This window comes from Flavihumibacter cheonanensis, from assembly GCF_022352215.1.
Classification (GTDB): domain Bacteria; phylum Bacteroidota; class Bacteroidia; order Chitinophagales; family Chitinophagaceae; genus Flavihumibacter; species Flavihumibacter cheonanensis.
This window is the reverse complement of the sequence record NZ_JAKRWF010000001.1, coordinates 1,383,305-1,613,990: the sequence shown is the minus strand read 5'-3', so window position 1 is coordinate 1,613,990 and position 230,686 is coordinate 1,383,305. Positions and strand designations below refer to the sequence as shown.

Below are 230,686 nucleotides of genomic sequence, written 5' to 3'. Positions count from 1 at the left end.
ATTTCCCTTCCACTTTAGTGATGCCAAGGGTGAGTAAGCTTTTCCGGTTCATCAATGCTTTGGCAGCTCCTTTATCTACCGTTATTTTGCCTAGTGTAATCGATCCGCTTGCCAGCCATTTCTGTCGGGCCCGCAGATTGGATTTTTTTGCCAGGAAACTGGTTCCATTTTTTCTGGCGAGTGCATCTTGAAGTGGCTGCTTGCCTTTCAAGCCTCCAATCGTTACCTCAATGCCAAGAGATGCAGCCAGACGGGTAAACGTTAGTTTGGATAACATACCGCCTAAGCCCAGACCGCTTTTATCTTTGGTGATAAACTTCATAACTGATCCGTCAACTTTTTCCACCAATGGGATGATTTTTTTCTGATCGTCTAATACGCCACCAGTAGAGGTGCACAAGATCAGGTGACTGGCATCAAAGCCAATCGCGATAAGTGTGGCCAGTTCATCGTTATCAGAAAATTTTATCTCCACATTGCTAACCAGGTCGTTTTCATTTACAATTGGTACGATATTATTCTCCCAAAAAGTAGTGAAGGTTTGTTTTAATTGCAGGAATTGTACGCGATTGGAAAAGTGAACGCGTTCACAAAGCGCCTGTGCAACATTGATGGAATGCTGTTGAAAATACTTGTGATAGAGTTGTATGAGGATCGGGTTGCCCACAGCAGCAGCAGCCTTTCTTTCCAGTAAACTGCCTTTGTAAGCTTTCAGGTATTTCTTACCACTTCCAACGGCACCGCTGGAAACCAGAACGATATTATAACGCTTGCTCAATGCTGCAATTTCTCCCGCCACTTTTTTAATAATAGCAGTATCTATGGTTCCATCGGCCTTGCTGATCACGGCAGTTCCCAGTTTGATTACGATAACTTCCTTCGACATGCGTCGGTTTTTCTGCAAGATACTACAAAGCGGGCTGCCTAGCTTCCACTATTCAGAATTGAAAGAGGGGGCGCTTTCAAAACACTTCTGCTGTTTAATAGCCCGATCAATACAGTTAATCCGGTGATGGCAACAAAAATCAGCAAGGTTGGCACCAGTGGAGGAATAAAGACAGTATCGAAACTAAATCGCGCCAGCAAGGCCGCTCCAATCAGAGCCAGCACAATGCCGGTGAAAGCGGCCAGAGCTCCTAGGAAAAAATACTCCAGGGCAGTGATCGCAAATACCTGTTTGCTGGTTGCTCCCAGTGTTCTGAGTAAAACCGTTTCCTGCATGCGCTGGTATTTACTGATCAGGATGGATGCAATCAGCACAATGATGCCGGTCACAATACTGAATCCCCCGATAAATTGAATGACGAACCGGATTTTATCCAGTATATCATCCACTACTGTCAGAATGAGATTGAGATCGATTACTGATACAGTTGGAAAGTTTTCGACCAGGGCACGCTGGTACCTGGCTGAATAATCGGCAGACGGTACCCGGGTTACCAGTACATGAAACTTGGGCGCCTGCTCCAGCACTCCTTTCGGAAAGATGACTCTGAAATTCGTTTGTACCCGGTTCCAGTCGACTTGGCGAAGGCTGCCTACTTTGGTACGGATCGGGGCTCCCTGCACATTGAAAACTAATTCATCCCCAAGTGTTACTTTTAATCTTTTCGCATAACCTTCCTCGATAGAAATAAGGATATCATCTGCAGCTCTTGCTGAGTCCTGCAATTTTCCTTCCACAATCGTTTCAGCTTCGGTGAGGGTATCGCGGTAGGTGGCCCGGATTTCGCCGTCAAATGCTCTTCTTGGAATGTCGATGGTAGTATCGGCTTTCAGATCTGCTGCACTGTATCCTTTGATTTCTGACAGGCGCATAGTGATAATCGGTACATCCTGGATTACGGGCAGTTTGAATTCCCGGGTGAGCTGGAAAAGCGAATCTTTCTGGGACGGCTGTATATCAAAAACTACCAGGTTGGGCTGATTTTCGCTGGCAGCCATCTGAACCTTGCCAGTCAGTACTTCCTGGATATAAAAAAGGAGGGCAATAAAACTGGAGCCTAATCCGATAGCCACTACCAGAATCACAGTCTGGTTATTGGGTCTGAACAGGTTCGCGAATCCTTGTCGCCATACATAAGCAAGCCGACCTGGAAAAAAACGTCTGATTCCGTATATCAGCAACCAGGCAGCTCCGGACAATAAAAGAAATGACAAAATCACTCCCAGGGTGAAGCCGGCAGCGGCTCCGGCTGTTCCGATTTGCAGCCAGCTGAAGCCAAAAATGAAAACCAGCACACCAACGCTTACCAGTAAACGCCAGGGATCCTGCCACCAGCGGTTATGCGTAGCCGTTACTCGAAGGGTATTCAGCGGCGATACTTTCCGAACACTCAATAAAGGCCAGAGAGCAAAGAGAAGCGATACCAGGAGTCCAACCAATATACCTTGCCCGATTGCTTTCCAGGAAACCTGCATCGAAATTTCGATTGGCAAAAAATCTTTGAACACAGCAGGAAGCAGGAATTGAATAAGGGTACCCAGGATTGCACCCAGGATGCTTCCTATAAAACCGATCACCAGCATTTGCACCAAAAAAATCAGGAAGGCCTGGCGATTGGTGGCACCCATGCACTTGAGGATGGCAATCGAACTGATTTTTTCTTTCACATAAATATGAATAGCACTGGCAACGCCAATGCAGCCTAGCAGTAAGGCAATAAAACTCACCAGTTTCAGAAATTCATTCAGATCCTCGAAAGCCCTGCCGGTATTGCGTTTGCGGCTCTCAACGGTTTCAATATCCCAGCCGGCATCTTCCAGCCTTGTCTCGATGCGGGGAAGTACATCTTCCGCTACTTTATCGGAATTGAACTTAAAATAGTAGAGGTAATTGATCCGGCTGCCTTTTTGGAGAAGGCCGGTAGCTTCCAGGTCCTGCTTCGGTATCCATACAGCAGGAGCCACTGCAGCTGAGAAGCCGGTTTTACCGGGTGATTGTACTATTTCTCCCAGGATCAGGAAGGTCTTTTCACCAACCCGGATGGAATCTCCCGGTTGGGCATTGAATTGAAGCAGCAGGGTTCTTTCTACCATTGCACCTTCCTGCCTGGTAAAACGTTGGTAGGCATTGGCTGGCCGGGTTTCGATAGCGCCGTAAAATGGAAAGCCTGCACTAACGGCGCGAACCTGTGCGAGACGGGTACCTCCTGATTTGGTGAAATAAATCATGGAGGCAAAATTGTTTTCGGAAGCGGCAGTGCCGGTTTTTCCGAGTGAATCAATCAATTGCTGAACGGTTGCATCGGGCGGTTGGTTGGCATCCAGTGCAAGATCGGCGCCAATCAATGTTTTCGCTTGTGAATCGATATCGCGTTCTAACGTATACCCTAAACCGTAAATCGCCACCAATGCTGCAATGCCCAGAATGATGGAGGAAATGAAGAGCAGTAACCTTGAGCGGTTTCGGCGGCTATCGCGCCAGGCCATTTGAAAAATCCAGGCAGAATTCATGGTCTAACTACCTCCCTGTTGCTTTCGTCTGAAATCAATTTGCCGCCTTTGAGTTTGATAATCCTTCCGGTTTTGGCAGCCAGCTCGAGGTCATGAGTCACCATGACCAGGGTGGTACCTGCTGCTTTATTTAGATTGAATAGCAGAGACTCTACTTTTTCGGAAGTTTCAGCATCGAGGTTGCCGGTAGGTTCATCTGCAAACAGGATTTTCGGCTGGTTGGCAAATGCCCTGGCAATGGAAACCCGCTGTTGTTCACCTCCGGAAAGCTGGGAAGGGTAATGGTGGGTGCGGGAGGCAAGTCCCACCTGGTCCAGTAGTTCCAGTGCGCGCGACCGGATATCCTTTTCCTTTTTCAATTCCATGGGTACCATCACATTTTCCAGTGCGGTAAGGGTGGGCAGGAGTTGAAAATTCTGAAAAACAAAACCGATGTATTTATTGCGGATACCGGCCAGCGCATCTTCTGACTGGTCCTGTAGCTTGATGCCATTGAGTGCCACATGCCCGGAACTGGCCCGGTCTAGCCCTGCACAAAGGCCCAACAGGGTGGTTTTGCCGGAGCCGGATGGGCCAACAATAGCGACCGTTTCGCTGGGTTGAATGGAAAAACTAATATCTTGTAGCACCTGGAGTTGTTGGTTGGCAGAAGGATAGGTTTTGGAAAGACCAACTGCTTCCAGAATGGGGGGTGATGTCAAACTCATTTGGTAAAATAACTGTTTTATATGGCGAATAACAAGGTAAATATGTCAAGGTTGAGAATATTGGGATTAATCCTGCTGGCATCGGGATGGATGGCCTGTGGTGGTGGGGAGCAAAAAAAAGAAGCAAAACAGGAAGGAGCTGCAACCCAAAAAAAGCTTGCGGATAAGAAACTGGTCTTTTTTGGGAATAGTCTGACAGCAGGTTATGGATTGGATCCGGAAGAGGCTTTTCCTGCCTTGACCCAGGTAAAAATTGACTCTTTGAACCTTGGGTATGAAGTAATCAATGCCGGACTGAGCGGCGAAACATCAGCCGGGGGATTGACCCGGATCGACTGGATTCTTCAGCAAAAGCCAGATGTGTTTGTTCTGGAACTGGGGGCAAATGACGGCCTCAGGGGCATACCGGTAGCAGAAACCAGGAAAAATCTACAGGGCATACTGGACAAAGTGAAAGCCGCTAATCCGGAAGTAAAACTGGTGGTGGCAGGAATGATGGTGCCACCGAATATGGGCCCGGAATATGCAAAAGATTTTCAATCCATTTTCCCCGACCTAGCGAAGGCTAATAATGCTACGCTCATACCATTTTTGCTGAACGGGGTGGCCGGTGAACGATCGTTAAACCTGGCAGATGGTATACATCCAACAGCAGAAGGCCACCAAATGGTGGCCAACAGCATTTGGAAGTATTTGCAGCCCTTGTTAGGAAGCCGCTAAACGGGCCTGTAGTCTGGTTTGTCGAACCCGCACCACAGCGTGGAACAGAATCAGAGCGGCGGCGGCAATATACCAGCCCAACCGTTGATCAGCGGGTTTGTTGGAAAAATAGGTGAGGCAGGCGAGGGCGATTCCCCATACCAGCAGGACATGCCGGATCGCTGCGATCAGCAGGGTACGGAAACTTTTCATATACGGATTTTTAGTATTTATTATAACCCCGGAATACTGATTTTATTGTGCAGACCAGTATTTCGTTAAATTTCTACAGCAGAATACGTCATAAATCGCTAGTTTTCTCCGGAATTAACCTATAGCCTTGAATCCTTCGCCTAGTTCATTTCAAACCCAGGTACAGGCTGCCTTATTACGGCAACTGAAAATTGACTACCTGGTAATTGACCGGCAATGCAGGTTGGCAGATTGTTCTCCGCAATCTTCTGTTTTCAGAACCAGTGAAAAAGCAGCAGCAGGTATGCATATAAGTGAGATTCTCCACCCGATATGGGTAGCTGAGCTGGAAGCGGCTATTCCTCTACTTACTGCTGATCTCCCTGAACTGACAATTCAAAATAAGAGATTCATAGTTGGGGATCAGGAATACAGTGGCAAGATGGAGCTATCTGTCATAAAGGAGCTGGATTGTTTTTTGGTTGTAGTAGAACACCGGTCGCAGGAAAAAAATGCCGATACACTAAGAGAGCGAACCCTGCAGACGCTGCTGGAAACCGGAATGGATGCAGTTGCCTTGCTGGGTGAGGATGGAAGCGTCCTATATGTAAGCCCAAATGTTATAAAATTGCTGGGTTATTCAGAACTGGAATGCAGGCGGTTGAATCTGTTTGAATTGCTGCATCCGGAGGATCAGGATAAAGTAAAGGAAACATGGATGAAAATGTTGTCCTCTCCGGGAGAATTGATTAAAGGAGCGGATGCCAGAGTGAAACATAAAAACGGTGATTGGCGATGGCTGGAGGGCAATATGATTAATCTGCTGGAGGATCCGGAGGTCAGAGGAGTGGTAGATGTGTTTCGGGACATAACAGATCGCAAAAAACAGCAGGATGAATTGTTGCGAATGAATACGGTGCTTGCGGAAGCGCAGAACCTGGCACATATTGGATATTGGGAAGTTGATATGCAATTGCAGGAAATGAGTTGGTCCATTGAAACGTATTCAATATGGGGGCTGGATCCTGTTAAAAAGCCAACACTTGACTATTTTTATTCAACCATTCATCCAGACGACAGGGAATCATTTATTTCATTGAATGAGCGATGTTTGAGGGAAGTAGGTAAACTGGATGCCGTTCACCGGATTTTGCTGGAGGATGGAACTATTAAATATGTCCGCGAACGCGGTGCTTTTGAACTGGGTGCTAATGGGGAAGTGCTGAAATTTAAAGGAACCGCACAGGATATAACGGAAGAGGTTAACCGAACAGAATCCATTCGCATTTCCAATGAACGATTAGAATTGGTGAATAAGGCTACATCAGATGCAATCTGGGATTGGGATATGAAAAATAATCATGTCTATTGGGGAGAAGGATTTCATAAACTGTTTGGTTATAATCTAGAGGGAAATTCCGTTTCTCCGGAACTTTGGGAGGAATTGATTCATCCTGATGATAAAGACCGTATTTTATCCGAGTTGGAGATAGTACTTGCCAATAAGGGAATTGATACCTGGATGAGTGAATACCGGTTCAAAAAGGTAAACGGGGAATATACTTTTGTTCAGGATAAGGTATTTTATATCCGGGATGAGAAAGGGGCTCCCATAAGAATGATTGGCGCTATGATGGATATCAGTTCTGTAAAGGAAGCGGAAAAGAAATTACAGGAAGAACGGAATCGACTCAGAGCCATTATTGATAATATCCCTGACTATATTTTCGTAAAAGATCAGGATGGCAAGCATCTCATTTGTAACCAGGCACAACTTGATTTGTTTGGTGTGGATTTGGAAACTTCGGTTTCACAAAAGACTATCAATGATCTGCTGGGAGAAGAAAAGGCCAGCAGTTTCTGGAAAGATGATCAGACAGTATTGCAAACCGGGCAATCCATTTTTAACAAAGAAGAAAAGCTGTTTCCAAAAGACGGTGGTTTGCGTTTTGCGCTTACGACGAAAGTGCCTATTAAAAATGAAACGGGAGAGGTGCTTGGACTGGTAGGCATTTCAAGGGATATAACCAGTATCCGTAAACGTCAGGAGCAGGATCGCTTATTAGCAAGAATTACGGAGGCAATACTGGTAAGTCAGGATATTGAAGTTGCTTTGGAAGAGGTGTTGGCACTTACAGGTACCTATCTGGAGGCCCGGAGCGGAAATGCCTGGCTTTTGAATGAAGGACAATTGAAATTAATGCGAACGGCCAGTTGGGGGATACAGTTGGCTACCGACCGTGAATTATACCTGAATAAACATTACCTGGGTGAATTTTGGAAAAGAGGAGAACCTGCTATCCTGGACGAGGAGCAGTACAGGGTAAGCACCCTGCTCATACCAGTAATTTTCCAGGAGCATACAATCACACTTTTACAATTTTATTATCCTGATCAAAGAAAACCGGACCAGGAGCTACTGGAGTTTTGTGCGGAACTGGGTTCCAAAATGGGAATCGATATCAAAACCAAGAAGAGTGAACTGGAATTGAGTATGTTCTTTACCCATTGTCCGGATCCGCTCTGTATGGCCAGTGCGAATGGTTTTTTCAAGAAAGTTAATCCAGCCTTTATCAGGCTGCTTGGTTTTGAAGAAGGGTTTATTGTATCGAATCCGATTCTTTCCTTTGTTCATCCGGAAGACCTGGCTGCAGCATTGAATGTGCTGGAAGCTGCATTCGCCGGGCAACGCATGGAGGGATTTGAATGCCGTTTCAAAACCGTGAACGAAGAGTGGAAGTGGTTGGCTTGGAGCAGTTCCGAGTTGGTATACGAGGAAGGCGTGGTATTTGCCTATGGTAAGGATATCTCAGAATTAAAAGAAGCCGAGCGCAACCTGGTACAATTCAAAAAAGTGCTCGATAGTTCACAGGAGGGGGTTGCCATTTATACGCCGGCAACCAACAGCAGCTATCTCAATCATGCCCTGCAGGAAATGATGGGGTATAGTCCGGATGATTTTCAAAATCTGGAATCTCCGGCACTTGTTTATGCCAACAGGGAGCAAGGCTGGGAGATGTTTGATACGATACTGGCGGGAGGCTATTTTACAGGTGAAGTACAATTGTTGGGAAAAGATGGCCGAGTACTTGATTTATACCTTAGTGCCGGTCCGATTTTCGATGAAGATGGCAACGTTGAAGCTGTTTATGGGATTCATACCGATATATCGGAGCGAAAAAAATACCTTTTGGAGATACTGGAAGTCAACGAACGGTACAACCTCGTGGCAAAAGCTACCAATGATGCCATATGGGATTGGAACCTGCTCACAAACGAGGTTGTTCGGACAGGCCTTGGGTTAGAAAGTCTATTTGGTTACGATAGTGAAGAAGCCAATAAGGATCGTAGTTTCTGGTTGAAACGGGTACATCCGGAAGATCTTGAAGGAGTGCTGAAAAGAAGAGGTGATGTACTGATGGATCCCCAGGTAAACTATTGGCAGGATGAGTACCGATTCCTAAAAGCAGATGGAAAGTTGGCATATGTACATGACAAAGGATTTATCATCCGCACTGCAGAAGGGAAGGCTATTCGGATGATTGGCGCAACACAGGATATCACGGATCGGAAAGAATTCCTGAATGAAATATTGAGGGTACAGCAAAACCTGGATGCACTGATCAACAATACCGGGGATATGATCTGGTCTTACAATACGCGGATGGAACTGATTGTGGCTAACCATGCATTTTTGGATAGTTATCAGGTTCTCACGGGGATGCCTATTGAAGAAGGAATGCCAATACTGTCAGATGTATTGCCCTATCATATAATTGAACAATGGAAACCGCTCTACGAGCGCTCACTGCTGGGGGAAAGCTTTACAGCAGAACAGGTATACTTCCAGGATTCAGGAAAGGATGAACAGTATTACATGGTTTCGTTTACTCCCATGCGAAATGAAAGGGAAGAGGTAGTTGGAGCAGCCTGTTTTGCAAGAAATATTTCCGAACTCAGAAAAGCGTATCGGAAACTGGAAGAGCTCAACCAGGAACTGCTTGCCAAAGCGGAAGAATTATTCGCTTCTAATGCCGACCTGGAACGATTTGCTTTTATTGCATCCCATGATTTACAGGAACCACTTCGGATGGTATCCAGTTTTTTGCAATTGCTTAAACAACGTTACCATGGTCAGCTCGATAAAAAAGCGGATACCTATATTGAATTTGCTGTGGATGGCGCCAACAGGATGAAAGACCTCATCCACGGGTTACTGGATTACGCCAGGGTTGGCAATACGTCTGCAGATGCTGTACCGGTTGACCTCAACCTGGTGATTCGGGATGTTCAGATCTTACTCAAAACCAAGATTGAAGAATCAAATGCAGTTATCCTTACGGAACATCTGCCCATTATTCCGAGGGCGAACTATACACAGTTGCTGCAATTAATGCAGAATCTGTTGGGCAATGCGTTAAAATACAGGGGAGAAAAGGATCCATTGGTTCAGGTAGGAGTGGAAGATAGTGGAGAAACCTGGACAATCCATGTAAAAGACAATGGAATCGGACTGGACATGCGCTATGCTGATAAGGTTTTCCAGGTATTTCAACGCCTTCATCAGCAAAAAACCTATACCGGAACGGGTATTGGGTTATCTATTTGTAAGCGGATCGTGGAAAAAATGGGAGGGAAAATCTGGGTAGATTCAGAACCCGGGAAAGGAAGCACGTTCTATTTCACAATTGTAAAGTAACTTGTCGCAAATTACCACCCTCTGCATGGAACCAATTCGGATACTGCTGGTAGAAGATAATGAAGGCGATGTTGTACTTACGCTCGAAGCATTTGAAAGTATAAGGCTGGCAAACAGTGTAAAAGTTGTGAACGATGGAGAAGAAGCCATCCAGTACCTAAATAAAGAAGGAAGCTTTGCAGATGTTGAGGAGCCGGATATGATATTACTGGATATCAATCTTCCAAAAATCGATGGAAAACAGGTGCTTCACTATATAAAAACGCATGAGCGATTTAAAGTAATACCAGTAGTTATTCTTACTTCTTCTTCCGCTGAACGGGATATTAATGAAACCTACTCCAAACATGCGAATTGTTATATTACCAAACCGGTAGATTTCTCCAAGTTTATTACGGTCATAAAGTCTATTGAAACCTTCTGGATCAATATCGTTCAACTTCCGGTTAAACCTATCTGATATGGCAGCGCATTTATCGGTTGATGAATTTATTGAGTCTGTGAAGAAGCGGCAACAGCCATCCGGACTTAGCATATACCAAGAAGCGCTTTGGGAAGAAGGTTGTGGCAATTGGGAAAAAGCGCATGCGCTTATCCAGGATTTACCCGATAAACAAGCTGCATTGCTGCATGCCTACCTGCACCGGGTGGAAGGTGATGAATGGAATGCCCGGTACTGGTATAACAGGGCAGGAGCCAGTATGCCCGCTTTGGATACAAAAGAAGAGTGGAAGGAACTGGTGAAACGATTTCTTACATGAAAGCAGTACATCCTATTTATAACTGGCCTTTTGCAATGGTTTGTCTGAGTTCGCTCTTTTTTTCTGCCAGTTTTAATATGCTGATACCGGAATTGCCGGCTTATTTATCGAGCCTGGGAGGTGCGGAATACAAGGGATTAATCATTGCTCTCTTTACACTCACAGCAGGTATTTCCCGACCCTTTAGTGGAAAACTTACTGATTCGATTGGCAGAATCCCGGTGATGGCCATCGGCAGCCTGGTCTGTTTTGTCTGTGGTTTTTTATACCCCCTGCTCACCTCTGTTGCCGGCTTTTTATTATTGCGACTGATTCATGGATTCTCAACCGGTTTTAAACCTACAGCTACAGCAGCTTACGTGGCAGACCTTGTACCGGTTGGGCGCTGGGGAGAGGCGATGGGTATACATGGGCTCTTTTTCAGTACCGGGATGGCCCTCGGCCCAGCATTGGGAAGTACGATCGTACAGTTTTATTCCATGGATGTCTTGTTTTATGCATCCTCCTTTCTGGCTCTCCTGTCAATTGCTATTCTTTACAATATGAAAGAAACATTGCCTGGAAAACAACGTTTTCAATTGCGCCACCTGCAGGTGGGCAGGAACGATATTTTTGAATGGAAAGTTTTCCCTGCGGCATTGGTTACCCTTCTTTCCTATCTTTCTTATGGCGCAATTCTTACACTGGTTCCTGACTGGGGCGATTTTATCGGCATACACAATAAAGGTTTGTTTTTTATGGTATTCACCATCGCTTCCCTGGTTGTACGCTTTGTAGCAGGTAAGTTTTCGGATAGACGTGGCCGTGAGACAGTAATAAGGGGCGGACTGATCATGCTGGTATTCTCACTGATAGTAATGGCAAGCTGGCAAAGTAGTTGGGGTTTACTTGCTGGTGGAGTGCTCTATGGAATTGCAACCGGAATATTATCTCCCGGTATCAACGCGTGGACAGTTGATATGAGTGATCCCGATAAACGCGGCAAAGCGATGGCAACCATGTATATTGCGCTGGAAGCAGGTATCGGCCTGGGAGCCCTGATTGCAGGAACGATCTACCAGGATCATATCAGCCGGATTCCCGGATTGTTTTACAGCGCTGCCATCATAACCCTGGTAGCCATCGTGTATATGTATTGGAGGAAAAAACATGCATAACGCTATATTAGAGGTACAAGAAATTTCCGTTATGATCGGCGAACGCATGGTCTTGTATCCGATCAGCCTGGAGTTGCTGGCGGGAAAGAAGCTGGCCGTTGCAGGTGAAACAGGCTCGGGTAAATCAACCCTGCTGAAAGCCATCGCAGGTTTGCAAAATTTGAAAAGCGGTACCGTTTATCTGCAAGGTGAGCGGGTAGAAGAAGCCTGGGAGAAACTAATCCCCGGGCATCAGAAGATTGCCTATTTGTCGCAGCATTTTGAATTGCGAAACAATTACCGGGTACAGGAAATTTTATCCTATGCGGAAAAAGTAACGGAACAGGAGGCAGCAGAAATATACCGGCTCTGCCAGATCGATCATTTGCTGAATCGTAAAACAGATCAGTTGTCGGGTGGTGAAAGACAACGTATTGCCATGGCACGACTGCTGGTAGGTGCGCCTGTATTGTTTCTGCTGGATGAACCTTTTTCCAATCTGGATGCACTCCATAAACAGACTATGAAACAAGTGATGCTGGACCTGGGTAAGGTTATGCAAATAAACTGGGTACTGGTATCACACGACCCGGGCGACTGGCTAAGCTGGGCGGATGAACTGTTGATCTTACGTGAGGGTAAGCAGCTTCAGAAGGGAGATCCTGCTAGTCTGTTTAATGCGCCTGAAAATGAATATGCAGCCGGTTTACTGGGTGCTTATTCAGTGTTGAGTGCAAGGGAATGGGAGCAATTGAGCGGCGAGCGATTGGAGGGGCCTAAAATCATACGGCCGGCACAACTTCAGCTTAGCGCTGTTCATACGGCTTCGCTTAAAGGACATATCAAAGAAACTGAATTTGTCGGTTATGGGTACCTGTTAACTATTACACTGGAAGAAGGTAGTTGTATTAAATTATTTCACGAGGAAGCTTGTGAGCCAGATTCAGCGGTTGGCGTTCAACTCAGATAAATTATATTTAGCACTTTATTAAACGATTTGATTTTCCCTTATGCAGAAAACGAACTTCCAGCATCTGTTTAGCATTCCGGTTATAGTAGCTGCCCTTGGTTATTTTGTTGATATCTATGATTTGTTATTGTTTGGAATTGTTAGAATACCCAGCTTGAAAAGTATGGGACTGGATGAAGCGTCGCTTTCCACCGTTGGCGCTTCCATCCTGAACTGGCAGATGACCGGCTTATTGATAGGAGGCATTCTGTGGGGTGTTTTGGGCGATAAAAAAGGGCGCTTATCAGTCTTGTTTGGATCCATCCTTACCTATTCACTTGCCAATATTGCCTGTGGTTTTGTGAAAGATCCGGATACCTATAAGATACTCCGCTTTATTGCAGGTATCGGGCTGGCCGGTGAGCTGGGGGCGGGCATTACGCTGGTAGCCGAGGTATTGCCAAAAAGATTACGTGCCCTTGGAACCTCCCTGGTTGCCGGCGTAGGATTGCTGGGGGCTGTAGCTGCTTATTTTACGGTGGAACTCTTTGACTGGAGAACGGCCTACTTTATTGGAGGAGGAATGGGGATCGCCCTCCTTTTAATGCGGGTGGGAGTATTTGAATCAGGTGTTTTTTCTGCATTAAAAGAACAACATCATGTAAAAAAAGGAAACTTCTTTTCCTTGTTTACCAATAAAGATCGGTTGGTACGCTATCTGAAATGCATTGGAATGGGTCTGCCAACCTGGTTTGTTATTGGCATTCTTGCCACATTTAGCAATGAGTTCGGTACCGCATTGGGAATTGAAACCCCGATACAGCCCGGACTTTCCATCATGTGGTGTTATGTGGGCTTATCCATTGGTGATTTGTCGAGCGGCGTGATCAGTCATGCCCTGGAATCCAGGAAAAAAGCAGTACTCTACATGATGATATTTACTCTTGCAGCCAGCCTGGTGTATCTGTTCGCCGGTATCAATTCGGCCACCATGTTTTACGGGGTCAATTTATTACTGGGCCTCGGAATAGGTTACTGGGCCATGTTTGTAACAATTGGTGCGGAACAGTTTGGAACCAATTTAAGAGCAACTGCAGCCACTACGATACCAAATATGGTTCGTGGTACGGTGGTAGGAATGACCACACTCTATGGTGTATTTAAAGGTGGATTTAGTGTGGTTCAGGCAGGCGCACTGGTGGGCCTGATCTGTTTTATCATAGGTATTTATTCAACGCTTACGATCTCTGAAACACATGGCAGAGATCTTGATTTCCTGGAGGAATAAGATGAAAAGGATAACCATAAAAACGATAGCTGAGCAGCTGGGGTTATCCATTGCTACTGTTTCGCGTGCCTTGCAAAACAGTCATGAAATTTCAGCAACAACAAAAGAAAAGGTTAAGCAGGCAGCCAACGAACTGGGGTATAGTCCGAATGTGTATGCCAGTGGTCTTCGCGCGGGTTCCAGTAAAACCATCGCAGTTATCGTTCCGGAAGTAGAAAATCATTTTTTTTCGCAGGTAATTAGTGGTGTAGAAAGCATCGCACGGCAAAACAATTACCATGTATTGATCTACCTGACGCATGAAGAGCCTGTAAAGGAACTCGAATTTGTTCAACTGCTGGGTAATGGCCGGGCAGATGGTTTACTCATTTCTGTAACTCATAACGGAAACGGATATGCGCACCTGGATCAGCTGGTGGCTGCCAATTATCCCCTTGTATTGTTTGACCGCCTGGTTAATGAACTGGATGTTCCGAAAGTGAGTACCAATAATGAGGTTATCAGTTATGAAGCAACTCGGTTGTTGATTGAGCGGGGAGCTAAACGAATTGCTTTCCTGGGACTGAATCCTGACTTGTATATCATCCGTACCAGATTGGCCGGTTATCAAAAAGCTTTACAAGAATCCGGACCTGGTACAGAATCCATGGTTTTCAGCGGGACTGGCCGAATGGATGAAGATATTGCCAGGTTGAAGGACTTTATCACCATTCATCAACCGGATGCTTTTTTGGGAGCATCCGAATCGATGGCCTTATTGTTATATGAAATCAGTCGACAACAGGGTCAAACTATTCCGGAAAACTATCAAATAATCAGCTTCACCAATCTGGCTGCTGCCCGGTTCCTGAGTCCCTCCCTTACTTCCATCGTGCAGCCAGCCTTTGAAATCGGAAAAGAAGCTGCGGAATTACTTTTTAAAGTGATTAAAAAGAAGAAAATCTATCCGGCGGAAGGGTCTCCCACACTTCCTTCTGTTTTATTGGAAGGCGATTCCATCCGGGCTTTCAGGCCGTAAACGTTTGCATAAGAAAACTTGGGGGTAAGCTGCGGAAAGTGCAATTTTAGGAGCAACATGCTTACCATAAATTAAACGTATGGCTGACCGTCGAAAATTTCTCCAGCAGTCGGCATTGGCTGCAACCGGTGTATTGTTTTTTCCCCATTTCATGAAAGCGGGTGTTCCGCCCAGTTCCAGGGTGGTGATTGGCGTAGTGGGTACCAATAGCAGAGGTGCCTATCTGGCTGAACTTTTTGCGGGTATGCAGGGTGTTGAAGTTGGATATATCTGTGATGTTGACAAACAGGTATTGGAAAAAACCATTGCTGCTATTCAGAAACAGACTGGTAAAAAGCCCAAAGGTTATACCGATGTGCGAAAACTGCTTGAAGAAAAAGACCTGGACGCCATTTGTATTGCCACACCGGATCACTGGCATGCACCTGCCACCCTGATGGCTGTGCAGGCGGGTAAACATGTTTACGTAGAGAAACCCTGTAGCCATAATCCTGCCGAAGGAGAGCTGCTCGTTGCGGCTGCAGTAAAATACGGTAAGCTGATACAGATGGGAAACCAGCGTCGTTCCTTTCCTAAAGTACAACAGGCTATGCAGGAGTTGAAAAATGATGTAATCGGCCGTGTTTATTTTGCAAAGGGATGGTATGCTGCCAATCGAAAATCCATTGGAAAAGGCAAGCCGGCAGCTGTACCGTCACACCTGGATTATGAACTGTGGCAGGGGCCTGCTCCCCGGACGGCCTACCGCGATAACCTGATTCATTACAACTGGCACTGGTTCTGGAATTGGGGGACCGGAGAAGCATTGAATAATGGCACGCATGAAATTGATGTTATGCGCTGGGGGTTGGGTGTGGACTATCCCACCAAAGTGGTGTCAGCGGGAGGGCGGTATGCATTTAACGACGATTGGGAAACCCCCGATACACAAACCATTACATTGGAATTCCCCGACCGGAAAGCGATGTTGTGGGAGTCGCGCAGTTGCAATCCACATACGGTAGAAGGCAGCGGAAGAGGCGTGATTTTCTATGGCGAAAAAGGTACGATGGTAATACCTGGCGGCGATGATTACCAGGTATTTGATCTGGACAATAAACTCATCAAAAAAGTGGAGACAGAAATTGGAAAGATTGATGCCACCAATACGGTAGGTATGGGGGCCAACCTGGATACGATCCACCTGCATAATTTTATTGAAGCGATCCGTAAACAGCAGGTGCTGACATCTCCCATTCTGGAAGGACATAAAAGTACCCTGCTGGCACAACTGGGAAATATCTCCTGGCGTACCGGACGCGTCCTGAATTGTGATCCCCAAAACGGATATATTCTGAATGATAAACAGGCTGCTCAACTCTGGCACCGTGAGTATGCGAAGGGCTGGGAAATGAAATTATAATCCTTAAACTACTGGTATGAGAAATCTACTACTGACGATTGGTTGCATGAGCTTGTTTTTTGTTGCTGCGGCGCAAAACAGTCGCGAACAATGGGTATCACTATTTAACGGTCGCGATTTAAAAGGCTGGAAACAGTTGAATGGCAAAGCCAAATACGAAGTGAAAGATGGTGCAATTGTAGGTACCACAGTATCCGATGAACCGAATTCTTTCCTGGCGACCGAAAAGAATTACACCGATTTTATTCTCGAACTGGAGTTTATGGTGGATCCGAGTATGAATTCCGGTATACAATTTCGAAGTGAGAGCAGGGCAGACTATATGAATGGTCGGGTACACGGTTACCAGATGGAAATTGATCCCTCCAAAAGAGCCTGGAGTGGCGGCATTTATGATGAAGCCAGAAGATTGTGGCTGTATTCCCTCGAATACAATGAGAAAGGCAAATCCGCTTTTAAAAACAACCAGTGGAATCATTACCGGATTGAATGTTTGGGCAAAACCGTTCGCACATTTGTGAATGGAATCCCCACTGCACATCTGGAAGACAGTATGCTCACAAGCGGATTTATTGCTTTGCAGGTACATTCCATAGGGAAAAACGACCAGCCTGGCAAGCAAATCAAATGGAGAAATATCCGCATTCAGACAACTAATCTTCAGCCCAAAAAAGCTGAACCCATTTTTATTGTAAACCTGAATCCAAACAGTCTCTCCGCTGAAGAAAAAGCCCAGGGAGTAAGGCTGCTTTGGAATGGCATAGATACCAAAGGCTGGAGAGGGGCGCATAAGGATAAGTTCCCGGAAAAAGGCTGGCAAATTCAGAACGGTGTTTTAAGTGTACTGCCTGGTGGGGGTGGTGAATCCACCAACGGTGGCGATATTGTTACTGAAGAAGAATTCAGTGCTTTTGAATTGCAGTTTGAATTCCGGATTACGCCGGGTGCCAACAGTGGCGTAAAATACTTCGTAACAGAAAATGAACAAAGCAGTGGTTCTGCTATTGGGCTGGAATACCAGGTGCTCGACGATGAAAAACATCCGGATGCGAAAATGGGAGTGGTGGGTAACCGTACGATGGCATCTCTTTATGACCTGATACCTTCCCTGAAAATGGACCAGTCGAGGCGCAAACCCGGCGAGTGGAACAAAGGCATGATCCGTGTATACCCCGATAACCGGATCGAACATTTTTTAAACGGATATAAAGTAGTCGAATACGTGCGCGGAACTCCCATTTATTATGCACTTGTTGCCCGTAGCAAATATGCAAACTGGAAAGATTTCGGTATGGCTCCCCAGGGACATATTTTGTTGCAGGACCATGGCGATGCAGTAGACTACAGATCAATTAAAGTTAGAAGTATGAAGTAGTTATTTACTTCTAAATTCATAATTCATAATTCTCACTTGTTTATGTCTTTTTTAAAAAATTTCTCTCTCGAAGGAAAAGTTGTAATTGTTACCGGTGGCACCGGAGTTTTAGGTGGTGCATTTGTAGAGGCGATCGGTGATGCCGGAGCTGCTGTTGGAGTATTGGGTCGCAATGCCGCAGTGGCAGAAGAAAGGGCAGAAAAGATCCGCTTGAACGGCGGAAAAGCGATCGCCCTGGTGGCCGATGTCATGAAGGAAGAGGAATTGCTGAAAGCCAGGGATCGGATGATTGATGAGTTTGGCAAGATAGACGGACTCGTAAATGGTGCGGGTGGTAACATGCCGATAGGTGTATTGCAAAACAACGAGGATCTGTTCACCATGAATCTTGAAGGCATGAAAACCGTAATGGATATTAATCTGTGGGGTACCATACTGCCGACACAAATTTTTGGTCCTGCACTGGCAAAAAATGAAACCGCCAGTATCGTGAATATTTCCTCCATGAACTCTAAACAGGCAGTTACCAAAGTGCTCGGCTACAATCTTGGCAAAGCGGCGGTGGATTGTTATAACGAATGGTTTGCAGTGGAACTGGCCAAACGGTATGGAGACCGTATCCGTATGAATGCGCTTACACCGGGTTTCTTCCTGACGGAACAGAATCGCAAACTGGTATGGCAACCTGATGGAACGCTGACTGAACGCGGACAATCCATCATCAGTAATACCCCATTCAAACGCTTTGGCAAACCAGAAGAACTCACTGGTGCGCTGATCTGGTTGTTGAGTGATGCCTCCCGGTTTGTGACCGGCTCCCAGGTAGTGATTGATGGAGGTTTTTCCATTTTTAGTGGTGTGTAATTCAAACTTTCAGTAAAGAAGTATTCATGCAAAAGCTGTCCATACAATGGCCGGGAGAAAATTTTCTCTTACAAAATGAACCTGCCCGCCGCCTATATTTTGATGTTGCCAAAGACCTGCCGATCATTGATTATCATTGTCATCTTTCCCCGGAAGAGATTGCCACCAATAAACAATTTGCCAATTTGACTGAGATCTGGCTCAAAGGGGATCATTATAAATGGAGGGCGATGCGGGCACTGGGAATAGCTGAAGAACTGATTACCGGTGCTGCGTCAGATGAAGAAAAATTCAAAGCATGGGCTTCGATCGCACCACGTACTGTTCGTAATCCCTTGTTTCACTGGAGCACAATGGAACTGGCCAATCCTTTTGGTATTTATGAATTCCTGAACAGTAAAACAGCTGATTCCATTTATCGGCATTGCAATGATTTGCTAAACACCGATGCGTTCCGAACACAAGCGCTTATTCGTAACCGTAAGGTTGAAATGGTTGGAACAACCGATGACCCCTGTGATGATCTCCGCTATCACCAGGCATTCACAAAACCGGAGGCAGACTTTAAAGTGCTGCCCAGCTTCCGCCCGGATCCAGTATTGAATGTGAACAACCAGGCAGCCTGGCTGAGTTATATAGAGAAACTTGAAACGGTAAGCGGGCAATCCATTCATGAACTCGATGACTTGCTAACGGTATTGGATAACCGCATTGATTATTTTCATGCAAATGGTTGCAGAGTGGCAGATCTTGGACTTGTACAATTACCGGATCTTACGCAGTTGAAAGATAAAAAACAGGTAGAGCAGGATTTCCGACTTTTACTGGCTACCAAAAATTACCAGGTTCAGGCCCCGGATGCTTTGTCTGGCTTTATCCTGCTGCATTTATGCCGTAGTTATCATGCAAAGGGATGGGTGCAACAGTTTCACCTGGGGGCCATCCGAAATCTCAATACACGCTTACTGCGTAAGCTGGGCGCTGATGCAGGAGTGGATTCCATTGGTGATGACCAGCAGGCCATGCGCCTGGCCAGGTTCCTCGATGCCCTGGACCAGACAGATCAATTGGCTAAAACCATCCTGTATAACCTAAATCCTGCGCTGAATGAAGTGTTTGCCAGTATGGCCGGCAATTTTATGGATGGGAAAACCATCGGCAAAATTCAGTTTGGATCGGGCTGGTGGTTCCTGGATCAGTTGGATGGCATGGAAAAACAATTAAACGCACTTTCCCATATAGGTTTGCTCAGCAGTTTTATCGGAATGACTACCGATAGCCGAAGTTTTCTTTCCTATTCAAGGCATGAATATTTCCGGAGGCTCTTGTGTAATCTGATTGGTACCGATATTAAAAAGGGGTTATTGCCAAATGATCTGAACTGGATGGGTGGCATTGTTGCGGATATCTGCTATCACAATGCCAAAGCCTATTTTGAAAAGCCCTGATTTTTTTGGCACCGGAATAGGGGTAAGGGTATTATTCGTTGTCGGATTCTCAAATAGCAAGAATCATGACGATCAAATCAATGCTGGTGGCAATGGCGTTGCTCACCCTCGGAAACCTGTCACTTCAGGCACAGCAAAACCAAACCATTTTTAAATCCAATGGCATTCGCAAATCCGGCGGATATGGTGCGATCACCAATAAGTTTACCCGAATCAATGGACAGTTTGCCAATATCAATGAAGTGTATGGTGGCTGGTATATCAATCGCTCTTTTCTGATTGGTGTTGCAGGTGGAGCAACGACCAACCGAATCGCTGTACCGGATGCCAATAAGATCTGGGACGGAGAACGAATGACCTATCAATACGGACAATTCGGTTTGATGACAGAATATGTGGTCGGTTCTACCAAAAAAGTTCATTTCACTGTCAACCTAATTACCGGTGCCGGCTTCATACTGCAATACGACCGTGGCGATTACGACCATTGGGAAGACTATGACAGCCGTAATCCAAACTTTTTTTTCCTGATGGAACCCGGCGCACAAGTTGAGTTAAATCTTACGAACTGGATGCGTTTCAGTCCGGGTGTTTCTTACCGCCGTGCTTTTGGTTCCAACAGTAAAGGCCTGAGTGATGAAGACCTGAGTGGGATATCGGCAAATATCACCTTAAAGTTTGGCAGATTTTAAATTGGGTCAGTTTCCCCAGTATTGCACCTGGATCCGGATATCCCGGTTGCGGCCCTTGTCATCTGTACAGGAAATTTTTACAGGTCCGGCTACAGGCTGAAAGAATACTCTTTCCTTCACGCCGGCTGATTTAAAATAACGATCATTGATATACCAGTGAACCCGTAGTACATCCGAAGCAGCCTGGCACTGCAGCAAAAGCGGTTCCGGGTTGCTTTTTTCCAATAAGTACTCACTGCCATTGCGTGGAGAAAGAATCGCAGGCGCTCCCTCCCGAAATACCTGCTCACAGTCGGGGTTATGCGGAGGGATTTTTTTAAAGGTAATTTTGCGTTCATCCATCCAACGCAACAATGCCGGTTCATATAGCGGGTACCGTTCTTTTTTATATCCGGCAACGGGGAGGCATTGCATACAATAGGAATAGATGCCATCCGAACGAATGGGAATTTCCCTGCTGTGTTCGCAGGTTTTGTTGCCAGACACCAATGGAATAAAATAATCTGTGATCTGTGATTCGCAGTATTCTCCTGTTGGTAGTCCACTCGTAGCGCAGACTTTTCGTATGTCACAATCAGCGGGCTGTGTAAACCAATCCTGGTCGGAATCATAATCAATGATGTTAAAGAGCCGGAATAACAGGGGGGTAGCAGTTTCTGCCCCACTGAGGGATGCTGCGGATTCACCTGAAAAATTGCCCACCCAAACCCCAATTGTATAACGCTGGTTATAACCGATGCTCCAGGCATCCCGACGTCCATAGGAGGTGCCGGTCTTCCAGGCAATTTTAGGCATTTTCTCTGTGCTCTGCCAGCTCAACGGAAAATCAGGCCGGTTTACCTTGCTTAAAACCTGGTTGATCATGTAGGCCGAAGCAGTAGATAATACAGTTTGCTGGAATTGATTGGTGTCGATGCTGGTAAATTGGAGAGGACGATAAATACCTCCCCGTGCAAAGCTACTGAACAGGGAGGTTAACTCTTCCAGGCTGGTTCCGCAACCGCCCAGCACCATGGATAATCCCAGTTTTCCCCGGTCTTTTTTGATCTGCTGAAAGCCAATACCGGAAAGGGCTTCAATCAGTTTGTCCTTGCCCAGCGAAGCCAGTGTGCGAACCGCCGGAATATTGAGGCTGTGATCCAGGGCGTATTCCATGCTTACTGCTCCATTGAACTGACGGTCAAAATTTTCGGGCGCATATCCTTCATAGTTAGTGGCTACATCAGACAACATGGTCTTAGGTGTTAGGAGTCCGGCATCAATCGCCAACCCATATACCAGCGGTTTTAAGGTACTGCCTGGCTGGCGGATAGCAGCCGCGCCGTTTACCTGTCCGCCATCTGCAACATCATTAAAATCTGCAGATCCCAGGTAACTTATGACTATTCCACTGGCGTTTTCCACTACAATAACAGCAGCATTGCGAATGGATTGATACCGAAGGGGCCGGATATAATCAGCCACCAGTTTCTCCACTTGTAATTGAGTGTTTAAATCGATGGCGGTTGGAATGGTGCTGGCGCCTGAGTTGCGTAATTTGTATGAAAGATGTGGGATGAATCGCGGTGCCGAATGCCGGTAAGCAGTAAGTGGTTCTTCGATGGCGTCCCGGATATCGTTTTCAGGGAAGATGCCGTTTTGCCGGAATTGTTGCAGCCATCGGTTGCGTTCTGTTACAATTCGATCATTGTGTTTGCCCATAACCAGGGAATTGGGACGGTTCGGGATCACTGAAAGGGCCATGATTTCTGCCAGGGATAAATGATCAGGATTTTTCTCAAAATACAGGACCGATGCAGATTTTACGCCTTCGATGTTACCCCCATAAGGCACAAGGTTCAGGTAGAGTTGTAGTATTTCTTTTTTACTGTAACGAATCTCTATCTGCAGGGCACGAAAACTTTCAGTTATCTTCTTCCACCAGGTTCTCCTGCCAGGTTCCAGGGCCCTTGCTACCTGCATCGTAATGGTGGAAGCGCCGGAAGTTCTTTTGCCTTTGATGAGATTATTCCAGCCTGCTCTAATAACGGCAACCGGATTTACTCCGGGATGATAGTAAAACCAGCGATCTTCTTTTTCAAGGATGGCTTTTTGCAGTAAAGGTGAGATTTCAATAAGCTCTGTTTTCATCCGCCATTTCTGATCGGAGGTTAAAAATGCATGCACCACCCTGCCTTTGTTGTCTTTAATAATTGGTGACCATTCCGGTTCATCAGGAAGGGGGAACAACAATTGCAAAAGCAAAAAGAACATTCCCGCTCCCAGTAGGAGGAGGACAGTTTTTTTGATTCGATTGGAAAACTTCAAGGTACTTGATTGCTTTAACAAACTTACTGGTTTCCGATATTTTGATTTCGTTAAACTAGTGAATACATTTGGTAACAATTCCAACCTACTATGTTTTCCCTGAAACGAATCTCCTTTTACCTTATCCTGTTTTTCTCCTTCCTGGCCTGTAACCGAAAAGCAGTAGTGCTTGAATATACCAATGCTGAAAAAGAAGTGATGCCCTTGCAGAACCTGGTATTCCGGTTCAATCATCCCATCGTTTCTGACAGTTTGCTGAATCGATGGGATTCTACGGAGTATGTGCAGTTTGAACCGGCAATTCGGGGCAAATTCCGGTGGGAACAATCCAATCTGCTGGTCTTTTCTCCCGCAGCTCCTTTGCTGCCGGCAACAAATTATACCGCGCGACTTACCTCCGCTATTTTGAATGGATCTGCATTTAATCAGATAGAAAACGGCGATAAACTTCAATTCAGTACACCGCTACTCAACCTGGATGAAATAAATGCTTCCTGGGTGTTGACGGAAGAAGGCAGTACGAATCCGGTTCCGCAACTGGATCTTTACTTTAATTATAAACTGGATCCTTCCCGGCTGAAAGAACAACTTCGCATATTAAAAGGAGAAACAGCTATACCTTATTCATTGCTGACGGTGGGTATAGATTCCAAAATGACCCTGCGTCTGCAAGGACTAAAAGCAGAAGATAAGGACCTTTCTCTGGACCTTGTACTGGAGAAGGGACTTGCCCCGGATGGAGGGAAACAGGGATTGAAAGAAGCAGTTAAACAGCCGGTGGTGCTGGCCTCCCCATTTGTGCTTACCATCAATGGCGTGCAACCCGAACACGACGGAACTACCGGCCGCATATTGGTGCGAACCAGCCAGCAGGTGGTCGAAGCGGGGATAAAAAACTTTATCACCCTGGATCCCGCGGTTGCTTTTCAGGTGCAACCCATGGAAGATGGGTTTATGATCATGAGTGATAAATTCGACTCCGAAAAATCATATCAACTGGAAATTAAAAAAGGACTGAAAGGGGTATTGGGCGGGCAATTAAAAGAAGAACAAATCGAGTCAATTGCTTTTGGAGAACTGGAGCCATCCATTCGTTTTATGAACGGCAAAGCCAGTTATTTATCAGCGGAAGGAGCGCGCAATATCGAGATCAAAATAGTGAATGTGGCAAAGGTGAAACTGGTTGTTTCAAAAATTTATGAATCCAATCTGCTTGCAGCGAATCGCTATGGCTATTATCCCAAAGAATCAAATGGCGTAACTGATTATGATGAATATTATTATGAGGGAGAAGGCGATTTTACCCTCGGCGATGTGATCTTTGAAAAAGAGATCGATACCCGTTCGTTGCCGCGTGTTGGCAGTTCCCAATTACTTGAATTTAACCTGGAGGACCGTCTGCCGGAACTCAAAGGTGCCTATCATATTAAGGTTCGGTCGATGGATGATTACTGGGTGAGTGACAATCGTATGATTTCACTTTCAGATATTGGGTTGATTGTGAAAGAAGGACAGGAGAAGATTTTTGTCTTTGCCAATTCCATTACGTCCGCAACAGCCCTCACCGGTGTGAACCTCGTGGCTTATGGGGCCAATAACCAGGTGTTGGGTATGGGGACCACCAATTCAGAAGGGGTTGCAGAAATCAGTTATGCCAGAAAGGAACAGGCTGGTTTTCGTCCGGCTATGATTATTGCCAAAACCGCTACTGACTTCAACTATCTGCTCTTTGGCAATACCCGTGTGAATACATCCCGTTTTGATGTAGGTGGGAAACGGTTGAATGCAACCGGACTTGATGCATTTGTTTATACAGAGCGGGGAATTTATCGTCCGGGTGAACAGGTGCATTTTGCTGCCATCGTACGTGACTATAACTGGAATCCGGTTGCTGATCTTCCGATTAAGGGAAAAGTATTGTTCCCTACTGGTAAAGAGATGAGAAACTTCCGAAAAACGCTGAATAAAGAAGGCAGTACGGATGGAAGTATTGATATCCCTGTTGCGGCTATAACAGGCACCTATATCCTTGAATTGTACAGTGGGAATGATGTACTGCTGAACAGTCTGCCCATCCAGGTAGAAGAATTTGTGCCAGATCGTATCAAAGTACAAACCACACTGGATAAAAAAGAGCTCAAGCCCGGTGAAACAGCCACGCTGTTTTTGGAGGCACAGAATTTTTTTGGTCCGCCTGCTGCCAACCGGAATTATGAAACCGAAATCCAGGTAAAGCAAGTCCTTTTCTCACCGAAGAAATACAGTAGCTACCAGTTTTCCCTCACCAACCAGCAAAGCTTCTTTGATAAAAAACTGGAAGAGGGGCAAACCGATGCGGAGGGCCAAGCCCGTATTTCTTATACGGTTCCTGCTTTGTATAAGATGATCGGATTATTGCAGGCGAAATTCTTTACTACTGTGTTTGATGAAACCGGCCGGCCAGTAAGCAGGATGGTGCAGGCGGATATCAGTACGCAGGACGCTTTCCTTGGAATTGGTGACAATGGATATGATTATTTTCCTTTGAACCAGGCCGTGAAGTTTCCCCTGATTGCCTTGAATAAGGCTGAGCAGGTAGTAACAAATCAGAAAGCAACTGTGGAAGTAATCAAACATGAATACAGGACCGTATTAAGCAAAAGTGGATCCTATTTCCGGTATGAAAGCCAGAAGGAGGAAAAGATCCTGGCCAGCAGCACGGTAACCATTTCCGGAGAGAACTCGTCCTATAGTTTTATACCCAGGTCTCCGGGTAATTATGAACTTCGTTTAAGCCTTCCTGGTAGTACCACCTATGTGAGCAGAACTTTTTATAGTTATGGAAGTTGGGGTGGTGATTATACCTCTTTCGAAGTAAATACGGATGGGAATATTGACATTGAAACCGATAAGGAAGTATACAACCCGGGAGAGGAAGTAAAGCTTCTTTTTAAAACACCGTTCAGCGGTCGTTTGCTGGTTACAATGGAGCATGACAAAGTACTGAGCTACCAATACCTGAATGTGGAGAAGCGAAGCGCTACACTTACCTTGCCAATCAGCGAAGCTCATTTGCCGAATGTATACGTCACAGCAACCCTCATAAAAGCACATACGGTAAGTGATCTTCCACTGACAGTTGCTCATGGATTTAAAGGATTAACGGTAAGGGATAAACGCCGTTCTATTCCGGTAGAAATCCTGGCTGAAGTCTCGAGCCGGTCTAAGAAAACCCAGCAGGTACGGGTAAAAGCAGTGCCAGGTTCGATGGTTACTTTGGCTGCGGTGGATAATGGCGTGCTGCAGGTTACAGATTACAAAACCCCGGATCCATACGGATATTTTTATGCTGACAGATCCCTTGGTGTAAATGCATTTGATATGTATCCGCTACTGTTTCCGGAATTGAAAACGACACGAAGCAGTACGGGTGGGGATGGTGAGCTCAGAATGGACCAGCGGGTGAATCCCATGCCGAATAAACGGGTAAAGATTTTATCGTACTGGAGCGGATTGGTAAGTACTGGTAGTGATGGAGAAGCTTCGTTCAATGTTGAGATACCTGCCTTTTCGGGGGAGGTTCGGTTGATGGCAGTGGCGCACGCAGGCAACCGGTTCGGTTCAGCTGAAAAAACGATGAAAATTGCGGATCCGGTTGTCATTAGTACTGCTTTGCCAAGGTTTATGAGTCCGGGTGATAGTATTGAAATACCTGTAACGCTTAGTAATACAACTGCCAAATCAATGACGGGCACTGCCACTATCAAAGTCAGCGGCTCAATAACAGCCTACGGAGCTGCAGAACAACCAGTTACGATTGATGCCAACTCAGAACAACGGCTTGTATTTACAGCGGCAGCAAACCCGTCTATCGGCAACGGACAGGTGAAAATTGATGTGAAAGCAGGAGGGGCGATTTATTCAGAAGAAGTAGATATTACAGTTCGACCTGCTTCTACCTTGCAGAAAAGAACCGGGTCAGGAGTTGTAAAGGCAAATGGTTCAGTGAACCTGAACATTGGAGATCCTGATTTTATGCCCACATCGGAACGGAAAAAACTGGTAGTGAGTCGTTCTCCGGTGCTGGAATTGGGAAATATACTGGAAAGGTTGGTTAACTATCCATATGGGTGTACAGAACAGAGTATTTCAGCGGCCTTTCCACAATTGTATTTTGGAGAGTTTAGTGAATTACTACAAAAAGGAGATGCATCGCGCAAGGCGGCAGCAGCGAATGTATTGGAAGCGATTCGTAAAATTAAAATGCGGCAATTGTACAATGGCGCCGTAACGCTTTGGGACAATGACCGCACCGAGCAATGGTGGACCAGTATTTATGCGGCTCATTTTTTGATTGAAGCAAGAAAAGCCGGATTTGAAGTGGATCGTTCCCTGTTGGAAACGCTTCTGAATTACATCAATCAACGCCTGAGTGTTAGAAATACCATTACTTACTATTACAATGACAACCAGCAGAAGAAGATAGCTCCTAAAGAAGTGGCTTACAGCTTATACGTACTTGCGCTGGGTGGTAAGGCAAATATATCAGTGATGAATTATTACAAATCAAAACCCGATCAGCTGAGCCTGGATAGCAAATACCTGTTGTCTGCCGCTTTTGCATTGGCGGGGGATCGCAATCGGTTTGCTGAATTATTACCCTCCTCCTTTTCAGGAGAGCAATCTGTAGCTGTTACAGGTGGTAGTTTTTATTCTCCCCTTCGGGATGAAGCAATTGCGCTCAATGTATTAATTGAAGTGCAGCCGGATCATCCACAGGTGGCGGGCATGGCTAAAAATGTAGCAAAGCGTTTTAAAGAATTAAATTGGTTCAGCACCCAGGAAGCATCGTTTGGTATGCTGGCTCTGGGGAAACTTGCAGCCCGACAGGCCACTACTACAGCAACCGCAACGATTCAGATCAATGGTAAAACGATTGCCACGCTGAAAGATAAACTGCTGACGGTTGAAGCTGCTTCAATCGGTAATGGGCCAGTACAGATCAGTTCAAACGGTGGACCCGTTTATTACTGGTGGGAAGCGGAAGGGATCAGTGCAAGCGGATCCTATAAGCAGGAGGACCAATACCTCAAAATCCGGAGAGCTTTCTTTGACCGGAACGGGAAACCGATTGCAGGCAGAAATTTTCGGCAGAACGACCTCGTTGTGGTTCAGCTAACCCTTGAAAAAGCGTATGCAGGTGCTATTGATAATGTAGTTATTACGGATTTGCTTCCTGCCGGATTTGAAATTGAAAATCCAAGGATAAAAGATATTCCTGGTATGGACTGGATAAAAGATGCAGGTACTCCAACAGCAATGGATATACGCGATGACCGGCTGCATCTGTTTGTGGATGCTACTAATAACCGGCAAGTGTATTATTACACGGTGCGTGCGGTTTCTCCAGGTACATTTCAACAGGGACCAGTAAGCGCAGATGCTATGTATAACAATGATTATCATTCCTATCATGGTGCAGGGAAAATAGTGATCACAAGCCGGTAAAAATGAATATTGATACGAGTGTTGAGTTCATAAAGCTGGTACGGGATACAGCCAGGGAAGCGGAATTGAGAGGAGAATTGCCGGAGGCTGTATGGGATCAGGTAATTACAGCCAACTGGCTGAACCTCTATCTGCCGGCAGACCTGAGAGGAATGGGCATGGAATTCCCGGAAGCAGTGGAAGCTCTGGAAAAATTAGCATGGATAGATGGCTCACTAGGTTGGACCATCACGCTTTGCAGTGGGGCACACTGGTTTCTTGGTTATCTGGATAAAACCTTACAGGCTGATTTACTGATCCAGGAAGGCTTGTGTATTACAGGTAGTGGGCATGCCGGAGGTGTTACGGTTCCATTGGATGGTGGTTATTGGATAAAAGGAGAATGGCAGCATGCAAGTGGTGCTTCCAGGGCAACTTACCTGACTGCCAATTTTACTATGAATGGAACAGTTGTTGCAATGTTGCTGGATGCAAAAGAAGTAGAGCTGGTCAAAAACTGGTCAACCATGGGAATGAAAGCTACGGCTAGCAATGGTTTTCGGGTTGCTCCGCAATGGATTCCTGCACGAAGAGCTTTTGATATTGATCCGGAAAGGGCAACCCATCCGGATCCGGTTTTTAAATTACCTTTTGAATTACTGGCAGCCTATACGCTCGCAGCCAATATAACAGGAATGGTTAAACGTTTTGTTGAATTGGCAGAACATCAGGCCAGGATTTCAACGCAACCCTTTAATCAATTGAGAATGGAGCTCTTTGAAGCCTGTCGGGAAAACTGGGAACAGGTGAAGCGAGGCATACATCCCGGGCAGACGGCTATTGGTGTTGCCTGTAATGAAGCCAGAAACCTTACCCGCCTAGGCTTAGTATTAGTGCAGAATCTGTACGGATATCAGTCGCTGGCCGGCGCTAAAGAACATACTGAACTAAATCGTGTGTGGAGAAACATTCATACCGCTGCCCTGCATCCTTTATTGAGAAGCATCCCTTAAGGAAAGTTCTTCCTGGAGGTAGTCAGCAATCCTTTGGGTCATATCGCGCCAGCGGCGTCTCGCACCCGGGCCCCCTCCGAACACCGGATTGAAATGTTTGTGAAGCTCATGTCCGGCGCCTTCATATAACTGAACATAATGGGCAATACCTGCACGATGGGCTTCCCGGGCAATGATTTCAGTGCCGAAAAATGGTCCTGCCGTATTATTGGAAGGTACTACCCGATCCTTGCTGCCGTGTATGGAGACAATCGGAACCCTGGCATTTTTAATCCACGTACTATCATATATTGAACCCCACATATTGACAGCGGCCAGTACCCGGTTAGGATTGTGGGTGGTGTCGAGACTGGCACTATTGTCACGTTTAAGATAGGTGGCCAGTTCCGATTCACTGCTGCAAACTTCGTGGAGTGCCATCATGCCACCGGCTGAATTTCCGGCCAGGATGATTTTATCCGGATCAATACCGTATTGTTCGTGATTCCGTTTGAAGTAATCAATGGCTAATTGCAGGTCTTTCAATGCTTCAAAACAACCGTCGGCAAGATCTTCAAAACGGGAGAGGGGCTTTTTTTTACTCTTCCTGTAATTGATCGATGCAACAGCATATCCCCTTTTGGCAAATTCTCTAGCCCAGAAAGGAGTACTGTCGGATGCTTTATTACCTAGTTTAAATCCGCCGCCATGCATGGCAATGATCAAGGGACGTCTGCGGTTTTTGTCTTCGGAGGATGCATACCAGTCGAATTTGTGGAACCTTTTTTTAACGCCAGGTGTTTCCTGTTCCTGGTAGGAAAGATTTCTTTTATGGTCCACTTTTTCAAACTGGATGTCTTTGTACCGAATGCTCACTTTCGGCTGTGCTTGTGTGTTAGTAAGAATGAATCCCGACAGCATCCCTGTCAAAACTGCCCGTATTAGCATAGGTTAAATGGTTTCCGTAATTGATTGGGTAACCACCCCAAATTCGAATTGCATTTCATTCAGCTTTCGGTAGAGCCCGTCATTTGCCATCAGTTCTGCATGGGTGCCAGACTCGTGTACAACGCCTTTATCCACTACAACAATCTTATCGGCATTCCGGATGGTTGAGAGCCTGTGTGCAATCACAAAAGAGGTTCTGCCTTTCATCAGATTGTCGAGCGCTTCCTGAACCAGCTGTTCACTTTCGCTGTCAAGAGAAGATGTAGCTTCGTCAAGTATCAGGATAGCCGGATCTTTCAGGATCGCTCGCGCGATGGCAACCCGTTGTCTTTGTCCGCCACTCAGTTGGATACCTCTTTCACCCACAACAGTATTATACTGATCAGGGAAAGCTTCAATAAACCGATGTGCATTTGCTTTGATTGCTGCCTGGGTGATTTCTTCATCTGAAGCATCTGGTTTTCCATAAGCGATGTTTTCCCGGATGGTGCCACCAAACAGCAATACTTCCTGTGGTACATAGGCCATCTGCGCCCGTAACTCTGATAAAGGAAAACTGGAAGCAGGTTTGCCATCTAAAAACAAATTCCCCGCATCGGGTTCATAAAAGCGGAGCAGCATGGAGACCAGGGTAGATTTACCTGCACCACTAGGTCCGACAATCGCAACCTGTTGTCCATTTTGCGCCGTTAAACTTAGTCCCTTTAACACTGGTGTGTCTTTCCGGGATGGATAACTAAAGAAAATATGTTCAAACTGTACATCCCCACGGATGCGGTTTTCCGGTGCTACCGTGATTGCTTCCAGCGAAACCGGTTCGCTTTCGCTTCTCAGTATCTCGCGGATGCTTTCGGTTGCTCCCAGGGTTTTCTGCAGTTGGGAAAACATATCGGCAAAGCCTGCAAAAGTGCCACCTACAAACATGGAAAAAATGACGAACATGGTGAGCGATCCCAGGGTGAGTTCACCTGATTGAATCATATTGGCACCATACCACATTACAAATGCGATAGCTCCAAACACACTGAAGATCATAAAGGAAACAAAAGCACCCCGATAACGTGCATTTTTGATGGATGTATCAACAACCGCAAAAATACTTTTTACATAGCGCTTGATCTCATGAAACTCGCTCGTGAAAGCTTTTACAACGGTTATGCCCTGAAAAGTTTCCTGCACAATTGTGCCACTTTCAGCTAGTTCATCCTGTGCTTTCCTTGCCATTTTGCGAATACGCTTGCCAAAAACAACGGCCAGGATTGCAATTACAGGTACCACGCCCAGCATTACCAGGGCCAGTTCCGGGCTGATCCAGAAAATAAAGAAAAGCCCGATTACCAGGGTGAATATGCCCCGAAGGAATTCAGCCAGGGTAAAAGAGATCGCATCCTGAATCTGGGAAAGATCTGATGAAATCCGGTTGCTCAGTTCACCTACTCTTTTTTCAGAAAAGTAGGACATGGGCATGCTCAGTAGTTTGCTGTAAACGTCTTTCCGCATACCCGCAAGGGACCGTTCACCGACTGCAGTCAGCAGGTATACCCGCATATAGGAAAAGAACATTTGAAAACTGAGTGTAATAAAGATGAAAAGCAGGCTAGTATTCAGACTCCATTTCACTTCCTTCAACTGCTGCCCGAATGGCAGATTGGAAGGGGCAGGAGGAACAACCGCAGTGCCGCCACCCGGAACGGCCGCATCTATCATTTTTCCTAGAAATAAAGGGAAGAGACTGGTGGTTAAAGCCGATAAAGCGATGAATACCAGGCTCATGATAAATTGACCGCGGTAAGGCTTCAGGTACCTGAAGAGCACCAGGGCCTGGCGAAGTGATTCTTTGGAAATTTTAACTTTTGGACGCTCCTCTGTTTTATCCTCCTTGTTCCTATACCGTCCTCTTGCCATATTTTTATGTTTCTGATTAAACTGAGCGCAAGATACGTCAGCAACCTGCTTAATTAAACCGATATGCTTAAACGAATTACAGTTCTGGGTTCTGTTTTGTTGTCAACTACCCTGATCGCCTGTGCCCAACAACCTAAAATTGATTTTGAATCCTATGACCCTCCCTCTACGCTGGTGGTGCCCGAAAATCCGGTAAGCCGTTCGAAATTTCCATTTGTTGATGTGCATAACCACCAATACCGTATGGGGTCAGGTTCACTGGCTGATATCGTCAGTAATATGGATGCACTCAATATGAAGGTAATGGTCAACCTGAGTGGTGGTAACGGTGCTGAGCTCAAACAAAAAGTTGAAAACGCGCGTAAGCAATATCCCGGAAGGTTTATCGTGTTTCACAATATTGATTTTGCAGGAATTGGTACTGATGGCTGGTCGGAAAAAGCGGTAAAGCAATTACAGGAGGATTATAATAATGGTGCACGCGGTTTGAAAGTGTTCAAAAACCTGGGATTTTCGGTGAAGGATACCAAAGGTAACCGGGTAGCTGTTGATGATGCACGCCTTGATCCCATCTGGAAAAAATGCGGCGAACTGAAGATTCCTGTCCTTATTCATACTGCTGATCCCGCATCTTTCTGGGAAGCATTAACGAATGAAAACGAGCGCTTACTGGAACTTTATACGCATCCTCGTCGCAAACGTTCAAACGAGGATCCGGCTCCCTGGGAGGTGTTAATTGCAGAGCAGCACCGGATGTTCAAAAAACACGCTGGCACTACTTTTATTGCTGCGCATTTTGGCTGGTACCCTAACAATCTGAAAAAACTGGATTCCCTGTTGACTGCCCTGCCGAATGTGGTGGTGGAGTTTGGAGCGGTGATCGCAGAACTGGGGCGGCAGCCCCGTACGGCGCATGATTTTTTCCTTAAATACCAGGATCGCATCCTTTTTGGAAAAGACAGTTGGGTACCTTCTGAATATGCAACCTATTTCAGAGTACTGGAAACAGCCGATGAATATTTTCCCTACCATAAAAAATACCACGCGTTCTGGAGAATGTACGGACTTGATTTACCGGATGAAGTACTGAAAAAGGTATATTACAAAAATGCACTTCGCATTATTCCGGGCATTGATTTGAGCCTGTTTCCCCACTGATCAGATAAAGACACGGGTACCTGCTCCAACGGCATTGTAATTTTCACGGAATTCTTTGGGAGTACAACCTTTTTTCTTTTTGAAAACCCGGTTAAAATTGGACATATTGTTGAAGCCGCAACGATAAGCGATTTCTCCGATGGTATGCGTGGTGTCAATGAGCATACGTGAAGCATGCCCCAACCGGATTTCTATCAGGCTGTCGATGAAATTATTGCCCGTTCTGTTTTTGAAAAACCGGCTGAAAGCCACATCCGACATATTGACCAGTTTGGCCACATCGGTTAACGAGATCGGCTTTTCAAAATTATTGTTGAGGTAATCCATTGCTGTGCCAATACGGCGACTGTTATACGTGAAGTGTTCTGCATTGTTGAAACTGGCATCGGAAAGAATGCGCATATTTCTGGAGGTAGAGAGATCATGCAGGATGGAAAACAATTCCAATACCGAGTCAAACCCATGTTTCTGGTTCAATGCTTTTATCCGGCTAGCTACCTGCATCGTAGTTTCCTGCGAAAACAGGATACCCCGGTTGGATTTCTCCAGCATGGCCCGGATAAAACTTAACTGATTACGGCGCAGGAATTTTTCATCAAACAGATCCTTGTGAAATTGTATAGTTACCTCTTTAATCTCTTTACTCTCACATTTGTGATTGAACCAGCCATGCTGCAGGTTGGAGCCTACTAATACCAGTTCAAAGGAACTGATTTCTTCCATGTGATCACCGATAATCCTCCTTGCCCCGGTTGCATTTTCAATAAAGTTGAGTTCAAACTCTTCGTGATAGTGCAGCGGAAAATCGAAATCTGATTTCACCCGGGAAAAAAGGGTAAAACAATCACTTTGGGTAAGGGGCGTAATTTCTCTCAGCAGATCGTTTTTCATATGTTGCTAGTCAAAATAGTATTAGTCTGGGGTAAATTACAAAAAATCAGGAATATGATTATTGCCAGAGATCGATGATCAGCAACCGGTTTGGAAATGAAAGTATGAAGATTGAGTAAAATAGTATTAAAAATCTGCTGAAATATGAAATATTTTACAGCTTCGTTTTGGTTCTTCCAGAATGAGCAATTTAGCAGTCGTTTTGTTGGCAGCCGATGGATTGTTTCTACGAACCGCCGCGCTGCCAATTTTTATTAAAAAACCCGTCTCCTTTAAGAGAACGGGTTAAAGTAAAACCAATCAACGAAAACCTTCTTTATAGCTGTTTGCCGCTTTTGTCAATTTTGCGAACCGGCGTATTGCCTCCTCCATTGAGTGTCAGATCCACCGGTTTATTAGTGATCCAGTTGCCCCTGCTGAAATCAGGGATATCCATACTACGGCTCCTGTTATTTACCGACTGGTTAGAGAGCGGAATAACACAACTCCAGAGTGCTGCATCATACACGTCCTGGTCCAGTGGCAAACCATTACGCAAACAATCGATCAGTCGCCAGTCCATGATGAAATCCATGCCCCCATGTCCACCAACACCCTTGGCTATTTCTCCAATATGTTTCACGATGGGTGGAGTATATTTATCTTCCAAAGCCTTAAATTCTTCCTGTTTTATCCAACTGTGGCCAAAGGCGATCTTCGCAGGACTGGGCCATTTCTGTGCCACCCCTTTTGTGCCACTTACCAGGTGTATGCGGCTGTAGGGGCGGGGAGAGCTGACATCGTGCTGGATGAGTATGCTTTTGCCCTTATGGGTGCGGATCAGTGTGTTGTTCATATTTCCCCGGTATTTCTGATTTACATAGGGGGAGAAAAAAGAATCGGCTTTTGCAAGTTCTGCCGCATGTGCTCCCATGGTGAAATCATTGGTTGACATGGAGATCAGGTAATCGAACTGATCGCCGCGATTGATATTCATGCATTGTGCTACGGGACCCAAACCATGTGTAGGATAGAGACTGCCGTTCATGCGGATATTCTCTTTTAGTCGCCACATGTTGGCATACCCCTTTTTGCTGAAATTAAGATCCAGCAGATCGTGGATATAGGCACCTTCTGCGTGGAGTACTTCTCCAAACAGGCCATTCCGCGCCATGTTCAGCGTAAGCAGTTCAAAGAAATCATAACAACAGTTCTCCAGCATCATACAATGTTTACGGGTGCGCTCGGATGTTTCTACGAGCTGCCAGCATTCATCAATGCTAAGCGCTGCCGGTACTTCAGTAGCTGCGTGTTTGCCATTGTTCATAGCATAAAGAGCGATTGGAGTGTGTAAGTCCCAGGGTGTTGTGATATAAATCAAATCAATATCTTTTTGCTCACAAACCTGTCTCCAACCATTTTCACCTGAGAATTCTTTCGCCTTGGGTAATCCTGTTTTGGTGAGGATTTGCTGTGCGGCAGCAGCTCTTTCGGGATAAAGATCACAGAGTGCTTTGATTTCTACTCCTTCAATATGGCTCATGCGCTCAACAGCCCCCGGACCGCGCATACCCAGTCCGATAAACCCGATTCGAACCTTTTCAAGTTTGGGTGCAGCATATCCGCACATATTAAAAGAGGGTGAGGCCTTTGCTGCCGGATGGGGTGCATCTTCTGAAAGGTTCTTGCCCAGAACAGGCCAGCTGCTCACCAGAGCGCCGGTACCCATTGTGAGGTTCCGCAGGAATTTTCTTCTGTTTGAACTCATATTGATGGTGTTTGATCTTGATGAAAAATATATCGGTTAAGGATCTTTGTTAGTTCTGGTTCCTTCGCTTCCAGTTCCTGTAAAAGGCGGATCTGATTGCGCGTACGTTGGAGGTTGTGTTCCGCATACCTGGCCCCATAGTAAGTGTCGCCATTCAGGTAGTCGGAGAGAAATCGAATGGCCTGCATATAGATCATGAATTTCCCTGCATAAATGAATGCCTTCTTTTCATCGGCTGAAAGAATTGCGTTCATTTCGGACAGGTACCCTTTTACGATGGCTTCAAATATATCCGTTCGGATGCGGATCTTTTCCAGGTCTGTTTCTTCTTCACTGGCGGGAGAGAGGTAGGTTCGTAACATATCACCCACGTCACTGATGAAATAGCCTGCCATCACGGTATCGAGGTCGATCACACAGAGCCCTTTATTGGAAGCATCCAGCAATACATTACTGATCTTGGTATCATGATGGGTTACGCGTAAATGGAAATAAGGGTTATTGCAAATATCCTGGTAGATCGTAACGATTTCCGATTTCTTTTTGAGATAATCAATTTCAGGTCTGGCCTTCTGTATCCGATCCGGAATGCCGGTAGCAATGGCTTCTTCAAACTGACGGAAACGCAAGGTGAGATTATGGAAATCCGCGATCGTGGTATGTAGTTCATCCAGTTTCATACCTTCCAGCAAAGCGGTAAACCTTCCGAATTGCTTGGCAGCTTCATAGGCCTGGGAAGGTTCTGTTACCACATCAATGCTGTGAGAATCTTTAATAAAGGGGAGTAATCTGAAATAGCCTGCTTCTTTTGAAATAGCGAGATCCTGGTTGTCAAGCGTTTTAAACGGTTCTACAAACAGATAATCAGGGTGATGAACTTTAAGGTAGCTCGCGATTTGCCTCAGATTAGACGCAATCCATTCCGGATGTTTGAATACATCCTGGTTAATGCGTTGCAGAATATAGGAGCGGTTTTTATCCGTTACTTTCCAGGTTGTATTGATCAATCCCGATCCGAAGGTTTCGGTTGAAAGATTGGCTGTTTCTTTCAGATAGGCTGGCAAAATCTGTTGTTCCATGTTTGCTTATATGGATAAGGCCTTTTGTAGACCGAACTTACACATTCAGTCTCATCCTTCCATATGCAACCGTTTGAGTGATTTTGCCAAAGGAAGCCCAATACCTCAGGAAGCTTGCTTTTTCCAGTTTTTTTTCTGTGCAGTGAGATACCGGTCAAAGAGCATCAATCCCAATACAATATTCACCATCATGAAAATATTCACGAATTGATTGTTGAAAATTCCGGAGAAATCGATGCGGTTCCATTCAAAGCCACCACTACCGGATCCGCTGCTCCAATCGATCTGTGCTATGGCATATATTACAAAGCCTACAATCAGGGTGATGAAAAAGCCTGCAATTCCGTAGATGATCTTTTTATTGATATAAGTGCTGGTAGCGGGAGCGATATGTAATCTCGCGATTTCCTCCATCACGTTTTTGGTAAAACGAAGGGAAGGGGCTTCCAACTCCAGATGTTCCTGCAAATCCTGGTGAAGTGCTACCATCTCCTGGTATTTCTCCCTCCATTCCTGCTGGGTTTGAATCAGGGCTTCAATCACCGAACGTTCTTCCGGCTTCGCTATCCCGTCGATGTATTCCCAGAGGCGGGCTTCCATTTCTATATTCTGTGACATGAAGTAAAAATTATGAATGATGAATTGTGAATTATAATTTAAGTGGTCAGGTCGCGGACTTCCTGGGGGAAGAATTTTTCCATTTTATCCCGAAGTCGTTGCCTGGCCCGATGTAACCTTACCTTGACCGCATTGGTTTCTTGTCCCAATATCTGCGCAATTTCATCCAGGCTCTGTTCTCCCTTATAGAAAAGGGTAATTACCTGGGCGTCATCCGGCGACAGAAGGGAAATAGCCTGGTTCACCATCGCCAGTTTGGATTTCTGTTCCACCTGGTTGGCCCGCATTCCACTGTCAACCTGTTCCGCATGGGCCATTACCTTTTCATTATCCAGCGAATGTACTTCCAGTTTTTTCTTTCTCAGGAAGGTCAGGCAGCTGGTGGTGGTAATCGTATAGATCCAGGTACTGAACTTACTCTCTCCTCTGAAATCTGCGAGGCTTTTATAGGCTTTGATGAACACATCCTGGGCCACTTCCTCAGCATCCTCCCGACTGTTGATATACCTTAACACTATGGTGAATACATAGTTCTGGTACCTGGTAACCAACTGGCTGTAGGCCTGCTGATTACCATTCTTCACCATTTGTATGATCTCGTTATCCGGTGTTGCTGGTTGCATTACAGGGAGTAGGACGCCGGTTGCGGTTGTTAGGTTACAGGTAATAATGTACAACACTAAAATTAAGATAAGTTGGGCGTATTTCGGATTCGGCTGTAACCTGATAGAAAAACCTGCCGTCATATTCCCGGAACCCGGTTGTTGACTGATCGGGGTTTATACAACCAGTCAAAAAAAAGTTCTTCGCTGCTGTAACCTGGATCCGGAAGCGGTAGTCTGATTGAACAGAAACAATTAAAACACAACCATAAAAAACATTGTATGCAAACCGCAGAAGTTTTGATCCCGATTTTAGTTCCCCTGGGCGCCTTCGCCATGGTATTTGGTATCGTTTACCTGAAAAGCCGTGAGAATATGGCAATGATTGAAAGAGGACTCAATCCCAAGGAGTTTGCCAATCGCCCCGCTCCTTACCGCAACCTTAAGAATGGTTTGCTTTTCCTGGGCGCCGGTATCGGTTTGGCCCTTGCGTATATCATTACCCAATATATGTTGCACGATGATGAAAACCCTGCCCTCTGGTTCGCGCTGATCGCCATAGGTGGTGGTCTTGGCCTGATCAGATCCTATCAGATTGAGAAGAAGGAGTTGTTGGATAAGGAGGGGGAAAAGTGAAACGTCAGACGTCAGACGTGAGAAGGGAAGAGGGGGAAAGGAAGATGGAGGAATGGAAGATGGAAGAAGGGGAGACCCCTGTGGTTTACGCTAAATTCCTTGATGCTGACCCTTTAAAAAATAAATACTGAACCTTCACCCTGAATAGTAAACGTCTCACGTCTGACATCTCACTTTCCTTAGAAACGCCCTGCTTTCGGTCAAGTGCTATTAAATGGGTTTAGGGGTCATTTCTTCCCTTCTTCCATCTTTCATTGTTCCATCTTCCATGCCTCCTTTGTCACCTGTCTCCTTTGTCTCGCTTTTTCACTTCCTCCACTGCCTTCTTCACCACTTCATCCCCTTCATTCAGTACCTGAAAATACCCTTCGCTTCTCCAGCGATACCGGGCAATAAGGGCTTTCATGCGCTCAGATAGAAAGGATCGGTCAGCGGATGTAAAATCACCCACTTTAACGCTGTCCTGTTCAGCCATCTTTTTGAGGCTTTGCCAGTCATTTTCTGAAAACCGGATGGCATCATTGTAGGTAACCGGACTCTTGAATCCATCTACAGATGCGCGGTTACGGACATAATAGAGGTAGGTGAAATTGCCAATCGTGTTGTTGCGGTACAAGGCAGTTACTGAATTGGATAAAAGGGTGGTATCAGCCCCAACAAATACATCGGGTACTATTCCGCCACCACCATAAACTGTTCTGCCTTTGCTGGTCTTATAAGCTTTACCATTGGCTGCATGAATGCTGTCAGCATTGTTCATTTCGCCGTTTTCAAATCGCTTGTGCAGGTCATCCTGGTAGTCTTCAATACCCTTATCGTAGGGTTTCTGAATACTGCGTCCACTGGGAGTATAATAACGGGCAACAGTGAGGCGCAAAGCCGACCCATCGCTCAACTGATACTGTTCCTGCACCAATCCTTTGCCAAAACTGCGTCTGCCTATTATGGTAGCCCGGTCCCAGTCCTGCAGGGCACCTGCCAACACTTCACTGGCGGAGGCAGATTGTTCATCCATCAACAACACCAGGTTGCCTTTTTCAAACAACCCATTCCGGCGGGACCGATACTCCTGGCGTTTCATGTTATTTCCTTCGGTGTATACGATCAGTTTATCGCCATCCAGAAATTCATCCGCCATATCAACCGCTTCACCCAAAATGCCGCCACCATTGCCACGGAGGTCAAGAATCAGCGATTTCATCCCTTCACCCAGCAATTTTTCCAGTCCAGCCATGAATTCTTCATAGGTAGTTTCTGAAAATTTGCTGATCCGCATGTAACCTGTTTCAGGTTCTAGTAAATAGGCTGCATCCAGGGAAGGAAGCGGGATGGTTCCACGCGTAATTGTCACCGTTATAGGTTGGCCATTCCGCAGGAGGGTCGTGGTTACTTTGGAGCCGCCAGGGCCACGCAGCAGTTCCTTGATACGATCCGAACTGATACCTCCGGTAACAGTGGTATCACCCACTTTGAGAAATTTATCCCCAACCTGAAGGCCGGCTTTTTCACTTGGGCCGCCCGGAACCACATTTACAACATTGACGGTATCCCGGAATAGTTGGAATTCAATTCCAATACCCTGGAAATTTCCCTGAAGGTCTTCTGTTAAAGCACCCAGGTGTTGCGCCGGGATAAAATTGCTGTGCGGATCCAGTTTGGTCAGCATATCCTGGATAGCAGCATTTCCAAGTGTATCCACCGATACTTTGTCTACGTATTTCAACATCACCAGGTCCAGTACTTCCTGAAGTGGTGATCTTTTGGTATCAAACCTGAAAACATTACTGGCAACCTGTGTATTATCGCGCAGTTTGTAACCTATTACCATTCCCCCGATCATGACAACTGCGAAGAGCAGGGGAAGCCAAACCTGAACTTTTTTTCCTTGCTTCATATTACGTTCTAAAGCTGCAAATTACTGAAATGCCCGGAGCCGCTCTCCATATTATTGCTCCAGTATGCTAACATAGTTTTATTTTCGTCCCAGCATTAAAGTGAATTCATGGCCATATTACTTGCAGACAGTGGTGCAACCAAGTGCGAATGGTGTGTAGTGGACAAAGGAAAGGTTAAAAAAACGGTTTTCACCCTGGGTATCAGTCCCTATTTTCTCAATACTGACCAAATCGAAGAACTGATTCGGCGTGATTTATACCCCGAAATCAGTCGTTATAAACTGGAAGCAATCTACTATTACGGTACGGGGTGCAAAAATCCCGCCAACCGGAAATCTGTACAGAAAGCCATTCAACGGGTATTTCCGGGTCAGCCGGTGGAAGTCAATCACGACCTGATGGGTGCTGCCCGTGCAGTTTGTCAGCGGGGGAAAGGCATTGCCTGTATCCTTGGAACCGGTAGTAATTCCTGTTATTACGATGGAAAAAAAATTGTGAAGAACAGTCCGGGTTTGGGCTATGTACTGGGCGATGAAGGAAGCGGCGCCTACCTGGGGAAAAAAGTAATTCAGTATTACCTGTATAAAACCTTTGATGAAGAATTGGCCTACCGGTTTGAAGACAAGTTTAAAATGAACGATGTTGATATCTTGGATCGGGTTTATAAACAACCTCTGCCCAACCGTTTTCTGGCCAGCTTCACACTTTTCCTGGCTGAAAACCGCGGCCATTACATGATTGAAAATATCATTGAAGATGGCCTGAATGATTTCTTCTTTCAACATGTGATCAAATACAAGGAAAGTTGGAACTATCCGATTCATTTTGTGGGTGGGGTAGCATTTGGATTCCGTGATGTGGTTTCCGACCTTTGTTCCTCGTACGAACTGGAACTTGGAAAAATTCTTCAGCATCCGATTGAAGGATTGATTCAGTACCACCAATAATTTCAAGATCAACGCAAGCATATGCCCGAATTTGTTAAAGTAACCGAGCAGGAAAGCCGGTATCGTCACCTGGAAAAAATGGAGGTGTCGGAGATTTTGCAGAATATAAACAGAGAAGACCAGGAAGTACCGTTGGCCGTTGCCAAAGCAATCCCTCAGATTGAAAAACTGGTTTCCGCTATTACAGATAATATGCTTGCAGGCGGACGTTTATTCTATCTGGGAGCAGGTACCAGCGGGCGTTTGGGAATTCTGGATGCCAGTGAAATTCCGCCAACATATGGCATGCCGTATGGGCTCGTAATCGGATTGATTGCCGGTGGTGAGGAAGCCATTCAGAAAGCGGTGGAAAATGCAGAAGACAGTTTGCAGCAGGGCTGGGAAGACCTTAAAAAACATTTTGTCAGTGAAAAGGACGTGGTGGTTGGAATTGCTGCAAGTGGTACCACTCCTTATGTAATCGGTGCTTTAAAAAAATGCCGCGAAAATGGTATACTCACCGGCTCCATTTCCTGCAATCCCAACTCTCCTGTAAGCCAGGAAGCAGATTTCCCAATTGAAGTAGTGGTTGGCCCCGAATTCGTTACCGGATCAACCCGCATGAAAAGTGGAACCGCACAAAAACTGGTGCTCAATATGATTTCCACTACTGTCATGATACAAATCGGAAGGGTGGAAGACAATAAAATGGTGAACATGCAGCTCAGTAATGAAAAGCTGGTAGACCGTGGTACCCATATGGTTTTGCAGCAACTGAAACTGGACGATTACGAAGCGGCAAAAGGGTTACTGCTAAAATACGGTAGTGTTAAAAAAGCAGTAGACGCCTGGAGAGCAGCCAATCCGGCTTAAGCATATTTGGGAGAACTTAGTAACTTGCCGGTGTGCACGAAATTGAACCATTTTACAACTGGCGTCATATCTATGTGAGCGAAGAAGATGAGCGATCACCTTTTTACGGGCGCGTTTATTCTGAGTTTGAATATTCCCAAACCATTTATAATTTCTATATCCATCCCCAGTGGGATGAGTTTGGATCTAGAACCCTCTATCTGAAAGTCATCCTGGCAGATTACGAAGAACAGTACGCTATCATTGAACTGCTGGGTGAATGGAATGATGCCATTGAGAATGACATCATGCAACTTAAAAGGGAGGTGATTGACAAGTTCCAGGAAGCAGGCATTCATAAGTTCATCTTCATTGCTGAAAATGTGTTGAACTATCATTCCGGAGACCGCGATTACTATGAAGAGTGGTACGAGGAGATGGTGGATGAAAACGGATGGGCTGTCTTATTAAATATGCCGGAACAAACACAGTATGATTTCCGGAAATCTAAATTACAACGGATAATAGAGCTGGTGGAGCTGGATAACTGGCGTACGTTTAAACCTTTTCACCTTTTCCGGAAAATGGATGAACAACAGATGAAACGCCTGCAATGAGGCGGTTTAACTAACATTCGTAAGGAAAAAACTTTTTTGTTGTATTCAATCATTGTATATTTTTACTTCATGATCACAGCAAATGCATTTGGCCGATTTTATTTTTACTTCTACTTTTTTACAGGCAGAAGGCCGGCGATGCTTTGTGTTAGATCAACGAATTAAGATCACTAAAACTAAACATAAAGAGTCCCGGCGAAAGGCCGGGACTCTTGTTTTTTATGGCAACAAGAGTATCCATACAGGGTTATGAAGGAAGCTTCCACCAGGTGGCAGCCCAGCAATTTTTCGGCAAGGATGTTGAAGTCATTCCCTGCGATACCTTCCGCGAGGTAGTAAAAATTGCTTCCAGTAAAAAAGAAAGCGAAGGCGGTGTAATGGCAATTGAGAATTCCATCGCTGGCAGCATACTTCCCAACTATAATTTATTACAGAAAAGTAACCTGCAGGTAGTAGGCGAAGTGTATCTCCAGATTAAACAGAACCTACTGGTAAATCCAGGTGTAAAACTGGAAGATATCCGGGAAGTGCATTCGCATCCGATGGCCATTCTGCAATGCATTGATTACCTTGAGAAGTTCAACTGGAAACTGGTGGAAACGGAGGATACTGCCCTTAGTGCCAAACACATTCATCAGAAGCACAATAAACATGCCGCTGCTATTGCCAGTAAACTGGCGGCAGATCTGTTTGATCTCGAAGTGCTGGCTCCGAATATCCACACGATGAAAAACAACTATACCCGCTTTCTCATTCTTCAAAGAAAGGATATGGCGCAGGAGATTCCGGATGCCAACAAAGCTTCGGTTAATTTTCATACCGATCACTCCAGGGGAAGCCTTGCGAAAGTATTGACCAGAATTGCGGAAGGAGGAATCAATTTGAGCAAGTTGCAAAGTTTTCCGATTCCCGGTAGCGACTGGCAATACAGTTTCCATGCAGATATGGAATTCGACAGCCTGGAACAGTTCCAGGGAGTAATAAAAGAAATTGAACCGCTGACTGTGAGTTTGCAGGTTTATGGAATCTATAAAAATGGTAAGCAATGATGCAACTGAAAACCGCAGACCGACTGAATGGCATTGGAGAATATTATTTTTCTCAGAAGCTTCGTGAGATTGATGCACTTAATAAAGAGGGCAAGGCGATTATCAATTTGGGTATTGGAAGTCCGGATTTACCGCCACATCCCGATGTGATAAAAACCCTGCAGGAAGAAGCTGCAAAACCCAATGTGCATGCTTACCAGAGCTATAAGGGATCACCGGTATTACGCAAGGCAATGGCCAACTGGTATGCTACCTGGTATGGGGTGGAGCTGAATCCGGATACCGAAATTCTGCCGTTGATCGGAAGTAAAGAGGGAATCATGCATATCTGCATGACCTATCTGAATACGGGCGACCAGGCATTAATTCCCAACCCGGGTTACCCAACTTATAGCAGTGCCGTGAAACTGGCAGGGGGAGAACCAGTATCATATGAACTGGTGGAATCCTTAAACTGGGAGCCGGATTTGGATGCACTGGATAAAACGGATCTGAGTAAGGTGAAACTGATGTGGGTGAATTATCCGCATATGCCAACCGGGCAGGTACCATCAGCTGAGTTTTATGCCCGATTGATAAAGTTTGCGAAAAAAAATCAGATCCTGATCTGCCACGATAATCCCTATAGTTTTATTCTGAATGAGCAGCCCGTTAGTCTGCTGGCTGTACCTGGTGCTATGGAAGTAGTAGTGGAATTGAACTCACTAAGTAAAAGTCAGAATATGGCGGGCTGGAGAATCGGTATGCTGGCAGGAGCAAAGGATCGTATTGATGAAGTGATCCGTTTCAAAAGCAACATGGACAGTGGTATGTTTTTGCCTGCTCAGCTAGCTGCTGCAAAAGCCTTGCAACTGGGAGCTGATTGGTATGCATCAGTAAATGATGTTTACCGCAGGCGCAGGAAACTGGTATTTGAATTACTGAATGAATTGAACGCAACGTATAACCCGGAACAGGTAGGCATGTTCGTTTGGGCAAAAATTCCTGAACAGTACAAAGATGGTTTTGAAATGAGTGATGCAATCCTCTATGGCGCGAATGTGTTCATTACACCGGGTGGCATTTTCGGTAACGCAGGCAATGGATTTATTCGGGTGAGTCTTTGCAGTCCGGAGGAGAAACTAATAGAAGCGATGGAGCGGATACAGAAAAATTCCGGAGGATGGAAGAAAGGATAAAGGAGAATGGAGAAGGGAAACAAAGGATAAGGGAGACAAAGGAGGCGGGAGACAGGAGAGACTAATAAAACATACAGTAAAGTTGAAAATAGCATGGAACGAAAACGAATTGCAATAGTTGGAGTGGGGCTGATTGGCGGATCGCTGGCATTGCAGTTAAATGAAAAAGGCCTGGCGGCCGGTATTGTTGGTGTGGAAGCCAATCCGGATCACGCAGCAAAAGCGCTGGAAATGGGATTGGTGGACGAAGTGTTGCCGCTGGAGCAGGCAATTGAAGAATCGGATGTCGTTATCCTCTGCATTCCCGTTGATAAAATGACAGGATTGTTGCCCAAAGTGCTGGACCGCGTTAGCCATCAGATTGTGCTGGATGCCGGATCTACCAAGGGGCAATTGATTGATGCAGTGAAAGAACATCCCCGTAGAGGGCGATATGTAGCTTCACATCCGATGTGGGGTACGGAATACAGCGGCCCTGCCGCCGCTGTAAAACATGCATTTGAAAATAAGGCTGTCGTATTGTGCAACGCCGCAGAAAGTGATGCGGATGCTGTTAGCTGGGTAAAAAATGCTTTTCAGAAAATTGGCATGCACCTGCTGGAAATGAATGCACATGATCACGATCTGCATGCTGCCTATGTGAGTCATATTTCCCATATTACTTCCTTCGCGCTCGCCAATACCGTATTGGAGAAAGAAAGAGAAGACCAGGCGATTTTTGAACTGGCGAGTGGTGGTTTTGAGAGTACCGTGCGCCTTGCTAAATCCAATCCCTCCATGTGGGTTCCTATCTTTATGCAAAACCGCGAGAATGTGCTCGATGTGCTCAATGAACATATTACACAGCTACGCAAATTCAAAGCCTGCCTGGAGAAAGAGAACTATGCGTATTTGCAGGAATTGATAGAGAATGCGAACAGGATTAGCAGGATAATAAAGTGAGACGTGAAACGTGAGAATGGAAGATGGAGGAATGGAAGATGGAGAAATTAAACAATAAATAGTAAACTTTTTAAATACAGTAATTTTATGCAAGCAACCGACAACAAAACAATGAAACAGGTAACACAGGAAGCATGGGCCAAGCGCCCATTGATCATCGCGGGTCCCTGCAGCGCAGAAACCGAAGAGCAGGTATTACAAACTGCCCAGCAATTGGCACAAACCGGTAAAGTTGATATCATGAGAGCCGGTATCTGGAAACCACGTACACGTCCGGGTTCTTTTGAAGGTATCGGTACCAAAGGGCTACCCTGGTTACAGCAGGCTAAAAAGCTCACCGGGATGCCGGTTGCAGTGGAAGTAGCTACAGCCAAACAAGTGGAAGACGCGCTGCACTTCGACGTGGATGTGTTGTGGATTGGTGCAAGAACTACCGTTAACCCCTTTAGCGTGCAGGAAGTAGCTGATGCGCTTAAAGGAGTGGATGTGCCTGTACTCATCAAGAACCCGATCAACCCTGATCTGGAATTGTGGCTCGGCGCGGTTGAACGTGTTGCGAAAGCCGGTATCAACCAGATTGGTTTGATCCATCGCGGTTTCTCTTCATATGGAAATACCGAATTCCGAAATGCACCGATGTGGCATCTGGCAATCGAAATGAAACGCCGCTTCCCGGAAATGATGATGATCAATGATCCTTCCCATATCTGCGGCAGAAGAGATATCCTGCTGGATGTGATGCAGAAAGCTATTGACCTTGATTACGACGGCATGATCATCGAAAGCCATATTGATCCTGATAATGCCTGGAGTGATGCCAAGCAGCAGGTAACCCCCGCCCGTCTCGCAGAAATGCTTGACAGCATTACCTGGAGAAGAGAAGACGTGGATTCTGAAGCATATCATGCGGCACTTGAAAAACTCCGCCAGCAGATCAATCACCTCGATGATGAACTGATGCAAATTCTGGGACAACGTATGAAAGTGGCTGAACAAATCGGTACCTACAAAAAGAATAATAATATTACCATCCTGCAAACCAATCGCTGGAATGAAATCCTGGATCGTGCTTTTCTGAAAGGCGATAAACTGGGCTTGAGCAAGGAATTCATCACCCGTTACTTTGATGCGGTGCATATGGAATCCATCAACCACCAGAACAAAATCATGAACAGCTAAGCAGGGCGCATGGAAATAAAAAAAATCCGCATTGGACAGACCATCACCGATTACTATTTTGGTGCGAGTTTGTCCCAACTGAAAAATGTTGCCGATAAAAAACATAGTATCATCCTAACCGATGAACATGTATTTGAAGTTTGTAAATCAAAGTTGAAAGGCTGGAATACCATTGTTATTAAAGCGGGTGAAGAATACAAGATCCAGCAAACAGCGGATACTGTTATTGATTCGCTGATTGAGATGGAAGCCGACCGTAAAACCACCCTTATCGGCCTGGGAGGAGGAGTAATAACTGACCTGGCAGGATATGTGGGTGCGATTTACATGCGTGGGATCCGAACCGGTTTTATTCCAACCAGTCTGCTGGCCATGGTGGATGCTTCTATCGGTGGCAAAAACGGTGTGGATGTGGAAGTTTACAAGAACCTGGTAGGTACTATCCGTCAGCCTTCCTTTCTTTTTTTTGATACCAGTCTGCTTCAAACCCTGCCGATGGCCGAATGGCAAAACGGATTTGCGGAGATCATCAAACATGCAGCTATCAAGGACGCAGCCATGTTTCGCGAATTAAAGGAACACGATGCCGCCTGGTTCCAGAAAAAGAAATCAGACCTTGCTGCCCTGGTTCGAAGAAATGCCCTGTTAAAAACAAAAGTGGTGCAGCTCGACGAAACCGAACAGGGCGACCGCAAACTGCTGAATTTCGGACATACCCTAGGGCATGCCCTGGAGAATCAGTATGAATTGTCGCACGGGCAGGCGGTTTCGATTGGTATGACCTATGCGGCACATTTATCAGAAGCATTACTCGGATTTAAGCAGGCGGCTGCATTGGTGAAAGTGATTGATCAGTACGGGTTACCCACCTATGCCGATTTTGATCGTACCAAAGTTTTTGATGTATTGAAACACGATAAAAAAAGAGATCGCTCCAATCTTCATTATATCCTGCTGCAAAAAATTGGAAAGGGAGTTGTTCATACACTTCCATTGGCGCAGGTTAAACAATTAATAGAACAGATATAATACAGCATAATGGTAGTTACGGTAGAACCTTCTTCCATAAAGGGTGAAATCTGGGCACCAGCTTCCAAAAGCTCCATGCAGCGCGCCTGCGCGGCAGCGATTGCCGCCGGTGGCACCAGCATCATCCGCAATCCCGGAAAATCAAACGACGACAAAGCTGCCCTGGGTGTGATCCAGGCTTTGGGTGCGGCTATCGAACAGAAAGATAGTGAACTGATCATTCGTTCTTCGGGTATCCATGCCCGCTCTACCACTGTACATTGCGGTGAAAGTGGGTTGGGTATCCGGATGTTTACACCGCTGGTGGCATTAAATGAGGAAGCGATTACCATCACTGGTGAGGGAAGCCTGGTAACACGTCCCATGGATTTTTTTGATGAAGTATTACCACAATTGCAGGTGTCGGTTCAATCGCGACAAGGTAAATTGCCATTGGTTGTCAAAGGCCCGCTTAAACCCGGTAATATTACTATCGATGGATCACTCAGTTCACAATTTCTAACCGGAATATTGCTGGCTTATGCAGCAGCTGGCGCTAAAGATGTAACCATTACGGTTACGAATTTAAAAAGTAAACCCTATGTCGATCTCACGCTCAAAGTGATGGAAGATTTCGGTTTGGAAGTGCCGCAGAATAACAATTATGAAAGTTTTTATTTTACCGGCAATCGCCCAACAGTAACGGATAGCCGAACTTACACAGTAGAAGGCGACTGGAGTGGTGGCGCTTTTTTATTAGTAGCAGCAGCAATTGCGGGTGAAACAATTATTTCGGGACTGGATGTTTTTTCAACCCAGGCGGATAAAGCTATCCTGCAGGCGCTGATGAGTTGTGGTGCCGGCATTAGCATTGAATCCGAACAAATCACCGTTCGTCCGATGCCTATGAAGGCTTTTCATTTCAATGCAACTGATTGTCCGGATTTATTTCCTCCGCTTGTTGCGCTGGCAGCCTATTGTGAAGGCACAACAGTAATTGAAGGGGTTGGAAGGCTTACGCACAAGGAAAGCAATCGCGCCCTGACCCTGCAGGAAGAATTTGGGAAAATGGGACTTTCGATTGAATTGCAGGACGATCTTATGTTGATTAAAGGAGGGCAAGGACTTACCGGTGCACAAGTGCATTCCCATCATGACCATCGCATTGCAATGGCCTGTGCCGTAGCAGCCTTAAAAGCCACGGGCAGCACAACCATCGAAAAGGCGGAAGCCATCAATAAATCCTATCCCGATTTTTATGAACATATACGTTCACTGGGAGCCAAACTAAACCAAGAAGTATGAATTCATTCGGACGTAATTTTCGGGTATCCATAGTAGGGGAATCTCATGGTCCGGCGGTAGGTGTGATCATTGACGGTGTTCCATCTGGCCTGCCACTTGCACTGGAAGATTTTCATATTGATATCGAACGCCGGAAAGGCGGCACACAAAAAGGTACCACTCCCCGAAAGGAAGATGACCTGCCCCTTTTTCAAACCGGACTTTTTAATGGAAGAGCAACCGGTGCACCCCTGACCATTTTGTTTGAAAATAAAAATACCCGTTCGGGGGATTATGAAAAGCAGCGTGCTGTGCCAAGGCCTGGTCATGCTGATTTTGTTGCCCATAAAAAATTCGGCGGCTTTGAAGATTTTCGGGGCGGTGGGCATTTCAGTGGCCGATTGACAGTGGGATTAGTAGCGGCAGGAGTGGTAGCAAAAAAAATGCTGAATCCCATCTCTGTAACAGCAGCCATCCTTGAGATCGGGGGAGAAGCTGACCTTGAGAAAGGTCTGCAGAAAGCAATTGATGCCAAGGATTCGATAGGTGGAATAGTTGAATGCAGGGTTAGTGGTTTACCCATTGGCATGGGCGAACCCTTTTTTGATTCGGTAGAATCCCTGATCAGTCATGCTGTATTTGCCATACCTGCCGTACGAGGGATAGAATTCGGAACCGGATTTGCTGCGGCCCGGATGTTTGGCGTTCAGCACAACGATGCCATTGAGGATTCCACCGGTAAAACCCGAACCAATCATGCAGGCGGAATTGTTGGAGGTATCACCAATGGAAACGAACTGGTATTCAGGATAGCCATCAAGCCAACTTCTTCCACGCCAAAAGAACAGCTGACCCTAAACTGGGAGACCGGTGAGCAGGAAACTTTTTCTGTGAAAGGAAGGCATGATCTCTGCATTGCGCTTCGCGTGCCGGTTGTTTTGGAAGCAGTAACTGCTATTGTATTGGCGGATCTGATGATTCAATCGGGCCAAATTTCCCGGGTCCTCCCATAAATATTATATTTAGGGATGAGGGTAGAACAGTCAATATGAGAAATATACTTCGTTGCATTGGAATTGTTTGTTTAATCAGTACGTTAACCGGCTGTTTCAGCTCTACTGCACCAGAGGAAGTGGTTTTGGTGGATAAGAAGGAAGAAGTGCCCATGGTGGTTAGTGAACAGATTCATGAACTGCTTCGCTATCTGACGAACCGGGATGGATATCTTAAGGATAGTGTACTGCTGACGGAATATTCCCTAATGCAGGAGTTTTATGAAAAAAACGGATATCATCCGGTCTGGAGTGAAGCTGATCTCTGGAAGCCGGCTGGAGACAGTCTCTTCTTTATGATAAGCCAGGCAAAATCCTATGGACTGTTTCCAACTGATTATCATCATTCCCTTTTACTGGAAATCCGGAATAAAATAATCCTGGATTCTGTTAGCAGGAAAAATGCAGCACTTTGGGCAAGGGCCGATCTGTTGTTGACAGATGCCTGCTGGAAAATGGCTCATCATCTGAAATATGGGCATCTGAACCGCGACAGTATAACCATTCGAAAAGATTCGGCATTTTCGAATGAAGAGAAGCTGAATCTGCTGGGAGCCCTCCATCGTAACGGGCAGGTACAAACGATGTTGAACCGGATGGAGCCAAAGCATAAAGGGTACCAGGATCTGAAAAAAGGACTGGCTGCTTTCCTTGCGAAAGCAAATTTTCAACCTGTTGAATCCATTCAGTACCCTGCTTCTGATTCCATGGCATTTATTCAGCAGGTAGGTAAAAAATTAAAGGCAATGGGATTCCTGGACAGTAGCTGGGTAGCCGGAGATGACTCGCTTGTCTTTGCCAAAGCGGTTAAAAAATACCAGGCATCCAAGGGCATTGTTACAACAGGGTTTGTTGCCCAGCTAACGGTAGCCAGTCTGAATACTACCGATTGGGATTATTTCAAAACAATAGCGCTTAACCTGGATCGTTACCGGCAGTTGCCTGACACTATGCCGGAAACCTATTTGTGGGTGAACCTGCCGGCTTATCAGCTGGAAGTGATGGATTACGACACCGTTGCACTTCAGTCAAAAATTATAATTGGGACCCCTAAAACGCCAACACCTGTATTAAATAGTTCCATTACGAATTTTATCACCTATCCACAGTGGACAGTACCTTACAGCATCATTTTTAAAGAAATGTTGCCTAAAATCAGGAAGGATATCCAATACCTGGCCAAGGAAAACCTTATGGTAGTGGACCGCTACGACAGTGTAATTGCACCTGAAACAATTGACTGGAATAAAGTAAATAAAAACAGTTTCCCCTATTTGCTGCGCCAGCGACAAGGTGATGATAACAGTTTGGGTGTAATGAAATTCAATTTCCGGAACAAGTACAGCGTATATCTGCACGATACCAATGCAAGAGGTTTGTTCTCAAAGGACAACCGGGCGCTTAGCCACGGTTGCGTGAGGGTCCAGAAATGGGAAGATTTGTCGCATTTCCTGGTTCGGAACAACGAAATACGGTATCATCCGGATACAATCAGGGCGTTGATACAGCGCCAGGAAAAAAAAACCATCAGTGATTTCCCGCAGGTACCAATCTATATTCGCTATATAACGGCCACAGGTGCCGATGGAGATATTCGGTTTTTTCCCGATATTTATGAGGAAGACAAACGCCTGAAGGAAAGGTATTTTTCTTCCAAATCAAATAATCCATGACTGTAAAAACCGTATTATCCATCCTGGGATTTCTCGTTTTACTATGCCCTGTAGCTTCATTTGCACAGGATTCCACCAAACTTCCGCCGGCTAAAAAAAGAATCGTCAACCTGGATTCTGTCCAATATGGGGTGGCCAGTTACTATGCGGCTAAATTTCAAGGGCGTTTAACCGCAAGTGGTGAAAAATACGATTCCACGAAACTAACGGCAGCGCATAATGGACTTCCATTCGGAACCTGGGTAAGGGTAACCAACCGAAGAAATAAACGTTCTGTGATTGTAAAAATCAATGATCGCCTGCACCATGCCAATACGCGGGTGGTGGACTTGTCTGCTGCAGCGGCCAAAAAGCTGGGTTTTTACTCAAGGGGGCTCACCAAAGTGAAGGTAGAAGTGCTGGGAAAAAAGAAACCAGTTGAACAATAGACACCTACCAATAATAAATAATTTCCAAGTTTAAGAAGGAGGGTTTATTTTTGCGGCAGTTTAAATAAACTACGCATATGAAGAAATTAATAGTTTCATTGTTGGTTGGATGCACTGTAACTTCTGCTGTATTCGCACAAAACAATGAGTATAAAAAGCGCCCCGCACTCGGAATTCATTTCTTCGGTAATGACTTTGAAACTCCTGAGAAAATCCGCAATTCCTCTTTGAGTACTGTTTTGAAAGACAAACAGTGGGCAAAACTGGGTGATCACAATTTTGGTTTTGGAGTGAATTACCTGAAAGGTTTGACAAATCACCTCGATTTCTCAACAACCCTGGGTGTTTCTTTCCTGGATTACCCGATTCGTGATAAGGGTCCCGTTGGCGATGGTGCATTGTTTGAGTGGGATGCCATGGTGAATGCCAAAATGCTGTCTGACAAGTATTGGGTTACTCCCTATTTGTCTGCCGGTTTGGGGGCTTCCAAATTCAAAGGATATTATGGTGCAATTCTTCCAGTGGGAGTAGGTTGGCAGGTAAACTTCTTTGACGAAGCCTTCCTGTTGATCAATTCTCAGTACCGCATGAGAATTACCAATACAACGGAGAACCATTTTTACCATAGCATAGGTTTCGCCGGAAATATCGGTAAGCCCAAAGAAGTAAAAGTAATTCCTCCTCCGCCTCCTCCAATGGTTGAACCAGTTGATACCGATAAGGATGGTGTAGTGGATTCAATTGATGCCTGTCCTGAAATTCCAGGTCTTGCCTCTTTGCAGGGTTGTCCGGATAAAGATGGTGATGGCATCGCTGATAAAGATGATAAATGCCCGGATGTACCTGGTATTGCCCGTTATAACGGATGTCCGATTCCAGATACCGATGGTGATGGCATTAACGATGAAGAAGATAAATGTGTGGACGTTGCAGGTGTTGCCCGTTACCAGGGTTGCCCGATTCCTGACCGCGATAACGATGGTGTGAATGATGAAGAAGATCGTTGCCCGGATTTGGCTGGTCCAGCTGATAATGGTGGCTGTCCAAAACTGGAAGCGTCTAAATTCAACGCAAGCGCAGTTCAGTTTGTAACCGGAAGTGCAACACTTACAGCCGCTGCCCGCAAGGAACTTGATAAAGCTGCCCGTATCCTCAATGAGCAGTATCCGCAGTTGAAAGTTGAAGTCGGTGGTCACACGGATAACACGGGTAAAGCTGAATTCAACCAGAAGTTATCTGAAAAGCGTGCTGCTGCCGTAGTAGCTTACCTGGTTAAGAAGGGTGTAGCCGCCGATCGATTGAATGCGATAGGATTTGGCCAGGATCAACCAGTTGCTGATAATGGCACTGCCGCCGGTCGTACACAAAACCGCCGGGTTGAATTCAAGGTTAGTCAGTAATCGAATACTTATAGTTTGTATAAAAAACTGGTCCGCCAACGCGGACCAGTTTTTTTTTCGGAAGATTGCACTAATGAAAGGGCGCTATCAATTCCATTCAAAGCTGGTGCTGCGGACACCGCAGTTCCCACTTTCAACAAACCTGAATTCCGGGAATTGGCAGGAATTGTTGAAAGACAAGCTTTTCATGGAAGCTGTTTACCTGGCATCACCGGTACTACATACAGCCTGCGTGAAATGGCTGGAAGGGGAGGAAACCGATGCACGTGCAATTAAAAAAATGCAACAGGCAATACTGAAGTATTACACACGAATGTATAGCAGATGTACTCCTTTCGGACTCTTTTCAGGCTGTGCTGTAGCGAATTGGAATACGGGGGATACGAAATTGGTTTTGGATCAGGATCAATTTTATCGTCATACGCGGTTTGATATGCATTTTCTCTGTGCACTTGCCCAGTATCTGGCAGGGGCATCTGGTATAAAGGAGAAACTTGGATTTACGAGGAATTCAACCCTTTACACAATAGGTGATGAAGTAAGATACATTGAATACTATTACCAGGAAGGGAATCGCGTCCATAAAATCAGTTCTATTCAGCGTACCGAATACATTGATCGGGTGTTATTGGCAGCTACCGATTTTAAGCGAATAGAAGAATTGGCGACTCAGGTGGTGGATGCGGAAATTTCAACCGAAGAGGTGAAGGAATTCATTCATGGATTAATAGATGCCCAGGTCCTGGTCAGTGAATTGGAACCAGCCATTACAGGACCGGAGTTTATTTTCCAGCTTAAATCTATTCTAGGCAGACTGGAAGCGGAAAATCAGGAAATGCTGAGCGTTCTGATTGATTTTTTAACGGGTATAGCAGAGAGATTGGAACAATTGGATATTCAGCGTATCAATCCCGAAGCGGCTTATGAAGAAATCCAGAAAGAACTGGTTCGCTTACCGGTTGCCTTTGATGCCGGCAAACTGTTTCAGTGTGATCTCTTTTTTTCTCTGGAACAAAACCAGGTGCATGACCGGTACCAGGATCAATTACTGGAAGCTTTGGCGGCATTACATCGCCTGAGCCCTGTGCCGGCACAGGAAATGCAGGAGTTTATTCGATTGTTTAAAGAGCGATATGAAGATCGGGAAATGCCATTGCTCGAACTCCTGGATACGGAAACAGGTATTCCATACCGCGGAAATTCGGGAATAGAATTAAGCCCCCTGCTCAATGATTTTGTGTTTATCCGGCCCGATGTGCCGGAAACTCTGCCCTGGGGAAAACTGGAAAAATTCTGGGATGCAAAAATCCGGCAAGCGCTGGAAGAGCGGAAATTGATGATTGAACTGGACGAAAAAGACCTGGAACAATTCCAGGAAGTGGAATTGGTTGCTGCCCCTTCTTTGTCACTTATGTTTCGGCTGCTTGATGCGGAACAATCGGTTTTATACCTGGAGTCTGCAGCTGGTTCCAGTGCTGCTAATCTGTTGGGCAGATTTGCACATGGTTCGCCTGAAATTGGAAAGATTGTGAACGATGTAACCCAACGGGAGCAGGAATTGGACCCTACCATTTTATACGCAGAAATTGTGCATCTGCCAGAAAGCAGAGTGGGGAATATTTTGCTACACCCGGCATTCAGGTTATATGAGATTCCTTACCTGGCAAAAGCTTCGGTGCTGGATGAATTCCAGGTTCCGGCAAGTGATTTACTGGTTTCTGTAAGAAACAACCGGGTGGTCCTGCGATCAAGGAAATTAAACAGGGAAATTATCCCGCGCTTAACCAGTGCACATAATTTTCGAATCCAGCCACTTCCGGTGTATGAGTTCTTATGTGATCTGCAAAGCCAGGGTATTTCCGGAGGCTATCAATTTAATTGGGGAGGAGTTGCCCGGGTTTATAAATTCCTGCCTCGGGTTCAATATAAAAAAGTGGTATTGCATCCTGCTACCTGGAACCTTGAAAAAGCGGATTGGGAGGAGTTGCTAAAGGCTGATGAAGTGGATCGCGATCGGACCTTGCAAACCTGGCTAATCAAATGGAAACTGCCAGAAAAAATTGTACTCGCGGATGGGGATAATGAATTATTGATCAATTTTTCCGACCCCTTGCTGAGGCAGCTGTTCCAGGATATTTTATCCAAACATCAGATGCTGATAATTAAGGAATTTCTATACAGCAACCATACTGGTGTCCGGAATTCGCAAGGAGCATTCCACGCAAATCAGTTTATCGCAATTCTGCAGAAGCAGGAAGCAACCTATTCGGGTTCGTTGCCCGAACCGAACTATTTACCTGTTGCAGACCATTTTTCGATTGGATCGGAGTGGTTGTACGTTAAGTTATATTGTGGAAGTCGATCTGCGGAAAAAATTCTCACCGAAGCCCTGTATCCGCTAACACAATACCTCGAAAAGGAGGGGCTGATCCAAAAATGGTTCTTTATACGCTACCTGGATCCTCATTTTCATATTCGGTTCAGACTTCAACTCAGGGATCCGGAGCTATTTGGAAAAGTCATACAATTAGTTCATTCATCCATTTCTGAATTCGAGCAACAGGGATTTATCTGGAGAGTCCAGTTGGACACTTACCAGCGCGAAACAGCGCGGTATGGTAGCCGTTCGATAACAGCAGTCGAAGCGATTTTTCATCAGAATAGTATTGCAACTGTACATTGGTTACGTAATACGGAAGGAGATGAGCGGGAGCATGCGAGGTGGCTTTGGGGCTTGAAAGGAATTGATGTATTACTTAATTGTTTTGGATGGGATCTTGATAAGAAAACTACACTAGTAGAAAAACTGAAAAACGCTTTTGCGGAAGAATTTCATACAGGGAAACTCTTAAAGCAGCAATTGGATTACCGATACAGAAAATATCGTGATCAATTGAAGCGTGAGCTGGAAGCCGCTATTGGAGCGGATTTCAGAGTTGCTGAAATAGAGTCTGCAGTGCGCGAGATATTATTTCTTCAACAACAAAAGCTGCTGGATCCAATTCTGGAGGAGTTGGTTGCAAGCCTGATACATATGCAATTGAATCGCCTCTTTCCATCACAGCCGCGGCAGCATGAAATGATCTGTTATGATTTTTTGTATCGTTATTATTATGCTGAAAAAATGCAAAAAAAACCTGTTCGTACCTAGAATACGTCAGTTGGTGTAATAGATAAGGTGGTGCCTGTAGGCCGGGATAGTTTCGTCAGATAATTCATTCATTAAAAATAAATCATCTGACAATGAGACCCGAGCAAATCAAATCCAAACTGAATATCCAGAAGAAAACTATTGCTATTATGGTAAAGCAGGCGGAAGTACCTACCAGTCAGCAGCCTTTCGTAAAGGGGAATGATATTCGGTTTATACCGTCATTCATTGAAGTATGCGGTCCATCTACTCCGAAGCCAACTACAAAAGGCGGGATTATGATTTAAACTGGTCTTTTTTTGGTGGCTGCATTCAGAATTTGTAACTATATGCTGAAATAATTCTGAATGCAGGAAAAAATGCACACCAAATTTCTAAAGCATTTGCTTGTCTGGGTTACATGGATCGGAACAACTCAGATGATGGTTTTAGTGACCAGAGGTGAGATTGTGATTTTACCATCATTAGCTTATTACATACCCAGTATTGGATGGTTCTATTTTTGCACTAACATCTTGTTTAAGGGTATTTTTGCAAACCATAAAACAAGGATACGAAAGGTTGTGCTTTTGTTATTCTTGTTTCCTGCTTTCTATTTTTTAAGGTATTTGATACTTTTGTTTTATGGTCAATTTGATTTTGTTGAGTTTGTCAAAAACAGAGAAGAAATTGGCTATTCGTTAGCTTATTACATGCAGTACAGCATATTTGCACTTGGGTACTCCTATTTTATCTATTCCCTCGAACGACAAAAGCGAATCCAGGAACTTGAACTAAATAACCGCCAGCTGGAAATCCAGCAACTTCATACCGAATATAACTTCCTGAAAGCCCAGGTAAACCCCCACTTTTTATACAATACCCTGAATACACTGTTTTCTCATGCCCAGTATTATTCAGAAGAACTGGCCGATAACATCCTGAAACTGTCTGAAATCATGCGCTATAGCATAGAGGGACTAGATAAGGATAATGGCATGGTTAACCTTAAAGATGAAGTTCATCACCTCCATAACCTGATCGATATCCACCAGCTAAGGTTTTCCAACGAACTCCAGATTGACTTTTCAGTAAGCGGACCGGTGGGAGATTTTACCATTCCACCGCTCGTATTCATTACCTTTGTTGAAAATGCGCTTAAATACGGCGAATTAAAAAACAGCTCCCATCCTTTGATTATCCGGCTGGATGCCTATCAGGACAGGATTCGTTTTTATTGCCGTAATAAGAAAAAGAAAAAAGTGTTTGAGAAAAGCAGTGGAATTGGTATCCAGAATGTTTTGAAACGACTGGATGTTTCCTACAAAGGGAAATATGAAGTGGAAACAAATAATGAAGAGGAATTCTATACGCTGGAGTTAACCCTGTATGTATGATATCGTATGGTTAGATGCATGATTATAGATGATGAGAAGGCAGCAATTGATGTGCTGGTGAATTATGTTTCCAAGATTGAACACCTGGAACTGATTGCTACCTCCACCAATCCAATTACTGGAATTGATCTGATCAACAGGCATAAGCCTGATTTGGTATTTCTTGATATCCAGATGGAAGAAATGAGTGGTATTGATATCCTTAAAATTGTTGGTAATCATACCAGGGTTATTTTTTGTACTGCCTATTCTGATTTTGCATTGGATGCATTTGATTATGAAGCGGTGGATTATCTGATGAAGCCAATTGCATTTCCTCGTTTTATGAAAGCTGTACAACGTGCTATGGGAATTATCATGGCCGGTAAAGTGGCAGTTGTTGATACCATTCCGAATGATTACATTTTTGTGAAAACAGAACAAAGAGGAAAACTTGTTAAAATCAATTATGATGAAATTGATTTTATTGAGGGACAAAAAAATTACGTCGCCTTTCACAAAGGCAAAGAAAAAATTCTGACCTTGCTTAATTTAAAAGATATAGAGGATCGGTTACCCAAAAATATATTTGTACGTGTACATCGCTCCTTTATTGTGCCGTTTAAAAATATTGTTTCCATAGAAAACAATATTCTCAAATTGCGGAACCGGGTGGAACAAGTTCCTATTGGTGATATTTACAAGGATCAATTGGTATCCCGTACCAGGGATAGTACCATGAAATAAGGAATATGTCCTTACAAATAGCCAGTTAGTGTATTAAACTTAGATTTTGGGAATACGGCATTTACTTTTATCCTGTAAATAAAAGTTATGCAAGTCAACCCATATCCTGTTGATTTTTCCACACCAACTTCATCAGGTATTTCAAAAGATATTATCAGCCAGATCAAAACGATTGATCACTCAATTAGTATTGGCAATGCTGCTAATGATTCACTTTTCCTGGGAAAACTCGGATTATCACTTTATCATTACACCAGTTTTGAGTATACCGGTGCCGAAGAACACATTGAAAAAGGCCGCAATTATCTGGATGAAGTGTTTAGTCATTTCAATGAAAGTGGTAGTTCTTTATTAAACCCTTCCTTGAGTACAGGACTAGGCGGGTTTATGTCGCTTCTGAATTATCTTACTAAAAAACAATACATCTATCAGGATCTCCATGAGTTTGAGGAGATTGATAAATTTTTGCTGAAACAGGCACTTCATCAGGTTGATCATGATTTCAATGATTACCTGCATGGTGCATTTGGAGTGCTTAATTATTTTATTGACAGATTACCTGATCCAGCCATTCAACTGCATGCAGAATGTCTGATTGAAGCAATACTTAGAAAAGTAGTTCACAATAAACAGGGAAGTTTTATCAGGAACTATATTGTTTCAAAAGAAGAAACCAGTGAGATCAATCTTAGTTTGTCACATGGACAAACAGGCTTCATTCTGGTTCTGTTAAAAGCGTTTGAAGAGGGGGTGCTTTTTGAGCAGTTGCATGATACCATACGTTCCATGATTTCCCTGCTCTTAAAACAAACGATGCCAACTGATCCTGAAAATAACAGGTATTCTATATTCCCAAATTCCGTTCATGAAGCAACCAAAGAAAAAACATATAACAACAGACTGGCCTGGTGTTATGGAGATTTGAATCAGGCTTTCCTACTCTATAAGGTTGGGCTGAGCTTTGGTATTAAACAATATATAGAAATAGCCGATTTGATTGGTGCCAGCTCACTGGAACGTTTAGACGCCTCCTCCACCATGTGCGTTGATGCTCAGTTTTGTCATGGCGCTGCAGGTATTGCTGCCATGTACAATTCCTTATCCACCGTCAGCGGTCATGCTTACTATAAAAAAGCTTCAACTTCCTGGATTCAGCGATGCCTTGAATTATTGAAACGTGGGCATATAAATCTGGATTATGAGGATCGGGATCTTTCTCTTTTGGAAGGTTTGCCAGGAATTTCACTGGTGCTGCAGGATGCAGTATATCCCAATAAAGGACAATGGAAAGAATTCTTTTTGATAAACTAATGTACCATTAAACCTGTGGCCTGCTCATCCGGAAGGGCTTCTTCCGAATGAGTGGGCCACCTATGAAATTTTATTGTTCCTTGTTCTTCTTACCTCCAAAAATCTTTCTCAATATTCCTTTTTTCTTAGGTTCATCAGCGGGTGTGTCTGGAGCTTTTTTATCGTTTTTCTTTTCTGACTGCCGCGCTTCCTTTAATACATCCTGTTCTTCCTTTGGAATCTCCGACTCAATAGGTACATAGTTATCAACCGGATCCATCAGGTATTGATCAGCTGCTCCATTACCCTGGTCTTCACCTTCCGCACCCGGCAGCGGCGCCTGGTCAATTATGTTCATGTAATCGTACATCACTTCATTGCGCATTTGTTCCGGTTGCGCAAAACGGGCGTCCTTGTCTATACCAAGTGTTTTGTCTGCATAAACTTTCTGGAAAAAATACTCCCAAATTGGTCTTGATGCCTGTCCGCCATACCCGAGGTTGTTTTCGATACGGATAAATCGATCATCACATCCTACCCAGGTTCCACCCAGCAACTGTGGGGTAAATCCAATAAACCAGGCATCGGCATTGTCATTCGTGGTTCCTGTTTTACCCGCCATCTCGGCAGCTCCCAATCGGGCTCTTAAACCTGCGGCTGTGCCTACTTCTACTGGTCCGCCTAACATTTTTGTAGTTGTATAGGCCGCAGCTTCACTAATTACCTGGTTCATTCGGGTCTGGAAACTTTCGAGCACGTTGCCGTTACGGTCTTCGATTCTTGTAATATAAATGGGTTCGGTGCTGAATCCGTTATTGGCAAACATGGTATAGCCATACAACATTTCATACATAGACAAATCCACTGCACCCAAACAAATAGAAGGGTAGGGGTCCATTTTACTTTTAATATTGATATTGTGCAGGAATTCAACAAAACGTTTGGGCCCTATCTGCTTCATAATATAGGCAGTTGCACAGTTGTAGGAATAAGTGAGGGCTGTTGCCATTGATACTGTATTTCCTTTACACACACCCTTTGCTGGTACCAATCCGAATCCTGGAAAATCCTGTGCTACATTTTCAACCGGAGTTTCCGGTGTAAAACCTGCTTCTTCTATTGCCTGACAATATAAAAATGGTTTGATGCTGGAACCTACCTGACGTTTGGTATTAATATTAGCGTGATCAAACTTATAGGTTTTAAAATCAATTCCACCTACCCATGCTTTAACTTCACCTGTAATCGGATCCATTACCATAAAGGAAGTTTGCAGCATTTGGCGATGGTATTTAATGGAATCCAGCGGAGTCATCACCGTATCCTTTTCCCTGCGTGAATTCCACGCAAAAACTTTCATCGGTGTTTTGGTTTTAAAACTTTTCCGTAATTCTTCTTCTGTCATTCCATCTTCTTTGCCATTTTTCCAACGGTCGCTTGCTTTCATGGCTGCTTCCAGTACACTGTTCCGCCCTTCCCAAACCGTTCCTTTTTTTATGGAAGACTGGGCATCCATGGCTTTCTGTAATACCGGCATGTGTTTGGCAACTGCTTCTTCCGCATAGATCTGCATGCGTGGATTGATGGTTGTATAAATTCGCAATCCATCTTTGTAAATATCATAAGGTTCACCGGTAGCAGGGTTGGTGGTTTCCTTACACCATTTCTTTATATCTTCTCTGAGTACTTCACGGAAATAGGGTGCTAATCCGGCAGTTTCATCCTGCTTCCGGTAATTGAGTGCTATCGGCTTTTTCTTCAGTTTAGCTCCTTCTTCTTCTGTGAGGTACCCGTTTTTGGTCATCTGGTCCAGTACTACATTACGGCGACTAACAGCCGCCTTCGGGTTTCTTCTTGGATTGTAAAGGGTATTCCCCTTTAATAGTCCAATCAATACAGCTGCTTCCTCAGGTGCCAGACGGTCGGGCTCTTTTTGAAAAAATGTCAGCGATGCATTGCGGATACCATAAACATTCTCTCCAAACGGAACTGTATTGAGATAAAGCGTTAATATTTCCTGTTTAGTAAAATTTCTTTCCAGCTTAATGGCGATAACCCATTCCTTCAGCTTCTGCACAACGCGAAGGATTGGATTTTTGGAGCGCTCAGCAAACATGTTGAGCGCCAACTGCTGTGTAATGGTAGAGCCACCTCCCTCCCGTCCAAGGAATATAATGGCACGCAAAACCGATTTTCCATCAATTCCTGAATGATCAAAAAAACGTTCATCTTCCGTTGCTATCAGGGCATTTACTGCATGTTTGCTGATATCCCGATACTCCACATTACTTCTGTTGCCCCGATCCCGAAAATATTTTCCCATTAGTGTTCCATCTGCAGCATACACTTCTGTTGCCTGGAGTATAGACGGGTTCTCCAATTCACTGAGAGAAGGTAGTTTGCCAAACACTCCGAGATTGATGGATAAGATCAACACCAGGAAGAGTCCAAAGCCAATGAAGAAAATTTTCCAAAATACGCGTGTTACCTGTTTCATATTGTTGTTTTTCGAACGGAGCTGTTTACTTTAAATTAGGGAATACCTGTTGCAGAAAACTTCTGTACGCCGGCAAATTGGTGCTGTCAAGTAATAAATTCAGATTGTCTTCCGCTACCGGCATAAAATAATAGTTTTCCTTTTTCATCCAGGGAATGATATCACGTTCAGCCAGTGCTTTTGCCCTTTCAATATAATCGAGTGCAGCAGCTTCATTTGCCATGCCGCGAATAGTAACCAGCTTCACCGTATCAGCAATTGAAGTAATGGCTACATTCATTGGCTGGTTATAATATTTTTCCCGGTGATAGCGATCAAATGCATTTTTTGTTTCATTAACATATACGGGATCCACATTCGTTAGTACAATTACAACAAAATGGGGTTGTTCTGCATGGCGACTGAACAATGGTTTCTCCGGCAATTTTGGTGCCTCTTTCTTAAGACGCGTACTGTCGGCTTTTGGTGGCGCTACAATCGTTTTTTGTACCGGTACAGCAGCCTTGATATCTTTTGGAGCAGGCGTTTCAGTTGCTTTTACTACTGGAATTGGTTGAAAACGGGTGGAGTCATCCGCCTGCCTTTCTACTTCCAGGTTGGTTAGATAGCTTTCAATTTCCTTTCTCCTTCTCAACACATCAATCATGGTATTTACCTTCTCTGAAAGTGCATGTTCCGGAAACTGGCGTTTGAGTTGTTCCAGTACGGTTATTGCGATGCTGTCGTTTTGCTGTTTGATATAATAGATGGATTCAATATACAGTAACTGTGGTGTCCAGTTATGAGGACCGTATAAACTATCCGCAGTACGTTTGGCAGCAACAGCCTGCTCAAATTGTCCTGATAAAAACTGATTGTAGATCTGGTCATACGTAGCGGTAGCCTGCCGGCTTTGTGAACTGTCAGCCGCCTGAACTGCAATTGGATCTTTGACCAGTTGCGCTTGCCGCGATTGCGGGAATTTTTCATTCAATTGTTTCGTGGTGACCGATAATTCCCCCTGCTTACCCAACATCCTGTAACAGATAGTCAGATTATAGAGCACATCTGCTTCCAGTTGTCCACCCGGATAATTTTCAAGCAACCACTCATATTCCGTTGCAGCACCCGCATAATCTTCGAGTTTATTCTGAAGGGTAACTGCAATAAGATAACGGGCTTGGGCAACCGAATCTTTAGATGTCTGCAGCTTTTCGGGGGTCAGCGGAATGTTTTCCAGTAATTGATCGAGGTTGGTGTCTTCATCTGTTTCTTCGGGGAGATCCTGCTGATTGCCTTTCTTTTCCTTGCTGAATACAGGATTGCTCTGGCTGCTGCTTCTTCGCCAGTTATCGGTATTGGGACGATTACCCCATTTATTGCGGAACTCATTAAATCCCCTGCTTTTAAGCGAATTGTTGTAGAAATAAAATTCCGTAGAACTGCCAGAAGCAAAAAGGTCAGCAGGTGGTTGGTTTCCTGCATTATTGAAGCCCGGAAAGTTATTGCCTGCAGGTGCATTGGCATTTTCGAGCGCTGCCTGCTGTTTTCTCAGTTGACGAAGTTTTTTCTTAAGAATATCCATTCGTTCGGCTTCTGGCATAGCAGCCAGGGCCTGCAGACTGTCCTGACGGTCGATAATTTCCAACTGGGCTACAACCACACTCAACACCTGCTTTCGTTGTTCCAGCTTCGGGAGTTCAGCCTCTGCAATAAGACTATTTTCGACGCTGTCATAATAAGCTTTTGCCGGTTGGTACTGTTTCTGTGTAAAAGCGACATCGCCAAGCAGCAACCAGATCCGCGCTTTTTGCTCAGGATTTTGCACACTGTACCGAATGCCTTTGAGCAGGTGTTGCTGTGCTTCCGTATATGCCTGGTTCTGGTATTCCAGTTGCCCGATACTATAGTAAATCAAATCGCGATAGCTGGCATATTTCTCGCGGCGGGCCATCTTTTCAAGTGTTTGAACCACTGTTTTCCAGTTTCGGCCCTCGCTGTTTCCGGATAACAAGGCGATCTCCAATTGCGCTGCAACTTCCATTACGGGGTTTAGGGTGTGGTTAGAAGCCTGCTCAAAGGCATCGATCGCCTGGTCTGTTGATCCTGCTTTCTTAAATAACTGACCCATTAGAAATTCCCAACGGGCTGCTTCCTGCTTGTTATCAGCTGCCGGAAGCGCCTGGCCGAGGTAAACAGCAGCACTGTCGTATTGCTTCAGATTATAAAAATAGTAGGCCTGCATTTCATGCAGCTTTGGATGGAGCCGTTCCGGAAACTGGGGGTCATTGCGGAGGGTCTGGATCAACGTGGCTGCTTGTCCGGTTTCATCACGTTCAAGGTGGGTCCGGATCAGCCAAATAAGTGCATCGTTACGGCTGGGCGGCCTGGAGAAAGCTTTATCCAGCAAATTTCTTTTTTCTGCAGTAGACACTTTCAGCGCATTACCTCCTTCTGTGGAATTGGAAGCGATCACCCGGTCGTACCCATCCGGATCTTTTGGATGGAACGCGTAGTTCATATACTGGAAAGTCATATAGGCTGAATCCAGGGTATTCCTGAATAAATAAGCCTGTCCCATGGCCAGGTAGAGATTATCCATCCAGTCGCTCCGCAAATCATGCAAAAAGACCCCCGCATTTACCTTATAAATAACAGAATCCAGCTCCGTTTTCTGTGCAGAAGTAGCATCCAGGCTATAATTATAAAAGGAAAGCAACTCGGAATAGCGATCGATATGTTGCAATTTGGCAGCCTCCAGTACCTGGGTCAGTTTGGTTTCTGCATTGAACACATAATTATAATGTGTATAGGTATTCTGGAAAAAGCGGCGCGGCGCAGTAAATTTTTTTTCACCGGTTTTTTCGGCCCGGAGGATCCGGTTTTCGTATTTTTTAGGCTTTTGCTGCTGAAGGTCCGGGTCAAGCGTAGGCTGCCCCATTCCAGGTAATCCAAAGGAAAGGAATAGTATAAAGGGGACAAGGTATGGGAGGCCCTGGATTTTAATCATCTGCGCAAACTAAATTGATAATAACATACCCACAAGAAAATTATTTTAAAGTTAGCCAAATAATTTGGCTCGAATTTTATGTAAGTTGTGGCGGCTTAACGTGAAAAACTGAACAATTTTAATGCCTGAAAACAATACCAATACCACCCTTAAGCGTTTACGTAACAGGTACCGGCTGGTTGTGATGAACGACGACAGTTACGAAGAGGTGGTAACCTTCAAATTATCGCGGCTAAGTGTTTACATTGGTTTGAGTACCATTTTTGTGTTATTGACCAGCCTGACCGTAGCTTTAATTGTGTTTACACCGTTAAAGTTGTATATTCCGGGTTACGGATCGGCCAGTGCGACCAAAGAATTGAGACAATTGAAGATCCGTACCGATTCGCTGGAACAGGCGATGTATTATAAAGATCAGTATTTGTTAAATATTAAACGGGTATTACAGGGGGAGGAGCCAGTAGCATTGGATACAACCCTGCTGAATATACCGGTAACTGAAACAACCACCGATTAAATCCAAGATCATGTTCAACGGAAAATCCAAATCTGAAGCTGCCGCAGAAGTATCCGGCAGCACAAGTAGCAGTACCAGCCTGATCGGCAACGGAACCACCCTGAAAGGTGATATCTCCAGCAATGGTGATCTCCGCATTGACGGTAAGCTGATCGGCAATATCCACAGTACTGCCAAAGTAGTAATCGGTGCCAACGGAGTGGTAGAAGGCGATATCCATGGTGTGCAAGCCGATATCATGGGTAAAGTAACCGGAACCATCAAAGTGAAAGAACTGCTCCAGCTGAAAGCCAGCGGCACGGTTAATGGCAATATTCATGCAGGTAAATTGCAAATTGAACCAGCTGCCACTTTTAACGGGGCCTGTCATATGGGGGTTGAAACAGCAGCGCCTACTATGGTGAATGAAAAGCAGAAAGACACAAAAGCTGCCTGATAATTCTCACAACTTATTGAAATACCTTTCCCTGGGCACCCAATTGCTGGTGGCCCTGGGACTGGCTGTTTGGGCCGGTATCTGGATCGATAAGCGGCTCGGCTTTTCTATGCCCTTATCCGTTTGGATCTTACCTTTGCTGGTAATTGCTGTTACCATTTTCAAATTGGTAAAAGAAACCGCAGGTAAATCGAATGGAAAAAAAACGAACTGATTCCCGTAAGGCACTACTTCCCCTTTTGCTGTTTTTTATTATCGTAAATGGCCTGTTGATTGTTTTTCAGCAACGCCTGGCTGCAGCCGGACTCGATACCAGCGTTCTGATGGTAGCAAATCTCATTCTCTTTGGAATCTTTTTTATCTCTCTCTGGTTGCATTTGCGATCCATGGCAAACAGTTCCACCCATGTCTTTATGCGTAACATGTATTCGGGTATGCTACTGAAGCTTTTTGGTGGTGCCCTGGCTGCCTTCGTTTATATGTACCTCAACCGTAATAATGTGAACAAGCCGGCCTTGTTTGGCGCGATGGCGCTCTATGTGTTGTACACCATTATCGAATTGCGATCCGTCCTAAAACAAAGCAAGTCGAGTTGATCCATGCCCAAAAAGGAATACCCGCTTACCCAGCTTTCTCATTTTCTGCCAGAGGGTTCTTATGAGCAGATCGCCCGCTACCTGCATTATTATAAGGTGCACCTGACGATAAGCCGGGAACGGCGCAGCCTGCTTGGTGATTATCGTCATGCACATCTGAACCGCAATCACCGGATTAGTGTAAATGGCAATCTGAATCCTTATGCATTCCTGATTACCCTTATCCATGAACTGGCTCACCTGGTAACCTTTGAACAATATGGCAACCGGGTTCAATCTCATGGCAAAGAATGGAAACAGTTATACAGGCATCTGCTTGAGCAGTTTCTTGGCAAAGGATTGTTTCCGGGTGATGTGGAAGCTGCCCTGAATAAGAGTCTTCATAATCTGCCTGCCAGTAGTTGTGCAGACGAAAACCTGATGCGGATATTACGAAATCATGATCACCCCGATCAGAAGCAGGTTTTGGTGGAGGAATTACCAGAAGGTGCCCTTTTTGAAATTGACGGAGGGAGGGTCTTTCAAAAAGGAAAAAAATTAAGAAAAAGATATCAGTGTAAAGAACTGGCAACCGGAAAGTTGTACCTTTTCAGTGGATTGTACGAAGTACTAAACCACCAGTTATGAAAAAAATCACACTGCTAATATTCGGATTGGTAATTGCTCTTGGAGTAACTGCCCAAACGGAGCAACAGGATTGGCTGGTTGGTGGTAGTTTTGCCCTGAATACCAGTCGGAATACCACGGTGAGTCTCAATCCGGCTGCCGGCTATTTCTTTTTGAACAACTTTGCAGCGGGTGGGGTTTTTCAACTTTCTTACAATAAAACAGGTGATAATAAAACCACTGTATTTGGTGTCGGGCCATTTGTACGGTATTATTTTGGAAAGAAGGAGCTCAAGCCCTTTATCGCATCTGAATATATTTTTACCTCCAACAAATTTGATAATCCCAGCTTTCGTTCCACTGTGAATGGAGCAGATTTTTTTATTGGTCCGGGACTCGCAGCATTTGTAAATGAACACGTAGCAATAGAGACCCTTGTGGGTTATGTCAATTCCAAGGTTTCCGATGTTCCAAGCGATGGCGGTGTCGTAGTACGAATAGGCTTCCAGATCTATTTATCGCCACGGGGCATTGTTGATACCTATCGTAAACGCTAGAGCGTCTTTTTCATCCACACATCACAACCGAAATGGCCTGAATTGCCAACGGGACCACCAAGGTATTCAAACCCGAATTGCTCATATACTGCTACCGCTTTGCGCAATTCCGGCATGGTTTCCAGGTACACCGTGTGATAACCACTGCGTTTTGCCTCTTCGAGGCAATGAGCTATTAGTTTTCTTCCTAATCCCAAGCCTCTTGCTTCTTTTCTCAGGTACATTTTTACCAGTTCGCCCCAACCCTCCGGCAAACCGGGAGTAGGAAAGAGTCCCGCACCTCCCAAGAGTTGATTGTTTTCTTCTGCAATAAAATAACAACTGCCCGGAGTCTGGAACAATTCAAATAAATGATCGGTGGATTCGTCGTAATAGACAGTGCCTGGTTTGTTGGCACCAAATTCTGTTAAAGCGGTTCGAATGATGAGGGCCAGTTCCGGGTTGTCCCCTGGCTGTATCGGCCGGATTTTCCATTCCATACCGCAAATCTAGGTCCTTAACCCAGAATCAGTGCAAACAGCCCGTAAAACAATACCAGGGAGGTAAAGATGGCTGCGATAAATAATTTGTCGGCGTTCCTTGAGTGCATGATAGAAATTTTAGAGCCTTCTATGCAGATAACGTGCCATTCGTCAAAATCGTATAGAAAAAAGCATTATTTATTTTGTGGTATAAATAAAAAATGTGTCTATATTTGGCTAAAAATAAATTTAGACAGGACTAAATATGAAATACTGGATTGTGGGATATGTTTTACTGTTGCTCTCTATTTCAGGCCAGGCGCAGGTTTCAACTCTTTCGGTGAAGGTGGTGGAAGAGGGGACAGGAGTACCGGTAGCTTTTGCAACGATAAAGCTGAAAGCCAGCGGAAAATCCGTTTTGGCGGATAGCCTGGGGAATTTTTCCCTCAATGACCTGATTGATCTGGGGAAGGACCGGGCCATGCTGCTGGTTTCAGCGGTGGGATATGAAACCCGTGAATGGAACTGGAAAAAAGGAGAACAGGAAATTAAATTGGTTTCAACTTCAAAAGAAATGGATGCGGTTGTGGTAAGCGGAACCATGCGGGCTGTTGTACGTTCTGCCAGCCCGGTTCCGGTGGAAGTATATTCCGCTCAATTCTTTCGAAAAAATCCAACTCCGAGTTTATTTGATGCCTTGCAACTGGTGAATGGTGTTCGTCCGCAATTGAATTGTAATGTTTGTAATACCGGAGATATTCATATCAATGGACTGGAAGGGCCCTATACCATGGTTTTGATTGATGGTATGCCGATAGTCAGCAGTTTGGCAACCGTTTATGGTTTACAGGGAATCCCCAGTTCACTGGTGGAACGGATCGAAGTGGTTAAGGGGCCTGCTTCCTCCTTATATGGATCTGAAGCGATGGGTGGACTTATCAACGTAATAACCAAAAATCCGACAAAAGCTCCTCACTATTCAATAGAATATACAGGAACCAGCTGGCGGGAACACAACCTGGACGCTGGTTTCAAAATCAGAACCGGTTCCAAAAGCCAGGCATTGGTAGGTGTCAATTATTTTAATTACACACATCGCATTGATAAAAACAAAGACAATTTCACGGATGTAACTTTGCAGAATCGATTGTCGTTATTCAGCAAAATCCAATGGGACCGTAAGCATGGGCGCCAGGCCGGTATGGCAGTACGTTTTATTACGGAAGACCGATGGGGAGGTGAAATGCAGTGGACCCGCGCTTTCAGGGGAGGAGAGGAGCGATATGGAGAACAGATTAGTACCAATAGGTTGGAATGGATCGGTAACTACCAATTACCCACAACCGAAAAACTACTGTTTTCTTTTTCTGCCAATGCCCACCAGCAGCGGTCTGCATATGGTACTACCATTTATGATGCAGATCAGTACATTGGTTTTGGTCAGCTTACCTGGGAAAAAAAGGCGGGCAAACATCAGCTGCTTTCGGGTATTGTTTCCCGTTATACCTTTTATGATGATAACACACCTGCAACCCTGGCAGTGGATGGAAAAACCAACCGTCCCGATAAAGTATTGATTCCCGGTGTTTTTGTACAGGATGACATTTCATTGCATACACAGCACCAGTTGCTGGCCGGAATGCGGTACGATTTTGACCGCCGGCATGGATCAATTTTTACTCCAAGGCTGGCTTACAAATGGAAACTTTCCGATAAGGACTATATACGGCTGAATATGGGTACCGGTTTCCGGGTGGTGAATCTGTTTACTGAAGACCATGCAGCCCTTACAGGCGCCAGGGAAGTGGAAATTGTGGGTGACCTGAAACCTGAAAGGAGTTACAATGCCAGCCTCAATTACAGTCGGAAGTTGGTGGTTGGTAACGGTTTCATGAACCTGGAAGCTGCCGGATGGTATACTTATTTTTCCAACCGGATCATTCCGGATTATACCACTAATGCTGACAAAATCATTTACGCTAACCTCGATGGGTATGCGGAGTCACTAGGTGCTAGCCTGAATCTGGAAGGACAACTCGGCAGCAGATTGCGTTTTACAACCGGACTAACGGTGCAGGATGTACGAATTTCAAACCGGGATGAACAGGGAAAACTGCAACGAAGCCGGCAGCTCCTGACCGAGCAGTGGTCGGGCACCTGGACGCTATCTTACCGATTTAGAAATGCCGGCTGGTCGGCTGATTATACGGGCTCTGTCTATGGTCCTATGTTGTTGCCACTGGTTTCTGACCTGGATCCCCGTAAACCAGTGTCGCCGGTATGGACACTCCAGCACCTGCAAGTCAGCAAAAAATGGAAATCAGGTATTGAATTTTTTGGGGGTGTCAAAAATCTGCTGGATTTCACGCCCAACAGGGGCAATCCTTTCCTGATTGCCCGTGCTCATGACCCGTTTGATAAACAGGTAGTTCGCGATGCAGGCGGGCAGGTAATAGCCACTCCCGAAAATCCTTACGCACTCAGCTTTGATCCCACCTATATGTACGCCCCCAACCAGGGCCGCCGGGTATTTCTGGGTGTACGGATCAGTAAGTAGCACGGAGGAGGGAGGAAAGGAGGAGGGAGGAAAGGATGGCCCATCTTCCATTCTTCCCTCTTCCATTCCTCCTTTCTTCCCTATCTTTACCCTGTGAAACCAAGAATCACTCTTTTCTTCATGGTTTTGCTGGTGCTGACACAAACCGAATTGCATCAGGTGCTGAAACTGCCGGTTCTTATTGTGCATTTTCAGGAGCATCGTGCATTAAACAAGGACATCTCCCTGTTGGATTTTTTTATTGATCATTATGTAGATCAGATAATTCTGGATAACGACGATCAGCGTGACAGTCAGCTTCCTTTCAAAACAACCCATTGCGTTAACACTACCATCGTTGCGCTTTCCGAACCGGTTCAGTTGGACCTGCGCCCAAGGGAGGCAAGCATAGAAAGGGAATTTAATATTCACCAGCCCGACTTCCCAAGAGCCGGTGCGCTCCACCATGTTTTCCAGCCTCCCAGGTTTACATGATCATTTCGGTTTTTTATTGATCATGTAAAATCATACTTAAATGTTGAATGCAATTATCCGCTTTTCCGTACGGAACAAGCTGATTATCGGTTTATTTATAGCAGGTTTGATCGGATACGGAGTCTATTCGGTTTCCAGGTTACCGATTGATGCACTGCCCGATATTACCAGTAACCAGGTACAGGTGATTACCGTTACCCCCACCCTGGCAGCTCCGGAAGTGGAGCGCCTGATTAGTTTTACCGTTGAACAGGCCACGGCCAACATACCTGGCATTCACGAGATGCGATCTATCTCGCGCTTTGGATTGTCAGTGGTTACCATTGTTTTTAATGATGACATCGATTTATACTGGGCCCGCCAGCAGGTGGCAGAACGGATTACCCTGATCCGGGAACAAATACCACAGATGGCCGGAACTCCTGAAATAGCGCCACCTACAACCGGTTTGGGAGAAGTGTTTCAATATATACTAAAACCCGCGCCGGGTTACGAAAGCAAAATTGACCTTACTGAATTGCGTTCCATCCAGGACTGGATTGTTCGTCGCCAATTACTGGGCATTCCCGGTGTGGCAGATGTAAGCAGTTTTGGAGGTAAACTCAAGCAATACGAAGTAGCGGTTATGCCTGACCGTTTGAAAAGTATGAACCTCACCATTGCGGATGTTTTTTCCGCATTGGAAAAAAATAACCAGAATTCCGGTGGCGCATATATTGAACGTAATAAAGCCGCGCTCTTTATCCGCACAGAGGGACTGGCAACTTCACTGGATGATATCCGTTCCATTTACATAAAGAATACCAGTAACGGATTGCCGGTTTACCTGCGCGATATCGCAGAAGTAAAAATCGGCCATGCGGTTCGGTACGGTGCGCTTGTAGACGCAGATAAAGGAGAAGTTGCCGGTGCAGTAGTATTGATGCTAAAAGGTGCCAATGCCTCCCAGGTGGTGAATGATGTAAAAAAACGGATTGCCATTATTGAGCAATCATTACCAGAGGGAGTGCAATTGGAAGTCTTTTACGATCGTACGAAAATGGTAGACAATGCCATTTCTACAGTTAAAAAAAACCTGATAGAAGGCGCCCTGATTGTGGTTTTTATCCTGGTCTTATTCCTGGGGAATCTTAGAGCCGGACTCATCGTTGCCTCCGTAATTCCGCTGGCCATGCTCTTTGCGGTAATCATGATGAATATTTTTGGGGTATCCGGTAACCTGATGAGTTTGGGTGCGCTTGACTTCGGACTAATTGTGGATGGTGCCGTAATCATTGTGGAGGCCGTGATGCATCGGCTCTACCATAGTAAAACCTATGAAAAAGCGCGGCATATTAGCCAGGACGAGATGAACACGGAAGTAGAACATGCATCCGGTAAAATGATGAATGCGGCCGTATTCGGCCAGATCATCATCCTGATTGTTTACCTGCCAATATTGTCGCTGGTTGGAATCGAAGGCAAGATGTTCCGGCCCATGGCCATGACCGTTAGCTTCGCCCTCATTGGTGCCTTCCTGCTTTCGGTTACTTATGTTCCTATGATGAGCGCGCTGGCATTAAGTAAGAAACTCAATCATAAGCCTACCATTTCCGATCGGTTGATGGATAAACTGGTGAATTGGTATCGCCCGCTGCTTCAAAAAGCGTTGACCATACCAGCCTGGCTGGTTGGTGGAGCTTTGGTCTTTTTCCTGTTTGCCATTTTCCTGATGTCGCGATTGGGTGGTGAGTTTATTCCTGAATTGGAGGAGGGAGATTTTGCAGTTGATACAAGAGTTTTGGTTGGCAGTTCATTGACCACTTCTATTGAGTCATCCCAGCAGGGAGCGGGATTGCTGCTGCGCAAATTTCCAGAGATAGAAAAAATCGTAACACGCATTGGAGCAGCGGAAATACCAACCGATCCCATGCCCATCGAAATGAGTGATATGATCATCCAGATGAAGCCCAAAGAGGAGTGGACCAGCGCTAAAACCTATGATGAACTGGCGGATAAAATGAGCCAGGAACTGGCAACTATACCCGGACTTACAGCCGGTTTCCAGTTCCCGGTACAGATGCGTTTCAATGAACTGATCTCTGGTGCAAGACAGGACGTGGTGTGTAAGATTTTTGGGGAGAATTTGGATTCATTGTCAGCCTATGCGCATCACCTGGCCGGGGTAGTTCGTAAACTGGAAGGGGCTGCAGATGTATATGTTGAAACGGTTACAGGGCTCCCACAAATAGTGGTTACCTATAACAGGGCTGCGATCTCCCGCTACCAATTGCAAATTGCCGATATTAATAACCTGATTCGCGCTGCATTTGCTGGAGAGTCGGCTGGTTTGATCTATGAAAATGAAAGACGCTTTGACCTGGTGGTTCGATTGAGTGAAAAAGGCCGGCAGGATATCAGCCAGATTGAGCAGTTGCTGGTACCTACTCCTACCGGTTTGCAAGTACCCCTTTACCAGGTTGCAGATATTCAGATCAAGGAAGGACCCAATCAGATTCAACGGGAAGATGCCAAACGCCGGATAGTGGTGGGTTTCAATGTTCGGGGCAGAGATGTGGAATCAGTAGTAGGTGAATTAAGTAATGAAGTAAATCGCAGTCTTAAATTTGCAGCAGGATATTATGTGCATTATGGCGGACAGTTTGAAAACCTGCAACAAGCGAAAGCACGTTTGATGATTGCTGTACCTGTTGCATTGTTGCTTATTTTTTTTCTGCTATATTTTTCTTTTGGATCCATCAAATACGGGCTGCTAATATTTTCAGCAATTCCATTATCAGCTATTGGTGGAGTCATTGCGCTCTACCTCCGTGATATGCCTTTCAGCATTTCAGCCGGCATCGGGTTTATTGCGCTATTTGGAGTGGCAGTTTTAAACGGCATTGTACTGATTGCAGAATTCAATCGCCTTAAAAAAGAAGCCAATCATTCACTAAAGGATATTGTTATGGAAGGAACCAGTTTGAGATTGCGTCCGGTATTAATGACAGCATCTGTTGCTTCCCTGGGCTTTTTGCCGATGGCGCTTAGTCACGGTCCGGGTGCTGAAGTACAACGCCCGCTTGCAACAGTTGTTATTGGCGGCTTGTTAACGGCTACTATTCTAACACTCTTTCTCCTTCCTGTTTTGTATGTGTGGATAGAAAAGAAATGGGGTGTAAGTAAAAAGGCTCCAGCCATAGTATTAATCGTACTTGCTGGTTTGGGTTCAGCTAACGTACAAGCACAAGTGATAAATGAATATCCTGTTCTTCTTGATTCATTGCTGGTACTGGCAGAGCGGCAAAACCTGGGTTTAAAGGCGGCCAGGCAGCAGGAGGATTATTTTAAAGTGCTGCAATCGGGAACGTTTGAGTTGCCAAAAACCGCATTGGGTATTGAATATGGCCGGTTTAATTCCGTATTCAATGACAATCGTCTGTTTCTGAACCAGGGATTGCAATTGCCTGCAGTATATAAGTCTCAAAAGAACCTGTATGCTCAGCAGGAGCGATTGCAGGAAGCGGCTACCGGTATTCAGGTGAATGAACTCAAAAGAGAAATCCGGATCTTGTATCTGCAATTGATCGACATCCGGGAGCGGGAGTTGGTTTTGCAATCACTCGATACGGTTTACAGTCGGTTTGGAAAAGCAGCAGCCTTGCGTTTAGAAACGGGAGAATCTAACCAGTTGGAAAAAACAACAGCGGATGCGATGCTGGAACAATTGCAGTTGCAATTACGTCAATTGGTGCTGGACCGTCGGGCGATTCAGCAACGATTGATGGCGCTTACAAATACAACTGATTATTATCAGCCTGTTTACCAGGAGCCTTTACTGGAACCTATACAAGCTGCCGGGTTCACCGGTTCACCCGGACTCCGCTATTTGGAGCAATTGGGAGAAGTCGCAAGGGCTTCAGGTAAAACGGAAAAGGCGCAAATGCTTCCTGAGTTTACAGTAGGATATACCAATATGTCAATTGTTGGTTACCAAACCAGAAATGGAGTTGATGATCTGTATTTTGGGCCGGGTTACCGCTTTCATTCTGTCAATTTTACAATGGGGCTTCCCTTGTTCATGAAAGCGACCCGCACCCGGATAAAAGCCGCCGAAATGCAGGCAGAGCAGGCTTCTACGCAGGCTTCCGCTTTGAGGCAGTCGCTTCAGTACCGGCAACTCCAACTGGAAGAGGAAATGAAAAGGTCACGCGATCAGATAAATTATTTCAGACAATCCGGAAAAAAGCAGGCAGACGCCCTGCAGTTACAGGCACGGGCTGCTTATGAAAACGGAGAGATTGATTATCTGCAATGGACCATGTTAATGAATCAGAGCATTAATATCCGGCTGAATTACCTGGATGCAGTGAAATCCTACAATATGCAATTGGTTGAAATGAACTTTGTAAATGGAAATTAAGAACAATGAAAAAGCTATCTATTATATATTCGGTATTGGTATTTGCGGCTTGTAATACAGCGGCACCCAAATCCGAAACAACAGCATTAGAATTAGCTACTAACCAGGTTGAACTGGATAGCAGTCAGCTTCGAATGGCAGGAATTGTAACCGGTAAAGCGGAAACAAAAGACATCAGTAGTACACTGACCGTAAACGGAGTGGTGGATGTGCCCCCGCAGAATATTGTATCAGTGAGTTTTCCTTTGGGAGGTTATTTGAAGTCAACCCGCTTACTACCGGGCATGCGTGTTCGAAAAGGGGAGGTGATCGGTACCATTGAAGATCAGGCCCTGGTGCAATTGCAGCAGGACTACCTGGTTACCCTAAGCAAACTGGATTATCTCAAGCAGGACCTGGAGCGTCAGCGGATTCTCAATGAGAACAAAGTGAATGCGGATAAGGTGCTGCAACAGGTGAGCACAGAAGTGGAAAGCCAGCAGGTATTGCTCAAAGGGTATGGTGAAAAACTGCGGCTGGTTGGGCTTCAGCCTGAACAACTCACCTCTGAAAATTTATCCCGATCGGTGGCACTTCGATCACCCATTAATGGATATGTTTCCAAAGTGAATGTGAACATTGGTAAATATGTGAATCCTACCGATGTTTTGTTTGAACTGATTAACCCGGATGATATGCACGGCGCATTGACAGTTTTTGAAAAGGATATGGCAAAACTTCGGGTAGGCCAGCGCGTTAGTATGCAGTTTGTGGATGAGCCGGAAATCGAATATCCGGGTGAAATTTTAATTTTTACCCGCAATGTAGATGAAAACCGGAGTGGTACCGTACATTGCCATTTTGAGAAAATGCCGGATCATCTTATGCCGGGAATGTTTCTGAATGCCACTGTGTTTCTTGATAAACGAAAAGCACTTACTGTACCTGAAGAAGCAGTTGTACGGTTTGGTAACAATCAATTCGTTTTCCGGCAGGTGAAACCACTGACCTTTGAAATGGTACAAGTGGAAACAGAATCGGCTGGTAAGGGATTGCTTGCGATTAGCAGTATTGCTATGAACCTGGAAAATGAGGAACTTGTCCTCGCCAATGCTTATTCAGTATTGGGGAAACTTAAGAATTCCGCGGAAGAGGAATAATTAACGATAGGCTTCCCGAACCGGAGCCCAGCTGTCAATAACCTTACAGTCTGTCAATGCGATAGCACTGTGAGGTATATTGGCAGGGATTACCTCTACATTTCCAGCCTTGAAAACGGTTGTATTTTCTCCGATCGTCATTTGTAGTTCGCCTTCCAGTATATAGGTAATTTGTTCGTTTTCGTGTGCATGAAGGGGGAGTACAGCTCCTTTACGGATCTCCCAAACAGCCAGAGAGGATTTTTCTCCATGCAGAAATTTTCCGAATAATCCGGGCAGTACTTCTTTTACAGGAATGTTATCCAGGTGTTGCATATTGGAATTCTTTATTGTTCAAAAAAACAGACAGATCCCCCCACCCATTCTTTGTCTTTGTTGTAGCGGACACCGATCATCTTTCCTTTGCTGAGGCGCGCCAGGTTAATAGCGGGTTTGGGGCGTTCCCATCCTTCCTTCCAGAGATACATGATGCGGATTTCAGCTTTGGCAGGTATATCTGGTGTTGGGATTACATCCGCATAGTGTACTTTTTTCTGCAGGATCCAGTTTTGAGGATCTTTAATGTCACTGATATCATCCGGACTGATATCAATAACCACTCCCTGTCCGGCAAAGGAGAAGAGTGGTTTTAGTACATACTGACTTAAATCAGCAGGCAGACTTTCCAACTCATTCAGGAAATAAGTAGGAGGTATATAAGGATGTTTGATTAAAGGCATGGTGAACTTGCTGATCCGGTAAAACCAGTTGGGATGCGGAACCCATTCCACATCGAGATCCTGGGTGATATCAATATAGGATCCCAACTGATCTTTCTGAGCGTTCAGGTCATCAAATATAACGCGGTTGTATATGCGCTTTATGCGTATTCTTTTATCATCTTTTGTATAATAAAGCGCCTTGCCTTCCTGTTCCAGTTCGGTTATGCATACCGGTTGGATACCCAGATAGGTTTGGGTACAATAAAAATCGATCCGGGTTTTTTGTTCCTGTGGTTTGATTTCCAGGAGAATTACTTCTTCCGGCTGATGCGTTCCAAGTACAATGGACTGCAATTCTTCCAGGTAGGTTTCTTTGGTATATCCTCCTAGAAATTGAGAATAATTTTCCGGTATTTCAAAATGACGTCGCAGTACTTCCGGGTAATATACTTGGAATCCGAATAGGGTAGGGAACCCCTGCATTTCTATCAGTTGCGGTTCCAGTTCTTTTTGTTCATTTTCGCAAATGCCGAAATCAAATGCAATCATGTGTGCGAACGGTGTTTCATGTGGTACCCTTTCTGCCGGAGGGATGCTGCGTTCGGTGATCGTTTTGAAATCCGGCTCAAGTATTCGGTCTACAATGCTTTCGCAGGCATCCAATACTTTCTGCTTGAAAGCCTTATCAGCCAGTATAGGGGTTTCTGCCACACGGAATTCGATCGCACCAGGATAGGCATTGTTCAGGTCATATAAAAATGCTTCGTATCGTTCTTTGGTGAATTGCTGGTTAAAAGAAGTTCTCCAGGATGAAACCATAAAATTTTGCCTTTGTCTGAAGATACAGAATTGCCGCTTTTATCCGGCTTCTTCGAAGGCTAATTGTCCGATTGCATGATTTAGAAAATTGGGAAGCACCTGGGAATAGGTGAACAGGATTTTATCCGGATCATTCAGGTGTTCGATCATACTTTGCCATTTCTCAAATCCATGACTTTTGATCACTGTTTCCTTTTTGTCATCCCGCTGCAGGTACATACTCATACCAATGGCGTCCGCTTCCGGATGGAATTGTGTGCCCACCATATATTCGTTAAAACGGAAGGCCATCATGGCACGTTCAAGCGGCACATGTGGTCTTTCCTTTTCGATTGCCAGAATTTTTCCGCCCATCTGGCGGATGCGGTTATAGTTGGGACGGATCACCTGGTAATCGCGACTGTCTACCGCATAAAAGGGATCTTTAAGATTCTGAAAAACGGGTTCTTTCTCTGCACCTGGCAGCATGTGAACAGGGAAAACACCAAATGCGGTAGATTTCCGGGCTGTCACTTCTCCAACACCATAATGCCGGCAGGCAAGCTGATAGGAATGGCAAATGAAGAATACTTGTTTCTTACGGGGATGTAAAGGATTGGTATTGAAATTTTCTACGGATCGCAGCCAGTCAAAATAGGCTGCTTCCCAGGCTGATCCTTCACTTTCGAGTGGAGATCCGGGGCCTCCGCTTGATATATAAATATCATAGCTTAGATCGGGTGTCTGCTGCTTCAGGCGTACTTCAAATTCATCCCATTCCAGATCCAACTGGTGCTGATCTGCATACAGGTTCAAAATTTCTCGAATACAACGCATTCCCTGGTTTTCCAGCCCCTCATAGAGATCCAGAATGGCTACCTTAATCTTTCCCAAATCCATTGCCATAGCTGCAAAAATAAAGATTTCTCCTTTACCCGTCCGGTGCCACCCGTCCGGTGGCACCGGACGGGTGAGGGTTAAAACACTTTTTGGCCTCCCACCCAGGTGCCGAGGACCCGGGTAGAGAGCAGGGAGTCTTTCGGTGCCGTCAGCAGATCCCGGTCAAGCAGTACGAAATCAGCTAGTTTACCGGGTTCCAGGCTGCCTTTTTCAGATTCTTCGAAATTGCTTTTTGCGGCCCAGATGGTCATACCCCGAAGTGCCTGTTCCCGGGATAATGCGTTTTCTGGCTGGTAACCACCCTCAGGATAGCCATTGGCATCCTGTCGGGCAACCGCGGCAAAAAAGGTTTTAAATGGGGAAATATCCTCTACGGGAAAATCAGTTCCCAGTGGAATCCAGCCATTTTGATCCATCAGTTGTTTGAAAGCATAAGCACCTTTTTCTCTTTCCGCACCCAATCGTTTTCCAGCCCAGTACATATCGGAAGTAGCATGTGTGGGCTGCACGGATGGAATAATCCCATAGGCACCAAAAAGCACAAAATCATCCGGATTCACCACCTGCGCATGCTCAATTCTCCAGCGCCGGTCTGATTGCCCCTCGAGATACTTTGCATAAATCTTCAGGATCGTTCGATTGCCACTGTCTCCGATAGCATGGGTATTCATTTGGAAAGGAGAGTTGGCGAGCAAAGCGGCCACGGAATCAAAATGTTCGGGATTGCTTAACAGAAATCCTTTATTACCGGGATCATCAGCATAATCGTGCAACAGGCAGGCTCCTCTTGAACCTAATGCCCCATCTGCATAAACTTTAAACGATCGAACATTGAGAAAGGGCGTTTTGATAATTCCTTTTGGAAGGATATAATCATAATTGCGTTTGGCATCGCTTAACATGGCATAGACCCGCATTTTCAGATCGCCGGATTTATGCAGACTGTCGATGAATTCCACTTCTGTATAATCAAGTCCACAATCGTCAACGGTGGTAAGTCCCATTGCAAAACAGTTCCGTTGTGCACCCAGCAGCGCTTCCTTCATTTGGTTTGCAGATGGAGCGGGTATCCTGGAGCTTACCAGGTCAATTGCGTTATCAACCAGGATACCTGTCAGCTTTCCGTTTTTTACTTCGATGCTACCACCTGTTAAGCGGTCACCCGCTTTGATACCCGCCAGTTCAAGGGCCTTTTTATTGGCGATTGCCGCATGCCCATCAATCCGGCTCAATAAAACCGGCCGATCGGGGAACATCCGATTCAGGTCTTCATTAGTAGGAAAAATTTGTGTAGGCCAGTCGTTCTGATCCCAGCCCCTGCCTATCAACCATCCTTCCGGAACAATGGTGGAAAATTTCTCCAGTGTATCCAGTATGGATTGCCAGCTGGTAGTGCCTACCAGGTCGGCCGTTTGCAATCCCAAACCATAGCGGTAAAAATGACAGTGAGCATCAATAAAGCCCGGGTAAATGAACTGTCCGGCTGCATCCAATACTTCTTTGGCCTGGTACTTTTCCATCAATTGTGCATCCATACCAAGTTCCAGGATTTTTCCATCCCGGATAACCATGCCTGTTTGTTTGTTGAACTGGCTGTCAACCGAATAAATAACGGCATTGCGGATAAGCAAATCTGCTTCGCTCTTGTTGCTGCAGCCCCAGGTACCCATAATCAAAAGGGCGCCGATAAATAGTTGTAGTTTTTTCAAGTACTGAGATTTTAATTATAAAACGATACCAAAGATGGTATCAACAACCAACGACAATAAACTGTTGCGGAATTGTTCAATCCGGATAACAGACAAGCCCGCCTGCTTCAGTGCAATCATCTGAGCCAGGTCTTTTTGACCGAGTACCAGCCACTCGAAATCCTGCGTGGTTAATTTTCCTTCCGCCAGCAGCAGGGTCCAGCGTTTCAGGCTTTCTTTAGTATCATCCAGAAATTTTCTGCCATCCTTTATGGCAGCTTTGGTGTAGTTCTTTACAAAGAGCCTGGCCAGCTCTTCCACCTGTTTTTTGAGGGTTTTGAAAATATCGTCAAATGGTACCATTTCAGCCATAATAACAGCTTAGGTTGTGATTATTGTTGAAGTTCTTTTGGAGTAAGTTTACCGCTTTCCAGTTCTGCTAATTGGTCAAATGCTTTGCCAACAATGATTTTTACTTCAGTAATAAAACCCGGACTTAACTGACCTTCATTTTTCCAGCGTGATAGAAAACCACCCAGCAGGTTTTTTTCCGGATTTCGGAGCAAATCCCACATTTGAATCCGCAACTGATTTTTCTTTCGATGTACTTCGTATTCGTAGAGTTTATCCAGCTGATCAGTTAATTTCTCTATTTCTTTTTCCTGTGTATTATAAGGTTTCTCTGCCTTGTCCATCAGTTTCAGTGCATCCACTTTAAGGCTGGTGGATTCCTTGTATACATACAGATCATAGGGGGCTGTAGTAACACAGGAACTCTGAATTAAACAGGCGCTGCTCAGGATTACTATCAATAATAGCGTCTTCCAACTGCGTTTATACAAAGGCGTTATTATACTAAATGCCATACAGAAATTGATCTTTGATATAATCCACCACTGATATCATACTGTTGGTCTCCTGGTAAACCTTCATTTGACGATCAGCGCCGGTACCTGTTTCCAGCAGGTTAGGAACCAGTGAAAGGATATGACGGCTTCCGAGCTGATCGACAACATCGTCTACAAAATCAAGCAATTCATAAATCAATACACGGGTATTAACTTCTTCTTCTTTACCGAAATCAATCAGCCTGCCATCGATTCCATAGCGACTGGCTCTCCATTTGTTTTCGTTTATGAGTGCCCGTGAGTACTGAATGAAATTCAGGTTGTTGGTCCGCAACTTGTAAATTTTCGCACAGATTGCCTGAAAGAGTGCAGCAATGATAATGGTTTCATGGGTGGTTAGTGGTACATCGCAGATTCTGAATTCTACCGTATTAAAAAATGGGTGCACCCTCAGATCCCACCAGATTTTTTTAGCATTGTCGATGCAATTAGTTTTCACCAGCATTTTGACATAGTGATCATAATCTTCAATGGTATCGAAATATTCGGGTATGCCTGTCCGTGGGAATTTGTCAAATACCTTGGTACGGAAAGATTTATAACCTGTCAACCGTCCTTCCCAAAAAGGGGAATTGGTACTTAGCGCATAAATATGTGGCAGGAAATACCGGGTGCTGTTGGCAATATGATTGGCCATCTCCCTGCTTTCCATTCCTACATGCACATGCAGGCCAAAAATCAGGTTACTTCGGGCGGCTTCCTGTAATTCGTTAACGATTTCACTGTAACGGACATGATCTGTGATGAGCTGGCTTTCCCAATGGCTGAAAGGATGTGTACCGGCGGCTCCCATTGAAAAGCCCAGGTCGCCGGCAACTCTCGCAATGGTATTGCGAAGTGTAGCCACATCTTTTAAGGCTTCGTCAATGTCCTTACATATATCTGTACCCACTTCCACCACTGCCTGGTGCATTTCTGCTTTTACTTTGTCCTTGATGATTTTTTGTCCCTCCAGTACGATCTTTTGTTCATGGCTTTTCAGCTCGCGCGACTGTGGGTCAAGGACCATGTATTCTTCTTCAATACCCAGTGTGAATTGGCTATAGTTGATTGGAGACATAAGAATTAAGTGAGATGTGAGACGTGAGACGTGAAAAAAAATTGCTTATAATCCGGAAGTTAAGGGGGTTTTGGCAGCGCTGCGCTTGATGTATTCGCCCCAGGTCAGGTTGTCTTTTCCCGGCTGTTGCACCATCGCTTTTTCAATGGCGTAATTGGCAGCTGTTTCAACTACCCAGGCAAAGTTGTCTTCACCTACACTTTTGATTTCCGCGTCGGGAGCGGGATTACAGAAATCGATCGCATATGGGATGCCATCTCTTACTGCCAGTTCCACTGTGTTGAAGTCATAGCCAAGATAATGATTGATTTTTAAAACAATTTCTTCCATTTGTTTGAGTCGTTCCGGACTGGGAGAGAAGCCTGCCTGGTAACGGAGATGGTGCGGGTTGCGGGGTTCATAAGGCATAATGCGCACATATTTACCCCCAATGCAATAACAGCGGTAGTATTCTTCAAATATAATCTCCTCCTGTAAGAGCATTACCAACTCGCCGGTTTCACCATGTTTCTCAAAAAAGTCTTCCATGCTCACCAGCTTGTACACGTTTTTCCAACCACCCCCCGCAAAGGGTTTCATATAGGCGGGAAATCCGACATACTTGAAAATACCCTCCCAGTCAAGCGGATAAGCCAGGTTGCTGAATGATTGATCGGTAGTGTCTGCCGGAAGATCCCTGGAAGGAAGTATAACCGTTTTGGGTACCGGAACTCCAATTTTGGTTGCCAGACAGTTATTGAAGAATTTTTCATCGGCACTCCACCAGAAGGGGTTGTTTATCACGGCTGTTCCGCAGAGGGCCGCATTCTTTAGAAAAGCCCGGTAAAAAGGTACATCCTGGGAAATCCGGTCAATGATTACTGCATAGTCGGTGGCTTCTCCCTGCATCACTTTATCGATGCGTACGGGTTCGGCAAGAATGCCGTCTATGTTTTTACTATTTATACGCTCTATGAAGGCCATGGGAAAGCTGCGTTCCTGGCCAAACAAAATGCCAATTTTCTTCATCTGTATTTGAATTGGTTAATGGTAAAGATCGAACCTGAATATAGTTTTTTTTTCACCAATTTCCTGTATTTTCAACGCCCTGTATTATTTTATTGTGAACAGCTATGAGTGACCTGATGCCCCCGGAGAAAACCAGTTTAACAATTGATATCATCGCTACTGAAATTGAATCGGAACACCTTGATCGAACAGTAAAAGTAGACGCGTATGTTCCCGGATTCCTGGAAAAACACCAGCGCCCTGCCTTGCTGTTAATTAATGATGGTCAGGACATGGCTACCATGAACTGGATCGAAGTGTTTAGGGAGTTCCTTCAACGTAAGGGAAGCATTCCGCTTATTGCGGTTGCTATGCATGCGGGTACTGATCGTAAAATGGAGTACGGTACGGCCGCTGTTCCGGATTACCTGGGCAGGGGTGCTAAAGCAGCTGCTTACACGAAATTTGTTTTCGAAGAATTATTGCCAACCATCCGGCTGGAACTGGGATATCCTGAATTCAGTGAAAAAGTATTTGCCGGATTTAGCCTGGGTGGTTTATCAGCACTGGATATTGTTTGGGCGCATCCCCATGAATTTACCAAAGTGGGTGTTTTTTCAGGTTCACTCTGGTGGAGAATGCTTGATCAGACGGAGCCTGAATACGATGATGATAAACATCGCATTATGCATGACCTGGTAAGAAAAGGTAACTATGCTCCCTGGCTGAAGTTTTTCTTTTGCACGGGTACTCTTGATGAAACCAATGATCGCAACGGGAATGGTATCATTGATTCTATTGATGATACACTCGGATTGATGACAGAACTGGAAAGAAAAGGATATAACCGCGCTTCCGATATGTATTACCTGGAATTACCCGATGGACGTCACGATGTGGCTACCTGGGGTAAAGCAATGCCCGTATTTCTGGACTGGGCCTTTGCAGGCTGAGCAAAAGGAATTTTTCTAAAAAGAAAAAGGCTGTCCCACATTTTGTGAGACAGCCTTTTATATGTTGTAAAATTACTAAGCTGTTAGAAGTTCAGACGAACACCCAACTGGCTGCTCCATCTGCTGCTGTTAAATACGCCATCGCTGATGGTATATGGTTTTCCGTCTCTGGGAGCAGTATAACGGAAAGTCGGAGTAAGGTCGGTAGCGCTTCTGTAACCGGCAAAATCGAGCAAACGATAGTTGTCGTTAGATGCAAACCAGGTACGACCCCATTCACGGTTCAGCATGTTGGTGAAGTTGAATACATCGTAAGTAACCTGAATCTGGTAGGTTTTCTTTGAAATACGGATGTTGAAATCCTGCTGGATTTTCAGGTCGATCACATGGGTGAAAGGCAGACGAGCAGCATTTCTTTCTGCATACTGACCACGACGGCTTTTCAGGTAACTGTCATTTTCAATATAATCGTTGAATGCAGCCCACTGTTGATCCGGAGTCTGGTTGCCATTCTGAACGAATACGATTTCACTGCTGTTACGGGGAACATAGATCAGGTCATTATCTTCGTTGTTGTCAAAATCACGAACCATACCACGGCTCATTACATAACTGAACGGAGATCCGCTCTGACCGTTGTATGCCAGAGTAAAAGTAGTGGCCAGGTGCTTTTTCGCATAAGTGATTTTTTTCGCAGCATATGCGTAGATACGGTGAGCAATGTCAAAATCACTGATACTTCTAACCATGTTGTTACGGCCATTTACTGTTTCCATGAATCTCCACTGAGAACTGTTTTGGGAACTGGTTCCTTCATTCAGTACGATGGAGTTTCCATATACATAGCTCGCATTGAAAGCAAAACCATTTCTCCATGCTTTATCAATAGTAGCTGTGAAGTTGTAAGAATATCCTTTGGGTCCGTCGTTGTTATACAAAAGATAAACTCCTGTATATGGATTTGATCCATTTGAACGCATTGGTATGGGAGCTGGGAAAGAACCACTCAATGCATATACATTACGTGAATCTGCACCAGCAGACTGTGCTGAAGGAGGAAGGATGTTTACATTCTGATAGGCGATTTCGTTGATATTCTTAGTGTAAATGCCTTCAACTGTGAATTTCCAGCCTTTGCCGAGTTCTTTGTCAACAGCTAAGGAGGCACGTACAACCTTATTCATTCTGAAATCTTCAGCAATCAGGTTCACTTCACCTGATGGCAGACGGGCACTCAGTCCCAGATCAGAAAGGGTGTATTGATCAAATGGATCCGGACGGAATGCCAGATTAGATCCGTTCAAACCAGCGATACTAACACCGTTCTGGTTGTAAACGCCACCAGGCCATACCAGGGGAACACGGCCAGTAAACAGACCTACACCACCACGAATGGTAACTCCTTCATCCGGAAGTTTACCAATAAATCCGATTCTTGGGTTGAGCGACCATTTTGGATTAGAAATCTTTCCACTACGGGCACCTCTCAGATCATAGTGCTGGCTGATAGCAGCAGCAGCTGTATCATTGAAGAAATTATCCGTACGGGGATCATCCAGGAAGATGGTGTTATCAGCACGGAGACCCAGGTTCAGTGTGAAATTGTCTGTAACCTTGATTTCATCGTTGATGAAGAAACCTAAACGTAAGGTGGCAAATACCGCAGCAGCGTTTTCACTTTTATCACCGGTTACGCCTGGGTCAACCAGGGAATAGGAACGGTTATAGGTAGTTGCATTACCACCATCGAGGAAAGTTTGTAGGTTCGGGAAATCATAAGAACCATAGTTCTGGCGGATGAATACGTTATACGATTTGCTGTATTCGTTGTCAGTTCCAATGGAAATCGTATGCCTACCTTTGTACATTTTGAATACATCAAAAATTGCTACGTTGTCCTGGGTTAAGAGGTTACCAGTGGAAAACTCTTCCGTTCCAAAGAACAGGCTGGATGCACCATCCCGGATTCGCACTCTTGGGAATGCGCCACCAAGAGGACCACGGTCGTCTTTTACACCAGTATAGGTGATCAACAATCGATTGTTGCTGCTTCTTTTGAAACGGCTGTTCAATTCTAAAGACAATGAATTCGTTTTGCTCGGGAATATGTAACCGTTGTTGTAGAAGTTGATCGACTGGTTAGCACTACGGCTGGTGTTGTAACGCTCAGCGTTGTTGTACCGGTAGCTGACACTCAGTTTGTTTTTAGCATTCATATTCCAGTCTACCTTAGCTGTAATACGATCAGCGGTTACTTTTTCAGGGTTGTTCAGGTAACCTCCCGGATCGTAGTTGTAGTTGTTACGCAGGAAGGTAGTGAGTGTAGCAAGATCGTTTTCTGTCAACGAACCCTGGTAATCACTGAAAGAAAAAGGCTGCGGACGTTCATCACGCTGCATTTCAGCATTCAGGAAGTAAAAGAGTTTGTTTTTAATGATTGGACCACCAATACGGAAACCATAAGTTTTGTTGGAGAAGTCGCTCAGTCTGGTTGCGTCTTCTTTTGCACCACCCGGAGTTTTTCCACTCAGGCTTTGATTACGGAAGAAATAATAGATACTTCCGGTTGTTTCGTTGGTACCGCTACGGGTAATCGCATTGATACCACCACCGGTGAAGTTACCAAGGCTCGCATCATAAGGGCTAACAACAACCTGGAACTGGTCAATCGCGTCAATTGAAATGGGAGGAGCTCCGGTTTGGCCACCGTTGGTACCACTTGCAGACAGACCAAAAACATCGTTATTCACAGCTCCGTCGATATAAAAGGAGTTGTAACGATTGTTCTGACCAGCAATTGCAATACCACCATCACCGGTAACTTTTGCCTGAGGAATAAAACGAAGAAAGTCGGAAATATTACGGCCTACAGTTGGAAGGTTGGCCATTTTATCGCGACCGATAGAGGTTTCTGCGCCACCTTTCCCAGTTTCACGAGCCCTTGCACGGGCGGCAACTACTACTTCTGTAAGTTGCTGCTGCGTATCAGAAAGGGTAAAGTTCTGGGTTTCAGTTTCACCCAGATTCACAAATACGTCTTCACGGGTTGCCGACTGAAATCCAACAAAAGAAACCTGGATTTTGTAGGGTCCGCCTGTATTGATGTTAGCTAAGTCATAGCGGCCACCTGTTCTGGTTACTGCCGTATACACGGTTCCGGTTGGAACGTGTGTGATAGTTACGGAAGCACCCACCAGAGGTTCACCTGTTGCCGTTTTTACGGAGCCGCTCATGCTACTGGTTGTAACCTGAGCCGTTGCGCTGACCGTGAATGCCACTAAAAGGCATACCAGTCGTACAATTCTCTTCAAAAGCATAATGTGTGTGTTTTACAATTTTGCTGCAAAGAAACTGAATAATTCTATTATGTTATTTAGATAATGTTAACAAATTGTAACCTACCGGTTTACCTTGATAAGTTGCATATATTCTCTAATAATAACCTTATGATGTCTTTACCGTAGCTTTGCCAAAATTTGGTATATGCTGGATAGTATCGAAAGTGCCATTGAAGATTTCAGGGAAGGTAAGATGCTGATTGTGGTGGACGACGAAGACCGTGAAAATGAGGGTGATTTTGTAATCGCCGCCCGCCACGTGACCCCGGAAGTGATCAATTTTATGAGCAAAGAAGGCCGGGGACTGATATGCGCCCCCCTGGTAGAAGATCGCTGTGAAGAGCTCAAACTCGATATGATGGTCAGCAGCAATACCGCTTTGCATGAAACTGCTTTCACTGTATCGGTGGACCTTCTCGGATATGGCTGTACTACCGGTATTTCCGCGCACGATCGGGCCAAAACGATCCAGGCGCTTATCAATCCGGAAACACGCCCCGAAGAACTGGGTCGTCCGGGTCATATTTTCCCCCTTAAAGCTAAAAAAGGAGGTGTGTTGCGCCGCGCCGGCCATACGGAAGCTACCATCGACCTGGCCCGCTTGGCCGGATGCGAACCCGCCGGTGTACTGGTGGAAATCCTGAACGAAGATGGTACCATGGCCCGTCTGCCTCAACTGCTCGGGATCTCCAAAAAGTTTGGTATCAAGATTATTTCAATAAAAGACCTGATTGAATACCGCCTGAAGCGTGATACCTTAATTGAAGAAGTGGTTCGGGTGGATATGCCTACCAAATACGGGCATTTTACCATGGTAGCCTTCCGTGAGAAGCATACCAATAACGAACACATAGCATTGATCAAGGGTGAATGGGAAAAGGATGAGCCGGTTCTGGTTCGGGTACATTCCAGTTGTTTTACCGGTGATATTCTCGGTTCCCTGCGCTGCGATTGTGGCGAGCAGTTGCACAAGGCGCTTCAACTGGTGGAAACTGAAGGCAAAGGGGTTGTATTATACATGAACCAGGAGGGAAGGGGTATTGGCCTGATGAACAAACTCCGGGCCTACAAACTACAGGAAGAAGGCATGGATACCGTGGAGGCCAATCTCCATCTTGGCTTCCCGATGGACAAACGCGATTACGGTGTAGGAGCCCAGATACTTCGTCACCTGCAAATCTCCAAATTGAAGCTGATCAGTAATAATCCCAAGAAGAGAGCCGGATTAATGGGCTATGGTATTGAAATTGTCGATACGGTTCCCATTCGTGTAAATCCCAACCCGCACAACGAACGGTATTTGCAAACCAAGCGGGATAAGCTGGGACACAAACTGTGATGTGAAACGTGAGATGTGAGACGTGAGAAAGGATAAAGGAGGAGGTAGGATCGATTTCAAGTCTCAATTTTCTCGTCTCACTTCTGACGTCTGACGTTTCACCTCTTCCATGCTGTCTTCTTCGGGAAGTTCTTCCGTTTTCTTTTTCTTCTTTCTGCGGAATAGTTCCCAGATACGATCAAATTCTTTACGGTAAGAAAGTCCGACGCCGGAACGCTGTAGCGCACTTTGGTAAGCATAACTCCAGTTGTTACGATAGAAAAACGTGATCCGGAATTTGCCGTCCGGGGTCAGTTTGTATTCCGCAGATACATCCGGCAGGAATTGGAAAGTGGCCGATTGCCTTGAATTGATACCGAAATCGATCGCACTACCCACCATAAACGTGAGTCGTTCATTCAGGTAACTTTTTGCCAGGCTAAGATTAATATTGGTCCGGTCTGGTAACAAGATCTGTGTATTCGATTGCCCGGTAAGATTGGTTCCGCTGTATAAGGCGGCATTCATGTTCAGCTTCAGACTTTTATCGTTGAATACATTCTGCAGAATTTTGGAGAATTCGTTCGATAAAACACTGGATAAAAAGCCGGATATGCTGCTCACTACCAGGCTTTCAAACGCGGTATTGGCGAAAGATGCACTGTTGTTCTGCAGGCTGCCAACGGCAGTCAGCGGACCAAAATTATTAAACAAAATCAGGTAGGATACCTGTTTATTCAATTCGTTCTCATCTTCCTGGATGATCTTGAAAAGCGTACTTGCCTGGTAATTGTTCCGCAACGGACTATTCGCCGGCAACTCAATCCGGAAGCGGATTTTGGGTTGTGATAATTTTTCGGTGATGTTGGCAATGATGTTAACTGTACCACGATACTGGGTTACGTTCGGGTCATTGATACCAAATCCCCCACTGCTAAGGAGGTCGCTGAACTTCACATTGTTTGCCGAATACAAGGCATCAATCTTTAAAGTTGCTTCGTAAGGGTCACCATTCCAGCTTATATAATTATTCCGCTCCGGCAACAGAATAAAGTTTTTCTTCCAGGCCTGGAAATTGAAATTGTAAAAACCACTTTCGATATCATACCTGCCTGTCATAGTAAGGTTCTCCTTGGAACCCACCCGCATTTTTAAATTACCATTCCCCCTTGCTGTAATAATATCACCGGTTGCTTCATCAATAATCATGTTTACAACCGCCAAATTATTTGCCCTGATATCAAGTGAAACAGTAAAATTGGATTCGCGGTCATAGGGTTTGTAAGGTGTCATTTCCTTACCATATTCTTTCCATACTATGAAATCCGCTTCTGCATTCTGACGGCTCGATTCCGTTGCGATGTATAAATTGCTGCTGTCTGTCGGCTCTCCGCTAATCTCCATCTGCATATCGTACATCGGACCGCTGAATTTCATGTTGGCGCGACCAATAACATTACCGTAAAAAAGACTGTTGTCGGCAGAAGTGGTATTCAGTAACAGCAGCTTATTGGTCTTTACCGAAAAATCAAATGCGAGGTCATTGAAATTATTATGATAGAGTTTTCCTTCAGTCAGTTCTCCTTTGTTTCCTAAAGTATCCTGCAATACAAACTTGCCAAAATCTATTTGTCCATCTGTAAACTTGATCTGTGCTGCAGGAATTTTATAGTAGACTTTTGTATAATCGACCAGTAATCCTGCTTCATTTAAACTTACATCCCCCAGGTATTTTAGATTGTTTCCTTTACCAACAATTCTTAATTGACCGGTTGCATGGCCATCCAGCTTTTCAAATATGCCTGTCAGGTATTGTTGCAACAAGCTGATCTTGGTTCGACTAAGCTTTGCCGTTATATCAACCTGGTCTGATAAGCTGTCTGTTGTGTTTACCAGTCCGGCTACATCAAAATTGTAATTCTCGTTCAGCGAAATGGTTTTAAAAGTAACCTTGCCCGACTTGCTGGAATAGGTACTGCTCAGATCCAGCACACCTATGGAATCATTATCAAGGCGAAATTGTTCTGCTTTCGCTACGGCATCCACCTGCAGGTTGCTGAACGGATCAATAAGTTCAATCTCCCCGGTAAGCAATCCTTCCAACCGGTTTGATTTTACAAAGAAGGGCGCGAAATCGCCAATATTGATTTTCTTCAATTCCACTTTCAGATCATTACCCTTACCAATAGAGGAAGGAGCAGAGCTTAACAGGATTTCCTGGTCTTCACTATAAATCCGAACACCTTCCGTTGTAACAAGTTCCTTACTCAGGATGATTTCACCTCCATCATCAATGATCCAGGGTTTCTCGTTGATTTCAAAACTGGATGGATAAAACTGCACCCGAATACCATTTTTTAATGTTTGCACTTCACCGGCAATCGAAGCACGGTTCAGCGTCTGGTTGGCACTGGTTTGAATAGAAACTTTGGAAAGATCATTGCTGGCACTGATATTCACAACCGATCCCGGGAAATGCAGGCTGTCATTTACCTGGATATCTCCAACGGTGGTATTTACTGCAAGCGAATCAAAATTTCCCCGGCCTTTGAATTTTACATCGTAAAAGCTAAGTTTATTATACCCGAATTCCGGGATTTCGGCGTCTACATCAAAGATGTTTTCTTTGGTATTGAGCTGCCCGTTGATGGTTGAGTTATTAAATCCTTTGAGTCGTTTATCCAGCAAACTCAGGTAATCATCCACTTTGCGCGTAGTGATAAAAAAGCTGAAGTTATTGTCCACTGTTGTTTTCGAAGCTGCAATATAACTGGGATAATAGCGGTTGAGAAAGGTCTGAAAGGCATCAGGTAAGGAAGAGATATTGAATTTTCCGGCAAGTATGCCTTCAAATTCGTTGGAACGCACGCTGATGGTTTTATTTCCGCTTTCCTGCAAACTGCTTTCAACATAGAGGCTGTCAAAGGAAATTCGTTGTCCATTGTTATATACGGAAGCATCGGAAATTCGGGCCGATCCCAGGAAATTGTCAATATTGCTACCTGAAAAATTCACGTTGAAAGTGCCATTGAAATCCAGTTCTTCTTTCGAAAATTTCATCCTGCGCAGATTCGCATTCACTACCAGGGCACTAAAATCGAAACGGGGTATTTCGCCTGACAAGTCAACCAGTCCCTTTAGTTTTGCTTCCAGGTGTTCATCGTTTACCGCTACATTTCCATTAAACAGCCGCTTGGCGAATTTTCCGTCTATTTCGATATCCCGGTACTCATACCCATTGTACACAATAAAGGGAATGTAGCCTTTCAATCCTGCGTCCAGTGTTTGTAGTGTAAATCCTCTTCCCTTAATGTCACCTTCAACACCAAAAGAACCCAGCATGTTGTTCCCTATAAATTGCCCAAGATTAAATTCTTCTGTTTGTATGGTCCCTTCATACATGGGTGCACCTTTATCAGGGAATTTCATATTTACATCGGTGGCAAGGGTGCCCAATGCGGTTTCGATGGTGCCATAGGTTACAAAATCAGTCAGGAATCCGGTGAAGCTGCCTTTGAATTTTAAAAAGCCAAGCCGATCCAGCCGGGGTTCGTTGATCGTTTTGATAATTGGAAAGAATTGTGCTACATCTGTATAGCTGGCATTAAAATCCCGAACTGTTACATCGAGATATGATTTTTTAATGTCGGGCAGGCCTTTCAATACAAAGTCTCCGTTCAGGTAGGTATTATTACCTGCTTTTGCGATTACTTTTTTGCCTTCCAGATGACTGATGGTACCCGATGCCTTTCCACTCAGGTTGATCCGGGTATTCCAGTTTGCCAGTTCAGGGGCAAAGTAGGCGATATCATCGCTGTGAATAATGGCATCTGTGAAATTGCCCTCCAGCCGGATACTGTCTATAAATGCACTCATGTCGTCAAACGTATCATAGCGCATGGCATAATAATTCCTCAGATAACTTTTAGGCGTGCGTATGTCCAGTTGACGGAACTCCATCGCCTCCGGGTGGAAGCGCATAAGGGCTTTTAATTTTTTTACTTCAAAGCCGGATCTCTCTTTGGTTGCAATTTGAACATTGCCGCTGAAAGTGTCGTTTACGAGTTTGATATCACTGATCTGGCTGTTGATCTGGCTGAACTGGAAATGTGCGCCGTCAAAATAGTAGTAGGGAGCTCGTTCGGTTTCAATATCGTTCTTAAGGGTACCATTCCGGATGGTCAGGTTGCGGATGCCCAGCGACCATTTTCCCGGGTTCCATCTCAGGTTTTCGGGATCGTTCGGAGGAAGAGGGGGGCTAGCCATACGAGGCCTGGGTGGCCGGTTTCCATCGTAGTTGTAAATGGAAAAAATGGGCTGAACGATGGACAGGTTTTTTACCTGGATGTTTTTATTGATCAGGTCAAACACTTCAGCCTGGAGATCGAGCGATTGAAGCGATAGTCCCAGGTTTTCTCCCCGCCATTCATCCCGCTGCAGCAATCTTATGTTTTTCAACGATACTTCCTGTACCGATAACTGGATTGGGTTTTGTTTTTTCTGACTGGGGGGAGCAGCAAAATAATCAGCTAGAAATTGGTAATTCCATACCGAATCCACCCGGTGCAGATCGATCAGGGTGTTTTCCAGCCCGATATACGTGAGTTCCACCTTGTCTTTCACAAAAAACCAGTCGGTAATATTTACCTTGAGGGCGCCGGCATACAGCAGCGTATCTTTCTGCTGATCCCTTACCAGGGTGCCGTTCAGCGAAAGGGTGTTGAAAAATTCGAGGTCGATATGATCCACTTTAACCTCGGTTTTAAGTGCCCGCGACAACCGGTTGGCTGCGTGCCTGGCAATATAATTCTGGACGAAAGATACCTGCAGGAGAAAATACACCAGCACCACCAATAGCAGAAGCGACAGGATTAGATAACCGGTTATTTTGAATACTCGTTTCAGGAATTGGGTATTATCTGTAAAATTAACTATTCAACGGCATCCTTCTCAGAAGAATGTGACCATTGAACGAAATTACTGGATGAGACTGGTATACCCGGGACGAGGTTTAATTCTTAACCTGGTCTTATCATCTGTTGAAAGGGCTTAGAGGGCCTTTCGTAGCTTTACCAGGGTGGTCAGCAAATTTTCCAGCAGGTCCAGTTTCAACATATTGGCTCCATCGCTTTTGGCAACTGCCGGATTTGGATGTGTTTCGATGAAAAGACCATCTGCCCCGGCTGCCAGAGCGGCTTTGGCGATGGTGCCAATCAATTGAGGATTTCCCCCCGTTACACCGGAAGTCTGGTTGGGTTGCTGTAGGCTATGGGTGCAATCCATTACCACTGGTACACCGTGTTCCTTCATCCAGGGAATATTGCGGTAATCCACCACCAGGTCCTGGTAGCCGAAGGTGGTGCCTCTTTCCGTCAGGATGATTTTATCGTTTCCGGCCTGCCTGATTTTTTCCACTGCAAACTTCATAGCCGGACCGCTCAGGAACTGACCTTTTTTCACATTGATGATTTTACCCGTTTCGGCAGCGCTGATTAACAGGTCGGTTTGCCGGCAAAGGAAGGCAGGTATCTGGAGTACATCCGCGAATTTGGCTGCAGGGGCAGCTTCATCGTGGGCATGGATATCGGTGGTGGTAGGCAGTTGGAAACGTTGACCTGTTTTATGTAGCAAATCTAATCCGAGTTCGTCTCCCAGTCCGGTGAAGGAACTGGCACTTGTTCGGTTCGCCTTTCGGTACGATGATTTGAAAATATAGGGGATGCCGAGGTTTGTACAGATGGCTTTTACTTTTTCTGCTACTTCGCTGAGCAGTTCTTCGCTTTCAATAACACATGGGCCGGCAATCAGAAAAAAGTTTTTTTCGTCGTAGGATTGTCCCTTGAACAGGTCTTGCAGAAATTTTTCCATCCTGCAAAGATAAGGGTTCCTTTCACCCTTCCACTCCGCCGCGGCGGATGGCACCGGACGGGAAACGATTGCGCTGGTTGATAAAGCAAAGCGATTTGTATGTAGGTTTGCAACCGAAATTTTGCTTGCTATGACGAAAGAAAAAATATTGGTAATTGGTGCCTGTGGACAGATCGGTGTGGAACTAACCCTGGCGCTGAGAAAAATTTACGGAAACAATAATGTACTGGCCTCAGACCTTCGGGAAGAAAATGAATTGCTGAAGGGGACTGGTCCCTATGTATCAATTGATGCCCTGAACAAAGAGATGTTACATGTGCTGGTGATCCGCCAGAATATTACCCAGATTTATCTGCTTGCCGCGATCCTTTCGGCAACGGGCGAAAAGAATCCCAACCTGGCCTGGCATCTGAATATGCAAAGTTTGTTAAATGTGCTGGATATCGCGCGGGAAGAAAAGCTGACGAAAGTTTACTGGCCTTCATCCATTGCGGTATTCGGGCCAACTTCCCCCAAACAGAATTGCCCGCAGTATACCATTATTGAACCTACAACCGTATATGGCATCTCCAAATATGCCGGTGAGTTCTGGTGTAATTATTACCACCAGCGCTGGGGAGTAGATGTGAGAAGTTTGCGTTACCCCGGACTGATCAGCTATAAATCCGCCCCAGGTGGAGGTACTACCGACTACGCGGTTGAAATTTTTCACGAAGCCCTGGAAGAGGGGAACTATACCTCCTTCCTCAAGGAAGATACCTATCTGCCTATGATGTATATGCCAGATGCTATCAAGGCAACCATTGAACTCATGGAGGCGCCGGCAGAAAAAATCACCGTACGTACATCGTATAATGTTTCCGCCATGAGTTTTTCTCCCCGGGAAATTGCTGCAGCGATCCAGGAACATATCCCGCATTTTGGCATGCGATATGAACCTGACTACCGGCAAGCAATAGCCGATTCCTGGCCACAGAGCATTGATGATTACATTGCAAGAAGAGATTGGGGCTGGCAACAGGATTTCGATCTCAAGCGTATGACCGCTGATATGCTGACCAATCTGAAAGCTGAGTAGGCTTGTTAAAATCGAAGGTAAACCAGCTGACTGGCGTAAATTGCCGGTTAGAATACAGCACTATGCGAAAACTTATTGGAATAGTACTCATTAGTTTGACTGGATTCATCGGGCGGGCACAAACCATAAAAGCGGGTACCTGGAAGGCAGAATTGTTGCGTGAAGCAGGTTTGCCTATTGTTTTCAATTTTGAATGGAGGTATGAAAAGGGGAAAGCGGTAATGACAATTCTCAATGCAACAGAGCGACTGGAGGTCCGCAATATTCAGCGCAAAGGGGATTCCGTTTTAATTGATTTGCCTTTTTTTGAGTCTGCTTTTTTCCTTCAAATTCAAAAGGATGGTTCATTGAAGGGAGAGTGGAAAAAGGGTACGAGTACTGTTTTATCAGTAATGCCAATGATTGCCAGGCCGGGTATAAAAGATCGCTTTCAGCCTGGAGCTGCACCAATAGGTACTCTTTCAGGGAAATGGGAAATGACCATCATTCGTCCGGATGGGAGTCCACGTCCGGCAGTTGCGCAGCTTGAACAAAAAGGTTCCTATCTCACCGGAACCATCCTGGCACCTTCGGGCGATTACCGCTACCTGGAAGGTATTGTTCGCGGCGATAGTATGTTCCTAAGCACTTTTGATGGCAGCCATGCCTATGTTTTTTCAGCACATATCCGTTCTGAAAATCAGCTGGATGGCGGCTATTTTTACTCCGGACCAAAACATGTGGAAGCATTTTCTGCCATCCGGAATGAAGCAGCCAGTCTTCCGGTTGATGGCATCCAGGTACATGTTCGCCCGGATGCACCGCCTTTGCAATTCAGTTTTACTGATCTGGAAGGAAAGACTGTGAGTATACGAGATCCCCGCTTTCAGAATAAAGTGGTAGTGATTCAGATCATGGGTTCCTGGTGTCCGAATTGTATGGATGAGACCCGATTTTTAAGCAGGTATTATGAGCAACATAAAGGGCGGGGGCTTGAAGTCGTTTCCCTGGCTTATGAATATAGTACCGATATGAATCGTTCACGTGCAAGCCTTCGTAAGTTTAAAGATCGGTTCAATGTGGGATATCCCATGTTAATTACCGGTGTTACCAGTTCGGATACACTTCGTACCGAAAAGACATTGCCCCAGTTAACGCCAATAAAAGTCTTCCCAACAACGATCTTTGTTGGCAAAGATGGCTCCATCAAAAAAGTGCACAGTGGATTTTTTGGTCCGGCTACCGGAGAAGAACACACGAAGTATGTGAAGGAGTTTGAAGAAACAGTGAACAGCTTATTGGGAGAATAAAAGGTGACTTAGAGGAATGCGAGATCGGCCACCGTTCTGTTTTCCAGTATGGCAAGGCTTGCATCACGCACTTCTTTCATGAGATGATTCAATCCGCAGGTAAGTTCATCGCAGTCCTCGCATCTCTTATAAAAGTTGAGACTGGCACAGGGTAACATGGCAATAGGACCGTCGAGCAAACGGATAACAGTAGCTACTTTTATCTTGCCGGGAGGCAGGGCAAAATAATAGCCACCGCCTTTTCCTTTTTTACTATCAAGGAGTCCTGCTTTTTTCAGGTCCAGCAGGATGGCTTCCAGAAATTTAATAGGAATTTTCTGATCCACGGAAATATCAGCGATAAGAATGGGGCCCTGGTTTTCCCGCTGTGCCATATAACTCAGCGCTTTCAAGCCATATTGGGTTTTCTTTGAAATCATAAGCCGAGTACATCCTTCATACCATAAATGCCTTTTTTCCCGTGGAGGAATTCTGCAGCCATCACTGCACCGGTTGCAAAACCTGTTCTGCTATGCGCTGTATGAATGATTTCAATATCGTCAATGGCAGAAGCATATTTTACCTTATGGGTACCGGGTGCCGGATCGATACGTTCACTGATGATGGATAATTCATCCACTTTTCCTGAAGCATGATTGACCCAGTTTTTGTATAAGGGAATGGAGTGCAGGATTTGTTCCGCCAGGGTCACAGCTGTGCCAGAAGGAGCGTCTTTTTTCTGAGTATGGTGGATTTCCTCCATGGAAGCGCGGTATTCTGTCTGATGGGCCATCAGTTCCGCCAGTTTTTTATTGAGTTCAAAAAAGATATTTACTCCCACAGAAAAGTTGCTGGCATACAGAAATGCTCCCTGCTGTTGCAAACAGTATTCATCAACCGCTTCTTTCTTATCAAGCCAACCGGTAGAACCACATACAACAGGAACGTTGAATTTCAAAAGATCCATGATATTGTCAAATGCACTATGCGGACTGGTAAATTCGATGGCCACATCAATTCCTGTCAACTTTTCTGCGTTGAGTTCATGCCTATTGTCCACGTCAATTTTAAGTCCGATTGTATGGCCTCTTTCAAGTGCGATTTTTTCAATGGCCTGGCCCATTTTCCCGTATCCTATGAGTGCGATTTGCAAAGTAAAAGATTGAAAGTTAGAAGTTATGATTGGCTGCGCAGTTGGCAACTTTTAACGTAAAGATAAGGAGGAATGGAAGAGGGGCAATGGAAGATAGCATATTCCCGCCTCCCTTCTCACGTCTCACATTTCACTTTTATTTCACCCAAAGTCTGCCAGGCTTCGCTTTGTGAATATCAAACACCAGCGATAATCCTGCAGTATTACCTACGCCTAACTGGTAGGTATTGTTGGGCAGGAGGGGCTTGAGTTTCATGCTCAATTCCGGACTCACATCAAACTCTTTCAGGTGTGCATCTACGGTTGCATCCACCACATTGAGACCCCAGAAAAGAAGAAAAACCAATACTGAATAATCAATGTTACGTCGAAATTCCCGGCGGTAGTTATCGAGAGAGGAGGCTGCATTGTTTTCAACAAAAACTCTCAGGTAGGGAGCTACTTTATCGTAGTTGGCTGTATCCTTTGTTACAGTTACCTGGTAAGCATACCGAACTTCCCGGTAGGTTTTGATATTGTCAAAAAACACATACCCGGTAATTCCCAGTGCTGCATATACAATAGGTACTTTCCAGTATTTCCTGTTATACACCTGTCCCCATCCGGGAATAATTGCAGAACGAATGGTGGCTTTCCGGGGATCATGTGGCGCTTTCACTTTTTTGGCAGCTTTCGCCGTGTCTTTTCCTGAAGCTGCTACTTTCCCTGAGCTGTCAACAACCGCCAGGAGGTTTTTAGGAGCCTGCATAAGGCTATCGGCAGAACGAGCCAGCGAATCAGATTTAGCAGGTATGGTATCGCGGGTTGGAAGAGAAGCATCGCTAACAGTAAAGCACATGCGCCAATCAAAAAAAGGCAGGGGGGCTGTATAGGCAATGGCTTCCCTGCTCCAGAAGAATCCGGAAAAAAACATCAGCAATAATGCCAGTCGGAGTCTGCTCATGAATTAATTCACCGTTACACCCATTGCTTCCAGCAGCTTGTTCAGTTCCTGGATTGAATAATATTCCAGGGTAATGCTGCCATGACCTTTTTTGTTATGGTTCAGCTTCACTTTTGTGCTGAAATGGGATGCTAAATTATCCTCTATTTTCTTGTATACAGGCGGAAGGCTGGTTTTTGGAGCAGTTTTAACAGCGGGACTCTCCTCTTTATACATTTTCCGGACCAGTTCTTCTGTCTGGCGAACAGATAATCCCTTGTTCTTGATTTCGTTAAATATATAGAGTTGCTTATCTACATGATCCACATTAATCAATGCGCGTGCATGTCCCATACTGATATCGCCGTTCCGAACAGCTACCTGGATATCGGGTGGGAGTCGCAGCAGACGAATATAATTCGCCACCGTACTTCTTTCCTTACCCATGCGTTCAGCCACCTGTTCCTGCGTGTAGTTCAGCTCATCCATCATGCGCTTGTAACTCAGGCTCACTTCAATGGCATTCAGGTCTTCCCGCTGCAGGTTTTCCAGCAATGCCAGCTCAAGTAACTGTTGGTCATCAGCCTGGCGTATATAAGCAGGTAAATCTTTTAATCCAGCAATTTTGGATGCGCGAAAACGTCGCTCTCCGGATATCAGCCGGTATTTCCCCGAAGGAAGTTTGGAAACTGTGATTGGCTGAATAATATCATGTATTTTGATGGAGGCAGCCAGTTCATTCAGTGCCTGTTCGTCAAAATCACGTCGCGGTTGCTTGGGGTTGGTTTCGATCTGGGTAATCGGGATACGCGACATGGAAGTTGCCTGTTCCACCACCTGGGGTTTCAATTGCCCCGAAGTGTTTTTTAAATCGGCATCAATATTCTGCAATAAGGAACGAATTCCTTTTCCGAGCGCGTCTTTTTTATTTGGGTTGGTCATGATAAGAAGTGAAAAGTGAAAAGTGAAAAGTGAAACGTGAAACGTGAGATGTGAAACGTGAAAAATGCTATTCTTCTCCTTCCTCTTCGGTTTCTTCTTCCATCACACGATCTTCCTGGCTGATACGTGTCATATTGTTTTTCTGGAGGATTTCTTTTGCGAGATTCAGATAGTTTACGGATCCTTTACTGTAAGCGTCATAGAGGATAACCGGTTTTCCTACGGAAGGTGCTTCACTGATCCGGGTATTCCGGTGTACGATGGTATTAAATACCAGTTCATCAAAATGGCGCCGAACTTCACTTACTACCTGGTTGCATAAACGCAGACGACCATCGTACATGGTCATCAGGATCCCTTCAATTTCCAGTTCCGGATTGAGCCGGTTCTGTACAATTTTGATGGTATTCAGCAATTTGCCCAATCCTTCCAGGGCAAAAAACTCAGTTTGGACGGGCACGATCACCGAATCGGCGGCAGTTAATGCATTTACTGTAATAAGTCCCAACGAAGGGGAACAGTCAATTACAATAAAATCATAGTCATCCAAAACCGGCGCCAGGATACCTTTTAACACATTCTCCCGGTTCGGGTAATTGATCATTTCGATCTCTGCACCTACCAGGTCGATATGTGATGGTACCACATCGAGGTGAGGAATATCCGATTTGAGGATTACGTCCCGGATCGGCGTACCATTTACCATACAGTCGTACAGGCTCTGAGTGATATTGTGCAGATCGAACCCGGTTCCGGTAGTACTGTTCGCCTGGGGATCAGCATCCACCAACAGGGTACGAAATTCCAGTACGGCAAAACTCGCTGCCAGGTTAATGGCAGTGGTGGTTTTGCCTACACCACCTTTTTGATTCGCTACGCCTATGATTCTTGCCATAATTCAGTTCCTCGTTCTTCGTTTTCGGGTAAGGGATTAAATCGTAATACTTTCACCAATGGCAACCAGGTGCAACTTTTTGCCGCCTCGGGAAAATATATCCTGGGCAGCCTGGTGATCGATTTTGATAAATCCGAAAGTATCGTAATGCACTCCAATAACCTGCTGGCACTGGATCATTTCAGCGCAGGCCAGGGCATCGGTAGCGTTCATGGTAAAATTGTCGCCAATTGGCAAGACCGCAAAATTAAGTTTTGCCCATCGCGGAATTAATTGCATATCAAGGGTTAAGGCTGTATCACCGGCATAATAAAAATTACCGGCATCAGAGTATACGATGAACCCCATTGGATTACCGCCATAAGAACCATCCGGCAGTCCGCTGGAGTGCTGGGCAACGGTACATTTCACCCTGAAATCGCCAAAATCCCAGGAACCTCCTGTGTTCATGGGGTGCGTATTGGCGACCCCATTTTTGTTCAGCCATTCGTGAATCTCATAGTTAGTGATCACTTTGGCACCGGTACGTTTGGCAATCGCTATACAATCAGCAATATGGTCGGAATGACCGTGAGAAACCAGTATAAAATCAGCCTTGATAGTATTTATATTGATATCCTTAGCCAATTCATTATAAGTGATAAATGGATCAAATAATAAATGTTTGCCGTTGATCACTACCGAAAAACAGGAATGACCATAATATGTATATTGCATAATCTGCACTTTTTTTTGACCAGGGACAGCAAAAATAACGTTTCGGCTTAAAATAACCGGAACAAACCACCGCGGTGCTTGTTATCAATGGCAGATTTTTGCAGCATACCATGAATTCGAACTACACCATTGTATCAGGAACCAACCGTACCGGAAGTAATACGCTGAAAATTGCCCAGCAATACAAAGACCTCCTGGCTCAGAAAGGTATTGAGGCCAATTTACTGAGCCTGGAAAATTTGGATGTCAGTACCCGTAACGCACAGATCCGCGACCTGGAAACAAGCCTCCTGAACCCGACCAACAAATTCATATTCATCTCACCTGAATATAATGGAAGTATTCCCGGTGTGTTGAAATCGCTGTTTGACAGCAGTGATATCCAGTCCTGCTGGTGGGGGAAAAAAGCCTTGCTGGTTGGAGTATCAACCGGAAGGGCCGGCAACCTAAGGGGTATGGAACACCTGACAGGAATTCTGCACTACCTAAAAATGATGGTGCACCACAATAAATTACCAATTTCAGTAGTGAATGTGTTGCTGAACCTGGATGGCAGTATCAAGGATGAGCCTACCCTGAAAGCCATCCACCAGCAACTCGATGAATTCATTGCTTTTTAAACTGATTATATGAGAAGTTCCGGCATGATATGGGTGATCCTGGTATTCCTGCTGCTCCTTGATTTTTACATATTCCAGGTTATACGCCATGTTACGCAGGGCTGGTCAGTACGATCCCGGCAGGCCTTGCTGATAGGATACTGGGTGGTATCCATCGGAGTGGCTGTTGTATTTGTTTTTATGCCACAACTCGGGGCGGATAACTGGCCGAAGGCGGTACGTTCTTATGTATTTGCAACCATTGTCGGACTCTTTTTCTCAAAGTTAATAGCGAGTGTATTTTTCCTGGTAGATGATGTCCGCAGAGGTGTACAATTCACAGCGAGTAAGGTTATACCCAAAGCAAGGGCTGCATCTGAAGAAAAAGAGGAGGGGATCAGTCGCTCTGCTTTTCTCAGCTGGCTGGGATTGGCTGCCGGATCTACGCTTTTTGGAACATTTATGTATGGCTTCACGAATAAATACAATTATTCGGTTAAGCGTCACCGTTTGTCATATGGTAACCTGCCATCCGCATTCAAAGGCTTACGGATTTTACAGATCAGCGATATCCATAGCGGAAGTTTTACGGATCCCATTGCAGTGCAGAAAGGAGTGGATCGCATTCAGCAATTGAATCCTGATATCATTTTATTCACTGGTGATTTGGTGAATGATCGTGCAGTAGAAATGGAGCCCTATAAAGAGATCTTTTCACAACTGAAGGCCCCGCTTGGGGTGTATTCCGTATTGGGAAACCATGATTATGGCGATTATTATCAATGGGAATCAAGAGCCGCTAAAGAGCAGAATCTTGCTGATCTTATCCAGCTGCATGCAGATATGGGCTGGCGGTTATTGATGAATGAACATGTAGTACTGGAGCGGGAAGGCGAAAAAATAGCCTTGCTGGGAATTGAAAACTGGGGAGCGAAGGCCAATTTTCCGAAATACGGAAATCTTTCCAACGCTTATAAAGGAGCAGAACAATATCCTTTTAAAATACTGATGAGTCACGATCCCAGCCATTGGGATGCGGAAGTGCTGGAAACCTATCCTGATATTGATTTGACTCTTAGCGGCCATACACACGGGATGCAATTCGGGGTGGAATTACCCGGTTTCAAATGGAGCCCGGTGCAATATGTTTACAAGCAATGGGCCGGACTCTATGAAACCGAGCGACAAAAACTCTATGTAAACCGGGGCTTCGGCTTCATTGGTTATCCGGGTAGGGTAGGTATTTTACCGGAGATCACGATTTTGGAGCTCGTTTGACCAAGTCAAATGTGAAAGGTTTAATCCTGTTTTGTTTGCATTTTATTTAACAGGCATGCATAGCCGTTGGCATATAATTGGCGCTAATTTTCCACAAAACCAACGTTATGAAATCCAAACTCAGTTTGCTCGTACTGGCCTTGCTGGCCGTATCCCTAACACAGGCGCAGGGACTCCATTTCGGAATTAAAGGTGGTGCTAATCTAACCAAGGTGGATGGAAAAGCCATGACGGATGAATTCAATTATGGCTATCAGCTTGGCGGATTTGCGGAAGTGGGATTAGGAAAAAAATGGTTCATTCAGCCGGAAGTAATGTGGACCGAATACAGAACACGTACTGCCGATGATTTTGAAGACATCATTAATTTTCCGGCAAATGGTTCCAACCGGCAGGAAGTGAAATTGAATTACCTGGCTATTCCAATTACGCTGAACTATCGGTTGCTGGATTGGTTCTCCCTGCACGCGGGACCTCAATTCGGCGTGTTGCTCAACCAGGATAAAAATCTGTTGCAGAACGGCCGTGATGCTTTTAATGCCGGAGTGGTATCCCTGGTAGGTGGAGCCCAGCTGAATTTTGGCGGCTTTCATATTACCGGCAGATACTTTACCAATATTAATGACATCAACTCCGGTGATGTAAATGAGGCCTGGAAGAATAAAGGATTCCAGGTGGGAGTCGGGATAAGAATCTTGTAAGCTGGTCGTGCAACGTTCATTTACGCTATGTTTGCAAAAATTTTCTTTACCGATGTCTTTACAAGCAATGATACAGGAAGCCTGGGGCAACCGGGACCTGCTCAAAGAAGCAGATTATGCAGATGCGGTTCGCGCTGTGATCGAAGAAGTGGATAAAGGCCGTCTTCGAGTGGCGAGTCCGGGTGAAAACGGATGGGTAGTAAATGAGTGGGTGAAACAGGCCATCCTTATGTACTTCGGCATTCAGCAGATGCAGACCTACGAACTTGGTCCCTTCGAGTTTTACGATAAGATGTTGCTGAAGAAAAACTATGCATCACTGGGAGTTCGTGCCGTACCGCATGCCATAGCCCGTTATGGTGCCTTTCTGGGACGCAATGTTGTGATGATGCCAAGTTATGTAAATATCGGAGCCTATGTAGATGAAGGCACGATGGTGGATACCTGGGCAACGGTAGGTAGTTGTGCGCAAATTGGAAAAGGTGTACACCTGAGTGGTGGTGTAGGAATTGGAGGAGTACTTGAGCCACTTCAGGCTGCGCCGGTAATTATTGAAGATGGGTGTTTTATAGGGTCCCGTTGTATTGTAGTGGAAGGTGTAATTGTAGAGAAAGAAGCTGTACTGGGCGCCAATGTAGTATTGACACAGAGTACCAAGATCATCGATGTAAGTGGTCCGGAGCCTGTCGAATACAAAGGAAGGGTACCTGCCCGCAGTGTTGTGATTCCGGGTTCTTATACCAAGAAATTTGCAGCAGGAGAATACCAGGTGAGCTGTGCATTGATTATCGGACAGCGCAAACCTAGTACCGATTTAAAAACCAGCCTGAACGATGCGCTGCGTGATTTCAACGTGAGCGTGTAAGTGGGAACGGGAACACATAAGCAACTGCACTGGTGGGGGTTTGTTTTAACCTTTGCCGGTGCAGTTTTGTTTTCGACCAAGGCAGTAATGGTGAAGCTGGCGTATCGCGAAGTACAGATTGATGCGATCAGCTTGCTGATGTTGCGTATGTTGTTTTCGGTGCCCTTTTTTGTTGCGGTGGCCTGGTGGAACAGCCGGCAGGAGGGAGGAACGGCCGTATCGCGTCGCGATTGGCTTTGGGTGATTGTATGCGGATTGCTGGGTTATTATGCCAGCAGTTGGTTTGATTTTATCGGGCTGCAATTTATTTCAGCTGCGTTGGAGCGCCTGATCTTGTTTTTATATCCCAGTTTTACGGCATTTATCAATTATTTTTTATTTCGTCAGAAGCTAAGCAAGCGGCAGGGCTGGGCATTACTAATTACCTACATTGGAATTGGCATTGCTTATTATGGTGAATTGCAGATTGACTATGGAAAGGATGGTTTCTTTTTGGGCTCCCTGATGATTTTTATATGTGCAATTACCTATGCCGGTTATCTGGCTGGAAGTGGACGTATGATACCCAAAGTAGGTGCAACGCGATTTAATGCCTATGCCATGTTAGCTGCATCAGGTGGCATCTTTGTACATTACCTGCTTGAAAAGGGAATTGGTGGATTTGACTGGACGGGAGAAAAGGTTCAATTCGGATTATTGTTGGCGATTTTTGCCACGGTTTTACCTTCTTTTTTTCTGACTGCCGGTATGAAACGGATTGGCAGTAACAATGCTGCGATCATTTCCTCCATTGGCCCGGTTTCCACCATTGCCCAGGCATATTTTTTTCTTGGCGAACCGGTGCATGCGCCCCAGATACTGGGAACTGTCCTGGTTGTGCTGGGTGTAACGATGATTGGCTGGAAGTCCAACTAGCTTCACCCGTCCGGTGCCACCGGACGGGTGGCACCGGACGGGTGAAAAAAAGTTTTGAAACCGGAACTGATTTTTTGGAAGGAATCCCTGATTTCCTATATTTGCACCCCGTTAATCATCAAACGGATGCCCAGGTGGCGAAATTGGTAGACGCACCGTCTTCAGGTGGCGGCGCCGCGAGGTGTGCTGGTTCGAATCCAGTCCTGGGCACGGAATAAAAAGGGAAACCCCTGATAGCACTGGCTTTCAGGGGTTTTTTTTCATTACCTGCACTCATATTCCATAATTGCATCCGAACTGGCATTAAAACTTTCCAGTATGCGTGTGCGTTTTTTGATATAACCTTTTTCATCCAACTCGTAGGTATAACGGGTATCGAAACCATTGCCTTTTTCAAAACGGATGGATTTGGGCAGACTTTTGCTGTGCTTGCCCAGCCAGGGATAATAAACGGCGTTTCCAACAAAATAATAATTGTGCAGATAGGTCCAGAATTTCACTTCGTTGGGATAATATTCCAGTCGGGTGATGGCAACACTTGTATCTAACCGCATTTCAAATTCGGTTAAATTCCCATTGGTGTAGGAGAGTGAATAATCCGCAATTCCCGATTTGGAAGAATCTCTCATTGTTGCGAGATACTTATCTGGTGTATAAGTGAAATATCTTTTGGTATTGAGGGTTCCATCCAGATAAATTTCGCAGGAAGCTGCCAATGCTTCATTGTTGATGTAGTATACCACGTACCATTCGTTTGTGCCGGGAGTATAGGAAACAGTTATTTTATCCGGTTGGTAAGAAATGCTATCATCTCTTCCCATAGGACGGTCAACAAAAATCAATCGGTTCAATTGATCATAGTGATAGGTAAGTTCATAAACGGAACTGTCTGAAATTACATTTTCTTGTGTATGGTAGCAGGTTTCTTCTTTATTTATTGATGTTTGTTTCTGGCAACCCTGGAGGATGAATAGAATTGATAGAATAACAGGGCAACATATCTTTTTACGCATTGGATAAGATTTCATTCAAATAAACGCAATTAACGTGGGTATGTTGTTTCACAACTTCACACCAAACATATAACCAACAGCAGCTGATAATACCATTGCAATAGTTCCCCAAATAACAATTCGAATAATCGCTTTGCTGATGCTTGATCCTCCTGTTTTGGCGGAAACAGCTCCGAGGATAATCAATGAGAGCATCGTAAATCCATAAAGGAAATACTCCATGTTAGTGACCGGTGCAAAGACTGTTACTAATAGCGGCAGGATACCTCCGGCCGTAAATGCTGCGCCAGATGCCAATGCTGCCTGGATGGGCTTCGCCTGGCTAATTTCATTGATGCCTAACTCATCCCGGATATGTGCCCCCAGCGCATCCGCTTCAGTCAACTCTTTCGCTACTTGCAAGGCGGTTTCTTTTTTTAACCCGCGCTTTTCATAAATCTGGGCCAGTATTGATAATTCGGTTTCGGGCATTTGCTCCAACTCCAGTTTTTCCCTTTCAATATCTGATTTTTCAATATCGGTTTGTGAACTTACTGAAACATATTCCCCTGCTGCCATCGATAGTGCGCCAGCTACAAGTCCGGCAATGGTTGCCAGCAAAATTGGATCCCGTTCAGTACTGGCGGTTGCAACACCAATAGCCAGACTTGAAATAGAAATAATTCCATCGTTTGCACCTAGTACCGCAGCTCTGAGCCAGTTACTGCGATGAATAAAGTGGCTATCCAGGTAGTTGTCTATGGTAATCATTTTCTTTGAGAATTTGAATCCTTAATGTACTGAATTTATGGATGTCTGCGCTACTTGTCGAATCTATTTGCAACTCGTCGGATTTTAAATGGAGAGAAGTTTTGCCAGTTGCAATTTGCTTACATGAAACACCTTATCCCCCTGGTACTTCTGGGTGTAATTACCCTATATGCCTGTACCACAGAAAAAGAAAACGAAGGTCCTGATTCCGATCCTGCTGATAGGATTCTTGAGGAACTCGCCTTCAGCGCATTGCCGCAAACAACAGCCAATTTTAATCTTTCTGAAAATGCAGATCATATAAATGTGATGGGCAACCAGCGCAAACCTTTGCCTGCATTCAAATCGCTTTCAGTTAAACCAGGTAAAGCACTCGGATATGTAAAGGATAGTTATGGCAGACCAGTTGTCGGAGCGCATATTGGTATTCGCTCTTCGGTTGTAGGTGGTGTTTATTCAAGTGGTACTGGTGTTACCAATGAGAAAGGGTATTATGAATTCACCATACCCTTCGGTACTGCAGAATTTTTCTCTGCTGCGTATACCATTGATTACGGCACAGGCAGAGCAGCCATGGGTCTATTCCCTGCTGATTCAACGCTGAATTCCTTTGCTTCTGAAGCAGGAGTTGTAAAAAACTTCGTGCTACTTCCCTATGGCAGAGGTAAATCAGATGCCGTGAGTGAAAAGCCCTGGTTTGGACGGAATTATTTTGGTGGAAGCGTATTCATCAGTTATGATACCAAAGAACCTGGTGATATCTGGGCCCCTGCCGGTGCACTGCTGGAAGGATCTGAATTTGAACTCCGGCTTGAACCCGAAGAATGGCTGTTTCATGCTGCAGAACGAAAAACAATTGTAATCAGAAAGAAAACAGGGAATCTCAATTTTACGATCGTTAATATTCCTGTTGGACGCTATAAAATTTCTGCACGTCTTGTTGGTGGTGTAGACCTTCGGCTCAAAGAGATTGGGCCCTATGCCAGCTCCAGTTTTGGTTTGTCGCCCAAGCAGGCAGTGGGGTCCACTACCATTTGGTTTAATCCGGATGGTGCTCAGGCAAGCAGCACTGCCGCCTATACCGGCAACTGGAGATCCATTGATGTAAAAATTGAAATGCCCTGATATGAAAACAACATCCCGGCTCTTTTTCCTGCTGATCAATTCAGCCCTTTTACTCCTATTTACATATGCATCCTGTAATCGGGAAAATGAAGGTCCCGGTGCCATCCAGCCCAATCCCGAAGTAAGACCCCGTGGAACTGCTGTTGGCAATCCGGTCAGCGCTACCATCCCTGCTTCCGGTGGTGAATTAAAATCTGGTGATGGTAAACTCCTGGTGAAATTTCCAGCAGGCGCTATTGTGAACGGTACCGTCATTAGTATCCAACCCATTGAAAATACCCTGCCCGGTGGCCGGTTGTCCGCTTACCGATTGTTGCCTGAAGGGCTATCGTTACTTAAACCCGTTGAACTGATCTATACCTATTCCGAAGAGGATATTGCCGGAACTTCAGAAGATGCGCTTTTCCTTGCCTATCAGAAAAATGATGGGGTATGGTCATTTATGACTGAAACCAGCCTGGATGCTACCAATCGGAAACTAACGGTTACGACAAACCGATTTTCGGACTGGGCACCCTTTTCATTGTTTTGGTTAACTGCTGATCCGGATGCAGTAAAAGCAGGCGCAGAATCAAAACTAAGCATTGAAATAACAGATACTTACCTGTTGGCACCCGAACACAAAGAACGGGCTATTGGTAAGAGTAGAACATTCAATGATAAAAATAAATTATCCAACTGGAAGTTGACCGGACAAGGAAGCCTTGCCGTAAGAGAGGATCAATCAGGTGCTACATTCAAATCACCAACACAGGTTGATGGTGCCGCCAATGTGACCATTTCAGTCGATTTGAACAGGGTTATACCGGAAGATACACTTCCAAGAATCCGGCTTTCTCAACAATTACACATATACAAGAGAGTGCGATTTTACCAGGAGACTTATTTTATTGCCAAAGCCGGCAATGATGAAATTAATTTTCCTGCTCATTATTATTTCTATCAGGATGGTATTTTGAGCGTGGTGGGCGCCCACAAAACCACTAGCGGTACCCCAAGTATATCTCTTATGATGGGTGTGGGGCAAGAACTCAAAAGCAGAGTGTATCCCTGGAACCAGGATATTACTGACGGTACTGCTGTAATGGGATATGTACTTACTTTAACTGATGGATATATCTCTACACATGCTTGCGACGATGTGGTATCACCAGGTGCTGTGGCAGCTGAAGTAATTGAAGAAGATGGTGTAACTTATATCCAGGGTGAATTTGATGGAAAAGTATTCAGGAACCGCGATTGTGACGATGATTTTTCCTTGCCGATCCGGGGAGTTTTCAGGGTGAAAGCTAGATAATTTCAGGAATTGCGGACGCCATTAATGGGTGGATTGTACCGTTCATCTCACATTACAATGAAGCTCCGCAGGCTTTGTCTACATTAGATCTGTAACAAAATGTATGCAAAGTAGATTCAGCAAAAAGTTGTTCTGGCAAATATCATTGGGTGAACTACTTGTCTGGAGCGGATTCTGTTCGCTATTCCTGTTGTTTTATTTCATCATTCTAACCTACAATGCTTCCGGAAAAACAGCCGATACAGCTCATTTTATTACTGCTGTTGGTATAGAGTTAATAGTGAGTTATCTCATGAGAATTGGGATCATTGCTTTTTTGTGGTGGTTTTATTTCCGAAAGCTAAAAGATCGCTCTGTTTCAGCTACGATCTGGTTACATCTTTTAACAGTTAGCATCTATCTGGTATTGGGCGGGATACTTCCCTACAAGCTGCTGGAAGCTGGAGGGATGGAGATGAAAAAAGGTCGTTCCATGCTCTGGATGGATATCGCACTTCCTTATATTTTTTATGTAATCCAGTTCTCGGGGTTCTATGCCTATTTTTTCTGGCGTCGTTCGCAACAACAATTAAAAAAGGAAAAGGAGCTGATATCACTTGCCTACCAGGCTGAGGTTGGTGCATTAAAGGCCCAGATTCAGCCTCATTTCCTATTTAATACGCTCAACAGCATTAGTGCAACCGTTCTTCCAGAGCAGGAGGCGACCCGTATCTTAATTGCCAAGCTGGCGGATACTTTTCGATATGCTTTACGATCCACTACAGAAGATCTTGTACCCTTGGCGGTGGAATTGGAATTTATTGAAAACTACCTGGCTTTGGAAAAGGAGCGATTCACGCACCGCCTTCGTGTGGAGATACTGGCAGATGAAACCATTACGGATGCAGCGATTCCTCCTATGCTGTTGCAGCCGTTGGTAGAAAATGCCATTAAACATGGAATTGGTCCCTCAAAAACGGGAGGCAAGATCAAAATAACCTGCAGGGAAGACAACGGTTATGTAGCAATTCATGTCTGTGATTCAGGGTTAGGATACGATGGTGATCTCAGCACGATGACTAAATCAGGAGGAATCGGATTGCGCAATACCATGTTGCGTCTGGAGAAATTGTATAACGAGAAAATTCAAATCAGCAGGCATATTCCATCCGGCTTGATTTTTTCTTTTAAAATTCCCATTCAATATTATGCATCCAGGAACAGTATTGATTATTGATGATGAAGATGCAGCAAGGGTCCTTATCCGCCAATACCTGAAAGCCTATCCGGAACTGGAGGTTATTGGTGAGTGCCGGGACGGGCTGGAGGCAGTGGCTGCCATCAACCGGATGGAGCCGGATCTGGTATTCCTGGATATTCAGATGCCCTGTTTGAGTGGTTTCCAGGTGATTCGACAACTGGTTCACATTCCCCAGATTGTGTTTACTACAGCATACGACCAATATGCATTGAAGGCATTTGATACCAATGCGGTTGATTATTTACTAAAGCCCTATACCCGCGAGCGTTTCAGGCGGGCGGTGGATAAAGCGATGCTTCAAAATGGTTACAGCCGGGCCCGCATTACTGCTTTAGCTGAATGTGCCGGGGAGGCTGCGCCTGCATTTTATGAACGCATATTCCTGGAAGCGGGACAGAAAATGATTAGTCTCGCAATCGATGAAATAATGTACCTGGAAGCGGAAAAGGATTATACCAGGGTCTATACAGGCGAAGGATTCTATCTGAGCAATTTTGGAATAGGCGTGCTTCAACAAAGATTGAATCCGTCGATTTTTTTCAGGATCCATCGATCTTTTATTGTGAACATTCATCACATCCGGGAACTCTATCGGGCAAAGAGTGAAACCTACCTGGTTATGAAGAATGATTTATCCCTGAAGGTGAGTCGGGGATATGCAGAAAATATAAGGAAGCTGATGTACTAGATTTTTCAGTTCTGTTTTATTACATGCTGCATAAAAAGTACGGATCGATCCAGTACCTGTTGGCCCGGAGTTATATCAAGGTTGAATTGATATTCATGCGGCAGGGCTGGTTGAAAATTGGCGGGATAAAACACCGTATCAACGAGTACCTGAAAGGATGCCAGTTTTCTGGCCAGGCTGATTGATTGAGGTAACAAGGGGTCATTATTGCCAGCAGAAATGAAACTGGGAGGGAAGGCACCGGTAATGTAATTGAAGACAGAAGCGGTATGCAGGGAAGTATGATTTTCAAAATCTTTTCTGCCTCCATAGGCCCATAGCACAGTTCGAAGAAACTGACCAAAACTTCCGGAAAGATTCAGGTTACTGATATCGTAAATGCCGCAATACAAAAGCATGCCTGCTAACGCAGTTCGATCAATGGAAGGTTGTATGGCCAGGGAATCTGCATAGCCTTGATCGGATATCAGGTTGGCTAATTGGGCGGCAATCATGGAGCCTCCCGAGTCTCCGGCAAGAAAGATTTTAGTGTTGTTTATTGAATAGTCAGCGGCCCTGCTGCTCAGGTAGGCAAGTGCTGCATTCGCCTGCCGGATGGGAATTGGATACCTGGCTTCCGGAGCGATGGTATAATCTACCGATGCTACAGCAAAGCCTTTTGCTGCCAATATTTTACAATAATTTCCAACCTGTTCCTTATTACCTGAAATTAATCCTCCTCCATGAAACCAGACAACTAAGGGAAGCAGCGATGAATCCACTTTGGTGTTAGCCGGAAAATACAGATCCAACTTAACCGATTGGCTGGAAGAATCGTACGGAATATTTTTTACTTCCTTGATGCCAGGTGGTACATGCTTTTCCAATTCAGCATTCACTTTAACGGCCTCTTTATTAAAGGCATATCGAATCAAAAGGGTAGATGGCCAGGGACTTAATTTAAATGAGAGAAAACCTGCTACTAGTAAAATCAAGAGAATGGTGGCAATTTTGATAATGCGCTTTTTACTGTTATGAGTTTTATTACCTGAATATAAGTTCATGATTACTTTAAGTAAATGAATGAAGCTTTTTTTTAAATTAATGATTATAATTGATTTAAAGAAGAATCTATGGTTGAGATAGAGATATATACTCGTCTTGGTTACAAATTAGCTGCTACTTTATACAATTCAACTAGTAGTAATCACTTGCTCATCATCGCTTCTGCTACCGGAGTAAAGCAGCAGTTTTATAGAAAATTTGCTGAATACATTTCAGCTAATGGTATTACTGTAATTACGTTTGATTATACCGGTATTGGACAATCTTTGAAACAACCAATCCAAACTGTAAATACCTCTGCAGCAGACTGGGGAAGAAATGATCTGGAGGCTGTTCTGCAATTTGCAAGAGAAAATTTTCAGGATGCTAAGCTTAGTGTGCTGGGGCATAGTATTGGCGGGCAACTTATCGGACTTGCAAAATCTTCCACTTCCATTCATAAAATGATATTAGTGGCCGCACAAAGTGGTTATTGGAAATGGTGGAAGGGAACAAATAGAATAAAAATGTGGTTGAACTGGCATTTGCTTTTTCCTGTTCTTACTAATTTGTTTGGTTATATGCCAAGCAAAAAGATTAGCGGGATGGAAAATTTGCCTAAAAATGTAGCCAGACAATGGAGTAATTGGGGTAGAAAAAAGAATTATCTCTTTGATGATATTCCTGCCGAACAACAACATTTTCATAAAATCTCAGTGAGCATGTTATCTATCAGTATTGAAAATGATTTTTATGCTCCATCAGATTCTGTAGATTGGTTGATTGAAAAATACAGCAATGCAGTTGTGCGTAAGGTTCATTTAGATCCAAAAGATTTGCAGGTTTCCTCAATCGGACATTTTGGTATTTTCCGTGAGCAATTTGCAGCTTCAATTTGGAAAAATTTACTCAATGAGTTGCAGGAAACCAATTAAAGAACGGATTTTCGGTTTATAAGCTTAGTATATTTATCTAATGAATCCTTTGCGGCAATATTTAGAAATGGTTGGTCATTTGAGAGAAGATGATATTCAGTCTTTGCTTGCGTTTGTGCACTCCCGAAAATTGAAAAAGGGAGAATTATTTATAAGTGAGGGACAGGTTAGTACGGAGGTTGGGTTTTTAGTATCGGGACTTATACGCTCCTATTATACAACTAACTCAGGGGAAGAAATTACTTATTGCTTCAGGTTTCCGAATGACCTGATTGCTGCCTATTCGTCTTTTATTACCGGAAACAAAACAGAAGAAAATTTGCAGGCAATTGCTGATGTTGAACTATTGGTGTTTTCCAAACAGGAATTAGAGAAGCTGGCCAACGATAGTTTGAGCTGGGTTAAGTTTCTAAAAGAAATAGCAGAGCTTCAATATATTGAATTGGAAAAACGCATTTTTCAGTTGCAAAAAACTACTGCCTTACAACGGTATGAGGATCTGTTACTACACCATCCGGAATATGTTCAAAAGATTCCATTACAATACCTCGCTTCCTATCTTGGCATTACACAACGCCATTTAAGCAGGATTCGAAAAGAGTTGGTTTTATAGACATTTGTCCTTTTTTATAATTCGGAGAGCGTCTAGTTTTGGGAAAAAGATGAAACGAATCCTGGTTATAAATGGGCATCCAAATAAAGAATCTTTCAATCATGCCCTGGCAGATGGATATGTTGCAGGGGCTACTCAAGCTGGAGCAGAAATCAAAAGAATTAATATTGGAGAATTAAACTTCAATCCGAATCTGGCTTATGGCTACCAAAAGCGAATGGAATTGGAGCCGGATTTGCTGGAAGCTTGGAAGCTGATCCAATGGGCAGAACACCTGGTGTGGGTGCATCCTGTTTGGTGGGGAGGGTTACCTGCCATTACCAAAGGCTTTATTGATCGTCTTTTTTTACCGGGACTGGCTTTTCGGTATCGCCCCAATTCTGTTTGGTGGGATAAGTTGTTGAAAGGAAAATCTGCCCACATCATTACTACACTTGATCAACCAGGCTGGTATTATTGGCTGGTATTCGGAAGACCCAGTGTAAACCAGCTGAAAAATTCTATTCTGAAATTTTGTGGAATTCAACCTGTACAACTTACCTATATTGGAATCATTAAAACATCGTCCCCGGAGTTGAGAAAAAAATGGATTGCTAAAGCGATTGGTTTGGGGCGCGCATTAAGATAATTATTAAAGGAATGTAGTAAATTCCAGTATGAAAATTTTATTCCTGGTGTTGATACTGCTTCATGCCGGAATTCATTTCCTGGGTTTACGCAAGTCGCCTCAACTTGGTTGGCTCTGGGTGCTAACCGGGATCTTACTGCTGATTTTTGCTTATCTCTATTTTCGTGAAACCAACTATGCCTGGTTGCCGGGTGCTATAGCATTATTGATTTCTCAATGGCTTATCTTATCAAACTGGAAAGAGGCCCGCTATGGTACCATCCTAAACCTGGTGATACTTATTTTAGTTTTGGTGGAATTCGGAGCTTTTCGGATGCTGAAACATTTCGACACACTGATAGTATCAAGGCTACAAAACAATTCAACAAGTAGTACCCAGCTTATTACAGAGGCAGACTTGCATCATTTGCCGATAATTGTAAAAAAATACCTGAGCTATACGAATTCAATTGGGATGCCAAAAGTGTTCAATTTCAGGGCCGTTTTCAAAGGAGGCATGCGTTCTAATCCGGGTGATCCTTATATGCCAATGAAAACCATTCAATACAATTTCGTAGATGAACCATCGCGCTTTTTTCGGTTTACGGCAACCAAAGCCGGAATGCCGGTGTCTGGTATTCATAGTTATGATTCTACCGGCGCAATTTTCAATGTAAAGTTATTGAATTGGTTTCCCATCATTAATGCAAAAGGTGATCAACTCAAACAGGCAGAAACGGTTACGGTTTTAAACGATTTTTGTTTTATTGCCCCGGGTGCCCTCATTGATAAACGCATTCAATGGGAGTATGTTAATGATACGGTGGTTATTGCACGTTTTACCAATCCTCCCTTTACTGTTAGCGCACATTTATATTTTACGTCAGAGGGGCAGTTGGTTAATTTTATTTCTAACGACAGATTTGAAACAGATGGAAAAACCTACAAGAATTATCCATGGATAACACCAGTTTCGGATTATAAGGACCTGAATGGCTATAGATTGGGGACAAAGGCCGGATTGTGGTATGATCGTCCGGATGGCAGGTTTGAATATGGCGAGCTGGAGTTGGTGGAAGTGGAATACAATGTTACCCGTTCTCTTGATTAATATCAATTCTATTTCTTGATTATAAGCATTGGATGCAGCTTGAGTTCAGAGGTAATTTTGTATCAAAGTTTCCTATGAACCGAAAATTATTCATTCAATCAGTAACATCTGGCATCATGACTATAACAGGATTTTCTGCTTTCCGAAACTTCACTTCCTCACTTCCGGATCAGAATTTTCAAATGCCGGTCCTTTTTATTGGACATGGATCACCCATGAACGGTATCCTGGATACTGAATTCAGTCGCCGCTGGACCAAAATGGCAACAGAAATTCCTACGCCCAAAGCAGTATTGGTAGTTTCTGCTCACTGGTTTACCAGAGGGACCAAAATTACAGCTATGGACTTTCCAAGTACCATTCATGATTTTGGTGGGTTTCCGGATGAGTTATTTGCGGTTCAATACCCTGCACCTGGTTTCCCGCAACTTGCTAAGGAAACAGCGGAATTGATTACTTCTACCCAGGTAGAACTGGACCACGACTGGGGCTTGGATCATGGTACCTGGACAATTATCCGGCATATGTATCCAGATGCCAATATTCCGGTACTACAGTTAAGTATTGATTATACCAAAGGCGGACAGTTTCATTATGAGCTGGCCAGAGAGTTGGTTGCCTTGCGAAAAAAAGGCGTCCTGATTGTAGGTAGCGGAAATATGGTACATAATCTTCGAATGGTGGCCTGGAACCGCCTGGACGATCCCGGATTTGGGTACGACTGGGCAATTGCCGCCAATGAACAGTTTAAATCACTGATAAGTTCCGGTGATCATAAAGCGTTGATGAATTACAGCGCTCTTGGAAAAGAAGCACAACTTGCCATTCCTACACCGGAACATTATCTTCCACTGCTCTATTCACTGGCTTTACAAGGGCCTTCCGATACGATTGATTTTTTTAATGATCAACTGGTTGGCGGATCACTAACCATGACTTCAGTAAAAATTGCTTCCCTACCATCCTGATCAAACCATACCTCCCATTAATGGATCGGTTGTGCTGATTTCCCCGTTCTCGACATGTCCGGCAAAACGCTGTTCAAAGCTGTTGTTTCCTTTGATTCGCACAATAAGGTCGTACCAGTTTTGATTTTTATTTAGATCAATTACTACGCTGGCAGCTTTTCCGGCTGGAATGCTTTTTGTAACCGGCGCGGCTTTATAACTGGGATCTGTAATTTCGACTACCTGTGACCGTGAAGCTGAATTTTTGATCATCACAACCACATTGCCGCTTAGCTGTTTACTGCCCTTGCGCTCTTCATAGCTGAGCAATACTTCCAGCTCCGGATTCGAAGCGCCATTTTTGAATTCACGGTAAAAACCATTTGGTCCATGTACTCTTAGATGAACAGCACCAGATGTAGATTTCCATTCATCTTTTAATTGATCACCTGCTTTCACTACATAATTCCGGGGCGGCGCATCTGTTGTTGCATCATAAACTATAAAAGGCGCGCCACTTGTTTTATTACCAAATTGATCCTTCCTGTTTTCAAATGTTAGCACTAATTGTCCGTTCCCCAAGTTTCCATTTACATAAAGCTGATAGGGGATGGGGGTAGCTGGTCGGGTTCCTTTTTCCTGCACCGGTACATGCGGACTAGCCATTGGGTCAGCATTCAGTGCCGCCAGTTCTGCAGCAGATAGTTTATGAAAACCTTTCGGCATTTCTTTAAACTGAGCTTTATGAATAGTTTCCAGGTAGCTGATCCGGTCCACAGATTCCGGCGCTTTTAATGTTTCCCCATTATACGGACGGAATACCGAAGTAAGGTCGCCACATACGGTCCGGCGGAATGCAGTTACCTCTTCTGAATAGATTTTCTTTCCAGTTTTATGTGAAAGGAAGTGTTCCAGGAATTGAATAGGAGAAGTGAGATCACACACTTCAGAATTCACCCATCCGCCTCTTGACCAGGGCGAAGCTATTACCAATGGAACCCTGAAGCCAAGACCAATTGGCCCTTCCAGGTGTTTGGCTTTGGATGGATCTTTCATCCAGGCCTGTGATTTGTGAACATATTCTTCTTCACAGTTAATGCCCTCAGATGCCTTACCGCTATTGGGCTGATAGGGATTCGGTGGTACAAAAGGAGGAACGTGATCATAGTACCCGTCATTTTCATCATAGTTTAAAATGAAAATGGTTTTCTTCCAAACTTCCGGATTCTGGGTTAGAATATCCATTACTTCACTCAGGTACCAGGCACCATACCAGGGGGAACCTGGGTGATCAGAAAAGTTAGAGGGTGCTACTACCCAGGAAACGGTTGGAAGATTTCCCGTTTTCACATCTTCCCTGAACTGATACAGGATATCTCCCTTGGGTATTTTCATGGATCTGCTAGTGCCATTATCATCATAGGTTACAGTTTCCAGGCTCCTGTAATCAGGGTCCTTACGGTTATCACTAAACGCTTTTTCGTGCAGGTTTTTTTCCCGCTGACTCAGCCGGTCGTAATTTTCCTGTGTATATTCTTTGACAGCATTTTGTGCATACGCATAACCTTTTTCCAGTCCTTCCAATTGTCTTTTTAATCGAGGCAGGCCAGGATCAGTTGCCGGAGTTGCTGCGATCTTATCCTGCATTTCTTTTATTTTCCCAGGCAGTAGCTGAACCGCCTTCGGGAGAAATTGTCGGTGTCCATGGGCGAAACGAATCTGATACTGTTTGAACCACTCAATTGGATTGTCGGTAAAATTAGCGAGCCAGTCTTCTTCCTCTCCCTCAAAACCGGATTCAAGGCTCACTTCATTCTGATAGATTTTCCAGGATACACCGTTATCCTCCAGGTATTCCGGAAAGGTTTTCCAGGATGCTTCTTTGCCGTAATCCACATCTGAATTGTAAACATTGGCAATAACATTCGGATCATGTTTTTCGCGGATGGTTCCAGTCCAGAAATGCAGCCGGTTGGGAGTGGTGCCTGTCAGGGAAGAGCAGAAATGCTGATCGCAAACCGTAAATGCATCTGCCAATGCATAGTAGAACGGGATATCACGGCGGTCAAAATAGCCCATGGTCAGGGGCATCCCCTGGCATTCCTTTCTGCCTGGTTTTTTGGCTTCCAGCCAATTGTCGTGATGCCCTTCATTTCGGGCTTCTGTCATATCGTTCCATCCATGGGGAAGGGAGCCCAGCCAGGTGATTTTGCTGTCTTTCAGGTCGTGCCGGAAGGGCGTGTAGGTATCTCCGCTGGCATCTGTTTGAGCCCATACTTTATTTTTATTGCGCAGCGTGATCGCCCTGGGATCATTAAATCCTCTCACACCCTGAAGGGTTCCATAACAATGATCAAAAGAACGGTTTTCCTGCATCAGAAAAACGATGTGCTCTGCATCCAGGTAGGTTGATCCCGGAGCCGGATTAATGGCGAAGGCTTTCTGGATGGAAGCAGGAAGGCTGTTTGCAATGCCTGCAGTACCTGTAAGCAATGCAGCTTTACGGAGGAATTCACGACGATTATCCATATTGGTTGCGATGGGTTGATGATAAAAACTACTTAAATCTAGTAATAAATACTAAAAATATGTTTAGTAATACTAAATTAATAGAAGGCTAATAATTTATTAACCTCAGCTTTGAGTTCTTACCTTAGGATAATTTCTTGAAAGACTGTGGTATTATATATTTATATAGTGAGATATATCATTATTCTACTGGTTTGGATTCTTCATTTTCAACCCATCGTAGCCTCCGCTCAGGTTGTTTCAAAGGCAATCGAAAATCGCCTGATGGAAATACTTACAGCCGAAAAAATAAGCGGAGCTGTCATTTCTGTTCTTAATGCCGATTCGGTACAGGTATTGGGAATGGGAGTTAAAAATATGCACACAGGGGAGAAAATGACTGGACAGGAAAAAGTACATGTCGGTTCTATTACGAAAACTATACTAGCCCTGGGTGTTTTGCGGATGGCAACTGAAAATAAACTGAAGCTGGATGATCCGGTGCATCAGTATCTTCCTGGATTGCCTTTTGATAATCCCTGGGAAAAGGAGCAACCCATAACCATCCGCCATTTATTGGATCATACTTCCGGGTTAAGTGATTTAAGGCTCTGGCATTTTTTTAGTACCGGATCTAATCCTGATACGCCATTGGAATCTTTTTATCAAAGTAATCCTGCGGTGTTAAAAATTTATTCCAAACCAGGTAGTGTATTCTCCTATTCTAATATGGGTTATACATTACTTGGAATGGTTATCGAAGCGATTGCCAAAGAAAGATACGAGCGCTATTTAGACAGTGTGCTGCTGAAACCATTGGGCATGCAGCAGAGCAGTTTTCAATTTTATTCACAAACAGGTGTTGAAGCAGTTTCGGATCTGGCTATGGGACATTTTGATAATGGCGAAATGGCACCCGCGATGCCAATCTTTCTTCGTCCGGCTGGCCAATTTACCACGACCGGTGAAGACATGGTATGCATTATGAAATTACTGCTAAACAGAGGGGTTGTTAATGGCGAGCAATTTATACGAAAGGATCTGATAGACCAGATTGGCAAACAGACACAAACCATCGCGGCAGTAAATGGATTACCAAATGGGTATGCTTTGGGTGCAGTTTCAAGAGACCGGCACGGTGTAGTTGGCATCGCACATTCCGGAAACATTATTGGCTATAAGGCTATGTTGTATGTTTTTCCAAACCGGGGTAAAGGTTTTTTTATCGCATGTAATATGGATAGTGAGTCGGCAGACTATGAACGATTGAATAGAATGCTGATTGCAGGATTGAGCATGGATTCCGAGATCCTCCCAACCATGGCATCTATCCACCCCAGAAAAGCCAGTAAAAAATGGGTCGGTTATTATGCTCCACTCATCCCTAAAGTTGAACCCTTTCAGCTTTTGGAACGAATCAGTTCCTTTACCAATGTGTCAATGGATAACGGTACTCTTTCTCTTCAACCTTTCCAGAAAAAATCAGTACAACTTTTGACCAATGACAATCGCCTTTTTATTGCGGATGGTAAAGTTGGCTATTCACACTTGTTTTATGAAAATGAGGCAGGGGAAAAATTTCTGACCACCGGTACGCAGACATTAAAAAAACTAAATGGAATACAGCTCATTCTTCCAATGATCAGTATAAGTATGGGAGTGATTAGTTTAGTGCTTCTGCTTTTACTCGGAACCATACAGTTAATTAAAAGTCCGGCTACAGTTCAACAGCAAGCCTATTCGTATGCGTATTATGCTGCATGGCTGCTTGTTATTGGCGGAATACTGGCTGCAAGTAAAGGAATCATCTATGTGGGTGACAAGAATATGGTCACTATGCTTCTATATGCAGCCAGTGTAGCGTTGCCGGTTTCCTGTGCACTCTCCATCTTCCGGTATTGCAGGCAGCCTGGTAATCCGTTTAAAAAGGTTGATTTTTGGGTGCTTGTTTTTCTTTCACAGTGCTGCTTACTGCTGGGCATGAATGGTATGCTTCCTTTCGCTACCTGGAGTTGAAGAAATGGTTTTTTTAACAGGAATCAGGAAAGAAGCTCCGGGCATGGCCCCCCGGCAGGTTTTGATTTATCTTCTGGCAAGGGAATAAATTCATGGTTGTCGTTGGGTGGCAGGATGATCCGGCCCTGTTTCCAGTCTTCTTTTGCCTGTTCAATCCGCTCTTTGCGGGAGGATACAAAATTCCACCAGATAAACCGGTCGCCCAATGGTTCTCCCCCCAGCAACATCAGGGTGCAGTGTTCTTTTGCCAGCAGTACCGGATCCGATTTTTTGGTAAACACCAACAACTGCCCCTCGCGATACAACTGTCCGCCTGTTTCCAGTGTGCCACGAACTACATACACACCCCGTTCACTGTGTTCCTGCGGCAGGGCAAAACGGGTTCCGGCTTCCAGCACTACATGCAGGTAAAAGAGGGGCGATAAGGTTTTCACCTCATTGCGTAATCCATAGGCATTTCCCGCGATCAATCGCATCCAGATACCGGTATCTGTAAATACCGGGAGTTGCTCCGGTTTGAAATTTTCAAAAGCTGGGTCTGCTTCTTCCTCTTTTTCTGGTAATGCTACCCAGGTCTGGATTAGTTCTAACTGGCCTTGTTGTAAAACGGCTGGGTCCTCAAAGCGTTCCGAATGTGCAATACCCCGGCCGGCAGTCATCCAGTTGACTTCACCAGGAATGATCACCTGTTCAACACCCAGACTGTCGCGATGCGTCACTTTTCCCCCCAGCAAATAACTCACTGTAGACAATCCGATATGCGGATGTGGCAATACATCCATTTTAGATATGGGAGAGGGCGCGGAGGTAACCGGACCAGCATGATCCATGAAAATAAAGGGTCCTACCATTCTGCGTTGGCGAAAGGGCAGAATGCGTTTTACATTGATGTGTTCACTGATCGCAGCCTGCCTTGAATCGATTACAATATCCAGCATAATTTTACAATTAACCTCAAAATAAGAAGTATAGGTTTATTTTGTGTTACCAGGCATGGATAATATACCCGTTATTGGATTGGATGCATTCCCCGAAGAGCATTCTCTTAGCCGGGAACTTCAGTATCACGAAATTCTCGGGGAAAGAAGTATTGATAGTCCCCATAAACATGATTTCTATGTCTTGTTGTTATTTGAAACTGGAAAAGGGTATCATCGCATAGACGGGATGAAGTATAAAATCGGAAAAAACCAGTTGCATATTCTGTATCCCGGTCAGGTGCATGATTGGAAATTTGATAAAACTACCCGTGCCGTTCAGTTAATGATCAGCAAGGAAATGTTTTCAACCATTCAACAATCAATAGAGATTGGCTGGTATTTGTTCCAGGAGAAACCTGTTCTAACCATACCACAAAAGGAGTTTACAAGTTTACGGTATGAATTTCTTCAATTAGGGAATGAACTGTCGCAACCAACATTGAGCTGGAAAGTTATACAAGCAAGATCCATTATACTCCTTCAATTAATCTTCAGGCTCTTGGAAAACAGAGAGTGGAAGACCCTTTCGACAACAAATAGAGTGCTTGTTTCTGAATACCTGAAACTTATTGAACGGTACTATTTGCAGGAAAAATCAGTTGAATTCTATGCAAGGAAATTACATGTTACCGCCAATTATCTAAATATTGTCTGCAAGCGCAACTTAACTAAAAACGCCAAGGAGTTGCTGCAAAACAGAATAATAATGGAAGCAAAAAGGCGGTTGTTGATTAGTGAGCAGTCCATTAAGGAAATAGCCTATGCGCTGGGTTTTGATGACCCTGCTTATTTCTCCAATGTATTCAAGTTAAAAGCTGGGCTAAGCCCGGCAGCTTTCCGGAAAAAGTAATAAAAATTACAAGTTTTGTTCGAAAGCCTGCAATATTGAAAGGGCGATTCTATGGTAGTTTTGTATCAAATTCTGATATGGGCATGCAACAGGTTAGTAGAAAAACATTTATAAAAAATGCATCCGGACTGATCGCTGGTTTAGCCATTCCCGGTTCGGAGCAGTTGCCGGGTTTAAGTAGTAATGAACTGAGTGACGAAGTATCATCAAGTTTCGTGTTGAAGAATGTTCGTTTGGAAACTGGTTATATCCTTGAGCAAGGAGCTGTGACCGGAACCAGCACTGATTTATTCTCTGTAGAAATTGAACAGGGTAAAATTAAACGTATCACTAAAAACCAGGTTGGATCAAAATCGCTTGATGCAAAAGGTTTGTTGATGCTTCCTTCTTTTAAGGACATGCATATTCATCTGGATAAAACTTTTTATGGTGGTCCCTGGCAGCCAAGAGTGATTAAAAACCGGACGGTAAAGGATATGATTGCAATGGAAGAGAAGATACTTCCTGAAATGCTCAAGACCTCTACCTATAAGGCTGAAAAGATGATTGAATTGTTGCAATCAAAAGGTACGGCCTTTGCAAGAAGTCATGTCAACATTGAACCAACCTCACAATTGCAATCGCTTCGAAATCTGCAAACTGCATTGGAGAATAAGAAACTGGGATTTGGTGCAGAGCTGGTAGCATTTCCACAACACGGACTTTATTACCGTGATTCCACTTCGCTGATGAAAGAAGCGGCGCAGGCTGGAATCGATTTTATAGGTGGATTGGATCCTGCATCCATTGATGGAAATATTAATCGCACCATGGATTTTACTGTGCAACTGGCATTAGATTATAAGAAGGGAATCGATATTCATTTGCATGAGGGTGGTGCAGATGGCTTACAGGTGGTGAATTACCTGATTGATCGGGTGAATGAAAATCCTGTTTTAAAAAACCGGACCTGGTTAAGTCATGCTTTTGTGTTGGCATCGCTGGAAAGCAGCCAACAGGAAGCAATAGCCGAAAAGCTGGCGGCAGCGGGAATTGGCATCGCCTCCAGCATACCCATGGGGCGTTTGCAGATGCCTATTCCCACCTTATTAAAACACGGCGTTCAGGTAGTAACCGGAAATGATAGCATCGTTGATCACTGGAATAGTTTTGGCACCGGCAGTGTATTACAAAAAGCCAATCTGGCAGCGCAATTATATGGAATGGTAACCGAGCTGGAGCTTTCCCAATCGTTGGGACTGGCAACAGCAGGAATTACACCCCTCAACCGAAAAGGTGAGCAGCAATGGCCCAAAGCCGGATTGGAAGCAAGCTTTGTTTTAGTAGATGCGAGTTGCTCTGCAGAAGCGGTGGCAAGGGTAAGTACCGTAAATGCATTGTTTCATAAAGGGAATAAAGTATTCAATTAATACAGACACATGAAAGCGCTATTCATTTGTTTTATTTCTTTCTTTTTATCAACCACTCATTCAGCATTTGATCAAATGGATAAAATCAACAAGTCCTTATTACAGGCAGTACGTGACAGGAATATGGAGAAAGCATCCGAGCTGTTGAAATTGGGGGCCAATGTCAATTATCAAAATGAGCAATTGGACAGTCCCTTTTTATTGGCAGGCGCCCTGGGTTATACAGAATTGGTGAAACTATTTCTGGACAATGGGGCCCGCTTTGATGTATTTAACCGGTATAATGGAACTGCGTTGATACCTGCCTGTGAGCGTGGGCATATTGAAACGGTAAGGTTGTTGGCGAATACTAAGGGCTTTCCAATCAATCATGGTAACCGCCTTGGATGGACAGCACTGCTGGAAGCGGTACTGCTTGGAGATGGAAGTTCAAAATATGCCACCATAGTAGAAATCCTGGTAGCTGCAGGTTGCGATCGGTCCATACCCGATAAAAATGGTATTACTGCTTTGGAGCACGCCCGGAAGGCAGGCTATAAGGAAATCGTGCGAATCCTGGAAAGGTAGACTTGAAAGCAATAGTTCAATCAGCTTTCGCAGCTATTGTTATATTCTTTGGTATCTCCAGACCATTTTCTTTGGCGGCTTTAACCTGTTGAAAGTAGAGCTTTACCAGGCCGGTATATAATTTGTTACGCGTAACGTTCAGGAACAATTGGGCGGCATCTCTTCTTGCAGGATCATTAATGATCGACTTGGCTAAATTATTGGCGATTGCCATCAGTTGGTTGTTCTGCACTTGTTTCTCTGTTCGCTTTTTGCGCTTATCCCTTTTGGGGAGTCTGCAGATTACTGATTTGTCGCCATATCTCTTCAATACAAACTGGTTACCCAATTTACCGCTATAGTCTTTCAGGATGGAGGTTGTACTACTTGCCATAGGTTTGAATGTCTGATTTGTCCAATTAATATATGTAATAATATCTAAATCACATATAGTTTATACTTAATTTAATTAGATTTTAATAGGTATTCATTGGTTTTAGATCCAATAATAACCCTATGAAAACCCTAGGAAAACCCTACCAAAACCCTATAAAGAATGAAATAGTAGGTTTACTTTAATTCCTTAAATTGTAAGCCTAACAATAACACTTAACCGAACATGAGATTTCTACAACAAACCCTGGTAGCGGGTTGTTTTCTGGTTAGTACCACCGTATGGTCACAAAAAAATGACTCCCTCGTAGTAGCAGCCATTGTAAAAGAAGCTACTGTACAATCACAATTGGAAGTATTGGCGCATCAGTTGACGGATGGTATCGGACCTCGACTTGTGGGTACTCCACAAATGAAAAATGCGGCAGACTGGGCCATTGCCAAATACAAGGAATGGGGCATCGATGCAAGAGTGGAAAACTGGGGTGAATGGAGAGGCTGGGAGAGAGGTATCACCCATATCGATATGGTATCTCCCAGAGTAAAATCGCTGGAAGGAATGCAACTGGCCTGGAGCCCAAGCACCAAAGGAAAAACAGTTTCCGGCGAAACCATCATCCTTGCGGATGTTGCAGATTCAATTGCTTTTCAAAATTGGTTGCCCAATGTAAAAGGCAAGTTTGTCCTGATTTCCATGAACCAGCCTACCGGTCGCCCTGATTACAACTGGCAGGAATGGGCTACTCCTGATTCCTTTGAAAAGATGAAAAAGGATCGGGAAGCGCAAACCGCTGCCTGGAGAAAACGCATCAGCAAAACCGGATTAAATAACAAAGACCTTGCATTGGCTATTGAGAAAGCGGGTGCAGCCGGTATTATTATAAGCAACTGGTCTTCTGGTTTCGGAGTAAATAAAATCTTTGGTGCTAACACCACCAAGATCCCGACCATTGATGTGGCATTGGAAGATTATGGCATGTTGTATCGCCTGACAGAATCCGGTGTTAAACCTGTTTTGAATGTTCGTGCTGATTCCAAAGAATTGGGAACCGTACCTACTTTTAATACCCTTGCTGAAATCAAAGGAACAGAAAAGCCCAATGAATATGTAATGCTCTCCGCCCATTTTGATTCCTGGGATGGTGGTACGGGTGCTACGGATAATGCAACCGGCACCATTGTAATGATGGAAGCGATGCGCATTTTGAAAAAAGTCTATCCCAATCCAAAACGCACCATCCTGGTCGGACATTGGGGCAGTGAGGAGCAGGGACTGAATGGGTCCCGTGCTTTCGTGGAAGATCATCCGGAGATTGTTGCTAATCTGCAGGCATTGTTCAACCAGGACAATGGTACCGGTCGGGTGGCCAATATTTCCGGACAAGGATTTTTACATGCCTATGATTATCTGGGCCGGTGGTTGTCCAAAGTGCCGGAAGATATTCGTAATGAAATCGAAACCCGTTTTCCAGGATCTCCCGGTGGTGGCGGATCGGATTATGCTTCTTTTGTAGCAGTTGGTGCACCTGGATTTTCTCTGAGTTCCAAGAGCTGGTCCTATGGTTCCTATACCTGGCATACCAATCGGGATACCTACGATAAGATTGTATTTGATGATGTGCGTAAGAATGCGATTCTGACGGCTATCCTGGTGTACATGGCTTGCGAAGAGCCTCAAAAAACATCCAGAGAAAAAGCAGTATTGCCGATCAATCCAAGAACAGGTAAGCAGGGAGAATGGCCCGCGCAGCGAAAAGCCAATAGAAGTGGGAAGTAAGAATTATGAATTATGAATTATGAAGTAGGAGCCATGTATAAATTATTAATAAGATCCCTGTTCCTGTTGCTGCTGCCTGCTATGGCTGTTGCGCAAATCGAAAAAGCAGAACTGGCCATCCAGCACCTTATTGATTCCGGAAAGGCAGTAGGCATAGCTGTTGCTGTAGTAAAAGACAATAAGCTCGTTTACAGCCAGAATTTTGGATATAAGGAGCTCGAATCCAGAACACCATTAAGCAATACGGATATTTTCCGTATTGCTTCTATTTCCAAATCCTTTTCTGCTACTGCCATTCTGCAATTGGTGAAAGCTCGTAAACTCAAATTAACTGATGATGTGAGTGAGCTGATTGGCTTTAAAGTACGCAATCCCCGGTTTCCGGATAGAGTGATAACATTGGAACACTTACTTTCTCATCGTTCCAGTATCAACGACCGGAAGGGTTATTTTACCCTGGATGCCATCAACCCGGCAAAAAATCCGAATGCAGATAGCTGTTATAATGCCTATGCGCCTGGCGAAGGATACCAGTATTGCAATCTGAATTTTAATATGATTGGTACCATCATAGAAAAGTACAGCGGCGAACGATTTGATCAGTATATAAAGCATCATATCCTGGATCCGCTGGGACTATATGGGGGATATTGCATTGATTCACTTGATGCGCGACGCTTTGCCACCCTTTATGAATATGTAAATGATTCGATCGGATTCCGTGCTTCTCCAGGAGCGTATGCGCCTCGCAGTGAGGAGATCCGGAATTATACCATGGGTTATAGCACACCTATTTTTTCTCCTACAGGTGGCATGAAGATTTCTTCCATTGACCTTGCCCGTTATATGATGATGCACATGAATTATGGAAAAAGTAACGGTAAAAGAATCATACCAAAAAAATTGAGCCAGCGGATGCAAACCCCTTTGTCAACCCAGGAAAACTATGGACTGGCATTGGAAAAAACAACCCGGTTAATAGCAGGTAAGGAATTAGTCGGACATACAGGTGTTGCTTATGGATTGTTCAGTGCGATGTATTTTGATCCAACCAAAAAATGGGGAATTGTAGTAATCAGCAATGGCTGTACCCCCCGGTATGCCGAGGGGTACAATGCTGTTATTAGAACTGTAGTGGAGAACTTGTATGCAGGACTAATTAAAGCTGATTAATTAATCGCATACCGCAGCGTTACTCCATAAGTTCGCTGGTCTCCCAGCACTGCTGCATAGTGCCCTGCATTACCCGCAGCAGGCAGCAATTGCTCAAAGTAATTTTTGTTCAGCAGGTTTCTGCCCCAGAGGAAAATACTGATCCCTTCTCTTGAACGATAACCCACTCTTCCATTAAAAAGCGCATAACCGGGAACGTTTAGATATTTTGAAGGGGATGGACTTGAAGAGAAACCAGTCCGGAAATAATTGTCGATCGCCAGGAAATAACGGCCTTCTTTATTGAATGCTTTCTTAAGAGCGGATTGTATTTCACCGCCGATAGATCCTGCCCATTTGGAGATACCCGGGAGATCACCCTTAGAAATATTCTTAAAAGAAGTCGAAGCGCCGGTTTCTTCCAGCGGAACAGGTGCATTGGTAAAGGAGAGGTATTTGCCTTCCGTAAACGCGAGATTGGCGTACAAGGTCAGATGGTCATTGATCTTGTAGTTCGCATCCGATTCAATTCCCCACACTCTTACTTTTTCCGCATTGGCAAGATAACCCCGATTAACACCCACTTCGGCTGTTTGTACCTGAGTCTGATAGTCCTTAATATCCGTCTGGTGCGCTACAATATTGAAAATAAAATTCCTTGCGGGAGAGGTTTTCAAACCAACTTCATAATGGGTTACATTTTCCGGTTTGATTCTTGCGAGTTCAATAAGCACTTCTCCATTGGCGGTTGGCAATCCCCCCAGGTTAATACCAACCGGTTTATAACTCAACGAATAAGTGGCAAATGCATTGATATCACTTCTTACCTTATACGATACCGTTAGTTGTCCGGATATATTGCTTTCATCCACAACGGCGGTGAATGCCTGATCGGTATACACGGCTCTTTTTAATGCCAGCAGCGCAGGGTCCTCTGTCTGGAGGCCACCATAGGTTTGCCTGTCAAAGTCCACTTTTTTACGGTCATAATTATATCGAATGCCAGGTAATACATGCAGCTTTTCCGTTATCGCCCAATCTAACTGGCCAAATGCTGCAGCACCAAAGGTTTCCAGCCTTGAACGGGTCCGGATGCCATAGCCTTCAAAGAGTCCGGGTGTACGCCATAAATCGCTTCTACTGCTTTGGGAAAAACGCCACTGCGCAGCTCCAGATTCTTCAATATGGAAAGGGTCTGTTTTTAAATCCTGTCCGATCAGGAAGATTCCCGCCACACCACTCAACCTGGAGGAAAAATCCCCCGCATAGCGGATTTCCTGTGTCCACTGCTGGTGTTTGGAAGTAGCCTGGGAAAGTGTCAAAACTGGCAGCCCGGTGAAATCACGGTCATTACTGGGATCCCAGTTCCAGTAGCGCCAGGCGGTAGTGGAGGTTAAGGTGCCGCCTCCGATTTTGGCATCCACATTTACAGAAAGTCCACCCAATTGGTTGCCGGATCTCCAGGTGGTATTATGATCTACGATCCGGTCAAAGGGATTACGGGAAGGAAGTTGATATCCGAGGTCGGCAATGATACTATCGAACTGACGATAACCGGCACGCTGTGTTTGAACCACACCGGCTACTACCTGAGCATATCCTTCTGGTTTTTGATCTGTTACATCACCGATAAAAGTGATTTTCACTTTGTCAGATGGCGTGTACAACAATTGGCCGCGTACACCAATGTTGTTCAGGTCGTTTACTGGCTTTCCGGTTGAAACATTTTCAATTAATCCATTACGTTGCGTTCCTGAGAAGGAAATGCGCCCTGCTAATTTTTTGGTAATGCCTCCTGTAACGGATGCTTTTGCCTGAACAAAACCATAGTTTCCGTAACTCACTTCAAAGCTTGCTCCAGGTTTGAATTTTGGTGCTTTGGTAGTAATATTAAAGGCACCGGCGGTTGTGTTTTTTCCGAACAAGGTGCCTTGCGGACCTCTTAACACTTCTATTTGTTCGATATCGATAAAGTCCAGCGTGGTGGCGGCAGGCCTTGCATAATAAACACCATCTACATAAAAGCCTACACCTGGATCAATGCCATCATTGGTTAATCCAAACGTAGATCCGATACCCCTGATGTTTAATGTGGTGTTACGCGGATTGGAAGAATACAATTGTACCGTTGGTACCAGTTCTTTTAATCGGTTTACGTTAAAGGCGCCGGCATCTTCTACCTGTGCGCCACCCAATACCGAAATAGGGATGGGTACTTCCTGAGCTGATTCTACCCGACGGCGGGAGGTAATAACTACATCCGAAAGTTGTGAATTCTCCAGTAGGATGATGGTGATGGAGGAATCTTTCAACTGGCTTAACGGCAGTTCTGCAGGTGCATATCCGGCAGAACTAATTTGAAGTGTAAAAGGAAGGGAGGGTAATCCTGTTAAGGTAAATTGTCCCTTTGCATCGGCCACGGTTGATCGGGAGGTGTTTTTGATTTTGATGGTGGCCGCTTCTACTGGCTGGCCTTTTTCGTCTTTAATTGTTCCCGTAAGCCGGCTCTGGGCTGTGACTACAATGCCCGAAATGATAAATAACAGTGTGAATAAAATCTTGTTCATGGTTTCTGGTCTGGTTAAATAATGACAATAATTGGCAACTCCTAGTAATGTATAATTCATACATTACTAAGCTTGAATAGCAAATCGACTCAAAATAAGTGGTAATAGTCTATTAATACTGTAGAGAATGTAAAACTAGTAATTATTTTAATCCTACCAAATAAGTAGACTATTATTTTTAATTTTTTTCGATAATTGAACAGGAGCGTGGTTAAGGCTTATCTTTCTGGATATGAAGCAGGAATCTTCTTGGTTTTTATTTGAAGGCATGGAAAGGATTGATTCTCCGGCCCTGGTTGTTTACCCCGACCGGGTGAAACAGAATATTGCTACAGCTATCCGGATGGTGGGAGATGTCAAACGGTTACGACCTCATGCAAAAACTCATAAGTCGCCGGATCTGACATATCTGCTAATACAAGCAGGTATTCAGCAATTCAAATGTTCTACCATCGCGGAGGCAGAAATGCTGGCTATGCAGGGAGCGCCGGATGTATTATTGGCATACCAGCCGGTCGGACCTAAAATCGATCGCTTCCTGCAACTCATGCAGCTATATCCAAACACCATGTTTTCCTGCCTGGTTGATAATGGAACAAGCGCGGGGGCGCTTCTGGAAAAAGCTACAGCTCTTCGGTTGTCCATTTCCGTGTACCTTGATCTGGATGTGGGGATGCACCGCACTGGAATGAAGCCGGATGATACTGCTGTGGATTTATTCCTTTCTCTTTTCCAACGGGAAGGGATAACCGTAAAAGGATTACATGCCTACGACGGGCATATTACCGATCCAGACCCCCTGGTAAGAAAGCAACGGGTGGAAGCTGCTTTTGCACCCGTATGGAAAATGAAATCCATTTTACATAAACACACTAACTCGGCGGTTGAAATCATTGCGGGGGGTATGCCCAGCTTTCCAATCCTTGCGAGCTATCCCGACCTGGTTTGCAGTCCGGGTACCTTTGTTTACTGGGATCAATCCTATTCCGAAAAATTATCTGACACCCCTTTTATCCCTGCAGCGGTTGTGTTAAGCAGGGTGGTCTCCAAGCCTGATAGCAATCGCCTTACCACTGATCTTGGGCATAAATCCATTGCGTCTGAAAACAGCCTGGATAAACGAGTGAATTGGTTGAATGCAACCGGACTCACACCAGTTGGTCATAGTGAAGAACATTTTTTCTTTACTACGACAGAAACAGATGCGTTTCAAATTGGAGATCTATTAGTTGGTTTGCCCTGGCATATTTGTCCCACCGTAGCACTGTATGAAAAAGTGTTCACCGTGGAAGATGGTAAAATTTCCGGCGAGTGGAAAACTATAGCCAGGGATCGTACGCTTAGTTTGTAATGCGGAAATTCTCCAAAATGCGGAATTTTTTCTCCACTATGCGTAAAACAGCCCCGTTTGTATAGACAGAATTCGGAAGCTCCATATGAATTGGTTAAATTAGGAGCCTAACGATTTGTAGTATGGGCTTCCGGTTTTTTCAGCAAAAATCAACCTGGATAGTAGCAGGGTTGATTATCTCAATTGCACTGTTCAGCAGATGCGGTTCCGATGCCACTGCCGGTATTCCGGATACTGTTGATTTCAATTACCATGTACGGCCCATCCTCGTTCAAAAATGTTACCTATGTCATGGTCCGGATGAGAGCAGCCGGAAAGCCAACCTTCGGCTCGATACCTATGAAGGAGCTACGGCTTTATTAAAAAATGGCGGTCGTGCAATAGACCCGGGTCATGCTGCCAATAGTATGGTGGTGGAACGCATTTATCACAAAGACCCGGACCAGATAATGCCAACTCCCGAATCCAACCTGAAACTTACTCAACAGGAAATGGCGATCCTGGAGAAGTGGATCGACCAGGGCGCGAAGTATGATCCCCACTGGGCCTTTATTCCCCCCGACAGTTCTTTGCTTGAAAAAAAGTATAAAAAAAATGCAGTTGATTTTTTCATTCAACAAGAACTGGACGAACGTGGAATCAAATCTGCTCCGCGCGCCAGTCCCGAATCACTCCTGCGAAGAGTTTCCTTTCTGTTAACCGGATTACCACCAACAGAAAAAGAACGGCAGCTCTTTTTGAAAGAAACTAACGAAGATGCGTATGTGAAAATGGTGGATTATTATTTGCAGTCCCCCCGTTTCGGAGAAAGATGGGCTCGCCATTGGATGGATATTGCCCGTTATGCGGAAACACGCGGACATGAATTTGATTATCCGATACAGGAGGCCTGGCGCTATCGCGATTACCTTATCCGGGCATTTAATGCAGATATTCCCTATGATCAACTGGTTCGGGAGCAACTGGCAGGGGACTTACTGCCAACACCAAGAGTTGGTCCGGGTAATGAAAACGAATCCATCCTCGGAACTACTTTTCTAACAATGGCGGAAGGCTCCCACAGTCCGGTTGATATCCGAAAAGATGAAGCAGATCGAATCGATAACATGATTGATGTAACCGGCAAGGCTTTCCTGGGACTCACGATCAGTTGTGCGCGCTGTCATGATCATAAGTTTGATCCGATTTCAGCAAAAGATTATTATTCCTTTTATGGTGTGATGGAAGGCACCCGGTTTAGTCCCCAGCCGGTTAACCAGGCATCAAAATTAGAAACCCTCGAGTCCCTGCAAAAAATCCAGGAACAGGTAAGGCAATGGGCGCATCAACAGTTGCAGGAATCAGGTACTGCTAACCTGCTGCTGCAAACGAATAACCAGCAAGCTGCAGCATCCGCTGATTCCGGATACCAGGTGTTGGGTAATTTTATTGGATCCGACCTGGATGGCTGGAAATCGGATGGTTTGGCATTTGGTACCAAAACCACACTGGGTGACCCTGTCTTTAATGAGCAATACCAGTTTATCGGTCTCAGGGAAGGTATGGCCAGCAGCAGGAAAATGGCGCTTGGTATCTATGGGGCGCTTCGTTCGCCAGACTTTACCATATCAACCAATTATATTGGTGTGGAAGCAGCAGGAAGAGAGTCCGTGATCCGGATTGTGATTGATAATTTCCAATTGATTCGCTGGCCGATTTATGGAAATATTGAACAACGGGTAAGCGATACCAAATGGAAGCAATATGTATTTGATGTGGGGCTGTGGAAAGGTCATAAGGCGTATATTGAACTGTTGCCGGGAGTTTATGAAAATCATGTTTTCGTCCAGCGTCCTGATTCGTATGTAGATGCCCGTTATGCGATCGCGTACAATAAAAAATGGGTGGAGCCTATCAATAAGGGACTGGCACTTGCTGCATTGAATCGTCAGCTCAAAAAGTTAAAAGTTGATCTTTCCATACAATCGTTGCTGGAGCAGGAATCCCGGTTACGGCTTGCTCTGCGCGATTCTCTGAGGTTCTTTTATGGTGTAACGGATGGATTTGGTAAAAACAGTCCGGTTTTCATACGAGGCAATTACCAGGAGTTGTCAGCAGAAAAAGTACCGCGCACCTTTCTAACGGCACTGGGTACGCGAGGCAACAACCTGGATGTGGCGGGCAGCGGGCGACTTCAACTGGCAGAAGTCATGCTGGAGCAAAACAATCCCCTTACTACCCGCGTACTGGTAAACAGGATCTGGCATCATCTCTTTGGAAAAGGAATTGTGGAAACCGTTGATAATTTCGGATTGCAGGGCAAACTTCCATCACATCCTGAATTATTGGATTATTTGAGTCTTTCCTTTAAAGAGCATAATTATTCCATTAAACAACTGATCCGGACTATCGTATTATCGGAAACCTTTCAGCGTTCAACCATACCTGTGACTAGCAGCAAGGAAAAAGATCCGGCAAATACCTGGTTGTCTCATTTCCCGCTGCGGCGCCTGGAAGCAGAAGCTATCCGCGATGCGATGCTGGCAGTTTCCGGCAGATTGGATACTGCCATGTATGGTCCACCTGTTCCGCAGCATATCACTTCTTTTATGAATGGAAGGGGTAAACCGGCTCAATCTGGACCATTGGATGGTGCTGGCAGAAGAACTGTTTACCTGGAAGTTCGCCGAAATTTTTTGGATCCCATGCTGACCAGTTTTGATCGGCCCATTCCTTTCACCAGTTTTGGTAAACGAGAAGTGACCAATGTGCCGGCCCAATCACTCATCCTGTTGAATGATCCTTTTGTTATGCAGGAAGCGGCTCGTTTGGCTGAACGAATGGAGAAAAAAGGATTAAAGAAACAGGAGGAAAAAATTCAATGGCTCTATATGAATTGTTTTGGCAGGGCTGCAACAGAAGATGAAATCAGGGAAGCGAATCAGCTACTGACCAGGCTATCGGATAAGAACAGCCGAACAGTGTGGAAAGATTTTGTGCATACCATTTTTAACCTGAAGGAATTCATTTATCTCAATTGATATGAATCAGTTTCAACGACCGCTTAGTCGCCGGGAAATGTTAGGCATCTGCAAATGCGGATTTGGATCCCTTGCCATGCTGGGTATGTTTGGCAGCCTGCTGCCATCCTGTTCCGGAGTGGAGGCAGGAAAAAACCAGCTATTGGATCATTTGGGTGCCGGACCCATTCCTCCGGGTTTTGTGCCCAGGGCTAAGAATATTATTTTCCTTTATATGGATGGTGGTATTTCCCAGGTGGATTCATTTGATCCGAAACCCCGGCTGGCAAAGGAAAATGGAGAAGACCCTGCCAAGAAATTTAAAATGGATGCCACGCAGTTTGGAGATGTGGGCAAGATTCTGAAAAGTCCCTGGCAGTTCAATCGGTATGGAGAATCCGGTATGGAAATCAGTGAACTGTTTCCGCATATCGGAACTTGTGCCGATGAATTAGCTTTGATTCGTTCCATGGTTTCCAATTTTCCGGAGCATACCAATGCGAATTATTTTTTGCATACGGGAAGTGGTTTGCAGGGCCGGCCCAGCATGGGAGCCTGGGTAAACTACGGACTCGGTTCAGAGAACAGCAACTTACCGGGTTATGTAGTGTTGGATGGCGGATTGATCCCTCCTGGCGGATTGGATAATTTCAAAAACGGATTTCTTCCCGCTGCATACCAGGCTTCCTTGTTAAGAGCAGGAGCAGAGCCACTTGCGAATATCAAACCATTGGATTCCATAGCTGGCATCCAGGAAGAAAAACTTGCTTTTCTAAAAAAGCGGGATCAGCATTTATTACAAAGCCTGGATGGCAATGATGCCATTGAAGCAGCCATCTCCAACTATGAACTGGCTTATAAGATGCAGTCTTCCATTCCGGAATTGACAGAATTCAAAGAAGAATCCGAGGCGACAAAAAAATTATACGGATTGGATTCACCGGATCCTAATACGCGTAATTATGCCGCGCAATGTTTACTGGCCAGAAGGCTGGTGGAGCGGGGTGTACGGTTTATTGAATTAACCTGTCCGGATATTGGAGGCAATGCAGATCGCTGGGACCAGCACTCCAATTTGAAAGATGGTCATGAGCGCAATGCGCATGCAGTGGATCAACCAATTGCGGGCTTATTGAAAGACTTGAAATTGCGCGGTTTGCTGGATGAAACCCTGGTGGTATTTTCCGGTGAGTTTGGCAGAACCCCCTTTGCACAGGGTACGGATGGCCGTGATCACAATCCCTCTGCCTTCAGTATGTGGATGGCGGGTGCAGGGATCAAGGGAGGAACTATCTATGGAACTACAGATGAATATGGGTATCGGGTAGTTGATAAGCCGGTTACCATTCACGACCTGCATGCTACCATGTTACATCTGATGGGGGTTGATCACAAACAACTGACATTCCGATTTGGTGGCCGCGATTTCCGGTTAACCGATGTTCATGGAAATATCGTAAAAGACATATTGGCCTGATAAGATAGTATATGCAATTGAATCCCGAGTTCTCTTTGTTTGTTGGACGCTTTCACCCTTTACTCGTACACCTGCCCATTGGATTGCTGAGTTTTGCGTTGGTGCTGCATCTGATACAATGGAAGAAAAAATCCGCCCGGCTAACAGAAGCATTAACCATACTATGGTTGCTGGCAGCAGTAAGTGGAGGTCTGTCCATTCTTACCGGCTGGTTGCTTTCCTCCGGAGATGGCTATGAAACGGAAACACTGGAACGCCACAAGATCGGCGGTATACTGGTGGCGGTTCTCTCCTTAGTTGTATTTATAACCTATTTGATACAAGGGAAAAGCCAACGCGCTGCTTTTCCTATTCTTCGTTTAACCGGTATTGTTAGTGCCATTGGTGCCATGATACTTACCGGCCATTGGGGAGGAGCACTCACACACGGTGGATCTTACCTGACGGAATACAGTCCATTTGCGGCTTCGGACTCAACGGGACCAGCAGGTAGTACTGCACGTCAAATCCGCGAGCTGGATTCTGCCTATCTCTTTGAAGATGCAGTATTGCCTATTCTCCAGGCTAAATGCGTTAGTTGTCACAATGAAGAAAAGACAAAAGGGGAATACCTGCTTACCAGTCATACTGCCATTTTAAAAGGTGGCAAATCTGGTGCCGGCGTAGTACCAGGCAACCTGGCTACCAGTGAACTCTATCGCCGAATCAGTTTGCCGGAAGATCATAAAGAGTTCATGCCAACAGATGGTAAAACACCCTTGACAGAGGAACAGAAAGCCATACTGGAATGGTGGATTGAAACCGGCGCACACCAACAGCAACGGGTAACCGCATTTACACCCAATGCGAAGCAGCGGGATGAGTTGGTTCGTTTTTTCGGATTGGATCAGCAGGCGGTTGCCGGGTATGTTGCACCGGCTCCGGATCCTTCAGCCATAAATGCACTACTGAATAATGGGTACCAGGTGAATCTGCTAACCCGCACAGGCAATCTGCTGGAAGTGAAATTTAATGGGAAGGGGAGTAGCAGACCGGACCTTTCCCTGCTGGTTGCAGTAAAACAACAACTGGTTTGGCTGCAATTGGAAAATTGTCAACTGGAAGATGCGGATCTAACTGCATTGGCACCATTGACCAGTCTCTTCAAACTGAATTTAAACCGGAATCCGATTAGCGAAAAGGGCTTAACTTTTTTACCGGCATTAACAAAACTGGAATACCTGAACCTCTATGGGACCCAGGTATCGGAAGCTGGTTTACCCCTATTGACTTCCTTGCCTGCATTGAAAAAACTCTATCTCTGGGAAAGCAAAGTGGATCAGACAAAAATAGATTCTTCAAAGCTGACGGGGAAGCTGGAACTGGTGCTGGCACTTGACACACTGGTACCTTAGTTGATTAAAAAATAATTTTGCAATCTAGTCTGAAAACCATAATTTAACGTTTTACTAAAACGATTTAGTAATCTTTCCAACGATTGTTATGCTGGTCTCTCCACGCCTGCTTTATTCTCATTGTTATGGTCGTTATGCGATCCCTGCTGTAAACGTATTTACGATGGAGCAGGTGTTGGCGCTTTTTGCTTCTTCCCATCGTGCGGAAGCTCCCATCCTTGTACAGGTAACTCCAGTGGCCAGGAACTATGCGCATCCGGTGATGTTGCAGGCTATGATTCAGGCCGCAGCACATATTTACCCTGATGTGATATATGCCATTCACCTGGATCATGGAAATGAAGAACATGCAATTGCGGCTCTTGAGCAGGGTTATACCTCTGTCATGATTGATGCTTCACATGATCCCTTTGATATAAATATTGAGAGAACCCGATTGGTAGTTGAAAAAGCGCATACCCACGGTATTGTTGTAGAAGCGGAACTAGGTGTATTAAGCGGAGTGGAAGATGATTTGTCGGTAGAAGAAGCAGATGCCAAATACACGAACCCGCAACAAGCTAAGGAATTTGTAGAGCGCTCCGGCTGTGATTCCCTTGCTATTGCTGTGGGTACCAGTCATGGTGCGTATAAATTCAGTGGCGGACAAGGAATACAATTTCACATACTTGAACGAATCCAGGAATTATTACCTGGCTTTCCATTGGTACTGCATGGGAGTTCCTGCGTGGATCCTGAAGTGGTGAAAGCCATCAATCAGTTCGGAGGAAAATTAAAACCCGATGCATCCGGAGTTAAAGACGAAGAACTGCAGAAAGCTATACAACTGGGTATTTGTAAAGTGAATATCGCAACGGATCTGCGTTTGTTATGGACTAGAGATCACCGGGAATTTTTTACTAACCAGCCAGAAGGAATTGATCCTGTTGTTCCTGGAAGAAAATACATGCAATCCTATGAGGCATTCATGCTGAAACGTTTTGAACTGATGGGAACAGCTGGACAGTCGCGGGCTTTACAACCTTTGATACAGGAAATCCAACACACGATAATCGGACAGGAATGAAGAATTTATTGATACATCCCAATGAAGGGGCATCTGTTTACCAACGTATAACGGCTGCCGATGCAGGCTGGGAGCACCTGAATATGGAAGCCCGCTTATTGAAAAAAGGAGAGAGCTGGACGGGGTATACTGGTGAAGATGAATATGGTTTTATTTTGTTGAGTGGTAATTATACCGTGACAACCAATCATGGTACCTGGACTACCAGCAACGGACGCAAATCTGTTTTCAGTGGCATTGCACATAGTCTCTACCTGCCCCGTCATACTGAATTCAAATTGACTGCAACCAGTGAGTTACTCGACATTGCTGCGGGATGGGTGAAAGCCAAAGCAGATTATCCGGCCCGATTCAAAACACCGGAAGAAGCTGCTATTGAAATCAGGGGAGGCGAAAATGCAACCCGTCAGATTAATAGTCTGATTGAACCGGGTTTCGGTTGTTCCTCACTGGTAGCTGTTGAAGTGTATACACCTTCCGGCAACTGGAGTTCCTTTCCTGCGCATAAACACGATGTTCGTGTCCTGGATGCAAACGGAGAATTAAAAGAAGCAGATCTCGAAGAAATCTATTTTTATAAAATTGATAAACCCGGCGGTTTTGCCTTGCAACAGGTATATACCAGTGATCGTTCCCTGGATGAAATCCTGCGGGCCGGCAATAACGATGCTGTGCTGGTTCCGGAGGGGTATCATCCAGTGGTAGCACTGCATGGATACAATTGTTATTACCTGAATTTTCTTGCTGGCAGTGATCAATCCCTGGCCAATACACCGGATCCGGATCACAACTGGTTATTCGACAGTTGGACCTTCAGGGATCCCAGGATACCCATGGTAACTGCTGAAATGAACAATCAACCCTAAGACCAACCAACATGAAAAATTTTGATTTACTGACCATTGGTCGCTCTTCTATTGATTTATACTCCCAGGATATCGGTGCCGATTTTATTGATATAAAAGGATTCAATGCATTTGTAGGAGGCTCTCCCTTGAATATCGCAGTTGGGGCTGGCCGGCTTGGTTTGAAAGTTGCCCTGTTAACCGGGGTAGGCCAGGATAAAACCGGTGATTTCATTTTGAATTTTCTAAACAAAGAAAAGATTGTTACGGATTATATTCCCCGTATACCTGGTGCACGTACCAGTGCGGTGATTTTGGGTATTGAACCTCCGGATCGTTTTCCATTGGTATTTTACCGGGATAACTGTGCAGACATTCAAATCACCATGGATCATGTGGCTGCCGCGGATGTTGGTCAGTTTAAAGTAGTGCAGGTATCCGGAAATGCGATGAGTAAGGAACCGAGTCGAAGTGCCATTTTCTACGCTGTTGAACAGGGATACGATAAAGATGTGCCGGTCATTCTGGACATTGATTTCAGGGCCGATCAGTGGACGGATATCCGCTCCTTCGGATTGATGGTACGTGCCATTTTACCTAAAGTGACGATTGCGATTGGTACAGAAGAAGAGGTATTGGCAGCTACCCTGCAGGATATCAACGATGTGGTGATTGAACACCAACAGGTATCTGCACCGAAAGTGAAAGGTAACCTGGAAGCATCCGTAAAACAGATACTGAATGCAGGTGTAAAAGTGCTGATTGTAAAAAAAGGATCAAAAGGAGTTACCATTTATGCAGCGGGTAATGAACCCCAGGATGTTCCCGGTTATCCGGTGGAGGTGTTGAATGTATTGGGAGCCGGTGATGCTTTTGCAGGAGGCTTTATTTATGGCTTTGTACAGGGATGGAGTATTTCTAAGGCCTGCCGGCTTGGAAATGCCTGTGGGGCGCTGGTAGTGCAACGGCCAGGCTGTGCGAATGATATGCCAACTTTACCTGAAGTAATGCAACTGATTGAAGAACGCGGTGGACTCACTGATTAAACTGATCAACAAACTCATATGGCAAAGAAAACACAACGATTGACGGTGGCGCAGGCTACTATTCTGTTCCTGCAAAATCAATACGTGGAAAGAGATGGGAAAGAACAGCTTTTTTTCGGTGGCTGTTTTGGTATTTTTGGTCACGGTAATGTTGCCGGTATCGGACAGGCACTACTGCAATATCCATCCTTTCCTTATTTTCAAAGCCGCAATGAACAGGCCATGGTACATACCGCCATTGCTTATGCGAAAATGAAAAATCGCCTCGGCGCATTGGTCTGTACTACCTCTATTGGTCCGGGTGCCACCAACATGGTTACCGGTGCTGCAACTGCTACCATTAACCGAATACCTGTCCTCTTATTGCCCGGTGATATTTTTGCCAAACGGGAAGTCGCCCCGGTACTGCAGCAACTCGAATCCACCTGGAGCCAGGATATATCCGTTAATGATTGCTTCAAGCCGGTTTCCCGTTACTGGGATCGCATCAATCGTCCGGAGCAATTGATAACAGCCTTGCCTGAAGCAATGAGGGTGCTTACTTCGCCTACGGAAACCGGTGCCGTTACCCTCTGTATGCCACAGGATGTGCAGGCAGAAGCATTTGATTTCCCGGTGGAATTTTTTACTAAAAGAGTATGGACGATTCAACGTAATCGTCCGGATGCAAGAGCATTGGCTACAGCCTTGCAAGCCATCAAGGCAGCGCGCAAACCCATCATTATAGCAGGAGGGGGTGTGCTCTACAGTGAAGCCAGTAAGGAACTAACGGAGTTCATCAACCGAACCGGGATTCCTGTAATGGAGACCTTTGCCGGTAAGGGTTCGGTGCATTATGCTGAACCACTGAACCTGGGTGCAGCAGGCGTTACCGGCACTCCGGGTGCTATTACAGCTGCGGCAGAGGCAGATCTGGTAATAGGAATTGGTACACGTTACAGTGATTTTACCACGATTTCTGAATCGGCATTTCAAAACCCGAAGGTTCGATTTATAAATATAAACGTAACTGAATTTGATGCTTTCAAACATGCGGCCATTCCACTGGTTGGAGATGCGAAAGCGGTATTGCAGGAATTACTGCAATCCATTAAGCGGTTTAAGGTTTCCCCTGCCTATCGCGCTAAACAGGAAAGGGAAGCCCGAAAATGGGATAAGGTGGTGAATTCGGTGTATAAACTCAATCATCCTGTACCGATCAGTCAGGGCGAAGTAATAGGTGCAGTGAATACCCTGTCCAACGATAAAGATGTGATGGTATGCGCTGCAGGTAGTCTGCCAGGAGATTTACATAAACTCTGGCGAACCCGCAACCCCAAAGGCTTTCACCTCGAGTATGGTTATTCCTGCATGGGATATGAAATAGCTGGCGGACTAGGTATCAAAATGGCTGACCCTAGTCGCGATGTTTATGTAATGGTGGGTGATGGTAGTTACCTAATGATGAGCCAGGAAATCATTACGGCTGTTCAGGAACAGATGAAACTCATTATTGTGCTGCTTAACAACAATGGGTATGCGAGTATCGGTGGGTTGTCTGAGTCACTAGGCACTAAAGGATTTGGAACCCGGTATGAATACCGTAATAAAAAAACCGGCCAGCTGGATGGTGGCATTCTTCCCGTAGATCTTGCTGCGAATGCAGCCAGCATGGGGGCTACAGTTATTAAGGCACAAACAAGAAAAGAATTGGAAGCCGCACTCGTGCAGGCGAAGAAGAATAAAAACACGACAGTTGTATACATTGAAACGGATCGGGAACAACGGGTAGGTGGTTATGCCTGGTGGGAGGTTCCGGTAGCGGAAGTGTCTACGCATGCCAGTGTGAAATCCGCCTATGATAAATTGAAGAAAAACAAAGCAAAACAGCGCATTTACTAATCCACCAATTCCAACGAATGAATCTTGCCATAGTTACGTTTGCGTTGTTTACCCTGTTTGTGGGAATGTATTGCTGGTACAAAATGCGCAGCGACAAGTTTGAAACCGCCTCCAGTTATTTCCTTGGAGGAAGGTCGCTGGGGGCCTGGCTGATCGCGATCTCGATGTTGCTGACGAATATTTCTACCGAACACCTGATCGGCATGAACGGCTCTTCCTATAAAAACGGATTTGTTGTAATGGCCTGGGAAGTTACCAGTGCGATTGCGCTGGTAATTGGTGCGGTTTATTTTATCCCGCGTTACCTGAAGATGGGCTTAACCACGATTCCGCAATACCTGGAACTAAGATTTGATAAGTCCACACATACGATTGTCAATCTCTTACTAATTCTCTCCTTTATCATCACTTTATTGCCGATCGTACTCTATACTGGGGCGATCAATTTTGAAACCCTGTTTGATGTTTCCGAGCGCTTTGGTATTACCAAGGAAGAATCGATGTGGTGGATGATTGTACTGATCGGGGTGCTGGGTTCGGTGTATGCCATTTTCGGCGGACTTAAAGCCATCGCCTATTCGGACATGATTTATGGAATCGGGTTGTTCATAGGCGGACTGGCAGTGCCCTTTTTTGCGCTCTATGAAATTGGCGAAACGGATATAGCAAGCGGACTGAAAAAAGTGTACGAACATGCTCCTCAAAAATTTAATTCCATTGGTAGTTCAGATTCAGTGTTGCCTTTTGGAACGCTGTTTACGGGACTTGTAATTAACCAGATTTATTTCTGGTGTATGAACCAGGTGATCGTGCAAAGAGCATTGGGTGCTAAAAATCTGAAAGAAGCGCAGAAAGGATTTCTGATCATGGGCCTGTTTAAAATTCTGATGCCGCTGATCATTGTATTGCCGGGTGTGATTGGTTTTTATTATTTCAATGACTCGCTTTATAATAATCAGGACACTATCTATCCCGAGCTGGTGAAAAAAGTATTGCCAGTAAGCTTGATCGGCATTTTTGCAGCTGTAGTATTGGGAACTGTATTGAGTACGGTAAACGCTGTATTAAACAGTGCAGTAACCCTGTTTACATTGGGTGTTTACAAGCGGCAAATTAATCCGGCAGCAGATGAAAAGAAACTGGTAAGAACGGGTCGGTGGGCCTCCATTTTATTAGCTGTCTTTGGCATAGCCGTAGCACCGATGGTGGCAAAAGCACCGGAGGGGCTCTACCAGATGTTGCAGGAACTAAACGGGATCTTTTTCATTCCCATTGCTTCGGTACTGCTGGGGGGATTTTTTATCAAATCGATATCTGCAACAGGAGCCAAGGTGGCCATCTTTACTGGGCTGGCATTTTACTTACTGACTACCTTCATTCTTAAAGTAGATATTCATTTTATTCATGTGTGGGGAATTGAATTTGTGCTGAATATTGTCGTGATGCTATTGGTTTCCAAATTTTATCCTAATACCAATCCTTATCAGCCGGTACATACCGGTGAGGTTAACATCGAACCCTGGAAATACACCAAACCGGTTTCGATTTTCCTGGTGCTGGCCACTATTGCGGTGTATTATTTCTTAAGCTAAAAACAAAAAGATATGCAGGTATTACAAAACTATATTAACGGAAAATGGGTCAGCAGTGTATGTGCTGAAACCCGGGATGTATTGAATCCCGCTACCCAGGAGGTATTGGCAAAAGTTCCTTTTGGTGCAGCCACTTCCAAAGATTTGCAAACGGCTGCCTTGGCAGCGCAGGAAGCCTATCTTGGTTGGAAATCTGTTTCGGTGCTAAAACGTATCCAGCCCCTTTTTAAACTCAAACAATTACTGGAGGAAAATAAAGAGGAAATCACTAAACTGATCACCCTGGAATGTGGGAAAACACTGGCGGAATCGGCAGGTGAAATCCAGCGGGCCATCGAGAATGTGGAAGTGGCTTGCGGTGCGCCCATGCTGATGCAGAGCGAATTCCTGGAGAATGTGGCAACCGGTATTGATGAATTCATGATCCGGCAACCACTTGGTGTAACGGCCTGTATTGCGCCCTTCAATTTTCCGGCGATGATCAGTTTCTGGTTTTTGCCTTATGCAATAGCGACTGGTAACAGTATGATCATCAAACCGTCAGAGAAAGTGCCACTGACGATGATGAAAATATTTGAACTGATTGATAAACTGGACCTGCCACCCGGACTGCTCAACCTGGTACATGGAGGCAAGGAAACTGTGGATGCCATCCTGGATCATCCTTTGGTAAAATCAATCAGTTTCGTTGGTAGTACACCGGTAGCGAAATACATATATGCACGCGGAACTGCCAATGGCAAACGTGTACAGGCACAAGGCGGCGCCAAAAATCCGGTAGTGATCCTGCCCGATGCAGATATTGAAGTGACTTCACAGATTATTACGGATAGTGTGTATGGTTGCGCCGGACAGCGATGCCTTGCTGCATCAGTAGTTATCACAGTGGATAACGATGCAAACATCAAGGAAGCACTCTACGAATCAGCAAAAAAACGCCAGGTAGGATACGGCTTGGAAAGCACCGTTGAAATGGGACCGGTTATCACGCAGGAAAGCAAACAGCGGATTGAAACACTGATCAACAAAGGAGTACAAGAAGGAGGTAATCTTTTATTGGATGGTCGAAACCAGCCTGTATCAGGATATGAAAAAGGGAATTTTATCAGTCCGACTATTCTGGAAGGATTGCCCCTTGACGGAGAGCTTATCAAAACTGAAATCTTTGGGCCGGTTATGACCCTGCTCCATATGAAGACCGTGGATGATGCGATTGACTTTATCAATCGTGGTACCTATGGTAATATGGCCTGCCTGTTTACCACCAGCGGCAATAGTGCAAGAAAATTCAGAAGTGAAGCAATGGCTGGAAATATTGGAATCAATATCGGAATTGCAGCACCGATGGCTCAGTTTCCCTTTAGTGGCTGGAAGGAAAGTTTCTTTGGTGATCTGCATGGGCAGGGTAAACATGCCATTGAGTTCTTTACCCAAACCAAAGTGGTAGTGGAAAGATGGCCGAAAGAATGGACCCGTAAATTTTAACGTTTATACCTAACCGTTATGCATCAAAACATTATTGAAAAACAAACCATAAAAGTAGCCAATGCACCCTGCAGTTGGGGAGTGCTGGAATTTGAACTTGAAGGAGAGAAAAAGGGATTTGAACAGGTGCTGGATGAAATGAAGGCTGCCGGCTACACAGGAACGGAGCTGGGCGACTGGGGATTTATGCCTCCTGATCCGGTTGAACTTCGGGCCGCATTACAAAAACGTGAGCTAAACTTACTTGGGGCTTTTGTACCTGTAGCGTTGGTAAAACCGGAAGCGCAGGCAGAGGGTATTGAGCGTGCATTACGTACCGCAGGACTCATGCATGCAGCTGGTTATCCGAATGCGTTTATCGTATTGGCGGATGAAAATGGATCCGTACCGGAACGAACCAAAAAAGCAGGCAGAGTAGAACTTGCTGATTTGCTGGACCGGGAGTCCTATCGGTTGATTGCCAAAAATGCGGAATCACTGGCACGCGCTGTAAAAGCAAAATATGGCATGCGCACCGTCTTCCATCACCACGGGGCCGGTTATGTAGAAACGCCTCAGGAAATGGAGTGGTTGCTGGAAGGATCAGATTCTTCGGTACTCGGACTATGTTTTGATACCGGCCATTATATGCTGGGAGGAGGAACGGATCCGGTTGGCTTCATCAAAAAACATTTTGATAGGATCTGGCATGTTCATTTCAAGGATTTTGATCCGCTGGTGCGGGACAAAGCAGCGAAAGAAAACTGGGATTATTTTCAATCGGTACAGAACGGGGTATTCTGTGAGTTGGGAAAAGGTGCTGTACCCTTTGAATCCATCAAAAATTTGCTGCAGGAGGAAGGGTATAAAGACTGGATAGTAGTGGAACAGGATGTATTACCCGGCATGGGACAGCCATTGGAATGTGCCCGAAAGAATCGTGAATACCTGGCTTCCATTCAACTCTAATCAAGCACAAAAAACAAGCACATCATCAATATGAAAAAATTATCTCTTGTACTGATCGGAATGGGTCGCATTGGAAAGATCCACCTGAATAATATTTTGCGCCATTTCCCGGAAGTACAGATTTCGGGTGTTGCTGACCGTGATTATAATCCGGAGCAATTTGCCCTTGAATATGGTAAGATACCCTTCTCCCGGGATGCTGCATCGTTGGTAGAAAACCCGGAAGTGGATGCCGTATTGATTTGTACACCCACCAGTACCCATGCTGATATGATTCGTCTTGCCCTGCAGTATGGCAAACATATTTTTTGTGAAAAGCCAGTAGACCTTTCCCTGGAAACCACCAAACAGTTGGTTGACCAGGTACAAAGTGCCGGTATTAAAATGATGCTTGGTTTTAACCGCCGGTTTGATCCGGATTTTCTGCATGCACAACGGCAGATAAAAGAAGGCAGGATCGGGGATGTTCAGATTGTCAAGATTACCAGTCGGGATCCGGGATTGCCGCCGATTGATTACATCAAAAATTCAGGGGGACTCTTCATGGATATGGTGATTCATGATTTTGATATGGTACGTTATATCATGCAAAAGGAAGTAAAGGAAGTATATGCCAGGGGCCGGGTTCTGGTTGATCCAAAAGTGGGAGAGGCAGGCGATATTGATACGGCACTCACTACCCTGATCTTTGAAGATGATTCCTATGCAGTTATTGATAACAGCCGGGAAGCTATTTATGGGTACGATCAGCGATTGGAGATTTTTGGCAATAAAGGCATGTTGCAAGTGGAAAATAACCTGCATAACCGCAATATTGTGTATGATAAGCAGGGCATACATCAATCGCTTCCACTTGATTTTTTCATGGATCGCTATGCAGCCTCCTACCTGAATGAAATGAAGTTTTTTATTGAGGCCCTGCAAAATCACCAGCCAATTCCGGTAAGCGGGAAGGATGGGCTCGAGGCGGTAGTCATTGCTACAGCGGCTAAATGGTCGGTGGAGAAAAAAAGGCCGGTAAGCATCGCGGAAGTAAAAGCTATTTTGTAACTATGCGGGGTCAGTCCCAGCTCATGGCCAAAAAAGTATCCATAAAAGACATTGCAGCAGCTGCCGGTGTATCGGCAACTACGGTTTCCATTGTATTGAATGGAAGAGCCCGGGAGATGAAGATCAGTGAAAGCATGGCCCTTAAGGTTGAGAAGCTGGCCGAGAAAATGAAGTACCGTCCCAATCATTTTGCAAAGGGCTTGCGTACAGGCAAAACCAATACCATCGGGCTGATTGTGGATGATATTTCCAACTATTTCTTCGGCCACCTGGCCAAAGTTGTGGAAGAAGAAGCAGATAAAAAGGGCTATACCGTAATGTTTTGCAGCAGTGAAAACAATGAGGGAAAGAGCAGGAATATCCTGAATATGCTGGTCGATAAACACATGGATGGATACATAATTGCTCCTACTACCTTCATGTTGCCGGAACTGGAAAAACTCATTGATGAAAAACGCCCAACAGTATTGATAGACCGTTATTTCCCGGATCTGAATTCAAACTATGTTACAGTAGATAATTTCAATGGGAGCCTGGAAGCAGTGAATCATCTTGCCTACAAAGGAAACAGGAAAATAGCGCTCGTAACCAATGATACGGATCAGATCCAGATGCAGCAACGGATTGACGGTTATATGGAAGGGCTTAAGAAGAATGGACTGGTATTTGAAAAAAGCCTGGTAAAAAAAATTCCCTTTGGTTGGCCGGAACAGAAGCAGGTAAAAGAACTGGCACAATTTTTCAACAAGCAAAAAGCTAATTTTGATGCCGTTTTTTTTACTTCAAATAACCTTGGAGTAGCCGGCCTGGAAGCTTTCAGCAACATGGGCATTACTGTGCCGGAACAGGTTTCGGTAATTTGTTTTGATGACAATGATTTGTTTCGCCTTGGAAAACCTGGAATAACAGTCATGAGCCAGCCGATTAAACAAATGGCTAAAAAAGCAGTAGAGGTGCTGGTAAGGCAAATAGAGCAATCGGGCACAGAGCCATCCCATATTGTATTACCGACTCAAATTATAGAAAGGGAATCCGTTCGGTAAACTTCAAATAACTACTTAAATTATAAGGGCACCCTTAGCCGCTGAATTTTTTATTTTTGCGGCTCACCAACAGCAGAATCATGAGGACAATCGGAATGCTGCTCGGATGGATCTTGCTATCTTTCCAGGGCATCGCCCAAAATGAAGACAGCGTTTTTAAGAAAGAGCCGGATACTACCATCTACCGTTTAGGATTTACAGGCACTGGTAATATCAATCGTACTGCTGTGAATGGCACAACTTACATTTTCAATAACTCACTTCGCTTCAGTATTGATAAAAAAATATTAACGGTTAATGCATTCAGCAACTGGATATACGGAGAGAATCCAACGCGTAAAACCAATAATGATTTTTTATTTATCGTAGATGCTGATTTGTTCAAACACACCCGTAAACTCTATTACTGGGGCCTTGCAGGATATGAAAAGAGTCTTTCCTTAAAACTATACGACCGATACCAGTTTGGAGGCGGACTTGGATATACCCTTGTTAATTCAGGTAAACTGAACCTGGTTGTTTCCAATGGATTGCTGTATGAGAAATCAGCATTAAGGGAACCTGATAAATATGGCAGAACCGGATATGAAACCCTCCGAAATTCTTTTCGGTTTAAAAACCGATTGGTAATTAACGAATTAATAACCCTGGATGGGGTGCATTTCTGGCAACAATCTTTTGCAGATGGGCAAGATTATATTCTGCGAACAACCAATACGGTTTCTTTCAGGTTGAAAAAATGGCTGAGCCTGACAGTAGGGCTAACCTATAATAAAGTGAATTTTACAGAATCAGAGAACCTGCTCTTTAATTACGGGCTTAGCGTTGAAAATATTTTTTAACTCAGGCACTCAGATTCAATTCTGCAGCTTTACCGCCGGAACTGCATAACGCATAACCTTTGTGGGTGATCTTAACCAGGGTAAAACGCTCCTGTTGTTGCAGTTCAACCAATCCCTCCCGGGTTAACTGGTGAATATGCTCAAGGATAGTATCCCAGGGTAAAAACTGGCGTACGATGATCTGGGCCGGTTTACAGGGATAACTGGTCGGGTCCGGGTCATCCTTGACAATATTATAAATCGTTTGGAGAGTGGAATAGGGGTGATCCATATATGCCAAAATAAGTGGATAAGTCCAAATCCAAAAACAAAGTTTTCAACATTTTATCCTTCACCTGTTTCACCACCCCCATTGCGGTCGCCACCTTCCCTGCGTTTGAAGAGGTCAAGGTCCTGACGTCCAAAACGATAGCTGAAAGTCAGGCGAACCGTCCGCACATTCCAACGTCTGTAAGAATCCTGGTAAAAGTTTTCGGTGTCTGTAATGCTTCCAAAACGGCGACTGTTAAATACGTCGTTTACGTTGAACGTGAGGGTGCCTGCATTGTTCTTGAGAAAATCTTTGCGGATTGCGAAATCCATATAATATTGCTCCTTGGTCTTACCCTGTGGCATTACCCTGGGTGATTCATATTCTCCTGATAACTGGAATGAAAAATTATTGAAGAATTTAGCGTCCGGCTGATTGATTTTATAGTTCATCATCAGTTTGGTGCTCCAGTTAAAACCGGTATTGCTAAGATCAATACCTCTAACATTCGCTTTGACATCCCGGTATTGCGCATTGAAGTTGGGGGTAAAATCGAAATTGTTCCCAATCCGCTGTTGCCAGGTCAGTTCCAGGCCCATCCGGTTTGTACGGTCGGCATTTATGAATGTATTTAATATCGCATTAGGATCAATTGCTGCATTTCCAAGTGCGTCGTATTCGGCAGTAGTGAGTGTATCGCTGAACATGGTTATATCTTCAGTATTATTTCTGAAATAACTGGACACCAATACATTTCCCGTGCTGTATGTGCGGTTGTAATTCAGTTCGAAGGAATTCGTAAACTCCGGCCGTAATTCCGGATTTCCCTTACGGATATTCAAGGGATCGGTAATATCTACATAAGGGTTGATCTGCCAAAAATTCGGGCGACGAATCCTGCGTGAAAAATTCACCTGGATATCACTGCCATCCTTAATCGAATACGTCAGGTATAAACTCGGGAAGAATGCATTTAGCAGATTTTTTCCACTGGATGGATAATCATAACCAAACTTACGTGAACTGTCAATCAGTTCACCCTCAAAACTGGACTGCTCAATCCGGACACCGGCCTGGTAACCAAGTTTCCCGATTTTATTGGAATAATTTCCATAGACAGCATTTACCATTTCACGGAAACTATAATTGTTACTAAGCGGGAGTTTACTCATATTTCCGCTTTGAAGAGAGAAAACATCCAGTTTGTCCTTCGAAAAATTATGATAGGATCTTGCACCAAATTCCAGTTTGCTGTTTTCAGAAAGCGGGTTGACATAATCGGTTTGAATGGTAACCTGTGTTCCGCTTCCGGTGGCATCGTTGATAACTGTATTAGGAGTTGATACCAATTGTCCTTCCATATTGTAAAAGAAGTTTCTGATATCTCCATTACCTCCATTAGTTCCGGTATTAAAGGTGATATCCGCAGTCCATTCCTTTTCAGGTTTGGTATAGGTTCTCCTGTAATTCAATTGTGTGTTGGCCCGATTGAAACTGAAATCATCTGTTGAAAAGCGCTGTCCGGTTTGTGTAGGTTGCCCGTTAGCTGCAAAATACTGCTGCCGTTGTTCTTCATCGTTTTCAAAAGCGCCTCTTACAAAACCCTGTGAAATGGAGATACTGTTAAAGTCGTTGAAGTCATAATCCATACCAAAGCGTACAGAAGAAAACTTACGCAACCTTTCCCTGTCTGTCTGTTGATTGAAGAAATCTGTAGTCTGACCGTTGCGTTTATTTTCCCTATAGGCTTCACCACGTGCAATACCTCCAGACTGGTTATAGTTACCACTTACAAACAGATTCACTTTATTTTTACGGTAGTTCAAACTTAATCCGCCATTAAACAGGCTCGGTGTTCCTGCTCCAAGTGTAGCAACTCCGTTAAGTCCGCCTTTGCGATTCTTCTTAAGAATAATATTGATAATTCCTCCTGTACTGCCAGCGTCGTATTTGGCAGATGGATTGGTAATTACTTCCACCCGGTCAATATCATCAGAAGGAATTTGTTCAAGTGTAAGAATGGTAGGACGTCCATTCACAAAAATCTGGGGAGAACTGTTTCTAAGCGATACACTTCCATTTACATCAACGGAAAGAGAAGGAATCTGTCTCATCAGGTCTACTGCGTTTCCACCTTTACTGGTTATGGCGGCATCTGCATTAAAAATCCTCCTGTCAACTCCAATTGTCATCAATGGTTTCCTTGCAGTTACGACTACCGTTGCCAGACTGGAAGCTTCAGTGGAGAGTTTGATCTCACCTAATTCATATGCGCTTAGATCGTTCAATATGGTAACCGGTATTTCTTCCATGCCAAATCCTACTACACTGATCTGGATGATGGTACGAATTCCTCTTGGTGCAGTGATTACAAATTTGCCATCAGGGTCGGTTATTGAAATGTTGGTCAATGTATCAGGATCAGCACCTTCCCGGCGAACGGCAGTTAATGCTGTAATGGAAGCGGAGGCTACCGCATTACCTGTTTTTCCATCTTTTACAATACCGGAAATTTTAATCCTGTCATCAGACTGAACCTGTGCATTTGATTGTTGTGCAACAAGTATAAATGCCATTGTCAGCAATAAAAAAAACTGATAATAAGGGGTCGATATTCCTGAGGTTCTACGTGTCATTTTGCAAAGGAAGCCATTTAAACCTGAAGGATTCCTTAAATTTAACAGATGAGTATAGTTTTTCGTTTAGTTTTCGTATTACTTTTTATAAATACGCTGAATAAGGGCCAAATAGTTGCACAAAGCAGGACAGTACAGGATGGTTTTTCTCGTATAGTGATAAACGTTAGTTCAATGACGGTTGAAAATTTGGTCAATCCAATTGGACTGGATCAGCCCAATCCTCGTTTCCGATGGAAAATCAACAGTTTAGACCAAGCCGTTCGAAGCTCTGCTTTTGAACTTGAGTTTTGTTCGGATACCAGCCTTTTAGCTAAAAGTGCGCTTCTTCACCGTACCGGAAAAATTGTTTCACCAATTGGGTTTTATCGATACAATGGTCCTGAACTTCAACCTTATGCACGTTATTTTTGGAGAGTTCGAAGCTGGGATCAATCTGGTTTTGTTTCTGCCTATTCAGGCTGGAGTTCTTTTGAAATGGGAAAAATGCATCCCGGCAACTGGAAAGGTAGTTGGATCAGTGACGGAAAATCAAAAGAGGAGAAAGCCTTACCTCATTTCCGAAAAGAATTTAAGCTCACTAAAAAGATACGATCTGCCCGCGCTTATATTGCTGCCGGCGGATTATTTGAATTAAGTCTGAATGGTAAACGGATCAGCGATGCATGGCTGGAACCTACCTATACACGTTACGATCGTCGTTTGTTGTATTGTACATACGATATAACAACTGAATTGTTAAACGGAAAAAATGCTGTTGGTGTTTTGCTTGGAAACGGATGGTACAATCATCAGTCGACAGCCGTCTGGAATTTTCATGAGGCTCCCTGGCGGAACCGACCCTGTTTTGTGCTGGATATCCGGGTTGAATACGAAGATGGTACAATTGAAACGATCGGGACTGACCGTGATTGGAAAACAAAAACAGGTCCGGTTATTTTCTCCAGTATTTACACGGCGGAACATTATGATGCGCGATTGGATATGCCAGGTTGGGATAAAGCAGGGTTTACGGATTCCAGCTGGAGCAACTCCATTAATCGTTCTGCGCCGGCACCATTGGTTACGGCACAAGCCTTGCATCCAATTAGAAGAGTTACCGAATTAACAGCCGTATCAGTCCGAAGATTCAATGACACAGTATATGTCTTTGACATGGGACGAACTATTTCAGGAGTTGCCAGCATCCGGTTGAAAGGCAAAGCAGGAACCATCGTAAAGCTTCGTCATTCCGAACGACTGTATAAAAATGGTCGCACTGATCTTTCCAATATTGACGTACATTATCGTCCGCAGGATAATTCCGATCCATTTCAAACCGATATTTTCATTCTTTCAGGCAAAGGAATAGAAGAGTTTACACCTCGTTTTAACTATAAAGGGTTTCAATATGTGGAAGTATCAGCCAGTGAACCAATTGAGTTAACCAAAGAATCTGTAAAGGCCTATTTTATGCATTCGGATTTGCCGGTAACGGGTGCTGTCAGCAGTTCAAATCCTGTGTTAAACAAGATATGGGCTGCCACGAATGCATCCTATCTGTCCAATATGTTTGGTTATCCAACCGATTGTCCGCAGCGGGAGAAAAACGGCTGGACAGGTGATGCCCATATTGCCAGTGAAACAGGCCTCTTCAATTTTGATGGCATTACAGTATATGAAAAATGGTTGCAGGATCACCTGGATGAACAACAACCGAACGGCGTATTCCCCTCTATAATTCCTTCCAATGGCTGGGGTTATGAATGGGGAAATGGTCCGGACTGGACCAGCACCATCGCTATCATACCCTGGAACATTTATCAGTTTTATGGTGATACCAGTTTGCTTGCACTCACGTACGATGCATTGAAGCGATATGTACAATACCTGGAAAGTATCAGTAAGGATGGTATTTGTTACTGGGGACTTGGCGATTGGGTTCCGGTTAAATCAAAAACCCCTGTTGAATTCACGTCTACAGCTTATTACTATACGGATGTGGTGATTTTGTCAAAAGCCGCCCGATTACTTGGAAGATCGGCTGATGCTGACCGTTATACAGCCCTTGCAGAAAAAATATTCCAGGCCTTTCAGCAAAAATTCTGGAATGCATCCACCCGTTTATATGGTTCCGGCTTACAGACAGAACTGAGTGTTGCACTTCATTGGAAACTGGTTCCCGATAGTTTGACTGGTGTTGTGGCAAAAGCGCTGGCAGAAAGGGTAGTGGCAGATGGCAGACAAATTGATGTTGGTTTACTGGGAACCAAAACCATCTTAAATGCTTTAAGTGATAATGGCTATGCAGATCTTGCCTATGAGCTCGCATCAAGAGAAACATTTCCATCCTGGGGCTGGTGGATTAAAAACGGGGCAACCACCTTATATGAAAACTGGCCCATTAATGCAGCATCCGATATTTCCATGAATCATATCATGTTTGGGGAAATTGGTGCGTGGATGTACAAAGCGTTGGGTGGAATCAAACCCGTTGAAGCAGCGCCAGGGTTTCAGGTGATACAGTTCGAACCCAACTTCCCCAAAAAGCTGGATCAGTTTTCCTGTAGTTATGAGTCGGTATGGGGGAAAATTGAATCAACCTGGGAACGAAAAGGGAATATGCTGCAGTACAAGGTAATTATCCCGCCCGGATCAACAGGCCGGCTCAGGATTCCTGCACAGGGAAAAGCCGGAACCCATTTTATTGAACTAGGCTCCGGTACTCATCAGTTTAATTGGAAGAATTTATAAACGGGATTTTTTCACGCCTTCTTTGGTAATTTTAACGGGAAGGATAAATCCTTTCTCATCAAAATTCATAAGATCAATGCAGGTCTCTCTTGAGTTGCCATCTTTTTCGCTGAGCGGCCTGCGGTGATAAATAATATAATATTGATCGGTGCCAGGGTGACGGATTACAGAATGATGCCCTGCGCCCGTTGCAATTGCAGGGTCCTGTTGTAAGATTTTTCCGATTCTTTGAAAGGGTCCAAGCGGTGAATCTGCAATTGCATAGGCAACACTATAATCGGGACCGGTCCAACCACCTTCAGACCACATGAAGTAATATTTTCCATTGCGCTTGAATACAAACGGTCCCTCAACATAATTATCGGGTGTAATTTCTTTAAAAATTCTTCCGTCTTCAAAGGGTAGGAAACCGTTGAAATCAGCATTCAGTTTTGCAATATTGCAATGTCTCCACCCTCCGTAATATAAATAGTGTTGTCCGTCATCATCCCGGAAAACAAACTGATCTATGGGTTGAGCGCCGTTGTGAAAACGATCTATCAGGGGCTTGCCAATATGATCTTTGAAAGGTCCTGCGGGATTATCTGCTACAGCTACACCAATGCCGCCATATTCTTCGTTGCTCTGGATATCATTGGCGCCAAAGAAAAGGAAGTACCGATTGTTCTTTTCGATGATAGAGGGAGCCCAAACTGCTCTGTGCGCCCATTTGACGGCACTCGTATCAAGAATGCGAGGGTGCTTTTTCCAGGTTTTCAGATCATTGGAAGAAAACGCATCAAAGAAAACCTGTTTTTCGTAGGGAGCTGAATAAGTTGGATAAATCCAATACTGGTTTCCAAAAATGACAGCTTCCGGATCTGCATACCAGCCTGGAAAAAGAGGGTTGCCACTCAGGTTGCGCGATTTATTTTCTTTTTGTGCAATCCCGGTTTGTACCAGTAATATAGTCAGGCTAAAAACAAGCCCGATTCTTAGGTTCGTTTGCATACAGCAAACTAATCATTGCGGATTAAATTACCCGTACAAATTTGCCGGCTTCTGTTGCCTGCCGGATCAGTTCCAGCTGATTGTTGGATTTACCAGCCACTACTACCAGCTCTATATTTTCATCTTCCAGAATATCTGAAAGATTCGCAACTACTTCCACACCCGGATACCAGGATTCAGCAAGTCCGTTTGAGACAGCCTGGCCATGCGCCAGCACTTTTTTCAGTTTGTATCCATTTGCCAAACTTCCGGAACTCAGTAAAATTGGTGTTTCCAATTGCTGGGTAGCAATCAATCCGATATATTTATAAGTACCCATAATTTTCGTATTAATGGTAAAAATTACACTTGCAAAGATAACCTATCAGGCTCTAATGTCTAAACATTAAAGCCTTTTTTAACCTGTTAAATAGCTTTTATATCGCAGTTTTTAGCTATTTCAGGCAGGTTTACTGTCTTTTGAGCGAATTCCTGCACTGCTTTTGAGTCCTTCAAAAAGGGTTTTCCAGATCAGATTGAAGAAAGATTTCGTTGGGTCGCGGTCTTCCCGTACCCGAAATTCATGCGCTTTTCGATCATCCACACGGTTGTGCGTGCGTAGTAATAACTGGTTGGCCAGTAAACTCAGGAGTGGCCGTTTACTGGTTGTTCCTGTCTCTTTTTCTTTCAGGAGATCAATTTTCAGGTCTTCATAGCTAAACTGAATCTTGCCGTTAGCTCCCTGATCAGATCCCTGGATGGTAAAATTCAACTGGTTGCTTTTACCACTGCGGATAGCAACCCTTGCCAGTGGCTGGATGACAGGATTCAGGGTTGTGAGTTGAAAGCTTTGGATGGAAGCATGAACCGTGAACTGACCAGTTGCTCCGGGAGGGAAATAAAACTGGGCGTTTAATGGAACCTGGTCCATCAGTTTAGCTTGCAGGTCGAGTTGAAGGCTACCCTTTGTTTCAACTCCCTTCAGTATTGGACCAGCATTGCCTGAAATGGAACCAAACCGGAGCTTACCAACATCGGTACCTTCTTTGTTTTTTTCTAAATACGTGATTGACCCATTATTAACCTGAAGTACGGGTACCTCCAGACCAAAGATCAGTTGTTGAATTAGTTGGTGCGGATTTTTACCGATTTTAGATTGGGTGGAGGGTGGTCTGCTCCGGTCATTGAATATAGTAAGGGAAGGTTCATTGAGCAGGATCATGGGGGTACGAATCATGCTGTCTTCCAGAAAGGATCTGTAATCAAGTGAATCAATTACAACTTCGGGTATGCTTAACTGGTAGATATCCATTTGTACAGGTTTTTGGGCAGCAATTGCTTCCAGTGAACTGCCCGCAGTTGGTATCAATTCAATCTTTTTAATGATTGCCTGAAAATGTTGCGCTCCATTCAGGATGAATTGTTCAGCCTTGAGTTCATATTCCTTATCCGACAGTTCCGTTCTTAGGTTTTCAATTGCTAAGCGAAAACCTGCAACTGGTAATGGATTGGATGAACTAGTGTTGAGGCTGTCGGTATGAAAACCATAGAGGTCCAGATGAACAGATTCCAGTTTGGTGATGGCTTTATTACTTGCCTGGTATTTAAGATCAAGTTGTGAAAGTTGAATGGAATCAATTTTTATTCCCTTTAATCCTTTTGGGGAGAACTTTGTTTTGGGTTTATTTATAATTGAATCATCCTTTTTTTTAGCAAATCGGATGATCTCAAACTCTCCTCCTGCGATAGTAATATTGGATAATTCAAGCAAGCTGGATTCAAGTAAGGAGCTGAGCGTAACCTGGTTGATCAGCAGGTTTTGTAACTTGAATTTGTAAACAGTACCTGCTCCTTTAATCTTGTCAGCAGGTTGAAATACTATTTCACTAACCTGGATGCTTTGTTTTTCAGGGTCAATATGGATGTCACCAATTCGAATGGAATACTGGCCACCGGTTTCCTCCTGAACCCATGTTGAAATTCGGTCTTTGATGGTTTCGGCAACATCTTTGGATTTAATCCAATAGCGAACAATACCAATTCCCAGCAATACCAGGAATAGAATAATAAGCAGGGCAATTATTGGTCGGAGGCCTAACATCCTACAGCGCCAAGTAACCAATAGAGAATTAGGAAAACTACAATTGTACCAAGGCAGCCACCGCCCCATTTATATGCACCATATCCTGCAATCAGCGTTCTAAGCCAATCTTTCATAGTAAGTCGTTTTAAGAGTGAATGAAAACTTGCTACAAAAAAACAGTGCCAGCGGGTAAGGAGTTGAATGATCTGCTTAAGTTACAAAATATAAAGAACCTGCACTGATAAAATAGGCTGTGTTTTTGACAATGCAGTATAAGAGGAAACTGTATTGTTTGCGTAAATTTGAAAACGACCATAAGCCATAGAAAATGAGGAGAAAAATCTTGGTCGCTGTTTGTAGTCTGATTGTAGCAGCGATTGCATTTACTGCCTGTCTGAATAGTGCCGAAGGAGGTCTATCTGATACAGGTAATATTAGTTATAACTATCATGTCAGGCCGATATTATCTGACAAATGTTTCAAATGTCACGGTCCGGATCAAAATAAACTGGAAGCCGGTTTACGGCTGGATCTTCCTGAGTTTGCCTTTGCTCCCCTAAAAGAAACAAAGGGAGCATATGCATTGGTGCCTGGTAAACCGGAGGAATCGGAGCTGTTCAAACGAGTAATCTCTACAGATCCCAATTATATCATGCCTACACCCGGTTCCCATCTCGGGGCGCTTTCACCTGAAGAAATTGCCGTCCTGAAAAAATGGATTGAGCAGGGCGCGGAATATGAACCCCACTGGGCTTTTGTTAAACCTGAAAAACAGGAACTTCCCAAACTGAAATCCGATCTCGCAAAAAACGAAATCGATTATTTCATTCTGGCCCGACTGAAGGAGAAAGGGCTGTCTATGAATGAAGAAGCCGATAAGGAAAGACTGCTGAAAAGAGTGAGCCTGGATTTGACCGGATTACCGCCTGATGAAGCACTGATCGATCGCTTTCTCAATGATAAATCTGAAAATGCCTACGAAAAGCTGGTAGAAACACTTTTGGCAACTCCCCAATATGGGGAAAAAATGGCCGTTCACTGGATGGATGTGGCCAGGTATGCAGACAGCTATGGTTATCAGGATGACAATATACGCACGCAATGGCCCTGGCGCGATTGGGTAATCAAAGCTTTTAATGAAAATATGCCATATGACCAGTTTGTAACCTGGCAAATGGCGGGTGATTTGTTACCTAATGCAACAAAGGAACAGGTTTTAGCTACCGCATTTTTCAGGAATCATAAATACACAGAAGAAGGTGGTGTAATCCCGGAAGAATACCGGATTGAATATGTGCTCGACAAAACCAAAACCTATACAAAAGGGCTGCTGGGACTTACGGCAGAATGTGCCCAGTGCCACGACCATAAGTACGATCCGATTTCTCAAAAGGATTATTTCAGTCTGTTTGCTTTTTTTAATAATACCTATGAAGTCGGATATGAGGGAGATGTTTCTGTTTCCAAACCTGCCAAGAATCCCATACTGACACTTTCCAATGAGGAACTTCAGTCTACACTATCGTTTATAAACCGGGAAGATACCAGTTCACTGTCTGTTTCCGTAATGGGAGAATTGGATACTATTCGGCCCACTTATGTATTAAACCGGGGCGTGTATGACCATCCAACCGAACGCGTGCAGCCAATGGCGCTACCGGTAGTTATGAAATACGATACTGTGCAATTGCCAAGAAACCGCCTTGGATTAGCAAAATGGACAGTAGATAAAAGCAATCCCCTTACTGCCCGGGTTTTCGTGAACCAGCTCTGGCAGGAGTTTTTTGGAAAGGGGCTGGTAAAAACCAGTGGAGATTTCGGAATGCAGGGTGAACTTCCCTCACATCCTGAACTGCTCGACTGGCTGGCGGTTGATTTCATGGAACATAATTGGGATATCAAATACATCATCAAAAAGATTGTGAGTTCCAATACCTATCGCCAATCTGCAAGGGTCAGTGAAAAAGCATTGGAAAAAGATCCTGAAAATATCTATTTGTCGCATGCTCCAAGAACCAGGTTAAAAGCAGAGTTTGTTCGTGACCTGGTACTATCATCCAGCGGACTGCTGGTTAAAAAAATAGGGGGACCAAGTGTTAAACCCTATCAACCCGCCGGTCTCTGGGAAAGCGCTACTTCTGGCAGGGGAGAACTGGCAACCTATAAACAGGACAAAGGCGAAAAATTATACCGCAGGGGGCTTTACACCTTCATCAAATTAACGGTACCTCCACCTTCCATGATTCTGTTTGATGCCAGTAACCGCGATCAATGTGAAGTAACCCGTTTACAAACCAATACACCGCTGCAGGCGCTGGCTATGATGAATGATCCGACTATACTGGAAGGGTCCCGGGTATTTGCACAGAAGTTAATTGGCGCTAACAAGGATGCACAAACGAATATTGAAACGGCTTTCCGTCGTATTCTTTGTCGCACTCCGGAAAAGGAAGAACTATCCATCCTTACCCGGTACCACAAAGAACAGTTGGAGCTGTTCCGGGCGGGACAGCTGGATGCAAAAGCCACCCTTAAAGTAGGTGAATACCCGCAGGATCCGAAGTTGGATCCGGTAGAACAGGCAGCCCTGATGAAGACAATCAATCTCATGTACAATATGGAAGAGGCAATCGTAAAATCGTAGTTATGGAAAAAGAATTGTATCAACATCATCTCAATATGAACCGGCGGCGTTTTTTAAGCCGCATGAGTTTGGGCATTGGTTCTGTGGCATTGGGTTCGCTGCTGATTCCCGATCTTTTTTCAGGAAAGGAAACAGAAGAAGCTGTTTTGCAAAGACTCCCACACTTTGCCCCCAAAGCCAAAAGAATCATTTATCTGTTTCAGAATGGAGCACCATCACAGCTGGATCTGTTTGACTACAAACCTATGCTGAACGAGCGTTTCGGAGAAGATCTGCCTGCCTCCATACGAATGGGGCAGCGACTCACCGGGATGACTGCAGATCAGTCGAAGTTTCCACTGGCAGGCTCCACCTTTAAGTTTGCTCAATATGGGCAGGCCCGCGCCTGGATCAGTGAGTTATTGCCGCACACTGCCGGCGTGGTGGATGATATCTGTTTTGTGAAAAGCATCTTTACAGAAGCGATTAATCATGACCCGGCGCTTACCTTTTTTCAAACTGGTGCACAAGTTGGCAACCGTCCCAGCATGGGTGCCTGGTTGAGTTATGGATTGGGTAGTGAAAATATGAACCTGCCAGCCTATTGTGTGCTTTTATCTAAAGGAAGAGGCAATGGACAGGGTGTATACTCCAAACTTTGGACCAATGGATTTCTTGATTCCGTTCACCAGGGTGTGCAGTTCAGCAGTGGTGAAAATCCGGTATTGTATCTCAACAACCAGGAAGCTATAACCAAAATGGATCGCCGTTCCATGCTGGATCAGTTGGCAGCTTTGAATAATGAAAACTTCAAAGCCTTTGGAGATCCGGAAATCAATGCCAAAGTACAGCAATATGAAATGGCTTACCGGATGCAGACCGCTGTACCGGAAGTAACTGATCTTAGTAAAGAACCCGAATCGATTGTAAAGTTATATGGTCCGGATTGCCTCGTGCCAGGAACCTATGCAGCCAACTGTTTGCTGGCGCGAAAACTTTCTGAAAACGGGGTACGCTTTGTTCAGTTGTATCATCAGGGATGGGATGGGCATGGAAACCTGCCGGGAGAAATCCGTGGACAGGCAATGGATACCGACCAGGCTTCAGCTGCATTGATTACCGATCTAAAACAACGAGGATTACTGGACGAAACCCTGGTTATTTGGGGAGGTGAATTTGGTCGCACCAATTATTGCCAGGGCCCGTTAACAAGAGACAACTATGGACGGGATCACCATCCGCGTTGTTTTACCATCTGGATGGCAGGTGGTGGAGTGAAACCTGGCGTATATGGAGAAACCGATGAATTCGGATATAACATCGTACAAAATCCTGTGCATGTGAATGATTTCCATGCAACGGTTTTACACCTGATGGGCCTGGATCATGAACGTCTAACATTTAAACACCTGGGTCGCCGCTACCGATTAACCGATGTGGCAGGAACCGTTGTAAAAGATATAATCGCCTGATGCGTACCTGGAAAACTCTCCTGTATAACCTGGCTTTTGCAGCCAATACACTCTTATTGTTTTTTGTTCTTGCTGAACAGTGGGTAGTAATTCCTTCCTGGCTCCAGGTTGCCGGAAGAATGCATCCCTTATTGCTGCACTTTCCCATTGTATTAATATTATTGTTGCTGATCCTCGAGTGGATGCCACAGGCAAGGAATAATTCGGACGGAATGGACCTGCTTTGGTTAGGTACCCTAAACCTTACCGTTTTCTCTGCCTTATTTGGTTGGATTCTATCAAGAGAAGAAGGATATGGTTCCGATGCCGTTACCCTACACAAATGGGGTGGAGTATTTCTATCGTTGTTTGCATTGGTTTGGTACCATTTACGCAAATGGATGCAATCACGGAGAATAGCATTATCTGTATCCAGTGCTTTAATGATAGTGGGATTAATCCTGACAGGTCATCAGGGAGCCGTATTAACGCATGGTGATGATTTTCTGCTGGCTCCGGTAAAAGGAACGGAAAGCAGTCCGCCTGTTGCAATTGAGGATGCAATCGTTTATGATCATGTTATCCAGCCCATCCTGGAAGCAAAATGCGTAAGCTGTCATAACAGTTCAAAGGCTAAGGGGGAACTGGTAATGGAAACTGCTGCATCATTATTGAGAGGAGGAAAAAATGGATTGCTTTGGGACACAACTGCCAAAGAATATGGACTGTTGTTACAACGCGTTCATCTACCGCTTAATCACAAGGAACACATGCCGCCAAAAGGCAAACCCCAGCTTACAGACGAAGAGATCGCCATACTGTATCACTGGATAAAATCAGGCTCCAGCATGGAGGGCAAACTGGCAGATTTACCTGAGACGGATAGTCTTCGTTTACTCACGGCTTCTTTATTTGTTAGTGGTGAAGAAGCTGTTTATACATTTTCTCCTGCGGCTGAATCAGTCATCGAAAAACTCAATTCTTACTACCGGATAGTACAACCAATTGCGGCAGAATCGCCGGCATTGGAAGTGAATTATTTTGGTGCCAGCCAGTTTAAACCGGAAGAATTAAAAGACCTGCTTCAGATAAAAGAACAACTGGTTCATTTAAACCTGAACCGGATGCCGGTAACCGATAATGACCTGGAACTGCTTAAACAGTTCCCCAACCTCCGGAACCTGAATCTTTCCTTTAGTGATATCACGGATAAAGCATTACCGGTGTTGAAACAGCTTACTTCTTTACGTGAACTGAGTTTGTCTGGTACTGCTGTTACAACTGCTGGTTTAAGCTCAAATCCAATACCTGTAAAATCCCTCTATTGCTGGAGCACGGGGGTTAAGCCCGAAGATATTCCGGCACTTCAAAAAGTGTGGGGAGACACCCGGCTGGAAACTGGTTTTGCAGGTGATACTATACGTATCCAACTGAATCCACCCATCGTGCAGAATGATGAGCAGATTTTCAGTCAGCCCTTTGAACTCAAACTCAAGCATTTTGTGCAAGGAGCAGATTTGCGGTATACCCTGGATGGTTCAGAACCCGACAGCCTGCAGTCGCCTGTTTATAAAGGTCCGGTTACCATTACCAAAACCACCCAGGTTAAAGCCCGGGCATTTAAAAAAGGCTGGATCAGCAGCGCTACGGTAAGCCGGCAGTTTTTTGGTTCAGGTGGTAAACCCGATTCCATTCGATTGCTAACAGCACCTGATCCGTCTTACAAAGGTTCCGGGGCGCAAACACTGGTTGATGAAGTCAAAGGAGACGGAAACTTCAGAAGTGGCAAATGGCTGGGTTATAAAGACAGGGACCTGGAAGTTCAGGTTGAATTCAAAGAGTCCAGAAGCCTGCGGAATTTGTCGGTAAGCACATTGGTAGGAGTGGGCAGTTATATCATGCCGCCAAAAGAAATCCAGGTTTGGGGTACCGAACAGGATGGGAAGCTGCAGTTGCTGGCTAAGGAAATACCTCGTCAACACACCATGGATACCGTGCAGTATGAGAAAATTTACACGGTTAACTTACCTGAAAAGAAATATAAACAATTGAAAATCATCGTAAAACATCTACCTCTACTGCCATCCTGGCATCCTGGTAAGGGCAGTCCAGGCTGGGTATTTGTGGATGAACTCTTCTTTGAATAACAAAACCGGGAACCCTAAAGTCCCCGGTTAGTGGCTGGTAAGCAAGTAGCAGTAAGATTTGGTCAGTTAGCAGATAACGTAATAATATCCACCTGCATAATAAGACTACCGGAGATTTTAAATTGCTGCGTGAAATTTTAAATTTTTTTTTAGACCGTCAATAAACTGCATCCGCGGATATCGCTGTTGTCGACCCGACCGAGTACTTCAAACCCTCCATCTCGGTAACATTTGCCCATATCGTCTGTAGCAATAAACGCGCAGGAATCAAGGTTGGCCAGGTCAATTATGTTAATCACTCCTGCTTTGCCTTCAAACACGGGGTGCAGAACAGGGGAGGGTAGCAGGCTGAGCGGGTCATCTTCCTCCCTGAGCATTATCTGCATCCAAACGGGACAAAAAAAACGTCCATTATCCCCGCAATAAGCCTGGGAAAGCAGTTCTGTCATGCCATATTCTGAATGAATGGCGGCTCCCGGAAAACTGGCTGCCAGTCGTTCATGAAGTGCTGCACGGGTGATTTCTTCCCTCCGGCCTTTCATTCCGCCTGTTTCCATAATGGTAACACCGGGAAGGGGAAATGAATATGCTTCTGCAAAATCCAGCAGGGCAAATGTCACCCCAAATAATAAAACTTTTTGCCGGGTTGTATGGAGACGTAGCAAGGTTTCCTTTAATTTTTCCTGGTCGTACAGGTAAAATCCGCTTTCGGGATGAGCGCTCTGTCGGATTAATTCTTCTACCATTACCACCAGGCTGGAATGCTGGCGCTCGAGATAAGAGGGGAGTAAACCAAGTATGCACCATTCGGAGGCATCTCCGTAAAACTTGTTGAAGCAGCGCGTGAAACTTTCCCGGTACAAATCAAGCGATCGTACAAAATGCCGGCTGTTGATGGTTCCTGTTGTGCCGCTGCTTTCAAACCATTCCTCCTCCTGGAAATTTCCTGTTTTTATGCTATGTGATTTAAAAAAACGAATAGGTAAAAAAGGGATTTCTTCCTTCGTTCTAACCTGGGCAGGCCTCCTGTTGATTGAGTCGCAAAACCTTTTGTACACCGGATTGTTCTCATACTGGTACTGGAAAACTTCCAGGATCAGCGCATCCTGCTGACTGGCAGGAGTTGAGAAAATTTTATGAATCAATTCACTGCGCATGTTAGGTAAATCAGCGGGTAGTTGATAAATTCGTTCACAATATAGACGCTTTATGATTAAGAAACTGGTACCTCTCTTTATACTACTGGTGACTATTGCGGCATGCAGCAAAGATAAATTTGAAACCAAACCGACGTTGACGGTTAAGAATCAGAGTAGGGTGGTGCCTGCAGACAATGAAGCGATCTTTTTTGTTACCCTGGAGTATACAGATAAAGAAGGGGATCTCTCCGGTGTTCGGGATTCCTCTATTTATTACCAGGCCGTTTTGCAGAATGTTCGTTCCGTGATTGGAGGCCCCAATTATCCGCCTGCTTTTGGTTCACTTCCTGAATTTCCTGAGAAGAGAAGTGGTGAAATTGAATTGCGTCTTGATCGGTTTGCCTACTATAAACAAATTCAAAACAACCAGGGTGGCAACGATGCCAACGACACAATCGTTTTTCGGATTGCGGTAAAAGACAGAGCGGGTAATGTTAGTGATACTGTAACTACCGAACCGATTGTACTCTTGGGGCAGTAGATTTGCAGCATGCGGAACCTCGCAGACTTTTTACTCTTCAGCGCTGTTTTCATCGGACTTTGTGCAGTTGCTCTTTGTTGGGAAACGAATTTGCTACTCGGACTAAAATCCGGTCACTGGTCGCTTTACAGTTTTGTTTTCGGAGCTACTTTATTACAATATAATCTTCACTATTTCTTCAAGAAACAACATGCTTTTCATAGTGAACGGCAGGATTGGTCGATTCGCAACCGTACCACACAAAAAATATTAATCGGGTTCGGCCTGGTACTGATTGGTATCAGTATGTTCTGGCTGGAACCCCGCCATTTTGTGGTACTTGTTGTATTGGCAGTTTTGGCCAGTCTTTATTCTTTTCCCTTGTTACCGATGGTGCGAAAGCCGTTAAAGGAATACGGATTGCTAAAGATTGTATTACTGTCGCTTGAGTGGACCCTGGTTACTGTGTGGTTCCCGGCAGATCAACAGGGAGTGGATATGACAAGTTACTGGTTGGTTTTTTTTAGACGTTTCCTGTTTATGTTTGTGCTTTGCCTCTTGTTTGACCTCAGAGATATGAAGTTGGACGCAGCAAATGGAATCCGGACTCTTCCGGTTCGGCTCGGAACCAAAGCTACCTACCAATTGGCTGATGGTTTATTGGTTCTCTTTCTGGTTATTTCCCTCTGGCAATTATTTCGTACGGGCAATTATCCGTTTTTTCATGCGATGCTTTTATCGGCAGCGTTGACCCGATTTGTGATCCAACAAACTAAAAAAATGAACAACGATTATATTTACCTCGCCGGTATTGACGGTATGATGCTGGTACAGGCAATCCTGGTAGGACTTGGAACGCTGTAGATAGTATATTTGAGAACTTAAATCAATGGTCCCATGGCAAAAGCAAAAAAAGAAAAGAAGCCCGAATCGATTCTTACCGAAAATTCGCATGCGTTCATGCGGAATTATCTGAATACACCTTCTCCGGTTGGTTTTGAGGCGGAGGGACAAAAAGTTTGGCTGGAATATATCAAACCATTTGTTGATACGTATTTTGTAGATCCTTACGGAACTGCCGTTGGCGTAGTGAATCCGGATGCACCCTTTAAAGTTGTAATTGAAGCACATGCGGATGAGATCAGCTGGTTTGTCAACTATATCAACCCTGAAGGTTTGTTATATCTTAAACGCAACGGTGGGGTTGATCACCAGATCGCTCCTTCACAGCGTGTTTTCATTCATGGTAAAAAGGGGCCGGTGAAAGCCGTATTCGGATGGCCGGCTATTCATACCCGTTTGTCTAATCCCGATCAGAAAGAACCTGTAGCAAAAGTGGATAACCTCTTCCTGGATTGCGGGGCGAGATCTAAAAAAGAAGTTGAAGAACTGGGAATCCATGTAGGGGCTGTTGTAACCTACCAGGATGGTTTTGATGAACTGGCCAATGGGTATTATGTAGCACGCGCTTTTGATAACCGCATTGGCGGGGTGATGATTGCTGAAGTGGCCAGACTGCTGAAAGAAAATAAAAAGAAACTTCCTTATGGACTGTATGTGGTAAATGCCGTGCAGGAAGAGATTGGGTTACGGGGTGCTGAAATGATCGCGCGCAGGATCAAACCCAATATTGCCATTATTACAGATGTGACCCATGATACTTCCACACCCATGATCAGTAAAGCCATTGAAGGGGATGTGGTTTGTGGTAAAGGTCCTTCACCAACTTTCGGTCCGGCTGTTCATAATAAATTATTGTACCTCGTGCAGGAGGTGGCTGAGAAATCAGGTATCCCCCTGCAGATGCGCACCGTAAGCAGAAGTACCGGGACCGATACCGATTCCTTTGCCTATGCGAATGACGGTTGTCCATCGGTGTTAATTTCCATCCCATTGAGGTACATGCATACCACTGTGGAAATGCTTCACAAGAATGATATTGAGCAAACTATACGGTTGATGTATGAAACATTACTGACGCTTAGCCCGAAGACGAATCTGAGCTATTTGTAAGTGAGATGTCTCACTTCTCACGTCTCACATCTCACGTCATAACTCATAATTCAAACTTACCTGATGGTATCCCTTTACATTCGTATAAAACGACCGGGCATAACGAAATTGGAAACGGTTGAGAAGGAGGCCTGCTCCAAAGGAGAAGCCGGTAAATCCATTGCTGGTATTGGCTATCGATAATTCTCTTCGGCGCAAATGGTTATAACCGATTCCCAATTCAATTTTATCCCCGATAAATGCCTGAGCACCCAATACTACATGCTGAAAAATTTGGTCGGCAGTTGATATGGTACTATCTGGTTTATAAAGTATCAACCGGTGTAAATCACGCAGGGTAACTGAAAATTGAAGAGGTGCCTTCGCCAGCCGTTTGGTAATACCTGCCTGCAGTTCAAAAGGAAGGTTTTCCGTTTGGCCGGGTACAAAACTACTCAATTGCACGCCCATGTGTTTCATAACCAATCCTGCCTGGAATTGGCGCGCACTATCGTAATAATTCATGCCCATTGTAATTGCCATGCCGCTTGACCGGTAAGCGCCATAATTCGACTGAATAAACTGTAACGAACCTCCGTAATACCATTTGTCGAGATAGCGCCTGGAGGCCGTCAATTGTACCTGGTAATCGCGGGGATTAAAATTACCCAACTCGTTGCCAGAAGGATCGGTTTGCGGAATGGATCCATACCCTATGTATTGCACCTGTGCGGCTAAACTCGTGGCAATTTTTTCCTTGTAAACAGCTGCCGATAAATAGTATTGTTTGATGCCTGCCGGCATTGGAGTAAAACTGAGCGAAAACTGGCTGTGGTGCGTGGGACGAAGGAGTGCAGGGTTTTGGTTTATAATGCCCAGGTCGCGACTAATCAGGCTGGTAGTTTCTCCACCAACAGAACTTTGCTGCGCTCCGGTTGGCAAACGAAGAAAACTAAAGATGGATTGACCTCCGGCAGTTTGTGCCTGTACTGTAAAACAGACCCCAAATAAACAAGTGGCAGATAAGAAAATGATAAGAGATTTCAGCAATTGCATTCAGCTAGCCGGGTTGAGCAGGTAAAATAAAGAAAATCCCCCATTGACATGGGGGATCATTAACCCTAAAACAACCAACATGAAAAATTTCAATCGTATTAATTACAATGAACTCGTTGGATTGTTTATTAAAATTATTGTAAAGCCAGGTCTAAAACCTGTTGCATTTGTTTTACATAATGGAAGTTTAATCCTTTGATAAAATTGGGGTCGATTTCTTCCACATCTTTTTCATTTTGCCAGCAAAGAATAATGTCTTTTAATCCGGCCCTTTTTGCCGCCAGTACTTTTTCTTTGATTCCACCAACGGGTAATACCTGTCCCCGTAAGGTAATCTCACCTGTCATCGCCAGGTAAGGTTTTACTTTCCTTCCGGTAAAGGCGGAGGTTAAGGCCGTTAACATGGTAACGCCGGCACTTGGACCATCTTTCGGTACGGCACCTTCAGGAACGTGAATATGAATATTTCTTTTTTGAAACAATTCAGGATCAATACCCAGTTTTTTAGCATTGGCCTGCAGATAAGTAAGGGCCGTTGAAGCACTTTCTTTCATAACATTTCCAAGGTTTCCTGTCAACCTCAGTTCTCCCTTTCCATCACTCAGGGTTGTTTCTATAAATAGAATGTCACCTCCAACATAGGTCCATGCGAGTCCAACAGCTACTCCCGGCATGTTAGCCGTTTTGTATATTTCATTACTGTAGCGGGGTTTACCCAAAATTTCTGTGATATCTGCCACGGTAAGGGTTGGTTTCGCTTTTCCATGCATGGCCACTTCTTTTGCCACATTCCGCATAATGGCAGCCAGCTGGCGATCCAGCTCACGCACACCACTTTCCCTGGTATAATCTTCTACCACTTTTTCCAGTACCTTATCACTGATGCGAATGGATACTTTACCCAGTCCATGCGCTTCTTTCTGCTTGGGGATTAGATGTCTTTTGGCAATCTCCACTTTTTCTTCTACCGCATATCCGCTCAGGTCAATAATTTCCAGGCGGTCTCTGAGCGCTGGCTGGATGTTGTTTATATTGTTAGCAGTAGCTATAAAGAGTACTTTACTTAAGTCGTACTCCAGCTCCAGGTAATTATCGTAGAACGTATGGTTTTGCTCCGGATCCAGCACTTCCAGCAGGGCAGAAGAGGGGTCTCCCCGGTGATCGGCTCCCACTTTATCGATCTCATCCAGGATCATTACCGGGTTGGAGGATTTTACTTTTCGAACAGATTGCAGAATTCGACCAGGCATTGCGCCGATATAGGTTTTTCGGTGTCCCCTTATTTCACTCTCATCATGTAAACCACCCAGGGCCAGGCGAACATATTTCCGTCCGATGGCGCTGGCAATACTTCTGCCAAGCGATGTTTTACCAATTCCCGGTGGGCCAACGAAACAGAGTATCGGACTTTTCATATCACCCTTCAGTTTCAGCACTGCGATGTACTCAATAATTCGTTCCTTGATCTTGTCCATACCATAATGATCATGATCGAGCACTTTTTTCGCATGTTGCAGGTCGTAAGCATCCTCCGTATATTCTTCCCAGGGAAGATCCAGCATCAGGTCGAGGTGGTTGTATACGATGGAATAATCCGGAGTGGAGGGGTGCATACGTTCCAGTTTCTCAATCCCTTTCTGGAACATTTCTGCGGCGGCTTTTGGCCATTTTTTCTGTTCCGCCTTTTTCCGCATTTCTTTTATCTCCAGCTCGTTGCTGTCGCCACCCAATTCTTCCTTGATGCTCTTCATTTGTTGCTGCAGAAAATATTCCCGCTGCTGCTTGTCAAGCTCTGTTTTGGTTTTATTGGTAAGTTTATTCTTCAGCTCAGCGAACTGTAATTCCCGCTGCAGGAGTTGCATAAGAATATCCGCTCTTTCCCCGATATCGTTGGACTGCAGGATTTTTTGTTTCTCATGTAATTCGGTATTCAGGTTGCTGGATACAAAATGGATCAGGAATGCAGGGTTCTCAATATTTTTCAGAATGATGGCCGCCTCTGATGGAATATTCGGAGAAAGCTGGATAATCTGCGTAGCAAGGTCCTTTATATTAGCCACATACGCCGCAAACTGATCGTCTGCCGGGGCTTCACCTTCCTCCAGGAGTGTTACTTTGGCTCTGAAATAGGGTTCTTCGGTAGTGAAACTTTCCAGTTTGAACCGACGTTTACCCTGGATAATGACCGTGGTGCCACCATCTGGCATTTTGATCAGTTTCACAATTTTAGCCACCGTTCCGATTGCTTCCAGGTCGTTTTGTTTGGGATCCTCCACATTGCTGTCCTTCTGAGCCAGCACCCCTACCAGTTTATCTGCCTTATAGGCATCGTTTACAGCTTTGATACTTTTATCGCGACCCACCGTAATTGGTAGTACCACACCAGGAAAGAGTACCGTATTACGCAGGGGAAGAATAGGCAAGTCCCCTGTAATTTCCAGTGTGGATCCATCATCGCTTTCATGCTCGTTCAGGGGAATTATGGGGATAAAGTCCATTTCGTCTTCCGGCCTAAAGAAAAAGTTCCGTTCGTTCATATTCGTCTGTTGTTGTGACAAAATAACACATACTGCCTGTTTTACATAGGGCAGTTGCGGATTATTCGATAGGTCAACTATGGTGCCATGCCAGGATTTCTACACAAATTGGCGGACGGGACTCTTAAAAATGACATATAGTTAGGGGAGAGGCGCCGGCTACGGGACTGCAATCCTTATATTTGCGCCCCGTAGGTACAGCAAAAAACTGCGGAAAAATTCGATATGTCAGCATTGATGGACCAGTTAAAAGAGACAGTCGCATATATACAGGGGCAATGCTCCGTTCGGCCGGAAGTTGGTATTGTGTTGGGTAGCGGCCTGGGTAACCTGGTGGCAGAACTAAAAGTGGAGAAAGAAATTTCATACCAGGAACTGCCACATTTCCCGGTTTCAACGGTAGAAGGGCATAGCGGCAAATTGATTTTTGGTCAGCTTGGAAATACAAAAGTACTGGCCATGTCGGGCCGGTTTCATTACTATGAAGGGTATACTGCCAGTGAGGTGGCCTATCCGATCCGCGTAATGAAACTGCTGGGAGTACACACCTTACTACTGAGTAATGCTGCGGGAGGAATGAATCCGGCATTTAATGTGGGCGATCTCATGATCATCCGCGATCAGATCAGTTTATTTGCTGTTAATCCCCTCATCGGGAAAAACGAAGCGGAATTGGGGCCACGATTTCCTGATATGAGTGAACCCTACAACAAACAGGTGATTGTAAAAGCGCAGGAAATTGCGGCACGTTTAGGTATACTGGTACACCAGGGTGTATACGTAGGGGTTACCGGTCCTACATTCGAAACCCGGGCAGAATACAAAATGCTGCACCTGATTGGGGCGGATGCGGTTGGCATGAGTACCGTACAGGAAGTGATTGTTGCCCGCCATATGGATATGCAGGTATTCGCCATCAGTGTAATTACGGACCTGGGAATCCGGGAGGAAGAAAATATTATTACGCATCAGGAAGTGCTAGAAGCCGCTGCGGCAGCTGAGCCCAAACTGACCGCCATCTTTAAGGAACTGGTTCAAGTGATCTGATGCGTTTACGTTTAGTTTATAGCATGCTCTTTTTTTGTTTGCTGGGTATCGTGGATGCCTATGCGCAAAATCCCATGCGGCGGTTGCCGGGTATGGGAGGCGGGGGTATGCGGGGAGGGTCAACCACGCAGGATAGCTTAAAAAGACGGGATAGTAATGAAGATTCCATCACCATTTGGTTTCGCTATCTCGATACCTCAACCGTCCAACGGCTTGATTCTTCCATTGTTGATTTTTATAAAAGATTCCCGGTTCCAGCCAATCATGTGTACCTGGGTAATCTCGGACTGGCAGCCAGGCCACTGGGATTTAATCCTATTCTGAAAAGTGGCTGGGATCCCGGTTTTCATGCATTTGATCCATATAAACTGCGACTGGATCAGGTGCGATTTTTTCAGACGACCCGGCCTTATTCTGAACTGGGTTATCTGCTGGGAAGTAATGCTGAACAGATCATCAATGTAATGCATACCCAGAATATTAAACCCAACTGGAATTTCGCATTTCAGTACAACCTGGTTAACAGTTTGGGAATGTTCAAAAATCAATCGACTAACCATAGCCGTTATCTTTTCAACTCGGATTATACATCTCCTAATAAACGATATCATCTCTATTTGATAGCACTCTCCAATTCTATGCAGGCCAATGAAAACGGCGGTCTGCAGGATGATTACGACTACATGGGTGACCTGGTAAGTTACCAGGAACGCAGTGCGATACCTGTACAATTAGGCGATTATGTTCCTTATCGCCGAAATGTCTTAAACAGTGCGCTGAATACGGGAAGCCGGCAACGAACTACCACTTATTTGTTGAGGCAACAGTATGACCTTGGAAGGAAAGACAGCATCGTTACTGACTCATCTGTAATACCCCTGTTTTATCCAAAGCTCCGGATTGAATACAACCTGCAATACAACCGGCATCGGTACCGGTATTTTGACCGGCAACCCCAGGATAGTTTTTATATCAAAAACTATGATTTCCTGTTGCGGCCAGCCAATGACTTTACAATAGAAGAGTCCTGGAATGATGTGATCAATGATTTTTCGTTGTACAGTTTTCCGGATGAAAAAAATGCCCGCCAGTTTTTGAAAGCTGGCATATCCCTTCAAAATATGACGGGAATTTTTACTGATGGGAAACGAACCTTTTATAATTTATTTATTCATGGCGAATACCGGAATAAAACACGGAACCAGAAATGGGACCTTGAAGCCAATGGTAAATTTTATCTGGCTGGTTATAACAACGCCGATTTTGATCTGAATGCAAGTATCAAAAGATACATCAGTAAACAGTTGGGATATATCCAGGCAGGCTTTCAGAATGTGAACCGGACGCCTTCCTATATTTTCGAACCCGGCAGCAGCTTCAGCCTGATTGGGCTTTTATCCCTCAATAAAGAAAATATTACCCGGATATACGGTTCATTGGATAATCCGTTAAAACGCTGGAACTTATCAGCCAGTTATTACCTGGTGAGTAATTTCTCCTATTTCACCGATTTTTATAAACCCGCTCAGGCATCGGCACTCTTCAATGTGCTGGAAGTTAGCGCGGAGAAGAATTTTAAAGTGGGGCGTCGCTGGAACTGGATGGCCCGAGTACAATTGCAACAAAGAGCAGGAGATGGACCAGTGAATATGCCTCTATTGTTTACCCACCATCGGTTTGGTTATGAAGGCACACTGGGTTTTAAAAACCTTCGATTGGCAGCGGGAATAGAGGGTAAGTATCATACTGCCTACAAAGCTGATTTTTATTCTCCCCTTTTAACCCGGTTTTATTTCCAGGATACTGCTACTCTCCGGTTGAATTTCCCGGATATCGCAGCTTATGTGCATTTCCGGATCAGAAGTTTCGCGGCCTATGTAAGGGCAGAAAATCTGAATACGGCCGTATCAAGGGATGGTGTTTTCGGGTTTTACAACAATAACCTGGCAGCACCCAACTATCCCTACCAGGGGCTGATGATCCGCGTTGGCATTTACTGGAGTTTCGTAAACTGACGAAAATCAGGTGATTTTAACAGTGCCTGATTATGAAATCTTAAAAAAGAGAGTAGCTTTGCCTTGTTGAAAAAACTGTTAACCATATCGTTAGCTTTTCTTTATCTGCTTGTCTCCAGTGGGTTATTGGTGGAGATTCATCATTGCATGGGGCGTATTGCGGATGCTAGCCTGCATGTTTTTTCCCATGAAAAGAAGGAAGGAACCTGTGGTAAATGTGGCATGCCCAAAACAGAGGAATATGCACATTGCTGTAAGGACGAAGTTAAGCTGGTTAAAGTTGACGATGATCAGAAAGCCGCCGGAATCTATTACCAACTGGAGGCTCCGGTAGCAGAACTGAACCCGGCCCCCTTGCAGGACTGGCTGCAGCCCGAAACGGATCTGAAAGCAGTTGTATTACCTCCGGCGCATGGGCCGCCAATAGGAGAAGATTCCGATTTTCAGTCGCTTTATTGCATTTTCAGAATTTGAGATACGGATGGTTTATACTATGCAGACTTCCTGTCTGCCCAACTGTCTATTATTTAAATCTCAAATTCAACAATCATGAAACTCATCACGTTAGTATCCTTTTTATTTGTAACAACGATCGCTTTTGGCCAGAAGAAAACCGAATCTATTAAGGTTTGGGGAAATTGTGGCATGTGTAAAAAGACCATCGAAACCGCAGCTTCAAATGCCGGAGCAACCAGTGCCGACTGGAATGAAGAAACCAAAGTATTGCAGGTAAGCTATAAGGCTAAGAAAACCTCTTCCGATAAAATTCAGCAGGCGATTGCCAATGCAGGCTACGACACTGAAAAGTTTACTGCTGATCAGGCTGTGTATGATAACTTACATGGTTGCTGCAAGTACGACCGGAAAGACGCAACTGCTTCTGTTAGCGCACCTGAAGCAACTGCTGATTGCTGTAAAGACGGTAAGTGCAGTAAAGACCATGCAAAAGCAGCTCATTGCAAAGACTGCTGCAAAGATGGTGTTTGTAAAAAAGGAAGCGATTGCTGCAAGGAAGGCAATTGCTGTAAAGATGGAAAGTGCAGCAAAGGTGGCGACTGTTGTAAAAAATAAACATTCATTTCTAAATAAGCAACAAGATGAAACAAGTATTGATAGCTTGTTTACTGGTGCTCTTTGGGATGAATGCCAATGCACAATTCTCAAAAGCCAGTTTACAGGCGAGTGGGCTTACCTGTGCACTATGCACAAAAGCCATTAATAATTCACTGGAACAATTAACCTTTATCAAATCGGTTAAACCGGATATCAAAACTTCTACCTTTTTGATTGAATTCAAAGAAGGAGCAGAAATCGATATCGATGCGCTTCGTAAAGGAGTAGAGGATGCTGGATTCTCGGTAGCCAAACTTCAGCTGACCGGTAATTTTGATCAGTTGGCTGTGGCCCAGGATGAACATGCGACCATCAATGGAAAAACCTTCCATTTTTTGGCGGTTAAAAAGCAGACACTATCCGGCGAACAGGTTTTAACCATGGTTGATAAAAACTTTGTTCCGGCAAAGGACTTCAAAAAATACAGTAAATCCAGCTCCATGTCCTGCGTTCAGACAGGAAAGGCGGGCGATTGCTGTAAAAAAGAAGGACTGTCTGCCGACAGCCGCATTTATCACGTTACGATTTAATATTGAAACAGTCCGGGTGATTTCAACCACCCGGACTTAATTTTACTGTATGAAACAAACGGTTCTTTCTGTTTTGCTGGCATTGTCGTTTACTATTGCGTATGCACAGCCGAAAATTGGAGATATGGCACCTGAAATCCGGTTGAAAAACCTGGCCGGAAAGGAAATTTCTTTATCTCAATTGAAAGGTAGTTATGTGCTGGTGGATTTCTGGGCAAGCTGGTGTGCACCCTGCCGAAAATCAAATAAACAACTCGGTCCCATCTATGACCTTTATAAGAAAAAGGGATTTGAGATTTATGGTATCAGCCTGGATGAAGAAGAAGCTGCCTGGAAAAAAGCGGTAGCTGCAGATAAAATCAACTGGGTCCAAACCCGTGAAGCCGGAGGCTGGTATGCACCGGTTGCACTGGCGTGGGGAATTGAACAATTACCAACCTCTTATTTACTGGACAAAACAGGAAGGATCCTATCCATTGATCCAAGCGCTGGTGAAGTTGAATTAGTGCTTCGCCAGGGCTTAAAATAATTGAAATGAGAGCTTTTTGGATTGCACTTGGGTGCCTTTTCTTTTCTTTTGGTACCCAGGCCCAGGAATTGTATGTATTTACCGATCCGGCTTCCAACCTGCCGGCTCAATCGCTTAGTGCGAAACTGACTGCCCGATTTGCAGATTTGCCACAATCCGGAATGATTCGTCAGCGCTACATGCCAGAATTGATGGCCGGATTGCATAAAAACTGGATGGGCCGGGTGAGTACCACTTTTTCCAATTTTTATCAATCAGGACAGCGATGGGAATCAGTTAAGGGCTACGTTAAATGGCGGTTCTTTTCCGAGGATGGCATCCATCGTCATTTCCGTATGGCTGCATTTGCAGATGCCGCATTTAGCCGGAACAACATGATTTATGACGAAATGAATCTGGATGGGGATAATAGTGGGATTCAGTTTGGTTTGATCGGAACGCAACTCTTACACAAGCTGGCTATTTCCGGAACTGCCAGTTATATAAGGGTCTTTGATGAGAAGTTCAAAACGATGAGAGACATGCACGATCAGGATGCCCTGATGTACAGTTTGTCTGCTGGTTACCTGCTTTTTCCAACATCCTATTCAGCGTATGAACAGGTCAATCTAAACCTGTATGTAGAAGTATTGGGGATGAAGGGCCTTGGTCCGGGTACCCATTATTTGGACATTGCTCCTTCTATACAATTGATTTTCAATAGTTCAACCAAGCTTAATCTGGGTGCCAGGTTGGAGGCTTCCGGAAATGCGACCCGGATCGCCCGGAATAATTATTTCCTCAGCCTGGAATCCACTTTTCTGAATGTGTGGAAAAAACGCGGAAAATAGACTAAAAGCAGGGTCGGGGGCGTTTTAATGAGAAATCCAATCCTTCCAAATGAGAAAGATTAGTGCACTCTTTGCCTGTTTGGTGCTGGTTGTAACTACAATGGCACAACGGGTCGACCTCGACCGCTTTTCCTTCCAGGTAAATTACCGGGAGTTGCCACAATTACCACTGGATAGTAGTTTTCGAACTTATGATTTCTCCTGTGATATTGGGCCGCTTATGAAGCTGGCGCTTGGTAATGAGTCACCAGCAGAACGCCTTGAGATCATGGGCTGGAAATGGCTTCCAGCTAATGGACATGTATCCGTTCAATTAAAAATGGAAGATCTGATCATTACCAAATCCGATATAAACCAGCGGGAGGAAATCAAAAAGGACAAAAACGGGAATATTGTTAGTAAAAGGATGTGGTATGCTCCCCGTTTAACCTATACCTATGCAGCCCGCGTGCTGATCCGCGATTATACCGGCAGACAGATTGATGAATACCAGATGGTCAATCGTCAACAGACCTTTACCTACCAGGGAACAGAAGTAGGAAATAAAATTGCCGCATTTAATGTGTTGCTAAATATGGTGGTGCTGACCACGCAGGTTAGTAGGGAAGTGCTTTATAATACCATTTATCAACTTTCGGGTAACCTTACCCGTCAGTATGGCTATCTCGAAAAAAGAGTTTCGGATATGGTTTGGGTGGTATCGAATCGCAAACATCCGGAATACAACCGCTTTCGGAATAACTGGGGAATCGTGAAGAACGCACTCTTCAAAATTAATACCAATGAATCGGTTGAGCCTATCTGGAAGGAAGTGCAACCTGCCATCGCCTATTTCGAAAAACTTCGCCGTGAGTATGATGGAAATAGTAAACATGACCGGAAACTTCGTTACGCCACCCATTTCATTCTGAGTAAACTTTATTTTTACCTTGATAAGCCTGAACTGGCTCAGCGGGAAGCTTCGGATTTAATATTGAATGCCTATGACCAGCGGGATGGCTATCACCTGGAGTCAATGGCGAATTATTTGAAAAATGAATTAGCCAATAACCGTCGTAGTACCCGCTATTTTCCTCTTTACATACAAAGCTTTGAGGGACCTCAAAATGTATCCTTATATTCGGGACAGTAATACCGAATATGCCATTGTTTGCCGGACTTGACCTGGGTACCACACATACCAAACTGGTTGTCCTTGATGAAAAGGGCTACCTGCTGCACCAGGCAAAGTCATCCTATACAAAGGGAACTACTACTGAGCTGGACCCACAGGAGATAAGGGACCTGGCAGAAAATCTGCTGCTGGACGCGTTTTCGGTTATAGGTAAACGTGATACTGCACTTTATCTTTCGCTGAGTGCAGCCATGCATAGTTTGATGCTGGTGGATGAAACGGCAACGCCTCTTACTCCACTTTCAACCTGGGCGGATACCAGCAGTCTTTTACTGGTTAATCAATACAAACAGGACCCCAGGGTTCGTAAACTGATTAGTGAAACCGGTACCCCCTTTCATCCCATGACACCCCTGGCTAAATTATGGCAATTGAGGCTGTCAAATCCTGCTTTACTTAACACAGCCTTCAAGTGTGTAGGTATCAAAGAGTTTATCTGGCATTATTTTACAGGACACTGGGAAACGGATTGCACCACAGCTGCTGCAACCGGCATGTATGATCCACTTAAGGCGGATTGGCATCTGTTAGCATTGGAGCTAACCGGGGTAAAAAAAGAACAATTGCCTGATGTGCAGTCGGTTGAATGGATGCGGAAGGAGAATCGTTTTAAAATTGAAGGACTTCAGCTACTACCTGTTTTGGGAGGCTCTGACGGCTGTTTAGCCCAGATCGGAAGTAAAGCAATGCGGCCAGGTACGGCAAGTCTTACGATCGGAACCAGCGGTGCCATCCGGGTGGTACAATCCGCTTTTAAAGCAGATCCGGATAGCGGTTTGTTTTCCTATCAGTTAGATGCCACTCATTTTGTGTGTGGAGGCCCTACCAATAATGGTGGTATTGTTTTACAGTGGTGGGAAGAAGAAATTATGGGGAAATCAGCGCCACTTGGAATGTTGCTGGATTCCTTTGAACAGGAAGCTGCTTCGGTTGTGCCAGGCTGTGAGGGACTGGTTTGTCTGCCTTATTTTGGAGGAGAACGCGCTCCTGTTTGGGATGCCGGTGCTAGCGGTATGTTTGCAGGCGTTCGTTTTCAGCATCGGCAGGCGCATTTTAAAAGAGCCCTGGTAGAAGGCATCTGTTTTATTTTCCGGCAATTACTGGAAAGGATAGAAAAAGTGCACGGACCGGTTCATCGCATTGTTGCAAGCGGAGGTTTTACCAGAAGCAGGTGGTGGGTACAGGTAATGAGTGATGTGCTGGAGCGAACAATCGACGTAGGAGAGGAAGATGCGGATGCTTCTGCGTTAGGAGCTATTGCTATTGCCATGAAGGCAACCGGTTTTTTAACCAAATGGACAGAGTTGGAAACGCATCTTCCGTTCGGTTATAATTCTTTTTACCCCAATGATACGAACAGAACCATCTACCGTAACCAATACCAGGAATTTTTACGCTTATGTCAGTTTTAGTAATTCTGTTGGCACTGGGATTATTGTTCTGGATGACGCTTAATAAATGGAGTCCATTCCTCGCATTACTGGCAGCCACCCTGCTGATCGGGTTGCTGAATGGAATGCCGGTGCCGGAACTTATGCGGGCCATGGAAAAAGGGGTAGGATCCATGCTTGGAAGTATGGCGCTTATTCTTTGCCTTGGAGCCATGCAGGGCAAGGTGCTCGAAAAAACCGGTGCTGCTACTGTTATCAGCCGTTATCACATGGATAGGTTTGGCCGTTCTGGTATTCAGTGGGCGGTACTACTAATGGGATTGCTGGTGGGGATTCCACTTTTTTATAATGCCGGTTTTGTAATCCTGGTTCCCTTTGTTTTTACCATTGCTGCCAGTGCAAAAGTGCCTCTCTTATATGTAGCCATACCAATGGCATCTGCATTGTCGGTTACGCACGGTTTTTTACCACCGCATCCCGGGCCCGTAAGTCTAGCCTCTATTTTTTCTGCCTCTATAGGTAAAACCATGTTGTATGGATTACTGGTGACAGTTCCACTTGTCTGGATAGCGGGTATTGAATTTGGAAAACGATTTCGGCAATTTGGAACCATTCCCCTGATGGAAGATAAAAATGATCAAGAGCAATTACTGCCATCGGTTCGTTCAAGTATGGTGGTTGCGTTATTGCCTGTTCTGCTCATCGCTTTACCAGCCTTACTGGTTAATTTTGTTCCGGCAGAGTCAAAACTGTTGCTGTTTACCCAGGCGATTGGCGATCCGGTTCTTGCCATGCTGATTGCTGCGTTGGCCGCCGGTTATTTTCTTTGCATCAGGAGGGGCGTTTCCGTTCAGGTGCTGATGCAATACTATGGCGCTGCTATTGAAGGGATTGCGGTTATTATGATGGTAATTGCTGGCGGCGGTGCACTGAAGCAGGTATTGACAGATACCGGTATTGCCGCTCAGGTGGCAGATTTCTTTACACAATATGCATTTCCGCCCTTGATAGCAGGCTGGCTGGTCGCAGCTTCTATCCGGATAATAATAGGTTCTGCAACCGTAGCGGGAATTACAGCCGCAGGAATTTTAGCACCCCTGGTGGTTTCCAGCGGCGTATCGCCAGAATGGATGGTGTTGTCCGTTGGTGCCGGCAGTGTATTCTGTTCACATGTAAACGATACCGGTTTCTGGATGTTTAAGGAGTATTATGGGTTGACAGTAAAAGAAACCCTGCTCTCCTGGACCATCATGGAGTCTATTATCTCTGTATTGGGATTGCTGTTAATTCTGCTGCTTTCCAATTTTATCTGATACTTCCGCTAGTCCGTTCCTTTCTGCGGATATCTTTGATAATATGCTCCGCATGAATACGTGAATTTTCAATAAATAATTTATGGGTATTCATGCCTCCGCAAATAACGCCGGCCAGGTATAGTCCGGGTACATTGGTTTCCTGCGTTTTGGGATCGTATTCGGGTTGCCTCACTTCATCCTTACTCAACCGGATACCGCAGGCTTTCAAAAAATCCAGGTTGGGTTCATATCCTGTCAGGGCCAGCACCCAGTCATTCGCGATGGTCAGTTTCCCTTCTGGTGTCTGAATATCTATCTCACGTTCACGAATAGCCGAAACCTGGCTGTTGAAATAGGCCTTAATGGAGCCTTCTTCAATTCGATTGATGATATCCGGTCTTACCCAGTATTTAACACGCTGACCAATTTCTGATTGGCGGATAATCATGGTTACATCCGCGCCTTTTCGCCAGGTTTCAAGGGCAGCATCCACAGCGGAATTCTGGGCCCCGATTACCACTACTTTCTGGAATGCATAAAAATGCGGATCCTTGTAATAATGTGTAACCTTGGGGAGTTCTTCTCCTGGTACGTTTAACTGATAGGGGATGTCGTAAAAACCAGTAGCAATGATTACATAACTGGTACTATAGCGTTCCTTGCTACTGGTAACGGTGAAGCCTTTTTTGCTTTTCCTGACGGATAAAACCTCTTCAAAGAGCCGGATATTCAGCGTATGACTGTGAGTTACACGCCGGTAATATTCCAGTGATTCTGCACGGGTAGGTTTATTGTTATTGGATACAAATGGTACGTTTCCAATTTCCAGCCGTTCGGATGTTGAAAAAAAGGTCATATTGGCCGGATAATGATAAAGTGAATTAACCAGGCAACCTTTTTCCAGGATTACATAATTCAGTTTTGCTTTCCGTGCTTCCAGCGCACAGGCAAGTCCGATTGGTCCTCCTCCAATTATAACCAGGTCATAAGATGTCATGAAGTACGATGTTACTACAAATGCCAAAATTAGGTTCTTTGTAGTAACATCGCATTATTGTTGACCTGTGCTTAGTAAGGCTCAACTTTACCAGAACCTGAAACTTTCACCGTTACCTGCGGATTGCCTTTGTATTTAACTGAGCCGCTTCCACTGATCTTGGCATTCAGTTTGTCGGTTACCCATACCCGCATGTCTCCGGAGCCGCTGGTTTCCGTTTTCATTTCAGTCGTTTCGCACCCGATCATATTGATATCGCCGCTGCCGGAGATGTCCAGGTCGGCATTCCCAACGGATCCTGCACGGATAAGGATATCGCCACTCCCATTCACATCAGCTTCCAGCTGAGGAGTGACCAGTTCCCGGATATCTATTTTTCCAGACCCATTGATATCTGTATAAAACTGATTAGTTTCAATTGGTTCATTCGCATAAATGTCTCCGGAACCATTTACTTTAAAACCATTAATGGAAGGAGATTCAATGAATACTTCTATGGTTTCATAGGAATGAATCCAGGTATTGTTACGGATCTTTAAATTTAATTCCCCATTACTGACAAAAACTTCAATTACATCCTGAATATTTCGTTGTGCACGGATTTCAACCCGATGCTGAGATCCTGTCTTGTAATAAAGTCGTCCTGTTGTTCCAAAATCAATTTTAGTAAAATTGCCGACCTCCCGGATCTCGGATACAACCGGGCCTTTGCCGTTTACTTTTTTACAGGAGGGTAGTAGTGCGCCAATCCCAAGGATCAGTAGCGCGAATAAAAACGTAGTTTTTTTCATGGTATAAAATCTGTATGGTTACTAATTAAAATTCAAGTCGATAGGCGATTACCGGAATAATACCTGCCTGATAAGCAGTTCTGATCCCCCCTTTGACACTGTCGAAATAGCGGGCATAAATATTCTGGCGATTGGTCAGGTTTTGTATATCAAGTGATAATACATGTGTCATACTGGTAGCATTCCATTTCATGCTCAACCGGATATCGGTTCTGAAATAAGCTGGATGCTGTATCGTAAATGCTAATGCTTCGCGATATTTCGCATAGCCCAGCTCAAGTGTTGCTTCCTCATCCATAGGTGTCTCCCGGAAGCCTCCGGCATAAATGACTTTGATATTGGCCGCAAAACTTCGTTGTTTACCGGGATGAATAAATTCTTTGCCCAGCGTAAGTGAATTGGCATGCCCGCCATTGTACCGGGTATTTCGTTCGACACCATCAGCAGGCGTATATTTGGATTGGTAGAAGGAATTGGAAAAAAGAAAATAGAAATTGTTGCGTAACTGTTTTTCCAGTGAAATCTCTACTCCATAATTTTTACCCTTTCCTTGGTTTGTCAGCGGATCAAGTATGTAATTTTCACCGATGTTTAGCGTTGATAAACTGCTGGTATCATAGATGCTTACCGGAACATTAAAGAGTTGCTGGTAATACACTTCAGTTCTCAATCGTAACCCTTTCATTAGTTGCCGGGTATAGGATCCGACCAGGTGATGGGATTTCGTAAAACCCAGTTCCTTATTCGGCTGGATCCAATCACCGTTAATGTTGGTACGGGCAAAATATACACCCATGATCTGTGCCTGGCTGTGCAAGCCGTAACCAAGCCCAAAACTGTTTTTGGAATCCGGTGTCCACTGCATGGCAAAGCGGGGTTCTACTGCTGTTGTTTTATTTAGCATCAAGTGCAGAAAATGCAGGCCGCCAGTAAATACGAGTTGATTGGAAGGTTTGTATTGCCATTGGGCAAAAGCTTGTACCTGTTGAGTTTGATCCTTTACATTAATACGTTCTTCCACTGGTGCCTGGTTGTTTTCCCTGGAATGTTGCAGGAAATTAAAGTTGATTTGCTGAAAGATCACTCCTGCACGAATGGCCTGTTTACGACTCAGTTGGCTATTCAGTGTGCTGCTTACCGTCCATTTGCTCGTTGAGAATTTTTCACGAAAGGGATTGGTGATCGATTCATCATTTTCCATATACTGTTGATCACTGGTGTTTTCCTGTTGGCTATGGACAAGGGCAGTTTTTAATTTTGTGCGAGCGGAAAGCGCGATCGAATGGGTTAATCCATTGGCATTGGTCGCACCTCTGTACCTGCCTCCGTATCTGTTCCATTCTTCCTCCCATTTTGAAGGGTCTTTTTCCATCGGTAAATCCTGGCTATTCCAACCATTGAGTCCAAATAGGGTGAACTGCCCTGCTTTACCTGCAGGCAGGTTAATATTGTAGGAGAGATCACTGAAATTGGTGCTTCCTTCCCCTACTGTTTTTAGTCCCATTTTACTTAATAACCCAAGTGTGGAATACCTGTAATTGACCAGGTAAGACCCTTTGTAGTTTTTACTAAAAGGCCCTTCGCTTGCAACATTGATTCCAAGGACGCCTGCTTCAATGGTATGTTCTCTTTTTTCGTTATTGCCTTTTCGCAACCGGAGATCAAAAACACCTCCTACTGCATTTCCATACTCTGCCGCAAATGCACCGGTTACAAAATCGGAATTGGCAAGTACTTGCGCACTTAGAATAGAAATGCCTCCTCCGCTGCTGCCTTGAACAGAAAAATGGTTGGGATTTGGAATTTCAACACCTTCCATCCGCCACAAAAGTGCATTGGGCGCATTGCCTCGAACCACAATATGATTCCCTCCGTCATTTACGCTGATTACACCTGCAAAACTGGTTGCCATCCGGAGCGGATCGTTAACTGCTGCCGCATAGCGTTGTGTTTCTTCAACTGAAAAAGCTCTGGCGCTAACCAGACTGAGTTCATTTAAGGGTTTTGATCGTACACCACGGGCTTTTACTGTTACTTCTTGCTGTGTTTGAACATCCAGTTCCATGGCAGGATTCAATACCAGTTCCTTTCCTGCATTTAATATGATGTTTTCAAGCAGGATGGGTTTGTAACCGGCATGCGTGATGCGCAGCTGGTGCACCCCAATGGGTACCAACGTAAATTTGAAAGTTCCATCACTGCCTGTTGTAGTGGTTCTCCGCTGACCAATGATTTCTACAGTTGCTCCTGAAATAGGTTGTTGCAGTAGTTGGTCTGTCAGCTGACCTTTTATGGTCTGTTTTACCTGTGCCGTAAGTGGCAATAAAAAGATGCATTGAATAAGGATAAGGTTAATGATCCTGCGATACATAAAATCGTTTTTTTATCCGACAACGATCGATGTCTTTACCCCTACGTGTGCAAAAAAAATATCAGAATAAATGTATGCCACCCGTCCAGCCCAGCCATCCGGTGCGATTACCACCAAGTGAAACTGTTTTGTAAGCTGCTTCTGGTATCGGGTAGGCATAACCGTTAAACTTAATATCCTGGTCAGACTGGTAAACCGAAAATGCAGGTCCGGCAAACAAAGAAAAATGTTTGCTGATTTTCCAGTGAAGATTTACTGTTGCCCTGGTTAAAAGATTGGTGTATTCCCAACTACCAAGGAAAACATATTGGGTACTTGCTTCCAGGTTAAGCGAGAACTGCTTGCCCAGTCGTCTTTCAGTTCCGATGCCATAACCAAAACTAATCACTCTTCTGCCGGTATCCGGATGCGCTCCTCCCAGTAGGATACTGTATAATTTGTGGTTACCTGTTTTAAATGCGGCATTAAAAGGCATGACTTCCGTAGAATAAAAAGCCAGCTTATGATATCCTTTCAATACCACATTGATCAGGCCGATACTATAACCGTCTGAACTGTCTGCAATATTGATTAGTCCGATTTGTACACCATTTAATTTTTTCGCATAATTAAATACGCCCCCGATCTGGACCCCATTCATTTCTCTGCCACTCACATTACCAACTCCGGCAACCTGAAGCCCGGTCACAGCATGATTGGTATAATTAATAACACCTCCAACCTGTCCACCGGTAAAAGATCCCTTCACAAAGTTGACTACTCCTCCTACCTGCACCCCTGTAACGGAATCAAGTACCATGTTGTGTACTCCGGCAACCTGCACGCCTTTCATATTGCCGCCTACTATATTCACAACACCGGCCACCTGTGCATACTGTACATCTTTTTTATTGAGGTTAAATATCCCTCCAAGCTCTGCTCCGTTCACGCCGCCGGAATAACCACCCAGAGCGTTAAAGGAGAAATTATTCACTACCTGTGCATTCATCTTTCCATTACTTGACAGTCCGGGAGTAAGTGAAACCTGCACCGGTCTTACTGTGAAAAACCGACTCAGGTTAATGCTTTGCACTTTAAGTTTGGAGGACAGGAAAAATTTACCAAGAGCCGTGCGCTGCACCCGAAGCGAATCCATCCTTTTATACAAATAGAGCAGGGTAGAGCTATCGGGTTGGGGAATGGCCATATAGAGGGAATCGGGGGCGGGTAACCGGGCCGGACCAACAACAACTGTGGCGCCCTGTAGATCAACGGGCGCCAGTGTGATACGAACTTCCTGGTTATAACCGGAACGGATCGTGACAGTAGTATCTCTGTAAAATTCTTTGCTGACTGTCAGGCTGGCTCTCGGATAACGTGTTTTTAATTTGATCCGGAAATATCCCTGCCGATTGGTAAGCGCCGCTACAAGCCTGTCTTTTTCATAAACGCTGGCATCCCGAACCAACTCGCCGGTTTGGTCATCCCTTACATATCCACTTACCCAATAATGATTATCGTTGGTGGCGGATTCCTTAATTACCAGGCTGAGTTGGAGTGGGGTTCTCCGGATGATAATGTATTGTCCGCTTTCCCTGAACTCAAAACCAGTCGGGAACAGCAGTTCCAGCAGGTTGCGTACCGTTCGGGTACCTGCCGGCAGACTTACCAGGCTGTCTTTTGGAAGTATATTGGAATTGTAACTGAAGTAGAAATTTCCTTTGTTACTGATGATCTCTAGTACATCTGCAATTGGCTGCCGGTTTACGGAAAGGGTTATTTGTTTATTCAAATGTTCCTGTGCCTTCAGGCTGTTCATCATACCCAGAAAACCAAGTAGTATCATTAATTTCCGGAAGATGGTGCGTCTGTTTATACAATTACTCCACATAAATCTGGTCGGCTTTCCGGGTGATGGTAATGTCCAGGGTCTGGGCGATGATGGATAAAACTTCATCCAGTGGCTGGTTTTCAAATACAGTAGTTATGGGCAGTTCCCGGATGGCAGGATTGATAATGACTATATTCGAATCATAGGCTTCATTCAGTACTTCCACCAGTTTCCATAAGGGGGTACGGTCGCAGTTGAACGTACGGGTTCTGTAATACTGATAGAGTTTATCGGTTTGCTGAACCTTTGTCCAGCTTCTTAAATTCTTGCCGGCAATGATCTGTTCTCCCGCATGCAATACGATGGACTGGTTGCCATCACTTACCTGGACAGTTCCCGTTTCCACGATTACAACGGTAACAGAATCCGTTTCCCGGATATTAAAGGAAGTACCCAAAACAGTAACGGTGAGTTGATTAACCTCCACTTCAAATGGTTGCTCAGGGATTCTCTTTACATCAAAAAAAGCCTCCCCTTTCAGTTTAATCCGGCGCTTATTGCGGGCAAACTGTTTTGGATATTCAATGGTTGCGCCTTTGTTCAAAGTGATTTTTGAACTGTCGGGTAATAATTGTTGAAGCGTCGTCTCCTGGCTGGCCAGTTCCATCCACCCGGCGTTTGTCCATTGCCGGTAGATCGTCCAGCCTACTGTACCAGTCACAACAATTGCAAGGATAGCCGCAGCCCTTCTCCACCATCCCGCCAAACTCACCACCTTTCCATCTTCCCGTCTTCCTGTCTTCCCTTCTTCCTTTCCTCCATTTTTCCCCTTTTCCAGTTTTTCCCGCATCCTTTCCCAGGCTGCGTTAACATCTACTGAAGAATTGGCTGCCAGTTCGCGGCTTTTCTCCCAAATCTGCTGGAATTCCTGAAAATACCGTTCATTTTCCGGTGAGGCACTGATCCATTTGAGTGCAGATCGCTGTTGCACCTCTGTGGCTTCTCCCAGCAGGTAGCTGACCAGCAGCTCATCTATGGCATGGTTGGATTGGAAGGGCAGCATATCAGAGATTGAGCAGGATTAATAATAATACGGGTAAAAAATCTTTCAATTTTTCTCTCAGCAAACGGAGTGCTTTCCCCATCTGGTTTTCAATGGTTTTAACCGAAAGGCCCAGGCGATCCGCAATTTCCTGGTACTTCAGTTCTTCATACCGGCTCATTTGAAAGATGGTTCGGCATTGTTCGGGTAATTCACTTAATGCCTTGTTCAGGTGTTGTTGTAGCTCACTTAGCTGGATTTTTTGGGCGGCTCCGCCAGCAGCCGCTTCGGGCATTGCTTTTGCGTACTGCTGATAGGCCGCTTTTACTTTCTGGTGTTTCAGGTAATTCAGGCATTCGTGGTATACAGAGCGGTAGAGATAAGCAGTTGCGGATGATTCGATCTTTAATGTGTCTTTTTTTTCCCAGAGTTTGAAGAAAACCTGTTGCACCATTTCTTCTGCCAGCATGTCTTCCCGTACCAGCGTATAGGCATAGGCGTGGAGGGCTTTAAAATGTGTTTTAAATACCTCTTCAAATCGCAACAATCCAAAATCGGTGCGTACTATGGGCTGCCTGGCTTCAGTAGTGGCCATTGGTTCATGTTGGTGCTGGTATGATATGGGTAAACTCAGCGACACAGGGTCTTTTACCTTTCGACAACCTGCCTGCTTCTTACCCCTATTTCAATTCAAACTATTTTTCACCGGGTCGGGAATCGACCGCAAAACTAAGCCAGGATGGCCCCGGTTCTGGTTAAGGATGTTTAAAATGGTATGAGCGGTCTATAGACCGCTATTAAACAGCGTTTTCATGTATGCAAGGCCTTTCTCTCTTGCAAACCGGATGTTTCGCTCGGGTATTTCGTCGGGATCACCTGGATAGTGTTCCAACGCTTTTTCAATACTTTCTTCCCGCAGCAGGTGCAACATAGGGTAAGGGGATCGGTTTGTATAATTTGCCGGATCAAGCGTATCGGAGCCTGCAAAAAGATAATCCGGGTGAAAGCTGGCAACCTGGTAAATGCCTTCGTAGTCTTCATCTTCAATCAGTTCTTCTGCCATTTCAACCAGATCCAGGTAGTAGATAAAATCGCTAAACCCTTCCGGTAGTATCAGAAAAGCGGTTTCTATTGCAGGATTTTCATCCATTTGCTGAAGTAATTGATGGTACTGTTCCAGTACCTGGTCCGGATCGGTTGCGGATGCCAGTTCAAAATGCACGCTGTTACGCCGTATTTCACGCGCAGCAAACGGACAGAAATTACAACCGATGACCACGTTGTTGATCCAGTTCCGCGTGGCAGTTAGTATGTTTTCTGTGTCCTGCATAGTGCAAATTAAACCCTTATTTTAGCATCTTAAAAAATAGACTAATGGCTGGAACAATCATTACAGTTAATAACAATGGATCCCTTCGTGTGGAAGGTGATTTTGAGATCCGCGATAAAGATGGCAATCTCTATGATTTAGGTGGTCGTACATTGGTGAGTATCTGTCGCTGTGGATTATCACAGAACAAACCATTTTGCGATGGTTCACACAAAGGCCATTTTGAACATGAAGCGAAGGCTTTCGCCCTTCCACCGAAAAAAACGCCTTAATGGGCAGCGGGTTGGGAAACCCGGACATAATCTATTTCCAGGGATTGTGGAAAGATACTGTCATCAATTCCTTTCTGACCGCCCCAGGTACCACCAATGGCAAGGTTGAGGATGAGGTAGAAGGGTTGGTCAAATGGCCAGACTTCCGCCTCATCCTTTTCTTTTTTAAAGCTGAATACGGTATTGCCATCAATTTTAAAATGAATGTGATTTTCCAGCCATTCGATGGCATATACATGAAAATCCTGCCAGTTCATTCGTAAGAGATGACCCTTTGTTTTCTGTGTACCCATCATGTGATTGTAGGCGTCGGTGTGAACACTGGTGAAAACCGAATCCGGGTTGTATCCGACAAATTCCATGATATCAATTTCTCCACTGGTTGGCCAATCGCCATAGGCATCGTCTGTTGGTAACATCCAGATGGCTGGCCAAACCCCGCGCCCTCTGGGCAGCCTTGCCCGAATCTCTATCCGGCCATATCGCCAATCGGCTTTTCCGCGGGTAACCAGGCGGGCCGAATGATATTTGCCCTCCGGGGTTTTATAGGCAGTAATAAACAGCGAGCCATTTCGTATACTCACGGTTTTGGGATCCGCCCTGGTATACACCTGCTTTTCCTGGTTGCCCCAACCATTGCCTCCGATATCATAATCCCATTTGGAAGGATCCGGTAAGCCAGGCTGCGTGAACTCATCCGACCAAACGAGTTTCCACTGTTGTGCCAGTGTGGCCTTTGAACAAAAGGCCAGTAACAGGAAAAAAAGGAACTGTTTCATCTTTCTAAGATAAAAAAAGCCAGGGAAATAGTTCCCTGGCTTTTGTATTCGGTTATATCTGATCGTTAGGCAGCAGTTACCGCCTTGTTTACCAGGTCGGCAGCTTCGCTTAACAAAATAGCGCTCTGAACTTTCAGTCCGCTTTCGTCGATCAGTTTCTTGGCTTCTTCCGCATTGGTTCCCTGCAGACGTACAATGATGGGTACTTCGATATTACCCATGGTCTTGTAAGCGTCAATCACACCCTGCGCTACACGGTCGCAGCGTACGATACCTCCGAAGATATTAATCAGGATCGCTTTCACTTTAGGGTCTTTCAAAATGATGCGGAATCCGGCTTCCACGGTTTGCGCATTGGCAGTACCACCTACATCAAGGAAGTTGGCAGGCTCACCACCGCTGAGTTTGATCATATCCATGGTTGCCATCGCCAGTCCGGCACCATTCACCATACAACCTACGTTACCGTCCAGTTTTACAAAGTTCAGATTGAATTTACCTGCTTCCACTTCAGTCGGATCTTCTTCCGACAAATCGCGCAGGTTGGCCAATTCAGCGTGACGGGTAAGCGCATTGTCATCAATATTCATCTTACAATCCACCGCAATGATTTTTTCATCGGATGTTTTGAAGAGTGGGTTGATTTCCAGCATGGCACAATCCAATCCCACATAGGCATTATACAAATTTGTTACAAACTTCACGCAGTTTTTGAACGCTTCGCCACTCAGTCCGAGGTTGAAAGCGATTTTTCTTGCCTGGAATGCCTGTAAGGGTCCGCCCGGGTGAACCCACTCCTTGAAGATCTTATCCGGTGTGTTGTGCGCCACTTCTTCAATATCCATACCGCCTTCGGTACTGTACATGATTACATTCTGCCCTTTTGCGCGGTCCAGGAGAATAGACAGGTAAAATTCTTTTACGGGATTAGGTCCTTCGTAATACACGTCCTGTGCAACCAGTACTTTGTTAACCACTTTGCCGGCTTCACCGGTCTGGATGGTTACCAGGGTGCCCCCCAATATATTCTGAGCGATTTCTTTAATGGCTTCTGCGTTTTTTCCTACGGCCACCCCTCTTTGTTCGGTTCCGCGTATTTTACCTTTACCACGACCGCCCGCATGAATCTGGGCTTTTACAACAGCAAACTTGCTGCCGTACTGGGTATGGATTGTGCGATAGGCTTCTTCTGCCTCAGCCGGGGTGCTGCAGGCGATGCCTTCCTGCACCGGCACCTGGTATTTCTTCAATAATTCCTTTGCTTGGTATTCGTGCAAGTTCATATAGCAAAATTTGGGGCGAAGATAATAGAAACTGGGCTATAATTTTGCCGCATGTCTGATTTTGAGCAGCTTATAGAAAATAACCTGGCAGCATTAAGAGCCGGCAAAGCCATTCCGGTGCAGGCTGGCAGCTGGTATGGACTTGTAGCAAATGCCGCCTGGGACGCCATTTTGGAACCTTCCACGAAACAGCAACTGAAGCAATTTCAGCTGGCAATACAACCTGTACTGTTTTTTGCAGAGGAGAGACAGTTGGTGCAGTTTGTCAGTGCCTACGACCTGGCTGATACGGAAAAGCTGGAAGCGGGAGAATGGTTGGAGATGAATGGATTCCTGGGTATTGAACAGCAATGGCTTGGAACCATGCAATCAGCAATGGTGGCTATGGTTCAGGATCAGCATCTTTTTACCTTAATCAAACGCCTTCGCGCCCCACTGGTAGGTTTCAGGCTGGCTGCTCCACCGGATCATTAGGGAATCGATGGGTTCTTTCAATACCGAAATCGGTCCAGGTTCTTTTCTCTTCCGCGGTGGTTTTACGGATGCCTTTGTTGAAATTGATATCCTTCGTGTTTTTGTAACCACGGGAATGATCCAGGTGAATACAAATGGCACTGTACCGGATCTGAATTCCTTTTATTCCCTTATTCATCAGGCGTTCACCCAATTCACGGTCCAGGGCTCCATAGCGCATGCGTTCATCATATCCGTTAACTGCCAGGATATCGGTTTTCCAGCCGGAAACATTGTGACCGTTCCAGGTTGCCTTTGTAGGAGTGATAGCATTCATGAATTCAGCCAATCCTCCTTTTACTGAAATCTTGCTGTTTTTGAAGGAAGTGGGTAATCCCTTTGCCTTAAGCCAGGAAAGCCTGAAGCAGTCCTGTGATAAAATATGTTCTTTTGTAATCTCCCTGGAAATAGACATTGGCAGCATAAAATAACCACCGGATAGAAAATGACCATTTTCCCGCCGATCGGCATGTACCTGCAGGAAATCTTTCCTGGGAATACAGTCGCCGTCAGTAAAAACCAAATAATCTGTTTGGGATGCTTCAATGGCTTTGTTCAATATAGTACACTTCCGAAATCCGATATCCTCGTGCCACACATGTTGTATTGGATAACTAACAGTTGCCTTCATTGTTTCGATTAAGGCACGTGTTGTTTCCCCTGAGCCATCATCTGCAATGACCACTTCAAAGTCGCGGTAGCTTTGCGCTTCAAATCCCCACAACACTTTTTCCAGCCATTCCGGAGAATTATAGGTGGTTATAATAACAGATAACTGCATGAATCCAATTGAATTTCCGGCAAAAATATACATTTGTAGGATTGTCGGTACAGACAACCTTTCACCCATGCGAATTTGTATTACCCGCTCTCAACGTTCAACCTATTCTGAAACCTTTATCAAACGTCAGATTGATGAGCTCTCCAAACGTTGTGAGGTGCTAACGCTTCACTCCGGCAGGATGCCTTCCAGGGTAGAGGATGGGCGGAGGATTCATTCACTTCCCTTCTGGATTGGTAACCTGGTGCTGAAAGCAATAACAGGGAACCGGAATAATTATTTCAGCAACTACGGAATGAAAAAAATCCTGTTATCCAACCAGGTTGAACTGGTTTTGGCTAATTATGGATTGTCTGCTGTACACATGGTGCCGGTTTGCAGGGATTTGAACATTCCGTTGATTCCGCATTTTCATGGATATGATGCCACCCAGCTTTCTGTTCTTAAAAAATATGGTGCAGGTTATCGCCAATTATTTGAGTATGCTCCGGCCATTATTGCTGTTTCAAACGTAATGAAGAAGCAATTGGTTAAAATAGGCGCACCCGAAGAAAAAGTAAAGATCATTCCCTATGGCATTCAACTGAATCAATTTAACCCGGATACTACTAAAAAAGCCACTTACCCATTATTGCTTGCAGTCGGACGGTTTACCGAAAAAAAAGCCCCACACGTCACCATTCGTGCTTTTCATGAAGTAATTAAGCTGTTTCCTGATGCGAAACTGGTCATGATTGGTGGGAGGGAAGAAGCATTTGAGCAATGCCAGCAACTCGTTCGTGCCTTATCGATTGAATCGGCTGTGGAGTTTCCTGGTATTTTGCCCCCGGATAAAATTGCAGACTATATGAAACGGGCGCATCTTTTTGTACAGCATTCTGTTACAGCTTCCAATGGAGACATGGAAGGCACCCCCAACTCAATCCTGGAAGCTGCAGCCAGCGGATTGCCCATTGTAAGTACACGTCACGGTGGAATTATGGATGCTGTGGTAGAAGGGGAAACCGGGATTCTGGTGGACGAATGGGATGAAAAAGGAATGGTGGAAGGTATACTGCAGTTGTTATATAATCCGGATCAAATGCGGGTCATGGGTCAAAAAGCCCGACTCCATATGGAGCAACACTATAGTATTGAACAACAGATTCAATCCTTGTTTGATTTGATGAAATCAACCCTGGAAAAAAGTTGATACCATTGCTATTTTTTCTTTTTTAGCTGCGCCTCATAGAGGCTGATCCAATCACTCGGACTCATTCTTGCAGCCAGTTCACCGATGAGTTCCACAGGTACCTGGTCTGGTTTATTAAAACGTATACAGCTTTTACCCATGTCCAATTTGTAGGCATAGCGAGCGGCAAACGCTTCCTGAAACCAACTAAGCAGTTCAGGATCCGAATACATACCCATGTGGTAAACGGCAAAATGATTTTTTTGCGCTGCCAGGCTCATAAAAGGCAGGGGCAGTCTGGGATCACAATGGTAACCGGAAGGATAAATGGAATGCGGAACCACATAACTGATCATGCCGTATTGCATACATTCCTGAAATCCTGTAGGAATGTTTTTTTGAACAATGCTTCGTAATGACTGCATTACGGCTCGTTTCTCTTCCGGTAGTTCTGATAAATAATCCGGCACAGAGGAGGCTGCGGAACTGACCATGGTCTGAAATTTACCCTTAAATTAAACTAATTTGCAGCCCGATGGAAATTACCTGTTCAGCGAAAGAATTGTTTGTTTTCAAAAAAATCGCACATGCTGCTGCCGATTTGGGATTGGAAAGCTATGTGGTTGGGGGATTTGTTCGCGACAAATTATTAGGGCGACTCACAAAAGATGCAGATATCGTTTGCGTGGGCGATGGTATAGCGCTGGCCAATGCAGTTGCACAACGGTTTAGTCCCGCTCCAAGTGTCGCATTCTATAAAAACTTCGGTACGGCAGCACTGAAAATCGAAGAGTTTGATGTGGAGTTTGTTGGTGCCCGAAAGGAGAGTTATCGGTACCATAGCAGGAATCCGGAGGTTGAACCGGGTACCCTGGAAGAAGATCAATTGCGCCGGGATTTTACCATCAATGCCATGGCTGTCAGCCTGAATGAGCAGAACTATGGAGTATTGATAGATCCGTTTAAGGGCCGCAAAGACCTGGAAAATAAAATCATCCGCACTCCGCTGGAACCCGGCCAAACCTTTAGCGATGACCCGCTGCGCATGCTGCGGGCGATCCGCTTTGCGTCCCAGCTGGGCTTTTCCATTGAAGAAAGCACATGGAAAGGTATTTGCATGCATGTGGAACGAATCCGCATAATATCACAGGAACGCATAACCGAAGAGCTCAATAAAATTTTACAAAGTACACAACCTTCCATAGGGCTTGATCTGTTGTACAAATCCGGTTTGTTGCATATTATATTCCCGCAACTGGTAGACCTTGCCGGTGCAGAGTATATTGATGGTAAAGGGCACAAGGATAATTTTTACCATACGTTGCAGGTGGTGGATAATATTGCTGTTCATACCAATGATCTGTGGTTGCGCTGGGCTGCTCTTTTGCATGATATTGGAAAACCTGCAACAAAAAAATTTGAACCGGGTCATGGATGGACCTTTCATGGGCATGAAGTAGTCGGTGGGCGAATGGTGCCAAGGATCTTTGCTAAGCTGAAGCTCCCGCAGAATGAAAAAATGCGATATGTAAGAAAACTGGTGGAACTCCATTTAAGACCTATCAGTTTGACAAAAGAAAATATTACAGACAGTGCTATCCGGCGCCTGCTATTCGATGCAGGAGATGAAATTGAGGATCTGATGCTTTTATGTTCTGCCGATATCACGTCAAAGAATAAGTTTAAGGTTAAAAAGTACCTGAGCAATTTTGCCCTGGTGAAACAACGTTTGCAGGAGGTGGAAGAAAATGACCGTATACGCAACTGGCAACCTCCGATTTCCGGGGAGCTCATCATGGAAATTTTCGGATTGGCTCCCGGGCGTATTGTGGGAGATATTAAAAATGCGATCCGGGAAGCCATCCTGGATGGAGAAATTCCAAATAGTTACGAAGCCGCTTACACCCTGATGGTGGAGAAAGCAAAGGAATACAACCTGCAACCGAAGCAGTAATGCCGGCTTCATATTCAATAAAAGGTGCTATTTTAGGCCCGAAATCAACAGCAGCTATATTATGGCAATTCTGAAGTTCAGGGTGTATTTTGAAGAAGACGACAGTATTTACAGAGATATTGCAATCCGGCACAAGCAATATTTCCTTGATCTGCACCAGGCAATTTTAAAAGCCTACGAATTTGATTCCAAACATGCGGCAACCTTTTACCGCAGTAATGATAACTGGCAGCGTGGAAGGGAAATCTCTCTTGAGAAATATGATAAATCATACGTGGTAGAGCCATTGCTGATGGAATCCACTACCATTGGTACCGAGATTTTTGATCCGAATCAGAAATTCATTTATCAGTATGATTTCAATCGGAACTGGACCTTCCTGGTTGAATTGATCAATGTTTCAAAAGAAGAAAATCCGAAAATAGAGTATCCTGCTGTGGTTCGTACGGAAGGAATAGCACCGTCGCAATATGGAACCAAAGGATTGGTGGGTGATAAGTTGGCAGAAATGGAAGAGAAGTATGATCTCCAGTCCGGGGCAGAAGGATTTGGTACTGAAGGAGAAGGTGAAGATGAAGAGAGCGATAGCTTTGGTGCTGAAGAAGAAAACAGTGAAGAAGAATTTTAGTATAGTCATAGCCGGGCCTACGGCCGTAGGAAAAACAGCTGCGGCAATTTTGGTGGCCCAGTCACTTAAAACAGAGATTCTATCAGCTGACTCCAGGCAATGTTATCGGGAGTTATCCATTGGGGTAGCCCGGCCGGATGAGCAGGAACTGGCAGCAGTTCCTCATCATTTTGTTGCATCTCATTCCATACTGGAAGACTGGAATGCTGCGCGGTATGCCAGCTATGGTATGGAAGTGCTTCGGCAGATTTTTACTGATCACGATACCGCTGTAATCGTAGGCGGAACCGGCCTGTACATCAAAGCGCTCACAGAAGGGTTGGATGATGTGCCAACTGTTGATCCGGTAATCCGGCAATCCATTCAACTGGAATACGAGCAAAAAGGGATGCCATGGCTTCAGCAAATGATTCAGGAGAACGATCCTCTCTATTATTCCACCGGCGAAATTCAGAATCCACATCGGTTGCTGCGCGCACTGGAAGTAGTATTGTCAACGGGCAGGAGTATACGAAGTTTTCAAACTGGTCAGGTTAAGCCCCGCTTTTTTCAAACGGTGAAAATTGCGCTTGAACTGCCCCGGCAGGAATTGGTTGTACGCATTGACAAACGGGTAGATCAGATGATGGAGGCCGGCTTACTGGAAGAAGTAAAATCAGTGCAGGCAGTATTAGATCAGAAAGGAAAATCCTGGAAGACCATCACTTCCTTGCAAACAGTTGGATACAAAGAACTGTTTATGTACCTGGAAGGAGAGTTGTCGCTGGACGAGGCGGTTGAAAAAATCAAACAACATACCCGCCAATATGCCAAGAGGCAGATGACCTGGTTTAAAAAAGATACTGCCTTCCAATGGTTTCATCCTTCAGACAGGGAGGGCATGCTGAATTTTATACAAAAGCAGATTTCATGATTTCATAATATGGGTCAATTGGCAGTAATGCTAATTTGCTGAAATGGTAACATCCGAACTGAAAGCGTCATCATTTGGAAAGGATTTTCATTGGGGTGTTGCTCTATCTGCTGCCCAGAATGAAGGGGCTGTTTCGGAAGACGGAAGGTCGCCCTCCATCTGGGACCAGTTTGCCAGGCGAAAGGGAGTGATCAAAAAGGGAGCAAGGCCTACAGTTGCCTGTGATTTCTATCATCGGTACAGAGATGATTTGTTATTGGTAAAAGCACTTGGATTCAACTCGTTCCGGTTCAGTATTTCCTGGTCGCGTATTCTTCCGGATGGTTCCGGAAAAGCAAATGCAGAAGGGATTGCATTTTATCAGCGACTCGTCGATGAATGTTATTCACTGGGACTCACCCCTTTTGTAACCCTTTATCACTGGGATCTACCTCAGGTATTACAGGCCGAGGGGGGCTGGGAGAGTCCGCTTATCAATCGATGGTTCCGCCATTACGCAAAAGTGTGTGCCAAAAATTTCGGATCCGTTAAACACTGGCTGGTATTGAATGAGCCATCGGGATTCACCACATTGGGACATATGCTGGGTATGCACGCTCCCGGAAGACGCTCCCTGGAAGGATTTCTGAAATCAGTTCATCATGCTGCCCTTGCGCAGGCGGATGGGGGAAGAATTCTACGCCAGTATATTCCGGATGCCGTTATTGGGACTAGTTTTTCCTGTTCGGAAGTGATTCCATTTTCGGATACTCCCGCTGATCTGGCAGCTGCCCGCAGGATTGACCTCTTCATGAACCGGTTGTTCGTTGAGCCTTTATTGGGTAAAGGATTTCCGGAAGATGACAGAGGCATTGTAGACAAAATGAACCGGAAAAATAAGAGCTGGAAATTTGCAGAGCAGATGCAGTTTGATATGGATTTTATTGGACTACAGAATTATTTTCCGATAGTTGTGAAACATCATTCTTTTATACCGTTGATACAGGCTGTTGAAGTTAAACCCAAAGAGCGAAAGGTGCCGGTTACTGCCCTGGGATGGGAGATCAATGCGGATGCATTCCAGCACATTATAAGAAGATTTTGGAAATATGGTGCAATTAAAGAAATTATGATTACCGAAAATGGAGCAGCCTTTAAAGATCAGGTACTGCAGGGTAAAGTACATGACCAGGAAAGGATCAGCTATTTTCAATTGTATCTTCAGGCACTTTTAAAATCAAAAAGGGAAGGTGTAAAACTGGGCGGTTATTTTGCCTGGACCCTCATGGATAATTTCGAGTGGGCGGAGGGATATGAAGCACGGTTCGGGCTGGTTCATGTCGACTTTAAAACACAGCTCCGAACCGTGAAAGATTCCGGCTTCTGGTGGAGAGATTTTCTTAAAACTTGAAACCTACGGTAGCCACTACATTACCGCCACCACCACGCAGATCTGCAAACGTGTTGGCCTTATCGTTCAAACGGTAGGGAAAGTTTACGTCATTGGTGATTCGATGTACATAAGCCAGATCAATGAAATAACCTTTATTGCGATACCCCAGTCCACCGCTGATGAACATACGCTTGCCGTTTAAGGCTTCGTCCCGGTAGGGATTTCCATAATAAGCAAATCCAGCTCTTGCCATAATGGTGTTGAATTTCAACTCTCCACCAATTTTCATGTTCAGCGTTCCTTTGTAGATATCGCGGATAACATTGTTAACTGCATTGAAATAGTTATTACTGCCAGAACCATCCAATTCGGCATCGCGGAAGCGGCTGGAAGAATGAGTAACATATTCCAGGTCAGCTGAAATAAAGCCTTTCTGTTGGCGGGTGTCCTCAACTTCACGGAAAATGTAGGCACCACTAACCAGGAACTTCCAGGGAGAAGTGAGGTCGTACCGGTATTCAGGAGTAAATCCTTCATTCAGAGTTCCAACGTTCACAGTGGTGGGTGCGTTATAGTTTTCCAGGTCAGCAAATAGCTCTGCATCATAGGTTTCGCGCATGCCATAAATAGTAGGCGTATGGATGGCTGCACCCAGTCGAATAGATTCAACCGGACGCACAATCAATCCCATTTTCAGGTTCAGTCCAACTCCCCGGCTGGTAAAGCGCTCGCGGAGGTAGGTTTCTTTGAAATAATTGGTGTTATTATCAGTAGCATCGGATTCAGTAAGGGTACTGGCCCGCTCATAATTCATAATGGGAACTCCCAGGCTTACACCCCAGAAGATTTTCTCCTTGCTGGAACCGGCAAAACTGAATGCTAATTCTGTAATACCTCCTTTGGATTCAATATAATTATCCTGATTCAGTAAGAAGGCAGTATCCTGTTCAAAAGCATACCGGAGAGGAGATGCCACTACTTCAGTGCCAAAACCAGGAGTGGTAAGGGTATCAACCAGGTAGGTATAAAGGCCCATTCGGGCAGGGAAGGAAATACTATTGGAGTTCAGTGCATCATCGAGGGAAAGACCTGAATTGGCAATTTCGGAAGCGTAGGCTTCAGAAAAAGAGCTGAAATCATTCTGGCCGCGATAATTTATTTTCTGGTTAAAATCTGCCGCCCGGTTGATAGCAATACTGAAAGCGCTGCTGCTTTTATTACGGCTTCGCGGATTGGATGGAATACCTAATACAAATCCGCTTGTTCCAAAAAATGCATTGGAATTATTCTGGCTTGTTTTGGTGCCTCTGAAAGTGCCGTCATTGTTTAAAAAATTGAATCCCGGACTGATAACTACCTCGCTGGTTCGGTAAATACCGATACCGGCGGGGTTGATGAAATTCGATGTTATATCTCCTCCAAGTGAACCCATCACGCCACCGATAGCCTGGTTGCGAGCTGTACCACCGGGTGTATTCCAGGACATTCGCAGTGCATCTTCGGGTACCTGGGCAAAACCAATTAGTGAACAGAAACTGAAGGATACAAGAAGAACTTTTTTTCGCATGTGCCTTTACTTTAGATACAGGATGGATATAAAAAAGGAGGAAACGGCCTGTTTTGGTTGTTTCCTCCGATACGTTATATGAAAAGTTTAATTACCTGAGCGGGTTGGGCGACTCACTCCACCGCCACCTCCTGAACTACCACGGCTACCGCCAGATGGTGAGGAAGAGGGTGAATAAGAGCGCGTAGGCCTGTCGAAAGAGCCTGAATTGGTAGAGCGATTGTTGTTATACATGCTCCGGTTGTTGCTGTTGTTGAAACTGCGGTTATCGTTGTAACTATTCCGGTTGTTATAGTTTCCGTAATAAGAATTGTTTACACGATAACTGTTCCGGTTGTTATTGGTGTTCAAATAGCTACCCATTGTAAAACCAGATCTTGGGCGACTTGGACGCGGAGCTGTATAATAGCCGGGCTTGTTGATGATTCCACCACCAGCCCAGTGACCACCACCCCAGCCCGGACCCCAACCAGTTCCCCATCCGGGAGACCAGCCAAGGCCAAATCCTCCGCCATACCAGCCGTTTCCAATTCCCCAGTAAGGATTATAAAAACTGTTCCACATGTACATGGAATTCCAGGGGCTGTTCCAGGGGCTATTCCAAACCATCCAGCTGTTAAACGCCCAGTTGTTTCGGTAATAGGGATTCATCATGGCAAAATCATCAAAGAACATAGGACGACGGCCAGTAGCGATGGCCATTCGCATGTATTGATCATCCGCGTAGTTCGGATCAGTTACGCGATCATTGTACCGACGGCGCTGATTGGTTGCAAGATAATCTGAGCCATTGTCATCATTTCCTGATGCATAGGCCGCCCCCGTTCTTCCGGGAGAATAATAAACATCATCCGGTGTTTGTCCGGATTTGTATACGGAGGAACAGCTACCCAGTGTAAGAGCAGCGGCCACCACCAGTAAGGAAGAAATTTTGAGGTTCATGGCTCAGCGATTAATGAGTTAAAAAATTACTTTTGCGTTCGCTCTACTAAAGTACAAATTAGACAGCGATTTTTAATCTTTCGTTGCAAGTTAAATGTTAAAACCCAATCAGTTAGCATGAGTAAAGAAATTACGAGCCGGGAAGCGGATTATAGCCAGTGGTATAACGATTTAGTTCTGAAAGGCGGACTGGCGGATTACTCTGCCGTTAGAGGTTGTATGGTAATAAAACCTTATGGGTTTACTCTCTGGGAGAATATGCGCGACCAGCTCGACCGGATGTTCAAGGAGACTGGGCATGTGAACGCCTATTTCCCGCTGTTCATCCCGAAAAGCTTCCTTTCCAAAGAGGCAGCCCATGTGGAAGGCTTTGCCAAAGAGTGTGCCGTTGTAACCCACTATCGATTGAAAAATGATCCGAATGGGGGTGGAGTAGTTGTTGATCCGGAAGCCAAACTGGAAGAGGAACTGATTGTTCGTCCGACTTCTGAAACGATCATTTGGAATACCTATAAAGACTGGATCCAGAGTTATCGTGATCTTCCTCTGCTGATCAACCAGTGGGCCAATGTGGTTCGCTGGGAGATGAGAACCCGGCTATTTCTCAGAACCGCCGAGTTTCTGTGGCAGGAAGGCCATACCGCCCATGCTACAAAAGAAGAAGCGGTAGAGGAAACCGAAAAAATGCTGGATGTATATGCTCGCTTTGTGGAGGAATATATGGCAGTACCCGTTATTAAGGGTGTAAAAACGCCTTCCGAACGGTTTGCAGGAGCGGAGGACACCTATTGTATTGAAGCGCTGATGCAGGATGGAAAAGCACTGCAGGCTGGAACCTCTCATTTTCTCGGACAAAATTTCGCCCGGGCCTTTGATGTAAAATTTCTGACGAAAGAAAACAAGCTGGAATATGTTTGGGCTACCAGCTGGGGGGTAAGTACTCGCTTGATTGGAGCGCTGGTGATGGCGCATAGTGATGACCAGGGACTGATCCTGCCTCCGAAAATTGCACCGTTACAAGTAGTAATTGTACCAATTTATAAGGGGGATGAGCAAAAAGCGCTGATTGGCGAAAAGGTGAATGAAATCATCACAGGATTGAAAGCACTTGGCATATCCGTAAAATACGACGATAGCGATAATACGCGTCCGGGCTGGAAGTTCGCTGAATACGAAATGAAAGGTGTTCCGGTGAGGATCGCCTTAGGAGCGAGGGACCTGGAAAACAAAGTAGCTGAAGTAGCCAGGAGAGATACCAAGGAAAAACAAACCCTTCCTTTGGAAAACCTGGCAGAGCAGGTAAAAAACTTGCTGGATGAAATTCAGGAGAACATGTTCAATAAGGCAAAAGCGTACAGAGATAGTCATATTACCGAGGTGAATGATTGGGCTGAATTCGAACGGCTATTGGATGAAAAGGGTGGATTCCTGGCTGCTCATTGGGATGGGACAGCTGAAACAGAAGAAGCCATAAAGGAAAAAACAAAGGCAACCATTCGTTGTATCCCGCTTGACAACAAACAGGAAGCAGGCACCTGTATCCTGACAGGAAAGCCTAGTACACAGCGGGTTTTGTTTGCAAGAGCATACTAATCCGGGGATACCATAAAAAATATAAACATGCAGAGCTGGTTGGCTTCTGCATGTTTTTTTTATATTAAAGCTTTAAATGTTATGATAGCGGAAAATTCAAAGAATCGGATAGAAGTGGAAGCGGGTAACTGGCTGCTTTTACAGGATGCTGCCAAATGGGCCCGATGGCTGGCAATTGCCGGATACCTGTTTTTGATTGGCCTGGTTTATCTCGGTGCGAGGTCGATATATTCGTTAGTTGTATTACAGGTAAAAGAGGAAGCTGCCAGGGATCTGGCAGCCACAACTAGCGTTGCATCCTTGTTGGCTGTATTGTTTCTTTATTTTCCGTTCCGTTGGTTGTACAGGTTTGGATTTCACATGAAACGGATGGCTGGTCAGGAAAATTCCACCAGTCTGACAATTTCACTGCTTTGTCTCCGTTCATTTTTTCGCTATCTGGCAATATGGACTTTTCTGATAATTGGATTATATGCGGCCTTTATTGTGTTTACCGGAATTGCCTCCATACTGGGCTGGGGTGCGCAATGAATACTTCCTTAAACCAAATCAATCATAATGGAAACAACCCAATCAAACCTGTTTGAATTGCAAATTGATGAGCTGTCAAACGGTTATCTCAAAGAAACTGCCAAGTGGGCAAAGTTTTTGTCGATCCTCGGCTTTATTGGATGCGGTCTGATTGTATTAATCGGACTGGGCATGACGTTTTTCTTTTCTTCTGTTAATTCGCGTGAGTTAGCCGGACCTGTAGGTATGTATTCCTCTGGTCTTTCACTGGTTTATATTGCCATGGCTGCGTTGTACTTTTTTCCCTGTTTATACCTGTATCGGTTCGCAGCGGGAATGCAGGCTGCTCTCCAGGCGGGTGAACCTGTTCAACTGCAGACGTCCTTCAGGAACCTGAAATCCTGTTTTCGCTTTATTGGCATACTGACAATAATCTTAATGTCTATCTACCTGCTGGTAATAGTGGGGGTTGCTATAATCGGATTTGCTTCCTTTTAAGTTATTTTCTCGACAGGTAATTATAATCCTTCAGAAGGGTTTGCAGAAAGTTTTCGGCACTCAGATCGGTTTCGATTTTGAGTGCCATTTTTATTTTATAAGCAACTCTTTCCAACACCGGATCACCCGGTCTTTTTCGTGTGTATAGCAGTACCTGCTTAATCGTGTTCATGTCCCGGTCGCTTAATTTCATTACGCCCGGAAATACAGCCTGATAATTATCTTCGACCTCCGTGAAAACAGTATGCTGCCAGGCAGATTCTGTATTGGTGTCTATGACTATGGTGCCAGCCAGGAGGTCCCCAATTCGTTGTGAAAGCGGAGTTAGTATAAAACTGATCAATCCTGTGAATAACAGGGGAAATAAATACCAGGGCCAGATTGAATAAATCAGAGAAAAAAACACCATCAATGGAAAATCTACTGACCGAAAAAGCCACCGTATCAGGTATTGGCTGAGCGTTGGTTGACCTCCGGTTGCGGTAATGACCTTTATTCGCATGATTCGCTTGCCCGGCGTTTGCCCGTTCATGGTAACTTCTGCAATCAGGAAATAGAGTAAAATAGGAATCCATGCAAGTATATCCAACCATCCTAAGGAAGTGTCAAACGGGCTCGATTTAAAACTATTTACGAATTTATTGACCAGCCAGCTATAAATTAGTACTACTACAAGGTCAATGAACCAGGCTAGTAGTCGTTTGTGAAAAGCACTGATTGTAAATTCTACCTCAATGTTAAAACCGGTATGAAGTTTTGTTACAGGCATAGTACAGTGCGAAAAGATAATACCTCATACTGATTTCCGGAAATAAAATTTTGACCTTATATTGTTGGCCTATGCGTGAAGGAAAATTCCTGCAAACGAATATTGAAAAATGGAAAAGCATCCAGGAAAATGGTGCCGCTGGTCCGGATGAACTAGCTACTCAGTTCACGGAACTGGTAAATGATCTTGGATATGCTAAAACATTTTATCCCAAAAGCCAGGTTACCATTTATCTAAACGGGCTGGCAAGTTCAAAATATCTTTCTATCTATAGCAATAAAAAAGAAGAAACCTCCCGGCTTCGTCGTTTTTTTGTTACTGAATTGCCATTAGTAGTCCGAAAGCACCATCAAATGTTGTTTTACTCTCTACTGGTGTTTGTTGTATTTGCATTGATTGCAGTCTTTTCTTCCGCACAGGACCAGGAATTTGTTCGGGGAGTACTGGGCAGTCAGTATGTTGATATGACAGAAGAAAATATTGCAAAAGGAGATCCTTTTGGTGTGTATAAACAGGAAGGTGAGTTGTACATGTTTCTAGCGATAGCCCTTAATAATATCAGGGTGGCATTTAACATGTTTGTAGCAGGATTTTTTGCCGGCGTTGGAACAGTTTACATGCTGTTCAAAAATGGGGTGATGCTGGGATCCTTTCAATATTTCTTTTTTGCTAAAGGACTGGGATGGGAATCTATATTGGTAATCTGGATACATGGTGCACTGGAGATTTCAGCGATCGTAATTGCAGGTGGTGCCGGATTGGTAATTGGTCGAAGTTTGCTGTTTCCGGGAACCTATACACATTTGCAATCATTGCGAATGGGTGTTAAAGACGGACTTAAAATCATGATTGGCCTTGTGCCGGTATTCATGTGTGCTGCTTTTTTTGAAGGCTATATAACCCGTCATACCGGGATGCCGGTTTGGTTAAGTCTGTTTATATTAATCGGATCCTTTACATTTATTGGATGGTATTTTATTTATTATCCTATCCGGTTAGCAAAGAAAATCCAATTGGAAAATCAAGTTTAATTGACGAAAGCTGAAAGCACGATTCTTATATCATTCTCTGGCGGTAGTACTTATCCTTATTTTTAGCGGGTTTTGCGCTTATGCACAGGACAAGCTGGAAATGCCTGTACAACAGATCGATTCACTGAAAGCATTAAAAGAATTCAGGTATGCCAATGATCCTGCTTACTGGCCTAAAAAGGTGGAAGTAAAAAATGAGCAACAATTGGACTGGCTGGAATCTTTCTTAAAAAGCGGTTGGTTAAAACTATTTTTTTATGTGCTGCTTATACTATTCCTGGGCTTTATTTTATATCGAATCTTGTCTGAACGAAATTTGCTGCTTTTTACAAAAAAATCTAAAGCACGTAAAAAAACAGCAGGTACTCCTGCCGGAATTCAAGAGCCTGACCTGGATCAACTCTTGAATTCTGCAGAAGCGATGAAGGATTACCATGAATCGGTGCGGCTTCAATATCTTAAAACACTCTTGCTTTTGAAAAGAAAGGGTTTACTGGAATACCATCCAGAATGGACCAATGCCCGGTATTTACAACAGTTTCGAAAGCACCAAAAGTTTGAACAGTTTCGTCAGCTTTCAAGAATATATGAATATGTATGCTATGGTGGGTTTCCTGCCGATGCCGCTAAGTATCAAGTTATCAAACAGGAATTTTCCAATTTTCAACAGACTGTATGAGGATAAAGGGGCTGGATAAAATGCTGCTCTTGCTGATAACCTGCTGCCTTGTGGGTTGCGCCGGCTGCGATTCGAAGTTTATCAATCCCAGGATTAGTCTTTGGCAACAGGATAAAATTCCATATGGCACCTGGTATGCCTATAATAGCTTATTTACCTATTTCCCCGAGGCAGAAGATATCTTCCTTATTAAAGAATCACCAGCACTTGGTATTGGTGGGTCTTCGGTAGATTGGGAAGACCCGGCTGAATCGAATGATTCGACCGAAACGGAAGATTTGCTGCCGGAATTATATGTAGTTGTTTCCCCCCGTTTTTTACCAACTGATGCGGAAAAAGAGGATCTCCTGCGTTTTGTCAGGAAAGGTAATCACCTGGTTATAGCCTCACTAGAATATGATAATTCCTTTTTAGATTCCCTTGGGGTTCAGATAGTATACGATCAACCGGTGATCAGTTCTGCGGACACCATTCTCTACATGCTCCGCACTTCTGCCCTCAATACCTACCAAACCTATGGATACCCGGGTGAAAAAAACCCCTATCATTTTACTGTTGATAGTAGTTCGGGATGGGAGATTCTTGGAACTATTCAATCGGGTGCGCCCAACTGTATCAGGATGCGATTGGATTCGGGAACTATTACCCTTCATTCAAATCCATTGCAGCTAACCAATTTCTTTTTACTTCATAAAGACAATCATCGGTATTGGTCAGATTTGTTGAGTGGGCTGTCCCATTCGTATTCCTTTATCTGGTGGGATGATTACTTCAGGACACCTAAGACTGATACAAATAATTTTTCTAGCCTAGGTGTGTTTATGAAGTATCCTGCTTTAAAATGGGCTTTGTATACCATACTTTTTTTACTGGGTATCTTGTTGTTTAGTGAAATGAAAAGAAGGAGGAAAATAATTCCTGTCTTAACTCCTCCTGAAAACAGTTCGCTTGATTTTGTAAAAACCATTGGAAGACTGTATTACCAGCATAAGGACAATAGTGATCTTGCCATAAAAATGGAAACCTATTTAATGGAATTCATACGGCAGCATTATCATATTCAGGGCAATCTGCCGGAAGATCAGCTGGTGAGACAGTTGTCTCTGAAAAGCGGTGTAGCGCCAGCATTACTTACTAGCCTGTTTTATGAATTCCGGATGATAGAGGAGCATGGGACTGTGTCGGACGAAGACCTGTTGCGCATGAATGATTTAATAGAACAATTTCACATAAAACGATCCTGATGGAAGAACAATTTTTTGAAGAAAGAACAAATCTCCAACAACTCAACCAGGCGGTTGATGAACTTAAGCAGGAAGTGTCCAGGGTAATTATCGGCCAGGAAGCGATGGTTGAATTACTGCTGGTAGCATTACTGGCCGATGGGCATGTCCTGATAGAAGGGGTTCCGGGTGTTGCCAAAACACTCACTGCCCGTTTGCTAAGCAAGGCAGTAGATGTTGGTTTTTCGCGTATCCAATTTACGCCTGATCTGATGCCGGGTGATGTTCTGGGAACCAGTATCTTCCATCCACAACAAGCCAGTTTCCAGTTTCGGAAGGGGCCGATTTTCAGCAACCTGGTGCTGATTGATGAAATCAACCGGGCTCCTGCAAAAACACAGGCTGCACTCTTTGAAGTAATGGAAGAAAAGCAGGTTACCATTGATGGAAGTACCTATACAATGGATCCGCCGTTCCTGGTAGTGGCAACACAGAATCCGGTTGAACAGGAGGGGACTTATCACTTGCCGGAAGCTCAGCTGGATCGCTTTTTATTCAAGATTCTCATAGATTATCCAACCATTGAGGAAGAGGTAACCATTCTTAAATTACATCACGAGAAAGGTGCTGAAAATTTGCTTAATGTTATCCGACCTGTATTAAACAAAGAACAATTATTGTTATTACGGCAACAGGTGAAACAAATTCATGTAGAAGAGAAGTTGCTTGGATTTATTGCTGCCATCGTAAATCAGACGCGTAATCATAAACATATCTACCTGGGTGCCTCACCCCGTGCTTCTATTGGGATACTCAATGCATCCAAAGCATATGCTGCTATCAATGCAAGAGATTTTGTAACACCGGAAGATGTGGTATTTGTTACGGCTCCGGTTTTGCGCCATCGGATTATAATAACACCCGAAAAGGAGATGGAAGGTGGCACCGCTGATGAAGTGATTAAGGAAATAGTACAAACCATTGAAGTACCCCGCTAATGGCTGAAAAGGAATTAGTTGTATACCGCCTTTTTTTTACACCCCGTCTCTTCAGGATGCTGATCGGGATAGCCTGTTTTTTTGTTCTCACTTTTTTTATTCCCGTTTTGTTTGAATTGGGACTCATTTTGCTTGGAACACTGATCCTGCTAACGCTTATCGATATTTTGATGTTGTTCCGGTTAAAGGAAGGCATCAAAGCAAGTAGAAGGATGGCGGATGTTTTCAGCAATGGGGATGAAAATAAAATTTATGTGGATGTTCAATCGGATTATCCCTTTTCTGTTAAAGCCGATCTGATAGATGAAGTTCCCATTCAGTTTCAGGCGCGCAACTTTTTAATTCCGGTTACCCTGGAAGCGAATGAGAAAAAACAACTGCTGTATTCACTCCGGCCGGTCAGCAGGGGAGAATATATGTTTGGGAATATAACGGTACTGGTTCGTTCTCCGCTGTCGCTTGCTGAAAGAAAATACAGTTTGCCAGCTGAGAAAATGGTTATGGTATGGCCTGCTTTTCATTCGCTTCGGCAATATGAATTAGTAGCGCATAATGCCACAACGTCTGATATTGGAAACAGGAAAATCCGTAAAGTTGGGCATAGTATGGAGTTTGAAGAGATCAAGGACTATGTACCCGGCGACGATCTTCGTACCATTAACTGGAAAGCCACTGCAAGAAAAGGCGGTGCCCTGATGGTGAACAACTACACGGATGAAAGAAGCCAACAGGTGTATTGCCTGATCGATAAAAGTCGGGTAATGAAACAGCCGTTTGAAGGAATGACGCTGCTCGATTATGCAATCAATGCTAGCCTGGTGCTTAGCAGGGTTGCACTGGTTAAATACGATAAAGCCGGATTGATCTGTTTCGCAGAAACCATGGGGCAGTTCGTACCAGCAGACCGAAAAGGCATGCAAATGAGTTTGCTGGCTGAAACGCTCTATCGCCAGCAGACCAATTTTTTGGAAGCGGATTATGAAAAACTGGTCACACTTGTGAAAAGCCGGATTACCCATCGTAGTTTACTGATATTGTTTACCAATTTTGAATCGATGAGTAGTTTGCAAAGGCAACTGCCCTATATCCGTTCACTGGCCAGGCAACATCAATTGCTGGTAGTGTTTTTCGAGAATACCGAATTACAGCAACAAGCGGAACAACCGGTAGAAAACCTGGAGCAACTTTATATTAAGGTTATAACCGAGAAGTTTATTCTTGAAAAAAAACGAATGGTCAAGGAACTTCAGAAATATGGAATTCAGTCTATACTTACCCCTCCCAGGCAATTGACTACACAAACCATTAACAAATACCTGGAGTGGAAGGCAAGGCAGATTATTTAATTTTGCAGCATGCTCGATAAGCAACATGAGGTTTGGTACCAGGCAAGGCAACAGGAGCCTGCCAGAAAGGTTCGTATATTAATATTTGATCAGGCCATTCAATTATATGATGCTGCAGACGAATCTTTTATTGGAGCATTTGCAATTGACGGTATTCGTCTGGTTGAAACCAGTAACGGAGTGGCCTTGCTTCAATTGTTGCCTGATGGTTTTGAAAGATTGACTGTTTCTGTTAACCACCTGCTTTGGCCGGAACTAAACAAGAAAGTTTCGGGTGCCAAGACATTTTCAACAAAAGCAAAAAAACATTGGAAATGGCCGGTCTTGCTGCTCGTAATTGCTGGTGGCTTACTTGGTATTTATTTTCTGCTTATTTCCCTCATAACAGGCATAGGTCTGCAATTGGTTTCGACGGAAAAGGAAAGGGAGTTAGGAGAGATGATCTATGCATCCATGGCTGAAGTATTAAAAATTGATTCCGCAGCAACTGAAAAACTAACCCTGTTTGCTCATGAACTCAAACTGAGTGAACAGTATAAACTGAATTTTACAGTAGTGGATGAAAAGGAAATCAACGCATTTGCCATTCCGGGAGGGCGTATCGTTGTTTATAAAGGTATTCTGGAAGAAATGGAGAAGCCTGAAGAACTGGTAGCCTTACTTGGACATGAAGCCAGCCATGTTAATGAACGACACAGTCTCCGATCCATTCTTCGCCAGTTATCCGGCTCGGTTCTCTTGTCCATGGTCTTTGGTGACCTGGGATCAATCGGCTCAGCAGTGGTTGGTCAGGCTGATCAGTTGCGTTCCCTTTCCTATTCACGTTCGCTGGAAGAAGAAGCAGATGCAAGCGCAATGGACCTGATGAGAGGCAATCGGGTGGATCCAAGGGGCATGATTGGCCTTATGGATCGACTGAAAAAAGCGGAATCGGGCACAACACTGCCAGGTTTTTTAAGCACGCATCCCTTGACTGCCGATCGAAAAGCGACTGCTGAACAATATATCCGGCAATTTCCTCAAACCTTTGAAACACCCGCGTCCATTGAGGAATCCTGGAAACAACTTAGGAACAGCATTTCCGGATCGGGAAAGAATGAATGGTGATACATGCTAAGAGGTGCGGACTTACCTTTGCAAAAAAAATTGACAAACACACAAGATATAACAACTGAAAACCCCTTTGCTGCCGGTACTGTGTTATTGATTGACAAACCACTCGACTGGACCTCATTTGACGTGGTAAGGAAACTCAGGAACCAGGTCCGAACAAAAAAAGTGGGCCATGCGGGTACCCTTGATCCGCTGGCTACCGGATTACTAATTGTCTGTACCGGAAAGTTTACCAAGAAGATCAATGAATACATGGCGCAGGAAAAGGAGTATACCGGCACCCTTCAGTTGGGAGCTTCTACGCCAACTTATGACCTTGAATCCGAGCCGGTGCCAACAGCGGGTTTTTCTATAAAAGAAGGCGGTGTGTACAGAGAAGATGGAAATAAAATTGATTGGAAGGAGGTGGATGCCGCCATGGAGGCTTTTCGTGGCCCCATCATGCAGGTTCCTCCCATACACTCTGCTATCAAGATCAATGGCAAACGGGTGTATGAACTGGCCCGTAAGGGAAAAGAGGTAAAACTCGAACCCCGACCTTTAACTATTCTTGAATTCAGTTGTACCAAACTGGAAGCGGGACTCGTTCATTTTAAAGTTGTCTGTACAACGGGTACCTATATACGCAGTTTGGCCAATGACCTGGGGCAGACACTGGGTTGTGGTGCTTATCTTACCAGTCTTCGCAGAACCAGAATTGGAAATTTTAATGTGGAGGATGCCCTGAATATGGAACAGGCTGCAGTATTTATCCGTGACCAGTTAGAAAGGAGCGTTGATACCTAGCTGAAATTGGCCTTTCAACAGGTTTATATTTTGAAACCAGCCATTCTGCTGTTCAGCAAACAGCGGATCTTTTAGTTTGTAAGCCCAGTCGAACCGAATCATGAAATAATTAAAATCGAGTCGAAGGCTGGTGCCACCAGCAACGGCGATATCCCTATATAAATTTTTAAATCTGAAAACACCATCGTCTAATGCAGGATTACCCTGGTTGTTCCGATACCAAATATTACCAATGTCGGCAAAAAAGGCACTTTTCAGGTTAATACCAAAGAGGGTGCCCAAAGGAAACCTGTATTCAATATTGGATTCCAGTTGAAAGTCGGCAAACCGAAAGGTATTGGTACCCTGGAAGAACTTTGACGAACCGGGTCCTAATTGTCTTACCTGCCAGGCTCTCATACTGCTGGGGCCGCCGGCAAAATAAGATTTGAAGAAAGGGAGATTAGGTTCCGTAATGATATTACCCAGGGAGTCATATTGTTTGCCATAAGGGATACCCAAACCCACAAAAAATCGAAAAGCCCAGGAGGTGTTTCTCTTATTGATATAATGTCTGAAGTCAATATCGGCTTTGGCAAACCGGAACAGGCGGGCTTTCAGATCAAACTGTTTAAAGTTTCCAAATATACCGCCACTTTCTTCCAGTTGAATTTTCAGGTTATACACTTTTTTGTTTCTGGCCCAGGCATTGCGCAGAATTAGGTATTGTGATATGATAAGGCCATCATTATAGAAGTTTTCCAGATTGGGAATGATCGCTGCCTGTTTATAAAAACTATCGGTTTTGTACAAACGAACATATTCTACATTCAGCGGACTGTAATACCAGTTTCGATTCTTCGCATTCGTCCATTCATAGCCGATTGCCGTATTAATAGATTGTACCCGTAAGAAATCACGCAGGTTGGTGATAGAACCACTGGCAGAAAGTAAGGTGCGGGAACTCTGCAGCCGGCGTTCCCTCGGAATTTTGAAGGGTGTTACGAATTTTGGTATGGTAAAACTTTGTGTTATGCTGGTTTGAAAAGTTTGAATAATTCTGCCCTGGTTACCCAGTTCAATACCAAAACGAAAATTGGTGCTTGCCAATACAGATTGTTTACTCAGGTTACGGTCCTGCAATCCAAAATTGAGCGCCAAACCGAAAAGGTTGGTGGTAGTGATAAGATCTGTTGCGTTTCGGCTGGCTTCCACATCCACTGAAATATTCTGTTTTTTAGCGAGGTACATATTAACATCTGCATCTACCACGCCCAGGCTGTCAACCGGAAATAAGTCGATACCGACCTGCTGCCAGGCACTCATCTGCTGAAAGACATTATTGGTTCGGTACACATCTTTTTGGCGGTACAGGTTACCTGGGATCATCTGGTTGTTACGGAAAAGAAAAGAAGGCTTGGTCATGTCGCGTGAGCGGATTACACTAATATTCCTGCGGCTAACCGTGTCTTTATTGGTGGAGATAGAACTGTCAGCTACAATTGACAGATCCGGATAAAACCGAATGTATCGAAACCGGTATTGCTGAAGATGTTCCGGGTTTTCTGTACCCCGCTGTTTAAATATTATATCAATTTGCGGGTTCTCTCTTCGCTTCTGCACTTCTTCCAATAAGCGGATCTGTTCGAAAGGGTCCAGTCCCGGGTCAATCAACGCGGCTACAATAGTGTCCACTTCCGCATACACATCCTGCCTGGTTATTTTCAGGTACCCATTATCGCGGAAGACATTTAACATCCGGTCAATTTCAGCCGATATTTTTTCATTGGAGTAGGGATCTCCTTTTTTCAGTGTGCTTTCTTTCCTGGAGTTCTGCACCAGGGTTTGCAGCGTGCTGTCCCGAAAATCAAAACCGATGGAATCGAGACGTAATACTTTCCCCGGATTAACCCGAAAAGTAGTAGTCACTCTTTTTTGATCTTCGACCTTGGTAATTGAACTGTCCCAGCTGATTTTTCCATACATATATCCATAGGCGCGCAGAAGGTCATTAATATAACGGACAGATTCAACCGCATAGGAAGTGTCAAATACAGCTGGCCGGTCGAGTTGTTTTTTCAAAAAGCCCTTTTTGCTATAACGGACCTGCAGGCTGTCGGATAACTGGTTTTCAATTTTACTAATAAGATTTGCCCTATCAGTGGAAGGAAGTTTTGCATCCAGTTTGATCGTAGTTTTATAAACAAAGGGTTGGGGACTGGGGTAATTTTTTATGACCTTGCATCCCGTAACCAGGAACAACAAAGCGTACCCATACACCCGGAGCCAGCTTGTACGGATGTAGTTGTTCTTGGTAAAAGGCATAGTTGATTGAAAAATAATGCAAATGATGACGAAAAATCAGGCCAAATATATCCAAAGTTTGAGCCATAAAAAATTCAGAGATGAGGAGGGCGTATTTGTATCGGAAGGAACTAAAACCGTTGCAGAACTGCTTGAACTGTCTCATATGCGGCCCAGGCAGGTATATGGATTGGAAAGCTGGTGGCAGCTTCATCCGGAATGGCAATCGGCCAGTTGGGCAGTGATGATCACCGAAGCAGAACTCGAAAAAATCTCCTTCCTGAAGACACCCAACCAGGTGTTAGCAGTTTTTGAAAAACCGGATCTCACCATTGAACCCGGTGGCTGGCAGTTGTTACTGGATGGGATCCAGGATCCCGGAAACATGGGTACTATCATCCGGATTGCCGATTGGTTTGGAATTCAGCAGATCATTTGCAGTGAGGACGCTGCCGATGCTTTTAATCCTAAAGTAGTACAGAGTACCATGGCCAGCATTGGCAGGGTTGAAATCATTTACACAGACCTGGTTGCCTATGTGAAAGCACATGCACACCGTGATTTTATTGCAGCTACGCTGGATGGCACCCCCTTAAAGGAGCTCAAAATCCATCAGCCTGCCGCATTGGTAATCGGAAATGAATCCAAAGGAATTCGTCCTGAACTACGGGAGGTATTACGTCATTTCGTAACCATCCCCCGGAAAGGCGCCGCCGAATCGCTCAATGCTGCTGTAGCGACAGGGATTTTATTGGCAGGGATAATGGAGTAATGGAAGAGGAAACAAAGGAGAAGGGAAACAAAGGAGACGCGGGAATGGAAGATGCCCATCCTCCCGCATCCTTTGTCTCCTCTTCCATGCTTTCTCACGTCTTACGTCTGACGTCTCACTTTTCTTTCACTTTTCACCTTTCACCTTTCACTTCCATTGTATCGCTTTCACCGGCTGAATTTTTCTGACAATCAGGCTGGGGATGGTCAGGACTGCGATGCAGATGAAAAAAGTTCCCAGGTTTACCGCTACTATTTGCCAGGGGATAACCAGGATTTCCGCTTTATCAATATAATACATGTCTTCCGGCAGGCGGATGAACTTGAATTTATTCTGCAGCCATAAAAGTATGAAACCAAGCAGGTTGCCAAACCCAATACCCATCAGAGTGATAATGGCACCATTATACAGGAATATATGCTGGATAGTGCGATCACTGGCCCCCAGGGCCTTGAGAATTCCTACCATCCGCGTGCGTTCCAATACCAAAATGATCAGACAGGTGATCAGATTCAAAACGGCTACGATGATCATAATGATCAGGGTGATGCCGATGGTCTGATCTTGCAGGGAGAGCCAGTCAAAGATATTGGGGTAGATTTCAAAGATTGTCTTGCTATTCCATAACATGGGTAATCGGCTGAAGATCGCTTCATTCATCAGGTCCATGTCTTCCTGCTTTTCGAGAAACACTTCATATCCACCCACCTGGTTCGGCAACCAGTTATTAAGTCGCTGTATGAGCCGGAGGTCTCCCATTGCAATTAGTTTGTCGTACTCTTCAATTCCGGTTTTGTAGATGCCCGAAACCGTTAGTTTGCGTGCCCTGGGCGGACTCCCATCGCTCTGGATAAAATAGATCAGCACCTGGTCGTTGGTTTTCAGTTTGAGCTGTCCGGCTGTATAAGCACTTAATACGATTTCATTACTGTAACCGGAATCAGGGAATTGCATCCAACGTCCCTCTTTCAGAAAACTTTGTAAACGCACCGAATCATACAACTGATCAATTCCTTTAAACAGTACCCCTTCGAGGCTTTCCGCAGTTTTTAAAATGGCATTTTTGGTGGCGTAGGCCTGGATGCCACGAATCCCTGCAAGTGTTTTTGGAAGCTGTTCTACCGTATCATTCCGGTCGATCGGGTATTCCTCAGAAATCACAGATTTGGTAGGTTCATAATGTTGAACACGGATATGTCCCCAGAAATTGAAAATCTTCTGACTGATGGCCGACTGAAAGCCATTGGTAAATGCAAGTGCCAGAATCATGGCTGCAACACTGATCGTGGTTGCAGCAATCGCCAGCCGGATGATAAACCGGGAAAAAGATTGGTTATTGTTGAAAGCAACTTTGCGTGCAATAAATCCGGCGATATTCAATCGGCATGGTTTTAGTCGCCAAATATAGGTGAGAAAACTATTTTTAACCGGATGCGTTTTGTAGATTGCTCCCTGTGAAACAATCACCAAGAAAAAATTTCATGTATAGAAAACTGTTATTTAGCTGGGTGTTTGCCTGTATTGGTTGTGCGGCCCTGGCTCAGCAAATAGAACCAGATCAGGTTTATCAGACGAATATTCAACAGGTGAAATTATTTCCGGTAGGTAATCCATTAGGATATCCGGTTATCCGTTTAGGCTCGGCTGATCAGTTGGAACTTCATTTTGATGACAGGGAAGGAGGGACCAAAGGATTTTCCTATGCCTGGCAGCTTTGTAATGCAGACTGGACTCCGGTGAACCTGAACAGTATGGATTATATTAAAGGATTTTCGCAGCAACGAATTACCACTTACAGGAGTTCTTCGGTTGCGCTTACCCGTTATACCCATTACCAGGCACAGCTCCCCGACCGAAATTCAGCACCTTCACGTTCAGGAAATTATCTGCTAAAGGTTTTTCTGAATGGCGATCCTTCCCAGCTTGCCTTTACCCGACGGGTGCTGGTAGTGGAGGAGAAGGCTGCTGTTGGTTTGCAGGTACAACAACCCTTTAATAACCAGGTATTCACTACTCACCAGAAGTTGGTGTTTACAGTGAATATGCGGCAGCTCAACCTTGTGAATCCCATGCAGCAGGTACAGGTAGTGCTGTTACAGAACAACCGGTGGGACAATGCAAAAAGGGATTTAAAACCCACATTTATCCGCCAAAGCCAGTTGGAATACAATACGGAACAGGATGCTGTTTTTCCTGGAGGAAAGGAGTGGAGATGGCTTGATTTGCGGAGTTTTCGGTTGCAGTCTGAGCGGGTAGACAGTGCCGTGTATGAAAAGACCGGTACAACCGTGTTTGTAAAACCAGATATTGACCGCTCGGGCTTACGGGTAGTGTACTACCGGGATGGGAACGGTATGTTCTTTAATGAAACCCTGGATGGGATGAATCCTTACTGGCAGGGAGATTATGCGTCTGTACAGTTTAGTTTTCGCCCGCCTGCGGGAATGCCCTTCCGGCAGGACTTGTATTTGTTTGGTGAGCTGACAAATTATGGAAAGGATCCGCAGTCGAAAATGACATACAACAAGGAGAGAGGGGTATATGAAACTTCCATCTGGTTGAAGCAGGGGTACTACGATTATGGTTATGCGCTAAAAGAAACAACCGGTGGGCGGGATGTATTTGTTACAGATAAAACAGAAGGTAATTTCTGGGAAACCGAAAACAGTTATACCGTGCTGGTTTACTACAGAAGCCTGGGTGGCCGATCGGATGAACTGGTTGCCATTGGTCGCATTAACTCACTAGGCGGCCGAAATCAATAACAATCGCTAATTATATTTTACAGTTTACTTTGTAATCTATACTTTTGCAGCGGCAGGTCTCATACGGCCAGCTCCTACTGAACTCCCCCAGGGCCGGAAGGCAGCAAGGGTAGGTGGTCGTAGCGGCGCGATATGATAAGCCTGCCATTTTTTTATGCCTTGAACTCCCGTACCCCCTTTCTTGCTTTCCTCCATTTTCTATTCATCCGTCTTCCATTGTCCATCTTCCATGCCTCCTTTGTCTCCTGTCTCCGTTGTTTCCTCTTCCATTCTTCCTTATCTTCGCTGGCGTAAAACCAAAATCGACTACATGAAATTTTTTATTGATACGGCCAACCTGGCCCAGATCAAAGAAGCCAATGAATTGGGAATTTTGGATGGGGTAACTACCAATCCCTCCCTGATGGCCAAAGAAGGTATTAAAGGAGAGGATAATATAATCCAGCACTATAAGGACATCTGTGAACTGGTTGACGGTGATATAAGCGCAGAAGTGTTGTCCACTGACTATGCGTCAATGGTAGAAGAAGGTAAGAAACTGGCCGCCATCCATCCAAACATTGTGGTGAAAGTACCTATGATCAAAGATGGTATTAAAGCTATCAAGTGGTTTACGGATAATGGTATTAAAACCAATTGTACACTGGTGTTTTCAGCCGGACAGGCAATTCTCGCTGCAAAAGCTGGTGCAACCTATGTATCTCCCTTTATCGGGCGTATTGACGACAGCGGTTGGGAAGGAACTGAACTGATCGGCCAGATTGCGAATATTTACAGTATCCAGGGCTTCAAAACAGAAATCCTCGCAGCTTCTATCCGCAACGCCAATCATATCATCAAATGTGCTGAGTTGGGTGCTGATGTTTGTACCTGTCCGCTGGATTCCATCCTGGGACTCCTGAAACATCCGCTTACGGATATCGGCCTGGCGAAATTCCTGGAAGATGCCAAGAAAATGTAATAAAAAAGAGGCCCTACCGGCCTCTTTTCTTTTTGCCCCCTCTACGGATCTCCTCCATGATTTCATCCTTTGATTTGAGTGGGCCTTCCTCCAGTTTTTTGATATAAATCGTAATTTCTTTGCGTAATTTTGGATTTCGCTTATAGGTAGCTGTTATCGTTACTTTTTCCTTGCTGAAATCAACTGGCAATACAAGGCTGTTGCCTTCAAATTGACCTTCATCTGATTCAAATTGGATATCCTCGGAACTCAGCGGGTACCAGCTTTTACCGGCTACCAAACCATCTACATTAATGTAATTATGAACACCCTTTTTCAGGCTGTCGGTATACAGATGGAAGGCAATACTATCCACCAAGGGGGTAGTTGTTTTCCCGGAATTGCTTTTTTTCTTTTGTGCAATTCCAGATTGGCTCAGTATCAGCAGGGCAATTGCCAGTAGAATTCGGCTCATATCCATTAGACCATGGGTTCCGTCCAGGGTTTAACCTGGTGTTAAATCAGTTATTTTCAGCGGTGTTGCAGCCCTTTGCAGGCGATCATTGATGGCACGCCCGAGGCCTTCATCCGGAAATCGTTCTGCAACTATAACAGCAATATTCATATTGTCAGCCAGGCGCAATGCACTGAATAACCTCCTCGCGGCCTCTGTTAAGTCGCCGTTTAGTGACAATATAAACTGGTTAGTATCGGGTATTCCAGGTACTACCTCCTGAAAACTGATTGTTGCAATCTGTTGAGGTGCATGATTTTTTAAAGCCTCCACTGCGAGGTCGGCAATCTTTCCAAACTTCAGAGGGTGCCGGGTTGCATAATGTCTAGCCAGCATACCTGGGGCAACCGGATTATCAACATATCCTTCCGGTGGCAGGGAAACGGGTCCGATAACTGCTTCAATTGCTTCCAGTGAAATCCCTCCATACCGCAAGAGTCTTGGTTGCTCTTCAAGGAAGGATACTATGGTGGATTCCAGTCCAACCTGGCAATCGCCACCATCGAGTATATACGAAACTTTATCACCCAATTGATTGGCAACATGAGCAGCGGTAGTGGGACTTACATACCCTGATGGATTGGCACTGGGAGCGGCCAGCGGGAATTCAAGTTGCTGCAACAATTCTAAAGTAAGCGGGTGGTTGGGAAAACGGATGGCAACTGCCGGAGTACCTGCTGTTACTATGGCTGGTATCAGCGAAGAAGCGGGTATTACATAGGTAAGCGGACCCGGACTAAACCTTGCAGCCAATGCCTGGGCCTTTGGTGGCAGTTCCAGGTTCAATTTGGTAAGCTGCTGATAGTTGGCGAAATGCAGGATCAGGGGATTGAACTGCGGCCTGTTTTTTACCTGGTAGATTTTCAGAACAGCCTCTTCCGATAGCCCATTGCCTGCTAATCCGTACACTGTTTCCGTAGGGATAGCTACCAAATCCCCTGCTCGCAGACATTCGGCGGCCCTCTGTATATCCGAACCAATGGAATTACTCATGGTGCAAAAATAACGCTTTCGCCGGGGCCTCCGGCGAAAGCGTCTGGTATAGGGTTTAGAATGCTTTCTTTCCGTCTCCGGTTGAGGACTTAGCCTGTTTTACGAATTTTTCAAGCCACTGGTGTTGTTCCCACAGCATGTGCAGGATGTTTTCTTTACCTGCATAGCCATGACTTTCATACGGGAGTGAAATATAACGCGTTGTGCCGCCATGTCCCTTGATCGCATTGTAAAGTCGTTCACTCTGAATGGGGAAAGTGCCTGGGTTGTTATCCATCTCACCATGAATCAAAAGGATGGGTGTTTTGATCTTATTTGCAAAACTGAAAGGGCTCATATTAAAATAGACTTCCGGGGCCTGCCAGTACGTACGCTCTTCAGCCTGAAATCCAAATGGTGTAAGGGTACGGTTATAGGCACCACTACGCGCAATACCAGCCTTGAATAAATTGGTATGTGCAAGAAGATTGGCTGTCATAAATGCGCCGTAGCTGTGGCCACCAACTCCAACCCGGGTACTATCTCCCACACCCATTTTGGCAGCAGCCTGAATAGCAGCATGAGCATTCAGGTATAACTGGGGTATGAAGGCGTCATTGGGTTCTTTATTTCCTTCCCCAACGATTGGCATTTCCGCGTTGTCCATTACCGCGTATCCCTGTGTTGCCCAGAAAATCGGGCTGCCATAAGAAATGGTTGGGAAAGTGTATTGGGAACCTCTTACCTGGGCAGCATCCGCTGCAGATTTATATTCCCTTGGATAAGCCCAGATCAGCAGCGGCAGAGGACCATCCTTTGTTTTGTCATACCCTTTTGGAAGGTAGAGGGTAGCTGTAAGATCAATGCCGTCTGCTCTTTTATATTTGATCTTTTCTTTGCTGATCCCTTCCAGCTGTGCATAAGGGTTGGTGAATTGAGTCAGTGCAAGAGGGGCTATCTTTTTAGTTAGATTTCTTACATAATAGTTAGGCGTTTCAGTTGGACTTTCCCTGCGTGTAATAAAAACACCTTTTTCGGCATCCAGCACCCGAACCACATATTCAAAGTATCCTTCCTGGCATCTCCAGAGGTCTTTAACGGCCCTTGTTTTGAGATTCATGGAACGCAGGAGGGGCAAATCTCCCTTTTCAGATGCCCCATTGGATGTCAGCAGGATAGATCCGTTCTTCAATACCTGGATAACATTGCGGCCATACTGATTCCGGGTAGTTATCGGTTGCCCAAGGTCGTTATATTGGTCGTTGCTGCTTCGCTCCTGCAGGCTGTCAAGTTTACCAGTCACAGGATTCAGCAGGTTGATCCGGTAACTCCTGTTGGCATTCATACCTTCATAAAGCAGCGCTACCTGGTCGTTCCCCCATTCAATGCCCCTGAATCGTTTGGATGTTTTGGTAAAGAGTCTGGGTTCCTTTTCTTTCATCAAATCGATGCAATACACTCCATCCCGGAATTCGGATTTGACTCTTCCCTTGCCGTTGTCCAATGCCTGAACATAATAGATGGTTGCAGGTTGATCATCCCGCCAGTTAATACCTCGCGGATAGGGTACCACATCATCAAAACCAATAGGGGCTCCCTCAGAAGAAGGATTGTTGGCAATAGTTTTTACCAATTCTCCTTTCAGGTTGGAGACCGCATAAGTGGTGGGAAATCCACTCCAGGGAACAAGATAAGAAAACGGTTTTTCGAGGATTGCAGTTAATAGGAACTCCTGATTGGGAGAAATAGAAAAGCTGCGATAAATAGCTTCTTCACCCAGTTTCTCTTCTTTTCCTGATCCTAACTGCAACCTGTATAACTGCCCCTTCGAAAAATGCTCGAATAATAATTCATCGTAGGGCGACTTGATCAGGTCCTGGTAGGTCCTGGATGCAGCAGCTTTTCCTAACGACTCCTGAATTACAGGTCCGGATGGTGCAGCTGGTCTGGCTGGTTCTTTTTTACCGGCATTTACAGCAGCTTTGTAAATAATGGTGGAATCATTCTGCCAGATAAAGCTGGTGCCCAATACATCGTTTAATGGGTGCTGATTAACTTTCTTAGCAGTTGCATTCAGTAGATCAACTGTATATAGGTCAATACCACTATTACTGTATTGCAGAAAAGCGAAACGCTGCTGGGAAGGACTCCATTGCATGGAAGTACCTCTCAGGTCAGCAGGCAAGCCGGTTATAGCTGTTGTTTTACCTGTAGCTACTTCTTTTACCTGCAGGTCATTAAAATAAGTCTGGCGACTTCCACCAAAATTTGCCGGATTCATACGTAAGCCAGCGATCCTGTATTCAGGTTGTGCAAGTTCTTCCACTGAGGGCATACTGGCACGCTGGATTAAAACCATATGGTCGGCTTTCGCATTAAAACTGACCATGGGAGTTGGGCGTGCCATCACCAGGTCCATGATCTCCTTTGGTGGGGTCTGGTAGGTTGCTTCTTCCTGGGCAATCACCAGGAATCGGAAACCGACCATGCATACTAACAGAAGCAGTTTTTTCATATGTGTGTGTTATGGGTCTAATTTACGGGATCTTAAAAAATTTGGTCCATATTAATTGATACCCCTATTTTTGCATCCGTAATGAAAAGAAACAGCAACATTCATCATCATCATGTTTTACTGCCAGCGCGGTAAGCGAGGATGTTTGATGTCTATTGATAACATTTGAGGGCTTACCTGCACGGTAAGCCCTCTTTATTTTATTTAATTGTATGCAACAGAAATTAAAAATCGCTATCCAGAAAAGCGGACGCCTTTATGAGGATTCTGTCAAATTGTTGAAGGATTGCGGTATTGATGTTAAGAACGGTATCAACAAACTGAAAACCGAAGCTGAAAACTTTCCGCTTGAAATTTATTTTTTACGGGACGACGATATTCCACAATATGTAGAGGATGCGGTGGCAGATATTGGTATCGTAGGCGAGAATGTGGTGTATGAAAAAAATAAAAAGGTACAGATTGTAGAAGGGCTGGGCTTTGGAAAATGTCGGTTAAGCATAGCCGTTGCAAGAAAAGATGAGTATTCCGGGGTAACATCCTTACAGGGAAAACGCATCGCTACCAGTTATCCGGTTTTGGTTGAGAACTTTCTTCAGTCGAAAGGAGTGAAGGCTGAAATACATGAAATCAGTGGTTCGGTGGAAATCGCTCCGGGCATAGGACTGGCAGATGCAATTGTTGACCTGGTTAGCTCCGGTTCCACGCTTTTTATGAATGGGCTGAAAGAAGTGGAAGTGGTGTTAAAAAGCCAGGCGGCTTTGATCCGGAACGAAAATTTATCCGCTGAACAAATGCAGGTACTGGAGCGTTTGCTGTTCAGGATCCGGGCGGTTAAAAAAGCGAAGAACAATAAATATGTTTTGCTGAATGCCCCCAATGAAAAACTGGAGGAAATCATTTCCCTGTTACCTGGCATGAAAAGTCCTACTGTATTACCATTGGCAGAACCCGGTTGGAGCAGTGTACACAGTGTGCTGAGCGAAAATCAGTTTTGGGATATCATTGAACAACTGAAAGCAGCCGGTGCACAGGGAATCCTGGTAGTTCCTATTGAAAAAATGATAATCTGAGTATATGAAAATCGTTCGCTATCCTGAAAAAAGCGAGTATGCATCACTGTTGGCGAGGCCTGTTCTGGACAGTTACTCACTCGAGTCAGCCGTACAGACAGTTTTGTCAGAAGTAAAACGCAGGGGAGATGCCGCTCTGTTTGAATATACCTCCCGGTTTGATGGCGTACAATTGGATATACTCGAAGTTTCAGAGCAGGAAAAGCAGGAGGCCGCCAACCTGGTTTCTCCAGCCCTTAAAGATGCCATGCAACTGGCAGCTGCCAATATCCGACGCTTTCACCAGGCACAGGTGCAGCCTGTTGAAAGCATCGAAACCATGCCTGGTATCCGATGCTGGCGCAAATCAGTGGGCATTGAAAAGGTTGGTTTATATATTCCTGGAGGAACGGCGCCACTTTTTTCAACCATCCTGATGCTGGGCATACCCGCTTCCATTGCTGGTTGTAAAGAAATCGTTCTGTGTTCTCCTCCTGATAAAACCGGAAAACTTCATCCTGCCATACTATACGCTGCTTCATTGGTAGGAGTTACCTGCATTTTTAAAGCAGGTGGAGCACAGGCCATTGCTGCGATGGCTTATGGTACGGAAACCATACCCCAGGTATATAAAATTTTCGGTCCGGGTAACCAATATGTAACCTGCGCCAAACAATTGGTGCAACGCGATGGCCTGGCAATTGATATGCCGGCCGGTCCTTCTGAAGTGGCTGTTTTCGCAGATGCTACTGCCAATCCTGCGTATGTTGCCGCTGATTTGCTAAGCCAGGCCGAACATGGAGTAGATAGCCAGGTGCTGTTGGTGACCACCGATGCAAACCTGCCGGAAAAAGTTTCCGAAGAACTCACAAAACAACTGGAACAATTGTCTCGTGCGCAGCTTGCGGAAAAAGCCTTGCAAAACAGTTCTGCGATTGTTGTAAACAATAAGGAAGAAGCACTGGAAATATTGAATCTCTATGCTGCTGAACATTTGATCCTGGCAAGTGATCAGGGCACTGAGATAGCAGAAAAAGTTGTGAATGCAGGATCTGTTTTTATAGGACATCTTACGCCCGAGAGTGTGGGCGATTATGCCAGCGGTACCAACCATACACTCCCCACTAACGGTTATGCCAAAGCGTACAGTGGGGTGAGTGTAGACTCCTTTGTCAGGAAAATTACATTCCAGGAACTTTCCCCTGGAGGATTGAAGGCAATCGGTCCCGCAGTTGTTGAAATGGCGGGTGCAGAAGGATTGGATGCACATGCCAAAGCAGTAACCATAAGAATGCAAAACCATGTTTAATCTGAACGAATTACTAAGGCCAAATATCCGAGACCTGGTACCTTATTCCTCCGCGCGGGATGAGTTCAAGGGAGAAGCCAGTGTTTACCTGGATGCCAATGAAAACTCACTGGGTTCACCCCTGTTGAAATGGTACAACCGGTATCCCGACCCCTTGCAAATGGCCGTAAAGGAAAAACTCACCAATATCAAGGGAGTTACGCCGGAACATATTTTTCTTGGAAACGGAAGTGATGAATGTATTGATGTACTGATCCGCGCCTTCTGTGAACCAGGTATGGATAATATCCTGATTGTACCGCCTACGTATGGAATGTACGAGGTAAGTGCACACATCAATAATGTGCAAATCAAAAAAGTTCCGCTTACGCCGGATTTTCAACTGGATCTTCCCGCAATGGAAGAAGCGGTGGACGATTTTACCAAGATTATTTTTCTCTGCTCACCAAATAATCCTACAGGTAATTCTTTGCACAGGGGTGCAGTGGAAGCTCTGCTGAATAATTATTTCGGGCTTGTGGTAGTGGATGAAGCTTATATCAACTTTTCAAGGCAACGTTCTTTTCTTGCTGACCTGCAGGACTATCCCAACCTCGTGGTGCTACAAACCTTATCCAAAGCCTGGGGATTGGCTGCCCTGAGAGTAGGTATGGCCTTTGGATCCAAGGAAATCATTGACGTGATGAATAAGGTGAAACCTCCTTATAATATCAACCAGGCATCCCAGGAGCTGGTACTAAAAGCCCTGGATGAAGTGGAGCAGGTAAATGAGATGATCCGGGTGTTGGTGGAAGAGCGGGGTAGGCTGGAGCGTGAATTGCCATCCCTGGCGATCGTTCAGAAAGTATATCCCTCTGACGCAAATTTCCTCCTGGTGAAAGTCCGGGATGCGAAAAAAATATATCAATACCTGCTGGATAAAGGCATTGTGGTGAGGGATCGATCATCTGTTGTTCTCTGTGCCGATTGCCTTCGCATTACAGTAGGAACGGAAAAAGAAAATTCAGAATTGATCGAAGCATTGAAACAGTATCAGTAACTTTCATCGATAATAACCCTTATGGCTAAACGCGTTTTATTTATCGATCGCGATGGCACCCTGATCAACGAGGCGCCTCCGACTTATCAGTTGGATTCCTTTGACAAGCTGACCTTCTATCCCAAAATGTTTGAATACATGGGAAGAATTGCCCGTGAACTGGATTATGAACTGGTAATGGTTACCAACCAGGATGGATTGGGAACGGCCAGTTTTCCGGAAGATACCTTCTGGCCACTTCACAACCTGGTGATGAAAAGTCTGGAAGGGGAAGGGATCTTTTTCAAGGAAGTGTTAATCGACAGAAGTTACCCGCATGAAAACCTGCCTACTCGTAAACCCGGTACAGGTATGCTCACTCACTACATGAATAATCCGGCATACGATCTTGAAAATTCATATGTAATCGGTGATCGCATTACAGATGTCCAGCTGGCCAAAAACATAGGCTCAAAAGCAATCTGGTTAAACCTTGACCCTGAACTGGGTGGTGCAGAGATCAAGGATAAAGCCATGGAGTTAAGGGAAACAACTGTAGCACTTGAATCCTGTGATTGGGCAGAAATCTATTCCTTCCTGAAACTTGGATTACGGAAAGTTGAACATGAACGCAATACCAATGAAACAAAGATCAGGATTGGGTTGAACCTGGATGGTTCCGGTAAAGCCAAAATCCAAACGGGTTTGGGTTTT

At 44.8% G+C, this 230,686-nt stretch carries 191 protein-coding genes, 1 tRNA gene, 1 other RNA gene and 1 pseudogene (2 of these 194 cut by a window edge); 126 read left to right on the top strand and 68 right to left on the bottom strand.

The genetic code is table 11. The annotated features are described in order from the left end of the window. The 3 genes in view from proB to MD536_RS07125 are tightly spaced (at most 38 nt apart) and all read right to left on the bottom strand, a layout consistent with a single transcriptional unit that may run on beyond the window. On the bottom strand, nucleotides 1-886 hold the 5' portion of the coding sequence (gene proB / locus MD536_RS07135; protein WP_239597119.1) for a glutamate 5-kinase. The gene continues 155 nt to the left of window position 1, outside the view; the window shows 886 of its 1,041 coding nt (coding positions 1-886); it begins with the start codon at nucleotides 884-886; its stop codon lies off the left edge, out of view. 38 nt (nucleotides 887-924) lie between these two features. Further along, nucleotides 925-3,456 (bottom strand): ABC transporter permease, encoded by a 2,532-nt coding sequence (locus tag MD536_RS07130; protein ID WP_239597117.1) that lies wholly within the window; start codon nucleotides 3,454-3,456, stop codon nucleotides 925-927. Next, nucleotides 3,453-4,163: an ABC transporter ATP-binding protein gene (locus MD536_RS07125; protein ID WP_239597115.1), complete on the bottom strand. Its 711-nt coding sequence runs from the start codon at nucleotides 4,161-4,163 to the stop codon at nucleotides 3,453-3,455. The genes MD536_RS07130 and MD536_RS07125 overlap by 4 nt, the downstream gene beginning before the upstream one ends. A 21-nt stretch (nucleotides 4,164-4,184) precedes the next feature. On the opposite strand from MD536_RS07125, the gene MD536_RS07120 reads away from it, so the two are divergent. Next, on the top strand, nucleotides 4,185-4,883 hold the full coding sequence (locus MD536_RS07120; protein ID WP_239597114.1) for an arylesterase: 699 nt from the start codon (nucleotides 4,185-4,187) through the stop codon (nucleotides 4,881-4,883). On the opposite strand, the gene MD536_RS07115 is transcribed toward MD536_RS07120, so the two are convergent. Further along, the gene (locus MD536_RS07115; protein ID WP_239597112.1) at nucleotides 4,869-5,075 is read right to left on the bottom strand and encodes a hypothetical protein; all 207 of its coding nucleotides are present in this window, start codon (nucleotides 5,073-5,075) and stop codon (nucleotides 4,869-4,871) included. The genes MD536_RS07120 and MD536_RS07115 overlap by 15 nt on opposite strands. Before the next feature lie 127 nt (nucleotides 5,076-5,202). Between MD536_RS07115 and MD536_RS07110 the strand changes: the two genes are divergently transcribed. The 12 genes from MD536_RS07110 to MD536_RS07055 all read left to right on the top strand — a co-directional run bounded on the left by MD536_RS07110 (nucleotide 5,203) and on the right by MD536_RS07055 (nucleotide 20,686). Beyond that, entirely contained in the window at nucleotides 5,203-9,753 is a 4,551-nt protein-coding gene (locus MD536_RS07110; protein WP_239597111.1) for a PAS domain S-box protein, read from the top strand. A 25-nt stretch (nucleotides 9,754-9,778) separates the two neighbouring features. Further along, nucleotides 9,779-10,213, top strand: coding sequence for a response regulator (locus MD536_RS07105; protein ID WP_239597109.1), 435 nt, complete (start codon nucleotides 9,779-9,781; stop codon nucleotides 10,211-10,213). 1 nt (nucleotide 10,214) lies between these two features. Beyond that, entirely contained in the window at nucleotides 10,215-10,514 is a 300-nt protein-coding gene (locus tag MD536_RS07100) for a hypothetical protein (protein ID WP_239597107.1), read from the top strand. After that, entirely contained in the window at nucleotides 10,511-11,671 is a 1,161-nt protein-coding gene (locus MD536_RS07095) for an MFS transporter (RefSeq protein WP_239597105.1), read from the top strand. Before MD536_RS07100 ends, MD536_RS07095 begins: the two co-directional genes overlap by 4 nt. 31 nt (nucleotides 11,672-11,702) lie before the next feature. Then, a complete protein-coding gene (locus MD536_RS07090; RefSeq protein WP_239597103.1) occupies nucleotides 11,703-12,620 on the top strand; it encodes an ATP-binding cassette domain-containing protein in 918 nt (305 codons plus the stop codon). A 40-nt stretch (nucleotides 12,621-12,660) separates the two neighbouring features. After that, nucleotides 12,661-13,887: an MFS transporter gene (locus MD536_RS07085; protein ID WP_239597101.1), complete on the top strand. Its 1,227-nt coding sequence runs from the start codon at nucleotides 12,661-12,663 to the stop codon at nucleotides 13,885-13,887. Beyond that, a complete protein-coding gene (locus MD536_RS07080; protein ID WP_239597099.1) occupies nucleotides 13,856-14,905 on the top strand; it encodes a LacI family DNA-binding transcriptional regulator in 1,050 nt (349 codons plus the stop codon). Before MD536_RS07085 ends, MD536_RS07080 begins: the two co-directional genes overlap by 32 nt. Nucleotides 14,906-14,984: 79 nt before the next feature. Further along, entirely contained in the window at nucleotides 14,985-16,307 is a 1,323-nt protein-coding gene (locus MD536_RS07075; protein ID WP_239597098.1) for a Gfo/Idh/MocA family protein, read from the top strand. A gap of 16 nt (nucleotides 16,308-16,323) precedes the next feature. Then, a complete protein-coding gene (locus MD536_RS07070) occupies nucleotides 16,324-17,682 on the top strand; it encodes a 3-keto-disaccharide hydrolase (RefSeq protein ID WP_239597096.1) in 1,359 nt (452 codons plus the stop codon). A gap of 42 nt (nucleotides 17,683-17,724) precedes the next feature. Continuing rightward, on the top strand, nucleotides 17,725-18,546 hold the full coding sequence (locus MD536_RS07065) for an SDR family oxidoreductase (RefSeq protein ID WP_239597094.1): 822 nt from the start codon (nucleotides 17,725-17,727) through the stop codon (nucleotides 18,544-18,546). Nucleotides 18,547-18,572: 26 nt separating this feature from the next. Continuing rightward, nucleotides 18,573-19,994: a glucuronate isomerase gene (gene uxaC, locus MD536_RS07060; protein WP_239597092.1), complete on the top strand. Its 1,422-nt coding sequence runs from the start codon at nucleotides 18,573-18,575 to the stop codon at nucleotides 19,992-19,994. Nucleotides 19,995-20,059: 65 nt separating this feature from the next. After that, complete coding sequence (locus MD536_RS07055) at nucleotides 20,060-20,686, top strand: hypothetical protein (protein WP_239597090.1); 627 nt, start codon at nucleotides 20,060-20,062, stop codon at nucleotides 20,684-20,686. 6 nt (nucleotides 20,687-20,692) lie between these two features. Here the strand turns inward: MD536_RS07055 and pbpC are convergent, their stop codons facing one another. Beyond that, on the bottom strand, nucleotides 20,693-23,014 hold the full coding sequence (pbpC, locus tag MD536_RS07050) for a penicillin-binding protein 1C (RefSeq protein WP_239597088.1): 2,322 nt from the start codon (nucleotides 23,012-23,014) through the stop codon (nucleotides 20,693-20,695). Nucleotides 23,015-23,083: 69 nt separating this feature from the next. Here pbpC and MD536_RS07045 point away from each other — a divergent pair, with 69 nt between their 5' ends. Together MD536_RS07045 and MD536_RS07040 are read left to right on the top strand one after the other, a co-directional pair. Beyond that, nucleotides 23,084-28,480, top strand: a complete 5,397-nt coding sequence (locus MD536_RS07045; RefSeq protein WP_239597086.1) for an alpha-2-macroglobulin family protein — start codon at nucleotides 23,084-23,086, stop codon at nucleotides 28,478-28,480. A 2-nt stretch (nucleotides 28,481-28,482) separates the two neighbouring features. Then, on the top strand, nucleotides 28,483-29,472 hold the full coding sequence (locus tag MD536_RS07040) for an acyl-CoA dehydrogenase family protein (RefSeq protein ID WP_239597084.1): 990 nt from the start codon (nucleotides 28,483-28,485) through the stop codon (nucleotides 29,470-29,472). On the opposite strand, the gene MD536_RS07035 is transcribed toward MD536_RS07040, so the two are convergent. After that, complete coding sequence (locus MD536_RS07035; protein WP_239597082.1) at nucleotides 29,452-30,399, bottom strand: alpha/beta hydrolase; 948 nt, start codon at nucleotides 30,397-30,399, stop codon at nucleotides 29,452-29,454. The two genes, MD536_RS07040 and MD536_RS07035, sit on opposite strands and share 21 nt — an antisense overlap. A gap of 3 nt (nucleotides 30,400-30,402) precedes the next feature. After that, nucleotides 30,403-32,304, bottom strand: coding sequence for an ABC transporter ATP-binding protein (locus MD536_RS07030; RefSeq protein ID WP_239597080.1), 1,902 nt, complete (start codon nucleotides 32,302-32,304; stop codon nucleotides 30,403-30,405). Between the two features lie 63 nt (nucleotides 32,305-32,367). Between MD536_RS07030 and MD536_RS07025 the strand changes: the two genes are divergently transcribed. Beyond that, complete coding sequence (locus MD536_RS07025) at nucleotides 32,368-33,462, top strand: amidohydrolase family protein (protein ID WP_239597077.1); 1,095 nt, start codon at nucleotides 32,368-32,370, stop codon at nucleotides 33,460-33,462. Here MD536_RS07025 and MD536_RS07020 read toward each other — a convergent pair whose 3' ends face one another. The 5 genes from MD536_RS07020 to MD536_RS07000 form a co-directional block, all read right to left on the bottom strand. Further along, nucleotides 33,463-34,353, bottom strand: coding sequence for an AraC family transcriptional regulator (locus MD536_RS07020; RefSeq protein ID WP_239597076.1), 891 nt, complete (start codon nucleotides 34,351-34,353; stop codon nucleotides 33,463-33,465). Between the two features lie 316 nt (nucleotides 34,354-34,669). Continuing rightward, nucleotides 34,670-36,100: a Gfo/Idh/MocA family protein gene (locus MD536_RS07015; RefSeq protein WP_239597074.1), complete on the bottom strand. Its 1,431-nt coding sequence runs from the start codon at nucleotides 36,098-36,100 to the stop codon at nucleotides 34,670-34,672. Next, nucleotides 36,097-37,179: a phosphotransferase enzyme family protein gene (locus MD536_RS07010; protein WP_239597072.1), complete on the bottom strand. Its 1,083-nt coding sequence runs from the start codon at nucleotides 37,177-37,179 to the stop codon at nucleotides 36,097-36,099. The genes MD536_RS07015 and MD536_RS07010 overlap by 4 nt, the downstream gene beginning before the upstream one ends. Before the next feature lie 105 nt (nucleotides 37,180-37,284). Beyond that, nucleotides 37,285-37,797 carry an anti-sigma factor family protein gene (locus MD536_RS07005; RefSeq protein ID WP_234864162.1) on the bottom strand — a complete coding sequence of 171 codons (513 nt, stop codon included), beginning with the start codon at nucleotides 37,795-37,797 and terminating at the stop codon, nucleotides 37,285-37,287. Nucleotides 37,798-37,835: 38 nt separating this feature from the next. Next, nucleotides 37,836-38,420 (bottom strand): RNA polymerase sigma factor, encoded by a 585-nt coding sequence (locus MD536_RS07000; RefSeq protein WP_239597070.1) that lies wholly within the window; start codon nucleotides 38,418-38,420, stop codon nucleotides 37,836-37,838. 261 nt (nucleotides 38,421-38,681) lie between these two features. On the opposite strand from MD536_RS07000, the gene MD536_RS06995 reads away from it, so the two are divergent. After that, complete coding sequence (locus tag MD536_RS06995; RefSeq protein WP_234864160.1) at nucleotides 38,682-39,035, top strand: DUF6249 domain-containing protein; 354 nt, start codon at nucleotides 38,682-38,684, stop codon at nucleotides 39,033-39,035. 280 nt (nucleotides 39,036-39,315) lie between these two features. Here MD536_RS06995 and MD536_RS06990 read toward each other — a convergent pair whose 3' ends face one another. Continuing rightward, the gene (locus MD536_RS06990; RefSeq protein WP_239597069.1) at nucleotides 39,316-40,929 is read right to left on the bottom strand and encodes a S41 family peptidase; all 1,614 of its coding nucleotides are present in this window, start codon (nucleotides 40,927-40,929) and stop codon (nucleotides 39,316-39,318) included. 108 nt (nucleotides 40,930-41,037) lie between these two features. Here MD536_RS06990 and MD536_RS06985 point away from each other — a divergent pair, with 108 nt between their 5' ends. The 18 genes and pseudogenes from MD536_RS06985 (at nucleotide 41,038) to MD536_RS06900 (ending at nucleotide 61,082) form a co-directional block, all read left to right on the top strand. Next, on the top strand, nucleotides 41,038-41,877 hold the full coding sequence (locus tag MD536_RS06985) for an N-acetylglucosamine kinase (protein ID WP_234864158.1): 840 nt from the start codon (nucleotides 41,038-41,040) through the stop codon (nucleotides 41,875-41,877). 21 nt (nucleotides 41,878-41,898) lie between these two features. Then, nucleotides 41,899-42,729: an N-acetylmuramic acid 6-phosphate etherase gene (murQ, locus tag MD536_RS06980; protein WP_234864157.1), complete on the top strand. Its 831-nt coding sequence runs from the start codon at nucleotides 41,899-41,901 to the stop codon at nucleotides 42,727-42,729. 32 nt (nucleotides 42,730-42,761) lie between these two features. Next, on the top strand, nucleotides 42,762-43,325 hold the full coding sequence (locus MD536_RS06975; protein ID WP_234864156.1) for a hypothetical protein: 564 nt from the start codon (nucleotides 42,762-42,764) through the stop codon (nucleotides 43,323-43,325). Between the two features lie 221 nt (nucleotides 43,326-43,546). Next, nucleotides 43,547-44,374 carry a prephenate dehydratase gene (locus MD536_RS06970; protein WP_239597067.1) on the top strand — a complete coding sequence of 276 codons (828 nt, stop codon included), beginning with the start codon at nucleotides 43,547-43,549 and terminating at the stop codon, nucleotides 44,372-44,374. Continuing rightward, entirely contained in the window at nucleotides 44,371-45,552 is a 1,182-nt protein-coding gene (locus MD536_RS06965) for a pyridoxal phosphate-dependent aminotransferase (protein WP_239597065.1), read from the top strand. The genes MD536_RS06970 and MD536_RS06965 overlap by 4 nt, the downstream gene beginning before the upstream one ends. A gap of 66 nt (nucleotides 45,553-45,618) precedes the next feature. After that, nucleotides 45,619-46,494 (top strand): annotated as a pseudogene (locus MD536_RS06960) (prephenate dehydrogenase); the annotation flags it as partial. A gap of 87 nt (nucleotides 46,495-46,581) precedes the next feature. After that, nucleotides 46,582-47,673, top strand: coding sequence for a chorismate mutase (locus tag MD536_RS06955; protein ID WP_234864152.1), 1,092 nt, complete (start codon nucleotides 46,582-46,584; stop codon nucleotides 47,671-47,673). A gap of 9 nt (nucleotides 47,674-47,682) precedes the next feature. Next, a complete protein-coding gene (gene aroB / locus MD536_RS06950) occupies nucleotides 47,683-48,702 on the top strand; it encodes a 3-dehydroquinate synthase (protein WP_239597064.1) in 1,020 nt (339 codons plus the stop codon). Between the two features lie 9 nt (nucleotides 48,703-48,711). Beyond that, nucleotides 48,712-49,986 (top strand): 3-phosphoshikimate 1-carboxyvinyltransferase, encoded by a 1,275-nt coding sequence (gene aroA, locus MD536_RS06945; RefSeq protein WP_239597062.1) that lies wholly within the window; start codon nucleotides 48,712-48,714, stop codon nucleotides 49,984-49,986. Next, nucleotides 49,983-50,978, top strand: a complete 996-nt coding sequence (locus tag MD536_RS06940; RefSeq protein WP_239597060.1) for a chorismate synthase — start codon at nucleotides 49,983-49,985, stop codon at nucleotides 50,976-50,978. Before aroA ends, MD536_RS06940 begins: the two co-directional genes overlap by 4 nt. 35 nt (nucleotides 50,979-51,013) lie before the next feature. Beyond that, nucleotides 51,014-52,690, top strand: coding sequence for a L,D-transpeptidase family protein (locus MD536_RS06935; RefSeq protein ID WP_239597058.1), 1,677 nt, complete (start codon nucleotides 51,014-51,016; stop codon nucleotides 52,688-52,690). Continuing rightward, a complete protein-coding gene (locus MD536_RS06930; RefSeq protein WP_239597057.1) occupies nucleotides 52,687-53,118 on the top strand; it encodes a septal ring lytic transglycosylase RlpA family protein in 432 nt (143 codons plus the stop codon). The genes MD536_RS06935 and MD536_RS06930 overlap by 4 nt, the downstream gene beginning before the upstream one ends. Nucleotides 53,119-53,195: 77 nt before the next feature. Beyond that, nucleotides 53,196-54,518 carry an OmpA family protein gene (locus MD536_RS06925; protein ID WP_239597054.1) on the top strand — a complete coding sequence of 441 codons (1,323 nt, stop codon included), beginning with the start codon at nucleotides 53,196-53,198 and terminating at the stop codon, nucleotides 54,516-54,518. 73 nt (nucleotides 54,519-54,591) lie between these two features. Next, on the top strand, nucleotides 54,592-57,669 hold the full coding sequence (locus MD536_RS06920; RefSeq protein WP_239597052.1) for a lantibiotic dehydratase: 3,078 nt from the start codon (nucleotides 54,592-54,594) through the stop codon (nucleotides 57,667-57,669). Nucleotides 57,670-57,761: 92 nt separating this feature from the next. Further along, a complete protein-coding gene (locus MD536_RS06915) occupies nucleotides 57,762-57,956 on the top strand; it encodes a hypothetical protein (protein ID WP_239597050.1) in 195 nt (64 codons plus the stop codon). Between the two features lie 405 nt (nucleotides 57,957-58,361). Continuing rightward, nucleotides 58,362-59,045 carry a sensor histidine kinase gene (locus tag MD536_RS06910; protein WP_239597048.1) on the top strand — a complete coding sequence of 228 codons (684 nt, stop codon included), beginning with the start codon at nucleotides 58,362-58,364 and terminating at the stop codon, nucleotides 59,043-59,045. 6 nt (nucleotides 59,046-59,051) lie between these two features. Then, nucleotides 59,052-59,771: a LytR/AlgR family response regulator transcription factor gene (locus MD536_RS06905; protein ID WP_239597047.1), complete on the top strand. Its 720-nt coding sequence runs from the start codon at nucleotides 59,052-59,054 to the stop codon at nucleotides 59,769-59,771. A gap of 87 nt (nucleotides 59,772-59,858) precedes the next feature. Continuing rightward, nucleotides 59,859-61,082: a lanthionine synthetase LanC family protein gene (locus MD536_RS06900; protein ID WP_239597045.1), complete on the top strand. Its 1,224-nt coding sequence runs from the start codon at nucleotides 59,859-59,861 to the stop codon at nucleotides 61,080-61,082. A gap of 70 nt (nucleotides 61,083-61,152) precedes the next feature. Here MD536_RS06900 and MD536_RS06895 read toward each other — a convergent pair whose 3' ends face one another. Both MD536_RS06895 and porW read right to left on the bottom strand, forming a co-directional pair. Next, a complete protein-coding gene (locus tag MD536_RS06895; RefSeq protein ID WP_239597042.1) occupies nucleotides 61,153-63,558 on the bottom strand; it encodes a penicillin-binding protein 1A in 2,406 nt (801 codons plus the stop codon). Between the two features lie 25 nt (nucleotides 63,559-63,583). Then, nucleotides 63,584-66,547: a type IX secretion system periplasmic lipoprotein PorW/SprE gene (gene porW, locus MD536_RS06890; protein ID WP_239597041.1), complete on the bottom strand. Its 2,964-nt coding sequence runs from the start codon at nucleotides 66,545-66,547 to the stop codon at nucleotides 63,584-63,586. Nucleotides 66,548-66,668: 121 nt separating this feature from the next. Here porW and MD536_RS06885 point away from each other — a divergent pair, with 121 nt between their 5' ends. The 6 genes from MD536_RS06885 to MD536_RS06860 are packed head-to-tail and all read left to right on the top strand — an operon-like array spanning nucleotide 66,669 to nucleotide 69,259. Further along, nucleotides 66,669-67,064 carry a hypothetical protein gene (locus MD536_RS06885; protein WP_150847649.1) on the top strand — a complete coding sequence of 132 codons (396 nt, stop codon included), beginning with the start codon at nucleotides 66,669-66,671 and terminating at the stop codon, nucleotides 67,062-67,064. 10 nt (nucleotides 67,065-67,074) lie between these two features. After that, the gene (locus MD536_RS06880) at nucleotides 67,075-67,500 is read left to right on the top strand and encodes a bactofilin family protein (RefSeq protein ID WP_234864138.1); all 426 of its coding nucleotides are present in this window, start codon (nucleotides 67,075-67,077) and stop codon (nucleotides 67,498-67,500) included. Then, nucleotides 67,469-67,714, top strand: a complete 246-nt coding sequence (locus MD536_RS06875; protein WP_234864137.1) for an AtpZ/AtpI family protein — start codon at nucleotides 67,469-67,471, stop codon at nucleotides 67,712-67,714. The genes MD536_RS06880 and MD536_RS06875 overlap by 32 nt, the downstream gene beginning before the upstream one ends. Beyond that, nucleotides 67,695-68,096 (top strand): hypothetical protein, encoded by a 402-nt coding sequence (locus tag MD536_RS06870; protein WP_239597039.1) that lies wholly within the window; start codon nucleotides 67,695-67,697, stop codon nucleotides 68,094-68,096. Before MD536_RS06875 ends, MD536_RS06870 begins: the two co-directional genes overlap by 20 nt. Nucleotides 68,097-68,099: 3 nt before the next feature. After that, the gene (locus MD536_RS06865; RefSeq protein WP_239597038.1) at nucleotides 68,100-68,723 is read left to right on the top strand and encodes a SprT-like domain-containing protein; all 624 of its coding nucleotides are present in this window, start codon (nucleotides 68,100-68,102) and stop codon (nucleotides 68,721-68,723) included. Continuing rightward, entirely contained in the window at nucleotides 68,720-69,259 is a 540-nt protein-coding gene (locus MD536_RS06860) for a putative outer membrane beta-barrel protein (RefSeq protein WP_239597036.1), read from the top strand. The genes MD536_RS06865 and MD536_RS06860 overlap by 4 nt, the downstream gene beginning before the upstream one ends. Here the strand turns inward: MD536_RS06860 and MD536_RS06855 are convergent. Then, on the bottom strand, nucleotides 69,256-69,738 hold the full coding sequence (locus MD536_RS06855) for a GNAT family N-acetyltransferase (RefSeq protein ID WP_239597035.1): 483 nt from the start codon (nucleotides 69,736-69,738) through the stop codon (nucleotides 69,256-69,258). The two genes, MD536_RS06860 and MD536_RS06855, sit on opposite strands and share 4 nt — an antisense overlap. Before the next feature lie 247 nt (nucleotides 69,739-69,985). On the opposite strand from MD536_RS06855, the gene MD536_RS06840 reads away from it, so the two are divergent. From MD536_RS06840 to MD536_RS06825, 4 genes are all read left to right on the top strand, one after another. Then, on the top strand, nucleotides 69,986-72,277 hold the full coding sequence (locus MD536_RS06840; protein WP_262915903.1) for a TonB-dependent receptor: 2,292 nt from the start codon (nucleotides 69,986-69,988) through the stop codon (nucleotides 72,275-72,277). 93 nt (nucleotides 72,278-72,370) lie between these two features. Further along, a complete protein-coding gene (locus MD536_RS06835; protein WP_239597033.1) occupies nucleotides 72,371-72,751 on the top strand; it encodes a hypothetical protein in 381 nt (126 codons plus the stop codon). Between the two features lie 40 nt (nucleotides 72,752-72,791). Continuing rightward, nucleotides 72,792-77,153, top strand: coding sequence for a CusA/CzcA family heavy metal efflux RND transporter (locus tag MD536_RS06830; RefSeq protein ID WP_239597032.1), 4,362 nt, complete (start codon nucleotides 72,792-72,794; stop codon nucleotides 77,151-77,153). A 5-nt stretch (nucleotides 77,154-77,158) separates the two neighbouring features. Next, nucleotides 77,159-78,292: an efflux RND transporter periplasmic adaptor subunit gene (locus tag MD536_RS06825; RefSeq protein ID WP_239597029.1), complete on the top strand. Its 1,134-nt coding sequence runs from the start codon at nucleotides 77,159-77,161 to the stop codon at nucleotides 78,290-78,292. Here the strand turns inward: MD536_RS06825 and MD536_RS06820 are convergent, their stop codons facing one another. From MD536_RS06820 to MD536_RS06785, 8 genes are all read right to left on the bottom strand, one after another. Next, nucleotides 78,293-78,607 (bottom strand): cupin domain-containing protein, encoded by a 315-nt coding sequence (locus MD536_RS06820; RefSeq protein WP_239597028.1) that lies wholly within the window; start codon nucleotides 78,605-78,607, stop codon nucleotides 78,293-78,295. 11 nt (nucleotides 78,608-78,618) lie between these two features. Further along, a complete protein-coding gene (locus MD536_RS06815; RefSeq protein WP_239597025.1) occupies nucleotides 78,619-79,812 on the bottom strand; it encodes a glutathionylspermidine synthase family protein in 1,194 nt (397 codons plus the stop codon). 39 nt (nucleotides 79,813-79,851) lie between these two features. Further along, nucleotides 79,852-80,697, bottom strand: coding sequence for a type 1 glutamine amidotransferase (locus MD536_RS06810; RefSeq protein ID WP_239597024.1), 846 nt, complete (start codon nucleotides 80,695-80,697; stop codon nucleotides 79,852-79,854). Between the two features lie 71 nt (nucleotides 80,698-80,768). Then, nucleotides 80,769-82,400, bottom strand: a complete 1,632-nt coding sequence (locus MD536_RS06805; RefSeq protein ID WP_239597022.1) for an amidohydrolase — start codon at nucleotides 82,398-82,400, stop codon at nucleotides 80,769-80,771. A 15-nt stretch (nucleotides 82,401-82,415) separates the two neighbouring features. After that, nucleotides 82,416-82,751, bottom strand: a complete 336-nt coding sequence (locus tag MD536_RS06800) for a hypothetical protein (RefSeq protein ID WP_239597020.1) — start codon at nucleotides 82,749-82,751, stop codon at nucleotides 82,416-82,418. Nucleotides 82,752-82,771: 20 nt separating this feature from the next. After that, the gene (locus tag MD536_RS06795; RefSeq protein ID WP_239597019.1) at nucleotides 82,772-83,245 is read right to left on the bottom strand and encodes a hypothetical protein; all 474 of its coding nucleotides are present in this window, start codon (nucleotides 83,243-83,245) and stop codon (nucleotides 82,772-82,774) included. Beyond that, nucleotides 83,235-84,347 carry a carboxylate-amine ligase gene (locus tag MD536_RS06790; RefSeq protein ID WP_239597018.1) on the bottom strand — a complete coding sequence of 371 codons (1,113 nt, stop codon included), beginning with the start codon at nucleotides 84,345-84,347 and terminating at the stop codon, nucleotides 83,235-83,237. The genes MD536_RS06795 and MD536_RS06790 overlap by 11 nt, the downstream gene beginning before the upstream one ends. A 45-nt stretch (nucleotides 84,348-84,392) precedes the next feature. Continuing rightward, complete coding sequence (locus MD536_RS06785) at nucleotides 84,393-85,355, bottom strand: ATP-grasp domain-containing protein (RefSeq protein WP_239597016.1); 963 nt, start codon at nucleotides 85,353-85,355, stop codon at nucleotides 84,393-84,395. Nucleotides 85,356-85,459: 104 nt separating this feature from the next. On the opposite strand from MD536_RS06785, the gene MD536_RS06780 reads away from it, so the two are divergent. Beyond that, nucleotides 85,460-86,287: an alpha/beta hydrolase gene (locus MD536_RS06780; RefSeq protein ID WP_239597013.1), complete on the top strand. Its 828-nt coding sequence runs from the start codon at nucleotides 85,460-85,462 to the stop codon at nucleotides 86,285-86,287. Nucleotides 86,288-86,370: 83 nt separating this feature from the next. On the opposite strand, the gene MD536_RS06775 is transcribed toward MD536_RS06780, so the two are convergent. Next, nucleotides 86,371-89,604, bottom strand: a complete 3,234-nt coding sequence (locus MD536_RS06775) for a TonB-dependent receptor (RefSeq protein WP_239597011.1) — start codon at nucleotides 89,602-89,604, stop codon at nucleotides 86,371-86,373. 166 nt (nucleotides 89,605-89,770) lie between these two features. On the opposite strand from MD536_RS06775, the gene MD536_RS06770 reads away from it, so the two are divergent. Next, nucleotides 89,771-90,964, top strand: coding sequence for a bifunctional 3,4-dihydroxy-2-butanone-4-phosphate synthase/GTP cyclohydrolase II (locus MD536_RS06770; RefSeq protein ID WP_239597009.1), 1,194 nt, complete (start codon nucleotides 89,771-89,773; stop codon nucleotides 90,962-90,964). 63 nt (nucleotides 90,965-91,027) lie between these two features. On the opposite strand, the gene MD536_RS22045 is transcribed toward MD536_RS06770, so the two are convergent. Next, on the bottom strand, nucleotides 91,028-95,785 hold the full coding sequence (locus MD536_RS22045; protein WP_239597007.1) for a translocation/assembly module TamB domain-containing protein: 4,758 nt from the start codon (nucleotides 95,783-95,785) through the stop codon (nucleotides 91,028-91,030). A 207-nt stretch (nucleotides 95,786-95,992) separates the two neighbouring features. Continuing rightward, nucleotides 95,993-96,811, bottom strand: coding sequence for a 3-deoxy-8-phosphooctulonate synthase (gene kdsA / locus MD536_RS06760; RefSeq protein ID WP_239597006.1), 819 nt, complete (start codon nucleotides 96,809-96,811; stop codon nucleotides 95,993-95,995). 130 nt (nucleotides 96,812-96,941) lie between these two features. On the opposite strand from kdsA, the gene MD536_RS06755 reads away from it, so the two are divergent. Next, nucleotides 96,942-97,889 (top strand): NAD-dependent epimerase/dehydratase family protein, encoded by a 948-nt coding sequence (locus MD536_RS06755; RefSeq protein ID WP_239597004.1) that lies wholly within the window; start codon nucleotides 96,942-96,944, stop codon nucleotides 97,887-97,889. Nucleotides 97,890-97,951: 62 nt separating this feature from the next. Continuing rightward, nucleotides 97,952-99,178 (top strand): peroxiredoxin family protein, encoded by a 1,227-nt coding sequence (locus MD536_RS06750; protein WP_239597003.1) that lies wholly within the window; start codon nucleotides 97,952-97,954, stop codon nucleotides 99,176-99,178. Nucleotides 99,179-99,186: 8 nt separating this feature from the next. On the opposite strand, the gene MD536_RS06745 is transcribed toward MD536_RS06750, so the two are convergent. From MD536_RS06745 to MD536_RS06720, 6 genes are all read right to left on the bottom strand, one after another. Beyond that, on the bottom strand, nucleotides 99,187-99,597 hold the full coding sequence (locus tag MD536_RS06745; RefSeq protein WP_239597001.1) for an RrF2 family transcriptional regulator: 411 nt from the start codon (nucleotides 99,595-99,597) through the stop codon (nucleotides 99,187-99,189). Next, a complete protein-coding gene (gene dapB / locus MD536_RS06740) occupies nucleotides 99,594-100,310 on the bottom strand; it encodes a 4-hydroxy-tetrahydrodipicolinate reductase (protein WP_239596999.1) in 717 nt (238 codons plus the stop codon). The genes MD536_RS06745 and dapB overlap by 4 nt, the downstream gene beginning before the upstream one ends. A gap of 136 nt (nucleotides 100,311-100,446) precedes the next feature. Then, on the bottom strand, nucleotides 100,447-101,253 hold the full coding sequence (locus MD536_RS06735; RefSeq protein WP_239596997.1) for a DUF5683 domain-containing protein: 807 nt from the start codon (nucleotides 101,251-101,253) through the stop codon (nucleotides 100,447-100,449). Between the two features lie 3 nt (nucleotides 101,254-101,256). Further along, the gene (locus MD536_RS06730; RefSeq protein ID WP_239596995.1) at nucleotides 101,257-102,174 is read right to left on the bottom strand and encodes a ParB/RepB/Spo0J family partition protein; all 918 of its coding nucleotides are present in this window, start codon (nucleotides 102,172-102,174) and stop codon (nucleotides 101,257-101,259) included. A 67-nt stretch (nucleotides 102,175-102,241) separates the two neighbouring features. Beyond that, nucleotides 102,242-103,069 carry a ParA family protein gene (locus tag MD536_RS06725; RefSeq protein ID WP_239596994.1) on the bottom strand — a complete coding sequence of 276 codons (828 nt, stop codon included), beginning with the start codon at nucleotides 103,067-103,069 and terminating at the stop codon, nucleotides 102,242-102,244. 36 nt (nucleotides 103,070-103,105) lie between these two features. After that, nucleotides 103,106-103,786: a metal-dependent hydrolase gene (locus MD536_RS06720; protein ID WP_239596992.1), complete on the bottom strand. Its 681-nt coding sequence runs from the start codon at nucleotides 103,784-103,786 to the stop codon at nucleotides 103,106-103,108. A 110-nt stretch (nucleotides 103,787-103,896) separates the two neighbouring features. On the opposite strand from MD536_RS06720, the gene MD536_RS06715 reads away from it, so the two are divergent. The 6 genes from MD536_RS06715 (at nucleotide 103,897) to MD536_RS06690 (ending at nucleotide 108,354) form a co-directional block, all read left to right on the top strand. Then, nucleotides 103,897-104,406 carry an NADPH-dependent FMN reductase gene (locus MD536_RS06715; RefSeq protein WP_239596990.1) on the top strand — a complete coding sequence of 170 codons (510 nt, stop codon included), beginning with the start codon at nucleotides 103,897-103,899 and terminating at the stop codon, nucleotides 104,404-104,406. 9 nt (nucleotides 104,407-104,415) lie between these two features. Continuing rightward, nucleotides 104,416-105,663 carry a metallophosphoesterase gene (locus tag MD536_RS06710; protein WP_239596989.1) on the top strand — a complete coding sequence of 416 codons (1,248 nt, stop codon included), beginning with the start codon at nucleotides 104,416-104,418 and terminating at the stop codon, nucleotides 105,661-105,663. Between the two features lie 107 nt (nucleotides 105,664-105,770). Continuing rightward, entirely contained in the window at nucleotides 105,771-106,364 is a 594-nt protein-coding gene (locus MD536_RS06705; protein WP_239596981.1) for a porin family protein, read from the top strand. 52 nt (nucleotides 106,365-106,416) lie between these two features. After that, a complete protein-coding gene (locus MD536_RS06700) occupies nucleotides 106,417-107,229 on the top strand; it encodes a 2,3,4,5-tetrahydropyridine-2,6-dicarboxylate N-succinyltransferase (protein WP_239596980.1) in 813 nt (270 codons plus the stop codon). Further along, nucleotides 107,230-108,144, top strand: a complete 915-nt coding sequence (locus MD536_RS06695) for a DMT family transporter (protein WP_317208108.1) — start codon at nucleotides 107,230-107,232, stop codon at nucleotides 108,142-108,144. A 128-nt stretch (nucleotides 108,145-108,272) separates the two neighbouring features. Beyond that, nucleotides 108,273-108,354 (top strand) — tRNA-Leu (locus tag MD536_RS06690). Between the two features lie 53 nt (nucleotides 108,355-108,407). Here the strand turns inward: MD536_RS06690 and MD536_RS06685 are convergent. Both MD536_RS06685 and MD536_RS06680 read right to left on the bottom strand, forming a co-directional pair. Next, entirely contained in the window at nucleotides 108,408-109,157 is a 750-nt protein-coding gene (locus MD536_RS06685; protein WP_239596976.1) for a DUF4595 domain-containing protein, read from the bottom strand. 48 nt (nucleotides 109,158-109,205) lie between these two features. After that, nucleotides 109,206-109,907, bottom strand: a complete 702-nt coding sequence (locus MD536_RS06680) for a VIT1/CCC1 transporter family protein (RefSeq protein WP_239596974.1) — start codon at nucleotides 109,905-109,907, stop codon at nucleotides 109,206-109,208. 123 nt (nucleotides 109,908-110,030) lie between these two features. Here MD536_RS06680 and MD536_RS06675 point away from each other — a divergent pair, with 123 nt between their 5' ends. The 4 genes from MD536_RS06675 to MD536_RS06660 all read left to right on the top strand — a co-directional run bounded on the left by MD536_RS06675 (nucleotide 110,031) and on the right by MD536_RS06660 (nucleotide 114,257). Beyond that, on the top strand, nucleotides 110,031-111,032 hold the full coding sequence (locus MD536_RS06675; RefSeq protein WP_239596972.1) for a carboxypeptidase-like regulatory domain-containing protein: 1,002 nt from the start codon (nucleotides 110,031-110,033) through the stop codon (nucleotides 111,030-111,032). A 1-nt stretch (nucleotide 111,033) separates the two neighbouring features. Then, nucleotides 111,034-112,329, top strand: a complete 1,296-nt coding sequence (locus tag MD536_RS06670; protein WP_239596970.1) for a hypothetical protein — start codon at nucleotides 111,034-111,036, stop codon at nucleotides 112,327-112,329. A gap of 103 nt (nucleotides 112,330-112,432) precedes the next feature. Then, on the top strand, nucleotides 112,433-113,545 hold the full coding sequence (locus MD536_RS06665) for a sensor histidine kinase (RefSeq protein WP_239596968.1): 1,113 nt from the start codon (nucleotides 112,433-112,435) through the stop codon (nucleotides 113,543-113,545). Further along, complete coding sequence (locus tag MD536_RS06660) at nucleotides 113,517-114,257, top strand: LytR/AlgR family response regulator transcription factor (RefSeq protein WP_239596966.1); 741 nt, start codon at nucleotides 113,517-113,519, stop codon at nucleotides 114,255-114,257. The genes MD536_RS06665 and MD536_RS06660 overlap by 29 nt, the downstream gene beginning before the upstream one ends. Nucleotides 114,258-114,262: 5 nt before the next feature. On the opposite strand, the gene MD536_RS06655 is transcribed toward MD536_RS06660, so the two are convergent. Then, a complete protein-coding gene (locus MD536_RS06655) occupies nucleotides 114,263-115,300 on the bottom strand; it encodes an alpha/beta hydrolase (RefSeq protein ID WP_239596964.1) in 1,038 nt (345 codons plus the stop codon). A 69-nt stretch (nucleotides 115,301-115,369) separates the two neighbouring features. Between MD536_RS06655 and MD536_RS06650 the strand changes: the two genes are divergently transcribed. From MD536_RS06650 to ygiD, 5 genes are all read left to right on the top strand, one after another. Continuing rightward, nucleotides 115,370-116,215: an alpha/beta hydrolase family protein gene (locus tag MD536_RS06650; RefSeq protein ID WP_239596963.1), complete on the top strand. Its 846-nt coding sequence runs from the start codon at nucleotides 115,370-115,372 to the stop codon at nucleotides 116,213-116,215. A 67-nt stretch (nucleotides 116,216-116,282) separates the two neighbouring features. Then, the gene (locus tag MD536_RS06645) at nucleotides 116,283-116,828 is read left to right on the top strand and encodes a Crp/Fnr family transcriptional regulator (RefSeq protein WP_239596959.1); all 546 of its coding nucleotides are present in this window, start codon (nucleotides 116,283-116,285) and stop codon (nucleotides 116,826-116,828) included. Between the two features lie 49 nt (nucleotides 116,829-116,877). Continuing rightward, nucleotides 116,878-117,456, top strand: coding sequence for an NAD(P)H-dependent oxidoreductase (locus MD536_RS06640; RefSeq protein ID WP_239596957.1), 579 nt, complete (start codon nucleotides 116,878-116,880; stop codon nucleotides 117,454-117,456). A gap of 28 nt (nucleotides 117,457-117,484) precedes the next feature. Continuing rightward, nucleotides 117,485-118,546, top strand: coding sequence for a DUF6544 family protein (locus tag MD536_RS06635; RefSeq protein ID WP_239596955.1), 1,062 nt, complete (start codon nucleotides 117,485-117,487; stop codon nucleotides 118,544-118,546). A gap of 74 nt (nucleotides 118,547-118,620) precedes the next feature. Further along, nucleotides 118,621-119,514, top strand: coding sequence for a 4,5-DOPA-extradiol-dioxygenase (gene ygiD, locus MD536_RS06630; RefSeq protein WP_239596953.1), 894 nt, complete (start codon nucleotides 118,621-118,623; stop codon nucleotides 119,512-119,514). Here ygiD and MD536_RS06625 read toward each other — a convergent pair whose 3' ends face one another. Continuing rightward, nucleotides 119,515-122,022 (bottom strand): phosphocholine-specific phospholipase C, encoded by a 2,508-nt coding sequence (locus MD536_RS06625; RefSeq protein ID WP_239596951.1) that lies wholly within the window; start codon nucleotides 122,020-122,022, stop codon nucleotides 119,515-119,517. It lies immediately after the preceding gene. A 168-nt stretch (nucleotides 122,023-122,190) separates the two neighbouring features. On the opposite strand from MD536_RS06625, the gene MD536_RS06620 reads away from it, so the two are divergent. Further along, complete coding sequence (locus MD536_RS06620) at nucleotides 122,191-124,017, top strand: serine hydrolase domain-containing protein (RefSeq protein WP_239596949.1); 1,827 nt, start codon at nucleotides 122,191-122,193, stop codon at nucleotides 124,015-124,017. A 23-nt stretch (nucleotides 124,018-124,040) separates the two neighbouring features. Here the strand turns inward: MD536_RS06620 and MD536_RS06615 are convergent, their stop codons facing one another. Then, nucleotides 124,041-124,955, bottom strand: coding sequence for a pirin family protein (locus MD536_RS06615; protein WP_239596948.1), 915 nt, complete (start codon nucleotides 124,953-124,955; stop codon nucleotides 124,041-124,043). Between the two features lie 55 nt (nucleotides 124,956-125,010). Here MD536_RS06615 and MD536_RS06610 point away from each other — a divergent pair, with 55 nt between their 5' ends. The 3 genes from MD536_RS06610 to MD536_RS06600 all read left to right on the top strand — a co-directional run bounded on the left by MD536_RS06610 (nucleotide 125,011) and on the right by MD536_RS06600 (nucleotide 127,823). Beyond that, a complete protein-coding gene (locus tag MD536_RS06610) occupies nucleotides 125,011-125,847 on the top strand; it encodes a helix-turn-helix domain-containing protein (RefSeq protein ID WP_239596947.1) in 837 nt (278 codons plus the stop codon). Nucleotides 125,848-125,930: 83 nt separating this feature from the next. Next, entirely contained in the window at nucleotides 125,931-127,256 is a 1,326-nt protein-coding gene (locus MD536_RS06605) for an amidohydrolase (RefSeq protein ID WP_239596944.1), read from the top strand. A gap of 9 nt (nucleotides 127,257-127,265) precedes the next feature. Continuing rightward, nucleotides 127,266-127,823 carry an ankyrin repeat domain-containing protein gene (locus MD536_RS06600; protein ID WP_239596942.1) on the top strand — a complete coding sequence of 186 codons (558 nt, stop codon included), beginning with the start codon at nucleotides 127,266-127,268 and terminating at the stop codon, nucleotides 127,821-127,823. Between the two features lie 16 nt (nucleotides 127,824-127,839). Here the strand turns inward: MD536_RS06600 and MD536_RS06595 are convergent, their stop codons facing one another. Further along, a complete protein-coding gene (locus tag MD536_RS06595) occupies nucleotides 127,840-128,196 on the bottom strand; it encodes a hypothetical protein (protein WP_239596941.1) in 357 nt (118 codons plus the stop codon). A gap of 225 nt (nucleotides 128,197-128,421) precedes the next feature. On the opposite strand from MD536_RS06595, the gene MD536_RS06590 reads away from it, so the two are divergent. Then, complete coding sequence (locus MD536_RS06590; protein ID WP_239596939.1) at nucleotides 128,422-129,972, top strand: M20/M25/M40 family metallo-hydrolase; 1,551 nt, start codon at nucleotides 128,422-128,424, stop codon at nucleotides 129,970-129,972. 12 nt (nucleotides 129,973-129,984) lie between these two features. After that, nucleotides 129,985-131,145, top strand: a complete 1,161-nt coding sequence (locus MD536_RS06585) for a serine hydrolase domain-containing protein (RefSeq protein WP_239596938.1) — start codon at nucleotides 129,985-129,987, stop codon at nucleotides 131,143-131,145. Here MD536_RS06585 and MD536_RS06580 read toward each other — a convergent pair. After that, nucleotides 131,142-133,691 carry a TonB-dependent receptor gene (locus MD536_RS06580; RefSeq protein WP_239596937.1) on the bottom strand — a complete coding sequence of 850 codons (2,550 nt, stop codon included), beginning with the start codon at nucleotides 133,689-133,691 and terminating at the stop codon, nucleotides 131,142-131,144. The genes MD536_RS06585 and MD536_RS06580 overlap by 4 nt on opposite strands. Nucleotides 133,692-133,923: 232 nt before the next feature. On the opposite strand from MD536_RS06580, the gene MD536_RS06575 reads away from it, so the two are divergent. The 14 genes from MD536_RS06575 (at nucleotide 133,924) to MD536_RS06510 (ending at nucleotide 152,710) form a co-directional block, all read left to right on the top strand. After that, complete coding sequence (locus MD536_RS06575; protein WP_239596936.1) at nucleotides 133,924-135,042, top strand: D-TA family PLP-dependent enzyme; 1,119 nt, start codon at nucleotides 133,924-133,926, stop codon at nucleotides 135,040-135,042. A 122-nt stretch (nucleotides 135,043-135,164) separates the two neighbouring features. Further along, complete coding sequence (locus tag MD536_RS06570; RefSeq protein WP_239596935.1) at nucleotides 135,165-138,062, top strand: PSD1 and planctomycete cytochrome C domain-containing protein; 2,898 nt, start codon at nucleotides 135,165-135,167, stop codon at nucleotides 138,060-138,062. 1 nt (nucleotide 138,063) lies between these two features. Continuing rightward, nucleotides 138,064-139,518 carry a DUF1501 domain-containing protein gene (locus MD536_RS06565; protein WP_239596933.1) on the top strand — a complete coding sequence of 485 codons (1,455 nt, stop codon included), beginning with the start codon at nucleotides 138,064-138,066 and terminating at the stop codon, nucleotides 139,516-139,518. 11 nt (nucleotides 139,519-139,529) lie between these two features. Next, a complete protein-coding gene (locus MD536_RS06560; RefSeq protein ID WP_239596932.1) occupies nucleotides 139,530-140,912 on the top strand; it encodes a c-type cytochrome domain-containing protein in 1,383 nt (460 codons plus the stop codon). An 88-nt stretch (nucleotides 140,913-141,000) separates the two neighbouring features. Then, nucleotides 141,001-141,978, top strand: a complete 978-nt coding sequence (locus MD536_RS06555) for a class II fructose-bisphosphate aldolase (protein ID WP_239596930.1) — start codon at nucleotides 141,001-141,003, stop codon at nucleotides 141,976-141,978. Beyond that, on the top strand, nucleotides 141,975-142,844 hold the full coding sequence (gene iolB / locus MD536_RS06550; RefSeq protein ID WP_239596928.1) for a 5-deoxy-glucuronate isomerase: 870 nt from the start codon (nucleotides 141,975-141,977) through the stop codon (nucleotides 142,842-142,844). Before MD536_RS06555 ends, iolB begins: the two co-directional genes overlap by 4 nt. 11 nt (nucleotides 142,845-142,855) lie before the next feature. Continuing rightward, complete coding sequence (gene iolC / locus MD536_RS06545) at nucleotides 142,856-143,869, top strand: 5-dehydro-2-deoxygluconokinase (RefSeq protein WP_239596925.1); 1,014 nt, start codon at nucleotides 142,856-142,858, stop codon at nucleotides 143,867-143,869. Nucleotides 143,870-143,887: 18 nt separating this feature from the next. After that, the gene (iolD, locus tag MD536_RS06540; RefSeq protein WP_239596923.1) at nucleotides 143,888-145,750 is read left to right on the top strand and encodes a 3D-(3,5/4)-trihydroxycyclohexane-1,2-dione acylhydrolase (decyclizing); all 1,863 of its coding nucleotides are present in this window, start codon (nucleotides 143,888-143,890) and stop codon (nucleotides 145,748-145,750) included. 17 nt (nucleotides 145,751-145,767) lie between these two features. Continuing rightward, nucleotides 145,768-147,342, top strand: coding sequence for a solute:sodium symporter family transporter (locus tag MD536_RS06535; protein WP_239596921.1), 1,575 nt, complete (start codon nucleotides 145,768-145,770; stop codon nucleotides 147,340-147,342). Between the two features lie 12 nt (nucleotides 147,343-147,354). Next, entirely contained in the window at nucleotides 147,355-148,827 is a 1,473-nt protein-coding gene (locus MD536_RS06530; protein ID WP_239596919.1) for a CoA-acylating methylmalonate-semialdehyde dehydrogenase, read from the top strand. Between the two features lie 18 nt (nucleotides 148,828-148,845). Next, nucleotides 148,846-149,775 carry a TIM barrel protein gene (locus tag MD536_RS06525; protein ID WP_239596918.1) on the top strand — a complete coding sequence of 310 codons (930 nt, stop codon included), beginning with the start codon at nucleotides 148,846-148,848 and terminating at the stop codon, nucleotides 149,773-149,775. A 30-nt stretch (nucleotides 149,776-149,805) separates the two neighbouring features. Continuing rightward, nucleotides 149,806-150,825 carry an inositol 2-dehydrogenase gene (iolG, locus tag MD536_RS06520; RefSeq protein WP_239596917.1) on the top strand — a complete coding sequence of 340 codons (1,020 nt, stop codon included), beginning with the start codon at nucleotides 149,806-149,808 and terminating at the stop codon, nucleotides 150,823-150,825. A 23-nt stretch (nucleotides 150,826-150,848) separates the two neighbouring features. Further along, on the top strand, nucleotides 150,849-151,868 hold the full coding sequence (locus MD536_RS06515) for a LacI family DNA-binding transcriptional regulator (protein WP_239596916.1): 1,020 nt from the start codon (nucleotides 150,849-150,851) through the stop codon (nucleotides 151,866-151,868). Between the two features lie 80 nt (nucleotides 151,869-151,948). After that, nucleotides 151,949-152,710 carry a DUF481 domain-containing protein gene (locus tag MD536_RS06510; protein ID WP_239596915.1) on the top strand — a complete coding sequence of 254 codons (762 nt, stop codon included), beginning with the start codon at nucleotides 151,949-151,951 and terminating at the stop codon, nucleotides 152,708-152,710. A 1-nt stretch (nucleotide 152,711) separates the two neighbouring features. On the opposite strand, the gene MD536_RS06505 is transcribed toward MD536_RS06510, so the two are convergent. Together MD536_RS06505 and MD536_RS06500 are read right to left on the bottom strand one after the other, a co-directional pair. Continuing rightward, nucleotides 152,712-152,981, bottom strand: a complete 270-nt coding sequence (locus MD536_RS06505) for a hypothetical protein (RefSeq protein WP_239596913.1) — start codon at nucleotides 152,979-152,981, stop codon at nucleotides 152,712-152,714. 53 nt (nucleotides 152,982-153,034) lie between these two features. Continuing rightward, the gene (locus MD536_RS06500; RefSeq protein ID WP_239596912.1) at nucleotides 153,035-155,536 is read right to left on the bottom strand and encodes a TonB-dependent receptor; all 2,502 of its coding nucleotides are present in this window, start codon (nucleotides 155,534-155,536) and stop codon (nucleotides 153,035-153,037) included. Between the two features lie 234 nt (nucleotides 155,537-155,770). On the opposite strand from MD536_RS06500, the gene MD536_RS06495 reads away from it, so the two are divergent. Next, the gene (locus MD536_RS06495) at nucleotides 155,771-158,329 is read left to right on the top strand and encodes an alpha-L-rhamnosidase (RefSeq protein ID WP_239596910.1); all 2,559 of its coding nucleotides are present in this window, start codon (nucleotides 155,771-155,773) and stop codon (nucleotides 158,327-158,329) included. Here MD536_RS06495 and MD536_RS06490 read toward each other — a convergent pair. From MD536_RS06490 to MD536_RS21925, 4 genes are all read right to left on the bottom strand, one after another. Beyond that, entirely contained in the window at nucleotides 158,324-159,319 is a 996-nt protein-coding gene (locus tag MD536_RS06490) for a glycoside hydrolase family 43 protein (RefSeq protein WP_239596909.1), read from the bottom strand. The genes MD536_RS06495 and MD536_RS06490 overlap by 6 nt on opposite strands. Before the next feature lie 22 nt (nucleotides 159,320-159,341). Then, nucleotides 159,342-159,638 carry a Gfo/Idh/MocA family oxidoreductase gene (locus MD536_RS06485; protein ID WP_239596907.1) on the bottom strand — a complete coding sequence of 99 codons (297 nt, stop codon included), beginning with the start codon at nucleotides 159,636-159,638 and terminating at the stop codon, nucleotides 159,342-159,344. A gap of 120 nt (nucleotides 159,639-159,758) precedes the next feature. Next, nucleotides 159,759-161,399, bottom strand: coding sequence for a hypothetical protein (locus MD536_RS06480; protein ID WP_239596905.1), 1,641 nt, complete (start codon nucleotides 161,397-161,399; stop codon nucleotides 159,759-159,761). After that, a complete protein-coding gene (locus MD536_RS21925; RefSeq protein ID WP_255722956.1) occupies nucleotides 161,393-161,515 on the bottom strand; it encodes a hypothetical protein in 123 nt (40 codons plus the stop codon). The genes MD536_RS06480 and MD536_RS21925 overlap by 7 nt, the downstream gene beginning before the upstream one ends. A gap of 194 nt (nucleotides 161,516-161,709) precedes the next feature. On the opposite strand from MD536_RS21925, the gene MD536_RS06475 reads away from it, so the two are divergent. From MD536_RS06475 to MD536_RS06465, 3 genes are read left to right on the top strand one after another with little or no spacing between them, the layout of a single operon-like run. Further along, the gene (locus MD536_RS06475; RefSeq protein WP_239596903.1) at nucleotides 161,710-164,025 is read left to right on the top strand and encodes a PSD1 and planctomycete cytochrome C domain-containing protein; all 2,316 of its coding nucleotides are present in this window, start codon (nucleotides 161,710-161,712) and stop codon (nucleotides 164,023-164,025) included. 2 nt (nucleotides 164,026-164,027) lie between these two features. Beyond that, nucleotides 164,028-165,476: a DUF1501 domain-containing protein gene (locus MD536_RS06470; RefSeq protein WP_239596901.1), complete on the top strand. Its 1,449-nt coding sequence runs from the start codon at nucleotides 164,028-164,030 to the stop codon at nucleotides 165,474-165,476. Next, the gene (locus MD536_RS06465; RefSeq protein ID WP_239596898.1) at nucleotides 165,476-167,602 is read left to right on the top strand and encodes an FN3 associated domain-containing protein; all 2,127 of its coding nucleotides are present in this window, start codon (nucleotides 165,476-165,478) and stop codon (nucleotides 167,600-167,602) included. Before MD536_RS06470 ends, MD536_RS06465 begins: the two co-directional genes overlap by 1 nt. 149 nt (nucleotides 167,603-167,751) lie before the next feature. On the opposite strand, the gene MD536_RS06460 is transcribed toward MD536_RS06465, so the two are convergent. Further along, the gene (locus MD536_RS06460; protein ID WP_239596897.1) at nucleotides 167,752-168,759 is read right to left on the bottom strand and encodes a LuxE/PaaK family acyltransferase; all 1,008 of its coding nucleotides are present in this window, start codon (nucleotides 168,757-168,759) and stop codon (nucleotides 167,752-167,754) included. Nucleotides 168,760-168,811: 52 nt separating this feature from the next. On the opposite strand from MD536_RS06460, the gene MD536_RS06455 reads away from it, so the two are divergent. The 3 genes from MD536_RS06455 to MD536_RS06445 are packed head-to-tail and all read left to right on the top strand — an operon-like array spanning nucleotide 168,812 to nucleotide 171,274. After that, nucleotides 168,812-169,282 (top strand): hypothetical protein, encoded by a 471-nt coding sequence (locus tag MD536_RS06455; protein ID WP_239596895.1) that lies wholly within the window; start codon nucleotides 168,812-168,814, stop codon nucleotides 169,280-169,282. Nucleotides 169,283-169,291: 9 nt separating this feature from the next. Continuing rightward, complete coding sequence (locus MD536_RS06450) at nucleotides 169,292-170,125, top strand: UbiA family prenyltransferase (RefSeq protein WP_239596893.1); 834 nt, start codon at nucleotides 169,292-169,294, stop codon at nucleotides 170,123-170,125. A 33-nt stretch (nucleotides 170,126-170,158) separates the two neighbouring features. Further along, complete coding sequence (locus tag MD536_RS06445) at nucleotides 170,159-171,274, top strand: M42 family metallopeptidase (protein ID WP_239596884.1); 1,116 nt, start codon at nucleotides 170,159-170,161, stop codon at nucleotides 171,272-171,274. Nucleotides 171,275-171,310: 36 nt separating this feature from the next. Here MD536_RS06445 and porQ read toward each other — a convergent pair whose 3' ends face one another. Beyond that, complete coding sequence (porQ, locus tag MD536_RS06440; RefSeq protein ID WP_239596883.1) at nucleotides 171,311-172,309, bottom strand: type IX secretion system protein PorQ; 999 nt, start codon at nucleotides 172,307-172,309, stop codon at nucleotides 171,311-171,313. 134 nt (nucleotides 172,310-172,443) lie between these two features. Next, entirely contained in the window at nucleotides 172,444-174,846 is a 2,403-nt protein-coding gene (lon, locus tag MD536_RS06435) for an endopeptidase La (RefSeq protein WP_239596881.1), read from the bottom strand. Nucleotides 174,847-175,071: 225 nt separating this feature from the next. Between lon and MD536_RS06430 the strand changes: the two genes are divergently transcribed. The 10 genes from MD536_RS06430 to MD536_RS06385 all read left to right on the top strand — a co-directional run bounded on the left by MD536_RS06430 (nucleotide 175,072) and on the right by MD536_RS06385 (nucleotide 184,788). Beyond that, complete coding sequence (locus tag MD536_RS06430; protein WP_239596879.1) at nucleotides 175,072-175,893, top strand: purine-nucleoside phosphorylase; 822 nt, start codon at nucleotides 175,072-175,074, stop codon at nucleotides 175,891-175,893. Then, the gene (locus MD536_RS06425) at nucleotides 175,893-177,908 is read left to right on the top strand and encodes a putative porin (RefSeq protein ID WP_239596878.1); all 2,016 of its coding nucleotides are present in this window, start codon (nucleotides 175,893-175,895) and stop codon (nucleotides 177,906-177,908) included. Before MD536_RS06430 ends, MD536_RS06425 begins: the two co-directional genes overlap by 1 nt. A 66-nt stretch (nucleotides 177,909-177,974) precedes the next feature. Further along, a complete protein-coding gene (locus tag MD536_RS06420) occupies nucleotides 177,975-178,382 on the top strand; it encodes an HYC_CC_PP family protein (protein WP_239596876.1) in 408 nt (135 codons plus the stop codon). A gap of 75 nt (nucleotides 178,383-178,457) precedes the next feature. Beyond that, the gene (locus MD536_RS06415; RefSeq protein ID WP_239596875.1) at nucleotides 178,458-178,979 is read left to right on the top strand and encodes a heavy-metal-associated domain-containing protein; all 522 of its coding nucleotides are present in this window, start codon (nucleotides 178,458-178,460) and stop codon (nucleotides 178,977-178,979) included. A 26-nt stretch (nucleotides 178,980-179,005) separates the two neighbouring features. Then, a complete protein-coding gene (locus MD536_RS06410) occupies nucleotides 179,006-179,551 on the top strand; it encodes a heavy-metal-associated domain-containing protein (RefSeq protein WP_239596874.1) in 546 nt (181 codons plus the stop codon). 49 nt (nucleotides 179,552-179,600) lie between these two features. After that, entirely contained in the window at nucleotides 179,601-180,080 is a 480-nt protein-coding gene (locus tag MD536_RS06405) for a TlpA family protein disulfide reductase (RefSeq protein WP_239596873.1), read from the top strand. 5 nt (nucleotides 180,081-180,085) lie between these two features. Continuing rightward, nucleotides 180,086-180,910, top strand: coding sequence for a hypothetical protein (locus tag MD536_RS06400; protein WP_239596872.1), 825 nt, complete (start codon nucleotides 180,086-180,088; stop codon nucleotides 180,908-180,910). Nucleotides 180,911-180,959: 49 nt separating this feature from the next. Next, the gene (locus MD536_RS06395; RefSeq protein ID WP_239596871.1) at nucleotides 180,960-182,042 is read left to right on the top strand and encodes a hypothetical protein; all 1,083 of its coding nucleotides are present in this window, start codon (nucleotides 180,960-180,962) and stop codon (nucleotides 182,040-182,042) included. Nucleotides 182,043-182,050: 8 nt separating this feature from the next. Then, a complete protein-coding gene (locus MD536_RS06390) occupies nucleotides 182,051-183,496 on the top strand; it encodes a gluconokinase (RefSeq protein WP_239596869.1) in 1,446 nt (481 codons plus the stop codon). After that, complete coding sequence (locus tag MD536_RS06385) at nucleotides 183,484-184,788, top strand: gluconate:H+ symporter (RefSeq protein WP_239596867.1); 1,305 nt, start codon at nucleotides 183,484-183,486, stop codon at nucleotides 184,786-184,788. The genes MD536_RS06390 and MD536_RS06385 overlap by 13 nt, the downstream gene beginning before the upstream one ends. Here the strand turns inward: MD536_RS06385 and MD536_RS06380 are convergent. The 7 genes from MD536_RS06380 to MD536_RS06350 form a co-directional block, all read right to left on the bottom strand. Next, nucleotides 184,781-185,767, bottom strand: coding sequence for a YpdA family putative bacillithiol disulfide reductase (locus MD536_RS06380; RefSeq protein ID WP_239596866.1), 987 nt, complete (start codon nucleotides 185,765-185,767; stop codon nucleotides 184,781-184,783). The two genes, MD536_RS06385 and MD536_RS06380, sit on opposite strands and share 8 nt — an antisense overlap. 71 nt (nucleotides 185,768-185,838) lie before the next feature. Next, entirely contained in the window at nucleotides 185,839-186,558 is a 720-nt protein-coding gene (locus tag MD536_RS06375; RefSeq protein ID WP_239596863.1) for a head GIN domain-containing protein, read from the bottom strand. 25 nt (nucleotides 186,559-186,583) lie between these two features. After that, on the bottom strand, nucleotides 186,584-188,929 hold the full coding sequence (locus MD536_RS06370) for a TonB-dependent receptor (RefSeq protein ID WP_239596862.1): 2,346 nt from the start codon (nucleotides 188,927-188,929) through the stop codon (nucleotides 186,584-186,586). Nucleotides 188,930-188,990: 61 nt separating this feature from the next. Next, entirely contained in the window at nucleotides 188,991-190,799 is a 1,809-nt protein-coding gene (locus MD536_RS06365) for a peptidase associated/transthyretin-like domain-containing protein (protein WP_239596860.1), read from the bottom strand. Then, nucleotides 190,789-191,802 (bottom strand): FecR family protein, encoded by a 1,014-nt coding sequence (locus MD536_RS06360; RefSeq protein WP_239596859.1) that lies wholly within the window; start codon nucleotides 191,800-191,802, stop codon nucleotides 190,789-190,791. The genes MD536_RS06365 and MD536_RS06360 overlap by 11 nt, the downstream gene beginning before the upstream one ends. Nucleotide 191,803: 1 nt before the next feature. Next, on the bottom strand, nucleotides 191,804-192,376 hold the full coding sequence (locus tag MD536_RS06355) for an RNA polymerase sigma-70 factor (protein ID WP_239596857.1): 573 nt from the start codon (nucleotides 192,374-192,376) through the stop codon (nucleotides 191,804-191,806). A 189-nt stretch (nucleotides 192,377-192,565) separates the two neighbouring features. After that, nucleotides 192,566-193,111, bottom strand: a complete 546-nt coding sequence (locus tag MD536_RS06350) for a DUF1415 domain-containing protein (protein ID WP_239596855.1) — start codon at nucleotides 193,109-193,111, stop codon at nucleotides 192,566-192,568. Between the two features lie 44 nt (nucleotides 193,112-193,155). On the opposite strand from MD536_RS06350, the gene MD536_RS06345 reads away from it, so the two are divergent. After that, nucleotides 193,156-193,383 (top strand): CDGSH iron-sulfur domain-containing protein, encoded by a 228-nt coding sequence (locus tag MD536_RS06345; protein WP_234864036.1) that lies wholly within the window; start codon nucleotides 193,156-193,158, stop codon nucleotides 193,381-193,383. Here the strand turns inward: MD536_RS06345 and MD536_RS06340 are convergent. Continuing rightward, nucleotides 193,380-194,162, bottom strand: coding sequence for a glycoside hydrolase family 16 protein (locus MD536_RS06340; RefSeq protein WP_239596854.1), 783 nt, complete (start codon nucleotides 194,160-194,162; stop codon nucleotides 193,380-193,382). The genes MD536_RS06345 and MD536_RS06340 overlap by 4 nt on opposite strands. 65 nt (nucleotides 194,163-194,227) lie before the next feature. Next, nucleotides 194,228-195,445, bottom strand: coding sequence for an ADP-forming succinate--CoA ligase subunit beta (sucC, locus tag MD536_RS06335; RefSeq protein ID WP_239596852.1), 1,218 nt, complete (start codon nucleotides 195,443-195,445; stop codon nucleotides 194,228-194,230). A 51-nt stretch (nucleotides 195,446-195,496) separates the two neighbouring features. Here sucC and MD536_RS06330 point away from each other — a divergent pair, with 51 nt between their 5' ends. Continuing rightward, entirely contained in the window at nucleotides 195,497-195,919 is a 423-nt protein-coding gene (locus tag MD536_RS06330; RefSeq protein ID WP_239596850.1) for a hypothetical protein, read from the top strand. On the opposite strand, the gene MD536_RS06325 is transcribed toward MD536_RS06330, so the two are convergent. Beyond that, nucleotides 195,891-196,739 (bottom strand): glycosyltransferase family 2 protein, encoded by an 849-nt coding sequence (locus tag MD536_RS06325; RefSeq protein ID WP_239596848.1) that lies wholly within the window; start codon nucleotides 196,737-196,739, stop codon nucleotides 195,891-195,893. The two genes, MD536_RS06330 and MD536_RS06325, sit on opposite strands and share 29 nt — an antisense overlap. A 67-nt stretch (nucleotides 196,740-196,806) precedes the next feature. On the opposite strand from MD536_RS06325, the gene MD536_RS06320 reads away from it, so the two are divergent. Continuing rightward, nucleotides 196,807-197,931 carry a glycosyltransferase family 4 protein gene (locus MD536_RS06320; protein ID WP_239596843.1) on the top strand — a complete coding sequence of 375 codons (1,125 nt, stop codon included), beginning with the start codon at nucleotides 196,807-196,809 and terminating at the stop codon, nucleotides 197,929-197,931. Nucleotides 197,932-197,939: 8 nt separating this feature from the next. On the opposite strand, the gene MD536_RS06315 is transcribed toward MD536_RS06320, so the two are convergent. After that, nucleotides 197,940-198,404, bottom strand: a complete 465-nt coding sequence (locus MD536_RS06315) for a DUF1801 domain-containing protein (RefSeq protein ID WP_239596841.1) — start codon at nucleotides 198,402-198,404, stop codon at nucleotides 197,940-197,942. 41 nt (nucleotides 198,405-198,445) lie between these two features. Here MD536_RS06315 and MD536_RS06310 point away from each other — a divergent pair, with 41 nt between their 5' ends. The 4 genes from MD536_RS06310 to MD536_RS06295 all read left to right on the top strand — a co-directional run bounded on the left by MD536_RS06310 (nucleotide 198,446) and on the right by MD536_RS06295 (nucleotide 202,795). Next, nucleotides 198,446-199,864, top strand: coding sequence for a CCA tRNA nucleotidyltransferase (locus MD536_RS06310; RefSeq protein ID WP_239596840.1), 1,419 nt, complete (start codon nucleotides 198,446-198,448; stop codon nucleotides 199,862-199,864). A gap of 61 nt (nucleotides 199,865-199,925) precedes the next feature. Next, nucleotides 199,926-200,492, top strand: a complete 567-nt coding sequence (locus tag MD536_RS06305; RefSeq protein WP_239596838.1) for an IS1096 element passenger TnpR family protein — start codon at nucleotides 199,926-199,928, stop codon at nucleotides 200,490-200,492. Next, entirely contained in the window at nucleotides 200,437-201,405 is a 969-nt protein-coding gene (miaA, locus tag MD536_RS06300) for a tRNA (adenosine(37)-N6)-dimethylallyltransferase MiaA (protein ID WP_239596836.1), read from the top strand. The genes MD536_RS06305 and miaA overlap by 56 nt, the downstream gene beginning before the upstream one ends. Before the next feature lie 43 nt (nucleotides 201,406-201,448). After that, nucleotides 201,449-202,795 carry a GH1 family beta-glucosidase gene (locus MD536_RS06295; protein ID WP_239596834.1) on the top strand — a complete coding sequence of 449 codons (1,347 nt, stop codon included), beginning with the start codon at nucleotides 201,449-201,451 and terminating at the stop codon, nucleotides 202,793-202,795. Here the strand turns inward: MD536_RS06295 and MD536_RS06290 are convergent. Both MD536_RS06290 and MD536_RS06285 read right to left on the bottom strand, forming a co-directional pair. Next, on the bottom strand, nucleotides 202,785-204,344 hold the full coding sequence (locus MD536_RS06290) for an outer membrane protein transport protein (protein WP_239596833.1): 1,560 nt from the start codon (nucleotides 204,342-204,344) through the stop codon (nucleotides 202,785-202,787). The genes MD536_RS06295 and MD536_RS06290 overlap by 11 nt on opposite strands. Before the next feature lie 87 nt (nucleotides 204,345-204,431). Further along, complete coding sequence (locus MD536_RS06285; RefSeq protein ID WP_239596831.1) at nucleotides 204,432-205,286, bottom strand: hypothetical protein; 855 nt, start codon at nucleotides 205,284-205,286, stop codon at nucleotides 204,432-204,434. Between the two features lie 117 nt (nucleotides 205,287-205,403). Between MD536_RS06285 and proS the strand changes: the two genes are divergently transcribed. From proS to MD536_RS06270, 3 genes are all read left to right on the top strand, one after another. Beyond that, nucleotides 205,404-206,879: a proline--tRNA ligase gene (gene proS / locus MD536_RS06280; RefSeq protein WP_239596829.1), complete on the top strand. Its 1,476-nt coding sequence runs from the start codon at nucleotides 205,404-205,406 to the stop codon at nucleotides 206,877-206,879. A gap of 81 nt (nucleotides 206,880-206,960) precedes the next feature. Then, nucleotides 206,961-207,410: a hypothetical protein gene (locus tag MD536_RS06275; protein ID WP_239596826.1), complete on the top strand. Its 450-nt coding sequence runs from the start codon at nucleotides 206,961-206,963 to the stop codon at nucleotides 207,408-207,410. 27 nt (nucleotides 207,411-207,437) lie between these two features. Then, nucleotides 207,438-207,887 (top strand): DUF5362 family protein, encoded by a 450-nt coding sequence (locus MD536_RS06270; protein ID WP_239596823.1) that lies wholly within the window; start codon nucleotides 207,438-207,440, stop codon nucleotides 207,885-207,887. A 1-nt stretch (nucleotide 207,888) separates the two neighbouring features. Here the strand turns inward: MD536_RS06270 and MD536_RS06265 are convergent, their stop codons facing one another. Then, nucleotides 207,889-208,656: an RDD family protein gene (locus tag MD536_RS06265; protein WP_239596822.1), complete on the bottom strand. Its 768-nt coding sequence runs from the start codon at nucleotides 208,654-208,656 to the stop codon at nucleotides 207,889-207,891. A gap of 71 nt (nucleotides 208,657-208,727) precedes the next feature. On the opposite strand from MD536_RS06265, the gene MD536_RS06260 reads away from it, so the two are divergent. The 7 genes from MD536_RS06260 to truB all read left to right on the top strand — a co-directional run bounded on the left by MD536_RS06260 (nucleotide 208,728) and on the right by truB (nucleotide 215,832). Further along, nucleotides 208,728-209,687 (top strand): stage II sporulation protein M, encoded by a 960-nt coding sequence (locus MD536_RS06260; RefSeq protein ID WP_239596820.1) that lies wholly within the window; start codon nucleotides 208,728-208,730, stop codon nucleotides 209,685-209,687. Nucleotides 209,688-209,787: 100 nt separating this feature from the next. Beyond that, nucleotides 209,788-210,366: a DUF4129 domain-containing protein gene (locus MD536_RS06255; RefSeq protein WP_239596818.1), complete on the top strand. Its 579-nt coding sequence runs from the start codon at nucleotides 209,788-209,790 to the stop codon at nucleotides 210,364-210,366. After that, nucleotides 210,363-211,610, top strand: coding sequence for a DUF4350 domain-containing protein (locus tag MD536_RS06250; RefSeq protein WP_239596816.1), 1,248 nt, complete (start codon nucleotides 210,363-210,365; stop codon nucleotides 211,608-211,610). The genes MD536_RS06255 and MD536_RS06250 overlap by 4 nt, the downstream gene beginning before the upstream one ends. Further along, complete coding sequence (locus tag MD536_RS06245; protein WP_239596815.1) at nucleotides 211,610-212,587, top strand: AAA family ATPase; 978 nt, start codon at nucleotides 211,610-211,612, stop codon at nucleotides 212,585-212,587. The genes MD536_RS06250 and MD536_RS06245 overlap by 1 nt, the downstream gene beginning before the upstream one ends. Beyond that, nucleotides 212,587-213,933, top strand: a complete 1,347-nt coding sequence (locus tag MD536_RS06240) for a DUF58 domain-containing protein (protein WP_239596813.1) — start codon at nucleotides 212,587-212,589, stop codon at nucleotides 213,931-213,933. Before MD536_RS06245 ends, MD536_RS06240 begins: the two co-directional genes overlap by 1 nt. A gap of 9 nt (nucleotides 213,934-213,942) precedes the next feature. After that, nucleotides 213,943-215,040, top strand: a complete 1,098-nt coding sequence (locus tag MD536_RS06235) for a M48 family metallopeptidase (protein ID WP_239596810.1) — start codon at nucleotides 213,943-213,945, stop codon at nucleotides 215,038-215,040. Nucleotides 215,041-215,079: 39 nt separating this feature from the next. Next, nucleotides 215,080-215,832, top strand: a complete 753-nt coding sequence (gene truB / locus MD536_RS06230) for a tRNA pseudouridine(55) synthase TruB (RefSeq protein ID WP_239596808.1) — start codon at nucleotides 215,080-215,082, stop codon at nucleotides 215,830-215,832. Here truB and MD536_RS06225 read toward each other — a convergent pair. Next, nucleotides 215,809-218,136 (bottom strand): BamA/TamA family outer membrane protein, encoded by a 2,328-nt coding sequence (locus MD536_RS06225; protein ID WP_239596806.1) that lies wholly within the window; start codon nucleotides 218,134-218,136, stop codon nucleotides 215,809-215,811. The genes truB and MD536_RS06225 overlap by 24 nt on opposite strands. Before the next feature lie 22 nt (nucleotides 218,137-218,158). Between MD536_RS06225 and MD536_RS06220 the strand changes: the two genes are divergently transcribed. Beyond that, a complete protein-coding gene (locus MD536_RS06220; RefSeq protein ID WP_239596805.1) occupies nucleotides 218,159-218,887 on the top strand; it encodes a TrmH family RNA methyltransferase in 729 nt (242 codons plus the stop codon). 147 nt (nucleotides 218,888-219,034) lie between these two features. Here the strand turns inward: MD536_RS06220 and MD536_RS06215 are convergent, their stop codons facing one another. Further along, on the bottom strand, nucleotides 219,035-220,354 hold the full coding sequence (locus MD536_RS06215; protein ID WP_239596803.1) for an ABC transporter permease: 1,320 nt from the start codon (nucleotides 220,352-220,354) through the stop codon (nucleotides 219,035-219,037). A 14-nt stretch (nucleotides 220,355-220,368) separates the two neighbouring features. On the opposite strand from MD536_RS06215, the gene MD536_RS06210 reads away from it, so the two are divergent. The 3 genes from MD536_RS06210 (at nucleotide 220,369) to fsa (ending at nucleotide 222,613) form a co-directional block, all read left to right on the top strand. Beyond that, nucleotides 220,369-221,652, top strand: a complete 1,284-nt coding sequence (locus MD536_RS06210) for a type IX secretion system plug protein (protein WP_239596801.1) — start codon at nucleotides 220,369-220,371, stop codon at nucleotides 221,650-221,652. Nucleotides 221,653-221,702: 50 nt separating this feature from the next. Then, an RNA gene (gene ffs / locus MD536_RS06205) (signal recognition particle sRNA small type) lies at nucleotides 221,703-221,802 on the top strand. 160 nt (nucleotides 221,803-221,962) lie between these two features. Further along, nucleotides 221,963-222,613, top strand: a complete 651-nt coding sequence (fsa, locus tag MD536_RS06200; protein ID WP_239596799.1) for a fructose-6-phosphate aldolase — start codon at nucleotides 221,963-221,965, stop codon at nucleotides 222,611-222,613. Nucleotides 222,614-222,626: 13 nt separating this feature from the next. On the opposite strand, the gene MD536_RS06195 is transcribed toward fsa, so the two are convergent. Genes MD536_RS06195 through MD536_RS06185 form a run of 3 tightly spaced genes read right to left on the bottom strand, consistent with a single transcriptional unit; the run spans nucleotide 222,627 to nucleotide 226,593 of the window. Beyond that, on the bottom strand, nucleotides 222,627-223,067 hold the full coding sequence (locus MD536_RS06195) for a hypothetical protein (protein WP_239596797.1): 441 nt from the start codon (nucleotides 223,065-223,067) through the stop codon (nucleotides 222,627-222,629). A 30-nt stretch (nucleotides 223,068-223,097) separates the two neighbouring features. Beyond that, nucleotides 223,098-224,099 carry an L-threonylcarbamoyladenylate synthase gene (locus tag MD536_RS06190; RefSeq protein ID WP_239596796.1) on the bottom strand — a complete coding sequence of 334 codons (1,002 nt, stop codon included), beginning with the start codon at nucleotides 224,097-224,099 and terminating at the stop codon, nucleotides 223,098-223,100. Between the two features lie 55 nt (nucleotides 224,100-224,154). Beyond that, the gene (locus tag MD536_RS06185; RefSeq protein ID WP_239596794.1) at nucleotides 224,155-226,593 is read right to left on the bottom strand and encodes a S9 family peptidase; all 2,439 of its coding nucleotides are present in this window, start codon (nucleotides 226,591-226,593) and stop codon (nucleotides 224,155-224,157) included. Between the two features lie 212 nt (nucleotides 226,594-226,805). On the opposite strand from MD536_RS06185, the gene hisG reads away from it, so the two are divergent. The 4 genes in view from hisG to hisB are tightly spaced (at most 21 nt apart) and all read left to right on the top strand, a layout consistent with a single transcriptional unit that may run on beyond the window. Next, nucleotides 226,806-227,666, top strand: a complete 861-nt coding sequence (gene hisG / locus MD536_RS06180) for an ATP phosphoribosyltransferase (RefSeq protein ID WP_239596792.1) — start codon at nucleotides 226,806-226,808, stop codon at nucleotides 227,664-227,666. Between the two features lie 4 nt (nucleotides 227,667-227,670). Further along, entirely contained in the window at nucleotides 227,671-228,954 is a 1,284-nt protein-coding gene (gene hisD / locus MD536_RS06175; protein ID WP_239596790.1) for a histidinol dehydrogenase, read from the top strand. Further along, nucleotides 228,947-229,993 carry a histidinol-phosphate transaminase gene (gene hisC / locus MD536_RS06170; protein ID WP_239596788.1) on the top strand — a complete coding sequence of 349 codons (1,047 nt, stop codon included), beginning with the start codon at nucleotides 228,947-228,949 and terminating at the stop codon, nucleotides 229,991-229,993. Before hisD ends, hisC begins: the two co-directional genes overlap by 8 nt. Nucleotides 229,994-230,014: 21 nt before the next feature. Further along, nucleotides 230,015-230,686, top strand: partial view of a bifunctional histidinol-phosphatase/imidazoleglycerol-phosphate dehydratase HisB gene (gene hisB, locus MD536_RS06165; protein WP_239596784.1) — the 5' portion only. Its footprint extends 474 nt past the window's final position; only the first 672 of its 1,146 coding nucleotides appear in the window; the start codon lies at nucleotides 230,015-230,017; the stop codon falls past the right edge of the window.

Coding starts and splice junctions, on each gene's coding strand:
- MD536_RS06885 (WP_150847649.1), top strand. CDS start 66,669: ATGCCTGAAAACAATACCAATACCACCCTTAAGCGTTTACGTAACAGG.
- MD536_RS06920 (WP_239597052.1), top strand. CDS start 54,592: ATGAAAGGGCGCTATCAATTCCATTCAAAGCTGGTGCTGCGGACACCG.
- MD536_RS06400 (WP_239596872.1), top strand. CDS start 180,086: ATGAGAGCTTTTTGGATTGCACTTGGGTGCCTTTTCTTTTCTTTTGGT.
- MD536_RS06910 (WP_239597048.1), top strand. CDS start 58,362: ATGCAGTACAGCATATTTGCACTTGGGTACTCCTATTTTATCTATTCC.
- MD536_RS07095 (WP_239597105.1), top strand. CDS start 10,511: ATGAAAGCAGTACATCCTATTTATAACTGGCCTTTTGCAATGGTTTGT.
- MD536_RS07085 (WP_239597101.1), top strand. CDS start 12,661: ATGCAGAAAACGAACTTCCAGCATCTGTTTAGCATTCCGGTTATAGTA.
- MD536_RS06425 (WP_239596878.1), top strand. CDS start 175,893: ATGCGTTTACGTTTAGTTTATAGCATGCTCTTTTTTTGTTTGCTGGGT.
- MD536_RS06725 (WP_239596994.1), bottom strand. CDS start 103,069: ATGGCAAGAATCATAGGCGTAGCGAATCAAAAAGGTGGTGTAGGCAAA.
- hisC (WP_239596788.1), top strand. CDS start 228,947: ATGTTTAATCTGAACGAATTACTAAGGCCAAATATCCGAGACCTGGTA.
- MD536_RS06370 (WP_239596862.1), bottom strand. CDS start 188,929: ATGTATCGCAGGATCATTAACCTTATCCTTATTCAATGCATCTTTTTA.
- MD536_RS06465 (WP_239596898.1), top strand. CDS start 165,476: ATGCGTACCTGGAAAACTCTCCTGTATAACCTGGCTTTTGCAGCCAAT.
- MD536_RS06495 (WP_239596910.1), top strand. CDS start 155,771: ATGACGGTTGAAAATTTGGTCAATCCAATTGGACTGGATCAGCCCAAT.
- MD536_RS06320 (WP_239596843.1), top strand. CDS start 196,807: ATGCGAATTTGTATTACCCGCTCTCAACGTTCAACCTATTCTGAAACC.
- MD536_RS06310 (WP_239596840.1), top strand. CDS start 198,446: ATGGAAATTACCTGTTCAGCGAAAGAATTGTTTGTTTTCAAAAAAATC.
- MD536_RS06460 (WP_239596897.1), bottom strand. CDS start 168,759: ATGCGCAGTGAATTGATTCATAAAATTTTCTCAACTCCTGCCAGTCAG.
- MD536_RS06710 (WP_239596989.1), top strand. CDS start 104,416: ATGAGAAGTTCCGGCATGATATGGGTGATCCTGGTATTCCTGCTGCTC.
- MD536_RS06295 (WP_239596834.1), top strand. CDS start 201,449: ATGGTAACATCCGAACTGAAAGCGTCATCATTTGGAAAGGATTTTCAT.
- MD536_RS06600 (WP_239596942.1), top strand. CDS start 127,266: ATGAAAGCGCTATTCATTTGTTTTATTTCTTTCTTTTTATCAACCACT.
- sucC (WP_239596852.1), bottom strand. CDS start 195,445: ATGAACTTGCACGAATACCAAGCAAAGGAATTATTGAAGAAATACCAG.
- porQ (WP_239596883.1), bottom strand. CDS start 172,309: ATGCAATTGCTGAAATCTCTTATCATTTTCTTATCTGCCACTTGTTTA.
- MD536_RS06635 (WP_239596955.1), top strand. CDS start 117,485: ATGAAAATTTTATTCCTGGTGTTGATACTGCTTCATGCCGGAATTCAT.
- MD536_RS07030 (WP_239597080.1), bottom strand. CDS start 32,304: ATGGCAAGAGGACGGTATAGGAACAAGGAGGATAAAACAGAGGAGCGT.
- MD536_RS06225 (WP_239596806.1), bottom strand. CDS start 218,136: ATGCCTTTTACCAAGAACAACTACATCCGTACAAGCTGGCTCCGGGTG.
- MD536_RS06245 (WP_239596815.1), top strand. CDS start 211,610: ATGGAAGAACAATTTTTTGAAGAAAGAACAAATCTCCAACAACTCAAC.
- MD536_RS06780 (WP_239597013.1), top strand. CDS start 85,460: ATGAGTGACCTGATGCCCCCGGAGAAAACCAGTTTAACAATTGATATC.
- MD536_RS21925 (WP_255722956.1), bottom strand. CDS start 161,515: ATGAAAGATTGGCTTAGAACGCTGATTGCAGGATATGGTGCATATAAA.
- MD536_RS07125 (WP_239597115.1), bottom strand. CDS start 4,163: ATGAGTTTGACATCACCCCCCATTCTGGAAGCAGTTGGTCTTTCCAAA.
- MD536_RS06185 (WP_239596794.1), bottom strand. CDS start 226,593: ATGAAAAAACTGCTTCTGTTAGTATGCATGGTCGGTTTCCGATTCCTG.
- iolD (WP_239596923.1), top strand. CDS start 143,888: ATGGCAAAGAAAACACAACGATTGACGGTGGCGCAGGCTACTATTCTG.
- MD536_RS06430 (WP_239596879.1), top strand. CDS start 175,072: ATGTCAGCATTGATGGACCAGTTAAAAGAGACAGTCGCATATATACAG.
- MD536_RS06605 (WP_239596944.1), top strand. CDS start 125,931: ATGCAACAGGTTAGTAGAAAAACATTTATAAAAAATGCATCCGGACTG.
- MD536_RS07025 (WP_239597077.1), top strand. CDS start 32,368: ATGCTTAAACGAATTACAGTTCTGGGTTCTGTTTTGTTGTCAACTACC.
- miaA (WP_239596836.1), top strand. CDS start 200,437: ATGAAGAGAGCGATAGCTTTGGTGCTGAAGAAGAAAACAGTGAAGAAG.
- MD536_RS06255 (WP_239596818.1), top strand. CDS start 209,788: ATGCCTGTACAACAGATCGATTCACTGAAAGCATTAAAAGAATTCAGG.
- MD536_RS06625 (WP_239596951.1), bottom strand. CDS start 122,022: ATGGATAATCGTCGTGAATTCCTCCGTAAAGCTGCATTGCTTACAGGT.
- MD536_RS07010 (WP_239597072.1), bottom strand. CDS start 37,179: ATGGAACAACAGATTTTGCCAGCCTATCTGAAAGAAACAGCCAATCTT.
- MD536_RS06660 (WP_239596966.1), top strand. CDS start 113,517: ATGCATCCAGGAACAGTATTGATTATTGATGATGAAGATGCAGCAAGG.
- MD536_RS06415 (WP_239596875.1), top strand. CDS start 178,458: ATGAAACTCATCACGTTAGTATCCTTTTTATTTGTAACAACGATCGCT.
- MD536_RS06715 (WP_239596990.1), top strand. CDS start 103,897: ATGAATTCGAACTACACCATTGTATCAGGAACCAACCGTACCGGAAGT.
- MD536_RS06565 (WP_239596933.1), top strand. CDS start 138,064: ATGAATCAGTTTCAACGACCGCTTAGTCGCCGGGAAATGTTAGGCATC.
- MD536_RS06825 (WP_239597029.1), top strand. CDS start 77,159: ATGAAAAAGCTATCTATTATATATTCGGTATTGGTATTTGCGGCTTGT.
- MD536_RS07105 (WP_239597109.1), top strand. CDS start 9,779: ATGGAACCAATTCGGATACTGCTGGTAGAAGATAATGAAGGCGATGTT.
- MD536_RS06880 (WP_234864138.1), top strand. CDS start 67,075: ATGTTCAACGGAAAATCCAAATCTGAAGCTGCCGCAGAAGTATCCGGC.
- MD536_RS06900 (WP_239597045.1), top strand. CDS start 59,859: ATGCAAGTCAACCCATATCCTGTTGATTTTTCCACACCAACTTCATCA.
- MD536_RS06250 (WP_239596816.1), top strand. CDS start 210,363: ATGAGGATAAAGGGGCTGGATAAAATGCTGCTCTTGCTGATAACCTGC.
- MD536_RS06340 (WP_239596854.1), bottom strand. CDS start 194,162: ATGAAACAGTTCCTTTTTTTCCTGTTACTGGCCTTTTGTTCAAAGGCC.
- MD536_RS07045 (WP_239597086.1), top strand. CDS start 23,084: ATGTTTTCCCTGAAACGAATCTCCTTTTACCTTATCCTGTTTTTCTCC.
- MD536_RS06330 (WP_239596850.1), top strand. CDS start 195,497: ATGTCTGATTTTGAGCAGCTTATAGAAAATAACCTGGCAGCATTAAGA.
- MD536_RS06580 (WP_239596937.1), bottom strand. CDS start 133,691: ATGAACAAGATTTTATTCACACTGTTATTTATCATTTCGGGCATTGTA.
- MD536_RS06745 (WP_239597001.1), bottom strand. CDS start 99,597: ATGATTTCAAAGAAAACCCAATATGGCTTGAAAGCGCTGAGTTATATG.
- MD536_RS06450 (WP_239596893.1), top strand. CDS start 169,292: ATGCGGAACCTCGCAGACTTTTTACTCTTCAGCGCTGTTTTCATCGGA.
- MD536_RS06485 (WP_239596907.1), bottom strand. CDS start 159,638: ATGGGTACTTATAAATATATCGGATTGATTGCTACCCAGCAATTGGAA.
- aroB (WP_239597064.1), top strand. CDS start 47,683: ATGGAAATAAAAAAAATCCGCATTGGACAGACCATCACCGATTACTAT.
- MD536_RS06655 (WP_239596964.1), bottom strand. CDS start 115,300: ATGAACTTATATTCAGGTAATAAAACTCATAACAGTAAAAAGCGCATT.
- MD536_RS06210 (WP_239596801.1), top strand. CDS start 220,369: ATGTATAGAAAACTGTTATTTAGCTGGGTGTTTGCCTGTATTGGTTGT.
- MD536_RS06525 (WP_239596918.1), top strand. CDS start 148,846: ATGCATCAAAACATTATTGAAAAACAAACCATAAAAGTAGCCAATGCA.
- MD536_RS06385 (WP_239596867.1), top strand. CDS start 183,484: ATGTCAGTTTTAGTAATTCTGTTGGCACTGGGATTATTGTTCTGGATG.
- MD536_RS06700 (WP_239596980.1), top strand. CDS start 106,417: ATGTCTTTACAAGCAATGATACAGGAAGCCTGGGGCAACCGGGACCTG.
- MD536_RS06355 (WP_239596857.1), bottom strand. CDS start 192,376: ATGGCCACTACTGAAGCCAGGCAGCCCATAGTACGCACCGATTTTGGA.
- MD536_RS06640 (WP_239596957.1), top strand. CDS start 116,878: ATGAAACGAATCCTGGTTATAAATGGGCATCCAAATAAAGAATCTTTC.
- MD536_RS06970 (WP_239597067.1), top strand. CDS start 43,547: ATGGCAACAAGAGTATCCATACAGGGTTATGAAGGAAGCTTCCACCAG.
- MD536_RS06770 (WP_239597009.1), top strand. CDS start 89,771: ATGCTGGATAGTATCGAAAGTGCCATTGAAGATTTCAGGGAAGGTAAG.
- MD536_RS06195 (WP_239596797.1), bottom strand. CDS start 223,067: ATGAGCCGAATTCTACTGGCAATTGCCCTGCTGATACTGAGCCAATCT.
- MD536_RS06470 (WP_239596901.1), top strand. CDS start 164,028: ATGGAAAAAGAATTGTATCAACATCATCTCAATATGAACCGGCGGCGT.
- MD536_RS06220 (WP_239596805.1), top strand. CDS start 218,159: ATGATGACGAAAAATCAGGCCAAATATATCCAAAGTTTGAGCCATAAA.
- MD536_RS06650 (WP_239596963.1), top strand. CDS start 115,370: ATGGTTGAGATAGAGATATATACTCGTCTTGGTTACAAATTAGCTGCT.
- MD536_RS07065 (WP_239597094.1), top strand. CDS start 17,725: ATGTCTTTTTTAAAAAATTTCTCTCTCGAAGGAAAAGTTGTAATTGTT.
- MD536_RS06405 (WP_239596873.1), top strand. CDS start 179,601: ATGAAACAAACGGTTCTTTCTGTTTTGCTGGCATTGTCGTTTACTATT.
- MD536_RS06985 (WP_234864158.1), top strand. CDS start 41,038: ATGGCCATATTACTTGCAGACAGTGGTGCAACCAAGTGCGAATGGTGT.
- MD536_RS06795 (WP_239597019.1), bottom strand. CDS start 83,245: ATGGCATTTAGTATAATAACGCCTTTGTATAAACGCAGTTGGAAGACG.
- MD536_RS06785 (WP_239597016.1), bottom strand. CDS start 85,355: ATGAAGAAAATTGGCATTTTGTTTGGCCAGGAACGCAGCTTTCCCATG.
- MD536_RS06235 (WP_239596810.1), top strand. CDS start 213,943: ATGCTCGATAAGCAACATGAGGTTTGGTACCAGGCAAGGCAACAGGAG.
- MD536_RS06560 (WP_239596932.1), top strand. CDS start 139,530: ATGCAATTGAATCCCGAGTTCTCTTTGTTTGTTGGACGCTTTCACCCT.
- MD536_RS06270 (WP_239596823.1), top strand. CDS start 207,438: ATGGAAACAACCCAATCAAACCTGTTTGAATTGCAAATTGATGAGCTG.
- MD536_RS06800 (WP_239597020.1), bottom strand. CDS start 82,751: ATGGCTGAAATGGTACCATTTGACGATATTTTCAAAACCCTCAAAAAA.
- MD536_RS06915 (WP_239597050.1), top strand. CDS start 57,762: ATGAGACCCGAGCAAATCAAATCCAAACTGAATATCCAGAAGAAAACT.
- MD536_RS06395 (WP_239596871.1), top strand. CDS start 180,960: ATGAGAAAGATTAGTGCACTCTTTGCCTGTTTGGTGCTGGTTGTAACT.
- MD536_RS06735 (WP_239596997.1), bottom strand. CDS start 101,253: ATGAGCAGACTCCGACTGGCATTATTGCTGATGTTTTTTTCCGGATTC.
- MD536_RS07000 (WP_239597070.1), bottom strand. CDS start 38,420: ATGCAACCAGCAACACCGGATAACGAGATCATACAAATGGTGAAGAAT.
- MD536_RS06490 (WP_239596909.1), bottom strand. CDS start 159,319: ATGCAAACGAACCTAAGAATCGGGCTTGTTTTTAGCCTGACTATATTA.
- MD536_RS06510 (WP_239596915.1), top strand. CDS start 151,949: ATGAGGACAATCGGAATGCTGCTCGGATGGATCTTGCTATCTTTCCAG.
- MD536_RS06965 (WP_239597065.1), top strand. CDS start 44,371: ATGATGCAACTGAAAACCGCAGACCGACTGAATGGCATTGGAGAATAT.
- MD536_RS06860 (WP_239597036.1), top strand. CDS start 68,720: ATGAAAAAAATCACACTGCTAATATTCGGATTGGTAATTGCTCTTGGA.
- MD536_RS06260 (WP_239596820.1), top strand. CDS start 208,728: ATGCGTGAAGGAAAATTCCTGCAAACGAATATTGAAAAATGGAAAAGC.
- MD536_RS06905 (WP_239597047.1), top strand. CDS start 59,052: ATGGTTAGATGCATGATTATAGATGATGAGAAGGCAGCAATTGATGTG.
- MD536_RS06480 (WP_239596905.1), bottom strand. CDS start 161,399: ATGTTAGGCCTCCGACCAATAATTGCCCTGCTTATTATTCTATTCCTG.
- porW (WP_239597041.1), bottom strand. CDS start 66,547: ATGATTAAAATCCAGGGCCTCCCATACCTTGTCCCCTTTATACTATTC.
- MD536_RS06870 (WP_239597039.1), top strand. CDS start 67,695: ATGGAAAAAAAACGAACTGATTCCCGTAAGGCACTACTTCCCCTTTTG.
- MD536_RS06750 (WP_239597003.1), top strand. CDS start 97,952: ATGCGAAAACTTATTGGAATAGTACTCATTAGTTTGACTGGATTCATC.
- MD536_RS06350 (WP_239596855.1), bottom strand. CDS start 193,111: ATGCAGGACACAGAAAACATACTAACTGCCACGCGGAACTGGATCAAC.
- MD536_RS06505 (WP_239596913.1), bottom strand. CDS start 152,981: ATGGATCACCCCTATTCCACTCTCCAAACGATTTATAATATTGTCAAG.
- MD536_RS06990 (WP_239597069.1), bottom strand. CDS start 40,929: ATGAAGCAAGGAAAAAAAGTTCAGGTTTGGCTTCCCCTGCTCTTCGCA.
- MD536_RS06585 (WP_239596938.1), top strand. CDS start 129,985: ATGAATTATGAAGTAGGAGCCATGTATAAATTATTAATAAGATCCCTG.
- MD536_RS06285 (WP_239596831.1), bottom strand. CDS start 205,286: ATGAACCTCAAAATTTCTTCCTTACTGGTGGTGGCCGCTGCTCTTACA.
- MD536_RS07075 (WP_239597098.1), top strand. CDS start 14,985: ATGGCTGACCGTCGAAAATTTCTCCAGCAGTCGGCATTGGCTGCAACC.
- fsa (WP_239596799.1), top strand. CDS start 221,963: ATGAAATTTTTTATTGATACGGCCAACCTGGCCCAGATCAAAGAAGCC.
- MD536_RS06590 (WP_239596939.1), top strand. CDS start 128,422: ATGAGATTTCTACAACAAACCCTGGTAGCGGGTTGTTTTCTGGTTAGT.
- MD536_RS06830 (WP_239597032.1), top strand. CDS start 72,792: ATGTTGAATGCAATTATCCGCTTTTCCGTACGGAACAAGCTGATTATC.
- iolG (WP_239596917.1), top strand. CDS start 149,806: ATGAAAAAATTATCTCTTGTACTGATCGGAATGGGTCGCATTGGAAAG.
- MD536_RS07020 (WP_239597076.1), bottom strand. CDS start 34,353: ATGAAAAACGATCTGCTGAGAGAAATTACGCCCCTTACCCAAAGTGAT.
- MD536_RS06935 (WP_239597058.1), top strand. CDS start 51,014: ATGAGAAATATACTTCGTTGCATTGGAATTGTTTGTTTAATCAGTACG.
- MD536_RS06290 (WP_239596833.1), bottom strand. CDS start 204,344: ATGCGAAAAAAAGTTCTTCTTGTATCCTTCAGTTTCTGTTCACTAATT.
- MD536_RS06820 (WP_239597028.1), bottom strand. CDS start 78,607: ATGCAACACCTGGATAACATTCCTGTAAAAGAAGTACTGCCCGGATTA.
- MD536_RS06305 (WP_239596838.1), top strand. CDS start 199,926: ATGGCAATTCTGAAGTTCAGGGTGTATTTTGAAGAAGACGACAGTATT.
- MD536_RS06995 (WP_234864160.1), top strand. CDS start 38,682: ATGCAAACCGCAGAAGTTTTGATCCCGATTTTAGTTCCCCTGGGCGCC.
- MD536_RS06955 (WP_234864152.1), top strand. CDS start 46,582: ATGCAAGCAACCGACAACAAAACAATGAAACAGGTAACACAGGAAGCA.
- MD536_RS07080 (WP_239597099.1), top strand. CDS start 13,856: ATGGCAGAGATCTTGATTTCCTGGAGGAATAAGATGAAAAGGATAACC.
- MD536_RS06390 (WP_239596869.1), top strand. CDS start 182,051: ATGCCATTGTTTGCCGGACTTGACCTGGGTACCACACATACCAAACTG.
- MD536_RS07115 (WP_239597112.1), bottom strand. CDS start 5,075: ATGAAAAGTTTCCGTACCCTGCTGATCGCAGCGATCCGGCATGTCCTG.
- MD536_RS06925 (WP_239597054.1), top strand. CDS start 53,196: ATGAAGAAATTAATAGTTTCATTGTTGGTTGGATGCACTGTAACTTCT.
- MD536_RS06240 (WP_239596813.1), top strand. CDS start 212,587: ATGGCTGAAAAGGAATTAGTTGTATACCGCCTTTTTTTTACACCCCGT.
- MD536_RS06375 (WP_239596863.1), bottom strand. CDS start 186,558: ATGAAAAAAACTACGTTTTTATTCGCGCTACTGATCCTTGGGATTGGC.
- MD536_RS06810 (WP_239597024.1), bottom strand. CDS start 80,697: ATGGCAATGGATTTGGGAAAGATTAAGGTAGCCATTCTGGATCTCTAT.
- MD536_RS07100 (WP_239597107.1), top strand. CDS start 10,215: ATGGCAGCGCATTTATCGGTTGATGAATTTATTGAGTCTGTGAAGAAG.
- MD536_RS06665 (WP_239596968.1), top strand. CDS start 112,433: ATGCAAAGTAGATTCAGCAAAAAGTTGTTCTGGCAAATATCATTGGGT.
- MD536_RS06380 (WP_239596866.1), bottom strand. CDS start 185,767: ATGACATCTTATGACCTGGTTATAATTGGAGGAGGACCAATCGGACTT.
- MD536_RS06840 (WP_262915903.1), top strand. CDS start 69,986: ATGAAATACTGGATTGTGGGATATGTTTTACTGTTGCTCTCTATTTCA.
- murQ (WP_234864157.1), top strand. CDS start 41,899: ATGCCCGAATTTGTTAAAGTAACCGAGCAGGAAAGCCGGTATCGTCAC.
- hisG (WP_239596792.1), top strand. CDS start 226,806: ATGCAACAGAAATTAAAAATCGCTATCCAGAAAAGCGGACGCCTTTAT.
- MD536_RS06865 (WP_239597038.1), top strand. CDS start 68,100: ATGCCCAAAAAGGAATACCCGCTTACCCAGCTTTCTCATTTTCTGCCA.
- MD536_RS06515 (WP_239596916.1), top strand. CDS start 150,849: ATGGCCAAAAAAGTATCCATAAAAGACATTGCAGCAGCTGCCGGTGTA.
- proS (WP_239596829.1), top strand. CDS start 205,404: ATGAGTAAAGAAATTACGAGCCGGGAAGCGGATTATAGCCAGTGGTAT.
- MD536_RS07040 (WP_239597084.1), top strand. CDS start 28,483: ATGAATATTGATACGAGTGTTGAGTTCATAAAGCTGGTACGGGATACA.
- MD536_RS06685 (WP_239596976.1), bottom strand. CDS start 109,157: ATGCGTAAAAAGATATGTTGCCCTGTTATTCTATCAATTCTATTCATC.
- MD536_RS06610 (WP_239596947.1), top strand. CDS start 125,011: ATGGATAATATACCCGTTATTGGATTGGATGCATTCCCCGAAGAGCAT.
- MD536_RS07090 (WP_239597103.1), top strand. CDS start 11,703: ATGATCGGCGAACGCATGGTCTTGTATCCGATCAGCCTGGAGTTGCTG.
- MD536_RS07130 (WP_239597117.1), bottom strand. CDS start 3,456: ATGAATTCTGCCTGGATTTTTCAAATGGCCTGGCGCGATAGCCGCCGA.
- MD536_RS06570 (WP_239596935.1), top strand. CDS start 135,165: ATGGGCTTCCGGTTTTTTCAGCAAAAATCAACCTGGATAGTAGCAGGG.
- MD536_RS06720 (WP_239596992.1), bottom strand. CDS start 103,786: ATGCAATATACATATTATGGTCATTCCTGTTTTTCGGTAGTGATCAAC.
- hisD (WP_239596790.1), top strand. CDS start 227,671: ATGAAAATCGTTCGCTATCCTGAAAAAAGCGAGTATGCATCACTGTTG.
- MD536_RS06360 (WP_239596859.1), bottom strand. CDS start 191,802: ATGCTGCCCTTCCAATCCAACCATGCCATAGATGAGCTGCTGGTCAGC.
- MD536_RS06265 (WP_239596822.1), bottom strand. CDS start 208,656: ATGCCTGTAACAAAACTTCATACCGGTTTTAACATTGAGGTAGAATTT.
- MD536_RS06730 (WP_239596995.1), bottom strand. CDS start 102,174: ATGACCAACCCAAATAAAAAAGACGCGCTCGGAAAAGGAATTCGTTCC.
- MD536_RS07120 (WP_239597114.1), top strand. CDS start 4,185: ATGGCGAATAACAAGGTAAATATGTCAAGGTTGAGAATATTGGGATTA.
- MD536_RS06345 (WP_234864036.1), top strand. CDS start 193,156: ATGGCTGGAACAATCATTACAGTTAATAACAATGGATCCCTTCGTGTG.
- MD536_RS06930 (WP_239597057.1), top strand. CDS start 52,687: ATGACTGTAAAAACCGTATTATCCATCCTGGGATTTCTCGTTTTACTA.
- MD536_RS06895 (WP_239597042.1), bottom strand. CDS start 63,558: ATGAAACAGGTAACACGCGTATTTTGGAAAATTTTCTTCATTGGCTTT.
- MD536_RS06325 (WP_239596848.1), bottom strand. CDS start 196,739: ATGCAGTTATCTGTTATTATAACCACCTATAATTCTCCGGAATGGCTG.
- MD536_RS06755 (WP_239597004.1), top strand. CDS start 96,942: ATGACGAAAGAAAAAATATTGGTAATTGGTGCCTGTGGACAGATCGGT.
- MD536_RS06645 (WP_239596959.1), top strand. CDS start 116,283: ATGGTTGGTCATTTGAGAGAAGATGATATTCAGTCTTTGCTTGCGTTT.
- MD536_RS06555 (WP_239596930.1), top strand. CDS start 141,001: ATGCTGGTCTCTCCACGCCTGCTTTATTCTCATTGTTATGGTCGTTAT.
- MD536_RS06500 (WP_239596912.1), bottom strand. CDS start 155,536: ATGGCATTTATACTTGTTGCACAACAATCAAATGCACAGGTTCAGTCT.
- MD536_RS06595 (WP_239596941.1), bottom strand. CDS start 128,196: ATGGCAAGTAGTACAACCTCCATCCTGAAAGACTATAGCGGTAAATTG.
- MD536_RS07015 (WP_239597074.1), bottom strand. CDS start 36,100: ATGAGTTCAAACAGAAGAAAATTCCTGCGGAACCTCACAATGGGTACC.
- MD536_RS06875 (WP_234864137.1), top strand. CDS start 67,469: ATGAAAAGCAGAAAGACACAAAAGCTGCCTGATAATTCTCACAACTTA.
- MD536_RS06535 (WP_239596921.1), top strand. CDS start 145,768: ATGAATCTTGCCATAGTTACGTTTGCGTTGTTTACCCTGTTTGTGGGA.
- MD536_RS06575 (WP_239596936.1), top strand. CDS start 133,924: ATGAAGCAGGAATCTTCTTGGTTTTTATTTGAAGGCATGGAAAGGATT.
- MD536_RS06615 (WP_239596948.1), bottom strand. CDS start 124,955: ATGCTGGATATTGTAATCGATTCAAGGCAGGCTGCGATCAGTGAACAC.
- MD536_RS06530 (WP_239596919.1), top strand. CDS start 147,355: ATGCAGGTATTACAAAACTATATTAACGGAAAATGGGTCAGCAGTGTA.
- MD536_RS07035 (WP_239597082.1), bottom strand. CDS start 30,399: ATGCTAATACGGGCAGTTTTGACAGGGATGCTGTCGGGATTCATTCTT.
- MD536_RS06815 (WP_239597025.1), bottom strand. CDS start 79,812: ATGGTTTCATCCTGGAGAACTTCTTTTAACCAGCAATTCACCAAAGAA.
- ygiD (WP_239596953.1), top strand. CDS start 118,621: ATGAACCGAAAATTATTCATTCAATCAGTAACATCTGGCATCATGACT.
- uxaC (WP_239597092.1), top strand. CDS start 18,573: ATGCAAAAGCTGTCCATACAATGGCCGGGAGAAAATTTTCTCTTACAA.
- iolC (WP_239596925.1), top strand. CDS start 142,856: ATGAAAAATTTTGATTTACTGACCATTGGTCGCTCTTCTATTGATTTA.
- MD536_RS06475 (WP_239596903.1), top strand. CDS start 161,710: ATGAGGAGAAAAATCTTGGTCGCTGTTTGTAGTCTGATTGTAGCAGCG.
- MD536_RS06855 (WP_239597035.1), bottom strand. CDS start 69,738: ATGGAATGGAAAATCCGGCCGATACAGCCAGGGGACAACCCGGAACTG.
- MD536_RS06365 (WP_239596860.1), bottom strand. CDS start 190,799: ATGTGGAGTAATTGTATAAACAGACGCACCATCTTCCGGAAATTAATG.
- MD536_RS06455 (WP_239596895.1), top strand. CDS start 168,812: ATGATTAAGAAACTGGTACCTCTCTTTATACTACTGGTGACTATTGCG.
- MD536_RS06445 (WP_239596884.1), top strand. CDS start 170,159: ATGGCAAAAGCAAAAAAAGAAAAGAAGCCCGAATCGATTCTTACCGAA.
- MD536_RS07070 (WP_239597096.1), top strand. CDS start 16,324: ATGAGAAATCTACTACTGACGATTGGTTGCATGAGCTTGTTTTTTGTT.
- kdsA (WP_239597006.1), bottom strand. CDS start 96,811: ATGGAAAAATTTCTGCAAGACCTGTTCAAGGGACAATCCTACGACGAA.
- MD536_RS06940 (WP_239597060.1), top strand. CDS start 49,983: ATGAATTCATTCGGACGTAATTTTCGGGTATCCATAGTAGGGGAATCT.
- lon (WP_239596881.1), bottom strand. CDS start 174,846: ATGAACGAACGGAACTTTTTCTTTAGGCCGGAAGACGAAATGGACTTT.
- MD536_RS06190 (WP_239596796.1), bottom strand. CDS start 224,099: ATGAGTAATTCCATTGGTTCGGATATACAGAGGGCCGCCGAATGTCTG.
- MD536_RS06275 (WP_239596826.1), top strand. CDS start 206,961: ATGATAGCGGAAAATTCAAAGAATCGGATAGAAGTGGAAGCGGGTAAC.
- MD536_RS06680 (WP_239596974.1), bottom strand. CDS start 109,907: ATGATTACCATAGACAACTACCTGGATAGCCACTTTATTCATCGCAGT.
- MD536_RS06790 (WP_239597018.1), bottom strand. CDS start 84,347: ATGTCTCCAATCAACTATAGCCAATTCACACTGGGTATTGAAGAAGAA.
- MD536_RS06410 (WP_239596874.1), top strand. CDS start 179,006: ATGAAACAAGTATTGATAGCTTGTTTACTGGTGCTCTTTGGGATGAAT.
- MD536_RS07055 (WP_239597090.1), top strand. CDS start 20,060: ATGACGATCAAATCAATGCTGGTGGCAATGGCGTTGCTCACCCTCGGA.
- iolB (WP_239596928.1), top strand. CDS start 141,975: ATGAAGAATTTATTGATACATCCCAATGAAGGGGCATCTGTTTACCAA.
- aroA (WP_239597062.1), top strand. CDS start 48,712: ATGGTAGTTACGGTAGAACCTTCTTCCATAAAGGGTGAAATCTGGGCA.
- MD536_RS07005 (WP_234864162.1), bottom strand. CDS start 37,797: ATGTCACAGAATATAGAAATGGAAGCCCGCCTCTGGGAATACATCGAC.
- MD536_RS06315 (WP_239596841.1), bottom strand. CDS start 198,404: ATGGTCAGTTCCGCAGCCTCCTCTGTGCCGGATTATTTATCAGAACTA.
- MD536_RS06670 (WP_239596970.1), top strand. CDS start 111,034: ATGAAAACAACATCCCGGCTCTTTTTCCTGCTGATCAATTCAGCCCTT.
- MD536_RS06705 (WP_239596981.1), top strand. CDS start 105,771: ATGAAATCCAAACTCAGTTTGCTCGTACTGGCCTTGCTGGCCGTATCC.
- MD536_RS06675 (WP_239596972.1), top strand. CDS start 110,031: ATGAAACACCTTATCCCCCTGGTACTTCTGGGTGTAATTACCCTATAT.
- MD536_RS06775 (WP_239597011.1), bottom strand. CDS start 89,604: ATGCTTTTGAAGAGAATTGTACGACTGGTATGCCTTTTAGTGGCATTC.